199 protein-coding genes, 1 tRNA gene, 2 pseudogenes and 1 riboswitch (2 of these 203 only partly in view) are annotated in these 230,686 nt (G+C 71.0%); of the genes and pseudogenes, 60 read left to right on the forward strand and 142 right to left on the reverse strand.

Annotation, left to right across the window (positions count from 1 at the left end; translation table 11 throughout):
• Positions 1-605 carry the 3' portion of an alpha/beta fold hydrolase gene (locus CHC09_RS07225; protein ID WP_089292188.1) on the forward strand. Its footprint begins 139 nt before the window's first position, so only the last 605 of its 744 coding nucleotides appear in the window; its start codon lies off the left edge, out of view; its stop codon occupies positions 603-605.
• On the opposite strand, the gene CHC09_RS07230 is transcribed toward CHC09_RS07225, so the two are convergent.
• Positions 568-1,425, reverse strand: a complete 858-nt coding sequence (locus tag CHC09_RS07230) for an alpha/beta fold hydrolase (RefSeq protein ID WP_089292632.1) — start codon at positions 1,423-1,425, stop codon at positions 568-570. The two genes, CHC09_RS07225 and CHC09_RS07230, sit on opposite strands and share 38 nt — an antisense overlap.
• A gap of 70 nt (positions 1,426-1,495) precedes the next feature.
• On the opposite strand from CHC09_RS07230, the gene CHC09_RS07235 reads away from it, so the two are divergent.
• On the forward strand, positions 1,496-2,452 hold the full coding sequence (locus tag CHC09_RS07235; RefSeq protein ID WP_239138174.1) for a nucleotidyl transferase AbiEii/AbiGii toxin family protein: 957 nt from the start codon (positions 1,496-1,498) through the stop codon (positions 2,450-2,452).
• A 63-nt stretch (positions 2,453-2,515) separates the two neighbouring features.
• Here CHC09_RS07235 and CHC09_RS07240 read toward each other — a convergent pair whose 3' ends face one another.
• From CHC09_RS07240 to CHC09_RS07275, 8 genes are read right to left on the reverse strand one after another with little or no spacing between them, the layout of a single operon-like run.
• Positions 2,516-3,022: a metal-sulfur cluster assembly factor gene (locus tag CHC09_RS07240; protein ID WP_089292189.1), complete on the reverse strand. Its 507-nt coding sequence runs from the start codon at positions 3,020-3,022 to the stop codon at positions 2,516-2,518.
• Positions 3,019-3,474, reverse strand: coding sequence for a Fe-S cluster assembly sulfur transfer protein SufU (sufU, locus tag CHC09_RS07245; protein ID WP_089292190.1), 456 nt, complete (start codon positions 3,472-3,474; stop codon positions 3,019-3,021). Before sufU ends, CHC09_RS07240 begins: the two co-directional genes overlap by 4 nt.
• Positions 3,474-4,703, reverse strand: coding sequence for a cysteine desulfurase (locus CHC09_RS07250; RefSeq protein WP_089292191.1), 1,230 nt, complete (start codon positions 4,701-4,703; stop codon positions 3,474-3,476). Before CHC09_RS07250 ends, sufU begins: the two co-directional genes overlap by 1 nt.
• A 14-nt stretch (positions 4,704-4,717) precedes the next feature.
• Entirely contained in the window at positions 4,718-5,473 is a 756-nt protein-coding gene (gene sufC / locus CHC09_RS07255) for a Fe-S cluster assembly ATPase SufC (protein WP_089292192.1), read from the reverse strand.
• Complete coding sequence (locus CHC09_RS07260; protein ID WP_089292193.1) at positions 5,470-5,799, reverse strand: non-heme iron oxygenase ferredoxin subunit; 330 nt, start codon at positions 5,797-5,799, stop codon at positions 5,470-5,472. Before CHC09_RS07260 ends, sufC begins: the two co-directional genes overlap by 4 nt.
• A gap of 2 nt (positions 5,800-5,801) precedes the next feature.
• Complete coding sequence (gene sufD, locus CHC09_RS07265; RefSeq protein WP_089292194.1) at positions 5,802-6,929, reverse strand: Fe-S cluster assembly protein SufD; 1,128 nt, start codon at positions 6,927-6,929, stop codon at positions 5,802-5,804.
• Between the two features lie 46 nt (positions 6,930-6,975).
• Positions 6,976-8,397, reverse strand: coding sequence for a Fe-S cluster assembly protein SufB (gene sufB, locus CHC09_RS07270; RefSeq protein ID WP_089292195.1), 1,422 nt, complete (start codon positions 8,395-8,397; stop codon positions 6,976-6,978).
• Positions 8,394-9,161, reverse strand: a complete 768-nt coding sequence (locus CHC09_RS07275) for a helix-turn-helix transcriptional regulator (RefSeq protein ID WP_239138173.1) — start codon at positions 9,159-9,161, stop codon at positions 8,394-8,396. The genes sufB and CHC09_RS07275 overlap by 4 nt, the downstream gene beginning before the upstream one ends.
• Before the next feature lie 106 nt (positions 9,162-9,267).
• On the opposite strand from CHC09_RS07275, the gene CHC09_RS07280 reads away from it, so the two are divergent.
• Entirely contained in the window at positions 9,268-10,233 is a 966-nt protein-coding gene (locus CHC09_RS07280; protein WP_373871893.1) for a COX15/CtaA family protein, read from the forward strand.
• An 890-nt stretch (positions 10,234-11,123) separates the two neighbouring features.
• Here CHC09_RS07280 and CHC09_RS07285 read toward each other — a convergent pair.
• The 3 genes from CHC09_RS07285 to CHC09_RS07295 form a co-directional block, all read right to left on the reverse strand.
• Positions 11,124-12,002, reverse strand: coding sequence for an ATP-grasp domain-containing protein (locus CHC09_RS07285; protein WP_089292634.1), 879 nt, complete (start codon positions 12,000-12,002; stop codon positions 11,124-11,126).
• The gene (locus CHC09_RS07290) at positions 12,002-12,295 is read right to left on the reverse strand and encodes a hypothetical protein (protein ID WP_089292197.1); all 294 of its coding nucleotides are present in this window, start codon (positions 12,293-12,295) and stop codon (positions 12,002-12,004) included. Before CHC09_RS07290 ends, CHC09_RS07285 begins: the two co-directional genes overlap by 1 nt.
• A 226-nt stretch (positions 12,296-12,521) precedes the next feature.
• Positions 12,522-13,478, reverse strand: coding sequence for a heme o synthase (locus CHC09_RS07295; protein WP_089292198.1), 957 nt, complete (start codon positions 13,476-13,478; stop codon positions 12,522-12,524).
• Between the two features lie 271 nt (positions 13,479-13,749).
• On the opposite strand from CHC09_RS07295, the gene tkt reads away from it, so the two are divergent.
• The 5 genes from tkt to pgl all read left to right on the forward strand — a co-directional run bounded on the left by tkt (position 13,750) and on the right by pgl (position 20,361).
• Positions 13,750-15,864: a transketolase gene (tkt, locus tag CHC09_RS07300; RefSeq protein WP_089292199.1), complete on the forward strand. Its 2,115-nt coding sequence runs from the start codon at positions 13,750-13,752 to the stop codon at positions 15,862-15,864.
• Positions 15,865-15,878: 14 nt separating this feature from the next.
• Positions 15,879-16,991 carry a transaldolase gene (tal, locus tag CHC09_RS07305; RefSeq protein WP_089292200.1) on the forward strand — a complete coding sequence of 371 codons (1,113 nt, stop codon included), beginning with the start codon at positions 15,879-15,881 and terminating at the stop codon, positions 16,989-16,991.
• Positions 16,992-17,066: 75 nt separating this feature from the next.
• Positions 17,067-18,584 (forward strand): glucose-6-phosphate dehydrogenase, encoded by a 1,518-nt coding sequence (gene zwf, locus CHC09_RS07310; RefSeq protein ID WP_089292201.1) that lies wholly within the window; start codon positions 17,067-17,069, stop codon positions 18,582-18,584.
• Entirely contained in the window at positions 18,581-19,579 is a 999-nt protein-coding gene (locus CHC09_RS07315) for a glucose-6-phosphate dehydrogenase assembly protein OpcA (RefSeq protein WP_089292202.1), read from the forward strand. The genes zwf and CHC09_RS07315 overlap by 4 nt, the downstream gene beginning before the upstream one ends.
• Positions 19,580-19,650: 71 nt before the next feature.
• A complete protein-coding gene (gene pgl / locus CHC09_RS07320) occupies positions 19,651-20,361 on the forward strand; it encodes a 6-phosphogluconolactonase (RefSeq protein ID WP_089292203.1) in 711 nt (236 codons plus the stop codon).
• On the opposite strand, the gene CHC09_RS07325 is transcribed toward pgl, so the two are convergent.
• Positions 20,358-20,765, reverse strand: coding sequence for a VOC family protein (locus tag CHC09_RS07325; RefSeq protein ID WP_089292204.1), 408 nt, complete (start codon positions 20,763-20,765; stop codon positions 20,358-20,360). The genes pgl and CHC09_RS07325 overlap by 4 nt on opposite strands.
• A gap of 33 nt (positions 20,766-20,798) precedes the next feature.
• On the opposite strand from CHC09_RS07325, the gene CHC09_RS07330 reads away from it, so the two are divergent.
• Positions 20,799-21,404, forward strand: a complete 606-nt coding sequence (locus CHC09_RS07330) for a GNAT family N-acetyltransferase (protein ID WP_089292205.1) — start codon at positions 20,799-20,801, stop codon at positions 21,402-21,404.
• An 18-nt stretch (positions 21,405-21,422) separates the two neighbouring features.
• Here the strand turns inward: CHC09_RS07330 and CHC09_RS07335 are convergent, their stop codons facing one another.
• The 13 genes from CHC09_RS07335 to rsgA form a co-directional block, all read right to left on the reverse strand.
• Complete coding sequence (locus CHC09_RS07335; protein WP_089292635.1) at positions 21,423-21,764, reverse strand: RNA polymerase-binding protein RbpA; 342 nt, start codon at positions 21,762-21,764, stop codon at positions 21,423-21,425.
• Between the two features lie 115 nt (positions 21,765-21,879).
• Positions 21,880-22,134: a preprotein translocase subunit SecG gene (secG, locus tag CHC09_RS07340; RefSeq protein WP_089292206.1), complete on the reverse strand. Its 255-nt coding sequence runs from the start codon at positions 22,132-22,134 to the stop codon at positions 21,880-21,882.
• A 93-nt stretch (positions 22,135-22,227) separates the two neighbouring features.
• Positions 22,228-23,019, reverse strand: a complete 792-nt coding sequence (gene tpiA / locus CHC09_RS07345) for a triose-phosphate isomerase (protein WP_089292207.1) — start codon at positions 23,017-23,019, stop codon at positions 22,228-22,230.
• Complete coding sequence (locus CHC09_RS07350) at positions 23,019-24,221, reverse strand: phosphoglycerate kinase (protein ID WP_179277002.1); 1,203 nt, start codon at positions 24,219-24,221, stop codon at positions 23,019-23,021. Before CHC09_RS07350 ends, tpiA begins: the two co-directional genes overlap by 1 nt.
• A complete protein-coding gene (gene gap, locus CHC09_RS07355; protein WP_089292209.1) occupies positions 24,218-25,219 on the reverse strand; it encodes a type I glyceraldehyde-3-phosphate dehydrogenase in 1,002 nt (333 codons plus the stop codon). Before gap ends, CHC09_RS07350 begins: the two co-directional genes overlap by 4 nt.
• Positions 25,220-25,647: 428 nt before the next feature.
• The gene (gene whiA / locus CHC09_RS07360; protein WP_089292210.1) at positions 25,648-26,628 is read right to left on the reverse strand and encodes a DNA-binding protein WhiA; all 981 of its coding nucleotides are present in this window, start codon (positions 26,626-26,628) and stop codon (positions 25,648-25,650) included.
• A 58-nt stretch (positions 26,629-26,686) separates the two neighbouring features.
• Positions 26,687-27,757 carry a gluconeogenesis factor YvcK family protein gene (locus CHC09_RS07365; protein ID WP_089292211.1) on the reverse strand — a complete coding sequence of 357 codons (1,071 nt, stop codon included), beginning with the start codon at positions 27,755-27,757 and terminating at the stop codon, positions 26,687-26,689.
• Positions 27,754-28,656 (reverse strand): RNase adapter RapZ, encoded by a 903-nt coding sequence (rapZ, locus tag CHC09_RS07370; protein ID WP_089292212.1) that lies wholly within the window; start codon positions 28,654-28,656, stop codon positions 27,754-27,756. The genes CHC09_RS07365 and rapZ overlap by 4 nt, the downstream gene beginning before the upstream one ends.
• Positions 28,657-28,796: 140 nt before the next feature.
• The gene (uvrC, locus tag CHC09_RS07375) at positions 28,797-30,791 is read right to left on the reverse strand and encodes an excinuclease ABC subunit UvrC (RefSeq protein ID WP_089292213.1); all 1,995 of its coding nucleotides are present in this window, start codon (positions 30,789-30,791) and stop codon (positions 28,797-28,799) included.
• 98 nt (positions 30,792-30,889) lie between these two features.
• Entirely contained in the window at positions 30,890-31,423 is a 534-nt protein-coding gene (locus CHC09_RS07380) for a Rieske (2Fe-2S) protein (protein WP_089292214.1), read from the reverse strand.
• 462 nt (positions 31,424-31,885) lie between these two features.
• Entirely contained in the window at positions 31,886-34,843 is a 2,958-nt protein-coding gene (uvrA, locus tag CHC09_RS07385) for an excinuclease ABC subunit UvrA (protein ID WP_089292215.1), read from the reverse strand.
• A gap of 128 nt (positions 34,844-34,971) precedes the next feature.
• The gene (locus CHC09_RS07390) at positions 34,972-36,765 is read right to left on the reverse strand and encodes a glycosyltransferase family protein (RefSeq protein WP_089292216.1); all 1,794 of its coding nucleotides are present in this window, start codon (positions 36,763-36,765) and stop codon (positions 34,972-34,974) included.
• Between the two features lie 147 nt (positions 36,766-36,912).
• Positions 36,913-37,944, reverse strand: coding sequence for a ribosome small subunit-dependent GTPase A (rsgA, locus tag CHC09_RS07395; RefSeq protein WP_089292217.1), 1,032 nt, complete (start codon positions 37,942-37,944; stop codon positions 36,913-36,915).
• Positions 37,945-38,154: 210 nt separating this feature from the next.
• Between rsgA and CHC09_RS07400 the strand changes: the two genes are divergently transcribed.
• Both CHC09_RS07400 and CHC09_RS07405 read left to right on the forward strand, forming a co-directional pair.
• Complete coding sequence (locus CHC09_RS07400) at positions 38,155-38,868, forward strand: maleylpyruvate isomerase family mycothiol-dependent enzyme (protein ID WP_089292218.1); 714 nt, start codon at positions 38,155-38,157, stop codon at positions 38,866-38,868.
• 18 nt (positions 38,869-38,886) lie between these two features.
• Entirely contained in the window at positions 38,887-39,531 is a 645-nt protein-coding gene (locus CHC09_RS07405; protein ID WP_089292219.1) for an MBL fold metallo-hydrolase, read from the forward strand.
• An 11-nt stretch (positions 39,532-39,542) separates the two neighbouring features.
• On the opposite strand, the gene CHC09_RS07410 is transcribed toward CHC09_RS07405, so the two are convergent.
• From CHC09_RS07410 to CHC09_RS07420, 3 genes are all read right to left on the reverse strand, one after another.
• Positions 39,543-40,325 (reverse strand): FkbM family methyltransferase, encoded by a 783-nt coding sequence (locus CHC09_RS07410; protein ID WP_179276972.1) that lies wholly within the window; start codon positions 40,323-40,325, stop codon positions 39,543-39,545.
• A 95-nt stretch (positions 40,326-40,420) separates the two neighbouring features.
• Positions 40,421-41,140, reverse strand: a complete 720-nt coding sequence (locus tag CHC09_RS07415) for a response regulator (protein WP_089292221.1) — start codon at positions 41,138-41,140, stop codon at positions 40,421-40,423.
• A complete protein-coding gene (locus CHC09_RS07420) occupies positions 41,137-42,273 on the reverse strand; it encodes a sensor histidine kinase (RefSeq protein ID WP_089292222.1) in 1,137 nt (378 codons plus the stop codon). The genes CHC09_RS07415 and CHC09_RS07420 overlap by 4 nt, the downstream gene beginning before the upstream one ends.
• A gap of 122 nt (positions 42,274-42,395) precedes the next feature.
• Here CHC09_RS07420 and CHC09_RS07425 point away from each other — a divergent pair, with 122 nt between their 5' ends.
• Together CHC09_RS07425 and CHC09_RS07430 are read left to right on the forward strand one after the other, a co-directional pair.
• Positions 42,396-43,460 (forward strand): alpha/beta hydrolase, encoded by a 1,065-nt coding sequence (locus CHC09_RS07425; protein ID WP_203833054.1) that lies wholly within the window; start codon positions 42,396-42,398, stop codon positions 43,458-43,460.
• Entirely contained in the window at positions 43,457-44,560 is a 1,104-nt protein-coding gene (locus CHC09_RS07430; RefSeq protein WP_089292224.1) for an acyltransferase family protein, read from the forward strand. The genes CHC09_RS07425 and CHC09_RS07430 overlap by 4 nt, the downstream gene beginning before the upstream one ends.
• Positions 44,561-44,626: 66 nt before the next feature.
• On the opposite strand, the gene CHC09_RS07435 is transcribed toward CHC09_RS07430, so the two are convergent.
• From CHC09_RS07435 to typA, 3 genes are all read right to left on the reverse strand, one after another.
• Entirely contained in the window at positions 44,627-45,313 is a 687-nt protein-coding gene (locus CHC09_RS07435) for a hypothetical protein (RefSeq protein WP_143232233.1), read from the reverse strand.
• Positions 45,314-45,329: 16 nt separating this feature from the next.
• Positions 45,330-45,842 carry a SigE family RNA polymerase sigma factor gene (locus CHC09_RS07440; protein ID WP_089292226.1) on the reverse strand — a complete coding sequence of 171 codons (513 nt, stop codon included), beginning with the start codon at positions 45,840-45,842 and terminating at the stop codon, positions 45,330-45,332.
• Positions 45,843-45,973: 131 nt separating this feature from the next.
• Positions 45,974-47,836 (reverse strand): translational GTPase TypA, encoded by a 1,863-nt coding sequence (typA, locus tag CHC09_RS07445; protein ID WP_089292227.1) that lies wholly within the window; start codon positions 47,834-47,836, stop codon positions 45,974-45,976.
• 150 nt (positions 47,837-47,986) lie between these two features.
• Here typA and CHC09_RS07450 point away from each other — a divergent pair, with 150 nt between their 5' ends.
• The gene (locus CHC09_RS07450) at positions 47,987-48,790 is read left to right on the forward strand and encodes a transglycosylase SLT domain-containing protein (protein WP_179276973.1); all 804 of its coding nucleotides are present in this window, start codon (positions 47,987-47,989) and stop codon (positions 48,788-48,790) included.
• Positions 48,791-48,975: 185 nt separating this feature from the next.
• Positions 48,976-49,401: an uL11 family ribosomal protein gene (locus tag CHC09_RS07455; RefSeq protein ID WP_089292229.1), complete on the forward strand. Its 426-nt coding sequence runs from the start codon at positions 48,976-48,978 to the stop codon at positions 49,399-49,401.
• A gap of 140 nt (positions 49,402-49,541) precedes the next feature.
• Here the strand turns inward: CHC09_RS07455 and CHC09_RS07460 are convergent, their stop codons facing one another.
• From CHC09_RS07460 to CHC09_RS07475, 4 genes are all read right to left on the reverse strand, one after another.
• Positions 49,542-50,165, reverse strand: coding sequence for an ATP-dependent Clp protease proteolytic subunit (locus tag CHC09_RS07460; RefSeq protein WP_089292636.1), 624 nt, complete (start codon positions 50,163-50,165; stop codon positions 49,542-49,544).
• Between the two features lie 98 nt (positions 50,166-50,263).
• Positions 50,264-50,935, reverse strand: a complete 672-nt coding sequence (locus CHC09_RS07465; protein ID WP_089292230.1) for a winged helix-turn-helix transcriptional regulator — start codon at positions 50,933-50,935, stop codon at positions 50,264-50,266.
• A gap of 9 nt (positions 50,936-50,944) precedes the next feature.
• Complete coding sequence (locus tag CHC09_RS07470) at positions 50,945-51,640, reverse strand: alpha/beta fold hydrolase (RefSeq protein ID WP_089292231.1); 696 nt, start codon at positions 51,638-51,640, stop codon at positions 50,945-50,947.
• A 188-nt stretch (positions 51,641-51,828) separates the two neighbouring features.
• The gene (locus CHC09_RS07475; protein ID WP_089292637.1) at positions 51,829-52,830 is read right to left on the reverse strand and encodes a TerC family protein; all 1,002 of its coding nucleotides are present in this window, start codon (positions 52,828-52,830) and stop codon (positions 51,829-51,831) included.
• Positions 52,831-53,359: 529 nt separating this feature from the next.
• On the opposite strand from CHC09_RS07475, the gene CHC09_RS07480 reads away from it, so the two are divergent.
• Together CHC09_RS07480 and CHC09_RS07485 are read left to right on the forward strand one after the other, a co-directional pair.
• A complete protein-coding gene (locus tag CHC09_RS07480; protein WP_089292232.1) occupies positions 53,360-53,695 on the forward strand; it encodes an antibiotic biosynthesis monooxygenase family protein in 336 nt (111 codons plus the stop codon).
• A 229-nt stretch (positions 53,696-53,924) separates the two neighbouring features.
• Positions 53,925-54,425 carry a hypothetical protein gene (locus CHC09_RS07485; protein WP_089292233.1) on the forward strand — a complete coding sequence of 167 codons (501 nt, stop codon included), beginning with the start codon at positions 53,925-53,927 and terminating at the stop codon, positions 54,423-54,425.
• Positions 54,426-54,645: 220 nt separating this feature from the next.
• On the opposite strand, the gene uvrB is transcribed toward CHC09_RS07485, so the two are convergent.
• The 3 genes from uvrB to rpsA all read right to left on the reverse strand — a co-directional run bounded on the left by uvrB (position 54,646) and on the right by rpsA (position 60,676).
• A complete protein-coding gene (gene uvrB, locus CHC09_RS07490) occupies positions 54,646-56,751 on the reverse strand; it encodes an excinuclease ABC subunit UvrB (protein WP_089292234.1) in 2,106 nt (701 codons plus the stop codon).
• Positions 56,752-57,326: 575 nt separating this feature from the next.
• Positions 57,327-58,523, reverse strand: coding sequence for a dephospho-CoA kinase (gene coaE, locus CHC09_RS07500; protein ID WP_089292236.1), 1,197 nt, complete (start codon positions 58,521-58,523; stop codon positions 57,327-57,329).
• Positions 58,524-59,167: 644 nt separating this feature from the next.
• Entirely contained in the window at positions 59,168-60,676 is a 1,509-nt protein-coding gene (gene rpsA, locus CHC09_RS07505) for a 30S ribosomal protein S1 (RefSeq protein ID WP_089292237.1), read from the reverse strand.
• Between the two features lie 339 nt (positions 60,677-61,015).
• On the opposite strand from rpsA, the gene CHC09_RS07510 reads away from it, so the two are divergent.
• Positions 61,016-61,837 carry a class I SAM-dependent methyltransferase gene (locus CHC09_RS07510; protein ID WP_373871890.1) on the forward strand — a complete coding sequence of 274 codons (822 nt, stop codon included), beginning with the start codon at positions 61,016-61,018 and terminating at the stop codon, positions 61,835-61,837.
• A 69-nt stretch (positions 61,838-61,906) separates the two neighbouring features.
• Here CHC09_RS07510 and CHC09_RS07515 read toward each other — a convergent pair whose 3' ends face one another.
• The 5 genes from CHC09_RS07515 to CHC09_RS07535 all read right to left on the reverse strand — a co-directional run bounded on the left by CHC09_RS07515 (position 61,907) and on the right by CHC09_RS07535 (position 67,957).
• Positions 61,907-62,212 (reverse strand): ArsR/SmtB family transcription factor, encoded by a 306-nt coding sequence (locus CHC09_RS07515; RefSeq protein WP_239138170.1) that lies wholly within the window; start codon positions 62,210-62,212, stop codon positions 61,907-61,909.
• 306 nt (positions 62,213-62,518) lie between these two features.
• Positions 62,519-65,221, reverse strand: coding sequence for a DNA polymerase I (gene polA, locus CHC09_RS07520; RefSeq protein WP_089292239.1), 2,703 nt, complete (start codon positions 65,219-65,221; stop codon positions 62,519-62,521).
• Positions 65,222-65,275: 54 nt separating this feature from the next.
• Positions 65,276-66,028: an amino acid ABC transporter ATP-binding protein gene (locus CHC09_RS07525; protein ID WP_089292639.1), complete on the reverse strand. Its 753-nt coding sequence runs from the start codon at positions 66,026-66,028 to the stop codon at positions 65,276-65,278.
• A 5-nt stretch (positions 66,029-66,033) separates the two neighbouring features.
• The gene (locus CHC09_RS07530; RefSeq protein ID WP_089292240.1) at positions 66,034-67,041 is read right to left on the reverse strand and encodes an amino acid ABC transporter permease; all 1,008 of its coding nucleotides are present in this window, start codon (positions 67,039-67,041) and stop codon (positions 66,034-66,036) included.
• A 13-nt stretch (positions 67,042-67,054) separates the two neighbouring features.
• Positions 67,055-67,957 carry an ABC transporter substrate-binding protein gene (locus tag CHC09_RS07535; RefSeq protein WP_089292241.1) on the reverse strand — a complete coding sequence of 301 codons (903 nt, stop codon included), beginning with the start codon at positions 67,955-67,957 and terminating at the stop codon, positions 67,055-67,057.
• A gap of 366 nt (positions 67,958-68,323) precedes the next feature.
• On the opposite strand from CHC09_RS07535, the gene CHC09_RS07540 reads away from it, so the two are divergent.
• A complete protein-coding gene (locus CHC09_RS07540) occupies positions 68,324-69,589 on the forward strand; it encodes an ABC transporter substrate-binding protein (protein WP_089292242.1) in 1,266 nt (421 codons plus the stop codon).
• A 1,077-nt stretch (positions 69,590-70,666) separates the two neighbouring features.
• Here the strand turns inward: CHC09_RS07540 and CHC09_RS07545 are convergent.
• The 5 genes from CHC09_RS07545 to CHC09_RS07565 form a co-directional block, all read right to left on the reverse strand.
• Positions 70,667-71,452: an ABC transporter ATP-binding protein gene (locus CHC09_RS07545; RefSeq protein WP_089292243.1), complete on the reverse strand. Its 786-nt coding sequence runs from the start codon at positions 71,450-71,452 to the stop codon at positions 70,667-70,669.
• Positions 71,445-72,362 (reverse strand): ABC transporter ATP-binding protein, encoded by a 918-nt coding sequence (locus CHC09_RS07550; protein ID WP_089292244.1) that lies wholly within the window; start codon positions 72,360-72,362, stop codon positions 71,445-71,447. Before CHC09_RS07550 ends, CHC09_RS07545 begins: the two co-directional genes overlap by 8 nt.
• A complete protein-coding gene (locus CHC09_RS07555) occupies positions 72,352-73,341 on the reverse strand; it encodes a branched-chain amino acid ABC transporter permease (RefSeq protein ID WP_089292245.1) in 990 nt (329 codons plus the stop codon). Before CHC09_RS07555 ends, CHC09_RS07550 begins: the two co-directional genes overlap by 11 nt.
• Before the next feature lie 10 nt (positions 73,342-73,351).
• Positions 73,352-74,542, reverse strand: a complete 1,191-nt coding sequence (locus CHC09_RS07560) for a branched-chain amino acid ABC transporter permease (protein ID WP_239138169.1) — start codon at positions 74,540-74,542, stop codon at positions 73,352-73,354.
• Between the two features lie 250 nt (positions 74,543-74,792).
• Positions 74,793-75,407 carry an ANTAR domain-containing response regulator gene (locus tag CHC09_RS07565; protein ID WP_089292247.1) on the reverse strand — a complete coding sequence of 205 codons (615 nt, stop codon included), beginning with the start codon at positions 75,405-75,407 and terminating at the stop codon, positions 74,793-74,795.
• Positions 75,408-75,537: 130 nt separating this feature from the next.
• On the opposite strand from CHC09_RS07565, the gene CHC09_RS07570 reads away from it, so the two are divergent.
• Positions 75,538-75,614, forward strand: a tRNA-Leu gene (locus CHC09_RS07570).
• A 303-nt stretch (positions 75,615-75,917) separates the two neighbouring features.
• Positions 75,918-76,805: a hypothetical protein gene (locus CHC09_RS07575; protein ID WP_089292248.1), complete on the forward strand. Its 888-nt coding sequence runs from the start codon at positions 75,918-75,920 to the stop codon at positions 76,803-76,805.
• Between the two features lie 488 nt (positions 76,806-77,293).
• Here CHC09_RS07575 and CHC09_RS07580 read toward each other — a convergent pair whose 3' ends face one another.
• The 4 genes from CHC09_RS07580 to gltB form a co-directional block, all read right to left on the reverse strand.
• Positions 77,294-78,172 carry an acyl-CoA thioesterase gene (locus CHC09_RS07580; RefSeq protein WP_089292249.1) on the reverse strand — a complete coding sequence of 293 codons (879 nt, stop codon included), beginning with the start codon at positions 78,170-78,172 and terminating at the stop codon, positions 77,294-77,296.
• Complete coding sequence (gene pyk / locus CHC09_RS07585) at positions 78,169-79,605, reverse strand: pyruvate kinase (protein WP_089292250.1); 1,437 nt, start codon at positions 79,603-79,605, stop codon at positions 78,169-78,171. The genes CHC09_RS07580 and pyk overlap by 4 nt, the downstream gene beginning before the upstream one ends.
• A 271-nt stretch (positions 79,606-79,876) precedes the next feature.
• The gene (locus CHC09_RS07590; RefSeq protein WP_089292251.1) at positions 79,877-81,346 is read right to left on the reverse strand and encodes a glutamate synthase subunit beta; all 1,470 of its coding nucleotides are present in this window, start codon (positions 81,344-81,346) and stop codon (positions 79,877-79,879) included.
• Positions 81,339-85,892: a glutamate synthase large subunit gene (gene gltB, locus CHC09_RS07595; RefSeq protein WP_089292252.1), complete on the reverse strand. Its 4,554-nt coding sequence runs from the start codon at positions 85,890-85,892 to the stop codon at positions 81,339-81,341. Before gltB ends, CHC09_RS07590 begins: the two co-directional genes overlap by 8 nt.
• A gap of 190 nt (positions 85,893-86,082) precedes the next feature.
• Here gltB and CHC09_RS07600 point away from each other — a divergent pair, with 190 nt between their 5' ends.
• A complete protein-coding gene (locus CHC09_RS07600) occupies positions 86,083-86,961 on the forward strand; it encodes a GNAT family N-acetyltransferase (RefSeq protein ID WP_089292253.1) in 879 nt (292 codons plus the stop codon).
• Positions 86,962-87,262: 301 nt separating this feature from the next.
• Here CHC09_RS07600 and CHC09_RS07605 read toward each other — a convergent pair whose 3' ends face one another.
• From CHC09_RS07605 to trpC, 6 genes are read right to left on the reverse strand one after another with little or no spacing between them, the layout of a single operon-like run.
• Positions 87,263-88,450 (reverse strand): FAD-dependent oxidoreductase, encoded by a 1,188-nt coding sequence (locus CHC09_RS07605; protein ID WP_089292254.1) that lies wholly within the window; start codon positions 88,448-88,450, stop codon positions 87,263-87,265.
• A gap of 26 nt (positions 88,451-88,476) precedes the next feature.
• A complete protein-coding gene (gene lgt / locus CHC09_RS07610; RefSeq protein ID WP_179276974.1) occupies positions 88,477-89,589 on the reverse strand; it encodes a prolipoprotein diacylglyceryl transferase in 1,113 nt (370 codons plus the stop codon).
• A gap of 50 nt (positions 89,590-89,639) precedes the next feature.
• Complete coding sequence (locus CHC09_RS07615; RefSeq protein ID WP_089292256.1) at positions 89,640-90,293, reverse strand: pyridoxine/pyridoxamine 5'-phosphate oxidase; 654 nt, start codon at positions 90,291-90,293, stop codon at positions 89,640-89,642.
• Positions 90,293-91,090 carry a tryptophan synthase subunit alpha gene (trpA, locus tag CHC09_RS07620; RefSeq protein ID WP_089292257.1) on the reverse strand — a complete coding sequence of 266 codons (798 nt, stop codon included), beginning with the start codon at positions 91,088-91,090 and terminating at the stop codon, positions 90,293-90,295. Before trpA ends, CHC09_RS07615 begins: the two co-directional genes overlap by 1 nt.
• A complete protein-coding gene (trpB, locus tag CHC09_RS07625) occupies positions 91,087-92,334 on the reverse strand; it encodes a tryptophan synthase subunit beta (RefSeq protein ID WP_089292258.1) in 1,248 nt (415 codons plus the stop codon). The genes trpA and trpB overlap by 4 nt, the downstream gene beginning before the upstream one ends.
• A complete protein-coding gene (gene trpC, locus CHC09_RS07630; RefSeq protein WP_089292259.1) occupies positions 92,331-93,188 on the reverse strand; it encodes an indole-3-glycerol phosphate synthase TrpC in 858 nt (285 codons plus the stop codon). Before trpC ends, trpB begins: the two co-directional genes overlap by 4 nt.
• A gap of 320 nt (positions 93,189-93,508) precedes the next feature.
• Between trpC and CHC09_RS07635 the strand changes: the two genes are divergently transcribed.
• Positions 93,509-93,787, forward strand: a complete 279-nt coding sequence (locus CHC09_RS07635; RefSeq protein ID WP_089292260.1) for a hypothetical protein — start codon at positions 93,509-93,511, stop codon at positions 93,785-93,787.
• Positions 93,788-93,812: 25 nt separating this feature from the next.
• Here CHC09_RS07635 and CHC09_RS07640 read toward each other — a convergent pair whose 3' ends face one another.
• The 3 genes from CHC09_RS07640 to hisI are packed head-to-tail and all read right to left on the reverse strand — an operon-like array spanning position 93,813 to position 96,237.
• A complete protein-coding gene (locus tag CHC09_RS07640) occupies positions 93,813-94,361 on the reverse strand; it encodes a Trp biosynthesis-associated membrane protein (protein ID WP_089292261.1) in 549 nt (182 codons plus the stop codon).
• On the reverse strand, positions 94,358-95,866 hold the full coding sequence (locus CHC09_RS07645; protein ID WP_089292262.1) for an anthranilate synthase component I: 1,509 nt from the start codon (positions 95,864-95,866) through the stop codon (positions 94,358-94,360). Before CHC09_RS07645 ends, CHC09_RS07640 begins: the two co-directional genes overlap by 4 nt.
• On the reverse strand, positions 95,863-96,237 hold the full coding sequence (gene hisI / locus CHC09_RS07650; RefSeq protein WP_089292263.1) for a phosphoribosyl-AMP cyclohydrolase: 375 nt from the start codon (positions 96,235-96,237) through the stop codon (positions 95,863-95,865). The genes CHC09_RS07645 and hisI overlap by 4 nt, the downstream gene beginning before the upstream one ends.
• 221 nt (positions 96,238-96,458) lie before the next feature.
• Between hisI and CHC09_RS07655 the strand changes: the two genes are divergently transcribed.
• Positions 96,459-98,321 (forward strand): hypothetical protein, encoded by a 1,863-nt coding sequence (locus CHC09_RS07655; protein ID WP_089292264.1) that lies wholly within the window; start codon positions 96,459-96,461, stop codon positions 98,319-98,321.
• Positions 98,322-98,473: 152 nt separating this feature from the next.
• Here the strand turns inward: CHC09_RS07655 and CHC09_RS07660 are convergent, their stop codons facing one another.
• Positions 98,474-99,202, reverse strand: coding sequence for a DUF2470 domain-containing protein (locus CHC09_RS07660; protein WP_089292265.1), 729 nt, complete (start codon positions 99,200-99,202; stop codon positions 98,474-98,476).
• Between the two features lie 70 nt (positions 99,203-99,272).
• Between CHC09_RS07660 and rpsD the strand changes: the two genes are divergently transcribed.
• Positions 99,273-99,881: a 30S ribosomal protein S4 gene (gene rpsD, locus CHC09_RS07665; protein ID WP_089292266.1), complete on the forward strand. Its 609-nt coding sequence runs from the start codon at positions 99,273-99,275 to the stop codon at positions 99,879-99,881.
• Positions 99,882-100,042: 161 nt separating this feature from the next.
• On the opposite strand, the gene CHC09_RS07670 is transcribed toward rpsD, so the two are convergent.
• Both CHC09_RS07670 and CHC09_RS07675 read right to left on the reverse strand, forming a co-directional pair.
• Positions 100,043-101,806 (reverse strand): ABC transporter ATP-binding protein, encoded by a 1,764-nt coding sequence (locus tag CHC09_RS07670; RefSeq protein WP_089292267.1) that lies wholly within the window; start codon positions 101,804-101,806, stop codon positions 100,043-100,045.
• 73 nt (positions 101,807-101,879) lie between these two features.
• Complete coding sequence (locus tag CHC09_RS07675; RefSeq protein WP_179276975.1) at positions 101,880-103,652, reverse strand: ABC transporter ATP-binding protein; 1,773 nt, start codon at positions 103,650-103,652, stop codon at positions 101,880-101,882.
• Between the two features lie 140 nt (positions 103,653-103,792).
• Here CHC09_RS07675 and CHC09_RS07680 point away from each other — a divergent pair, with 140 nt between their 5' ends.
• Entirely contained in the window at positions 103,793-104,419 is a 627-nt protein-coding gene (locus tag CHC09_RS07680) for a TIGR03085 family metal-binding protein (protein WP_089292641.1), read from the forward strand.
• An 88-nt stretch (positions 104,420-104,507) separates the two neighbouring features.
• The gene (locus CHC09_RS07685; protein ID WP_089292268.1) at positions 104,508-105,821 is read left to right on the forward strand and encodes an APC family permease; all 1,314 of its coding nucleotides are present in this window, start codon (positions 104,508-104,510) and stop codon (positions 105,819-105,821) included.
• Here CHC09_RS07685 and pdxR read toward each other — a convergent pair.
• The gene (gene pdxR / locus CHC09_RS07690; protein ID WP_143232234.1) at positions 105,702-107,084 is read right to left on the reverse strand and encodes a MocR-like pyridoxine biosynthesis transcription factor PdxR; all 1,383 of its coding nucleotides are present in this window, start codon (positions 107,082-107,084) and stop codon (positions 105,702-105,704) included. The two genes, CHC09_RS07685 and pdxR, sit on opposite strands and share 120 nt — an antisense overlap.
• Before the next feature lie 95 nt (positions 107,085-107,179).
• Here pdxR and CHC09_RS48320 point away from each other — a divergent pair, with 95 nt between their 5' ends.
• Positions 107,180-107,305, forward strand: a complete 126-nt coding sequence (locus CHC09_RS48320) for a hypothetical protein (protein WP_275407857.1) — start codon at positions 107,180-107,182, stop codon at positions 107,303-107,305.
• Here the strand turns inward: CHC09_RS48320 and CHC09_RS07695 are convergent.
• Positions 107,297-108,178: a carbohydrate kinase family protein gene (locus CHC09_RS07695; protein WP_089292269.1), complete on the reverse strand. Its 882-nt coding sequence runs from the start codon at positions 108,176-108,178 to the stop codon at positions 107,297-107,299. The genes CHC09_RS48320 and CHC09_RS07695 overlap by 9 nt on opposite strands.
• A gap of 126 nt (positions 108,179-108,304) precedes the next feature.
• On the opposite strand from CHC09_RS07695, the gene CHC09_RS07700 reads away from it, so the two are divergent.
• Positions 108,305-110,128, forward strand: a complete 1,824-nt coding sequence (locus tag CHC09_RS07700) for an AMP-dependent synthetase/ligase (protein WP_089292270.1) — start codon at positions 108,305-108,307, stop codon at positions 110,126-110,128.
• A gap of 187 nt (positions 110,129-110,315) precedes the next feature.
• Here CHC09_RS07700 and yczR read toward each other — a convergent pair whose 3' ends face one another.
• Complete coding sequence (yczR, locus tag CHC09_RS07705) at positions 110,316-111,770, reverse strand: MocR-like transcription factor YczR (RefSeq protein WP_089292271.1); 1,455 nt, start codon at positions 111,768-111,770, stop codon at positions 110,316-110,318.
• 435 nt (positions 111,771-112,205) lie between these two features.
• On the opposite strand from yczR, the gene CHC09_RS07710 reads away from it, so the two are divergent.
• Positions 112,206-112,634, forward strand: coding sequence for a hypothetical protein (locus CHC09_RS07710; RefSeq protein WP_089292272.1), 429 nt, complete (start codon positions 112,206-112,208; stop codon positions 112,632-112,634).
• Positions 112,635-113,567: 933 nt separating this feature from the next.
• Here the strand turns inward: CHC09_RS07710 and hisF are convergent.
• From hisF to CHC09_RS07755, 9 genes are all read right to left on the reverse strand, one after another.
• Positions 113,568-114,329, reverse strand: coding sequence for an imidazole glycerol phosphate synthase subunit HisF (hisF, locus tag CHC09_RS07715; RefSeq protein WP_089292273.1), 762 nt, complete (start codon positions 114,327-114,329; stop codon positions 113,568-113,570).
• Entirely contained in the window at positions 114,326-115,210 is an 885-nt protein-coding gene (locus tag CHC09_RS07720) for an EamA family transporter (RefSeq protein ID WP_089292274.1), read from the reverse strand. The genes hisF and CHC09_RS07720 overlap by 4 nt, the downstream gene beginning before the upstream one ends.
• A 70-nt stretch (positions 115,211-115,280) precedes the next feature.
• A complete protein-coding gene (gene priA, locus CHC09_RS07725; protein ID WP_089292275.1) occupies positions 115,281-116,006 on the reverse strand; it encodes a bifunctional 1-(5-phosphoribosyl)-5-((5-phosphoribosylamino)methylideneamino)imidazole-4-carboxamide isomerase/phosphoribosylanthranilate isomerase PriA in 726 nt (241 codons plus the stop codon).
• Between the two features lie 10 nt (positions 116,007-116,016).
• Positions 116,017-116,337: a hypothetical protein gene (locus CHC09_RS07730; RefSeq protein WP_089292276.1), complete on the reverse strand. Its 321-nt coding sequence runs from the start codon at positions 116,335-116,337 to the stop codon at positions 116,017-116,019.
• The gene (hisH, locus tag CHC09_RS07735; RefSeq protein ID WP_089292277.1) at positions 116,334-116,954 is read right to left on the reverse strand and encodes an imidazole glycerol phosphate synthase subunit HisH; all 621 of its coding nucleotides are present in this window, start codon (positions 116,952-116,954) and stop codon (positions 116,334-116,336) included. The genes CHC09_RS07730 and hisH overlap by 4 nt, the downstream gene beginning before the upstream one ends.
• Positions 116,954-117,565: an imidazoleglycerol-phosphate dehydratase HisB gene (hisB, locus tag CHC09_RS07740; RefSeq protein ID WP_045741337.1), complete on the reverse strand. Its 612-nt coding sequence runs from the start codon at positions 117,563-117,565 to the stop codon at positions 116,954-116,956. Before hisB ends, hisH begins: the two co-directional genes overlap by 1 nt.
• A complete protein-coding gene (locus tag CHC09_RS07745) occupies positions 117,562-118,686 on the reverse strand; it encodes a histidinol-phosphate transaminase (protein ID WP_089292278.1) in 1,125 nt (374 codons plus the stop codon). Before CHC09_RS07745 ends, hisB begins: the two co-directional genes overlap by 4 nt.
• Positions 118,683-120,020, reverse strand: a complete 1,338-nt coding sequence (hisD, locus tag CHC09_RS07750) for a histidinol dehydrogenase (protein WP_089292279.1) — start codon at positions 120,018-120,020, stop codon at positions 118,683-118,685. Before hisD ends, CHC09_RS07745 begins: the two co-directional genes overlap by 4 nt.
• A 70-nt stretch (positions 120,021-120,090) precedes the next feature.
• Positions 120,091-120,852, reverse strand: coding sequence for a hypothetical protein (locus tag CHC09_RS07755; protein ID WP_089292280.1), 762 nt, complete (start codon positions 120,850-120,852; stop codon positions 120,091-120,093).
• Between the two features lie 87 nt (positions 120,853-120,939).
• On the opposite strand from CHC09_RS07755, the gene CHC09_RS07760 reads away from it, so the two are divergent.
• A complete protein-coding gene (locus tag CHC09_RS07760; protein ID WP_089292281.1) occupies positions 120,940-121,644 on the forward strand; it encodes an LON peptidase substrate-binding domain-containing protein in 705 nt (234 codons plus the stop codon).
• On the opposite strand, the gene CHC09_RS07765 is transcribed toward CHC09_RS07760, so the two are convergent.
• From CHC09_RS07765 to CHC09_RS07890, 26 genes and pseudogenes are all read right to left on the reverse strand, one after another.
• A complete protein-coding gene (locus CHC09_RS07765) occupies positions 121,559-122,296 on the reverse strand; it encodes a hypothetical protein (RefSeq protein WP_239138164.1) in 738 nt (245 codons plus the stop codon). The two genes, CHC09_RS07760 and CHC09_RS07765, sit on opposite strands and share 86 nt — an antisense overlap.
• A gap of 29 nt (positions 122,297-122,325) precedes the next feature.
• Complete coding sequence (gene dnaE / locus CHC09_RS07770) at positions 122,326-125,859, reverse strand: DNA polymerase III subunit alpha (protein ID WP_089292283.1); 3,534 nt, start codon at positions 125,857-125,859, stop codon at positions 122,326-122,328.
• A gap of 48 nt (positions 125,860-125,907) precedes the next feature.
• Positions 125,908-127,380, reverse strand: a complete 1,473-nt coding sequence (locus CHC09_RS07775) for a MinD/ParA family ATP-binding protein (protein ID WP_089292284.1) — start codon at positions 127,378-127,380, stop codon at positions 125,908-125,910.
• A gap of 184 nt (positions 127,381-127,564) precedes the next feature.
• On the reverse strand, positions 127,565-128,509 hold the full coding sequence (locus CHC09_RS07780; RefSeq protein ID WP_239138163.1) for a hypothetical protein: 945 nt from the start codon (positions 128,507-128,509) through the stop codon (positions 127,565-127,567).
• A gap of 89 nt (positions 128,510-128,598) precedes the next feature.
• A complete protein-coding gene (locus CHC09_RS07785; protein WP_089292286.1) occupies positions 128,599-129,528 on the reverse strand; it encodes an RluA family pseudouridine synthase in 930 nt (309 codons plus the stop codon).
• A gap of 151 nt (positions 129,529-129,679) precedes the next feature.
• The gene (gene lspA, locus CHC09_RS07790; RefSeq protein WP_089292287.1) at positions 129,680-130,267 is read right to left on the reverse strand and encodes a signal peptidase II; all 588 of its coding nucleotides are present in this window, start codon (positions 130,265-130,267) and stop codon (positions 129,680-129,682) included.
• A complete protein-coding gene (locus CHC09_RS07795) occupies positions 130,240-130,662 on the reverse strand; it encodes a TraR/DksA family transcriptional regulator (RefSeq protein WP_089292288.1) in 423 nt (140 codons plus the stop codon). Before CHC09_RS07795 ends, lspA begins: the two co-directional genes overlap by 28 nt.
• A 428-nt stretch (positions 130,663-131,090) precedes the next feature.
• Positions 131,091-131,396 (reverse strand): DUF167 domain-containing protein, encoded by a 306-nt coding sequence (locus CHC09_RS07800; protein ID WP_089292289.1) that lies wholly within the window; start codon positions 131,394-131,396, stop codon positions 131,091-131,093.
• 829 nt (positions 131,397-132,225) lie between these two features.
• Positions 132,226-132,411, reverse strand: a pseudogene (locus tag CHC09_RS48805) (hypothetical protein); the annotation flags it as partial.
• 34 nt (positions 132,412-132,445) lie between these two features.
• Entirely contained in the window at positions 132,446-133,258 is an 813-nt protein-coding gene (locus CHC09_RS07810; RefSeq protein ID WP_089292291.1) for a DivIVA domain-containing protein, read from the reverse strand.
• A gap of 43 nt (positions 133,259-133,301) precedes the next feature.
• Positions 133,302-133,598 carry a YggT family protein gene (locus CHC09_RS07815; RefSeq protein ID WP_089292292.1) on the reverse strand — a complete coding sequence of 99 codons (297 nt, stop codon included), beginning with the start codon at positions 133,596-133,598 and terminating at the stop codon, positions 133,302-133,304.
• A gap of 24 nt (positions 133,599-133,622) precedes the next feature.
• Positions 133,623-134,363 (reverse strand): cell division protein SepF, encoded by a 741-nt coding sequence (locus CHC09_RS07820; protein ID WP_089292293.1) that lies wholly within the window; start codon positions 134,361-134,363, stop codon positions 133,623-133,625.
• A 188-nt stretch (positions 134,364-134,551) separates the two neighbouring features.
• Positions 134,552-135,265: a YggS family pyridoxal phosphate-dependent enzyme gene (locus CHC09_RS07825; protein WP_089292294.1), complete on the reverse strand. Its 714-nt coding sequence runs from the start codon at positions 135,263-135,265 to the stop codon at positions 134,552-134,554.
• Between the two features lie 9 nt (positions 135,266-135,274).
• Positions 135,275-136,411, reverse strand: coding sequence for a cell division protein FtsZ (ftsZ, locus tag CHC09_RS07830; RefSeq protein ID WP_089292295.1), 1,137 nt, complete (start codon positions 136,409-136,411; stop codon positions 135,275-135,277).
• A 298-nt stretch (positions 136,412-136,709) separates the two neighbouring features.
• Positions 136,710-137,480, reverse strand: a complete 771-nt coding sequence (locus tag CHC09_RS07835) for a cell division protein FtsQ/DivIB (RefSeq protein ID WP_239138162.1) — start codon at positions 137,478-137,480, stop codon at positions 136,710-136,712.
• A gap of 3 nt (positions 137,481-137,483) precedes the next feature.
• On the reverse strand, positions 137,484-138,887 hold the full coding sequence (gene murC, locus CHC09_RS07840; protein WP_239138168.1) for a UDP-N-acetylmuramate--L-alanine ligase: 1,404 nt from the start codon (positions 138,885-138,887) through the stop codon (positions 137,484-137,486).
• 136 nt (positions 138,888-139,023) lie between these two features.
• Positions 139,024-140,130: an undecaprenyldiphospho-muramoylpentapeptide beta-N-acetylglucosaminyltransferase gene (gene murG, locus CHC09_RS07845; protein ID WP_089292296.1), complete on the reverse strand. Its 1,107-nt coding sequence runs from the start codon at positions 140,128-140,130 to the stop codon at positions 139,024-139,026.
• Positions 140,130-141,551, reverse strand: a complete 1,422-nt coding sequence (locus CHC09_RS07850) for an FtsW/RodA/SpoVE family cell cycle protein (protein WP_089292297.1) — start codon at positions 141,549-141,551, stop codon at positions 140,130-140,132. The genes murG and CHC09_RS07850 overlap by 1 nt, the downstream gene beginning before the upstream one ends.
• Before the next feature lie 63 nt (positions 141,552-141,614).
• Complete coding sequence (gene mraY / locus CHC09_RS07855; protein ID WP_089292298.1) at positions 141,615-142,730, reverse strand: phospho-N-acetylmuramoyl-pentapeptide-transferase; 1,116 nt, start codon at positions 142,728-142,730, stop codon at positions 141,615-141,617.
• A 4-nt stretch (positions 142,731-142,734) separates the two neighbouring features.
• Positions 142,735-144,117 carry a UDP-N-acetylmuramoyl-tripeptide--D-alanyl-D-alanine ligase gene (locus CHC09_RS07860; RefSeq protein ID WP_089292299.1) on the reverse strand — a complete coding sequence of 461 codons (1,383 nt, stop codon included), beginning with the start codon at positions 144,115-144,117 and terminating at the stop codon, positions 142,735-142,737.
• Positions 144,114-145,619 (reverse strand): UDP-N-acetylmuramoyl-L-alanyl-D-glutamate--2,6-diaminopimelate ligase, encoded by a 1,506-nt coding sequence (locus CHC09_RS07865; protein WP_089292300.1) that lies wholly within the window; start codon positions 145,617-145,619, stop codon positions 144,114-144,116. The genes CHC09_RS07860 and CHC09_RS07865 overlap by 4 nt, the downstream gene beginning before the upstream one ends.
• 57 nt (positions 145,620-145,676) lie before the next feature.
• Positions 145,677-148,178, reverse strand: a complete 2,502-nt coding sequence (locus CHC09_RS07870) for a penicillin-binding transpeptidase domain-containing protein (RefSeq protein ID WP_179276976.1) — start codon at positions 148,176-148,178, stop codon at positions 145,677-145,679.
• A 3-nt stretch (positions 148,179-148,181) separates the two neighbouring features.
• Positions 148,182-148,922, reverse strand: a complete 741-nt coding sequence (gene ftsL / locus CHC09_RS07875; RefSeq protein WP_179276977.1) for a cell division protein FtsL — start codon at positions 148,920-148,922, stop codon at positions 148,182-148,184.
• The gene (gene rsmH, locus CHC09_RS07880) at positions 148,919-150,004 is read right to left on the reverse strand and encodes a 16S rRNA (cytosine(1402)-N(4))-methyltransferase RsmH (RefSeq protein WP_089292301.1); all 1,086 of its coding nucleotides are present in this window, start codon (positions 150,002-150,004) and stop codon (positions 148,919-148,921) included. Before rsmH ends, ftsL begins: the two co-directional genes overlap by 4 nt.
• 235 nt (positions 150,005-150,239) lie before the next feature.
• Complete coding sequence (gene mraZ / locus CHC09_RS07885; RefSeq protein WP_089292302.1) at positions 150,240-150,671, reverse strand: division/cell wall cluster transcriptional repressor MraZ; 432 nt, start codon at positions 150,669-150,671, stop codon at positions 150,240-150,242.
• 495 nt (positions 150,672-151,166) lie between these two features.
• Positions 151,167-151,979: a C40 family peptidase gene (locus CHC09_RS07890; RefSeq protein ID WP_239138161.1), complete on the reverse strand. Its 813-nt coding sequence runs from the start codon at positions 151,977-151,979 to the stop codon at positions 151,167-151,169.
• A 6-nt stretch (positions 151,980-151,985) separates the two neighbouring features.
• A riboswitch (cyclic di-AMP (ydaO/yuaA leader) is annotated at positions 151,986-152,115 on the reverse strand.
• A gap of 464 nt (positions 152,116-152,579) precedes the next feature.
• Between CHC09_RS07890 and CHC09_RS07895 the strand changes: the two genes are divergently transcribed.
• The 3 genes from CHC09_RS07895 to CHC09_RS07905 all read left to right on the forward strand — a co-directional run bounded on the left by CHC09_RS07895 (position 152,580) and on the right by CHC09_RS07905 (position 155,359).
• Entirely contained in the window at positions 152,580-153,800 is a 1,221-nt protein-coding gene (locus CHC09_RS07895; RefSeq protein WP_089292645.1) for a Mur ligase family protein, read from the forward strand.
• Positions 153,801-153,834: 34 nt separating this feature from the next.
• Positions 153,835-154,548 carry a type 1 glutamine amidotransferase gene (locus CHC09_RS07900; protein ID WP_089292303.1) on the forward strand — a complete coding sequence of 238 codons (714 nt, stop codon included), beginning with the start codon at positions 153,835-153,837 and terminating at the stop codon, positions 154,546-154,548.
• An 82-nt stretch (positions 154,549-154,630) separates the two neighbouring features.
• On the forward strand, positions 154,631-155,359 hold the full coding sequence (locus CHC09_RS07905; RefSeq protein WP_089292304.1) for a TVP38/TMEM64 family protein: 729 nt from the start codon (positions 154,631-154,633) through the stop codon (positions 155,357-155,359).
• A 103-nt stretch (positions 155,360-155,462) separates the two neighbouring features.
• Here CHC09_RS07905 and CHC09_RS07910 read toward each other — a convergent pair whose 3' ends face one another.
• Complete coding sequence (locus CHC09_RS07910; protein WP_239138160.1) at positions 155,463-156,584, reverse strand: winged helix DNA-binding domain-containing protein; 1,122 nt, start codon at positions 156,582-156,584, stop codon at positions 155,463-155,465.
• A gap of 1 nt (position 156,585) precedes the next feature.
• Positions 156,586-159,384, reverse strand: a complete 2,799-nt coding sequence (leuS, locus tag CHC09_RS07915) for a leucine--tRNA ligase (RefSeq protein WP_089292305.1) — start codon at positions 159,382-159,384, stop codon at positions 156,586-156,588.
• Between the two features lie 417 nt (positions 159,385-159,801).
• Here leuS and CHC09_RS07920 point away from each other — a divergent pair, with 417 nt between their 5' ends.
• From CHC09_RS07920 to CHC09_RS07930, 3 genes are read left to right on the forward strand one after another with little or no spacing between them, the layout of a single operon-like run.
• The gene (locus tag CHC09_RS07920; RefSeq protein ID WP_089292306.1) at positions 159,802-160,839 is read left to right on the forward strand and encodes an AAA family ATPase; all 1,038 of its coding nucleotides are present in this window, start codon (positions 159,802-159,804) and stop codon (positions 160,837-160,839) included.
• Between the two features lie 2 nt (positions 160,840-160,841).
• Entirely contained in the window at positions 160,842-162,140 is a 1,299-nt protein-coding gene (locus CHC09_RS07925) for a DUF58 domain-containing protein (protein ID WP_089292307.1), read from the forward strand.
• Complete coding sequence (locus CHC09_RS07930) at positions 162,137-164,599, forward strand: transglutaminase TgpA family protein (protein WP_089292308.1); 2,463 nt, start codon at positions 162,137-162,139, stop codon at positions 164,597-164,599. The genes CHC09_RS07925 and CHC09_RS07930 overlap by 4 nt, the downstream gene beginning before the upstream one ends.
• A 1,134-nt stretch (positions 164,600-165,733) precedes the next feature.
• Here CHC09_RS07930 and CHC09_RS07935 read toward each other — a convergent pair.
• The 9 genes and pseudogenes from CHC09_RS07935 to CHC09_RS48325 all read right to left on the reverse strand — a co-directional run bounded on the left by CHC09_RS07935 (position 165,734) and on the right by CHC09_RS48325 (position 178,588).
• Positions 165,734-166,126, reverse strand: coding sequence for a DUF3040 domain-containing protein (locus tag CHC09_RS07935; RefSeq protein ID WP_089292309.1), 393 nt, complete (start codon positions 166,124-166,126; stop codon positions 165,734-165,736).
• A 238-nt stretch (positions 166,127-166,364) separates the two neighbouring features.
• Positions 166,365-167,603, reverse strand: a complete 1,239-nt coding sequence (locus CHC09_RS07940; RefSeq protein ID WP_089292310.1) for an alkaline phosphatase family protein — start codon at positions 167,601-167,603, stop codon at positions 166,365-166,367.
• A complete protein-coding gene (locus CHC09_RS07945; protein WP_089292311.1) occupies positions 167,600-168,346 on the reverse strand; it encodes a methyltransferase domain-containing protein in 747 nt (248 codons plus the stop codon). Before CHC09_RS07945 ends, CHC09_RS07940 begins: the two co-directional genes overlap by 4 nt.
• Before the next feature lie 27 nt (positions 168,347-168,373).
• Positions 168,374-168,775 (reverse strand): SSI family serine proteinase inhibitor, encoded by a 402-nt coding sequence (locus CHC09_RS07950; RefSeq protein ID WP_089292312.1) that lies wholly within the window; start codon positions 168,773-168,775, stop codon positions 168,374-168,376.
• 102 nt (positions 168,776-168,877) lie between these two features.
• Positions 168,878-172,264 (reverse strand): error-prone DNA polymerase, encoded by a 3,387-nt coding sequence (locus tag CHC09_RS07955; protein WP_089292313.1) that lies wholly within the window; start codon positions 172,262-172,264, stop codon positions 168,878-168,880.
• Positions 172,265-172,354: 90 nt separating this feature from the next.
• Entirely contained in the window at positions 172,355-174,283 is a 1,929-nt protein-coding gene (locus CHC09_RS07960; RefSeq protein WP_089292314.1) for a Y-family DNA polymerase, read from the reverse strand.
• A 632-nt stretch (positions 174,284-174,915) separates the two neighbouring features.
• Positions 174,916-175,614, reverse strand: a pseudogene (locus tag CHC09_RS07965) (hypothetical protein); the annotation flags it as partial.
• Between the two features lie 573 nt (positions 175,615-176,187).
• On the reverse strand, positions 176,188-176,610 hold the full coding sequence (locus CHC09_RS07970) for an SAV_6107 family HEPN domain-containing protein (protein ID WP_089292315.1): 423 nt from the start codon (positions 176,608-176,610) through the stop codon (positions 176,188-176,190).
• Between the two features lie 1,003 nt (positions 176,611-177,613).
• Positions 177,614-178,588 carry an ArsR/SmtB family transcription factor gene (locus CHC09_RS48325; protein ID WP_089292316.1) on the reverse strand — a complete coding sequence of 325 codons (975 nt, stop codon included), beginning with the start codon at positions 178,586-178,588 and terminating at the stop codon, positions 177,614-177,616.
• Between the two features lie 70 nt (positions 178,589-178,658).
• Here CHC09_RS48325 and CHC09_RS07980 point away from each other — a divergent pair, with 70 nt between their 5' ends.
• A complete protein-coding gene (locus CHC09_RS07980; protein WP_089292317.1) occupies positions 178,659-179,855 on the forward strand; it encodes an MFS transporter in 1,197 nt (398 codons plus the stop codon).
• 489 nt (positions 179,856-180,344) lie between these two features.
• Here the strand turns inward: CHC09_RS07980 and CHC09_RS07985 are convergent, their stop codons facing one another.
• Positions 180,345-182,294 (reverse strand): APC family permease, encoded by a 1,950-nt coding sequence (locus tag CHC09_RS07985; protein WP_089292318.1) that lies wholly within the window; start codon positions 182,292-182,294, stop codon positions 180,345-180,347.
• A gap of 73 nt (positions 182,295-182,367) precedes the next feature.
• Here CHC09_RS07985 and CHC09_RS07990 point away from each other — a divergent pair, with 73 nt between their 5' ends.
• The 6 genes from CHC09_RS07990 to CHC09_RS08015 all read left to right on the forward strand — a co-directional run bounded on the left by CHC09_RS07990 (position 182,368) and on the right by CHC09_RS08015 (position 187,824).
• Complete coding sequence (locus CHC09_RS07990) at positions 182,368-183,195, forward strand: SDR family NAD(P)-dependent oxidoreductase (protein ID WP_179276978.1); 828 nt, start codon at positions 182,368-182,370, stop codon at positions 183,193-183,195.
• 9 nt (positions 183,196-183,204) lie between these two features.
• Entirely contained in the window at positions 183,205-183,891 is a 687-nt protein-coding gene (locus tag CHC09_RS07995; protein ID WP_089292319.1) for a monooxygenase, read from the forward strand.
• Positions 183,888-184,466: a GNAT family N-acetyltransferase gene (locus CHC09_RS08000; RefSeq protein ID WP_089292320.1), complete on the forward strand. Its 579-nt coding sequence runs from the start codon at positions 183,888-183,890 to the stop codon at positions 184,464-184,466. The genes CHC09_RS07995 and CHC09_RS08000 overlap by 4 nt, the downstream gene beginning before the upstream one ends.
• 3 nt (positions 184,467-184,469) lie before the next feature.
• On the forward strand, positions 184,470-185,225 hold the full coding sequence (locus CHC09_RS08005) for a carotenoid biosynthesis protein (protein ID WP_089292321.1): 756 nt from the start codon (positions 184,470-184,472) through the stop codon (positions 185,223-185,225).
• Complete coding sequence (locus CHC09_RS08010; protein ID WP_089292322.1) at positions 185,222-186,301, forward strand: glycosyltransferase family 2 protein; 1,080 nt, start codon at positions 185,222-185,224, stop codon at positions 186,299-186,301. The genes CHC09_RS08005 and CHC09_RS08010 overlap by 4 nt, the downstream gene beginning before the upstream one ends.
• 65 nt (positions 186,302-186,366) lie before the next feature.
• Positions 186,367-187,824 carry a phytoene desaturase family protein gene (locus CHC09_RS08015; RefSeq protein ID WP_089292323.1) on the forward strand — a complete coding sequence of 486 codons (1,458 nt, stop codon included), beginning with the start codon at positions 186,367-186,369 and terminating at the stop codon, positions 187,822-187,824.
• Between the two features lie 157 nt (positions 187,825-187,981).
• Here the strand turns inward: CHC09_RS08015 and CHC09_RS08020 are convergent, their stop codons facing one another.
• The 3 genes from CHC09_RS08020 to CHC09_RS08030 all read right to left on the reverse strand — a co-directional run bounded on the left by CHC09_RS08020 (position 187,982) and on the right by CHC09_RS08030 (position 191,577).
• Entirely contained in the window at positions 187,982-189,709 is a 1,728-nt protein-coding gene (locus tag CHC09_RS08020) for a substrate-binding domain-containing protein (RefSeq protein WP_089292324.1), read from the reverse strand.
• 134 nt (positions 189,710-189,843) lie between these two features.
• Positions 189,844-190,599: a class I SAM-dependent methyltransferase gene (locus CHC09_RS08025; protein WP_089292325.1), complete on the reverse strand. Its 756-nt coding sequence runs from the start codon at positions 190,597-190,599 to the stop codon at positions 189,844-189,846.
• A 54-nt stretch (positions 190,600-190,653) separates the two neighbouring features.
• The gene (locus CHC09_RS08030; RefSeq protein ID WP_089292326.1) at positions 190,654-191,577 is read right to left on the reverse strand and encodes a LysR family transcriptional regulator; all 924 of its coding nucleotides are present in this window, start codon (positions 191,575-191,577) and stop codon (positions 190,654-190,656) included.
• A 143-nt stretch (positions 191,578-191,720) separates the two neighbouring features.
• Here CHC09_RS08030 and CHC09_RS08035 point away from each other — a divergent pair, with 143 nt between their 5' ends.
• The 3 genes from CHC09_RS08035 to CHC09_RS08045 are packed head-to-tail and all read left to right on the forward strand — an operon-like array spanning position 191,721 to position 195,080.
• Positions 191,721-192,389: a succinate dehydrogenase cytochrome b subunit gene (locus CHC09_RS08035; RefSeq protein WP_275407856.1), complete on the forward strand. Its 669-nt coding sequence runs from the start codon at positions 191,721-191,723 to the stop codon at positions 192,387-192,389.
• Position 192,390: 1 nt separating this feature from the next.
• Positions 192,391-194,337 (forward strand): fumarate reductase/succinate dehydrogenase flavoprotein subunit, encoded by a 1,947-nt coding sequence (locus CHC09_RS08040; protein WP_089292328.1) that lies wholly within the window; start codon positions 192,391-192,393, stop codon positions 194,335-194,337.
• A complete protein-coding gene (locus CHC09_RS08045) occupies positions 194,337-195,080 on the forward strand; it encodes a succinate dehydrogenase/fumarate reductase iron-sulfur subunit (RefSeq protein WP_089292329.1) in 744 nt (247 codons plus the stop codon). The genes CHC09_RS08040 and CHC09_RS08045 overlap by 1 nt, the downstream gene beginning before the upstream one ends.
• 144 nt (positions 195,081-195,224) lie before the next feature.
• Here CHC09_RS08045 and CHC09_RS08050 read toward each other — a convergent pair whose 3' ends face one another.
• On the reverse strand, positions 195,225-195,665 hold the full coding sequence (locus tag CHC09_RS08050; RefSeq protein WP_089292330.1) for a nuclear transport factor 2 family protein: 441 nt from the start codon (positions 195,663-195,665) through the stop codon (positions 195,225-195,227).
• Positions 195,666-195,736: 71 nt separating this feature from the next.
• Here CHC09_RS08050 and CHC09_RS08055 point away from each other — a divergent pair, with 71 nt between their 5' ends.
• Complete coding sequence (locus tag CHC09_RS08055; protein ID WP_239138154.1) at positions 195,737-196,312, forward strand: TetR/AcrR family transcriptional regulator; 576 nt, start codon at positions 195,737-195,739, stop codon at positions 196,310-196,312.
• Positions 196,313-196,747: 435 nt separating this feature from the next.
• Here the strand turns inward: CHC09_RS08055 and CHC09_RS08060 are convergent, their stop codons facing one another.
• A complete protein-coding gene (locus CHC09_RS08060) occupies positions 196,748-197,521 on the reverse strand; it encodes a TetR/AcrR family transcriptional regulator (RefSeq protein ID WP_218827160.1) in 774 nt (257 codons plus the stop codon).
• Positions 197,522-197,589: 68 nt separating this feature from the next.
• Here CHC09_RS08060 and CHC09_RS08065 point away from each other — a divergent pair, with 68 nt between their 5' ends.
• Positions 197,590-198,981 carry an FAD-dependent monooxygenase gene (locus CHC09_RS08065; protein WP_089292331.1) on the forward strand — a complete coding sequence of 464 codons (1,392 nt, stop codon included), beginning with the start codon at positions 197,590-197,592 and terminating at the stop codon, positions 198,979-198,981.
• Here the strand turns inward: CHC09_RS08065 and CHC09_RS47420 are convergent.
• The 10 genes from CHC09_RS47420 to metF all read right to left on the reverse strand — a co-directional run bounded on the left by CHC09_RS47420 (position 198,950) and on the right by metF (position 208,265).
• The gene (locus CHC09_RS47420; RefSeq protein ID WP_239138153.1) at positions 198,950-200,620 is read right to left on the reverse strand and encodes an MFS transporter; all 1,671 of its coding nucleotides are present in this window, start codon (positions 200,618-200,620) and stop codon (positions 198,950-198,952) included. The genes CHC09_RS08065 and CHC09_RS47420 overlap by 32 nt on opposite strands.
• A gap of 241 nt (positions 200,621-200,861) precedes the next feature.
• Entirely contained in the window at positions 200,862-201,347 is a 486-nt protein-coding gene (locus CHC09_RS08080) for a hypothetical protein (RefSeq protein WP_089292332.1), read from the reverse strand.
• A 682-nt stretch (positions 201,348-202,029) separates the two neighbouring features.
• Positions 202,030-202,638, reverse strand: coding sequence for a hypothetical protein (locus CHC09_RS08090; RefSeq protein ID WP_143232235.1), 609 nt, complete (start codon positions 202,636-202,638; stop codon positions 202,030-202,032).
• A gap of 178 nt (positions 202,639-202,816) precedes the next feature.
• Positions 202,817-203,038, reverse strand: coding sequence for a hypothetical protein (locus tag CHC09_RS08095; protein WP_089292335.1), 222 nt, complete (start codon positions 203,036-203,038; stop codon positions 202,817-202,819).
• Between the two features lie 41 nt (positions 203,039-203,079).
• A complete protein-coding gene (locus tag CHC09_RS08100; RefSeq protein ID WP_143232236.1) occupies positions 203,080-203,607 on the reverse strand; it encodes a hypothetical protein in 528 nt (175 codons plus the stop codon).
• 245 nt (positions 203,608-203,852) lie between these two features.
• Positions 203,853-205,442: an MFS transporter gene (locus tag CHC09_RS08105; protein ID WP_143232237.1), complete on the reverse strand. Its 1,590-nt coding sequence runs from the start codon at positions 205,440-205,442 to the stop codon at positions 203,853-203,855.
• Positions 205,443-205,521: 79 nt separating this feature from the next.
• Positions 205,522-205,980 carry a MarR family winged helix-turn-helix transcriptional regulator gene (locus CHC09_RS08110; RefSeq protein WP_089292338.1) on the reverse strand — a complete coding sequence of 153 codons (459 nt, stop codon included), beginning with the start codon at positions 205,978-205,980 and terminating at the stop codon, positions 205,522-205,524.
• Positions 205,981-206,141: 161 nt separating this feature from the next.
• Positions 206,142-206,579, reverse strand: a complete 438-nt coding sequence (locus CHC09_RS08115; RefSeq protein ID WP_089292339.1) for an HNH endonuclease — start codon at positions 206,577-206,579, stop codon at positions 206,142-206,144.
• A 120-nt stretch (positions 206,580-206,699) separates the two neighbouring features.
• A complete protein-coding gene (locus tag CHC09_RS08120; protein WP_089292340.1) occupies positions 206,700-207,329 on the reverse strand; it encodes a CDP-alcohol phosphatidyltransferase family protein in 630 nt (209 codons plus the stop codon).
• A 12-nt stretch (positions 207,330-207,341) separates the two neighbouring features.
• Positions 207,342-208,265, reverse strand: coding sequence for a methylenetetrahydrofolate reductase [NAD(P)H] (gene metF, locus CHC09_RS08125; RefSeq protein WP_089292341.1), 924 nt, complete (start codon positions 208,263-208,265; stop codon positions 207,342-207,344).
• Between the two features lie 59 nt (positions 208,266-208,324).
• On the opposite strand from metF, the gene CHC09_RS08130 reads away from it, so the two are divergent.
• Positions 208,325-209,395, forward strand: a complete 1,071-nt coding sequence (locus tag CHC09_RS08130) for a polyprenyl synthetase family protein (RefSeq protein WP_089292342.1) — start codon at positions 208,325-208,327, stop codon at positions 209,393-209,395.
• Here CHC09_RS08130 and CHC09_RS08135 read toward each other — a convergent pair.
• The 3 genes from CHC09_RS08135 to CHC09_RS08145 are packed head-to-tail and all read right to left on the reverse strand — an operon-like array spanning position 209,376 to position 210,389.
• Complete coding sequence (locus tag CHC09_RS08135; RefSeq protein WP_089292343.1) at positions 209,376-209,699, reverse strand: lycopene cyclase domain-containing protein; 324 nt, start codon at positions 209,697-209,699, stop codon at positions 209,376-209,378. The genes CHC09_RS08130 and CHC09_RS08135 overlap by 20 nt on opposite strands.
• On the reverse strand, positions 209,696-210,022 hold the full coding sequence (locus CHC09_RS08140) for a lycopene cyclase domain-containing protein (protein WP_089292344.1): 327 nt from the start codon (positions 210,020-210,022) through the stop codon (positions 209,696-209,698). Before CHC09_RS08140 ends, CHC09_RS08135 begins: the two co-directional genes overlap by 4 nt.
• A gap of 16 nt (positions 210,023-210,038) precedes the next feature.
• On the reverse strand, positions 210,039-210,389 hold the full coding sequence (locus CHC09_RS08145; RefSeq protein WP_089292345.1) for an Rv2175c family DNA-binding protein: 351 nt from the start codon (positions 210,387-210,389) through the stop codon (positions 210,039-210,041).
• A 37-nt stretch (positions 210,390-210,426) separates the two neighbouring features.
• Here CHC09_RS08145 and CHC09_RS08150 point away from each other — a divergent pair, with 37 nt between their 5' ends.
• The 3 genes from CHC09_RS08150 to CHC09_RS08160 all read left to right on the forward strand — a co-directional run bounded on the left by CHC09_RS08150 (position 210,427) and on the right by CHC09_RS08160 (position 214,142).
• Positions 210,427-211,155 carry a hypothetical protein gene (locus CHC09_RS08150; RefSeq protein ID WP_143232238.1) on the forward strand — a complete coding sequence of 243 codons (729 nt, stop codon included), beginning with the start codon at positions 210,427-210,429 and terminating at the stop codon, positions 211,153-211,155.
• A 123-nt stretch (positions 211,156-211,278) separates the two neighbouring features.
• Positions 211,279-213,288, forward strand: a complete 2,010-nt coding sequence (gene pknB / locus CHC09_RS08155; protein WP_089292347.1) for a Stk1 family PASTA domain-containing Ser/Thr kinase — start codon at positions 211,279-211,281, stop codon at positions 213,286-213,288.
• The gene (locus CHC09_RS08160; protein WP_089292348.1) at positions 213,279-214,142 is read left to right on the forward strand and encodes a deoxyribonuclease IV; all 864 of its coding nucleotides are present in this window, start codon (positions 213,279-213,281) and stop codon (positions 214,140-214,142) included. The genes pknB and CHC09_RS08160 overlap by 10 nt, the downstream gene beginning before the upstream one ends.
• A gap of 26 nt (positions 214,143-214,168) precedes the next feature.
• On the opposite strand, the gene CHC09_RS08165 is transcribed toward CHC09_RS08160, so the two are convergent.
• Positions 214,169-215,041 (reverse strand): LysR family transcriptional regulator, encoded by an 873-nt coding sequence (locus CHC09_RS08165; protein WP_089292349.1) that lies wholly within the window; start codon positions 215,039-215,041, stop codon positions 214,169-214,171.
• 72 nt (positions 215,042-215,113) lie between these two features.
• On the opposite strand from CHC09_RS08165, the gene CHC09_RS08170 reads away from it, so the two are divergent.
• Positions 215,114-215,824, forward strand: coding sequence for a CTP synthase C-terminal region-related (seleno)protein (locus tag CHC09_RS08170; protein WP_089292350.1), 711 nt, complete (start codon positions 215,114-215,116; stop codon positions 215,822-215,824).
• Here CHC09_RS08170 and CHC09_RS08175 read toward each other — a convergent pair.
• The 3 genes from CHC09_RS08175 to CHC09_RS08185 all read right to left on the reverse strand — a co-directional run bounded on the left by CHC09_RS08175 (position 215,821) and on the right by CHC09_RS08185 (position 219,766).
• Positions 215,821-216,840: a threonine aldolase family protein gene (locus CHC09_RS08175; protein ID WP_089292351.1), complete on the reverse strand. Its 1,020-nt coding sequence runs from the start codon at positions 216,838-216,840 to the stop codon at positions 215,821-215,823. The two genes, CHC09_RS08170 and CHC09_RS08175, sit on opposite strands and share 4 nt — an antisense overlap.
• A complete protein-coding gene (locus CHC09_RS08180; protein ID WP_089292352.1) occupies positions 216,833-218,224 on the reverse strand; it encodes a class II 3-deoxy-7-phosphoheptulonate synthase in 1,392 nt (463 codons plus the stop codon). The genes CHC09_RS08175 and CHC09_RS08180 overlap by 8 nt, the downstream gene beginning before the upstream one ends.
• A gap of 66 nt (positions 218,225-218,290) precedes the next feature.
• The gene (locus CHC09_RS08185) at positions 218,291-219,766 is read right to left on the reverse strand and encodes a glycosyl hydrolase family 18 protein (protein ID WP_089292353.1); all 1,476 of its coding nucleotides are present in this window, start codon (positions 219,764-219,766) and stop codon (positions 218,291-218,293) included.
• A 170-nt stretch (positions 219,767-219,936) separates the two neighbouring features.
• On the opposite strand from CHC09_RS08185, the gene CHC09_RS08190 reads away from it, so the two are divergent.
• The 5 genes from CHC09_RS08190 (at position 219,937) to CHC09_RS08210 (ending at position 225,097) form a co-directional block, all read left to right on the forward strand.
• Positions 219,937-220,407 (forward strand): glutathione peroxidase, encoded by a 471-nt coding sequence (locus tag CHC09_RS08190; protein ID WP_089292354.1) that lies wholly within the window; start codon positions 219,937-219,939, stop codon positions 220,405-220,407.
• Positions 220,408-220,568: 161 nt separating this feature from the next.
• Positions 220,569-221,246 carry a DUF429 domain-containing protein gene (locus tag CHC09_RS08195; protein ID WP_089292355.1) on the forward strand — a complete coding sequence of 226 codons (678 nt, stop codon included), beginning with the start codon at positions 220,569-220,571 and terminating at the stop codon, positions 221,244-221,246.
• A 112-nt stretch (positions 221,247-221,358) separates the two neighbouring features.
• Positions 221,359-223,212 carry an SCO2524 family protein gene (locus tag CHC09_RS08200; protein ID WP_089292356.1) on the forward strand — a complete coding sequence of 618 codons (1,854 nt, stop codon included), beginning with the start codon at positions 221,359-221,361 and terminating at the stop codon, positions 223,210-223,212.
• Positions 223,212-224,117, forward strand: a complete 906-nt coding sequence (locus CHC09_RS08205) for an SCO2523 family variant P-loop protein (protein ID WP_089292357.1) — start codon at positions 223,212-223,214, stop codon at positions 224,115-224,117. Before CHC09_RS08200 ends, CHC09_RS08205 begins: the two co-directional genes overlap by 1 nt.
• The gene (locus CHC09_RS08210; protein WP_089292358.1) at positions 224,114-225,097 is read left to right on the forward strand and encodes an SCO2522 family protein; all 984 of its coding nucleotides are present in this window, start codon (positions 224,114-224,116) and stop codon (positions 225,095-225,097) included. Before CHC09_RS08205 ends, CHC09_RS08210 begins: the two co-directional genes overlap by 4 nt.
• Positions 225,098-225,109: 12 nt before the next feature.
• Here CHC09_RS08210 and CHC09_RS08215 read toward each other — a convergent pair whose 3' ends face one another.
• Positions 225,110-226,066, reverse strand: coding sequence for a DUF6879 family protein (locus tag CHC09_RS08215; RefSeq protein WP_089292359.1), 957 nt, complete (start codon positions 226,064-226,066; stop codon positions 225,110-225,112).
• On the reverse strand, positions 226,063-227,007 hold the full coding sequence (locus tag CHC09_RS08220) for an SCO2521 family protein (protein ID WP_089292360.1): 945 nt from the start codon (positions 227,005-227,007) through the stop codon (positions 226,063-226,065). The genes CHC09_RS08215 and CHC09_RS08220 overlap by 4 nt, the downstream gene beginning before the upstream one ends.
• Positions 227,008-227,156: 149 nt before the next feature.
• On the opposite strand from CHC09_RS08220, the gene CHC09_RS08225 reads away from it, so the two are divergent.
• Positions 227,157-228,131 (forward strand): FAD-dependent oxidoreductase, encoded by a 975-nt coding sequence (locus CHC09_RS08225; RefSeq protein ID WP_089292361.1) that lies wholly within the window; start codon positions 227,157-227,159, stop codon positions 228,129-228,131.
• Here the strand turns inward: CHC09_RS08225 and CHC09_RS08230 are convergent.
• The 3 genes from CHC09_RS08230 to CHC09_RS08240 all read right to left on the reverse strand — a co-directional run.
• Positions 228,055-228,870, reverse strand: a complete 816-nt coding sequence (locus tag CHC09_RS08230) for a GNAT family N-acetyltransferase (protein ID WP_089292362.1) — start codon at positions 228,868-228,870, stop codon at positions 228,055-228,057. The two genes, CHC09_RS08225 and CHC09_RS08230, sit on opposite strands and share 77 nt — an antisense overlap.
• A 170-nt stretch (positions 228,871-229,040) precedes the next feature.
• Entirely contained in the window at positions 229,041-229,835 is a 795-nt protein-coding gene (proC, locus tag CHC09_RS08235; protein WP_239138157.1) for a pyrroline-5-carboxylate reductase, read from the reverse strand.
• A gap of 86 nt (positions 229,836-229,921) precedes the next feature.
• Positions 229,922-230,686 carry the 3' portion of a 6-phosphofructokinase gene (locus tag CHC09_RS08240; protein WP_089292364.1) on the reverse strand. It continues 264 nt past the right edge of the window, so only the last 765 of its 1,029 coding nucleotides appear in the window; its start codon lies off the right edge, out of view; its stop codon occupies positions 229,922-229,924.

Genomic DNA, 230,686 nt, shown 5'->3' on the forward strand with positions numbered 1-230,686 from the left:
GCGGATTCGGCGAGTCCTCGATCCCCGACAAGCCCTGGAACGACGCGGACGAGGTCGCCGAGCTGTTCGGGGACGGCCCGGTCGCGCTGGTCGGTTCGTCCGGCGGCGGCCAGATCGCGTTGGAGCTCGCCGCCCGCCGGCCGGACCGGGTCTCCGCGCTGGTGCTGCTCTGCACCGCCCTGCCCGGCCATCCGAAGAGTCCACAGCGGCTGGCGTTCGCCGTGCGGGAGGACGCCCTGCTCGAGGCCGGGGACCTGGACGCCGCGGTCGAGCTCAACGTCGACGTGTGGCTCGGCCCGGAGGCCGGCGAGGAGGCGCGGGCCGCGGTCCGCACCATGCAGCGCCGGGTCTTCGACCTGCAGCCGCCGGGGGCCCCGGAGCCGGAGCAGATCGAAGTGGACTGGGACCTGGCCACGATCACCGCGCGGACGCTGCTCTTCTCCGGCGGGCACGACCTGCCGGACTTCCGGGAGATCGCGGAACGGCTGGCCGGCACGCTGCCGGACGCCCGGCACGTCGAGCTGGACTGGGCCGGTCACCTGCCCAGCCTGGAGCGCCCCGACCTGATCAACCCGCTGCTGATCGGGTTCCTAGGAAACCGATGACCTTCTGGACGAGCCATTCCGCGTCGTCCAGCCAGGAGAAATGTCCACCGCCCGGAACCATGGCCAGCTCGGCCTGCGGGAACAGGCCGGCGTAGTCGGCGGCGGCCTTCGGCGGCAACTGCAGGTCGAGCTCGCCCGAGACCAGCAGGACGGGCGCGGCCAGGCCGGCCAGCCCCGTACGTACCGTATCGGGGTCGAAGGCGCCCTCGGCGTTGTAGGCCGCGGCCGCGACCTTGTTCTTCTGCCCGGCCTCGCGGGCCGAGTAGGCCTGCGTCTCGGCGTCCCACCGGCCGTAGATGAACGGCGCCAGGGCCCGGCCGTCGGCCGGCGTCGCCTGCCCGGTCTGCACCCGCTCCAGCGCGGCGAACGCCTCCGGGAACCACGGCTCGCCTCGGCGTTCCTCGGCGACCCGCCGCCGGTCCAGATCGGTGATCTCCAGGTGGACCGCGCGCGGGCTGGGGTTGACCAGCACCAGCCGGCGCACCCGCGCCGGGTGACGCACGGCGTAGAGCAGCGCCAGCGACGCACCGGCGGAGTGCCCGAGCAGGTCGAAACGCTCCAACTGGAGTCGCTCGCGCAGCGCCTCGACGTCGGGCACCTGCCGGTCGCAGCGATAGGTCGCGGGGTCCGCCGGGATCGCTGAGGAGCCGGTTCCGCGCAGGTCAGGGATGAGCAGCAGCCGGTGCGCGGAGAGGCCACCGAGATCGCCGAGGTACGCGGCGGCCTGCATCGGGCCGCCGGGGAGGCAGACGAGCGGTTCACCGCCTCCCGACCGGTGCAGCGCGAGCCGGGTGCCGTCGGAAGCGGTGAAGGTGTCCACGCCCGGATCCTATGCGCGCGGGCCGATATATTGCGGGAACCTGTCGGACAGCCGGACTACGCTCCGCCCCGTGACTGAGATATCGGGGGATTTCGAGACGCACCCGCCGGTCCACCGCCTGGACCGGCTCGCCCCGCCATACCGCCGGGGCGCGTATCCGGCGACCTACCGTCCGGTGCGGGACGCCCGGCAGGGCCTGGTCTTCGATCCGGCGCTCAAGCATCACCACAACGCCTATCGGGCCGGCGAGCCGATCTTCGGCGTCCCGGGGCTCGGGGAACGCTGGCGGGCTGCCCGGCGGGCGGCGGCGACCCACATCCTGTCCGTGCTCGCCGGCACCGTGCTGCCGGGCGACCTGGTGCTCCGTGGCAGCGCGGCGATGCCGGCCTGGGTCGGCGCGGCCGCTCGCGAGCCGGGTGACCTGGACTTCGTGGTCGCCCCGGCGAGCCTGGCGAGCGACAGCGCGGCGGCTCGCGAGCTGCTGGACGGGATCGTCGCGGCGGTGGCCGCGAGTCCCGCCGCCGGGCTCCGGCCGGACCGGGTCGCCGAGTCCGCGATCTGGACCTACGAGCGGGCCGACGGCCGCCGCCTGACGATCCCGTTCGAGGTCCCGGGTGTCCCGGAAGGGATCGTGCAGATCGACATCGTGTTCGGTGAGGAGCTGCCGACAGCACCGGAGCCGCTCCTGCTGCCCGGTCTCCGCGAGCCGGTCCTGGCGGCCACCGCCGGGTTGTCGCTGGCGTGGAAACTGCTCTGGCTGGCCACCGACTGCTATCCGCAGGGCAAGGACCTGTACGACGCTGTCCTGCTGGCCGAGCACACCTCGGTCGACCTCGCCCTGGTCCGGGAGCTGATGCGGCCGGAGCTGCGCGACGAGGCCGACGAGTTCACCGCCGAGTCGGTGCTGACCTGGACGGACCTCGAGTGGAACAACTTCATCCAGGACTATCCGGAGCTGATCACCGAACCGCACGCGCTGCCCTGGCTGCGACGGTTGGCGGCGGCGCTGGAGCGCGCCTGGCGCTGACCCTGACACCGGAGAACGACGAAGGCGGCGCGCTGCACGCGCGCCGCCTTCCGCCGGTTCGTCTCAGACGTTGAAACCGAGTGCCCGCAGCTGCTCACGACCGTCGTCGGTGATCTTGTCGGGGCCCCACGGCGGCAGCCACACCCAGTTGATCCGGAAGTCCTGCACCAGGCCGCCGCCCGGGCCGGTGGTCAGCGCCTGCCGGGTCTGGTCCTCGATCACGTCGGTCAGCGGGCAGGCCGCCGAGGTCAGCGTCATGTCCAGGGTGACGACGTTCTCGTCGTCCACGTGGACGCCGTAGACCAGGCCCAGGTCGACCACGTTGATACCGAGCTCGGGGTCGACGACGTCCTTCATCGCCTCCTCGACGTCGGCGGTCGACGCCTTCTTGACCGGCTCGGCGCCCTTCGCGGACGAGACGCCCACCTCCGGCACCTCGACCGGCTCGCCCGCCTCCGCGGCCTCCGCCCGCTCGGCCTCCAACCAGCCCGGGACCTGGTCCTCGGCGGGGGAAGCCGCGCCGGCCGGTGCCGTCGCCACCGTCTGCACGGAATCGATCTGTTCGCTCATGCTTTCACCTCCGGGCTCGCGCCCACCTCGACGCCCGCGCGCGCCGCCGCGTCCTTGAACGCCATCCACGGCAGCAGGGCGCATTTCACCCTGGCCGGAAACTTCGCCACCCCGGCAAACGCGATCCCGTCACCGAGCACGTCCTCGTCCGGCTCCACCTGGCCGCGGCTCTGCATCAGCTCGACGAACGCGTGGTGGATCTCCGCGACCGCCGCCCGGTCCTTACCCTGCAGCAGCTCGTGCAGAACCGATGCGGAGGCCTGGCTGATCGAGCAACCCAGCCCGTCGTACGAGATGTCGGCCAGGTCGGCGGTGACCCGCACGGTGATCTCGTCACCGCAGGTCGGGTTGACGTGGTGCGCCTCCCCGTCGAACGGCTCACGCAGGCCACGCCCGTGCGGATGCTTGTAATGATCCAGGATGATGTCCTGGTACAACCCGTCGAGCATCATCAGCCGAACACCTTCCGCACCTGGTCGAGGCCGCGCGCCAGGGCATCGATCTCGTCCGTGGTCGTGTAGAGGTAGAACGAGGCCCGGGTCATCGCCGGCACCCCGAACCGCACACACACCGGCCGGGCGCAGTGGTGGCCGACCCGCACCTCGACGCCGAGCGCGTCCAGGATCTGCCCGACGTCGTGCGGGTGCACGCCGTCCACCCCGAACGACACCGTGCCACCGCGGCCCTCCGGCTTGACCGGGCCGTAGATCCGCACGCCGGGGACGGCGGAGAGCTGCTCCAGCGCGTACCGGGTGATCTCCTGCTCGTGCCGGTGGATGTTCTCCATACCGAGCCCGGTCAGGTAGTCCACCGCCGCGCCGAGGCCGATCGCCTCGGTGATCGGCGGGGTGCCGGCCTCGAACCGGGCCGGAGGCGCGGCGAACGTGGTCTTCCCCATCGCCACGGTCTCGATCATCGACCCGCCGGCCAGGAACGGCGGCATCGTCGCGAGCAGCTCGTACCTGCCCCAGAGCACGCCGATGCCGGTCGGGCCGAGCATCTTGTGTCCGGTGAAGGCGATGAAGTCGACGCCCAGCTCGCGCACGTCAACCGGGAAGTGCGGCACCGACTGGGAGCAGTCCAGCATGACCAGGGCACCGACCTGACGGGCCCGCGCGACCAGCGCGGACACGTCGTTGATGGTGCCGAGCACGTTCGACATGTGCACCACCGAGACGAGCTTGGTGCGCTCGTTCACGAGGGCGTTCAGCGCGGACTCGTCGAGCCGGCCCTCGTCGGTGATACCGAACCAGCGCAGCGTGGCGCCGGTCCGCTCGCAGAGCAGCTGCCAGGGCACCAGGTTCGAGTGATGCTCCATCTCGGAGATCACGACCTCGTCGCCCGGGCCGAGCTTCAGCAACTGACCGGCCGCGTGCGCGACCAGGTTGATCGCCTCGGTGGAGTTCTTGGTGAAGACGATCTCATCGGTGCTGCCCGCACCGATGAACGCCGCCACCTTGGCCCGGGCGCCCTCGTACAGCTCGGTCGACTCGGTGCCTAGGGTGTGCACCGAGCGCGACACGTTGCCGTTGTGTTTCTCCTGGTGGGCGCGCATGACGTCGAGCACCTGCACCGGCTTCTGCGAGGTGTTGGCACTGTCCAGATAGACCAGCGGGTGGCCGTTCACCTCCCGCTCGAAGATCGGGAAGTCCTTGCGCACCCGCGCGACGTCGAAGCTCATTTGTTCTCCCGCTATCAGGCGTTGACGAACTTCTTGTAGCCCTCGGCCTCGAGGCGCTCGCCCAGCTCCGAGCCGCCCTCTTCGACGATCCGGCCACCGACGAAGACGTGCACGAAGTCCGGCTTGATGTAGCGCAGGATCCGCGTGTAGTGGGTGATCAGCAGGAAGCCGGTGTCGCCGGTCGCCCGGACCCGGTTCACGCCCTCGCTGACGATCTGCAGCGCGTCGATGTCGAGGCCGGAGTCGGTCTCGTCGAGGATCGCCATCTTCGGCTTGAGCAGCTCCAGCTGCATGATCTCGTGCCGCTTCTTCTCACCGCCGGAGAAGCCCTCGTTCACGTTGCGCTGCGCGAACGCCGGGTCCATCTGCAGCTTCTCCATGGCACCGCGCAGCTCGCCGGCCCAGGTGCGCAGCTTCGGCGCCTCGCCGTCGATCGCCGTCTTCGCGGTACGCAGGAAGTTCGCCACCGAGACGCCGGGGACCTCGACCGGGTACTGCATGGCCAGGAAGAGACCGGCGCGGGCGCGCTCGTCGACGGTCAGGGCGAGCACGTCCTGGCCGTCCAGCGTCACCGAGCCACCGGTGATCTCGTACTTCGGGTGGCCGGCGATGGAGTAGGCCAGCGTCGACTTGCCGGAGCCGTTCGGGCCCATGATGGCGTGCGTCTCGCCCGACTTGATGGTGAGGTCGACCCCGGCGAGGATCGGCTTCAGCTCGCCATCCGGCAGCTTCACCGAAACCTGCAGGTCGCGGATCTCCAGGGTGCTCACGGCTCTACTCCATTGCTCGGTTTCGTCGAAACGTAGATGTCTCCGTCGCGGATCTCGACGGGATAGGTCGCCACCGGGTCGATGGCGGGCGGTCCGGAGGGCTCACCGGTACGCAGGTCGAAGCGCGAGCCGTGCAGCCAGCACTCCAGCATGCACCCGTCGACCTCCCCCTCGGTGAGGGCCACCGAGGCATGGCTGCACTCGTCGCGGACCGCGTAGAAGTTGTCGTCGTCGGCGTGCACGACCGCGATCTCGACACCGTCGACCTCCACCTGGAGCGCGGTGCCCTTCGCGATGTCGGACGCCGGCCCGACGTTCTCGAACATCACTACTGACCCGCCTCGGCCAGCCGCGCCTCGATGGCATCGCCGAGCCGCTCGCGCAGCGCCTCGACCGGGATCTTGTGAATCAGCTCGGCGAAGAAGCCACGGACGACCAGCTTGCGGGCCTCAGCCTCGGGGATGCCCCGCGCCATCAGGTAGAACAGCTGCTCGTCGTCGAACCGGCCGGTGGCGCTGGCGTGCCCGGCGCCGGCGACCTCACCGGTCTCGATCTCCAGGTTCGGGACCGAGTCCGCGCGGGCGCCGTCGGTCAGCACCAGGTTGCGGTTGATCTCGTACGTGTCGGTGCCGGTCGCGGCGGCCCGGATCAGCACGTCGCCGACCCAGACGGTGTGCGCCGACTTGCCCTGCAGCGCACCCCGGTAACCCACGTAGCTGCGGCAGTCCGGCACCGAGTGGTCGACCAGCTGACGGTGCTCCTGGTGCTGGCCGGCGTCGGCGAAGTAGAGCCCCCAGAGCTCGGCGTCACCGCCCCGCCCCGTGTACTCCACGCTGGTGAACTGGCGGACCAGGTCGCCGCCGAGGGTGACCTGCACGTGCTGCACCCGGGCGTCCTTGCCGACCCGGAACCGCACGTGCTGGGCCTGCACCGCGTCGCGGTCCCACTCGGCCAGGGTCACGAAGGTGAGCTGGGCGCTGTCGCCGAGCACCACCTCGATGTTGTCGGCCAGGGTGACCGTGCCGGTCTGCTCCAGCACGACGGTGGCCTTGGCGAAGTTGCCGACCTTGACCACGGTGCGCGCGGCCGCGGCCTCGCCCCCCTTGCCGACCAGGCGGATCACGGCCGCCTCGGCCGGCTCGGCCTCGGCCGCCACCTCGATCACGGTGACGCCGGCGGCCGAGCCGTAGGCCAGCGCGCTGATCCGGTCGAACGGGATGAGTACCGGCTCGACGTCGTCGGCGGTGGTGACCGTCACGCCGGCGGGCAGGTCGCCGTACTCCACGGAGGGTGCCGCGCCGGTCAGCGCCGTGGCCTTGACCAGGTCACTCAGCCGCTTGAGCGGGGTGAAACGCCACTCCTCCTCCAGGCCGTTGAGGGCCGGGAAGTCGGCGACGTCGAAGGAGCGCAGCACCTGCGACTTGGTGCTCGGCGGGGCGATGGCCTCGGTAGTCATCTCGTCCTTTGGATTCTTCGGGGGCGGGGTGAGGCGACGGGGGCGGTCAGCCGACCGCGCCCTCCATCTGCAGCTCGATGAGGCGGTTCAGCTCCAGGGCGTACTCCATCGGGAGCTCCTTGGCGATCGGCTCGATGAAGCCGCGCACGATCATCGCCATCGCCTCGTCCTCGGTCAGGCCCCGGCTCATCAGGTAGAAGAGCTGGTCCTCGCTGACCTTGGAGACGGTCGCCTCGTGACCCATGTTCACGTCGTCCTCGCGGATGTCGACGTACGGGTACGTGTCCGAGCGGGAGATCGTGTCGACCAGCAGCGCGTCGCACTTGACGGTGCTCTTCGAGTGCGCGGAGCCCTCCAGGACCTGGACGAGACCGCGGTACGACGTACGGCCACCGCCACGGGCGATCGACTTGGAGATGATCGTCGAGGAGGTGTGCGGCGCGGCGTGCACCATCTTGGCGCCGGAGTCCTGGTGCTGGCCCTCGCCGGCCATCGCGATCGAGAGCACCTCGCCCTTGGCGTGCGGGCCGGTCATGTAGACCGCCGGGTACTTCATCGTGACCTTGGAGCCGATGTTGCCGTCGATCCACTCCATGGTCGCGCCCTCCTCGCAGGTGGCGCGCTTGGTGACCAGGTTGTAGACGTTGTTCGACCAGTTCTGGATCGTCGTGTACCGAACTCGCGCGTTCTTCTTGACGACGATCTCGACGACCGCGGAGTGCAGCGAGTCGGAGGAGTAGATCGGCGCGGTGCAGCCCTCGACGTAGTGCACGTAGCTGCCCTCGTCGGCGATGATCAGGGTCCGCTCGAACTGGCCCATGTTCTCCGTGTTGATCCGGAAGTAGGCCTGCAGCGGGATGTCGACGTGCACACCCTTCGGCACGTAGATGAACGAGCCGCCGGACCACACGCTGGTGTTCAGCGCGGCGAACTTGTTGTCGCCGACCGGGATCACCGTGCCGAAGTACTCCTTGAAGACGTCCTCGTGCTCCTTGAGAGCCGTGTCGGTGTCGAGGAACAGGACACCCTGCGCCTCGAGGTCCTCACGGATCGCGTGGTAGACGACCTCGGACTCGTACTGCGCGGCGACGCCGGCGACCAGGCGCTGCTTCTCCGCCTCCGGGATGCCGAGCTTGTCGTACGTCGACTTGATGTCCTCCGGCAGGTCCTCCCAGGAAGCGGCCTGCTTCTCGGTGGAGCGCACGAAGTACTTGATGTTCTGGAAGTCGATCCCGGTGAGGTCGGCGCCCCAGTTCGGCATCGGCTTGCGGTCGAACAGGCGCAGGCCCTTGAGACGCAGGTCGAGCATCCACTGCGGCTCGTTCTTCAGGGCTGAGATGTTGCGCACCACGGCCTCGGACAGACCGCGCTGCGCGGTGGCGCCCGCGACGTCGGCATCGGCCCAGCCGTACTCGTACTTGCCAAGAGCGGCCAGGTGCTCTTCCTGAGTGACGATCTGGTCAGTCATGTATCTGTCCTAACCGTGATTTCGGCGATGAGGCTGCCGCAGTCCGTTTGGTGGGCGGCGGGTGGCGTAGTCGGGTGCGCACCGCGAGCCGGGATGTGCGTGGTGCACACCCCGTCGCCGTGCGCGATGGTCGCGAGGCGCTGCACGTGGGTACCGATGAGCCGCGAGATCACTTCGGTCTCGGCGTCGCACAGCTGAGGGAACTCGGCGGCCACGTGCGCCACCGGGCAGTGATGCTGGCACAACTGCCCGCCGGACGCGATCGTGGTCGCGCTGGCAGCGTAGCCCTCCGCCGTCAGCGCATCGGCGAGTGCCTCCGCCCTGGCGATCGGCTCGGTGCCGGCCTCGTGCAGGGCCGACCGGCAGCGGTCCTCCAGCGCCTGGATCTGGGCCGCGGCGAACGCGCTGACCGCCTCCGGCCCGTTGTGCTGAGCGATCCAGCGCAGCGCGGCGGCGGCGATGTTGTCGTAGTGGTGCGGGTTCAGATCGTCGCGGGCGGCGGCGGTGAGCACGTAGGCCTTTGCCGGGCGGCCCCGGCCGCGCGGGCCGGTGCGACGCACCTCACGGGTCTCGACCAGGTGCTCGGCGAGCATCGCGTCCAGATGTTTGCGGATCGCGGCGGGGCTGAGCCCGAGCTGGGCGCCGAGCTCGGCAGCGGTGGCGGGGTCACGCTGCAGCAACTGGGCGACGCGATCACGGGTGCGGCCGTCCGATGCGGCGGCAGACGCCCCCGCACCACTGCTGGCCAGCACCTCGTTTTTCACTACCACAACGTTACGTATTTCCTCCGAGAGCTGCAAACCCGGTCTCGGTGATCCACCACACCGGCCTGCGGGGATGCGTTATTTCAAGATCAACTTTGCGCGTACGATCCACCGGGTGAAGTCCTTCGAGCCGCTGTTCCGCCCGTTCACCGCCGTGCTGCGCCCACTGGCCCTCGCGTCCCTGGTCGCCAACGTCGCGCTGATCGTCACCGGCGCGGCGGTCCGTCTCACCGACTCCGGCCTCGGCTGCCCCACCTGGCCCAGGTGCACCGACGAGTCGTACACGACGACGGCCGCGATGGGCGTCCACGGCGTCATCGAGTTCGGCAACCGGATGCTCACGTTCGTGCTGGCCCTGCTCGCCGTCGCCTGCTTCCTCGGCGCCCTGGGCCGGCCCCGCCGCCGGTCGCTGGTCCGGCTCTCGGTCGCGGTCGGCCTCGGCATCCCGATGCAGGGCGTGGTCGGCGGCATCACCGTGCTCACCAACCTCAACCCGTGGGTCGTCGGGCTGCACTTCCTGCTCTCGATCGCGCTGATCACCGTGGCGTACGCGTTCTGGCGCCGCGTCGACGAGGGCGACGCCGCGCCCGTGCCGCTGGTCCCGGGCCCCCTGCGCGCGCTCGCCGGCCTCACCACCCTGGCCAGCCTGGCCGTCGTCGCCGTCGGCGTGGTGGTGACCGGCAGCGGCCCGCACTCCGGCGACCGCGGCGCCAAGCGCAACGGACTCGACCCGGCCGGGATCTCCCAGGTCCACGCCGACCTGGTCTTCCTGCTGATCGGCCTCTCGGTGGCGCTGTGGTTCGCGCTGCGCGCGGTACAGGCCCCGCCGGCGGCCGTCCGGGCCGCGCTGACGCTCGTCGTGGTGGAGCTGGCGCAGGGCCTGGTCGGCTTCGTCCAGTACTTCACCCACCTGCCGGTGGTGCTGGTCGCCTGCCACATGCTCGGCGCCGGACTGGTCTGGACGGCGACGCTGGCCGTCCTGTGGTCCCTGCGGGAGCGACCGACCGGGTCGTCCGCCGCGTCGCCGTCGGTCACCCCGTCAGCGGCCCAGGAGCCGGTTCCCGCCGTCTGACCGGCCAGGCGGTCGGTCGCGGTCACGCCGGACCGGGGGTCACCACCACATCCAGCCGGCCACGCCTGACCGATTCGCATCTCGCCACCCGGGCCCGAGACACCACCACGCCCAGCCGGCGGAAGTTGATCCCGGATGCGATCTCGTGGGTCGCGCCAGCAGTGCCACTGCTGGCGTGCCAGCCATCGTTCGCCTCGGGTCACCGCCCCGGCCGCCACCCGCGGTTCGCGGATGGACACTGACGCTCACCAGCCACCATCCGCCTCCGGTCACTGCCCCGGCCGCCACCCGCGATCCGCGGACGGACACTGACGCTCACCAGCCACCATCCGCCTCCGGTCACCGCCCCGGCCGCCACCTGCGGTTCGCGGGATGGCGCGTTTGCTTGCCGAAGGTACGGCGGGATTGCGGAAACTTGCGGTCCGGCTGGTGCTGATGGTTCTGCCCCGACCCAGGATCCGGCCGCCAGACCCAGCCGAGCCGCACCGGCTGGGCCACAGCGTCGCAAAAATCGCGCCGATACGACCATGACAACCAGCCGGGACCGACACGAACCGCCGCGGACGCGGAAACTTTGCGCACGTACCGCCACGCAAGCCTTGGATGCGCCGTCGCGGCCCACCTGCCAGGACCATCCGACCGCATCCCGTGACGACCGCGCCCATCAGCCGACACGAACGGCGCCACCAGCCGTAGCCCACCGGCCACACCGCATGGCGACCAACCCCAGCCACCCACCCCGCAGCGAGCAGCGCTACCGGCCGGTCACGTCCACGGGGCCTCAGTGGTCGTACTCGGGAATGGTCTTGAATTTGATGCTTGCCGCCGGTGAGCCCGGCTCGGACCCGGCGCGACGACGGAGTTGGGGGCGCCGCGTTCGAGCCGGGTGGTCAGACGCGGGCGAGGATGGCGTCGGCCAGGCGTTCGGCGGCGCCGGGGGCGGTGCTGAAGAAGAGCGACGGTTCCGTGAGTTCGAATTCCACCATCATCGGGGCGCCGTCCGGCCCCGGGATCACGTCGACCCTGGCGTAGAGGAGGCGCTTCGCGCCGCCGGGGACCGCGGCGAGAGCGAGCCGCGCGACCTCCAGTTCCGCCTCGGACGGGGTGCGTGGGGCGATGTCCTCGGTGCCCGGGTCGATCTGGTGTTCCCCGGTGTGCCGCAGCATCGGGCCCTTGCGGATGGCGTGGCTGAACGTCAGCTCGCCGGTGGCGTCGGGGAGACAGAGCACCGCGGTCTCGCCGGCGGTCTCGATCGCGGAGAGGTAGGGCTGGATCATCGCGGTCCGGCCGGTGGTCGTGAGCCGGGTGACGTGTGCGCGCGCCGCCTCGAGCTGGGCGGGCAGGGTGTAACGGGCGGTGTCCTGGCTGCCGGCCGAGACGGTCGGCTTGACCACCCACTCGCCCTCGGCGGGTGGGGACCAGGTCTCGCCGGGGCCGACGAAGCCGGTCGGGATGACCGGGACGCCGGCCTCGGCGAGTTCGCTGAGGTATCGCTTGTCGGTGTTCCAGGCGATGATGTCGGCCGGGTTGGCCAGCCTGGGAACACCGCGCGCCCAGTCGACGAACTGGTCACAACGGGCGACGTAGTCCCACGGCGACCTGATCACCGTGAGGTCGTAGACCGACCAGTCGGCATCCGTGTCGTCCCAGCGCACCGCGTCGACGGCCACGCCGCGCGCCCGCAGGGCGTCGCGCAGCAGATGGTCGTCGTCCCAGAGATCGGGAAAGATCGCGCAGGTGACCAGGGCGACCCGGGTGTCGACGGGCATCAGCGGGCCATGCTCCGGCGCGCCATCGACCGCCACAGGTCGTTGCTGGGCCGCATCTGCTCCAGCAGCTCGCGCTCCCACGCGTTCTCCACCTCGACGCCGGCGTGCTCGCACGCCTGCCGGGCGACGCCGGTGTCCTGGGCGAACTGGTCGGACCACTCGCCGTCCTCACCGACGAGAACGATGCGGGCGCCGCGCTTACCGACGTACTCGATGACCGCCTTGGCGCCACCGTGCCCGGCGGCGAAAGTCTTGATCTCGGAGGTCAGTGTCGTTACGGAACCTTCTGCCATGCCTCGCAGCCTAAGCACTCAGCGAGGTTTCCCGGGGTACTCCGGAGTCCTTTTGTGACACCCGTTACCAGCGGGTTCCTCCGTCAACCGCATCGCTTTGTACCAATTGCGCCCGAATTGCGAAGTGAACAGAATCAGTCTATCGAGTGACGGGGTGTAGTTGACGCTGGTCACATTGCGGGCGTCCGGTGCGACTTGCCCGTAACCGGGATCACTTAACGCAACCTCAGACCAGCGCATCCACGGCAATCGCCATGAAGAGCACCGTCAGGTACGTGATCGACAGCTGGAACAGCCGCATCGGCTTCACCAGACCGCCGTTGCGGGTCTGGTAAACCAGCCGGATCGATTCGCCCAGGAAGAGCACGCCGGTGATCACCGCGGCGGCCCCGTAGATCCAGCCGAGCCCCAGGTCCACCCCGAGCGGCCAGGCGATCAGCGACGAGGCCACGGTGAGCACGGTGTAGAGCAGAATCTCGAAGTTCACCCGGGACGCGGAACGCACCACCGGGAGCATCGGGATGCCGGCCCGGGCATAGTCGTCCTTGTACTTGATGGCAAGTGCGTAGAAATGCGGCATCTGCCAGAAGAAGACGACCGCGAAAAGCGCCCAGCCCATCGGGGCGATCGATCCGGTGACCGCCGCCCAGCCGATGACCACCGGCGCCGCGCCGCAGACACCGCCCCAGAACGTGTTCGCCGGGGTGCGCCGCTTCAGCCAGAGCGTATAGATCACGTCGTAGTAGAAGATCGAGAACGCGGTCAGCGCGGTCGCCAGCCAGTTGGTCAGGACGGCCATCAGGACCACCGACACCACGGCCAGCGTCAGCCCGAAGATCAGCACCGCGCGCGGGGTGATCTCGTGGGCCGGCAGCGGGCGCCGCTTGGTCCGCTTCATCAGCTGGTCGATGTCGCGGTCGATGTAGCAGTTCAGCGCGCTCGCCGCGCCGCCCGCCAGCGCGCCGCCGACCAGCACCGCGAAGAAGGTGACCAGCTCCGGCCAGCCGCCGGCGGCCAGCATCATCGTCGGCACTGTGGTGACCAGCAACAGTTCGACGATCGCCGGCTTGGTCAGCGCGAGGTACGCACGGAACACCGCCATCCGGTCACGTCGCGTCTCCACGCGTGGCGCAGGCTCCGCCACGCCGGGCGACCGTCGCTGGACGGAACGCTCGGTGATCATGCTCACGGACAGCCACCTTCCGGCATTTGGACCAACTCGCAGCCGCCTCCCGGGCGTCGATCGACCCGGCCCAGCCGCCCGGACAGCCTACGCGCCACCGTCTGCGCTGCTCGGGGCACCCGGCAAGGATGGAGACCATCACACCCTTCAACCGCGTGTCCGCTCACAGCGTATGTGCCTATGACGTTCGCTGCGCAGACGTTTAGCCCTACTGGATAGGGTCAAGCCGAAAAAGGGTTCCACAATCCCTGCCCCGAGGAGCACAACAGACGTGGGTGCCAACGATCCTGCTCTCAACTGGTCCGACCTCGACCGCCAGGCGGTCGACACGGTGCGGGTCCTGGCCATGGATGCCGTCGAGAAGGCCGCCAACGGCCATCCCGGCACGGCCATGAGCCTGGCGCCGGCCGCCTACCTCCTGTTCAACCGGGTCATGCGGCACGACCCGACCGACCCGCACTGGGCGGGCCGCGACCGGTTCGTGCTGTCCTGCGGCCACTCCAGCCTCACCCTCTACATCCAGCTCTTCCTGAGCGGCTACAGCCTGTCGCTGGACGATCTGAAGTCGCTGCGCCAGTGGGAGTCGCTGACCCCGGGCCACCCGGAGTTCGGCCACACCCCCGGCGTCGAGATCACCACCGGCCCGCTGGGCCAGGGCATCGGCAACGCGGTCGGCATGGCCATGGCGGCCCGCCGTGAGCGTGGCCTGTTCGACCCGCAGGCGAAGCCCGGTCAGTCCCCGTTCGACCACCAGGTCTACTCGATCTGCTCGGACGGTGACATCGAGGAGGGCGTCAGCCACGAGTCCAGCGCCATCGCCTCGGTACAGAAGCTCGGCAACCTCACGGTGATCTACGACGACAACGAGATCTCCATCGAGGACGACACCCGGATCGCGAAGTCCGAGGACGTCGGCGCGCGCTACGAGGCGTACGGCTGGCACGTCCAGACCGTCGACTGGCGCTCCTCCGACCCGTACACCGAGGACGTCGAGGCGCTCTGGAAGGCGATCCAGACCGCCAAGTCGGTGACCGACAAGCCGTCGTTCATCGTGCTCAAGACGATCATCGGGTGGCCGGCGCCGAACAAGCAGAACACCGGCAAGATCCACGGTTCGGCGCTGGGCGCCGCCGAGGTCGCCGCGACCAAGGAGATCCTCGGGTTCGCCCCGGAGCCGTTCGCCATCGACAACGACGTCGTCAAGCACGCGCAGCAGGCCATCGAGCGTGGCAAGGCGGCGCACGCCGAGTGGGACAAGGCGTTCCAGACCTGGGCCGACGCGAACGCCGAGGCGAAGAAGCTCTTCGACCGGCTCGCCGCGAAGAAGCTGCCGGAGGGCTGGGCCGCCGCGCTGCCCGAGTTCCCGGCCGACGCGAAGGGCCTGGCCACCCGCGCCGCGTCCGGCAAGGTCCTGGAGGCGCTCGCGCCGGTGCTCCCCGAGCTCTGGGGCGGCTCCGCCGACCTCGCGGAGAGCAACAACACCACGATGAAGGGCGAGCCCTCCTTCATCCCCGCGGAGTACGCGACCAAGGAGTTCCCCGGTCACGAGTACGGCCGCACGCTGCACTTCGGCATCCGTGAGCACGGCATGGGCTCGATCCTCAACGGCATCGCGGCGCACGGCGGCACCCGGCCGTACGGCGGCACCTTCCTGGTCTTCAGCGACTACATGCGCGGCGCCGTCCGGCTCTCCGCGCTGATGAAGCTGCCGGTCATCTTCGTGTGGACGCACGACTCGATCGGTCTCGGCGAGGACGGCCCGACGCACCAGCCGATCGAGACGCTCACCGCGCTGCGCGCCATCGTCGGCCTCGACGTGGTTCGCCCGGCCGACGCCAACGAGACCGCGTGGGCCTGGCGCGGCGCCCTGGAGCACACCGACCGCCCGACCGCGCTGGCGCTGTCCCGGCAGAACCTGCCGACCATCGACCGGTCGAGGTACGCGTCGGCGGAGGGCACCCTCAAGGGCGGCTACGTCCTCTCCGAGGCGTCCGGCAGCGTCCCGAAGGTCATCCTGATCGCCAGTGGCTCCGAGGTGTCGATCGCGCTCACCGCGCAGGAGCGCCTGGAGGCGCTGGGCACCCCGACCCGGGTCGTGTCGATGCCCTGCCAGGAGTGGTTCTTCCAGCAGCCGTTGGCGTACCAGCAGGAGGTCCTGCCGCACGGGGTGAAGGCGCGGGTCAGCGTCGAGGCCGGTATCCGGATGAGCTGGGACCGCATCATCGGCGACGCCGGCGAGGCGGTCAGCATCGAGCACTACGGTGCGAGCGCCCCGGCGCAGGTCCTCTTCGAGCAGTTCGGGTTCAACGCCGACAACGTCGTGGCGAAGGCGCACGCCTCGCTGGCCAGGCTCGGCGAGATCACCGGTTCCAAGACCGGCAACTGAGGGAGTTGAAGGCAATGACCGACAGACTGGCAGAGCTCTCCGCCCAGGGTGTGGCGGTGTGGCTCGACGATCTCTCCCGGGTCCGGCTGACCAGCGGCTCACTCGACAAGATGCGCCGCGAGCAGCACATGGTCGGGGTCACCACGAACCCCAGCATCTTCCAGAAGGCGCTGTCCGACGCGGACGCCTACGACGAGCAGGTGCGGGACCTGTCCGAGCAGCGTGTCACGGTCGAGGAGGCGGTCCGGCTGATGACCGCCGCCGACGTGCGCGCGGCGGCGGACGTGCTGCGCCCGGCGTACGACGCCTCCAACGGCGTTGACGGGCGGGTCTCGATCGAGGTCGACCCCCGCAAGGCGCACGAGACCGAGTCCACGGTCGCCGAGGCGAAGACGCTGTGGTGGCTGGTGGACCGGCCGAACCTGTTCATCAAGATCCCGGCGACGCTGGCCGGCCTGCCCGCGATCACGCGGACCCTGGCCGCCGGCATCAGCGTGAACGTGACGCTGATCTTCTCGCTGGAGCGCTACCGCGCGGTGATGGACGCGTTCCTGACCGGCCTGGAGCAGGCGAAGGCGAACGGCCACGACCTGTCCAAGATCGGCTCGGTGGCGTCGTTCTTCGTCTCCCGGGTGGACACCGAGGTGGACAAGCGGCTCGACAAGATCGGCAGCGACGAGGCCAAGGCGCTCAAGGGCAAGGCGGCGATCGCCAACGCCCGGCTGGCGTACGAGGCGTACGAGGCGGTCTTCGGGACCGACCGGTGGAAGTCCCTGGCCGCCGCCGGGGCGCACCCGCAGCGTCCGCTGTGGGCGTCCACGTCGACCAAGAACCCCGACTTCCCGGACACCATCTACGTCGAGGAGCTGATCGCCCCCGGCACGGTGAACACCATGCCGGAGTCGGTGATCGTGGCGTTCGCCGACCACGGCACCACCAAGCCCAACTCCATCACCGACAACTACGCCGACGCCAAGAAGGTCTTCGCCGACCTGGCGGCGGCCGGCATCGACTTCGACGACGTCGTGAAGGTCCTCGAGGACGAGGGCGTCGAGAAGTTCGAGTCGAGCTGGAAGGAGCTGCTCGAGCACGTCGAGAAGTCGTTGAAGGCCGGCACCAGCGTCTGACGAACACCTTGCGGCCTGTCGCGGAACACTCCGCGACAGGCCGATCCATTCGCGAAAAACTGGCAGGATGACAACGTGGGTAATCCGCTGCGTACCGCACAGGATCGACGACTCCCGCGGATTCCGGAGCCCTGCGCTCTGGTGATCTTCGGCGTTACCGGTGATCTGTCCCGTAAGAAGCTCATCCCGGCCGTATATGACCTGGCCAACCGTGGCCTGCTCCCCCCGGGTTTCGTGATCGTCGGCTTCGCCCGCGCCGACTGGGGCGACGGCGACTTCAACTCACTGGCCTACGCGGCCGCCAAGAAGGGCGCCCGCACCCCGTGGCGCGAGGACGTCTGGCAGCGGCTGTCGGAGCAGTTCCAGTTCGTGCCCGGCTCGTTCGACGACGACGCCGACTTCGACAGGCTCTCCGAGACCCTGGACGAGCTGCGCGAGCGCAACGGGATCCAGGGCAACACGGCGTTCTACTTCTCCATCCCGCCGGCCGCCTTCCCACTGGTGCTCAACCAGCTCAACCGCACCGGTCTGGCGGACAGCGCGAAGCTCGGCGGCTGGCGCCGGGTGGTGGTCGAGAAGCCGTTCGGCAACGACCTGGCGACCGCCGTCGCCCTGAACGCGCTCGTCGACGACGTCTTCAACCCGAACGACGTCTACCGGATCGATCACTACCTGGGCAAGGAGACGGTCCAGAACATCCTGGCCCTGCGCTTCGCGAACAGCCTGTTCGAGCCGGTGTGGAACTCGAAGTACGTCGACTCGGTACAGATCACCATGGCCGAGGACGTCGGGATCGGCACCCGGGCCGCGTTCTACGACGCGTCCGGCGCCGCCCGCGACGTGCTGCAGAACCACCTGCTCCAGCTGCTCGCGCTGGTCGGGATGGAAGAGCCGACCAGCTTCGACCCGCAGGAGGTGCGGGCCGAGAAGCTGAAGGTCCTCAAGGCGGTCAGCCTGCCGGCCGACATCGCGAAGGGCTCGGTCCGCGGGCAGTACCTGCCCGGCTGGGTCGCCGGCGAGCGCGCGGTGGGCTACCTGGAGGAGAAGAACATCCCGGCGGACTCGAAGACCGAGACGTACGTCGCGGTCCGCCTGGGCATCCAGAACCGGCGCTGGGCCGGCGTGCCGTTCTACGTCCGGGTCGGCAAGCGGCTGCCGCGCCGGGTCACCGAGATCGCGATCCTCTTCAAGAAGGCACCGCACCTGCCGTTCGACCCGGCCGACGTGGAGATGCTGGGCCACAACCAACTGGTCATCCGGGTGCAACCGGACGAGGGCGTGGTGCTCAAGTTCGGTTCCAAGGTGCCCGGCACCGCCATGGAGGTCCGCGACATCGCGATGGACTTCCAGTACGGCGAGGCCTTCACCGAGTCCAGCCCGGAGGCGTACGAGCGCCTCGTGCTGGACGTGCTGATCGGCGACCGCACGCTCTTCCCGGACGCGGCCGAGGTCGAGCAGTCCTGGCGGGTCATCGACCCGCTGGAGGCCGCCTGGGCGGGCACCACACCGGAGCCCTACCGAGCCGGCGAGTGGGGCCCACGGGCCTCGGACGAAATGCTGGAAAGCGAAGGCCGCGCCTGGAGGCGAGCATGATCGGGCTGTGGGACACCACCGGTAACGAGGTCGTCAAGGCCCTCGCCGCGGAGCGCCGCAGCGCCGGGGGCGTCGCCTCCGGGCTGGCGCTCACCCTGATCGCGGTGGTCGAGGAGAAGAAGGTCCGGGAGGCCGAGGCGGCCGCCACCATCGCCGCCGCCGCGCACCCCTGCCGGCTGCTGATCGTGGTCCGCTCCGATCTGGACGGCCGCAGCCGGCTGGACGCGGAGATCGTCGTCGGTGGCCGGCTCGGCCCGGCCGAGGCGGTCGTGATGCGGATGTACGGCAGGCTCGCGCTGCACGCCGAGTCGGTGGTCATCCCGCTGCTCGCCCCGGACGTCCCGGTGGTCAGTTGGTGGCACGAGGAGCCGCCCAACATGATCGCCAACGACTTCCTGGGCGTCGTCGCGGACCGCCGGATCACCGACAGCGCGCAGGCTCCCGACCCGGTGGCCGCGCTGCGGCAGCGGGCGGCCGACTACGCGCCCGGCGACACCGATCTGACCTGGACCCGGATCACGCTGTGGCGGACCCTGGTGGCCGGTGCCTTCGACGCCACCGAGGCACGGGTGACCGGCGCGAAGATCGTCGCGCCGCAGCAGGACCCGACCGCCTGGCTGATGCTCGGCTGGCTCAAGTCCCGGCTCGGCATCGAGCCGGTGCTGGAGCACACCGACCGCGCCCCGCGGATGTACGCGGTGGAGCTCCAGTGCGCCAACGGCGACTGCGTGCGGGTCACCCGGGAGGAGGGCACCGCGCTGTTCAGCCGGACCGGCCAGGAGGACCGGTACATGCCGCTGCCGAAGCGGCCGGTCGGCGACGAGCTCGCCGAGGAGCTGCGCCGGCTCGACGCCGACCAGATCTACGCCGAGGCGCTGGGTGCCATGGCCGGGGTGACCGGCCTGGAGCACCGGCCGGCGAGCCGCGTGCACGTCTGGAAGGACCCGGCGCTGGCCGCCCGGGCCGCCAGCACGACCGACGCGATGGCCGGTTAGAGCACACAACTACGGAACGAGGGGCCGTCCGCCATCGGTGGACGGCCCCTCAGCAGCAGAGGGAGAGCGCAGTGAGTGAGACCGTGGTCGTGGTGGTTCCGGACGCCGACATCCTGGCGTCGACGGTGGCGGCACGGCTCGCCATCCGGATCATCGACGCCCAGGCGGTGCACGGTACGGCGGGCGTGGTGCTGACCGGTGGCCGGGTGGCCGCCAAGGTGCTGGGCCAGCTGCGGGACCTGCCGGCCGCCGCGGCGATCGACTGGTCCCGGGTGGACCTGTGGTGGGGCGACGAGCGCTTCCTGCCCTCCGGCGACCCGGACCGCAACGAGACGCAGGCGCGGGCGGCGCTGCTGGACGCGCTGCCGCTGGACCCGGCCCGGGTGCACGCCATGCCGGCCACGGACGGCCCGGACGGCGACGACGCCGACGCGGCCGCCGCCCGGTACGCCGCGGAGCTGGCCGGAGCCCGGTTCGACGTGCTGATGCTCGGCGTGGGCGAGGACGGGCACGTGGCGTCGCTCTTCCCCGGGCACCCGGTGCTCGGCCGGGAGGGCACCGTGGTGGCCACGTACGACAGCCCGAAGCCGCCGCCCACCCGAATCACCCTGACCCTGGCGACGATCCGCGGCGCCGACGAGGTGTGGCTGGTCGCGGCCGGGCCGGACAAGGCCGAGCCGATCGCCACGGTGCTGAGCGGGGGCGACCTCCCCGCGGCACACGCCCAGGGCGTACGCCGGACGCTGTTCCTGCTGGACGAGGCGGCCGCCGCCAAGCGTTAGGAACGCGACGAGATCTGCTGGACCGCCCAGCCGTTCCCGTCCGGATCGCTGAAGAAGATGAACCCGACGTTGTCCAGCGGATGCGGGGTCGGCGTCGGGTTCTCCCCCAGCGTGGTCACGTCGCTGACGTCGACCCCGCGCGCGACCAGCTCCGCGTGGGCCGCCGTGATGTCGCGGACCACCAGCTGCAGACCCCTCAGCGAGCCCGGCGCCATCTCCGGCACCGCGCCCTTGCCGATCACGATCGAGCAGCCGCTGCCCGGCGGCGTCAGCTGCACGATCCGTACCTGATCGCCGAAGGCGGTGTCGTGATCGACGTGGAAGCCGAGTTGCTCGGCGTAGAACCGCTTGGCGCGGTCGATGTCGGAGACCGGGACGATGACGACCTCGAGAGTCCAGTTCATTCGCACCATGCTGCCATCCGTAGACTCCCGGAGGTGCCTGCTGCGATTCGTGCCTACCGATCGAAGGACCTCGACGACATCTACGACATCTGCGTTCGCACCGGCGCCGCGGGCCGGGACGCCCGCGGGCTGTTCAGCTCCGACCGGCTGCTCGGGGACATCTGGGCGGCGCCGTACGTGATCCTCGAGCCGGAGCACGCGCACGTGCTCGACGACGGCGACGGTCGCGCGGTCGGCTACATCATCGGCACCGCGGACACCGCGAAGTTCGTCGAGCGGTACCGGAACGAGTGGCTGCCGGCCACCGCCGACCGGCTGGTCGACGGCGACCCGCGCGATCAGGTCATGCTCGACCTGTACCGGCGCCCGGAGCGGATGCTGCACCCGGCGCTCGCCGATCACCCGGCCCACCTGCACATCGACCTGCTGCCCGAGTGGCAGGGCAGGGGGCAGGGGCGCGCGTTGATGGCCGCGTTCCTGGCCGGGCTGCGCGCCGCCGGCGTACCGCGCGTGCACCTGGGCATGGCGCGGCAGAATCGCAGCGCCTACGCCTTCTACCAGCGTCTGGGCTTCCGGGACCTGCCGGTCGCGGATGACCCCGGCGCCTGCTACCTCGGCCGGGACACCAGCCCGCTGTAGGCCGGTGACCCGTCCGGGTCAGCGGCCGCGCCGCCGGCGCAGGTTGGCCAGCGCCTCGGCGAGGATCGCCTCGCCGTCCTCCTCGGAGCGGCGCTCCTTGACGTACGCGAGATGCGACTTGTAGGGCTCGGCCCGCAACCGTCCCGGCGGCCGCTCCTGGTCGAGCCCGGCCGGCTGACCGCATCGCGGGCAGTCCCAGGTCTCCGGGGCGGTCACCTCGGCGGCGAACCAGATCCGGCTGTCGTGACCGGCGGCGCAGAAGTAGCTCACCTGCCGGCGTGGTGCTGGTTCGGTGCGCTCGTCGGGACGCATCGGGCTGGAACCGATCCGGCTGCCGCGGATGGCGCTGCCACTGGACACGGACGTCACTCCTGTCTCATGGGGCGGAAAGAAGATCAAAAAGGACGGCGAAAAGCAAAAGCCGCGCGGCCGGTAAAACCGGCCGCGCGGCAGATTGTACGACTCTACCGGCGGGTCAGGAAGGCAGGGCCTGCTTCAGCCAGAACCCGAGCCCGACGATGCAGGCGAACCAGAGAACCGCCACCAGAACCGTGTAACGGTCCAGGTTCTTCTCGGCCACCGACGAGCCCGCCAGGCTCGAGGTCACGCCGCCGCCGAACATGCTGGACATGCCGCCACCCTTGCCCCGGTGCAGCAGGATCAGCAGGGTCAGGAGGATGTTGGTGATGATCAGCAACACGATCAACGTGTACGCGAACGCGATCGGCATGGTCGGGTTCATTCCTCTCGAAGGGCACAGCAGCGGTCCCACAATAGCGGGTGCCCGGCCGTTTTGAACGGCCGGGCACGCACGCAAGACAACTCAGCGAGCGACGTGCTCCTTGAAGCGCACGATGGAGGCGAACTCCTCGGCGTCCAGGCTGGCTCCACCGACCAGGGCGCCGTCCACGTCGGGCTGGGCCATGATCGACGCGATGTTCGACGCCTTCACCGAACCGCCGTACTGGATACGGACGACCTCGGCCACCTCGCTGCCGTACTTCTCGACCAGGCGGCCCCGGATCGCTCCGCAGACCTCCTGGGCGTCATCCGGCGTCGCGGTCTTGCCGGTGCCGATCGCCCAGACCGGCTCGTAGGCGATCACGATCTGCTTGATCTGGTCTTCCTTGAGCCCGTCCAGGCCGGCGTCGACCTGCGCGAGCACGTGCGGGACCTGGTTGCCGGCCTCGCGGATGTCCAGCCCCTCGCCGACGCAGAAGATCGGGGTCAGGCCGGCCGTGAAGGCCGCCTTGATCTTCGCGTTGATCAGCTCGTCGCTCTCGCCGTGGTACTCGCGGCGCTCGGAGTGCCCGATCACCACGTAGGTGCAGCCGAGCTTCGCCAGCATGGAGCCTGCGATCTCCCCGGTGTACGCGCCGGACGCGTGCTTCGAGACGTCCTGCGCGGCGTACGCGATCGCGAGCTTGTCGCCCTCGATCGCGGTCTGCACGGTGCGCAGGTCGGTGAAGGGCGGCACGACCACCGTCTCCACCGCCTCGAGCTGCTCGCTGGTCAGGCTCGCCGCCAGCTTCTGGACCAGCAGATTCGCCTCGTAGTGGTTGAGGTTCATCTTCCAGTTACCGGCGATGATCGGCTTGCGGGTCACGTCACCCATCACTTCTCCAACGCGGCGACGCCCGGCAGCGTCTTGCCCTCGAGGTACTCCAGGGACGCGCCCCCGCCGGTGGAGATGTGGCCGAACGCGGACTCGTCCAGGCCGAGCGTGCGGACCGCGGCGGCAGAGTCGCCGCCGCCGACGACCGAGAAGCCGTCGATCTTCGTGATCGCCTCGGCGACGCCACGGGTACCCGCGGCGAACGGGGCGAGCTCGAAGACGCCCATCGGGCCGTTCCAGAAGACGGTCTTCGCACCGGCGATCGCCGACGCGAACAGCTCCGTCGACTTCGGGCCGATGTCGAGACCCAGGCGGTCATTCGGGATGGCCGAGGCCGCGACCACGTCGTGCTGAGCGTCCGCGGAGAACTCCGTGGCCGCGACGACGTCGACGGGCAGGACGATCCGGCCCTGCGCCTGCTCCAGCAGGTCGGCGCAGACGGAGACCATCTCGGCCTCGAGGAGGGACTTGCCCACCTCGTGACCCTGCGCCTTGAGGAAGGTGAAGCACATGCCGCCGCCGACGAGGAGCTTGTCCACCTTCGGCAGCAGCGCCTGGATCACGGCGAGCTTGTCGGAGACCTTCGAACCGCCGAGGACCACCACGTACGGCTTCTCGGGGGTCTCGGACACCTTCCGCAGGACCTCGACCTCCTTGACGACGAGGCCACCGGCGTAGTGCGGCAGGCGAGCCGCGACGTCGTACACCGAGGCGTGCTTCCGGTGCACCGCACCGAAAGCGTCGTCGACGTAGAAGTCCGCGAATTTCGCCAGCTCGTCGGCGAAAGCCCCGCGAACCGCGTCGTCCTTCGAGGTCTCGCCCTCGTTGAAGCGCAGGTTCTCCAGCAGCAGAACCTGGCCGTCCGCCAGCGCCGCGACCTTCGACTGCGCGTCGGAACCGACGGTGTCGGAGGCGAAGACGACGGAAGAACCCAGCAGCTCCCCCAGTCGCTTGGCGACCGGCGCGAGCGTGTACTTCGGGTCCGGCGCGCCCTTCGGACGGCCCAGGTGGGACGCCACGATCACGCGGGCGCCCGCGTCACGCAGCGCGATCACGGTCGGCAGCACCGCGCGGGCACGGCCGTCGTCACTGATCACGCCCGGGTTGGCCTTGTCGAACGGGACGTTCAGGTCGGCGCGCACGAAGACGCGCCGACCCGAGACACCCTCGCCGAGCAGGTCGTCGAGAGTCTTCAAGATCAGGCTCCGACGAGCTTGACCAGGTCGACGAGGCGGTTCGAGTAGCCCCACTCGTTGTCGTACCAGCCGACGACCTTGACCTGGTTGCCGCCGATGACCTTGGTCAGGCCGGCGTCGAAGACACAGGAGGCCGGGTCGGTGACGATGTCGGCCGACACGATGTCGTCCTCGGTGTAGACCAGGATGCCCTTGAGCGGGCCCTCGGCGGCCGCCTTGATCGCGGCGTTGACCTCTTCGACCGAGGTGTCACGGGCGGCGGTGAAGGTCAGGTCGGTGGCCGAGCCGGTGGGGATCGGCACCCGCAGCGCGAAGCCGTCCAGCTTGCCCTTCAGCTCCGGCAGCACCAGGCTGACGGCCTTGGCGGCGCCGGTCGAGGTCGGCACGATGTTCAGGGCGGCGGCGCGGGCGCGACGCAGGTCCTTGTGCGGGCCGTCCTGCAGGTTCTGGTCCTGGGTGTACGCGTGGATCGTGGTCATCAGACCCTTTTCGATCCCGATCGTGTCGTTCAGGACCTTCGCCATCGGGGCGAGGCAGTTGGTGGTGCAGGACGCGTTCGAGATGATCGTGTGCTTGGCGGCGTCGTACAGGTTGTCGTTGACGCCCATCACGATCGTGATGTCCTCGTTCTTGGCCGGAGCCGAGATGATGACCTTCTTGGCGCCCTTGTCGATGTGCGCCTTGGCCTTGGTGGCGTCGGTGAAGAAGCCGGTCGACTCGATGACGACGTCGGCGCCCAGGTCGCCCCACGGCAGGTTGTTCGGGTCACGCTCGGCGAACGCCTTGAACGTGTGGCCACCGACGGTGATCTCGTCTGCGGTCGCCTTCACCTCGTGGCCCAGGCGGCCCAGGATGCTGTCGTACTTCAGCAGGTGAGCGAGAGTGGCGTTGTCGGTCAGGTCGTTCACGCCGACGATCTGGACGTCGGCCCCGGAGGCGAGTACCGCCCGGAAGAAGTTACGACCGATACGGCCGAAGCCGTTGATGCCAACCCGGATGGTCACAGGTGGTCTCCTCGTTTCGGTCCGCCGGATTGTGCGACCGGCGGAGGATCTCGTGCGGGTCGCGTGGAGCGCCTGCACAGGGGCGTTCGGCCGCCGCGCCCGAAGGAACGAGAACGCCGCAGCAAAAGACACTTCGGCGGCGTCACAGCGGGGGTTCGGCCGAACTGCCGGCACCGTCGCCGTCAACGATGACCCTAGCCGAGTCCCCCCGCGCAGGACGCGGCGGGGCGCAACCTGAACGTTACCTAAATCGGATTATCGCGAGGTTTCCGCCGGTGCCGGGCAGGCGCGGCGCGCCCGCTTACGACACAAGACCTGAAGACCTTCGCAGTACGGACAATGACTCCCGAATCCAGCCAGAAGGCACGTCCCACCCCGAGGCGGTCCACGCCGCCCGCAGCGTGATTCAGTTCACCGGACCGGGTGAATCAGCAGGCCATCATCTCGGGGGTGACCGCCGCCTCGGTGTCCGGGATGCCGACGTCACGGGCCCGCTTGTCGGCGAGCGCCAGCAACCGCCGGATCCGCCCGGCGATGGCGTCCTTGGTCAGCGGCGGGTCGGCCAGCGCGCCCAGCTCCTCCAGCGACGCCTGCCGGTGCTCCAGCCGCAACCGCCCGGCCGAGGTCAGGTGGTTCGGCGCGTCCTCGGCGAGGATCTCCAGCGCCCGGGTGACCCGGGCCGCCGCGGCCACCGCCGCGCGAGCCGAGCGCCGCAGGTTGGCGTCGTCGAAGTTGGCGAGACGGTTGGCGGTGGCCCGCACCTCGCGGCGCACCCGGCGCTCCTCCCAGGCCAGCACGCTGGAGTGCGCGCCGATCCGGGTGAGCAGCGCGGCGATCGCGTCACCGTCCTTGATCACCACCCGGTCCACGCCGCGGACCTCGCGCTCCTTGGCGGTGATGCCGATCCGGCGGGCCGCGCCACGCAGGGCCAGCGCCGCCTCCGGGCCGGGGCAGGTTATCTCCAGGGCGCTCGACCGGCCCGGCTCGGTGAGCGAGCCGTGCGCCATGAAGGCACCCCGCCAGGCGGCCACCGCGCAGCAGACGTTCGCCGACACCACGTGCGGCGGCAGCCCGCGGACCGGACGGCCGCGCACGTCGAGCAGGCCGGTCTGCCGGGCCAGCGCCTCGCCGTCCTTGACGATCCGGACGATGTAGTGGCTGCCCTTGCGCAGCCCGCCGGAGGCCAGCACATGTACCTCGCTGGAGTAGCCGTAGACGTCGGCGATCTCCCGCCGGAGCCGGCGCGCCACCGCCCCGGTGTCGAGCTCAGCCTCGACGACCACCCGGCCGGAGACGATGTGCAACCCGCCGGCGAACCGGAGCAGGGAGGCCATCTCCGCCCGGCGACAGCAGGGCTTGGGCACGTCGACCCGGCTCAGCTCGTCTTTGACCGCTGCCGTCATCGCCATCGTGTTGTCACCTCATGCGCCGGATCAAGGACAGTGTGTGCCGCACTCATGCCAGGGATTAACGAGCGGCGCCCAATACTGGCACCAGTGCGACACCCAGTGCCTCAGGATCATGCCGTGGGCTTCCGTCCGCAACGGCGACGGGTGCCAATACCAACTCGGCTCCCATCCGCGAGGCGGCGACACGTACCGGTTCGGGCTCTCCTGCCCATTTCACGTCGGCCAGCACCGCGTCGACCCGGAGCTCGGGCAGGTAGCGGTGCAGGGTGCCGAGGTGCTCGGCCGCGGAGAGACCGTGCGTCTCCCGGTCGGTGCCCAGGTTGAGCGTGACCAGCCGCCGGGCCCGGCTCGCCACGATCGCCCGGGCCAGCCCGGGCACCAGCAGGTGCGGCAGCACGCTGGTGTACCAGCTGCCCGGACCGAAGATCAGCCAGTCGGCCTCCAGCACCGCCTGGACCGCCTGCGGGCAGGCCGGCGGGTCGGTCGGCTCCAGCCGCAACGCCTCCACCCGGCCGTCGGCGACCGCCACCGAGTGCTGCCCGCGGACGGTGACCAGCTCGTCCGGGCGATCCGGCTCGCCGATCGCCACGTCCGCCTCGATGCCGACCGCGTGCAGGGCCATCGGCAGCACCCGGCCGTGCGCGCCGACCATCGCGGCCGCGTGGTCCAGGGCCCGCACCGGGTCGCCGAGCATCTCCATCAGGCCGAGCAGCAGCAGGTTGCCGACCGTGTGCCCGGCCAGGGTGTCCTTGCTGCGGTCGGCCCGGCGCTCGAGCCGGGGGCCGCGGACCACCGGCTGCAGCGGAACGGCGCCCGGCTCCTGCATCGACACGAACCGGTGCTGCATCACCGTCGCGGTGAGCTGCGCGGTCGGGTGCTCGTCGGCCAGCGCCGCCAGGGCCTGCCGGAGGTCGCCCGGAGGCAGCAGGGCGTCCCGCTCGACCCGCAGGCGCCCGCTGGAGCCGCCGTCGTCACCGACCGTGACGATCGCCGTGATCTCCAGCGGAACCTCCGCCGAGGTGTACCGGAGCGCCCGCAGCGAGGCGCTCAGCCCGTGACCGCCGCCGAACGCCACCACCCGGACCGGCCGCTCCGGCCGGTCCGCTGGGCCGCTGACCGGGGCCGTCACTCGCGCCCCAGGTCGCGGTGCGAGGCGTGTGCCGAGAGGCGCATCGCACTCAGCCGCGAGGTCAACTCCTCGGTGATCGCCACGCTCCGGTGTTTGCCGCCGGTGCACCCGATCGCGACGGTCAGGTACCGCTTGCCCTCGCGCTCGAAACCGGGTGCGGTGGCCGCGATCAGGCCGGCGTAGGTCGCCACGAAGTCGGTGGCGCCCTCCTGACCCAGCACGTAGCTGCTCACGCCCTCCTCCAGACCGGTGTGCTCGCGCAGCTCCGGTACCCAGAACGGGTTGGGCAGGAACCGGGCGTCCAGCACGTAGTCGGCGTCGGGCGGCAGGCCGTACTTGAAGCCGAAGGAGAGCACGGTGATCCGCAACTTGCGCGCGTCCTCGCCGCCGAACAGCTCCTCCACCCGGCGGCGGAGCTGGTTGACGTTGAGGTGGCTGGTGTCGATTATCACGTCGGCGTGCTCGCGGGCCTCCTCGAGCAGCTTGCGCTCGGCGGCGATCCCGTCGGCCAGCCGGCCGTCGGCCTGCAGCGGGTGCGAGCGGCGGACCGACTCGAAGCGCCGGATCAGCACCTCGTCGTCGGCGTCCACGAAGACCACCCGCGGCGAGAAGCCCCGCTCCTTGAGGGCCCGCACCGCGCCCGTCAGGTCGGTGGAGAACGCGCGGCTGCGCACGTCCAGCACCATCGCGGTACGCCGGGCCGCGCCGCCGGCGGCGAAGGCCAGCTCGGCCATCTCCAGCATCAGCGCCTGCGGCAGGTTGTCGACCACGTAGAAACCGACGTTCTCCAGGGCCCGGGCCACCGTGCTGCGGCCACCGCCGGACAGCCCGGTGACCACCACCAGGTCGGTACCGGCCTCGTCCGGGTCGACCACGTCGCCGGGTCCGAACTCGGGCATCGCTTTCGTCACGCACGCCTCCCGCGTCGCTTAGCCCGCACACCTCAGGCGGACACAACATGGTAGGCCGACGGGTGCCGTTCCAGCCGCCGGACAGGTTGTCCGGCGGCGGGAACACGGCACCCCTCATCGGCCCCGATTCAGCTCTTCTCCGGGGCGTCCGCCGGATTCAGCGCGGCCAGCACCGCCTCGGCGGTCCGGCGGCCGATCCCCGGCACTTCGATAATCTCCTCCGGCGTGGCCGCGGCGAGCCGCTTCACCGATCCGAAGTGCCGCAGCAGCGCCTTGCGCCGGGTCTCCCCCAGCCCGGCGACGCTGTCCAGCGCCGACTCGGTCATCCGCTTGGCGCGGCGCTGCCGGTGGAACGTGATGGCGAACCGGTGCGCCTCGTCCCGTGCCCGTTGCAGCAGGTAGAGCGCCTCGGAGGTGCGCGGCAGGATGACCGGGAAGTCCTCCCCGGGCAGCCAGACCTCCTCCAGCCGCTTGGCCAGCCCGCACAGCGCCACATCCGTGACGCCCAACTCGGCCAGGACCGCGGCGGCCGCGTTCACCTGTGGCTGGCCGCCGTCCACCACGACCAGCTGCGGCGGGTACGCGAAGCGGCGCGGCTTCCCGGTCAGCGGGTCGATGCCGGGCAGCTCACCGGGCGTCTCGCCGGCCTCGTCCGGCTCGGGCGAGGCGCTCGGCGCGACCAGCGCCGGCGGGGCGCTCGGCGCGACCGGGCCGGCCTGCGCCCGGTACCGCGCGAACCGCCGGCGCATCACCTCGCTCATCGCGGAGAGATCGTCCATGCCGCTGCCGTCCGGGTTGCCCCGGATGGCGAACCGCCGGTACTCCGCCTTGCGGGCCAGGCCGTCCTCGAAGACCACCATCGAGGCGACCACGTCGGTGCCCTGGATCTGCGAGACGTCGTAGCACTCGATGCGCAGCGGCGCCGAGTCCAGCCCGAGCGCCTCGGCGATCTCCTCCAGGGCCTTGTTCCGAGTGGTCAGATCACCGGCCCGGCGCAGCTTGTGCCGCTGCAGCGACTCCCCGGCGTTGCGGGCCACGGTCTCCATCAGGGTGCGTTTGTCGCCGCGCTGCGGCACCCGCAGGCTGACCCGGCTGCCCCGGTGCCCGGAGAGCCAGTCGGCGAGCGCGTCGCTGTCCTCCGGCAGGGCCGGCACCAGCAGCTCACGGGGGACGTCGGCCTCGCCCTCCGACCCGCCGTACATCTGGCTGCAGAAGTGGTGCACCAGGTCGCCGGTGCTCAGCCCCTCGACCTTCTCCACCACCCAGCCGCGCTGGCCGCGAACCCGGCCGTCCCGGACGTGGAAGACCTGCACGGCCGCTTCCAGGGGATCCTCGGCGAAGGCGACCACGTCGGCGTCGGTGCCGTCGCCGAGCACCACGGTCTGTTTCTCCATGGCCCGGCGCAGCGCCGCGATGTCGTCGCGCAGCCGGGCCGCGCGCTCGAACTCCAGCTCCTCCGAGGCCTGCAGCATGTCGCGCTCGAGCCGCTTCACGAACGTGTCGGTGCGGCCGGCCATGAAGTCGCAGAAGTCGTCGACGATCTTGCGATGCTCCTCGGCGCTGACCCGGCCGACGCAGGGCGCCGAGCACTTGCCGATGTAACCGAGCAGGCAGGGGCGGCCGACCTGGCCGGACCGCTTGAAGACGCCGGACGAGCAGGTGCGCGCCGGGAAGACCCGCAGCAGCAGGTCGAGGGTCTCGCGAATGGCCCAGGCGTGCGAATACGGCCCGAAATAGCGGACGCCCTTGCGCTTGGCGCCGCGCATCACCTGCAGCCGGGGGAATTCCTCGTTCACGGTGACGGCGAGGAACGGGTACGACTTGTCGTCGCGGTACTTGACGTTGAAGCGCGGATCGAACTCCTTGATCCAGGAGAACTCGAGCTGCAGCGCCTCGACCTCGGTGCCGACCGTGACCCAGTCCACGCTGCCGGCGGTGGTCACCATCTGCTGGGTGCGCGCGTGCAGCGACCAGACGTCGGCGAAGTAGGAGTTCAGCCGGCTCCGGAGGCTCTTGGCCTTACCGACGTAGATGACCCGGCCGGCCGGGTCACGGAAGCGGTAGACGCCCGGGGAGTCGGGAATAGTACCGGGTGCTGGACGATAAGTGGACGGGTCTGGCACAACCACAACAGTAGTGCCAGGGACTGACATGATTGCCCGACCGGAGGTCCGGTGCCGCCGCCACGGCGCCGGATCTCCGGCCTGCGCGAAAACCGGCGTCAGGCCGCGACGATGTTGTCGCCGTCCACCTTGACCTTCGTCTCGGCCAGCGGCTTGGGAGCCGGGCCACCGGCCACCGAGCCGTCCTCGATCGAGAACTTGGCACCGTGGCACGGGCAGTTGATCGTGCCGTTCTTCACCTCGCCGACCTCGCAGCCCTGGTGCGTGCAGATCTTGGTGAAAGCCTTGAAGGTGCCCTGCGTGGGCTGGGTGATGACGTAGTCGCCCTGGATGATGCCGCCACCCGCGGGCACGTCGGCGACCAGCGCCAGGGCCGCGCCCGCCGCCGCGCCACCGCTGTCCCCGCCGGTGTTGCCGCCACCACCGGCCGCGGGGCCCTTGCTGCCGGCCGGAGCCGGGGTGGCGGCGTAGTCGGTGCCGTTCGGGTTGGTGCCGGTAGCGGTGCCGCAGGCGGCCAGGACCGCCGCGGCACCGAGGCCGCCGGCGCCCATGAGGACGACGCGGCGGGTCGATGCGGAGCCCGCCTGCTCGACCTGGGTGTCGGCGCCGGTCTCGGTCTGCACGTCAGTCATGTGTCGCCCTCCAGTACTGATGTCCGCGTCGGATGTCACGCGGAGTCGCCCCTGTGTACGCGGCCCGTGCCGCGATCGGTTCATGCGTGCGGTCAGATTTAACCGTGCTGTGCGCGCCGGCTTTCCCGCATTCGTACGCATACGCCGGGCCGGTTCGATCACTCGGGCCGAACAACCGACGCGCGGTAGACCTTAGGTGACCGACTTGGCGCGGTCGCTATGAGTCATCTAAAAAGTTCCTAAAATCAAATTTCCCGCAGTGGCGTACTTCGTCTCGCCGTCCACGTGCCGCGCTTCGATGACACCGCGGCGCCGCCCGGGGTTCCAGCCGGCGCCGAATCTCCCGGAACGGCGAGCACCCGAGCTCGATCCGGCCGGGCGCAGACGAGCGCGGCGGCCGGCTCGGGAGAGCCGACCGCCGCCGATCGTCGTGCCGGAATTTCCCGAGGACCGGGAAGGCCGTCAGACCGCGGTCTTCGCCCGGGACCGGGTGGCCCGCGGTTTCGCCGCGCTCGCCTTCTCGCCGTTGGCCTTGGCCCCCCGCGCCGTCGCGGCCGGTGCCCCGGCCCCGTCCCCGGTCAGCCCGAGCATGTGCCGCAGGAACTGCCCGGTGTGGCTCTCCGGCACCTCGGCCAGTTCCTCCGGGGTCCCGGCGGCCAGCACCAGGCCGCCCTTGCTGCCGCCCTCCGGACCCATGTCGATCAGCCAGTCGGCCGTCTTGATCACATCCAGGTTGTGCTCGATCGTGATCACCGTGTTGCCCTTGTCGACCAGCCCGTTGAGCACGATCAGCAGCTTGCGGATGTCCTCGAAGTGCAGGCCGGTGGTCGGCTCGTCGAGCACGTAGACGGTCCGTCCGGTGGAGCGTTTCTGCAGCTCGGAGGCGAGTTTGACGCGCTGCGCCTCACCGCCGGAGAGGGTGGTCGCGGGCTGACCCAGCCGCACGTACCCCAGGCCGACGTCGACCAGGGTGCGCAGGTGCCGGTGGATGGCCGGCAGCGCCGAGAAGAACTCGGCCCCCTCCTCGATCGACATCCCCAGCACCTCGGAGATGGTCTTGCCCTTGTAGTGCACCTCCAGGGTCTCCCGGTTGTACCGGGCGCCCTTGCACACCTCGCACGGGACGTACACGTCCGGCAGGAAGTTCATCTCGATCTTGATGGTGCCGTCGCCGGAGCAGTTCTCGCAGCGGCCGCCCTTGACGTTGAAGGAGAACCGGCCCGGACCATACCCCCGCACCTTGGCCTCGGCGGTCTCCGCGAACAGCTTGCGGATGTGGTCGAAGACACCGGTGTAGGTGGCCGGGTTGGACCGCGGCGTGCGCCCGATCGGCGACTGGTCCACGCCGACGACCTTGTCCACCAGGTCCAGCCCGGTGACCCGGGTGTGCCGGCCGGGAACCTGGCGGGCACCGTGGATCTGGTTCGCCATGACGGTGTGCAGGATGTCGTTGACCAGGGTCGACTTGCCCGAGCCGCTGACCCCGGTGACCGCGATGAACTGGCCGAGCGGGAACGGCACGGTCAGGTTCCGCAGGTTGTGCTCGCGGGCGCCGTGCACGACCACCTCGCGGTCCGCGGTCCGAGGACGCCGGGTCGCCGGCACCGGGATCGACTTGCGGCCGGACAGGTAGGCCCCGGTCGGCGACTGCTCGTTGGCCAGCAGCCCCTCGACGGTGCCGCTGTGCACGATGTGCCCACCGTGCTCCCCCGCGCCGGGGCCGATGTCGACGATCCAGTCCGCGGTGCGGATGGTGTCCTCGTCGTGCTCCACCACGATCAGCGTGTTGCCGAGGTTGCGGAGCCGGACCAGGGTCTCGATCAGCCGGTGGTTGTCCCGCTGGTGCAGGCCGATGGACGGCTCGTCGAGCACGTAGAGCACGCCGACCAGCCCGGAGCCGATCTGCGTGGCGAGCCGGATGCGCTGTGCCTCGCCGCCGGAGAGGGTGCCGGCGCCACGGTCCAGCGAGAGATAGTCCAGGCCGACGTCGACCAGGAAGCGCAGCCGGGCATTGATCTCCTTGAGCACCCGCTCGGCGATCAGCTTCTGCCGGTCGTCGAGCTCCAGCCCGGCGAGCAGGTCGGCGCACTCACCCACCGACAGGTTGCAGACGTCGGCGATGCTCTTGCCGGCCACGGTGACCGCGAGCACCTCGGGCTTGAGCCGGGCGCCGCCGCAGACCGAGCAGGGCACGTCGCGCATGTACCCCTCGTACTTGTCGCGCGACCAGTCACTCTCGGTGTCGTTGTGCCGCCGCTCGATCCACTGCACCACGCCCTCGAAGCCGGTGTAGTAGGAGCGCTCCCGGCCGTACTTGTTCCGGTACCGCACGTGGACCTGGTCCTCGGAGCCGTGCAGGATGGTCTTCTGCGCCCGGCTGGGCAGCGCCCGCCAGGGCGTGTCCAGCTTGAAGCCCTCGGCCTTGGCCAGCGCCTCCAGCAGCCGCAGGAAGTACTCCTGGGTGGTCCCGCCGGCCCACGGCTGGATCGCGCCCTCGCTGAGGCTCTTCTCCACGTCCGGGATGATCAGCTCGGGGTCGACCTCCTTCTTCGTACCGAGGCCGGAGCACTCGGGACAGGCGCCGTACGGCGCGTTGAAGGAGAAGACCCGCGGCTCGAGGTCCTCGATCGCCAGCGGATGATCGTTCGGACAGGCCAGGTGCTCGGAGAAGCGGCGCTCGCGCTCCGGGTCGTCCTCCGGCAGGTCGACGAAGTCGAGCAGGAGGATCCCGCCGGCCAGGCCGAGCGCGGACTCCACCGAGTCGGTCAGCCGCTGCTTGCTGCTCGTCTTGACGCTGAGCCGGTCGACCACCACCTCGATGGTGTGCTTCTCCTGCTTCTTCAGCTTCGGCGGCTCGGTGAGCGGGTGCACCACCCCGTTCACCCGGGCGCGGGCGTAGCCCTTGGCCTGAAGCTCGGCGAAGAGGTCGACATACTCCCCCTTGCGGCCGCGGACCACCGGCGCGAGGACCATGAAGCGGGTGCCCTCGGGCATCGCGAGGACCCGGTCGACGATCTGCTGCGGGGTCTGCCGGCTGATCCGCTCACCGCAGACCGGGCAGTGCGGGATGCCGGTGCGGGCGAAGAGGAGCCGCAGGTAGTCGTAGACCTCGGTGATGGTGCCGACGGTCGAACGCGGGTTGCGGGAGGTCGACTTCTGGTCGATCGAGACGGCCGGCGAGAGGCCCTCGATGAAGTCCACGTCCGGCTTGTCCATCTGGCCGAGGAACTGCCGCGCGTACGACGACAGGGACTCCACGTAGCGCCGCTGCCCCTCGGCGAAGATCGTGTCGAACGCGAGGCTGGACTTGCCCGAACCGGAGAGCCCGGTAAAGACGATCATGGCGTCGCGGGGCAGGTCGAGGTTGACGTCGCGCAGGTTGTGCTCGCGGGCGCCACGAATAGTCAGTCGGTCGGCCACAACTAGCCTCTCCGTACAGGTGTTTGAAAGCAACGAGCCACTCTAGCGACGGGGTCTGACATTTTTCGCCGGCCTAGGTGCAGCGCCTCCCACATGGCGGACATTCCCGCAGAACGGACCTTGGAACCTCACTCCCGCGGGTGATCCCCCACGACCCAGATCTCCACCCCGCCGACGACCCGGGACTCCCCCAGCGCGTCGACCAGCGTGGCCCGCAGCACCGCGGCGTTCTGGGCCTGCGGCACCAGCACCACGACCGCCGCCCGCCAGTACGCCAGGTCCTCGGCGATCTTCCCGCGGTCGGCCGCGGTCAACTCCGGGCGCCGGCCGGTCTCCTGGATCCGGGTGAGCAGTTCGGAGGTGAACCGGTGTGGCGCGCGCCACGACCCGGTGTCATCGCCGGGCGGGTCGGCCGGGCCCATGAAGTAGCCGCGCGGCACCGCGAAGTCCAGGTTCTCCAGGGTCGCCCAGCGCTGCGCGGCCCGCCCGACCGTGACGTCCGGCATCGGCACCGGCACCAGCGTCCGGCCCTCCGGCACGTACTGCTTCCAGGTCCCGGCGGTCAGGAAGGCGGGCAGCGGGTCGCCCTGGACGACCGGCAGCGGCTTCGGGAAGAGCGGGACCAGCGCGAGCGCCATGCCGATCCCGAACCACCGGCGGCGCACCGCGGTGAGCTCCCCCACCCGGTCGGCGGCCAGCGCCAGCAGGATCCCGGCGATCGTCGCCGGCACCATGGCGAACCGGGTGACGCTCACCAGGTCGATCACCGGCAGGTGGCTGACCAGCGCGAACGGCAGCGGGATAGAGGTGCGCACGCCGGCGACCCGCAGCTGCGGGCCCATCGAGACGACCAGCAGCACCAGCCCGGCGATCACCGCGGACCGGGCGGCCGCCGAACGCCAGAGCATCCGCGCCGACACGATGATCATCAAGAGACCGAACGGGCCGAAGAACGTGTTGTCCTCGGTGGCGCTCACGCTCAGTCGCTCGGCCACCGAGTCGACCCCGGCCACCGCCTGCCGCGGGTAGGCGGCCACCGAGAGCAGGTCGGTGACGAACTCGTCCGGCTTGAAGGGCTGCCCGTGGTAGTTGCCGGGAGCGAAGAACTGGTACCACAGCGGGTAGCCGGCGAGCACCAGCGAGGTCCCGGCGGCGACCCCGAGCCCGGCCAGGAACCGGCGGGCCACCTCGCGCACCTCCTGCGGCCGCAGGACGGCGTAGGACGCCACGAAGACGGCCAGGGTGAGCGCGATGAAGAGCAGCGTCTCCTCGTTGATGAAGATCTGCAGCACGATCAGGAGCCCGAGGACGATCCCGCCGCGCACCGCCCGGCCCGGCTCGCGCAGCCGCAGCACCTGCCACACGATCAGGGGCACCAGGTACTGGTTGACGAAGTTCAGGTGCCCGTTGGCGTGCGAGATCATCGTCGGCGCGAAGCCGCACCAGAGCGCGCCGAGCACCGCCGCCGGTCGGCTGCGGACCAGGTGACGGGCGAACAGCCAGTACCAGGCCGCCGCGGTGCCGGCCAGGCCGAGGGTGAGCACCAACGCGACCGAGACGCCGGCGCCCAGGAAGTGGGTGACCGGGGCGAGCGGCAGGCTCAGCGCCAGGATCGCGGTGTTCGCCATCATGTTCACGCCGACCGGCGCGTTCAACCGGCTCTCGAAGAACGGCGAGGCGCCGTCGAAGACCACCCGCTCGCCGTGGGCCAGCATGAACAGGAAGATGCCGTGGTCGTCGTCGTTGCCGTCGAGGACGCGACCGTTCGGATCGATCCAGAGGCGGATCATCACGAACACGGCGAGCGCCAGGAAGCTCAGCAGCACCCAGAGGTCGAACCGCCGCCACCCCGTGAACCCGGTCCGGGCCACTGTGGCGACCGTCTCATCCTGCTTTTCGAGCATCTCTTCCGCCGCTTGCATCGGGCGGATTCTGCCAGAGCCCCCTGGTAATCACCCAAACCCCGGGGGCGGGCGGTCCGGCCCGCTTGCGCTTTTCAGACCCGCTTTCCGGTACGCACCCCGGGCTGCCGGATGCCGCCACGGTCGTACCGGAAAGCGGGTTTCATCTCAGTTGTGCCTTCGGCGTGGGGCCGTCGCCAGCCGGACCGAGCGCCGCCGGCTCTCCACCGCGACCTCGCGGTGCAGCTTGCGCCAGCTCGCCAGGCGGCGCGGCGGCAGCAGGCCGTCGGCGAGCGCGCTCTGGACGGCGCACCCCGGCTCGGACTCGTGACGGCAGTTGTCGAAGCGGCAACGATCGGCCAGCTCGATCACGTCGGCGAACGCCCGGTCCAGCCCGGACCCGGTGTCGAGCAGACCGACCCCGCGGATGCCCGGGGTGTCGACCACGCAGCCGCCGCCCGGGACGGTGATCAGATTTCGCCACGCAGTCGTGTGCCGGCCCTTGCCGTCGGCGTCCCGGATCGCCTGCACCGGCATCACCGCCGTCCCGGCCAGCGCGTTCGCCAGGGTCGACTTGCCAGCGCCGGAGCGGCCGAGCAGGGCCAGCGTGCGGCCCGGGGCGACCAGTTCCCGTAGCCGGTCGAGGCCGGCGCCGCGTTGGACGCTGACCGGTATCACCGGGACGTCGGGGGCCAGGGCGGCGAGTTGCCGGGCCACCGCTTCGGGGTCGCGGACGGTGTCGCTCTTGGTGAGCACCAGCACAGGGTCGGCGCCGGACTCCCAGGCGAGGGCGAGCAGCCGCTCGACGCGAGCGTCGTTCGGCTCCGGGAAGATCGGCTCGACCACCGCGACGGTGTCCATGTTGGCGGCCAGCACCTGGCCGGAGGCGTCCTTGTCGGCGGTGCGCCGGATCAGCCTGGTGCGCCGGGGCAGCACCAGCTCGAGCGTGACCCGGCGGTCGGGCCAGTTGCGCAGCACCACCCAGTCGCCGGCGCAGGGCAGCAGGGCGGGGTCGCGGGCGGCCTCGAGCAGCGCGTTGCCACCGAGACTGGCGCGGGTCACGCCGCCGGCGGTGAGCACCGTGCTGATCCCGCGATCGGCGCGCAACACCCGTCCGGGGACGGTGTCGGGGCGGTCATAAGGACGGTACGAGGATGTGAACGTGTCGTCCCAGCCGAGCTGGGACAGGTCGAATGACATGGGAACCCTTTACGGTCGAGAGGGGGCGGAGGCCCCCGGGTGAAGGGACGCGACAACAACGGACAGCACGTGCCTCACCTCCTCCGCGGGTTCGATCAAAGCGGCGCGTCTCGGGTCGACGGTACGGTCACCCTCAGCGCCGCGAAAGTGAATTCCGCGGGCCTGTGGACAGAGCCCGGCGAAGTGCCCGGGACCGGCTAGGGTCGTTCCGTGACGATCGACCCGCTGGTCCTGATGACCGACGTTGAGCAGGCCACCGAGGCGTTGCTGCGGACCGCCGAGGGGCTGGACGACTCGGTGATCGGCGAGCCGTCCGCACTGCCCGGCTGGACGGTGGGGCACGTCCTCACCCACGTCGCGCGTAACGCCGACGCCTACACCAACCTGCTGACCTGGGCGCGCACCGGCGTCGAGACCCCGCCGTACGCGTCGGTCGAGGCGCGGACCGCCGGCATCGAGGCCGGCGCCGGCCGGCCTCTCGCCGAGCAGATCGCCGACCTCCGCGCCGCCCACGAGCGGTTCGCCGACGCGGCCGCCGCCATGCCGGCCACCGCCTGGACGTTCCGGTTCCCGGCGGTCGTCCCCTCCGCGGCCGTCGTGCCGTGGGCCCGGCTGCGCGAGGTCGAGGTGCACCACGTCGACCTGGGCCGGGGCTACACGCCGGTGGACTGGTCCGACGCGTTCGCCCTGCGGCTGCTCCGGGAGATCGCCGGCGACCTGCCGGCCTCGGCCCCGGCGATGGTGCTGCACCCGGCCGGAGTGGACCATCCACTGGTGATCGGCTCGCCCTCCGGCGCGGCCGAGGCCCCGGCGATCGGCGGCCCGACCCGCTCGATCGCGGCGTGGCTGGCCGGCCGGGCCGACGGCGCCGACCTGACCGTCTCACCCGACGGCGAGCTCCCCCAGCCCGCTCGGTGGAAGTGACTCTCTCCGGAGGTGGAAATGACCCAGGAATACACCGGCGAGGCGCCCGGCACCCGTGATCTCGGTGGCGGGCTCACCCTGACCAAGGTGTCGGTCGGCCCCATGGACAACAACGCCTACCTGTTGCGCGCCGGCTCCGAGCAGTTGCTGATCGACGCCGCGAACGACGCCCCCGAGCTGCTGAAACTGATCGGCGACGCGGGCCTGCGGACGGTGGTGACCACGCACCAGCACCGGGACCACTGGTTCGCCCTGGACGACGTGGTGAAGGCGACCGGCGCGAGGTCGCTGGCCCACGCCGCCGACGCCGGCTCGCTGCCGGTGGTCACCGGCACCCTGCGGGACGGCGATGTGATCGAGATCGGCGAGCACACCCTGGAGGTGATCCATGTGGTCGGTCACACGCCCGGCTCGGTGGTGCTGGCCTACCAGGAGCCCGGCGGCGGCCGCGTCCACCTGTTCACCGGCGACAGCCTCTTCCCCGGTGGGGTCGGCAACACCCGCGGTGTCAAGACGGACTTCGAGTCGCTGATCAACGACGTGGAGCACAAGCTCTTCGACCGGTTCCCGGACGACACCTGGTTCTACCCGGGCCACGGCAAGGACTCCACACTCGGCGCCGAGCGCCCACACCTGGCCGAGTGGCGCGAGCGCGGCTGGTGACGCCGTCTCCCTCAGCGTTGGGCGGGCGAGGGGTTGTCGCCGGTGCCGGGGCGGGATCCGGGCACCGGCCGGAAGAGATAGTTGTTGGCGTGCGCGCACACCCGCTCGGTCGCCTTCCAGCCGCGCTGCCAGGCGTACATGGAATATCCGCGAGTGGTCAGCCAGGAGACCACGTCGTCGGGTGAGTACTCGTAGCGCGCGGTGTGCCGGGCCTCGATCTCGATGAGCATGGTGGGCCGGAACCGGGCGATGGTCTCCGCTCCGCCGGTCAGGACGTGCAGTTCGCCACCCTCCACGTCGATCTTGACAAAGTCCAGGCGGGTCAACCGCTCGGTGGCGCAGAGGCCGTCCAGGGTCAGCACGTCGACGAGCAGGTCCGCGTGCAGGTCGTACTCGTCGTTGGAACCCACCCCGTGGCTCTCCCAGTCGAGAAAGGACCGGCTGGTGGCCGGGCCCCGCGAGCCGAACGGCACCCGCATCGCGGCCCGGCCCGGCTCGGCGCCCAGCGCCGCCGCGTGGTGGTGGACGTTGCCGCGCCGCCGGGCGCCGAGGACCCGGGACCAGAACGGGTGGGAGAAGGTCAGCGGCTCGACGCTGTGCACCACCCCGCCCGCTCCGACCAGGTGCGACAACGCCTGGCTGTAGAGGCCGGCGGCCGAACCCACGTCCACGCAGACGTCGCCCGGGCGGACCAGGCCGCGCAGGGTGTGCAGTTCGGTGTCGAGATACCGGGTGTGCCGGGACAGCGCGCTGGTCACCGCGTTGGTCAGGGCCGGCCGGTCGAGGCGGAGCATGAGTTCTCCCGAGGTCACGGATCGTGGGGTGGGAGCTGTGACCGTAGGCAACCGGCGGCCCGCGCACATCGGCTCGCGGGCTTACACCCGTGGGCTCATCCCGCTGAGACCAGACCCGCCTCGTAGGCGATGATCACCAGTTGCACCCGGTCACGGGCGTCCAGCTTGGTGAAGAGGCGCGCCACGTGCGCCTTGGCGGTGGCCGGGCTGATGTGCAGGTCGGCGGCGATCTCCGCGTTCGACCTGCCCCGGCCGACCAGGGTGAGCACCTCCTGCTCCCGCTCGGTGATGCCGGCGACCGACCGCGAGGGCGCGGCCGGCTCGGACCCCCGGGCCGCCCGGCCCGGGGACCCGGCGTCCCGGCCCCGCGACCCGGCATCCCGGCTCGGCGACTGGGCGGTGAACTGCTCGATCAGCCGCCGGGTGACGCTCGGGGCGATCAGCGCGTCACCGGCGGCGACGACCCGGATGGCTCCGAGGATGTCGTCCAGGGCCATGTCCTTGACAAGGAAGCCGCTGGCGCCGGCCCGCAGCGCGGCGTACACGTACTCGTCGTCGTCGAAGGTGGTGAGAATGAGCACCCGGGCCGGGTCCGGGCCCGCCATGAGATGCCGGGTCGCCTCGATGCCGTCCATCACCGGCATCCGGATGTCCATCACGATCACGTCGGGCCGATGCTCCCTGGCCAGCCGCACGGCCTCGGCACCCGTGCCCGCCTCACCGACGACGCTCAGGTCGCCGGTGTCGGCGATGAGCACCCGCAGCCCACTGCGGATCAGCGGCTGGTCGTCGGCGAGCAGCACCCGGACGCTCATCGCGCCTCCACGGGGATCGGGATCCGGGCGGCGACCCGGAACCCGCCCACCGGCCCGGGACCGGCGCTGAACTCACCGTTCAACAGGCTGACCCGTTCCCGCATGCCCGGGATGCCGTAGCCGGGGCCCGGCTCGCCACCCCGCCCGTCGTCGGTGATCTCGATGGAGAGCTCGCCCGGCCGCCGGTCGACGGTCACGTCGCACCGGCCGGTGCCGGCATGCCGGATCACGTTGGTCACCGCCTCCTGGATGACCCGGAACGCGGACAGGTCGATGTCGGGCGGCAGCGGCCCCGGATCGCCGTGCCGGTGCAGGCCGACCTGGACGCCGGCGTCGGCGGTCCGGCCGACGAGGCCGTCCAGGTCCGCCAGCCCGGGCGCCGGGTCCAGCGGTGCCGTGCCAGGTCCGGGATCGGAGCGGCGCAGCGAGCCGAGGATCCGGCGCAGCGCGGCCAGCGTCTCCCGGCTGGTCTCCTCGATCGTGGCCAGCGAGTTGCGCGCCTCGGCGGGCTGGGTGTCGATCACCCGGCGACCGACCCCTGCCTGAACCGCGATCACCCCGATGCTGTGCGCGATCAGGTCGTGCAGCTCACGCGCGATCCGCAACCGCTCCGCCTGCACCGCCCGGGCCTCGGCCTGTTCCCGCTCGGCGGCCGCGTACCGGCGGCGCTGCCGGACCGAATAGCCGATCACCCAGGCCGTGACGACCGCCATGACCTCGACCGTGAACACCGAGGGCATCGCGGTGCCGGACCAATCGATCAGAGAGAGCGCCACCTGAACGCCGGCCGCCAGGAACGCGGCGAGGATCGAGACGCGCCGGGACCGGGCCGATGCCACGAACCCCACCGCGATGTAGGTCACGACGGCGGCGATGACCGCGATGGTCCGCCCATACCACTCGTTGTGCAGGACCAGGACCACGGCGACCCCGCCGAGCAGGATCGACAGCAGGGCCGCGATCGGGGCTCGGCGGAGCAAGCCGAACGGCAGCAGCATGGACAAGCCGATCAGGGCCACCCGCAGCGACTGGTCACCGCCCGGCGCTGTCGCGGCCAGGAACAGCGCGATCGGGAACAGCAGGCCGCCGGCCCAGGCCAGCCAGGCGGGACGGCGGGGAACAGGGACGGACATGCGGCGATCGTAATCAGGCGGGCGGGTCCGGACATCGGCTCGCGGGCGTACGCCGACGGGCTACCGACGCTGTGATCCACGGGCCGATGTGACGGCTCCGCGGTCCCGGCAGGTTGAACGGCATGATTGACGCCACCGTCCGAATGCGACGGTTCCGACGCCTGCGTACCCTCCTGGCCGTCACGGCGGTCGTCGTGGCCCCCTCGGCCGGCTCCGCGCTGGCCGCCCCGGGAACCGCGCCGGCGGCGGCCCCGGCGGGAGTCGCCGCGTGGCGTGCCGACCACCGTCACCTTCCGGACCCGGTGACCGCCGCGCCCGCCGAGGTGGGGCGCTTCCTGTCCACGGCCGGGCACGCCGAGCGGCTCGCCCTGGTCGCCGCGCATCCCCGGGTGCTCGGCAACCTGGACGGCGCGCCGGTGGCCCTGCGCTACGCGGCGAACCGGTTGTCCATGCGCGCGACCGGCGTGGCGTATCCCGATCCCGGCGGCGACTATCTGCTGTTCGACCCGCGGGGCCGGGGCCGGGTCGCGCAGGTCTTCGGTGACCTGTCGGCGGCGGACCGGATCGCCGTCCTGGTGCCCGGCATGAGCAATCGGCTGGCGAACTTCTGGTCCGGGGTGGGCGGCCGGTCGTACCGGTCCCCCGCGCTCCAGGCCGCCGACCTGTACCGGGCGATGACCGCGGCGGCACCCGCCGGCCGCCGGTTCGCGGTGATCGCCTGGCTCGGCTACGACACCCCGCAGGGGGTCGACGAGGCCAAGCGGGAGGACCTGGCCAAGGCGGGCGGTGTCGCGCTGGCCCGGTTCGTGGACGGGCTGGTGACGGTCCGCCCGGAGGCGACGATCGCGCTGCTGGGGCACAGCTACGGATCGACCGTGATCGGCCGGGCCGCGGCGCGGCTGTCCCCGCGGGTGACCGACCTCGCGGTGTTCGGCAGCCCGGGAATGGGTGTGCGCACCGCCGCTGAGTTGGGCACGGGCGCACGGATCTGGGCCGGGCGGAGCGCTCGGGACTGGGTTCGCTGGGTGCCGGGCGTGCGGTGGCTCGGCATCGGGCACGGGACCGCGCCGACCCGTCCAGGGTTCGGCGCCCGGGTGTTCGCCACCGCGGACGTGACCGATCACGATCACTACCTGGCGCCCGGCACCGATTCACTGGCCGAGCTGGCCCGGATCGCCCGGTCATGATCGCGAGCTGGAGGTCGCGGGTGCGGGCGGCCACCCCGGTGGACCGGGACCGGACGGTCGACGCGCTCCGGGCGTACGCCGTCGTGGGTGTGATTCTCGGTCATTGGCTGGTCTCCGCCCTGGTCAGCGAGGCCGAGCGGCCGGCGGTCTGGCAGGGCGCGAGCCCGCTGCCGGATCATCCGGCGCTGGTCCCGGCGACCTGGTTCCTGCAGACGCTGGGCCCGTTCTTCTTCGCCGGCGGGTACGCGGCGGCGCGCGGCCTCCGGTCCCGGCCGCCGGGCTCCTGGCTGACCACCCGGTTCGCCCGGCTGGTCCGGCCGGTCGCGGTGCTCGCCGCGGTGTGGCTGCCGGCCCTGCTGCTGCTCCGCGTCACCGGGGCGCCGGAGAGCACCCGGCACGTGGTCCGGTCGCTGGTCACGCACCCGATGTGGTTCCTGCTGGTGTACCTGGTGCTGACCGCGCTCACCCCGCTGCTACGGGCGGCCGTGATCCGCTGGCGAACGTGGCCGGTCCTGCCCCTGGCCGCGCTCATCGCGGCCGGCGACTCCGGCTGGGTGTCCTGGCCGTCCCCGGTCGCCGCGCCGGTCGGCTGGGCGGTGCCCTACCTGCTGGGGATCGCACTGGCCGAGGGCGTCCTGCCACGCCGGACCGGGCTCGTCCTGGCACCGGCCGGCGTGATCGCCGGGGCCGCCCTGGTCCTCCTGGCCGGCTATCCGGCCAGTGCGGTGGGCGTGCCCGGTGCCGGCCGGTCGAACCTCGACCCGCCGTCCCTGTTCGCGCTGGCCCTGGCGGCGGTCCAGATCGGCGTGTTCCTGCTGGTCCGGCCGGGGCTGGCCGGGCTGCTGCGGCGGCCGGCCGTCTGGGCGCCGGTCGCGGTGCTCAACCTCGCCGCGATGACCCTGTACTGCTGGCATCAGACGGCATTGCTGCTGGTCACCTTCGGAGGTCTGCTCGCGGGTCCGCTGCCCGGCCTGCTGGACCCGCCGGACGGCGCATGGCCGGTGTACCGGCTCCTCTGGTTGCCGGTCTTCGGCCTCACGCTGGCCGGCCTCTGCCGCCTGTTCCACCGCTTCGAGCGCCCGAAGCCGGCCGGCCGGTAGGGGCACCACCGCGCCGGACCCGGGCGATCGCGCACCCGGATCCGGCGTCACGTCAATACCGCCCGATCAGCCCCGGCCCTGCTTCGCGTTCGGGTTCACGTGGATGCCCGCGGCGAACTGGGCGATCTCGTCGGCCGACCAGCCGATCCCGTCCCAGACCTGGATCTGCAGGTTGACTCCGTTCTGCTGTGGAACGTAGAGCGTCCGGCCGTCCTTGTCGCCCTCCTTCTTGACCAGAATGCCCTTCTGATCGCCGACCTTGACGGTCTCGCCCTCGGGCGTTCCCTTCTCGTCGACCGACTGGAGCATCACCGCGACCTTGCCGACGAAGCTGTCCGGATCGGTGTCGGCGACGTTGCCCTGCGGGTCGGCGCTGTTCCGGGGCTGGGCGCCGATCGGGCCCAGGACCAGCGAGTACTCGGTGATGCCCTGAACCTCCCAACCCGCCGGGACCTTGTCCACGGAGAAGCCGGCGGGCTGCTCCCCGGTGTAGGCGACCAGGCGGAACGAATCGGCCGTGGTGGCGGTGGGCGCTCCACCGGCCGTCGGGACGGAGCCGGTGGGGGTGCCCGTGGTGGTGAACGCGAAGGCCGCCGCGGCGACAGCGACCACGAGGGCCGAGCCGGCAGCGCCCCGCAGGCCCCGGCGGCGGCGCAGGGCGGCGCGGCCCCGGGCCAGGTCGGCGTCGGCCTGGACGGTAGTGGGTTCGGCCGGCTCTCCGGCCAGATCGGCAAGCTGATCACGCAGATTCATCATCGAAATGCTCTCTTCAGCGGTGGGCGAACGCGGGGTTCTCTCCGATGACCACCCGGAGCCGGTCGAGGGCCCGGGAGGTCTGGCTCTTCACCGTTCCCTCGGAGCATCCGAGGGCGTCGGCGGTGTCAGCGACGTCGAGGTCGTAGACGTAACGGAAGACCAGTGCCGCCCGCATCCGTGGGGGCAGCTGTTTCAGGGCCGCGCGCAGCCCGTCCGCCACTTCGCCCTGCCGGGCCGGCTCCGCCGCGGGAAGATCCGGCACGTCTGCCATCGACTCCTCCCGCCGCCGCCACCAGCGCCGCCGTTCGTCGGTCAACGCGTTGACCATGACCCGGCGCAGGTAACCCTCCGGATTGTCGGCCTGCCGGAATGCCGGCCAGGCGACGTAGAGCTTGGTCAGCACCGACTGGACCAGGTCCTCTGCCAGGTGGGCGTCGCCCGCCGTGAGCAGGGTGGCGGTGCGCACCAGGCCGGATCTCCGGGACACCACGAAGCGGTGGAACTGCTCGTCACGCTCGCTTCTCACGAGTCCTCCCTCACTGTCACACCTCCCTGACGACTCCGCCGCGCGGCGGGTTGCACCGCGCTGGAATTCTTCGCGGGAACAGAAACGCCCCCGCCGGCGTCCGGCGGGGGCGTTTCGGAAACCGCGGTGGGTTACTGGTGCTTGCGGCGGGCGGCGGCCCGGCCACGCGCGTTCTGGTCGAGGACGACCTTGCGGATTCGGACGGCGGCCGGGGTGACCTCGACGCACTCGTCCTCGCGGCAGAACTCGAGGGCCTGCTCCAGCGACAGCTTGCGCGGCGGGATCAGCCGCTCGGTGTTGTCGGCGCTCGCGGCCCGCATGTTGGTGAGCTTCTTCTCCTTGGTGATGTTGACGTCCATGTCGTCCTCGCGGGAGTTCTCACCCACGATCATGCCCTCGTACACCTCGGTGCTCGGCTCGACGAAGAGCTGGCCGCGCTCCTGCAGGTTGATCATCGCGAACCCGGTGACCGCGCCGGCGCGGTCGGCGACCAGGGACCCGTTCTGACGGGTACGGAGCTCGCCGAACCAGGGCTCGTGGTCCTCGTAGAGGTGGTGCATGATGCCGGTGCCGCGGGTCTCGGTGAGGAACTCGGTGCGGAAGCCGATCAGGCCGCGCGCCGGGACCAGCCACTCCATCCGGAGCCAGCCGGTGCCGTGGTTGGTCAGCTGCTCCATCCGGCCCTTGCGGGTGGCCAGCAGCGTGGTGATCGCGCCCATGTACTCCTCGGGCGCGTCGATGGTCAGCCGCTCGACCGGCTCGTGCACCTTGCCGTCGACGACCTTGGTGACCACCTGCGGCTTGCCGACGGTCAGCTCGTAGGACTCCCGGCGCATCTGCTCGACCAGGATGGCCAGCGCGAGCTCACCACGGCCCTGGACCTCCCAGGCGTCCGGGCGGTCGGTGTTCAGAACGCGGAGCGAGACGTTACCGATCAGCTCCTTGTCCAGGCGGTCCTTGACCATCCGGGCGGTGACCTTGGCGCCCTTGACCTTGCCGACCAGCGGCGAGGTGTTGGTGCCGATGACCATCGAGATGGCCGGCTCGTCGACGGTGATCAGCGGCAGCGGCTTCGGGTTCTCGGCGTCGGCGAGGGTCTCACCGATCATGATCTCCGGGATGCCGGCGACGGCCATGATGTCGCCCGGGCCGGCGCTCTCGGCCGGCTTGCGCTCCAGGCCCTCGGTCATCAGCAGCTCGGAGATGCGCACGTTGGTGACCGTGCCGTCGGTCTTGCACCAGGCCACGGTCTGGCCCTTGCGGATCGTGCCCTCGTGCACCCGGCAGAGCGCGAGACGGCCGAGGAACGGCGACGCGTCCAGGTTGACCACGTGCGCCTGCAGCGGCGCGTCCTCGTTGTAGGTCGGGGCCGGGATGGTGTTCAGAATCGTGCTGAACAGCGGCTCCAGATCGGCGCTGTCCTGCGGGACGGCGCCGTCGGCCGGCTGGTTCAGCGAGGCGATGCCGTCGCGGGCACAGGCGTAGACGATCGGGAACTCGATCTGGTCCTCGTCCGCGTCCAGGTCGAAGAAGAGGGCGTACGTGTCGTCCACCACCTCCTTGATCCGGGCGTCCGGCCGGTCTACCTTGTTGATCACCAGAATGATCGGCAGGCGGGCCTGCAACGCCTTACGGAGCACGAAGCGGGTCTGCGGCAGCGGGCCCTCGGACGCGTCGACCAGCAGCACCACGCCGTCGACCATGGTCAGGCCGCGCTCGACCTCGCCGCCGAAGTCGGCGTGGCCGGGGGTGTCGATGATATTGATCGTGACCGGGTCGCCCTCGGCCGGCTGGTAGCTGATCGCGGTGTTCTTGGCGAGAATGGTGATGCCCTTTTCCCGCTCCAGGTCCATGGAGTCCATGGCGCGGTCGGCCATCTCTCCACGCGCGTGGGACTGACCGCCCTGTCGGAGCATGGCGTCGACCAGGGTGGTTTTGCCATGGTCGACGTGAGCGATGATGGCGACATTGCGGAGGTCGGTGCGGGTCTGCATACCGCCATTGTCCCCAATTCAGGTTGCCGTTGGTGACACGGGGTCAAGTCCAGAACCTTGAGATCTTTTGGGCGATTTGCCGGTCACCGCGCCGAGATCATCAATTGTTAACGTTCTTCTCCGGTGTCCGTTCGGGGAAGGACTTGGTCGATGAGGGTTCGGTTGATGGCCGCGGCGGCGGTGCTGGTCGTGGTCGCCGGCTGCGGTCTGGGCGGTCGCGGGGACGACAAGGCGGAGGGCAGCGCACCGGTGGCGGTGACGGCACCGTCGTCGCCGTCGTCGCCGTCGGAGGAGCCCACGCCGGAGGACTCGCCGACGCCGGAGGAGACCACGTCGTCGCCCACGCCCAAGCCCTCGAAGACGAAGGTGTCGAAGACGCCGACCATTCCGCCCGAGGACGTGAACAACTTCGAGGTGTCGCCGTGCCACACCACCGAGGGCACCGAGGTATCCAAGACCAAGGTGAAGGCGGCGCTGAAAACCGCGGCCGGGAAAATCTACTGGACCCACGAGGCGCCCACGCTGAAGCTGAACTATCCGCTGGTCAAGGCGATCGCCTGGCACGAGAGCGGCTGGCAGAGCAACGTCTTCAACTGTGACGGCGGGCAGGGCCTGATGCAGCTGATGCCGGAGACGGTCGACATGATCAACAACCGGTTCGGGCTCAGCTACAACGTGTCGAAGTACCAGGAGAACGCGACGGCCGGGGCGAACTACCTGGCCTGGCTGACCCGGTACATGTCGCAGAAGCAGTTCGGTGAGAAGACGTACGACCTGAGTGCGAGCAAGTGCAAGACGCACAGCTCGTGGTGCCTGCTGAATCTGGTGATCTCCGCGTACCAGGCCGGCCCGGACGCCGTGCTGCAGAACGCGAAGACGAAGAAGCTGCCCAACCCGGCCTACGTCGACTCGGTACGCTCGCTGATGTCGTCCTGCTTCTGCGACCGGTACTGAGCCGGGGCGGTCCCCGGCTCGATGGAACCGCGAGCTACACTGGTCGACGGACCCGAGACCCCGCTTATCCAGCCGTTTTGACCCTCTCGTCAGAGCGGTAGTAAGGTCTCGGGGTTGTCGTGTGTCGTTGATGCTGGCGAGCTGCGTTGTCTCGGCCCGCAGCTCACCCTAAGGAGCCTTACCCAATGCCTCCCAAGAAGAAGACCCATGAGGTAACCCTCGCGCTTGAGGCGGGTAACGCCGCGATGGTCGACCTCGGTAAGATGCTTGGCCCGACCGGCGCCAACATGCGTGCCGTCAAGGTCGAGTACGACGAGGCCACCGCGAAGAACCGGGGCGAGATCATCCCGGTCATCGTGTCGGTCTACGAGGACCGCAGCCACACGCTGGCCTACAAGACGCCGCCGACCAGCTTCCTGATCCGCAAGGCTCTGGGGATCCAGTCCGGTGCGTCGAACCCGCTGACCCAGACCGTGGGCACGCTCAGCGCCACGCAGGTCAAGGAGATCGCGGAGCGCAAGCTTCCCGACCTGAACGCGAACGACATGGACGCCGCGATCCAGATCGTCAGCGGCACCGCGCGTTCGATGGGTGTCAAGGTCGCTTCTTGATCCAGCGCGTCTGAGAACGGCTCCGGGCTTTCGCCCGGGGCCGTTCTTCGTTTCAGCGAGCCTTCCAAGTTCAGCAGGCCGTCGAAGTTCAGCGGGCTTCGAAGTTCAGCAGGCCGTCGAAGTTCAGCGGGCTTCGAAGTTCAGCGGGCCTTCGGGGTGATGACCTCGTCCAGCAGGCCGTACTCCAGGGCCTCGGCCGCGCTCAGGTTCCGGCCCGCCGAGAGGTCGTCCTCCACCCGGCTCCGCGGTTTCCCGGTCACCCCGGCCAGCCGGACCACGACCTCCTCCAACTCCCGCAGATGCTGCCCCGCCGCGGCGGCCACCTCGTCGGCCGTCCCGGTCACCCCGGCCGCCCGCGGCTCGGTGAGCCGGAACCGGGCATGCCGATAGCCGGCCCGCCGATCGACGGCGGCCAGCACCGCCAGGGCGGACCCACCAGCCTCGGCGGTGACCAGCGCGTGCACCGGCGACACCAGCGCGTCGACCACACCGACCACCGCGAGGGCGGCGCTCAGGTCCCCGCCCGGGCAGGCCACGTGCAGCTGGATCGGCGACTGGCCGGCCGCGTCCAGGGTGAGCAGCGCGGCCGAGATCCTGGTCGCCGCGTCGCTGCCCAACTGGCCACGCAGCATGATGATGCGCTGGTCGAAGAGGCGCTCCTCGAGCCAGCCAGGAAATTCCGGGCTCGCCGGCGGCAGGTCGAACGGCTGGTGCGGCTGCTGCGGCGGAAAGCCCCACCGCGCCGATTCAGGTCTGAGGTTCATGGACGACTCCAGGTCTCGGACGGGGCTTTCGCCAGCGTACGCGGGAAGGCTCCGCGACACCGCCGACCGGGCGTACGCCATCGAGCGCCCGGTCGTGGTCAATCGTTGCGACGCCGTGGCGACGGCAGCCGGAACAGGGTGCCGAGTCTGCGCAGGGCCTCGCCGTCACCGGCCGCCGAGGCCGCACCGCTCTCGATCGCCTCGGTGAGGGTGAGTTCGTGACCGGTGATCCGGAGGAACGCGTCGTCGCTGATCGTGATGGTCGCGTCCGGGTGCTGAGCCGGTCCGTGCACGGTCTCGATCAGACCGTCGCCGATCCGGGCGTGAAAGGGTTCGTCGCCGACGCGGAACTCGTACACCGCGTGAAGTCCGGCGGCCGCCTCGGCGTCGAAGCAGGCCCGCAGGCCGAGCACCGCCCAGCCCGGGTGGAACGTCTCGCTCTCACGCCGTTCCTCCATCGCCCATCGCAGGCCCCACCGGGCCAGCGCGAGGACCGCCGGCCCAAGCTCCGCACCGGCCTCGGTTAGGGCGTACGCCGGAGTCCGGGCCGGCGGTGGGAGCTTGATCCGGCGCGCGAGCCCCTCGTTCTCGAGGTGTTTGAGCCGGGCGGCGAGCAGTCCGGTCCCGAGACCACGCAGGCTGGCCTGCAGGTCACCGAAGCGTTTGGGCCCGGTCAGCAGCTCACGGATCAACAGCAGCGTCCAGCGCTCGCCGATGAGGTCGAGGGTGCGCGCGGTCGCGCAGTACTGGTTGTACGTTCGCTGCTCCACTTCAATACTCTAGATTTCGCGTTTCCTGTTCTTGAAGGGATGAGCCCGCAGCAGCGTCCCGGCGAGGCGTTCCGGGTCGGTGAGCATCACGTCGTGCGGCCCGTCGAGCGCGACCGTCCGATATCCCAGGTCTTCACCGAAGCGGTCGAACGGGTAGGTCTGCGGCCTGCAGTAGACGGCCGTGCCGGGGATCCGGTCGACGGCTCCGGTCAAGCGGGTGGGCTCGGTGAACGCGCGCAGCGGGTGCGGAACCAGGCGCTCCGCCAGCAGGGCGGCGGTGTCCGGGTCGTCGATGCCGAACGCCGCCGGTGGCGGCGCGGGGATCCGGTGGCCGTCGCCGCGGGTCTCGGCGGCCGCGCGGACCGCGGCGACGAACGATTCTGGGGCGAGGCTGAACAGGCTGGCGCCGTCGGCACCCGCCCATCCGTCGACCAGGACGATGTGGCCGACCAGGCCGGGCCGCGCGTCGGCGGCCTCCCGGACGACCAGCCCCGCGTAGCTGTGGCCGACCAGCACGATGTCGTTCTCCGCGGCGCCGTCGAGGGCGGCGATGACGGCCCGGGCGTGCTCGTGCAGCCCGTCGTCTCCTCGGCCGCTGAGGTCCGGAGTGATCGTGCGCGCTCCGGCGGCCCGCAGCGACGTCTCCACGCGCTCCCAGGCCCAGGGGCCGTGCCAGGCGCCATGAACGAGGACGAACGTTCCCATCAGGCCTTCTCCCTACCGCGTGGTGCGGACGGACTCCTGTCGATGCCCGATGCTAGCTATCAGCTTCCTGTTTTTGAAGTACGAGATTCAAATTTGGGTACGATCGTCGCGCGGAGGATGCCGGAAGACAACACGGGCCCGGCAACATGAGTCGCTCGGGCCCGTGCGGGACTTCCGAAGTTCGGCCTCTACTGGCCGGTGGCCACGAGTTCTTTTCTGCGGTCCCGGGCGGATTTGGCGAGGCTGGCGATCGTGGCTACAGCGAGCGTGCCGAGGATGACCAGCAGAGAGAGCCAGATCGGGATCTCCGGGGCCCAGTGCACACCTTGACCGTCGTTGATGAACGGAAGGCTGTTGGTGTGCAGCGCCTCGAGGAAGAGCTTGACGCCGATGAAGGCGAGCACGACGGCGAGGCCGAGGTTCAGGTAGACCAGGCGTTCCAGCAGGCCGCCGAGGAGGAAGTAGAGCTGACGCAGGCCCATCAGCGCGAAGACGTTCGCGGTGAAGACCAGGTACGGCTCCTTCGTGATCCCGAAGATCGCCGGGATGGAATCGAGCGCGAAGATCAGGTCGGTGGTGCCGATCGCGATCATCACGATCAGCATCGGAGTGAAGAGGCGCTTACCGGCCGCGGTGACCACCCGGAACTGCCCGTCGCCGAAGGACGAGGAGAGCGGCAGCGCCCGCTTCGCCCAGCGGATCAGCAGGTTCTCCTTGAAGTCGTCCTCGTCGTTCTCGCCGCTCTTCACCAGCGTCACGGCGGTGTACACCAGGAACGCGCCGAAGATGTAGAACACCCAGGAGAACTGGGAGATCAGCGCCGCACCGGCGGCGATGAACGCACCCCGCATGACCAGCGCGAGCACGATGCCGATCAGCAGGACCTTCTGCTGATAGCGGCGGGGCACGGCGAAGCGGGCCATGATGATGACGAAGACGAACAGGTTGTCGACGCTCAGCGAATACTCGGTGAGCCAGCCGGTGTAGAACTCACCCGCGGACTGCGCGCCGGCGACGGCCCAGATCCCTACTCCGAAGAGCAGCGCGAGCGCGACATAGAAGGCCACCCAGCCGCTGGCTTCCTTCATGGTGGGCTCGTGCGGCCGCCGCCCGATGATCAATAGGTCCACGGCGAGCACCGCGATGAGCGCCACCAATGTGGCGAGCCAAACCCAGGCTGAAACGTTCAACATGACCCTCCGGCAGACACGTGTCGCCGCTGCGCTTTCTCAAGGTTTCGAGAAGAGCAGCGGCGTGCGACTGTCGGAGGTCTCTTCCGCCGCGATCCACATCGCGACCCCCGGCCCCGGGTCGCTCGCAGGTCACCCAGCGAGACGTTCCGTGTTGACGAGACCGGGACGGGGGAATACTCCCCTCCCACACAGCCATTGTTGCGCATCCCGACCCCGATCGACACATCGGGAGGCCACGAGTGAGGCGCCTCGCGCCGCAATCCACTCAGCGCGGCCGTCGTCGGCGGGTAACCCTGACGCCATCCCGCCTTAACCTCGATTCGGCCTGTCGGAACTCGATCCACAGCGCTCTCACCAGCAACTTCATGCCGTGGGCAGGGTCGGCAACGGTGCCGGCCGACCGGTGGAAACCGCTCCACCCGGCGGCGACGACCAGCCCGCCCATATCATTCATGTCACTCTCGCACAATCCGCGCCGGGCGGCCTGGCAAGGCCACCATCTGGTGCGTATGGGACGCTTGCGGGCATGATCCTCGAAGTCATGCTTATCGACGTGATGCCCGGCCGGGAGGACGACTTCGTCGCCGCCTATCAACTCGTCCGTCCGCTCATCGCGGGCACCGAGGGCTGCCGCGGGCTTCGACTGAAGCATGGTGTCGAGTCCACCACCCGCTTCATGCTGCTGAGCCAGTGGGACTCGGTGGAGGCCCACGACCAGAACTTCCGCCGCACCGAACGCTTCGCCCAGTGGCGCGCGGCGATCGTGGCCACGCTCGCCCGGCCCCCGCTGGCCGAATACTTCACCGACCTGCCCACCGTGTCCGGGCGCCCCGACCCCGACCACGACTTCTTCGCCAGCTGACCTGTCCGTCACCAGCCGACCTGCTCTGCACAACCGGTCTGCCCTGCACAACCGGTCTGCCCTGCACAACCGGTCTGCCCTGCACAACCGGTCTGCCCTGCACAACCGGTCTGCCCTGCACAACCGGCCTCTTCGCCCTCAGCTGACCTGTGCGTTCTCCCTCAGCCGACCTGGGTGTTCTCCCTCAACTGACCTGGGCGGGAGTGCAGGCGGCTGTCATCATCGCGCGGTGAAGTACGACCGGATCCGCGGCCTCGCCATCATGATCGCCTGCCTGGGATTCCTCGGCCTCTTCAACGCCGGAGCGGACCTGTACCGCGAGGCCGAGTTGGCCCTGGGCAGTTCCGAGGTCACCGCCTCGGTCCTCCAGGTCGCTACCGACGTCAATGGCGAGGTCCAGTACCAGGTGTCCTTCCCCTGGGAGCACCAGGAGCGGGAGGCCTGGACCCATTGGATGCCCGACGGCACCCGGCCCGGCTCTCAGCTCTCCGTCCTCGTCGCCGTGGGAGACCCGGATGTTGTCACCGGCACCGGCACCGGGTCGCAACGGCTGCGCCATTACCTCTTGCGAACCACACTGTTCGCCCTTCTGATCACCGGCGTAGTCCTGTTCTGGCGCTGGATCAAACGCCGGGAAGCGGCAGCCGAGACCCGGCGACGGCAGGTGAGACCGACCGTCGCCCGAACCCGGACCTCCCGCTCCCGCCGCCGAAGCCACCGCAAACGCTGACCAGGCTGCCACCGCTCAGCCCGATGCCAGCCGGCCAACCGGTCCAGTGCCACCACCCACCGCGCCCCGGCTCCGGCCCGGCAGCGCCCATCCCCGCGACACCGCCACCCCGACACCGCCACCCCCGGCAGCGCCCATCCCCCGCGACACCGCCGCCCGGGCACCGCCCGTCCCCCGCGACACCGCCGCCCCCGGCAGCGCCCATTCACGCGGCCGCCGCCTACCGCACCCCGGCGGCGTCCATGCCCCGTAGCTCCTTCTTCAGCTCCGAGATCTCGTCGCGGATCCGGGCCGCCAGTTCGAACTGCAGCTCGCGAGCCGCTCCCAGCATCTGATCGTTCAGATCCTGGATGAGCTGGGCAAGCTCGGCCCGGGCCATGCCCTCGCGCGCCGGCCCGGCGGCCGCACGTCCCTTGGAGCGGGTCTCGGGGACCGGCGCCTTCCCCCGCGACATCTGCCGGCCCGCGCCGCCCACGATCGCCGAGTCGGTGTCCTCGGCCTCGCGATAGATGTCATCGAGAATGTCGTGGATCTTCTTCCGCAGCGCCTGGGGCACGATCCCGTTCGCCTCGTTGTGGGCAACCTGCTTGGCCCGGCGGCGGTCCGTCTCGTCGATCGCGTTCCGCATCGACGGAGTGATCTTGTCGGCGTACATGTGAACCTCGCCGGACACGTTACGTGCGGCCCGCCCGATGGTCTGGATCAGCGACCGGCCACTGCGCAGGAAGCCCTCCTTGTCCGCGTCCAGGATGGCCACCAGCGACACCTCGGGCAGGTCGAGACCCTCACGCAGCAGGTTGATGCCGACCAGGACGTCGTAGTCGCCCTTTCGCAACTCCTTGAGCAGCTCGACCCGGCGCAACGTGTCCACCTCGGAGTGCAGGTACCGCACGCGGATCCCGTTCTCCAGCAGGTAGTCGGTGAGGTCTTCGGCCATCTTCTTGGTGAGCGTGGTGACCAGGACGCGCTCGTCCTTCTCGGTGCGCAACCGGATCTCGTGCATCAGATCGTCGATCTGGCCCTTGGTCGGTTTCACCACCACCTGCGGGTCGACCAGGCCGGTCGGCCGGATCACCTGCTCGACGAACTCGCCCTCGGCCTTCTCCATCTCCCAGGGCCCCGGGGTCGCGGAGAGGAAGACCATCTGGCCGACCCGCTCCAGGAACTCGTCCCACCGCAACGGGCGGTTGTCCGCGGCGCTGGGCAGCCGGAAGCCGTGCTCGATGAGGATACGTTTCCGCGAGGCGTCGCCCTCATACATCCCGCCGATCTGCGGGATCGTCTGGTGCGACTCGTCGATGACGGTGACGAAGTCGTCAGGGAAGTAGTCGAGCAACGTGTACGCCGGCTCACCGGGCCGGCGGCCGTCCATATGCATCGAGTAGTTCTCGATGCCGTTGCAGAAGCCGACCTGGCGCATCATCTCGATGTCGTAGGTCGTCCGCATCCGCAGCCGCTGCGCCTCCAGCAGCTTGCCCTGCCGCTCCAGCTCGGCCAGTCGCTCGGCCAGCTCCGCCTCGATGTCACGGATCGCCCGCTCCATCCGCTCCGGGCCGGCCACATAGTGCGTGGCCGGAAAGATGATCAGCTCGTCGACCTCGCGGACCACCTCGCCGGTGAGCGGGTGCAGGTAGTACAGCTTCTCCACCTCGTCGCCGAAGAGCTCGACCCGGACGGCCAGCTCCTCATACGCCGGGATGATCTCCAGGGTGTCGCCGCGCACCCGGAACGTGCCACGCTGGAACGCCACGTCGTTACGGGTGTACTGGATGTCGACCAACCGGCGCAGCAGCTTGTCGCGGTCGATCTCGCCACCGACCTTGACCTTGACGGCACGCTCGATGTACTCCTGCGGGGTGCCGAGGCCGTAGATGGCGCTGACCGTGGCGACCACGATGGTGTCGCGCCTGGTCAGCAGCGACATCGTGGCCGAGTGACGCAGCCGCTCCACCTCCTCGTTGACCGAGGAGTCCTTCTCGATGTAGGTGTCGGTCTGGGCGATGTACGCCTCGGGCTGGTAGTAGTCGTAGTAGCTGACGAAGTATTCGACCGCGTTGTTCGGCAGCAGCTCGCGGAACTCCTTGGCGAGCTGGGCGCAGAGCGTCTTGTTCGGCGCGAGCACCAGCGCCGGCCGTTGCAGGCGCTCGATCAGCCAGGCCGTGGTCGCGCTCTTGCCGGTGCCGGTGGCGCCGAGCAGCACGGTGTGCCGGTCGCCACGGCGGACCCGCCGCTCCAACTCGTCGATCGCCGTGGGCTGGTCACCGGCCGGTTGGTAGTCGCTGATGACCTCGAAGCGGCCGTCGAGTCGTGGGATGTCGAGCGCCATGTCCACCACCGTACGTCGGGGGTATGACAAGTTCCGGCACCCGGGCGACGGACGCCGGGACCATCGTCGGGCCGGGCGTGCCGATGGTGCACATTCGGCCTCGCCTGGTGCCATTGTCGGGTCTTTCCCGCGCCACCTACCCTGGCTGGGTAGGCCGCTCGCGGCGGCCGACGAGCGCGGTCGGGATCATCCAACGGTCCAGCCGCGCCGCACCGCGGTCGATGCGCCCCGGCACCCGGCGAGCGCACCCCCGGGGGCCGTGCGACAAGCCGGCCGGCCGCCGCGAGCGCCGCTCCACACCCAGCGCACGGCCGATCGAGATCAAGAAAGCGCCGCCCCCAGCCCAACGCACGGCCGATCGAGAGCAAGAAAGCGCCGCCCCCAGCCCAACGCACGGCCAATCAAGGCCAAGAGAGCGCCGCCCCAGCCCAACGCACGGCCAATCAAGGCCGAGAAAGCGCCGCCCCAGCCCAACGCACGGCCAATCAAGGCCAAGAAGGCGCCACTCCAGCCCAAGGCACGGCCGATCGAGCCAGGAAACGCCATCCGCACGTCCAGCGCGCGGCAGATCGACGTCAGGAAGACGGTGGCAGCCAGCCGGAGGCGAGAGCCCACTCATTCGCGGCTCGTGCCTCCTGGTCGAACCACGGCTCCTTCGCCATCGCATAGCCCGCCCGGTCCGCGAACCGCGGCGCTAGCTCCGCCTTGACCGCCGCGTAGGCGTCCCGCGCCGCCGGCACCGCCCGCAGGTGATCGCGCATGAGCAGCGCGAACCGCCACCCCGGCGACCCGATCACACGCACGTGCAGGATCATCGGCCGCCCCGGGTCGGCCGAGCCGTGCACCCGTTTCGGCCAGGTCTCGCCCCGCAGCCCACGCGCGTTGTCCACCCACTCCCCCGACCGGCGCGGAAATCCCGCGGCGGCGAGACGTGGGGCGAGCGCGTCGGCCTCGTCCAACGTTCGTACCGAAAGCATCAGATCGATGATGTCCTTGCCCGGAAGACCCGGCACCGAGGTCGATCCGATGTGATGCACGCCGGTGGAGCCGGAGGTGTCGCCGAGGTGATGCCGGATTCGCCGGGCCAGCCGGTCGGCCGCGGCCGGCCACTCCGGATCGGGCGCCGCGATGCACAGCTCAGGGGCCTTGCGGGCGGCGGTGAGCAGGCGCACGTTGCGCTCGAACTCGACCAGACGGTCCCGCCACAACTCGTCCACCCGGGCGTGCAGCGCGGCCAGATCGTCCTCATTGGGCAGCACCACGTCGGCCGCGGCCAGCCGGGTGGCGTCGTCGGCCTGCGCGCTGATCCGGGCGGCGGCCTCCGCCTCCGACATGCCACGATCGCGGACGAGACGCCCGATCCGCACCGCACGGTCCGCCGCCACCACGATCACCAGGTGGTACGTCGGAGCCAGGCCCGTCTCCACCAGCAGCGGGACGTCGTTGACCACGATCGCGTCGTGCGGGGCGGCCCGGACCATCTCGGTAGTGCGCGCCCGGACCCGGGGGTGGATGATCCGCTCCAGTCGACGGCGGGCCGCCTCGTCGCCGAAGACCCGCGCCCCCAGCGCCGGCCGGTCCAGTTCACCGGCGGGGGTCAGCATGCCCGTGCCGAACTCGGCCACGATCTCGGCGAGCCCCTCGGTGCCCGGCTCGACGACCTCGCGGGACAACCTGTCGGCATCGATGATGACCGCTCCGAGCTGGGCGAGGCGGGTGGCGACCGCGCTCTTGCCCGCGCCGATGCCACCCGTGAGACCGACCATCAGCATGCGATCAGTATCCCGGCCCGGTCGCGTTCCGGCGCGGCGGGCCGGGGTCACGACTTGGCGAATCCCGCGCGTCTCCGGTCCAGGCGCGACACACCGCGGCCCACCGCCGACGCATCCCGAGCCCACGACCGGTTCGACGTGGCGCCCATCACGGCCGGACCGCCCGAAGACGGCCGGAATGAGCAAACGCCGCTGAATGCGGAAAGACCGCTGGAAGCTGGGAAGGCCGCTGGAAGCTGGGAAGGCCGCTGGAAGCTGGGAAGGCCGCTGGAAGCTGGGAAGGCCGCTGGAAGCTGGGAAGGGCCGCTGGAACACACGGGCAACGCCGGAATCAGCGAACGCCGCTGAAATGCGGAGAGACCGCTGGGACCCGGGAAGCCGCTGGAACACAGAGGCAACCCCGGAATCAGCGAACGCCGCTGAAATGCGGAGAGACCGCTGGGACCCGGGAAGCCGCTGGAACACAGAGGCAACCCCGGAATCAGCGAACGCCGCTGAAATGCGGAGAGACCGCTGGGACCCGGGAAGCCGCTGGAACACAGAGGCAACCCCGGAATCAGCGAACGCCGCTGAAATGCGGAAAGACCGCCCCGGCCAAGGCCGGGACGGTCTTTCTCAGGTTGTTACCGGAGCAACCGGGTGGGTCAGCTCTTGCCGCCGGCCAGCTTCTCGCGCAGGGCGGCGAGAGCCTCGTCGGTGGCCAGGGTGCCCGCGGGCTCCTCGGCGGAGCGCGCCGGGGCCGACGAGCTCGACGAGGTGGTGGAGGACGACGAGGTGGTCACGCCGCCGGCCGGAGCCGGGTTGAGCGCAGCCTCGGCGTCGGCCTCGCGGGACGCCTGCACCTGCTTGGTGTGGGCCTCCCAACGCTCGCGAGCGTCGGCGTACTGCTTCTCCCACGCCTCGCGCTGCTTGTCGAAGCCCTCGAGCCACTCGCCCGTCTCCGGGTCGAAGCCCTCCGGGTAGATGTAGTTGCCCTCGTTGTCGTACGTGGCAGCCATACCGTAGAGGGTCGGGTCGAAGTGCTCCTCGCCCTCGACGAAGTTCTCGTTGGCCTGCTTGAGCGACAGCGAGATCCGGCGACGCTCCAGGTCGATGTCGATGACCTTGACCAGGACGTCGGAGCCCACCTGGACGACCTGCTCGGGCAGCTCGACGTGCCGCTCGGCCAGCTCGGAGATGTGCACCAGGCCCTCGATGCCGTCGTCCACGCGGACGAAGGCGCCGAACGGAACCAGCTTGGTGACCTTACCCGGGACGATCTGGTTGATCGCGTGGGTGCGGGCGAACTGACGCCACGGGTCCTCCTGGGTCGCCTTCAGCGACAGCGAGACCCGCTCGCGGTCCAGGTCGACGTCCAGAACCTCGACCTCGACCTCCTGGCCGACCTCGACGACCTCGGAGGGGTGGTCGATGTGCTTCCAGGAGAGCTCGGAGACGTGCACCAGGCCGTCCACGCCGCCCAGGTCCACGAAGGCGCCGAAGTTGACGATGGAGGACACGACGCCCTTGCGGACCTGGCCCTTCTGCAGCTTGTTGAGGAACTCGGTGCGAACCTCGGACTGCGTCTGCTCGAGCCAGGCGCGGCGGGACAGAACCACGTTGTTGCGGTTCTTGTCCAGCTCGATGATCTTCGCCTCGAGCTCGCGGCCGACGTACGGCTGCAGGTCACGGACGCGACGCATCTCGACCAGGGAGGCCGGGAGGAAGCCGCGGAGACCGATGTCCAGGATGAGACCACCCTTGACGACCTCGATGACCGAGCCGCGGACGACGCCGTCGTCCTCCTTGATCTTCTCGATGGTGCCCCAGGCACGCTCGTACTGAGCGCGCTTCTTCGAGAGGATCAGACGGCCTTCCTTGTCCTCCTTGGTGAGGACGAGGGCTTCGATGTGGTCACCGACCGACACCACTTCCGCGGGGTCCACGTCATGCTTGATCGACAACTCGCGCGAGGGGATGACGCCCTCGGTCTTGTAGCCGATGTCGAGCAGGACTTCGTCCCGATCGACCTTGACGACGGTGCCTTCGACAATGTCGCCGTCGTTGAAGTACTTGATGGTCTCGTCGATGGCCGCGAGGAAAGCTTCCTCAGAGCCGAGGTCGTCGACGGTGACCTTGTTGGCGCTCGAGGTGGCCTCGATGCTGCTCGTCATGTGGACAGTTGCTCCGAACGGATGGATTCGTGGTGTCTCCCGCGCTCGACGGAACTGCCACCGGAAGCGGCACGAACGAAAGAGACGACTCAACCCAGGAGCAGTTGACCTTGCCAGTCGATCATGCCGAGACCGGCGACCACGGAACCTGCTCCCTGCCGAGGCACACGATCCGCGAGCGCATCGACTAGCTTACCGTGCGCATTACCACAGGTTGCAAGCCCTCCTGAGGACCGCGGCACATTGTTGGAGCAGAACCCGTCAGCATGCCCGTTTTGAACCGATTCCGGACGCTCGACGCGCCTGTCGTACCGTGATCGAGTGACCGAGATCCCCACGATCGAGACGCCGTCGCACCGACCGGCGAGCCCGGACTCGCCCCAGCGGGTGACCGAGGATGAAACACGCCACGCCAACCGCGCCTGGTGGGACTTCGACGCTGACGACTATCAGGATGAGCACGGCGCCTTCCTCGGCGACGTCGACTTCGTCTGGTGCCCCGAGCGGCTGCGGGAGGCCGACGCGGGGCTGCTCGGCGACGTACAGGGGAAGCGGATTCTGGAGCTCGGCGCCGGCGCCGCGGCCGGAGCCCGGTGGCTGCGCGGGCAGGGCGCCCAGGCCGTGGCGCTGGACCTCTCGGCGGGGATGCTGCGGCACGCCCTAGAGGCGGCGTCCCGCAGTGGCGTGACCGTTCCGCTGGTGCAGGCCGACGCACTGGCGCTGCCGTTCCGGTCGGCGTCGTTCGACATCGTGTGCACCGCGTTCGGCGCGATCCCGTTCGTGGCCGACTCCGCCGCCGCCATGCGGGAGGTCGCCCGGGTCCTGCGATCCGGCGGCAGCTGGGTGTTCTCGGTCACTCACCCGATGCGGTGGATCTTCTGGGACGAGCCGGATGAGAGTGGTCTGATCGCCCGGAACTCGTACTTCGACCGCTCGCCGTACGTCGAACGGGACGAGCAGGGACGGGTCAGCTATCTGGAACAGCACCGCACCATCGGCGACCGGATCCGGGAGCTGGTGGCGGCCGGGTTCGTGGTGCGGGACCTGGTGGAGCCGGAGTGGCCGGAAGGTCATGAGGAGACGTGGGGACAGTGGAGCCCGCTGCGGGGACGGCTCTTCCCCGGCACCGCGATCTTCGTCTGCGACCTGCCCCGCCGCTGACCGGGGCTCAGGCCGAGCCGTGCGACAGGCCGAGGTTCAGGCCAAGCCGTACAAACAGCAGGCCGGGGCTCAGGCCGAGCCGTGCAACAGGCCGGCTAGCAGGATCAGGGTGGCCGGCACAGCTCGGTAGTAGACCCAGGTGCCGCGGCGGTCACTGTTCACCAGGCCGGCCTCGCGCAGGATCCGCAGATGGTGCGAGATGGTCGGCCCGGTCAGGTGGAAGGCGCCGCTCAGGTCACAGACGCAGATCTCGCCGCCGGGCGCCGACGCGATCATCGAGAGCAGCCGGAGCCGGACCGGATCGCCCAGCGCCTTGAACATCGCGGCGAACGCGGTGGCGCTGGAAGCCTCCAAGGGAGCCGCACCGAGCCCGATGCCCTCCGGCTGAAGCGGGGTGCCGCCGAGCCCGGCACCGGCCGCCCGTAACGGCGGGACATCGAGGCCGACGACCGAGGCCGTCACGCGTGGCACCGCCGGGATTTCGGTCTGCTCCATCGACATCGATCGGCTCGACATCGGTCCAGAGTGGCAGATCCGGGCAAACCAGGTTGGCTCAGGGGTACCCGAAACGGCCCAGGGCCACCTGAACGGGCTCGAAACCCCGCCGACCGTCACCCGGTCGGATGATTCGCCCCCGCCGGCCGATGAACGTCAGCGGCCGACGGGTCCGTGGTCGGCGGATCAGTGATCGGCGCCGTTCCAGTCGCGGCCGGTGCCGACGGAGACCTCGAGCGGGACGGCGAGCGGGTACGCGTTGCCCATCTCCCGGCGGACCAGTTCCTCCAGCGCATCGCGCTCCCCGGGGGCCACCTCGAAGACCAGTTCGTCGTGGACCTGCAGCAGCATCCTGGAGTTCAGCCCCGAGGTCCGCAGCGCCTCGTCGACCTTCAGCATCGCGATCTTGATGATGTCCGCCGCCGAGCCCTGGATCGGCGCGTTGAGCGCCATCCGCTTGGCCATCTCCTGACGCTGCCGGTTGTCACTGGTCAGGTCGGGCAGGTAACGCCGGCGGCCGAGGACGGTAGCGGTGTAGCCGTCCGTGGTCGCCTGCTTGACGATGGACTGCAGGTAGTCGCGCACCCCGCCGAAACGCTCGAAGTACTCGTCCATCAGCGTCTTGGCCTCGTCGGTGGAGATGGTGAGCTGGTTGGAGAGACCGTAGGCGCTCAATCCGTACGCAAGGCCGTAGTTCATCGCTTTGATCTTGCGGCGCTGGTCGGCGGTGACCTCGCCGAGGCCGACGTGGAAGACCGACGAGGCGGTGGCGGCGTGGAAGTCGGCGCCCGAGTTGAACGCCGCGATCAGCGCCTCGTCCACGGAGAGGTGCGCCATGATGCGCATCTCGATCTGGCTGTAGTCGGCCGTCATCAACTGCTCGAACCCGGCGCCGACGATGAAGGCGCGGCGGATCCGCCGGCCCTCCTCGGTCCGGATCGGGATGTTCTGCAGGTTCGGGTCGGTGGAGGAGAGCCGGCCGGTGGCGGCGACCGTCTGGTTGAACGTGGTGTGGATGCGCCCGTCGTCGGAGACCGATTTGAGCAGCCCGTCCACCGTGGACTTCAGCTTGGCCATGTCCCGGTACCGCAGGAGGTGGGCGAGCAGCGGGTCCTCGGTCTTGGTGAACAGGTCCTGCAGCGCGTCCGCGTCGGTGGTGTAACCCGACTTGATCTTCTTGGTCTTGGGCAGGTTGCGCTCGGCGAAGAGGATCTCCTGCAGCTGCTTGGGCGAGCCCAGGTTGAACTCCCGGCCGTGCACCTCGTGGGCCGCCTGCTGAGCCGCCTTCACCTCGGCGGCGAAGTGCGACTCCAGCTCGGAGAGGTAGTCCGTGTCGGCGGCGATGCCCTTGCTCTCCATCTCGGCGAGCACCACCGAGAGCGGCTGCTCCACCTCGTCGAGCAGGTGCTGCGACTCGCCGCCGTCGCGGGACAGCTCGGCGGTGAGCACGTCGGCCAGGTCGAGGGTGGCCCGGGCGCGCAGCATCACGCCCTCCTCGACAGCGGTGTCCGCACCGTCGCCGTCGAAGGAGAGGGCGAGCTGACCGTTGTCGTCGGCCGGGGCGTCGACCTTGAGCTCGCGCTTGAGGTAGCGCAGGGCGAGATCGGTCAGGTCGTACGCCCGCTGGTCGGGTTTGGCCAGGTAGGCCGCCATGGCTGTGTCGACCGTGACGCCGACCAGCTGCCAGCCGTGCGCGCGGAAGGCGAGCAGGGCCGGCTTGGCGTCGTGGATCACCTTGGGCCGGGCCGGATCGGCGAGCCACGCGGCGACGGCCTGCTCGTCGCCCTCGTCCAGCCCGGCCGGGTCGAACCAGGCGGCCGGGCCGCTGCCGGTGGCCACCGCGATGCCGCTGACCTGCCCGGTGCCACGGCCGAAGGTGCCGGTGACGGCGACGCCGACCGGGGCCGCGCCGGCATGCTCGGCCAGCCAGCCGGCCACCTCCCCGCCGCGCAGGACGCGCCCGTCGAGGTCGAAGCCGGCCTCGGCCTCGGGCTCGACGGCGTCGAGGTACGAGTAGAGCCGCTCGCGCAGCACCCGGAACTCGAGCGCGTCGAAGACCTGGTGCACCGCCTCGCGGTCCCACCCGACCCAGCGCACGTCCTCCGGCCGCAGCGGCAGCTCCAGGTCGCGGACCAGCGCGTTGAGCTCGTAGTTGCGCAGCACCTCGGCAAGGTGGGCGCGCAGGCTCTCACCGGCCTTGCCCTTGATCTTGTCGGCGTTGGCGACGACGCCGTCCAGCCCGCCGTACTCATTGATCCACTTGGCGGCGGTCTTGTCCCCCACGCCGGGCACGCCGGTCAGGTTGTCACTGCTCTCCCCGACCAGGGCGGCCTTGTCCCGGTAACGGGCCGGGGGCACGAAGTACTTCTCCTCGATCGCCGCGGGCGTCATCCGGCGGACGTCAGAGACGCCGCGCCCCGGATAGAGGATCGTGACGTGCTCGGTGGCCAGCTGGAACGCGTCCCGGTCACCGCTGGAGATGAGCACCTCCATGCCCGCGTCGCGAGCCTGGGTGGCGAGGGTGGCGATGACGTCGTCCGCCTCGAACCCCGCCTTCTCCACCACCGGGATGCGCAGCGCCTCGAGGACCTCCTTGATCAGGCTGACCTGGCCCTGGAACGGCGCCGGGGTCTCCGCGCGACCGGCTTTGTAATCCGGGTACTTCTCGGTGCGGAACGAGCGGCGGGAAACGTCGAAGGCGACCACGATGTGGGTCGGCTTCTCGTCCCGGAGCATGTTGATGAACATCGACGTGAAGCCGAACACCGCGTTGGTCGCCTGGCCGGTGACCGTGGAGAAGTTGTCCACGGGCAGCGCGTGGTAGGCCCGGTAGGCCAGTGAGTGGCCGTCGAGCAGCAGCAGGCGGGGGGTCGTCACGTCGTCGCTCACGTCCAGGAACTCTAGACCCGAGGTACGACAGGAATGCCGACCGCCCCGCCCGCTTTACAGCACCTTGCTGAGGAATGCCTTGGTACGTTCCTGCTGCGGATTGGCGATGACCTCGCTCGGCGAGCCCTTCTCGACGACGACCCCGCCGTCCATGAAGACCACCTCGTCGGCGACCTCCCGGGCGAAGCCGATCTCGTGGGTCACCACGATCATCGTCATCCCGTCCCGGGCCAGGCCCTTCATCACCTCGAGCACCTCACCGACCAGCTCCGGGTCGAGGGCACTGGTCGGCTCGTCGAAGAGCATCAGCTTGGGCCGCATGGCCAGGGCCCGGGCGATCGCCACCCGCTGCTGCTGGCCGCCGGAGAGCTGCGCCGGGTAGTTGTCCACCTTCGCGGCCAGGCCGACCCGGTCCAGCAGGCTCAGGGCGCGGTCCCGCACCTCGGCCTTCTTCTCCCGCTTGACCCGGCACGGGGCCTCCATGACGTTGTCCAGGACGGTCATGTGCGGGAACAGGTTGAACCGCTGGAACACCATCCCGATGGACTGCCGCTGCCGGGCGACGTCCCGCTCGCTCATCTCATGCAGCTTGCCGCCGCGCTCGCGGTAACCGACCAGGTCGCCGTCGACCAGGATGCGGCCGGCGTTGATCTTCTCCAGGTGGTTGATACAGCGCAGGAACGTCGACTTGCCGGAACCGGACGGGCCGAGCACGCAGCTCACCCCGCCCTGCGGCACGGTCAGGTCGACACCCTTGAGCACTTCGAGAGAACCGAAGGACTTGTGTACGTTCTCGGCCCGCACCATCTCGGTCACGGCGTCCCCTCCCCGGTCGCGGTGATCCGCCCGCCCTGCTCGACCTGGATGTCACGGAGCCGCTGACGCGCCTTGCCGGCCGCGCCGTACCCCTTGCCGAAGTGCCGTTCCACGAAGAACTGGATGACCATCAGCACGCTGCAGATGATCAGATACCAGATCAGCGCGGCGACCAGGCAGGGCAGGACCACGAACGTACGCGCCTCGACCTGCTGCAACTGGAAGAAGAGCTCGCCGGTCACCGGCACGTACGCCACCAGCGAGGTGTCCTTGACCATCGCGATGACCTCGTTGCCGGTCGGCGGCACGATCACCCGCATCGCCTGCGGCAGCACCACCCGGCGCAGCACCTGGCCGCGGGACATGCCCAGGGCCACCGCCGCCTCGGACTGCCCGGTGTCGATCGACTGGATACCGGCCCGGACGATCTCGGCCATGTAGGCCGCCTCGGAGAGACCCAGCGCGATCATGCCGGCCACGAAACCGGCGAGCAGATCCGTCGACCTGATGCTGAAGATCTGCCCGTCGAAGTTGTCGATGCCGAACAGCTGGCCGATCTGCTTGTCGAACGGCAGGCCGAACCCGATCCGGCTCCACAGGATGTTCAGGTTGCCGAAGATCACCGCGAGCACGAGCCGCGGCACGGCCCGGAAGAACCAGGTGTAGACCCAGGCGACCGAGGAGAGCACCCGGTTCGGCGAGAGCCGCATGACCGCGACCACGATGCCCAGCCCGACGCCGATCAGCATCGAGAACAGGGTCAGCAGGAGGGTGCCCCGCAGGCCCTCCAGCACCGGCTCGGTGAACATCACGCCGCGCTTGCCCGGCGCGTACGAGGAGAAGATGAACGACCAGCGGAAGCCGTCGTTCGTGAAGATCATGTGCAGGAACATCGCGACGAGCACCGCGAGAACGGCGATCATCACCCATCTGCCGGGATGCCGGACGGCCACGGCCTTGATCGCCTCAGGCCGTGCCCGCCCGGTCTCTGTCGGTTGCGTCATCCCTGGAAGACGCTCAGGCCTGCGGGTTCACCGCGGGAGCGCCGATCGCCCCGGCACCGACACCCCACTTGTCGAGGATCGACTTGTAGGTGCCGTCCGCGATGAGCGCCTTGACCGCCTCCGCGATCACGTTCGCGAACTCGGTCTGGCTCTTGCCCACGGCGTAGCCGTACGGCGCGGAGTCGTAGATGTCGCCGAGCAGGGCCAGCTGGCCGCCGGTCTGCTTGACCGCGTACGCCGTCACCGGGGAGTCGGCCAGCATCGCGTCGTCCTTGCCGGTCACCACGGCGTTGGTCGCGTCCGACTGGGCCTGGTACTGGTCGACGGTGATCTTGGCCTTGCCGGCCTCGACGCACTTCTTCGACCGGGCGGCGATGTCGTCGGCCTGCACGGTCGCGGTCTGCACGGCGATCTTCTTGCCGCAGGCGTCGTCCGGGTTGACGGTGGCGCCAGTCTTGGCGGCCCACTGGGTGCCCGCGGAGAAGTAGGAGATCATGTTGACCTCCTTCATCCGGTCCGCGTTGATCGTGAAGGACGAGACGCCGACGGTGTACTTACCGCTGCCGACACCCGGGATGATGCTGTCGAACTTGGCGGTCTGCCACTCGGTGGTCAGGCCCAGCTTCTGGCCGACCGCGTTGAACAGATCCACGTCGAAGCCGACGATGCTCTTGCCGTCGGTGTCGATGAACTCGCTCGGCGCGTAGGTCGAGTCGGTGCCGATCACCAGCTTGCCGGCGGCCTTGATGTCGGCCGGCACCTTGGCCGCGAGAGCGGTGTCCGCGGAGGCACTGGGCAGCGAGGCGGTTCCGGTCGACGTCTCGTCGGACTCCGAACCGCACGCGGCCGCGGACAGCGTCAGCGCCGCCGCGGCAGCCAGACCGAGGATCGCTCGGCCGGAGTGGCTGCGGAACATGATGACTCCTAGGTGTAACTCAAGGGGTGGTCCGGGTGGATATTGCCGCTTCGAGCCGGATTTGGGAAGTGTGAGATCAACGGCGGCACTCCCCCCGATCATCCTGCCGTACGCCGTGACCCGCACCGGAGCGCCGTCGAGCCGGTCGACACTGACCGTGCGGAGGTGCAGTTCAACCGGTCGCCCGGTGACGACGGCCAGCGGTTCACTCCGACGGATGCGTAAGGTTACGACTGCGCAACTGTCCTGTTGCAGCGGCACATTGCACCTAGTGCAGCGGTCCTCGGCTCACTAGGTTGCCTCCATCAGCGTTTTTGGCAGTGGGGCGGTACCCCGTACCCGCCGCAGCTGGACAAAGGAGAATTGATGATCCGCCGCAACTTCGCGTGGCGCAGCGTCGCCGTGCTGGGTGCCGCTTCTCTTGCACTGGGCGCATGCTCGAACGACAAGAAGGAGCCGGCCACCGGTTCGTCCTCGGCCGCTACCTCGGCCGCCGGCGACGGCGTGCTGAAGGTCGGCACGCTGCTGCCGCAGACCGGTTCGCTCGCGTTCCTCGGCCCGCCGGAGTTCGCCGGCGTCAAGCTCGCCGTCAAGGACATCAACGCGGCCGGCGGTGTTCTCGGCAAGGACGTTGTGGAGAGCGACACCGACTCGGGTGACACCTCTACCGACATCGCCAGCCAGTCCGTGAACAAGCTGCTCGCCGAGAAGGCCGACGTCATCATCGGCGCCGCCTCGTCCTCGGTCTCCCTCTCGGTGATCGACAAGATCACCGGCGCGGGCGTCGTCCAGATCTCGCCGGCGAACACGTCGGACCAGTTCACGACGTACAACGACAAGGGCCTCTACTTCCGGACCGCCCCGCCGGACCAGCTGCAGGGCCGCGTCCTCGGTGACCTGATCGTCGCCGACGGCAACGCGAAGGTCGGCCTGCTGGTCATGCAGGACTCGTACGGCACCGGCCTCGCCAAGAGCGCCCGCGCCGCGATCGAGTCCGGCGGCGGCCAGGTCGTCGCCGAAGAGGTCTACGACCCGAAGGCGGCCGACTTCTCGGCCGAGGTCGGCAAGATCAAGGCCGCTAACCCGGACGCGATCGTCATGATCGGCTTCGACGAGACCAAGAAGATCGTCCCCAAGCTGGTCGAGGCCGGCCTGACCGCGAAGACCAAGAAGTGGTACTTCGTCGACGGCAACCTCTCCAACTACGGCGACGAGTTCCCGAAGGGCACCTTCGAGGGCGCCAAGGGCACCCTGCCGGGCGCCAAGGCGACCGACGAGTTCCAGAAGCAGCTGCTGACGGTCGACCCGGCGCTGAAGGACTTCTCCTACTCGGCCGAGTCCTACGACGCCACCATCCTGACCGCTCTGGCCGCGACCGCCGCCAAGAGCGACGCTCCGGGTGAGTACTCGAAGCAGCTCGCCGCGGTGAGCAAGGGTGGCGAGAAGTGCACCACCTTCAAGGACTGCAAGGCCCTGCTCGACGCCGGCAAGGACATCGACTACGACGGCCTGAGCGGCCCGATCGAGTGGAACGATGCCGGTGACCCGGCCGAGGCCACCATCGGTATCTACCAGTACGGCGCTGACAACAAGTACAAGAACGTCGCGTACCAGGCCGGCAAGATCGGCTGACCTTCAGCGACTCCAGCGAGGGCCCGGCCATCTGGCCGGGCCCTCGCCCTTTTCCGCACTTCCAACCCTTTCCCCGGTACGACCGATGGAGCCCCGCCTCCAGGCCTCCCGGCCAAGCCCCGTGCCAGCCCCACGCGACACCGCCCTTCCCCCGACCGCGCCGTGCCCCCGATACCGCCCCTCCCCCAACAGCCCCGCCCCCGCAGCTGGCTCCCATGGTGATGTCCGAGCCTCCGATAGGGCGATGAGCACCAGCCCGGCCCCGTCAGCTGGCTCCCACAGCGGTTTCCGAGCCCTCGAAAGAGCGATGAGCGACAGCGTCGCCCCGCAGCTGGCTCTCACGGTGATGTCCGAGCCTCCGGATAGGGCCGATGAGCACCAGCCCGGCCTCGTCAGCTGGCTCCCACAGCGGTATCCGAGCCCTCGAAAGAGCAATGAGCATTAGCCTGGCCGTCTCGGCTGGGCCTGATCGCCCCGTCAGGGGTGTTGTTACGACTGCCAGGACCAGCTGAGGGCTTGCGTCGCGCTGCGGCCGGAATTGGGCAGCCCCCTTGCGCGGTGACCCGTCGCGGCCTCGGTGCGCGAAATGATCTGGTGTTGCAAGACGCCGCGCGAGACTGCCACTGAGCTCGGCCGAGAGGCCCTGGGCAGGGCTCCATCGGTCGTATCGGATATATCGGGTTTAAAGAAACCAGCCGTGCCGCGCCGGACCGGAAACGGCGCGATGAAGCAAGGCCACGCCGCAGGCGGCGCGATACGGCAATGCCGGACGGAATCAGCGCGATGAAGCGACGCCACGCCGCAGGCAGCGCGAAGAAATGATGCTGTGCTGGACCGGAACGGGCGCGCCGGAGGCGAGATCGTGGAACGGGGATCGCGGACGACCCGGACAGCGGGTGGTCGGTGTGAGCTGTCGGGGCAGCAAGGACACGCTGGACCGGAAGGGCGCGCCGGAGGCGGGATCCGTGGAACGGGTGTTGCGGATCATCCGGGCAGCGGGTGGTTGGTGTGGGCTGTTGGGGAGGGAATGCCGCGAGGCCCCGGACCGTCGGTCCGGGGCCTCGCAGGTAAGGCGGATCAGGCGCGGGCGAGCGTGCCCAGGTAGAGCTCGATCACCTTGGGGTCGTGCATGAGGTCGCGACCGGAAGCCGTGTACGCGTTACGGCCCTGGTCGAGGACGTAGCCGCGGTCACAGATCTGCAGGCAGCGACGGGCGTTCTGCTCGACCATGATGACCGTGACGCCGGTCTCGTTGATCTGCTTGGTGCGGAAGAAGACCTCGTCCTGCATGGCCGGCGAGAGGCCCGCCGACGGCTCGTCGAGGAGCAGGACGCTGGGCTCCATCATCAGGGCGCGGCCCATCGCCACCATCTGGCGCTCACCGCCGGAGAGCGAGCCGGCCCGCTGCTTGCGGCGCTGGCCCAGGGCGGGGAAGAGCTCCGCGACGAAGTCGAAGCGCTCCTTGAAGCGCTTCGGCCGCAGGAAGATCCCCACCTCCAGGTTCTCCTCGATGGTGAGGGTACCGAAGACGTTGTTGGTCTGCGGGACGAAGCCGATCCCCTTGGCGACAAGCTTGTCCGCCTTGAGGTTCGTGATCTTCTCGCCGCCCAGCGTCACGTCGCCGGACCGGATGTTCACCAGGCCGAAGAGGGACTTGAGGAGGGTCGACTTGCCGGCGCCGTTCGGGCCGATGATGCCGACCAGTTCGCCCTGCTTGGCGTAGAGGTCACAGCCGTTGAGGATGTTGACGCCGGGAAGGTAGCCCGCGGTCAGGTCGTCAGCCCGGACCAGGGCGCCCTCGGCGGCCGCCAGGTGCGCGTCGCGCCCCTCGACGACGTTGCTGCTGCTGGTCTCGTCACTCATCGGCAGCCGCCTCCTCTTCCGCAATCTCTTCCGCGACGGCCTCGGGGTCGTGCTCGGTGCCGTCGTGGTGCGCACCAAGGTACGCGTCGATCACCCGCGGGTCGGCCATCACCGTGTCCGGGGTGCCTTCAGCGATGACCTGGCCCTGGCCCATCACGATCACCCAGTCGCTGATGTCGCGGACCATGTCCATGTCGTGCTCGACGAAGAGGACGGTCATCCCGTCCTCACGCAGGCTCTTCACGTGGCCGAGCAGCGACTGCGTCAGCGCCGGGTTAACACCGGCCATCGGCTCGTCCAGCATGACCATGTCGGGCTGGACCATCAGCGCCCGGGCCATCTCCAGGAGCTTGCGCTGGCCGCCGGAGAGGCTGCCGGCGAAGTCCTCGCGCTTGGCGTCGAGCTTGAACCGGACGAGCAGTTCGTCGGCCCGCTCGGTGATCTCCTTCTCCTGACCGGACCAGATGCCGGGGATCAGGGACGGCCAGAACTTCTCGCCCTTCTGACCGGTGGCGCCGAGCCGCATGTTGTCGATCACCGAGAGCCGGGACAGCGCCTTGGTGAGCTGGAACGTGCGGACCATGCCCTGCCGGGCCACCTTGTGGGCGGGAACCCCGGCCAGCGACTTGCCGTTGAACTCCCACTTGCCCTCGTCGGGCCGGTCGAAGCCGGTCAGCAGGTTGAAGAAGGTCGTCTTGCCGGCGCCGTTGGGACCGATCAGCGCGGTGATCGCGCCCCGCGGGATCTCCACGTGGTTCACGTTGACCGCGGTCAGACCGCCGAAGCGGCGCACGACCGAGTCGGCGACCAGGATCGGGTCCTTCTTCTTGGCGCCCGGCTCGTGCGGAACGTCCTTGAGCGCCTCGCGCGCCCGGGCCACGCCGGGCGCAACGGTGGTGTCATCGGCCATCGAGCATGACCTCCTTCTTGTCACCGAAGATGCCCTGCGGCCGGAAGATCAGCAAGAGGACCAGGCCGAGGCCGACCAGGATGTAGCCGAACGGCCCCGCCTGCGAGGTCTTCATCAGCCACTCGGGCATGTAGCCGTGCTTGATCAGCTCCGGCAGCAGCGAGTTGATGAACGCGAGCAGGAACCAGAAGATCATCGAGCCCACGACCGGGCCGAAGACGCGGGCGGCGCCACCCAGGATCACGATGGTGTACATGTAGAACGTGAACTCGGTGCCGAAGGTGTCCGGCTGAACGGCCGCCTTGCTCAGGGCCAGGATGAAGCCGCCGAGCGAGCCGAGCACGCCGCCGAGGATCAGCGACTGCATCTTGTACGAGACGACGTTCTTGCCGAGGCTGCGGACCGCGTCCTCGTCCTCGCGGATCGCCTTGATGACCCGGCCCCACGGGCTGCGCATCGCCAGGAAGACGATCAGCAGCGAGATCGCGATGAGGATCCAGCCGACCGTGATCACCCACAGTTCACGGGCGTCGAGGCTGATGATGCCGACCTCGAGCGGCGAGCTGTACGGGTTCAGCGCGAAGAAGTCGTCCGAGAACGACTGGAGGCCGTCGGAACCGCCGGTCCAGTCGCTCAGGGTGACCGACCGGTAGAGCAGGCGGATGATCTCGGACGCCGCGATGGTCACGATCGCCAGGTAGTCAGCGCGCAGCCGCAGCGTCGGGATACCCAGCAGCAGGGCCAGGACGACCGCGCCGGCCAGGCCGACCCCGATGCCGACCCAGAACGGCAGACCGAAGGTGGAAACGGTCATGGCCAGGCCGTACGCCGCAACACCGAGGAACGCCGACTGGCCGAAGTTCAGCAGGCCGGTGTAGCCGAAGTGCACGTTCAGGCCGATCGCGGCCAGGGCGTAGGCAATCATGCTGGCGTTGAACAGCGACTCCAGTGAGACGCCGAAGATGATGTCCCAGGGCATCGAACCTCCCTCAGCCAATCCGCTCGCGGCGGCCCAGGATGCCCTGCGGCCGGAACATAATGATCACAATCAGCACGACAAGGGCGCCGACGTTCTTGAGCTCGGTCGGGATCCACAGCGTGGACAGCTGCGTCGCCAGACCGACGACGAGGCTGCCGAGCAGGGCGCCGAACGCCGTGCCGAGACCGCCGAGGGTGACCGCGGCGAACACCAGCAACAGGATCTGGAAGCCCATCTGGTAGTTGACGCCCTGGAACAGGCCCAGCATGACACCGCTGAGCGCGGCCAGCGCGCCACCGATCGTCCAGACCAACCGGATGATCGCGTCGACACTGATGCCGGAGGCCGCCGCGAGCGCCGGGTTGTTCGACACCGCGCGGGTGGCCTTGCCCAGCCGGGTCTTGGTCAGCGCCAGCGACACCACGACCAGGACGACGATCGCGATGGCGTCCATGACCAGGTTCTTCGGGGCGACCGCGATGGGGCCCAGGTCGATGCCGGGCTGCGCCACGTACTCCGCGTACTGCACGGTGGTGCCACCGAAGATGTACAGGTAGACGTAGCGGAGCACCAGGGCCACGCCGATCGAGATGATCATCATGCTGATCAGGCCGGTCCGGCGGGTACGCAGCCAGCCCCAGAACACCCGGTCCTGGAACCAGCCGAAAGCGCCGCCGACGACCACCGCGAGGATCGCCGAGATTACGACCGGCACGTTCCACCACACGTTGAGGACGAAGCAACTGAGCGCACCGAAGGTGATCAGCTCACCGTGCGCGAAGTTGGTCAGGCCCATGGTGCCGAAGATCAGCGACAGGCCGAGCGCGGCCAACGCGATGATCAATCCGAAGTGGATGCCGGTGTAGATCAGGTCGAGCACCCGTTCCAGCTGCGACGGGCCCTCGCTTTCGGCCGGTTCGCTTCCCGGCGCGGCGGCAGTTCCCAGCGGGAAGAGCACGTTCCGCGCGGCGCCCTCGAAGACCGTCAGGGTCAGGCTCGGGCGACCGTTGGCGACGGTCACGCCCTGCGGGAGCGTCGTGGTGTCCAGGTCGACCTTGTAGGTACCGGGCCCCTTGACCGGCACGGACCACTTGCCGTCCGCGGCGGAGGTCGCCTTACCGGCCGATGTGCCGCTCTCGTCGGAAACGTTGATGACGACGCCGGCCACGGGCTGGCCGGCGTTGGTCAACGTGCCTTGCAAAGACTCACCTGCGGCCAGTGCGCTTGTGGCGCCGAACCCCAAGGAGGTCAACACAAATCCGAGAACGGCCGTGAAGATGATCACGGCTCTACGCAACGATGCTCCTCGTGTTTAGCAGCAGAAATCCCCGCAAGACCTGTGTCGCGAAGACTGGCCGGGATCATAGCTTCACCTAGGAGCCAACCAGCTGGCCGTTATCGAGCCGTTACCAGCTTCGGCAGCCGGTCAAGAGCCAATACGCGACCGGTGGCTACTCGGTCGAGGGCGTATCACCCTCGGCTTCCTTGAGGATCCGATCCGCCACTTCGCGCATCGTCATGCGGTGGTCCATGGCCGTGCGCTGGATCCATTTGAATGCCTGCGGCTCGGTCATCGCATACTTCGTCATCAGCTCGCCCTTGGCGCGCTCGACCGACTTGCGGGTCTCCAGGCGGTCGGTCAGCCCGGCCACCTCGGACTCCAGCGCGGCGATCTCGGAGTAACGCGACAGCGCTATCTCGATCGCCGGCACCAGGTCGGACTTCTGGAACGGCTTCACCAGGTAGGCCATCGCACCCGCGGCGCGGGCCCGCTCGACCAGGTCTCGCTGGCTGAACGCCGTGAGGATGACGACCGGCGCGATGCGCCCGCCGGCGATCCGCTCGGCGGCGGCCAGGCCATCCATGATCGGCATCTTGATGTCCAGGATCACCAGGTCCGGCTTCAGCTCCTCGGCCAGCCGGACGGCGGTCTCGCCGTCCCCGGCCTCACCGACGACGTCGTAGCCCTCCTCGACGAGCATCTCGGCGAGATCCAACCGGATCAGGGCCTCGTCCTCGGCGATGAGCACCCGCCTGCGCTCGGCACCAGCCTGCGTGTCGGCCACGGAACCTCTTCCCCCAACCCTCTTCTGTCGCGACACCCCGGTATCTGGGTGTCACCCTCCCCAGCGTAGTAGGTAGGCTGTCTCTCGCTGAGCTTGGCATCACCGCTTCCAACGGTGCGGCCACTGCACTGTCCCCGTAGACCAACCGGCAGAGTCGATGGACTCAAAATCCATTCAGTGTGGGTTCGAATCCCACCGGGGACACCAGAAATACCACCTCGCGGCCCCGCCTGGCGAGCACCGCATTCACCGTTGACCACGCGGTGACACGAGACACATTTACCGGAAACATTCGCCGCGTCATCGAGGGTCCGGGCGGCGGCGCGGCGGGACGCGGGGAGCCGCCCGCGGCGGCACCGGAGAAAAGAAATCCGGCTATTCCGGTACGTCCATTACCCCGCACGAAAATGCTCTCACAAGGCGTGCGTCTCCCGGGCAATCTGGGCGAACGCCCCGCCACGGCCTGCCCCGGATGCTGTCATGGCAAGGACAGCATCAGCGGGAGGCCTCATGTTGTGGTCCGGTTCGTCGCCACTGACCGTCACGCGCGGGAGCATGTGGGGATTCCTGATGTTCGCCGCCGCCGCGTGGCTGGTCGCCGGCTGGAGCGTGCTGCGCCTGGAGCCGGCCGACATCACCACGGTGGCCGGGCCGATCGTGCTGTTCGGCGCGGTGTGCGAGGCGCTGCGGGCACTGGCCGGCACCGCCACCTGGTGGCTGAACGCCGGCCTGGCCGTACTCTTCGCCGCCACCGCCGTGGTCATGATGCTCAGCGACGACGGCAGCTGGACCACCACGGCCGCGCTGACCGGCTGGTACCTGCTGGTCCGCGGCGCGGTCGACGTGGCCACCGGGACCATGACCCGCGGTACCGACCGGGTGTGGAGCCTGATCGTCACCGTCGGGGTGCTGGAGACCGCGCTCGGCTTCCTGGCCGCGAGCCCGCTGGCGCGCAGCGGGCAGAGCATCGTGGTGATCATCGGTGCTCTGGGCGTGCTGCGCGCGGTGGCCGACCTGGTGACCGCGCTGCGGTTGCGGGAGATCGCGACGAAGCACCGGGACCTCCGGGAGCAGCCGGCGGAATGGGCCGCCGGGCAGGCCGGCTATGCCGCCGGCGTGACCGATTTTGCGGGTGCCAGGCGGAAGCCGGCCAAGCACCGGGCGCGGGAGGACCGCATCGCCACGGAGGCCGCGCCGCACGAGGAGTCGTTCCACGACCGGGTGCTGCGGACCACCGCGGAGCTGGACACGATGCTGGCGCAGGCCGGCGTCACGGGGCCGCGGGCGGGCGCACCGGACCGCAAGAACCCGCCGCCGGCGCCGGACACACCGAAGGGCGTCGAGAGCGCCCCCGCCGGAAACGCCGCCACGCCGGAGCATCCGGCGGGCGGCCGCTAGGAAGTCCTGTCCCCCGGCCCCGCCGGTGGCGGATCCGATGAAACGGCCGGTCGCCAGGCCGGGATCCATCACCGACGGGGTCCTCGCAGAGCCAACGGGTGCGCGCAGAGCCAACGGGTGCGCGCAGAGCCAACGGGTGCGCGCAGAGCCAACGGGTGCGCGCAGAGCCGACGGGTCTCCGCACAGCCGACAGTCCGCGCAGAGCCAAGGGGTCTCCCCGCAGCCGACAGTCCGCGCGAAGCCGAGGGGTTTCCCCGCAGCCGACAGTCCGCGCAGAGCCGAGGGGTCTCCGCACAGCCGACCGGTCCGCGCGAAGCCGACCGGTCCGCGCGAAGCCGACCGGTCCGCGCGAAGCCGACCGGTCCGCGCGAAGCCGACCGGTCCGCGCGAAGCCGACCGGTCCGCGCGAAGCCGACCGGTCCGCGCGAAGCCGACCGGTCCGCGCGAAGCCGACCGGTCCGCGCGAAGCCGACCGGTCGGCGCGGAGCTCAGGCGCCGACGCGGCGCAGCAGGCCCTCCTGGACGGCGCTGGCGATGTGCCGCCCGTCCCGGGTGAACATCCGCCCGTTCGCCAGGCCGCGGGAGCCGCTGGCCGACGGGCTCGCGCTGTCGTACAGGAACCACTCGTCGGCCCGGAACCCGCGGTGGAACCAGAGCGCGTGGTCGAGGCTCGCGCCGACCACACCGCCCGGCCCCCACACCTCGCCGTGGTACGAAAGCACCGCGTCCAGCAACGACAGATCCGAGGCGTAGGTCAGCGCACACGCGTGGATCAGCGGGTCGTCCGGCAGCTTGCCGTCCACCCGCATCCACACCCGCTGCTGCGGGTCGGCGTCCCGGTCGCCGGGCGGCACCCAGCCGGGCTGGCCGATGTAGCGCACGTCGACCGCCTGCGGGCTGGCGTTGAACGCGGCCCGCCGGCTCGGGTACTTCGTCACCCAGTCGCGCATGGTGGGGACGTCCTCCGGGGCGGGCACCCCGGACGGCGCCGGCTCGTGATGGTCCAGGCCCTCCTCGAGCAGCTGGAACGACGCCGACATGAAGAAGATCGTCTTGCCGTGCTGCTTGGCGGTGGACCGGCGGACCGAAAAGGATCGCCCGTCCCGGATCGTCTCCACATGGAACGTGATCGGTTCGGTCGGGTCACCGGGCCGGACGAAGTAACCGTGCAACGAGTGCACGTTCCGCGCCGGATCGACCGTCCGCCCGGCGGCGATCAGCGCCTGCCCGGCGACCTGGCCGCCGAACACGCGCTGGGCACCCGTCTGTGGACTGTCCCCGGTGAACGTGGCCGCGTCGACCTGCTTCAGGTCGAGGATCTCCAGAAGCTGGTCGACGGCGGCCTGACCCTGCAGGGGTTGCGTCATCCGGCGGACGGGCCCACAAGGGAGCCGAGCTGGTGCACGCGCAGGGTGTTGGTGGAACCGGGCGCGTTCGGCGGGGAACCGGCCACGACGACCACGTAGTCGCCGGGCTTGGCCAGGCCGAGACCGAGCATCTTGGCGTCCACCTGACGGAACATGTCGTCGGTGTGCTCGACGAAGTCGGTCAGGAAGGTCTCCACACCCCAGCTCAGCGCCAGGGTGTTGCGGACCTCGGGGACCGGGGTGAACGCGTAGAGCGGCAGGTCGCAGTGCAGCCGGGCGAGACGGCGCACGGTGTCACCGGTCTGCGAGAACGCGACCAGCGCCTTGGCGCCGATGTTCCGGGCGATCTGCGAGGCGGCGATGGTCAGCGCGCCACCGTGCGTCTTCGGGTCGTGCTGCAGGCGCGGGACGCCGAACTGCCCGTTCTCGGTGGTGCTGACAATCTTGGCCATCGTGCTGACCGTGAGCACCGGGTACTTACCGACGGAGGTCTCGCCGGAGAGCATCACCGCGTCGGCGCCGTCGAGCACCGCGTTCGCGACGTCGGACGCCTCGGCGCGGGTCGGCCGCGAGTTCTCGATCATCGAGTCGAGCATCTGGGTGGCGACGATGACTGGCTTGGCGTTCTCCCGGCACAGCTGCACGGCGCGCTTCTGCACCAGCGGGACCTGGTCCAGCGGGAGCTCGACGCCCAGGTCACCGCGGGCGACCATGACGCCGTCGAAGGCCAGGACGATCGCCTCGAGGTGGGTGACCGCCTCCGGCTTCTCCACCTTGGCGATGACCGGGACGCGGCGACCCTCCTCGTCCATCACCTGGTGGACGAGCTTGATGTCCTCCGGCGAGCGGACGAAGGAGAGCGCGACCAGGTCGACGCCGAGCTTGAGCGCGAAACGCAGGTCCTCCTCGTCCTTCTCGCTCATGGCCGGGACGCTGACCGCGACGTTGGGCAGCGAGACACCCTTGTTGTTGCTGACCGGGCCGCCCTCGGTGACCAGGACCTGGATGTCGTTACCCTCGACGGCGGTCACCTCGACCGCGACCTTGCCGTCGTCGATCAGCAGGCGGTCACCGACCTTCACCTCCTGCGGCAGCTTCGTGTAGGTGCAGGAGACCCGCTCCCGGGTGCCTACGATCTCGTCGCCGGTGATGACCACCCGGTCGCCGGTCTCCCAGCGGTGCGGGCCGTCGGCGAACTTGCCCAGCCGGATCTTCGGGCCCTGCAGGTCGGCGAGGATCGCGACCGCGCGTCCGGCCTCATCGGCGGCGGCACGGACCAGCTCGTACATCTCCCGGTGGTTCTCCCGGGTGTCGTGGCTGAAGTTCATCCGGGCCACGTTCATGCCCGCCTCAACCAGGCCGAGCATCCGCTCAGGAGACTTGGTTGCGGGGCCCATCGTGCAGACGATCTTTACGCGGCGTGTCACGGCCATCAGGCTAATCCTTCTCCTGGGGCGGCTCGGCGGCCGACCCCCGTCCTCGGCATGAACTGCGGGTGTCGACGGCGAGCTCAACCGGAGGAAATCACGGGTTCGCTGCGTCGTCCGCGGGCTTCAACGACCGCCGGACCAGCTTAACGGTCGCCTCGCTGCGACCGCCGCCACATGCCGCAAGACCTTCGCCGGTACGCCGAAGACGGCGCTGACCAGCACGGAAAGGGGCCCGTCACCCCCATTCGGGTGACGGGCCCCAATGAACGTTCACTCAAACGGTGAGCGGTTCCTGGTCCGGGCGGACCGGCGCGGGCAGCTCGCCCGCCGCACCCAGGTAGTCGTGGATCGCTGCGGCCGCGGACCGGCCCTCGGCGATCGCCCAGACGATCAGCGACGCGCCCTTGTGCATGTCACCGGCGACGAAGACGCCCTCGGCGTCGGTCTGCCAGCCGCTGTCCGCGTCCAGCACGTTGCGCCGGTTGCGGGTCAGGCCGAACTGCGCCAGCAGCGGCTGGTCCTCCGTGCCCTCGAAGCCGATCGCCAGCAGCACCAGGTCGGCGCGCAGCTCACGCTCCGAGCCCGGCACGACGGTGACCGTGCGGACCCCGTCGACCCGCTGCACCGAGACGTCGGCCAGCCGGATCGCGACCAGGTTGCCGTTCCCGTCGCCGACGAACTCCTGCACGGCCACGCCGAAGACGCGGTCGCCACCCTCCTCGTGCGCGGCGTAGTTGCGCAGGATCATCGGCCAGGTCGGCCACGGGTCCTTCAGACCGGTCCGGTTCTCGGGCGGCAGCGGGTACTGGTCGAGCTGCGTGACCGAGGCGGCGCCCTGGCGGTGCGCGACGCCGAGGCAGTCTGCCCCGGTGTCGCCGCCGCCGATGATCACCACGTGCTTGCCCTTGGCGTCGATCGGCGTGGTCTCCTGCAGGCCGGCCACGATCCGGTTGGCCGGGACGAGGTGATCCATCGCCAGGTGGACACCGTTCAGGTGCCGGCCCGGGGTCTCCAGGGTGTCCCGGCCGGCCAGCGCGCCCGCGGCGAGCAGCACCGCGTCGTACCGTTCCCGCAGGTCGTCGGCGGTGATGTCGACACCGACCTCGACCCCGGGCTGGAACTCCACGCCCTCGGAGGCCATCTGCTCGAGCCGCGCGTCGATCACGTGCTTCTCGATCTTGAAGTCCGGGATGCCGTACCGGAGCAGGCCGCCGATCCGGTCGTCACGCTCGTAGACGGTGACCGCGTGGCCGGCTCGCGCCAGCTGCTGGGCGGCGGCCAGACCGGCCGGGCCGGAACCGACCACCGCGATCGACCTGCCCGACGCCACCGGCGCGGGCTGCGGCACCAGACCCCGCCCGAAGGCGTGGTTGGCGATCTCCACCTCGACCTGCTTGATGGTCACCGGGTCGTCGGCGATACCCAGCACGCAGGCCGCCTCGCACGGCGCCGGGCAGAGCCGGCCGGTGAACTCCGGGAAGTTGTTGGTGGCGTGCAGCGACTCCGCCGCCGTCTCCCAGCTCCCGGTGCGGACCAGGTCGTTCCAGTCCGGGATGCGGTTGCCCAGCGGGCAGCCGTCGTGACAGAACGGGATGCCGCAGTCCATGCAACGGGTCGCCTGGTCCCGGATCAGCTCCTCGCCCGCCGGCGGGTAGACCTCTTTCCAGTCCATGATCCGCACCGGGACGGGACGCCGCTTGGGCAGCTGCCGCTCGTAGCGAAGGAAACCGTTCGGATCAGGCACTGGTGACCCCCATGACCGCCTCGTCCACGTTGCGACCGGCGGCTTCGGCGGTCCTGATCAGCTCCATAACGCGCTTGTAGTCACGCGGCACCACGGCGGTGAAGCGCTCGACCGCGGCCGGCCAGTCCTTCAGCAGCCGCTCGGCGACCGCCGACTCGGTCTCCGCGTGGTGCTTCTCCACCAGCGAACGCAGCAGGCCGCGCTCCTCGTCGGTGAGCGGCGCCAGGTCGACCAGCTCCGGGTTCACCAGATCCTGGTTCAGCTCGAGCACGAACGCCTTGCCGCCGCTCATGCCGGCGGCGAAGTTGCGCCCGGTCGGGCCGAGCACCACGACAGTGCCACCGGTCATGTACTCGCAACCGTGGTCACCGACGCCCTCGACGACCGCGACACCGCCCGAGTTGCGGACCGCGAACCGCTCGCCGACCCGGCCACGCAGGAACAGCTCGCCCGCGGTCGCGCCGTACAGGATGGTGTTGCCGGCGATCGTGTTCTCCTCGGCGACGAACGACGCGTCCTCGGCCGGCCGCACGATCACCCGGCCGCCTGAGAGGCCCTTGGCGACGTAGTCGTTGGTGTCGCCGATCAGCCGCAGGGTGACGCCGCGCGGCAGGAACGCCCCGAACGACTGGCCACCGGTGCCCCGGAGGGTGAACTCGATGGTGTCGTCGGGCAGGCCGTTGCCGCCGTACCGCCGGCTGACCTCGCCGCCCAGCATCGCGCCGACGCTGCGCTGGTCGTTACGGGTGGTCACGGTCGCGCGCACCGGGGTGCCCTTGATCAGGGCCGGCTGCGCGAGCGCGATCAGCTCGTTGTCGAGCGCCTTCTCCAGGCCGTGGTCCTGGGCCACCACGCCGCGGCGGGACGCGCCCTCGGGCAGCTCGGGAACGTAGAGCACCGGCGACAGGTCGAGACCCTTGGCCTTCCAGTGGTCGATCGCCTCGACCACGTTCAGCACCTCGGCGTGGCCGATCGCCTCCTCGATGCTGCGGAAGCCCAGCTCGGCCAGGAGCTCGCGGACCTCCTCGGCGAGGAAGAGGAAGAAGTTCTCGACGAACTCCGGCTTGCCGGTGAACCGCTCGCGCAGCACCGGGTTCTGCGTGGCGATGCCGACCGGGCAGGTGTCCAGGTGGCAGACGCGCATCATGATGCAGCCGGAGACGATCAGCGGCGCGGTCGCGAAGCCGAACTCCTCGGCGCCGAGCAGGGCCGCGATCACCACGTCCCGGCCGGTCTTGAGCTGGCCGTCGACCTGCACGGTGACCCGGTCCCGCAGCTTGTTCAGCAGCAGCGTCTGCTGCGCCTCGGCCAGGCCCAGCTCCCACGGGGTGCCGGCGTGCTTGAGCGAGTTCAGCGGGGACGCGCCGGTGCCGCCGTCGTGGCCGGAGATCAGGATGACGTCGGCCTTCAGCTTGGCCACACCGGCCGCCACCGTGCCCACACCGATCTCGGAGACCAGCTTGACGTGCACCCGGGAGGCCGGGTTGACCATCTTGAGGTCGTGGACCAGCTGCGCCAGGTCCTCGATCGAGTAGATGTCGTGGTGCGGCGGCGGCGAGATCAGGCCGACGCCCGGAGTGGCGTGCCGGGTCTTGGCGATCCACGGCCACACCTTGTTGCCGGGCAGCTGGCCGCCCTCGCCGGGCTTCGCGCCCTGCGCCATCTTGATCTGCAGGTCGTCCGCGTTCACCAGGTATTCGCTGGTGACGCCGAAGCGGCCGGAGGCGATCTGCTTGACCGCGGAGCGGCGCTCCGGGTCGTACAGCCGCTCGACGTCCTCGCCGCCCTCACCGGTGTTCGACTTGCCGCCGATCCGGTTCATCGCGATCGCCAGGGTCTCGTGCGACTCGGCGGAGATCGAGCCGTAGCTCATCGCGCCGGTGGCGAACCGCTTGACGATCTCGCTGGCCGGCTCGACCTCGTCGATCGAGACCGGGGCGCGGTCGCTATCGAAGCGGAACAGGCCACGCAGCGAACCGGCCTGGCCGGCCAGCTCGTCGACCTTCTCGGTGTAGCGCTTGAAGACGTCGTACTGCTTGCTGCGGGTCGCGTGCTGCAGCAGGAAGACGGTCTCCGGGTTGAACAGGTGGATCTCACCCTCGCGGCGCCACTGGTACTCGCCGCCGACCTCGAGCCGGCGGTGCGTCCGCTCGGCCTGGTTCGCCGGGTACGCCTTCTCGTGCCGCGCCTTGACCTCGGCGTGGATCCCGGCCAGCCCGACGCCGCCGATCCGGCCCGAGGTGCCCGCGAAGTACCGCTGGAGCAGCTTGTTGTCCAGGCCGACGGCCTCGAACACCTGCGCGCCGCAGTACGAGGACACCGTGGAGATGCCCATCTTCGACATGATCTTCAGGACGCCCTTGCCGAGCGCCTTGACGTAGTTGCGGACCGCCTTGCGCGGGTCGATGCCGACCAGCACGCCGGTGGCGATCAGGTCGTCCACGCTCTCGAACGCCAGGTACGGGTTGACCGCCGCCGCGCCGAAGCCGATCAGCACCGCCGCGTGGTGCACCTCGCGGCAGTCGCCCGACTCCACCACCAGGGCCACCTGGGTGCGGGTCTGCTCGCGCACCAGGTGCTGGTGCACCGCGGCGGTGAGCAGCAGCGACGGGATCGGCGCCAGGTCCGCGTTGGAGTCCCGGTCGGAGAGCACGAGGATGCGCACCCCGTCCTCGATCGCCTCGGACACGTGCCGGCAGATCTGGGTGAGCCGCGCCTTGATCCCCGCGGCACCGTCACGCAGCGGGTAGAGCCCGGAGACCCGGACCGCCTTGAAGCCCGGCAGGTCGCCGTCCTCGTCGATGGAGAGGATCTTGGCCAGCTCGTCGTTGTCGATCACCGGGTACGGCATGGCGATCTGCCGGCAGCTCACCGGTCCCGGGTCCAGCAGGTTGCCCTCCGGACCGATCGTCATCGCGAGGCTGGTGACCAGCTCTTCCCGGATGGCGTCCAGCGGCGGGTTGGTGACCTGGGCGAACAGCTGGTGGAAGTAGTCGAAGAGCAGCCGCGGGCGGGTGGAGAGCGGCGAGATCGGGGTGTCCGTGCCCATCGAGCCGAGCGGCTCGGCACCGCTCCGCGCCATCGGCGCGACCAGAATCTTCAGCTCTTCCTCGGTGTAGCCGAATACCTGTTGGCGACGGAGCACCGAGTCGTGGGTGTAGATCACGTGCTCACGCGGGGGCAGGTCGGCGAGCTCGATGAGGCCGGCGTGCAGCCACTCGGTGTAGGGCTCGGCGGCGGCCAGCTCGGCCTTGATCTCGTCGTCGTGCGCGATCCGCCCGGCAGCGGTGTCGACGAGGAACATCTTGCCCGGCTGCAGGCGGCCCTTGGCGACCACCTCGGCCGGGTCCAGGTCGATGACGCCGGCCTCGGAGCCGAGCACGACCAGGCCGTCGCGGGTGTGCCACCAGCGGCCGGGGCGCAGGCCGTTGCGGTCCAGCACCGCGCCGATGACCGTGCCGTCGGTGAAGGCGACCGAGGCGGGGCCGTCCCACGGCTCCATCAGGCTGGCGTGGAAGCGGTAGAAGGCGCGCCGAGCCGGGTCCATGACCGGGTCGTTCTCCCACGCTTCCGGGATCATCATCAGCATCGCGTGCGGCAGGCTGCGACCGGCCAGGTGCAGCAGCTCCAGCACCTCGTCGAAGCTGGCCGAGTCGGAGGCCTCCGGCGAGTTGATCGGGAACAGCCGCTTGAGGTTGCCGGGGATGTTCCTGGTCGCCAGCAGCGCCTCGCGGGCCGCCATCCAGTTCTTGTTGCCACGGATGGTGTTGATCTCGCCGTTGTGCGCGATCAGCCGGTACGGGTGCGCCAGCGGCCACGACGGGAACGTGTTCGTCGAGAACCGGGAGTGCACCAGGGCGATGGCGCTCGCGACGCGCTCGTCGGAGAGCTCCGGGAAGAACTCCGGCAGCTGCTCGGGCGTGAGCATGCCCTTGTACGTGATGGTCCGCGCGGAGAGCGAGGGGAAGTACGCGGCGACACCGCGCTGCGCGGTCTCCCGCTCCGCCTGCTTGCGGATGCAGAACGCCACCCGGTCCAGCTCGATGCCGGACAACCGCTCACCGGCCCGGCCGGCGGGCGAGTCGACGAGCCGGTGCGCGGCCAGGAAGACCTGGCGGATCGCCGGGCGCGCGTCCTCGGCGGTGGCGCCCAGGCCGGCCGGGTTCACCGGGACGTCGCGCCAGCCGAGCAGGTCGCCGCCCTCGACCAGGGCGTACTTCTCGAAGACCTTGATCGCGCGGGCGGCGTCGTCGGGATCGGTCGGCAGGAAGACCAGACCGGTCGCGTAGTGGCCCGCCGGCGGAAGGTCGAAGTCGGTGATCGCGCGGTAGTACTCGTCCGGGATCTGAACCATGATCCCGGCGCCGTCGCCGGTGTTCTGCTCGGCGCCACGCGCGCCCCGGTGGTCCAGGCGGATGAGCGCCGACAGGCCCTTTGCCACCACGTCGTGGCTACGACGGCCATGAATGTCGGCAACAAAGGCCACGCCACAGGCGTCACGTTCGTACGCCGGGTTGTACAACCCCTGGGGGTGCGGATATGCCACCGGGCCTCCTGTCGTCTCTGGTGTTTCGGATCAAGGTCGGGACGACGTCGGCCCTGCAAAGTCTCTTGAGTCTACGTTAAGAGACACTGATCTCCGCCAGATGCGGATTGATCACACCTAGCCCCGGAGAACGGCTTTGTGTGGACGAACTGAATAGCACAGCCGTACCGGCGACCGGTAGTCTCGCTCGATGGCAGGAGCGGATTCCGACTACTTCGACCGACTCGAACAGTTCTACGACGCTTTGCCCCGGCCATGGGCCCGGATCGAGGAGATCGGTTCGCTGGTGCTCTTCGTCCGTGAAGGCGACGGCTGGCCTTACTATGCCCGTCCCCGGCCCGGCTCACGCACCCCTTCCGCGGCGGACCTCACCCAGGCCCGGGCGCGCCAGCGTGAGCTGGGCGTTCCGGAGGCCTTCGAGTGGGTGCACGAGACCACTCCGGACCTGCTCGCGGTGGCCCGCTCGGCCGGCCTGGAAGTGCTGCTCGCGCCGCTGCTGCGCCTCGATCCGCAGGCCCTGGTCCCGGACCTGCCGGTGCTCGGCGCGACGATCCGGGCCCTCGATCCGGACTCCCCCGGCTTCCCCTCCGACCTGGTCGCGTCCCGGGCGGTGGCACGGCTCGCGTTCGCCAGCCCGGCCTACCGCTCACCACTGGCGATAGCCGAGGAATCCCTGATCATCGAGGGTGCGGGGCCGTCCGAGCGGAACGCCGCGACGAGCGTCGAGCTGAGCGACGAGGCGGTCGCGTCGGCCCGCGCGATGCTGGCCGGCGGGGACTACCGGAGCGTGGTGGTGGAGTCGCCGGAGGAGGGCATCGTGGCCACCGGGACCAGTCAGCGGGTCGGTGACGTGGCCGAGATCGCCGGGGTGGCGACCCTCCCGTCCGCGCGGGGCCGGGGATACGCGTCGCAGCTCACGGCCGTGCTCGCCCGGGACCTGCTGAACCGCGGCGCGCGGCTGATCTTCCTGACCGCCGGGGACGACGACGTGGCCCGGCTGTACACCAAGGTCGGGTTCCGCCGGATCGGCACGGCCTGTGTCGCCGAACCGGCCGCCGTGCCGCTCTGACGCTCCCGGGGCGGGCGGGTGCGAATCGCTCACACTTCCCAACATCTGGTACGGCCGAGAGGTCGAAGCCACTTTCCGGTGCCATCGGGCGGGGCACGGGCGAGGATTTAATCACAGAGTAGCCACGTGTATCGGGCGCGTGAAATCGCCGTGAAGTCCCTATCTGTCCCATGATACGGACGGCCGAACATGATGACCATGACCACGGGGCTCGGCCGAGAGGCCTGCGGGCGGGAGACGTAGGTCGTACCGGAAAAGGATGGAAGCGGAAGCGGATCGCCTGCCGGGACCACCGCGGGATCTACTCGGGCGGGGACCAGTCCGAGGCGGCGTGCAGCCGTCCCAGGATGCGGGGACGCATGTGGTTGAGGGCCGCGTCGCGGGCCCGCAGCGCGAGCCGGCCGCGGGCCTGGACCACCGCGGACATCCGGCGGTTCTGCCGGACCACCGTCGTGATGCGCGGCTGGCGCAGCCGCGTATAACCCTCGAGCGCGCCGGTCAGCGCGGTTCCGGGGGCCGCGTCGGCGAAGAGCGAGCGCAGCGTGGCGGCGTCCTCGAAGGCCAGGCAGCCACCCTGTCCGAGGTGGTGCGGCATGGCGTGGGCGGCGTCGCCGATCAGCACAACCCCGCCGGGGCCGGAGGGGAACGCGTACGTCCGGGGCAGCGGCCGCAGCTCGCGGACGCCCTGCGGGACGAGTTCCTCGGGGCGGGTCAGCGACAGCAGCTCACCGACCGGCTCGTGCCAGCCGGCGAACCAGCGTTTCAGCAGCGCCAGCTGGGTGGCGGCGGATTCCGGGCGGGCCGCGCCGACCGCGGTGGCCACCCAGTAGACACCGCCCTTGCCGGCCGCGTGCGCACCGAGCGGGATGGCGACGAACCGGTAGCCGGCGCCGAGCGTCTCGCCGCCCAGCACCTGGCCCTCGGCGGGCCGGGGAAAGCGATAACCGGGGATCACGGCCTCCCAGGCGGCGAAGCCGGAGCCGACCGCGACCGATTCGGGGACCAGCGCCGCCCGGATCCGGCTGTCGATGCCGTCCGCGGCGACCAGCAGGTCCGCCTCGATCAGGGTGCGGCCGTCGCCGACCGCGGGACGCTCCCGCCGGCCGGTGCGGACCGTGGTCACCTCGAAGCCGGTGCGGACCTCGGTGTCACCGAGGCCCGCGACCAGCGCGTCGTACAGATCCTCCAGGTGGACGACGGCCGGGGCGGGGCCGGTCGCGCCTGTCCGGGAGCGGGGCGGGACCAGCCACTGGCCGTCCGGGCGGCGGACCCCGCCGTCCGGCAGCGGGGAGGCGATCGCCGACCAGCCGCCGTCCGGGTCCAGCGAGTCCAGGGCCCGGCAGCCGTTGGGCCAGAGGACCATGGCGGTGGGCGCGGCGGCGATCCGTTCGGCACGCTCCAGGAGCGTGACCCGCCAACCGGTCCGGGCGAGCGCACCGGCCGCGGCCAGACCGGACATCCCCGCACCGACCACCACGGCCGTACGCATCGCCGCTCGCCCTCCGGACTCGCCCGTCAGCGGTCGGCGACGGGCCGGTCGACGGCCTCGTCGTCGGCCGCGGCGGCCGGCTTCTCCTCCGGCGTTTCGGAGACCGCCGGCAACTCAGGCGCCTCCAGCGTCCCGGACGCGGCCGGCGTCTCGGGCGGGAGCACGCCGGTCTGCTGGTACGCCAGGAACCGCTCCTCGCTGACCACCTGGTACGCCACCGGCGTCTTGACCGGCTCGCCACCCTCGGAGACGTCCACCTGCCCGATGCCGGACGCCTCCGGCGCGGTGTCCGGCGCGTCGACCGGCACGACGTAGGCCCGTGGGCCACGCATGACGACGAAGTAGATCGCCGCGCCCAGGAACACCACGATCGAGGTGAACACGTTGAGCCGGACGCCGAAGAAGTGGCTGGCGGTGTCGGTGCGGAGCATCTCGATCCAGCAGCGGCCGACCGTGTACGCCATCACATACAGCGCGAACGCCCGCCCGCGGCCGAACTTGAACTTCCGGTCCAGCAGCCAGACCAGGCCGGCCACCCCGAGGTCCCAGATCGCCTCGTAGAGGAAGGTGGGGTGGAACAGGTCCGGAAGGGTCAGCGGTTCGCCGTCGACCGTCGCGGCGTGGCCCGGGTCGGCCGAGTCCATCGTGTGGATCTGCAGGCCCCAGGGCAGCGTGGTGGCCTTGCCGTACAGCTCGTTGTTGAACCAGTTGCCGAACCGGCCGATCGCCTGCGCGACCGGCAGGGCGGGGGCGAGCGAGTCGGCGAAGACGCTCAGCGGCAGGCCGATCTGCCGGGCCGCGATCCACGCGCCGAGCGCGCCACCGGCCACCGCGCCCCAGATGCCGAGGCCGCCCTCCCAGATGTAGAGGGCCCGGATCGGGTCACCACCGGAACCGAAGTAGTCCTGCGGCGAGGTGATCAAGTGGTAGACGCGGGCACCGATGATGCCGAACGGGACCGCCCACACCACCATGTCCAGCGACACCCAGGGCGCCACGCCCCGGTGGCGCAGCCGCTGCTCCATGAGAAGGGTCGCGACGACCATGCCGACGATGATGCAGAGCGCGTAGGCCCGGATCGGGAACGGGCCCAGGTGCCACACCGACGTGGTGGGACTGGGGATGAGGGCGTAGTTCACGGGTGCACACGCTACCGCCGAGCAGCCCGTTGGCAATGCCCAGGTTCGGCTCAGCCCCGAAGCTGTTCCTGTATCCACACCTCGGCCGACCGGCGGTACCGCAGTCGCACGTGCCGGCGGCCGGGGTCACCCTGCCAGAATTCCACGCTGACCGGGTCGACCGCGTAGACCGCATGGCTCGCGGGAACGAAGCCGGGATCCGCCGCGAGCCGCTCCTCCGCCTCGGACCAGGCCCGCTCCTCGGCGGCGGGATCGGCGATCACGCCGCTCTGCGCGCCGATCATCGAGGCCAGCCGGGACCGCGGCGAACGGGACAGGAAGTCGGCGGTCGCGGCCGCCTCTCCAAGATCAACAACTCTTCCGCGTACGCGGACCTGCCGGCCCTGCTCCCGCCAGTGGAAGCCGAGCGCGGCGGCCGGGTTCGCCGCGAGCTGCCGCCCCTTGTCACTGTTCCGGTCGGTGGCGAAGTGCCAGCCGCGCTCGTCCAGCTCCCGCAGGACCAGGACCCGCACGTCCGGCAGCGCGTCCTCGTCCACGGTGCAGAGGCTCATCACGTGCGGTTCGCCGACCCCGGCCGCGACCGCCTCGCCGAACCAGCGCAGGAACAGCTCACGCGGTTCGGCCGGGACGTACCCGAGGTCGAAGCGCGGCAGTTCGCCCGCCATGATCGGCAGGCTGCGCGACAACCAGCTGACGTTGCCCATCAGCGGCGGCGCACACCCTCCGCCAGTTCCGAGCTGAGCGCGCGCAGGCTGTCCAGCCCGGCCGCCCGGTCGGGAGCGTCAAGCACGCAGCGGATCAGCGCGCTGCCCACGATCACACCGTCGGCGAACGCGGCCACCTCGGCGGCCTGCGCGCCGTTGCCGACACCCAGCCCGACGCCGACCGGCAGGTCCGGGTCGATCTTCCGGATCCGGGCGACCAGCTCGGGCGCCTGCGAGGAGACCGCGTTGCGGGCACCGGTGACACCCATCAGCGCGGTCGCGTAGACGAAGCCCCGGCAGTTCTCCAGGGTCATCGCGATCCGCTCGTCGGTCGAGCTCGGCGCGACCAGGAACGTCCGGTCGACCTTGTGCCGGTCCGAGGCCGCGATCCACTCGCTCGCCTCGTCCGGGATCAGGTCGGGCGTGATCAGCCCGGTGGCCCCGGCGGCGGCGAGATCACGGGCGAACGCGTCGACCCCGTACTTCTCGATCGGGTTCCAGTAGGTCATCAGCACGACCGTGGCGCCGGCCGACGCCACCGCCTCGATGATCTTCAGGGTGTCCCGGGTCCGGACCCCGTTCGCCAGCGCGATGTCGCTGGCCTTCTGGATCACCGGGCCGTCCATCACCGGATCGGAGTACGGCAGCTCGACCTCGATGACGTCGCAGCCGGCCTCGTGCATCGCGATCATCTGCTCGATGCTCCGGTCGACCGTGGGGAAACCGGCCGGCATGCAGCCGATCAGCACCGCGCGGTCCTCCGCCTTCGCCTCGGCGAACGTCTTGGCGATCGTCACGTGTTCTCCCCGGGGACGACGGTCTCGGCCTTGTCGAGGATGCCGAAGTACGCGCCGGCGGTGTGCACGTCCTTGTCGCCGCGACCGGACAGGTTCACCACGATGGTCGGCGTGCGGCCCAGCTCCTCGCGCAGCCGCGGGACGATCTTCGCGACGCCGGCCAGGGCGTGCGAACTCTCGATCGCCGGGATGATCCCCTCGGTCCGGCAGAGCAGCTGGAACGCGGCCATCGCCTCGGCGTCGGTGACCGGCTCGTAGCTCGCCCGGCCGGTGTCGTGCAGCCAGGCGTGCTCCGGGCCGACACCCGGGTAGTCCAGACCGGCCGAGATCGAGTGCGACTCGATCGTCTGCCCGTCCTCGTCCTGCAGCAGATAGGTGCGGTTGCCGTGCAGCACACCGACCGAGCCGCCGGTAATCGACGCCGCGTGCCGGCCGGTCTCCACGCCGTCGCCGCCGGCCTCGAAGCCGTACAGCCGGACACCCTCGTCGGGAACGAAGGCGTGGAAGATGCCGATCGCGTTGGAGCCGCCGCCGACGCAGGCCGCGACCGCGTCCGGCAGCCGGCCGAGCTGGTCCAGGCACTGCTGCCGGGCCTCGGTCCCGATCCCGCTGACGAAGTCGCGGACGATCTCCGGGAACGGGTGCGGTCCGGCCGCGGTGCCGAGCAGGTAGTGCGTGGTCTCCACGGTGGAGACCCAGTCGCGCAGCGCCTCGTTCAGCGCGTCCTTCAGGGTGCGCGATCCGTTGGTCACCGGGACGACGGTGGCGCCGAGCATGCGCATCCGGGCCACGTTCAGCGCCTGCCGCTCGGTGTCGGTCTGACCCATGTAGACCACACACTCGAGGTCGAGCAGGGCGGCCGCGGTCGCGCTGGCGACGCCGTGCTGGCCGGCGCCGGTCTCGGCGATCACCCGGGGCTTGCCCATCCGCTTGGCGAGCAGCGCCTGGCCGAGCACGTTGCGCACCTTGTGGGCACCGGTGTGGTTCAGGTCCTCGCGCTTGAGCAGGATCTCCGCGCCGAGCGCCGCGGAGAGCCGGTTCGCCCGGTAGAGCAGCGACGGCGTGCCCGCGTAGTTCAGCAGCAGGTCCTTGAAGGTGGCCTGGAACTCCGGGTCGGTCTTGGCCGACCGGTACGCCGCCTCCAGCTCGTCCAGCGCCTTGATCAGCGCCTCCGGAACGAACCGGCCACCGTACTTACCGAAGTGGCCGGCGAGATCCGGCAGGGTCGCCGCTGGGCCGCTCACCGGACGGGCCGCGGGGTCGCGGGGTGATTGCCGGCGTTGACCAGCTCGGCCACCGCGTCGCGCGGCGACTTCTGGGTCACCAGCCCCTCGCCGACCAGGACCGCGTCGGCGCCGGCCGACGCGTACCGGATCAGATCGTGCGGGCCACGGACGCCGGACTCGGCGATCTTCACAACGTTGTTCGGCAGACCGGGAGCGATCCGCTCGAAGACCGAGCGGTCCACCTCGAGGGTGCGCAGGTCCCGGGCGTTCACCCCGATGACCTTGGCGTTCGCCTCCAGTGCCCGGTCCGCCTCCTCCTCGTTGTGCACCTCGACGAGCGCGGTCATCCCCAGCGACTCGATCCGCTCGAGAAGGCCGACCAGCGCGTTCTGCTCCAGCGCGGCGACGATCAGCAGCACCATGTCGGCGCCGTGGGCCCGCGCCTCGTGCACCTGGTAGCTGGAGATCACGAAGTCCTTGCGCAGCACCGGCACCTTGACCGCGGCACGGACGGCGTCGAGGTCGTCCAGCGAGCCGCCGAACCAGCGGCCCTCGGTGAGCACACTGATGCAGCGGGCGCCGCCCGCCGCGTACTCACCGGCGAGCTCCGCCGGGTCGGGGATGTCGGCGAGCGCGCCCTTGGACGGCGACGACCGCTTCACCTCGGCGATCACGGCCACGCCGGGCTTGCGGAGCGCCGCGTACGCGTCGATCGCCGGCGGCGCCGCCGCGGCGAGCTCACGCACCTGCTCCAACGGAATCCGCGCCTGACGTGCCGCTACGTCCTCACGTACGCCAGCGAGGATCTCCTCGAGTACGTTCTGCGGCCGTGCTGGGCCGCCACTGCCTGCTTCCGCCTGATCGGATGTCACGGAATGACTCCCCTCTCCGGGTGTCTTCCGCCCGATGCTAGGAGGTCCGGCCGGTCGCCGGGCTCCCGGGGTATGGCGCGCCTCACGAGGTGGGCTGGGGCATAATGCCAGGCTGCTCGGTCCGTATGTCGGTTCGCTCACATCGGGTGAACGAGCCTCACCCCGTTGAACTGGGGCGCCTCCACCGAACGGCCCAACGCCACGCTCCGTTGACGACCATGTCACCGTGCGGAAATACGACTCCGGCATCCTATTGCTCGGGCAGACTTGTGCACGGCGTAGACGACGCTGCCACCCGGACAATGATGTGGAGTCGAGCGATGGCCACTGACCAGACCCCTCAGACAGCCGGTTTCGCCGAGGTCTCGCGGACCCTGGTCGCCATCGCCGCCGAGGTCGTCACCGGCGTTCAGCGGGCTGTCGTGGGTCCGGACAACATGCGCACCGCCCAGGACAACGCGTGGTCCGCGATCCAGGCGGACCGGGCCCTCGCCGTGGCCCGCGCCGAGACCAGCCGGGCGGCGGCCGCGATCGTCGCCACCAGACCCCAGCGACCGGCCCGCCGATCGACCCGGACCGTGGCCGCCCGGGTCCGCTGACCGCACGGACCGGGCGGAAAATCCGTCAAACGGTCGGATCGTCCCCGCGGTCCAGTGCGTCCCAGGCCGCCCGGTTGTCGGCCGGCTCCAGCTCCGAGCTCTCCCGGCGCACGGTGGCCGCCGTGGCGGGTGTCCGCTCGTACCGGGAGGACATCGCCGCCCACTGATGACCGTGGCGTGCGGCGAGGAACCCACCCGCGGCGATCGCGACACCGCCCAGGACGCAGGCCACCGGCCAGGACCACGCCCCGGCACCGGCCTCGCCGGCCGCCAGACCGCTCCGGGCCAGGATCGCGCCCACCACGACGCCCGCCCCGGCCAGCGTCAGCAGCCCGCCCACCACCCGCCGGAACACGCCCCTGGTGGCCAGCAGCGCACCGGCTCCGGCCAGCGCGACCACCGCCAGGCCGATCAGCCAGGGCTGCTCGTCGGCGCCGGTCCGCGCGGTGCTCAGGTCGGAGAGGCCGGCGCGGTGCTCGACGGTCAGCGACCACGTACGGGTGACCGCGTAGAGGGTCAGCCCGGCCCCGGCCAGGCAGGCCACGATCGCGGCCAGGTGCGAGCGGCGGTTCACCGGGCGGCGCGCAGCGTCTCGGCGGCGGCGATCGCGGCCAGGACCGCGGCGGCCTTGTTCCGGGTCTCCTGCTCCTCGGCGGCCGGGTCGGAGTCGGCGACGATGCCGGCGCCCGCGCCGACGTACGCGACACCGTCCTTGACCAGCGCGGTCCGGATCGCGATGGCCATGTCCATGTCGCCGGCGAAGCCGAAGTAGCCGACCGTGCCGCCGTAGAGGCCACGACGGGTCGGCTCCAGCTCCTCGATGATCTCCATGGCCCGGACCTTGGGCGCGCCGGAGAGGGTGCCCGCCGGGAACGTCGCCGCGAGGGCGTCGAACGCGCTCCGGTCCGCGCGCAGCTTGCCGACCACGGTCGACACGATGTGCATGACGTGGCTATACCGCTCGATCCGGGCGAATTCCGGCACCTCGACAGTGCCCGGCTCGCAGACCCGGCCAAGGTCGTTGCGGCCGAGGTCGACCAGCATGACGTGCTCCGAGCGCTCCTTCGGGTCGGCGAGCAGCTCGGCGGCGAGCGCGGCGTCCTGCTCCGGGGTGGCGCCCCGCCAGCGCGTGCCGGCGATCGGGTGCAGCAGGGCGGTCCGGTTCGCGCTGACCTTGAGGTGCGCCTCCGGCGAGGAGCCGACGATGTCGAAGTCGTCGAAGCGGAGCAGGTACATGTACGGGCTCGGATTGGTGGCCCGCAGCACCCGGTAGATGTCCAGCGCGTTGGCGTCGGTGGGCCGCTCGAACCGCTGGGCGACCACGATCTGGAAGCACTCGCCGGCCCGGATCGCCTCCTTGGCCCGCTCGACCGCCTTCTGGTAGTCGCCGGGCGCGGTCCGGCTGACGGGCTCACCGGCGGGCGAGCGGACCACGGTGGAGACCATCGGCGGGGTGGGGCGGGACAGCGCGGTGGTCATCGCGTCCAGCCGGCCGACCGCGTGGTGGTAGGCCGCGCGGCGGGCCGCGTCGTCGGCGTCCTCGGCCAGCACCGCGTTCGCGACCAGCAGCGCCGAGCCGTCGTGGTGATCCAGCACCACCAGGTCGGTGGCGAGCATCATGCCCAGCTCGGGCAGGGGCAGGTCGTCGTCGGCGGTGGCGGGCAGCCGCTCGAACCGGCGGACCAGGTCGTAGCTGAGGTAGCCGACCATGCCGCCGGTCAGCGGGGGGAGATCGGCCGTGGGCGCGGCGCCGCCGGTCAGCGCGGCCACCGTCTCGTGCAGGGCCACGACCGGATCGCCACCCAGGGGTACGCCGTCCGGGGGTGTGCCGAGCCACTCGGCCTGCCCGTCCTTCTCGACCAGCGTCGCGGCGCTGCGCACCCCGATGAAGGAGTAGCGCGACCAGGCCAGCCCCTGCTCGGCCGACTCGAGCAGGAAGGTGCCCGGCCCGCCGGCCAGCTTGGTGTAGACGCCGACCGGGGTCTCGCCGTCGGCGAGCAGCTTGCGGGTGACTGGTACGACGCGGCTCTTCGCCGCGACGAACCCGGCCTCGTCCGGGAACGTGACTCCGCTGGTCACCGGGCCTCCAGAGCCGAGACGGGCAACTCGTCGGAGAAGCAGTTGTGCGCGCCGGTGTGGCAGGCCGCCCCGGTCTGCTCGACGGTGACCAGCAGCGCGTCCCCGTCGCAGTCCAGCGCCACCCGCCGGACGGACTGGTGGTGGCCGGAGGTGGCGCCCTTCACCCAGTACTCCTGGCGACTGCGGGACCAGTAGGTGGCCCGGCCGGTGGTCAGCGTGCGGTGCAGCGCCTCGGCGTCCATCCAGGCGAGCATCAGCACCTCCCCGGTGCCGTGCTCCTGGACGATCGCGGCGACCAGGCCGTCGGGAGTGCGCTTGAGCCTGGCGACGATCGCCGCGTCGAGGGACGTCTCTGCATCTGATACGGGCACGAGACCGATTCTCTCCCATCCCCGCGGAAGATTCGCAGCGCCCGTCCCACGGTTCGGCGGGGGCCCCACGATCCGGGCACAGGGGATGTGCCGGGCCGATCGGGACGGTACCGTCGGCGGGGCGCCGCACTGCCCTAGATGCCCCGGCGCCCGCCGCCGGTGTGTCTGCGCAGCTCCTCTGAGCCCCGGTGGGCGCGCCTTGCGACGGGAGTGGTTTACCGATGGACCCGACGTCCAGCCCCGACAACGCCCGGCCCGCACCCGGACTCGCCCGTTTCTGGCAGGTGCGTCCGGATTCGGATTCCGTGCCGGGTCATCCACCAGCCGAAGCGGCGCCGGAGGCGGAGATGGTGTCGCTCGGCTCCCGCCGGGCCGCCGAGCCGCTGGAGGTCGCTCTCCCGCCGCTCCCCACCGACCTGCTCACCGGGTCGTCGCTGGCCTTCGGCGCCAGGCCGGTGTCCCCGTTCGGACCGGTCGCCTCGACCCGCGGCCCGCAGGGCCCCGGCGGACCCAACGGCTTCCACGGCGACCCGGGCGACCTGCCATCGAGCGATCCGTTCGGCCTGCACCGCGCCGCGAACCGCGGCTCCGGCCCGGCCCGCGACCAACGGCCACCGGTCCAGCGGCACGGCGATTCTGATCACTCGGTCCCTTCGGACCACGAGCCGGAGGCTGGTCAGGACGTAGAGTCCCAGGAGCCCGAGGCCGACGCACCGGGCCGGGAGACCACTTTCGGGGGATTCCGGCTCGGCGGTACCGGGCGCTTCCTCTTCGGTGGCCGAGCCCCGGACGCGCAACCGGGCGTCAACGGGCACGCCATCGAGGCGGAGACATCGGCCGCGGAGGAGACCCGGGTCGCCGAACCCGGCGACGTCCAGGTCGCCGAGCCACCGGCCGACGAGGAGTCCGTCGGTACGACACCGGTGGACGAGCCGCCGGACGACCCGTCGCCGGAGGCCGGTCAGGACACCGCCGACGAGGCGGTTCCACGCGACGAGAACGGACGTGAGGAAATGAACGGACGGGCTGGAGCCCCCGGGTACGCGCAGGCCGGCGAGGCGGCGGGCCCGGACGAGGCGCCCGTGACGGACAACCCGCTCGACGAGCCGGGCGCCGTCTCCGGCTGGGCGTCGGTCCCGGTGCCGCCCACCTCGGGCGGCCCGGCCGGCCCGGTCTCCGGCGCGCCGGTGTCGCCGGGCTACGCGCCCGCGCCGTACCTGGCGACCGACTTCACCCCGGACCACCCGGCCGGCGCCCTGGACCAGCCCGAGCAGGGTCAGGACCAGTCGGCCCCGGCGCCGCTCGACCCGGCCGCCTCCGCGGCTCCGGTCTCCCCGGCCCAGCCGTCCGCGCCGGCCACCGGCTCGGCCACCGTGCCGATGCCGGAGCTGCAGTTCCCGGTGATGCCGCCGCTGCCCACCCCGCAGATCCCGGCCAGCCGCGCCCCGATGGACCTGCCGCCGGCCCCGGAGACCGGGTTCGCGTTCGGCTCGCCCGCCACCACCGGGTACAGCCTGGGCCGCTCCGGCGAGGTCTACGGGGTCGCCTCGGTGACCCCGGCCGGCCCGTCCGCGCCGCAGGCCGGCTCGGTCACCCCGCCGCCGCTCGAGTTCCAGCCGTTCCCGGAGTCCGGCCTGGCCGGCGTCTCGGTGGGCGACCTCGGCCGCGGCCTGACCGACGAGGAGTCGCGCCCGGCGGCCCGCCGCTCTGCCAGCCTGGAGGACGCCGAGCCGGTCCGCCGGCCGGGCCGGCGCGCGGCACGCGACGAGGACGATCTCGACGCCGAGCCGGCCGCCGGTGAGGAGCCGGCGACCATCCGGGCCACCATCTGGGACGACGACGCCGCGCGGCACTTCCGGGCCGCCTGGCACGAGGTGAAGGCCGAGTTCGTCGACGACCCGGTGAACGCGCTGACCCGGGCACACGACCTGCTCACCGACGCGGTGAACGAGCTGACCGAGGTGCTGCTCGCCGAGCGGGACGAGCTGGACCCGCTGCGCGGCACCGGCACGACGGACACCGAGAGCATGCGGATGGCGATGCGCAACTACCGAGAGTTCCTGGACCGGATCCTCTCGCTGTAAGGCTCGACCTGGAAAAGGCGGGCGGCCCCCGGCACGGGGCCGCCCGCCTTTTCGCTACCCCGCGCTCCGCGGCACCGGAGGGCGGGGCGAACGGGATCCCGCCACCCGACGGCGGCAGAAGGTGGGCGACGGGATCCCGGGCTCTGTGGAGATCAGGCGGCGGCGCACCGGCGGCAGAGGATCGGGTGCAGCAGATGCGCCAGGTCGTGGCGGTCGGTGACCGGGCGCGGGAACGCCAGGCGGGCGCTGCGGCCGTTCATCCGGACCAGGAACCCGTACCGGTCCAGGCGCACCACGCGGGGCTCGTCGTCCGGGCGGGCGGCCGGGCCGAGCTGCCGCCGCACATAGTCGCTCATCTCCGTCACGTGGTGATCCGCCAGGTCGGCGATCAGGTCGAACTCGACGGCGCGCAACGGGTCCGGGGACGCCTCGGCGTAGTCGTCCGGGTCGATCTCGATCAGGTGCTCGTCGCGCTCGTAGCGCACCTCGGCGACGTCCATCCGGTACAGCGCCTGGGATCCGCCGACGTCCAGCAGGTCGCCGCAGGCATCGGTGTCGGCGTAGTCGAGCGCGGCCGAGCGGGCCTCGTCCCCGTGCAGGCGCGCCGCCCAGCCGGAGACCCAGACCCGGCCCAGCGCCGGCGACGAGGACATCGGCGGCACGTCCCGGATGTCGAGGACCAGCGCGGTGTCGTCGTTGCCGGGCTGCGGGCGCAGCGCCGTCGACAGGGTGCTCTCGGTCGGCACGAGCAGCAGCGGGCGGCCCTGCACGTCGGTCACGTGCCGGACCGGGACCGGCCCGGGGTGGCACGCGATGTGGGCGACAGCGGGCAGGTGACCGGCGGCAATGGTACGCGCGATCTCGGCGGGACTGGGTTGCATGACGAGCACCTCCGGGCACCGGTTAGGCTAACCTAAGTTAGGCAAGGCTAACCGTAACAGGAGATCCGGAGTGAACAACTCGCGACCCAAAGCCAAGCTCTCCAGGGCGCTCGGCATCCCACTGACCCGCAAGTGCGTGAAGTACTTCGAGCGGCGGCCGTTCCCGCCGGGCGTGCACGGCCGTGGCCGGCGCAAGAGCTCGGACTACCAGGTCCGTCTGCTCGAGAAGCAGCGGCTGCGGCACCAGTACAACATCAGCGAAGTTCAGATGCGGGCCACGTACGACGCCGCTCAGCAGGCCGGGGGCAAGACCGGCGAGAACATGGTCAGCCTGCTGGAGCGCCGTCTCGACGCGACGGTCTTCCGGGCCGGGCTGGCCCGCACCATCTACCAGGCCCGCCAGCTCGTCGTGCACGGTCACTTCACGGTGGACGGCAAGAAGGTGGACCGGCCCGGTTACAAGCTCAAGCCGGGACAGGTCGTCGAGGTCCGCGAGTCGAGCCGCCAGAAGCCGCCGTTCCAGATCGCGGCGACCGGCGCCCACATCGACGGCCCGACCGCCCCGTACCTCTCCACCGTCCTCGAGGAGCTGCGCACCACCCTGCTCCGCCTCCCGCAGCGCTCCGAGATCCGAGTCCTCTGCGACGAACAACTAGTCGTCGAGTACTACGCCCGCTAACCCAACCCCAGGGACCATTCACTCCCGAAGATCGCCGCCGGTGAGATGGCAGGTGGTTTTTCGACGCCCGTGGGGTTTGGGCGGCGGAAAACCACCTGCCATCTCACCGGTTACCAGGCGATCTTCCGCGGAGCGAAGCGAAGCCAAGCCAGCCCAGCCAGCTAGCCCCGCGTCTGTTCCAACCAGCTGGCGTAGAGCTTCGCGTAGATGGAGCCCTCCTCGGCAACAAGGACGGCGTGCGGGCCGCGTTGTACGACGCGGCCCGCGTCCACCACGATCACCTCGTCCGCGGCCTCCGCCGTGGACAGCCGGTGCGCGATCGCCACCGTGGTCCGGCCCCGGGTGACCAGGTCCAGCGCGTGCTGCAGACGCGTCTCGGTGGCCGGGTCGACGGCGCTGGTGGCCTCGTCCAGCACCAGCAGGTCGGGGTCGGCGACGTACGCCCGGACCAACGCCACCAGCTGCCGCTCCCCGACGCTGAGCGCCTCCCCGCGCTCCCCCACCGGGGTCTCCAACCCCTCGGCCAGTCCGGCCAGCCAGTCGGCCAGTCCCAGCTCGGTGAAGGCGGCCCGCAGCCGCGCGTCGGTGAGCGTCGGCTCGGCGAAGCGGATGTTCTCCGCGATCGTGGCGTCGAAGAGGAACCCGTCCTGCGGCACCATCACCACCCGTGAGCGCAGCGAGGAGAACCGCACCGAGGTCAGCGGCGTCCCGGAGAGCGACACCTCACCCCCGACCGGGTCCATCAGCCGGGTGAGCAGCTTCGCGAACGTGCTCTTGCCGCTGCCGGTCTCGCCGACCACCGCGTACTTCTTGCGCGCCGCCAGCGACAGGTCCACCCCCGACAGCACGATCGGGCCGCCGGGATAGCGGAACGACACGTCGGCGAAGCGCACCGAGAGCGGGCCCTCGGGCAGCGGGACGCCCCGGTCGTCGGGGTCGGCCACGTCCGGCTCGACGTCCAGCACGTCCAGGATGCGGCGCCAGCCGGCCACCGCGTTCTGCGCCTCGTTCAGCATGTCGGTGGCGATCTGCACCGGCTGGATGAAGAGCGTGACCAGGAACAGGAACGCGGTCAGCTGCCCGACGGTCAGCTCACCGTCCACTCCCAGCAGGGTGCCCACGACGACCACACCGGCCAAGGCCAGTCCGGCGCCGATCTCGCCGCTGGAGAAGCTGGTCACGCTGGTCCGCAGGGCGTCCTGCTGGGCCAGCCGGAGCCGCTCGATCGAGGTGTCCAGGCGCGCCTGGGTGCGGCCGGCCACGCCGTACGCCCGGATCACGGTGGCGCCCACCACGCTCTCCGCGATGGCGCCGAGCATCACCCCGGTCCGTTCCCGGGACGCCTGGTACACGGCCCGCAGCCGCTTCTGGAACAGCCGGACCACCCCGACCGCCGGGCCGAAGGCGACCAGCACCACCAGGGCGAGCTGCCAGGAGTAGACGAACATCACCGCGGCCGAGACCAGCAGCTGACCGGAGGCCAGCAGCAGTTGGACGCCGCCGGTCTGCAGGAACTGGGAGATCTGGTCGACGTCGCTGGTCACCCGGGACACCGTCGAGCCGCGCCGCTCGGACTGCTGGTGCAGCATGGACAGGTCGTGCAGGTGCCGGAAGGTCCGCGCCCGGAGCCCGGCCAGCGCGGTCTCGCTGACCGTGAAGAGCCGGCGGGTCATCAGATATCCGCAGAGGGTGGAGATGAGCAGCGCGCCCAGGGTGAACGCGACGATCCGGGCGACCACTCCCAGGTGGGGACCGCCGGCCGCGCGGATGCCGTGGTCGATGCCCTGCTGCACGGCGATCGGGATGGCCACCCGGCCGGCCATCTGCAGCACGGCGAGGACGATCGTGCCGCCCAGCCCGGTCCGTAGCTCCGGCGACAGAGCCAGGCCGCGCCGGACGGTGGCAAGGGTTCCCTGATCGCTCATGCCGCCACCTCCGCTTCGCTCCGGCGTCGGCCTGAGCCAAATACTGAGCCAGCCGATTCGCTCGCAAGCTCGCTCATTGCCGCTCCGCCTTCTCGTACGCCGTGACCAGGTCCCGGTACCCGGCGTGGGAGGCCATCAGCCCGGCGTGCGTCCCGGTCGCCACCACCCGGCCGCGCTCCAGGTAGACCACCTCGTCGGCGAGCGCGATGGTGGCCCGCCGGTACGCCACCACCAGGATCGACGCCCCGGCGTCGGCCCCGCGCAGCGCGCCGAGGATGGCCGCCTCCACCCGCGGGTCGACCGCGCTGGTGGCGTCGTCGAGCACCAGCAGCCGGGGCTCGCCGGCCAGCGCCCGGGCCAGGGTGAGCCGCTGCCGCTGCCCGCCGGAGAGCGAGGTGCCGCGCTCACCGACCGCGGTGTCCAGCCCGTCCGGCAGCCCGGCCACGAACCGGTCGGCCTGGGCGAGGCTCAGCGCCGCACGGACCGCGTCCTCGTCGACGCCCGGCCGGTCCAGGGCGATGTTGCCGCGGACCGTGTCGTCGAAGACGAACGGGATCTGCGGGACCACCGCGGCCGCCCCGGCCAGCGCGGAGAGCGCCAGGTCGGGCAGTTTCACGCCGTCCAGGCTGATCGTGCCGGACTCCGGGTCGACCAGCCGGACGGCGAGGGAGGCGATGGTCGACTTGCCCGAGCCGGTGGCGCCGACCAGGGCCACGACCCGGCCGGCCGGAACGGTGAAGCTCACGTTCCGCAGCACCTCGGGCCCACCGGCGTACCGGTAACTCACCCGGTCGAACCGCAGCTCGGCCGGGCCCGTACCGGAGAGGGTCCCCTCGCCGTAGGCGAGATCGCCCTCGGCGCCGAGCACCGCCTGGACCCGGTCCCAGCCGGCCACGCTGCGCGGCAGTTCGGCGACCACCCAGCCGATCGCGCGCACCGGGAACGCCAGCACGGTGAAGAGGAACGCGACGCTGACCACGTCGGCGACCTCGACCGCGCCGGTCCGCAGCCGCCAGGCGCCGAGCAGCAGGATCGCAAGGGTGCCGAGGCTGGGCAGGCTGTCCATGAGCGGGTCGAAGAGGCCACGCAGCCGGCCGACGGCGATCAGCGAGTCGCGCAACTCGTCGACGAAGACGCCGAACCGGCGCGACTCGTCCGCCTCCCGGCCCATCGTCTTGACCACCAGCGCGCCGTCGAAGCTCTCGTGCGCGACCGCGCTGACCTTGGCGCGGGTCTGCTGCACCCGGATCTGCCGCGGCGACATCCGGCGCGAATAGACCAGGTTGAGCCCGAAGAGCCCGGGGAACAGGGTGGCGCCGACCAGGGCGAGCACCCAGTCGGTGGCGAAGAGCGAGATCAGCGCGCCGAGCAGCATCACGATCGTGCCGACCGCGAACGGCAGCGGGGCGATCGGCCCCCAGGCCGCCTCGACGTCCGAGTTCGCGTTGGAGAGCAGGGTGCCGGTGGCGTGCCGCTGGTGCCAGGCCGGGGGCAGGGAGAGGTAGCGCCGGGTCACCGCGCCGCGGTAACGGGCCTGCATCCGGAACTGCATGAACCCGGCGCCGAGGCGGCGGCCGAAGATGCTCGCCACGCGCAGGCCGCTGATCCCCAGGAAGACGGCGGCGACCAGGGCGAGCTGCCCGGTGCTGACCCGGTGCTCGGCGAAGGCGGGCACCACGATGTCGCCGATCACCCAGCCCACGACGTACGAGTTCGCAATGATCAGCAGCCCGAAGAGGCTGCTGCCGATCGTGCCGATGGTGAAGAGCCGCGGCTCGGTGCGGATGGCGTGTCCGAGCACCCGCAGACCCCGTCCCAGCACGTCACGGCTGGCCCTGCTGCTCAAATTCCTACCTGACTGGTAAGTGATCGCCGGGGCGTCCGGCCTTACCGATCCCACCTCGCCGGACGAGCTGTCGCCAAGCCCTGTGTTTACATTGTGGCCACGATTACACCGTGTGCCACAGCCGCGCATACCATCGGTCGATGAACGACTACGCCCGCCAGGAACGCCGGCTCCTCGCTGACCTGCTGCTGCAGGCGGGCCCGGACGCGGCCACGCTGTGCACCGGGTGGACCACCCGGGATCTGGCCGCTCATCTGGCGGTCCGGGATCGGCGCCCGGACGCCTCGGCCGGCCTGCTCGTCCCGGCGCTGGCCGCGTACGGCGAGCGGGTGCGCCTGGTCAAGGCCGCCCTGCCGTACCCGGACCTGATCGCCGAGGTGCGCAACCCGCCGATCTGGAGCCCGGTCAGCAACCCGCTCGTCGACGGGCTGGCCAACACCATGGAGTTCTTCATCCACCACGAGGACGTCCGCCGGGCCGCGAGCGGGTGGGAGCCGCGCCCGCTGCCCGCCGGTCAGCAGGCCGCGCTCTGGCGCAGCGTCAAGTTCACCGCCCGGCTGGCGCTGCGCCGGCTGGGCGTGCCCGGCGAGGTGATCGCGGAGGGCTTCCCGCCGGTGCGGACCGGCCCGGCCCCACAGGTGCGGATCACCGGTGACGCCGGCGAGTTGGCGCTGTTCTTCTCCGGCCGGCAGCGGATCGCCCGGGTCGTGATCGACGGCGACCCGGCGATCGCCGATCGCCTGCGCGGAGCCAGGCTCGGCTTCTGAGGATCGGCCCGGCCGTCGCGGATTGGCCCGGCCGATTGTGGCCGGATTGGCTTAGGCGAATAGGCCAATCGGGACCTAGGTTCGTGCCATGACCGCCCGACTCTCGGTGGCCCAAGGCGCCGCGCTCTCCATCGGTGCCGTGCTCGGCACCGGCCTGATCTCCATGCCGGCCCTGGCCGCCGCGGCCGCCGGCCCGGCCGCACTGCTCGCCTGGCTCGCCCTGATCCTCCTCTCCGCGCCGCTGGCCTGGACCTTCGCCGCGCTCGGCGCGCGCTTCCCGGATGCCGGCGGGGTGGCGACGTACACCGGGATGGCCTTCGGGCGGCGGGCCGCCGCCGCCGTCGGCTGGTGCTTCTACTTCGCGGTGCCGCTGGGCGCGCCGGTCGCCGCGGGGTTCACCGGCGGGTACGTGGCCGGCGTGCTCGGCGGCGGCCGGACCACCGAGTTCCTCACCTTTCTCGTACTGGCCGCCACGACGTACGCGATGAACTGGTTCGGCCTGCGCGTCTCCGGCCGGATCCAACTGGTGCTCACCGGCACCCTGGCCGCCCTGCTGGTGGTGACCGTGCTGGCCGCGCTGCCGCACCTGGACACCGCGAACCTGACCCCGTTCGCCCCGCACGGCTGGTCCGGGGTCGGGGCCGCCGCGGCCATCCTGGTCTGGGGTTTCGCCGGCTGGGAGGCGCTCTCCTCGCTCTCGGCGGAGTACCGCGACCCGCGCCGGGACGTGCCCCGGGCCACGCTGATCGCGGTCGCCGTGGTCGGAGTGCTCTACCTGGCGGTGGCCGGGGTCAGCGTGCTCGCCCTGGGGCCGGCCCTGGCGGGCAGCCGGGCGCCGCTCGCCGACCTGCTGGCGATCGGGCTGGGCGGGCCGGCCCGGCCGGTCACCGCGGTGGTCGCGGTGGTGCTGACGCTGGGCGCGATGAACGCGTACTTCGCCGGGGCGAGCCGGCTCGGAGTGGCGCTGGCCCGGGACGGCGCGCTGCCCGACCGGGTCTTCGGGGGCCGGCGCCGCTCCCTCACCTTCATCTTCGTGACCGGTGTCGGGTGCGCGCTGCTGCCGCTCGGGCTGCACACCTCGACGCTGCTGGTCACCGGCTGCTTCACGCTGGTCTACGTGCTGGGGACGGCGGCGGCGCTGCGCCTGCTGCCGCGCGGCTGGTCCCGGGTGGTGGCCGGGGCGGCGTTCGTGGCGGTGACCGGGCTGCTCTGGCTGAACGGGTGGCCGGCGCTGTTCAGCCTGGCGATCGCCGCCGGGGCGCTGATCTATCAGGCGGTCTTCTCAAAGAAGGGCGGCCAGGGCGGCGAGCCCCTCGTCGATCCTCAGCGGGTCGACGGCCCCGAACCCGAGGACGACCCCCTGCCGGTCGCCGCCGTATCGGGCCAGGTCGTCGAAGGCTAGGCCGCGCGGCTTCGCGGTGCCGGCCGGAGCCCTGTCCAGCAGAGCGGTCACGTGCAGCCCGGCGGCCGAGGGGATCACCTCGAACTGCGGCAGCCGGGTCAGGGCGGCGACGATCCGGGCGTGCCGGGCGGCGTACTCCCGGCGCGCCCGGCGCACGTGCCGGGCCAACTGCCCCTCCTCGATGAAGCGGGCGAGTGCGGCCTGCATCGCCACGTGCCCGTACCCGTCGCCGAGTTGCCGGGCCGCCGCCAGGACCGGCCGCAGGCTCGGCGGGGCGAGCAGGAAGCCGGTCCGGATCGTCGGCAGCATGGTCTTCGAGAACGTCCCCACGTAGAGCACCCGCTCGCAGCGGTCCAGCGCCCGCAGCGGTTCGAGCGGCCGGCTGCCGAACCGGAACTCGCTGTCGTAGTCGTCCTCGACGATCGCGGCCTGCCGCCGGCGGGCCCAGTCCAGCAGCCGGCGGCGGCGCTCCGGGCTGAGCACCGGGCCGAGCGGGAACTGGTGCGACGGGGTGACGTAGACGATCCGGGCGTGCGCCGGCAGTTCGTCCACCACCAGGCCCTCGGCGTCGACCGGCACGCCGACGATCCGGGCGCCGAGCGAGGCGAACAGGGCGCGGGCCGGTGGATAGCCGGGATCCTCGACCGCCACCGTGTCGCCGGGGCGCAGCAGCACCCGGCCGATCAGGTCGAAGGCGTGCTGGGCGCCGTTGGTGACCAGCACGTCGTCGGCGGTGGTCCGGAGGCCGCGGGCGTAGCCCAGGTAGCGGGCGATCGCGGCGCGCAGGGCGGGGTGGCCGTAGGGATCCGCGTACGTCCCGGGAGCGTTGGCCCGCAGCCGCAGCTCGGCGCCGACCATCCGCCGCCAGGTGTCGAACGGGAAGAGTGACGCGTCCGGGATGCCGACCCGGAAGTCGTACCGCGGCTTCTCCTCGTTCCCGCTGGTCGGGTCCGGGCCGGCGGCCCATCCGGCGCGCGGCCGCAGCGGGTCCGGGACGGAGCGGGGCGGCTGTCGCGGCGTCCGCGCCTCGGCGACGAACGTCCCGGCGCCGACCCGCGCGGTCAGGTGCCCCTCGGCGACCAGCCGCTCGTACGCCCCGGCCACGCTGCCCCGGGAGACGCCCAGGTCGGCGGCGAGAGCCCGGCTGGCCGGCAGCCGATGACCGGCGGGCAGCCGGCCGTCCGCGATCGCCACCCGCAACGCCCGGTACACCGCCGCGGTCGTCCCGCCGGACCCCGGCCCGGCCTCGATCACCAGATCCACGCCCCGACGGTATAGACAATCCGATATTCCCGGCACATGTAAGCCTGCACTTACTCTCAGGCATGGAACGTCCACTTGACACCTGAGGAGCTGGCATGGCGATCCGACGTGGAGGGTTTCGGGCAGCGGTGCTGCTCATCGTGGTGACGGGTGTGCTCGGACTGGCCGCTGGCCCGGCCGCCGCGGCGGGCCCGGTCTCCCTGCTCGTCTCGCTACTCTGACGAGCCTCGCCGGAGCAGCTCGGACGCGGTGATGAAGGCTCCCGCACCGACCGTACGGGTGCAGGCGTACGCCCCCGCGATCGTCCCGGCCTCGAGGCACTCGCCGTCGCTCTTCCCCGCCGTCCAGGCGGCCAGGAAGGCGGCGGCGAACGCGTCCCCGGCCCCGTTGGTGTCCACGACCGGTGCGCCCGGATCGGCCGCGTCCCGGTGCGTCGTCCCGTCCCGCGTGATCAGATCCGCCCCGCCGGCGCCGTGCGTGACCACGACCCGCGAGGCCACCCCCTCGGCCAGGATCCACTCGGCCGCACCCGCGCCCAGCTGAACCCCGCTGATGAAGACCACGTCCGCGCCGAGGGCGAAGTCCCGGTGATACGGGTTCTCCCCGTCCCAGTCGTGCAGGTCGGTGGAGACGGTCACCCCGGCCGCCCGCAGCGACGGCAACACGTGCCGGGCCCAGTCCACGATCGTCACGTGCGCGTGCCGGACACCGTCCGGCAGCGGTGAGTAGTACGAGGACGGCAACCGGTACCCGGGAACGTCGCGCCCGTCGTAGAGGGAGAGCCGCCGGCCGTCCGGGCTCATCAGGTTGACCGCCCGCCGGGTCCCGCCCGGGGCCGGCGCCGCGTGCAGCGGGATCCCCCACTCCTGGAAGGCCCCGGTCACCCGGCGTCCCGGATCGTCGTCCCCGATCGTGTCGATGACCCGCACCGGCGCACCGAGAGCGCGCAGCCCGAGCGCCACGCAGGTGCCGGTGTGCGAGACGTGATCCTCGATCGGGCCGCGCGGCCGCGCCGAGTCGGCGCCGAGCACCGGCAGATCGGCGACGGGAACCACGGTGTCGATGCCGGTCCCGCCGACCACCAGAAAAACCATGCTCACAACGTAGCGACTAAGATTCCCGACAGTTTCCGGGGCAGTCTAGCCGTGTCACCGCCTGCGCATTACCCTGCGGTAACAACGACGTAACGTCCCCCCAATTCAGGGTTAAGGCGGCACCTGATGGCTCTCGATGTTCCTTACCGGTCGATTCCGGACATGCTGCTTCAGCGTGTTGCGAAGACCCCGGAAGCGCGTGCGCTCGCCGGGCCGAACGCTGACGACACCGGCATGGCTTGGCTCACCTGGCGCCAGGTGGGTGAGCGCACCAAGGCGATCGCGGCCGGCCTGCGCGAGCTCGGCATCGGGCTGGAGGACCGGGTGGCGATCCTCTCCAGCACCCGGCTGGAGTGGATCCTCGTCGACCTCGGCATCAACCTGGCCGGCGGCTCGGCCACCACGGTCTACCCGACCACCGAGCCGGAGGACACGACGTTCATCGTGACCGACTCCGGGTCGAAGGTGCTGATCGCGGAGAACCCGAAGCAGGCGCTGAAGATCGCCGGCACGGAGACCTCGGTAACCAAGGTGGTGCTGATCGACGGCCTGGCCGACGCCGGCGCCAACCCGCCGCAGATCACCCTGGCCGAGCTGGAGGAGCTGGGCGCCGCGGCGCTGAGCCAGAACCCGGGCATGATCGACGCGGTGGTCGAGCAGCTGACCCCGGACAACGTCGCCACGCTGATCTACACCTCCGGCACCACCGGCCGCCCGAAGGGCGTCGAGCTGCTGCACCGCGGCTGGACCTGGGAGGGCGTGGCGCAGGAGAACCTGGGTCTGTTCTCCCCCGAGGACCTGCACTACCTGTGGCTGCCGATGTCGCACGCGTTCGGCAAGACGCTGCTCTGCGGCATCGTGCACGTCGGCGTGCCGACCTACGTCGACGGCCGGGTGGACAAGGTGGTCGACAACCTCGCGCTGATCCAGCCGACGCTGATGTGCGCCCCGCCCCGGATCTACGAGAAGGTTTACAACAAGACCGTCACCAGCGGCCTGTCCGGCGGCGGCCTGAAGTCGAAGATCTTCACCTGGGCGGTCGCGACCGGCAAGCAGAAGGTCGCGCTGGAGCAGGCCGGCAAGCCGGTCGGCACCCTCCTCCAGCTGCAGTACGCGATTGCCGAGCGGCTGGTCTTCAAGAAGCTCCAGGACCGCCTGGGCGGCCGGATCCGCGTGCTGGTCAGCGGCTCGGCCGCGCTCAGCCGGGACATCGCCGAGTTCTTCGCCGCGGCGAACCTGCCGGTCCTCGAGGGTTACGGCATGACCGAGGCCTGCGCGGCGAACTTCATCAACCGCCGCGGCCACCTCCGGATCGGCTCGGTCGGTCAGGCGATCGGCGACCTCGAGGTCCGCCTCGACGCCGACGGTGAGGTGCTGCTGCGCGGCGCGCCGGTCATGCGGGGCTACCACAACCTCCCGGAGGCCACCACGGAAGCGTTCACCGAGGACGGCTTCCTGCGCACCGGTGACATCGGCGAGCTCGACGAGGACGGCTTCCTGAAGATCACCGACCGGAAGAAGGACCTGGTCAAGACGTCCGGCGGCAAGTTCATCGCGCCGAGCGCGATCGAGGGCGCGTTCAAGGCGGTGTGCCCGTACACCTCGCAGGCGATCGTGGTCGGCCAGAACCGCAACTTCGTCACCATGCTGATCACGCTGGACGAGGACGCCATCGCGGGCTGGGCCGCCAACGGGCCGCTCGCCGGCAAGAGCTACTCCGAGATCGTCGTCGCGCCGGAGACGCACGCGCTGGTCGAGGGCTACCTCGCCGAGCTGAACACCAAGCTGAACCGCTGGGAGACGGTCAAGAAGTTCGCCATCCTCCCGCGTGACCTCAGCATCGAGGCCGGCGAGGTCACCCCGTCCATGAAGATCAAGCGGCGCAGCGTCGAGACGAACTTCGCCGAGCAGATCGAGAAGATGTACGAGGGCTCGCTCGCCCAGATCTGACCCGTACTCGGAAGAAGGCCGCCTTCCCTCGAGGAAGGCGGCCTTCTTCCGCTTACATCGATTTCTTCGGTACGACCTGTCGGGCCCTGTGGCCAGGCTCGAGCCGAGCCCTGTGGCACTCTCGCGCGAGGCCCGCGCCGCTCCGGACCGCTGCCGCGCGTCACGGCCCGCTTGAAGCAGCCCGGCGCTAGGCGATCACGGCCGGGGTGCGCCAACTCGGCCGGGCGGCGTGGTCGAGGTCATGGCGGACCGAGGCGATGCGCCGGACGGCCTCGGTGAGGTCGTCGGCGGGCAGGGTGAACGGCAGCCGCAGGAAGCGCTCCAGGGTTCCGTCCAGGCCGAAACGGGGGCCGGGAGCGAGCCGGACGCCGACCTCCTCGGCCGCGCGGGACAGCGCGCTGGAGATCGGCCCGTCCAGCTCCACCCAGAGCGTCACGCCGCCGCCCGGCACGAAGAACCGCCACTCCGGCAGCTGCTCCCGCAGCGCGGTGATCAGCGCGTCCCGCCGGAACCGCAGCTGCGCGCGCCGGGCCTCGACGATCGACGACGCCGAGCGCAGCAGGTGCACGGCGACCAGCTGCTCCAGCACCGGGCTGGCCATGTCGACCCCCACCCGGATCGCGGCCAGCCGCTGCACCAGCGGGGCCGACGCGCGCACCCAGCCGATCCGCAGTCCACCCCAGTACGGCTTGCTCATCCCGCCGATCGACATCACCCGCGAGTGCCGGTCGAAGACCGCGACCGGCGGCGGCATCTCCGGATCGTCCAGCGGCAGGTCCACGAAGGACTCGTCGACGACCAGCTCGGTGCCGCAGGCGTGGGCGGTGGCCACCATCCGCTCGCGCAGGTCGGCCGGCATCAGGTGACCGGTCGGGTTGTGGAACTCCGGAATCATGTACGCCAGCCGGGGCCGGGTCTGCCGCAGCGCGCCGAGCAGCATCTCGCCGTCCCAGCCGGTCGCGGTGTCCAGACCGTGCGTGCTGATCCGGGCGCGCCGGGCGGAGAGCGCCGCGAGCGCGTTCGGATAGGTCGGCGTCTCCACCAGCACCGGTGCACCCGCCGGCACGGAGAGCCGGAGCACCAGGTCGAGCGCCTGCTGGGTGCCGCTGGTCACCAGGATCTGCTCGGGCGAGGTGGGCACGCCGCGGGCGGTGTAGATCTCGGCCACCACCGCACGCAGCTCGGACAGACCGGTCGGGTGGTAGCCGGCGGTGCCCAGGTAGCGTGGCAGGTCCTCGGCGGCGGCCCGGGCGGCCGGCACCAGCTCGACCGGGGCGGCCGAGGCGGCCACCCCCATGTCGATCATGTCGAGGTCGTCGCCCGGGGTCCACAGCCCGGAGGTGGCGACCCGGTGGCCGTGCGGCAGGGTGGTCCAGCTTCCGGCGCCGCGCCGGCTGGTCAGGTGACCGCTCTCGCGCAGCGCGCGGTACGCCGCCGACACCGTGGTCCGGCTGACTCCGAGCGAGTCGGCCAGCTCACGTTCGGCGGGCAGCCGCACGCCGAGGGCGAGCCGCCCGTCGGCGAGCAGCCCACGCACCGCGGCACCCAGCGCGGCGTAGTCCGGGCTGCGATGGCGCCCCGGCAGCGAATGCCAACGGCCGAGCAGCCGGGCCAATTGGTCACCTCGAACCGAGGTTGTCATAGCCACCTCCCGATGATTGGCACCTTAACATCGCGGAATTGGCCCCCAAAGTGGCGATGTGGTTCCTGTCCGTCGCGTCACACGGCCCTCGCCGGCGGGCCCTGCCACCGACCTTTCGGACCATCGAGGCCCGTCGCGTCCGGCACCCTCCCGCCCGCGCCCCGCCCGGGCCCGCCGATCCGCCTTGCCCGCGCCCACCCAGACCCGCCGATCCCGTCTTGCCCGCGCCCCGCCCGGGCCCACCCAGACCCGCCGATCCCGCCCGGTCGGCACCCGCACACCCGTGCGGTGCCCGCACACTGAGATAGGCCGACCCCGATGCGCGGCCTATGCCGCCATCAACCGCGAAGATCCTGTTTTGGGACGGGTCACAAGCCAGTGATCATCCGGACACATTCGCTTCCCGACATGCCGACGGCACGGCATCATTGCGGCATGGGGGCGGGCGACTGGAACTGGAACGACGCGTGGATCTTCGTCTCCGCGGTCATCGCTGAGCGTCTGGAGCGGGACCGGGCGCTGCATGCCGCCCTGCCGGTCTCCGGAGCGACGCTCGCCGATCTGCTGGCCGCGGCCGACTTCCTGCACCACAGCGTGCCGAACCGCACCGATCTCGAGGAATCGATCCGCCGGCTGGCCGGCGCCGGGCTGATCACCGTGGAGGACGACATCATCGAGGTGGCCTCGGCGGGCGAGCAGCTCTGGCGGACCCGCCCGTTCAGCGGCCTGTCGTCCGCGGTGATGACCCTGCAGGCGCAGCTGAACCGCGCCGCTCAGCCCGGTTACACGGACTGGACCCTGAGCGAGAACGTCTACACCGCCGCGGTCCGCGAATACAGCCACCGCCTCGCCGACGGCCGTTGACCTGAGCCGTCCCGGCTTCGTCGCACTCCGCCCGCCGGAGTCCGGCGACCTCCAGAATCCCCCAGGACCGCCGACACCCTAAATACCAGCCGCGCCCACCCCAATGCCACTCAGCGTAGGTTGATCTTGGGTGCGGTCTTATGCGTCGGACCCCACAGCCGCACTATCGGTGCTCGCCGGCCACCGTCCACTTCTGGTCACCATTCCAACCGCCGCCTGCGGTTTGCGGATAGGGCCGAGGCTCACCAGCCACCGTCCACCTTTGGCCACCCTCCCGGCCGCCACCACAACCCGGAGATGGGCGCCGAGGCTCACCAGCCACCGTCCGCCTTCGATCACCCTCCCGGCCGCCACCCGCAACCCGAAGATGGGCGCCGAGGCTCACCAGCCACCGTCCGCCTTCGATCACCCTCCCGGCCGCCACCCGCAACCCGAAGATGGGCGCCGAGGCTCACCAGCCACCGTCCGCCTTCGATCACCCTCCCGGCCGCCCCCCGCAACCCGAAGATGGGCGCCGAGGCTCACCAGCCACCGTCCGCCTTTGGTCACTCCCCCAGCCGCCGCCCGCACCGATGCTCACCAGCATCTGCGAGCGGCGTCACCGGCCGCAACCCGCGGGCCACGCCGCCTGGCGACCGACCCCAACCACCCGCCTACCCGCGAGCAATCCCCGAGAGGCCGCGACCCACCCACCACCGTACTCAAGATCAACTTTGGTTGAGTGGTCTTGAGGCCCATCCGGCTGGTCGGCGCGGTCGCATCAAGACTGTTGATACGACCCTGGCGGCCAGCTGGCTGAGGCGGGCCGTTAGGCGCGGCAGCGGCGCCGGGTGATGCAAGTCTCGCGCGAGACCGGCACGGGACTCGGCTCGAGCCTGGCCACGGGACCCGTAGGTCGTACCGGGAAATTTGGATTTTTGCCGGGTGCGGCCGTCAGCGGACCGGATTGCCGGCGTTGCGCAGGGTCTCCTTGACCTCGCCGATGGTGAGGTCGCCGAAGTGGAAGACGCTCGCGGCCAGGACGGCGTCCGCGCCGGCCTCGACCGCCGGGGGGAAGTGCTCGACGGCGCCGGCGCCGCCGCTGGCGATCACCGGGATGTTCACGACGGCGCGGACCGCGCGGATCAGCTCCAGGTCGAAGCCGGCCTTGGTGCCGTCGGCGTCCATCGAGTTGAGCAGGATCTCGCCGGCACCCAGTTCGGCGACCCGGGCCGCCCACTCGACCGCGTCGAGCCCGGCGCTGCGCCGGCCGCCGTGCGTGGTGACCTCCCAGCCGGACGGCTGGCCGGCGGCCCGGCGCACGTCCAGCGACAGGACGAGCACCTGGTTGCCGAAGCGTTCGGCGATCTCGCTGATCAGCTCGGGGCGGTTGATCGCCGCGGTGTTCACGCCAACCTTGTCGGCGCCGGCCCGCAACAGCACGTCCACGTTCGCCACCGAGCGGACGCCGCCGCCGACGGTCAGCGGGATGAAGACCGTCTCGGCGGTGCGCCGCACCACGTCGAGCATGGTGCCCCGGTCGTCGGAGGAGGCGGTGACATCGAGGAAGGTCAGCTCGTCGGCGCCGGCCGCGTCGTAGGCCGCGGCCAGCTCCACCGGGTCACCGGCGTCCCGGAGGTCGACGAAGTTGACCCCCTTGACCACACGTCCAGCGTCCACGTCCAGGCAGGGGATGACACGCACCGCGACTGTCATGCACCCACCCTAACCACCTGGGTTTTCACGACGGGCCGGGACCGGGCCAGTCCCAAAAGTACGCCACCGGCCACCAGCACCCCGCCGAACAGATCGACGGCGTGCACCGGCTCGCCGAGGATCAGCGCGGCCGAGGCGATGCCGAAGAACGGGACCAGCATGGAGAACGGGGCGACCGTGGCGGCGCCGTGCTTGCGGATCAGGTAGCCCCAGACGCCGAAGCCGCCGAGCGTGGAGAGCAGGGCGATGTAGAGCAGCGCCGCGATCGACTCGAGGTCGACGCCGCGCAGGGCGGCGAGGTCCGCGGCCGGGCCGTCGATCAGCAGCGTGAGGGCGATCAGCGGGCCGGTGGCGAGCGCGCTGACCCAGACCATGAAGCGCAGCGTGTCCGGCGGGGACGCCTTGCGGGTGGCCACGTTCGACAGGCCCCACGCCACGGCCGCGCCGATCACCAGCAGGAAGGCCGGCAGCCCGGCACCCATCCGGGTGGCCACCAGGGCGACCCCGGCGGCGGCCACGACCAGGCCGGCGATCTGCACCGGGCGCGGCCGCTCGCGCAGGAAGATCGTGGCGAAGAGCATCGTGAAGATCGCCTGGCTCTGCAGCACGAGTGAGCTGAGCCCGGCCGGCATCCCGGCCGCCATTCCGGCGAAGAGCAGCGAGAACTTGACAACGCCGAGGATCAGGGCGACCGCGGCGATCCAGCGCCACGGCACCTGTGGCCGGCCGACGAAGAGCACGGCGGGGAACGCGGCCAGGCCGAAGCGCAGGGCGGAGAAGAGCAGGGGCGGGAAGTGGTCCAGCCCGGTCTCGATAACGACGAAGTTGACGCCCCAGACCGCCGCGACGGCGACGGCCAGGGCGATGTCACGCGGCCTCATGGCTCCAGCCTGGACGGCGGGAACCGTTAAGCACCAGCGAGAATTGCTACACCGACGATGTAGCGCGACTTCACGGACGCTTCAGGACCTCGAGCGCCTCGCGGACGGTGAACGCGCCGGCGTAGAGGGCCTTGCCGGCGATCACACCCTCGACACCGATCGGCTCGAGCGCGGTCAGGGCGCGCAGATCGTCCAGGGTGGAGACGCCACCGCTGGCGATCACCGGCCGATCGGTGGCGGCGCAGACCTCGCGCAGCAGCTCCAGGTTCGGCCCGCGCATGGTGCCGTCCTTGGTGATGTCGGTCAGCACATACCGGGTGGCGCCGGCCTTGTCGAGACGGGCGAGGACCTCGTACAGGTCGCCCCCCTCCCGGGTCCAGCCACGCGCGGCCAGGGTGCGGCCGCGCACGTCCAGGCCGATGGCGACGCGGTCGCCGTACTCGGCGCAGATCCGGTCGCACCACTCCGGGTCCTCCAGCGCGGCGGTGCCGATGTTGACCCGCTGGGCGCCGGTCGCGAGGGCCCGGGTCAGCGACTCGTCGTCCCGGATGCCACCGGAGAGCTCCACCTTGACGTCCAGCCGGCGGACCACGTCGGCGAGCAGCTCAGCGTTCGAGCCGCGGCCGAACGCGGCGTCCAGGTCGACCAGGTGGATCCACTCGGCGCCGTCGTTCTGCCAGGCCAGGGCGGCCTCCAGCGGGTCACCGTAGGCGGTCTCCGAACCGGCGGCGCCCTGGACCAGGCGGACCGCCTGGCCGTCGGCGACGTCGACGGCGGGCAGCAGTTGCAGCGTCACGATCTATCTCCTATGAACGGCGGCCGAGCACGACGACCACGAGGGCCGGGGCGGCCAGGACGAGCAGGACGGTGAGCAGGATGCGCAGCGCCGGCTCCGGGATGAACAGCCAGACCGCGGCGATGGCGATCAGCAGGACGACCACGATGCCGATCCGCTGCCGCCGGTTGCGCCGGTACAGCCGGCCGTCGCTGCCCATTCTGGGCGGCGCGAGCCTCTTTAGGAGAGCACGGCCCCGCGCCCGGCGGGCCACCTTCCGGGCGCGAGCCGCCTTTTCCCGTTCCAGGACGGCGAGCCGCTCGGCCCGACGCCGCGCGCGTTCCTTGCTCACGGTAGGGATTTCACCCAGTTGCCGAGCAGCGTGTACCCCGCGTCGGCGGACTTCTCCGGGTGGAACTGGGCGACGCTGAGCGCACCGGCCTCGACCACCGCCGCGAACGGCTGGTCGTGGGCGGCGGTGGTCACCGTGGCCGCGCTCAGAGCTTCCAGATCCTGCGCGGCGTACGAGTGGACGAAGTAGAACCGGGTGTCCGGCGCCAGCCCGCTCAGCAGCCGCGAGCCGGCCGGCACGGTCACCGTGTTCCAGCCCATGTGCGGGATCCGCTCGGCGTGCAGCCTGGTGACCGAGCCGGGCAGCAGACCCAGGCCCTTGGTCTCCACCCCGTGCTCCACCCCGGAGTCGAACATGATCTGCATGCCGACACAGATGCCGAGGACCGGGCGGCCGGCGGCGACCCGCTCGGCGATCACCGGGCCCGCGCCCAGTTCGTCGATGCCGGCCATGCACGCGGCATAGGCGCCGACGCCCGGCACGACCAGGCCGTCGGCGCCGGCGGCCGCCGCCAGGTCGCTGGTCACGGTGACGTCCGCCCCGGTACGCGCCACCGCCCGCTCCGCGCTGCGCAGGTTTCCCGACCCGTAGTCGAGGATCACCACCCGCGCGGTCATCAGAGCACGCCCTTGGTGGAGGGCAGCGCGCCCGCGTTGCGTGGATCGATCTCGACGGCCTCCCGCAGGGCCCGGGAGAACGCCTTGAACTGGGCCTCGACCACGTGGTGCGCGTCCGGGTGGCCGCCGGGGCGGCAGGCCCGCAGCACGTCCACGTGCAGGGTCACCTTGGCCGCGTGACCGAACGCCTCGAAGATGTGCCGGGTCATGCTGGTCGCGTAGACCGGCCCGATGTACGGCGTGAGCAGCGGCTCGTCGTGCACCACGTACGGCCGGCCGGACAGGTCGACGGCCGCCCGCACCAGCACCTCGTCCATCGGGATGGTGGCCGAGCCGTACCGACGGATGCCCCGCTTGTCGCCGAGGGCCTGGGCGAACGCCTCGCCGAGGGCGATCGCGGTGTCCTCGATGGTGTGGTGCGAGTCGATCTCGAGGTCGCCCTCGGTGCGCACGGTCAGGTCGAAGCCGCCGTGCTTGGCGAGCTGGTTGAGCATGTGGTCGTAGAAGCCGACGCCGGTGCTCAGGTCGCCCTTGCCGGTGCCGTCGAGGTCGATCTCGACCAGCACCTTGGTCTCGTTGGTAACGCGGTCGATCCGCCCGGTACGGCTCACGGTGTCTCCTCACTTCGTTCGTCGTCCTGTGAGCCGCGAAGCGGCGCGGAAAGGATCTCCTCGGCGGCGTCGAGGAACGCGGATGTCTCGGATTCGGTGCCGGCGGTGACCCGCAGCCAGCCGGCCAGGCCCACGTCGCGGATCAGCACGCCCCGGTCGAGGAACGCCTGCCACGCGGCCCGCTGATCCGGTTCCGTCCGGAAGAGGACGAAGTTGGCGTCGCTGTCGGCCACCTCGGTGCCGCGGGACCGCAGTGTGGCGACGATCCGATCGCGCTGCTCCTTGATCGCCTCGACGGTGCCGAGCAGCGAGGCCCGGTGCACGACGGCCGCGCGGGCGGCGGCCTGCGTGATCGAGGAGAGGTGGTACGGCAGGCGGACCAGCTGAACGGCGTCGACCACGGCCGGGTCGGCGGCCAGGTAGCCCAGCCGGCCACCGGCGAAGCCGAACGCCTTGCTCATGGTGCGGCTCACCACCAGGCGCGGGTGCCCGGGCAGCAGGGCCAGCGCGCTCGGTGTGCCGGGCCGGGCGAACTCGGTGTACGCCTCGTCGACGATCACCATGCCGCGTGCCGTCCGCAGCACCGCGTCGATCACGGCGGGGTCGAGCGCGGTGCCCGTCGGATTGTTCGGCGAGCAGAGGAAGACGAGATCGGGGTCGTGCCGCTCGATCTCGGCGACCGCCTTCTCCGGGCTCAGGCCGAAGTCCGGGTCGCGCAGCGCGCCGATCCACTCGGTCCCGGTCCCGGCCGCGAGCAGCGGGTGCATCGAGTACGACGGGCCGAAGCCGAGCGCCTTGCGTCCCGGACCGGCGAACGTCTGCAACAGCTGCTGCTGCACCTCGTTGGAGCCGTTCGCGGCCCAGACGTTCATGGTGGTCAGCCCGTGGCCGAGGTAGCTGGCCAGCTCGGTGCGCAGCGCGATGGCGTCACGATCCGGGTAGCGGTTGAGGTCGCGCAGCTCGGCCTGGACGGCCTTGCCGATCGCCTCGACCACGTCGTCCGGCACCGGGTACGAGTTCTCGTTGGTGTTCAGCCGCACGGCGACGTCGAGCTGCGGCGCGCCGTAGGGCGTCTTGCCCCGCAGGTCGTCCCGGATCGGCAGATCGTCGATGGTCGTCATCCCTGGAACCTCGCCTTCACCGCGTCCCCGTGCGCCGGCAGGTCTTCGGCGTTGGCCAGGGCCACCACGTGTCCGGCGACGTCACGCAGGGCCGCCTCGTCGTACTCGATGACGTGGATGCCGCGCAGGAACGACTGCACCGACAGACCGGACGAGTGGCGGGCGCAGCCGCCGGTCGGCAGCACGTGGTTCGAACCGGCCGCGTAGTCCCCCAGCGAGACCGGCGACCAGGCCCCCACGAAGATCGCGCCGGCGTTGCGGACCCGCATGGCCCACTCCCGCGCGTCCCGGGTCTGGATCTCCAGGTGCTCGGCCGCGTACGCGTCGACCACCGCGAGCCCCTGCTCCAGGTCGTCGACCAGCACGATCGCGGACTGCTCGCCGGAGAGCGCGGTCCGCACCCGCTCGTCGTGCCGGGTCGCGGCGACCTGCTTGTCCAGCTCCACCTCGACCGCGTCGGCCAGCGCGAGCGAGTCGGTGACCAGCACGCTCGCCGCGAGCGGGTCGTGCTCGGCCTGGCTGATCAGGTCGGCGGCGACGTGCCGCGGGTCGGCGGTCTCGTCGGCCAGCACGGCGATCTCGGTCGGCCCGGCCTCGGCATCGATCCCGACCCGGCCCTGGAGCAGCCGTTTGGCCGCGGTCACCCAGATGTTGCCCGGCCCGGTGATCACGTCGACCGGCTCACAGTGATCCAAAAGGTCGGCCCCGGCTGAGCCATCAGAAGCGGCTACGCCGCGAGACCCGTAGCCGAGCATCGCGATCGCCTGCGCACCGCCGACCGCGTAGACCTCGGTCACGCCGAGCAGCGCACACGCGGCGAGCACCCGCGCGTCGGGCAGGCCGTCGTTGGCGGTCTGCGGCGGCGACGCCACCACCAGGCCCTCGACGCCGGCCTCCTGGGCGGGCACCACGTTCATGACCACGGTGGACGGGTAGACGGCGAGACCGCCCGGCACGTAGAGCCCGACGCGGCTCACCGGCACCCAGCGCTCGGTCACCGTGCCGCCGTCGACCACCTGGGTGGTGACGTCGGTGCGGCGCTGGTCGGCGTGCACCCTGCGAGCCCGCTTGATCGCCTCGAGCAGGGCGGCCCGGACCGCCGGGTCGAGCGCCTCGGCCGCGGCCGCGATCGCCTCGGCGGGCACCCGCAGGCGCTCCAGCCGCACCCCGTCGAACTTCTCGGTCGCCTCCCGGATCGCGCTGAACCCATGCTGATGGACCGCCTCGACAACGGGGCGAATCCTCTCGACGGCAACGGAGACGTCGAGCTGGGCACGGGGCAGCAGACCGCGCGGGTCCCGGCGGGAGCCGCGCAGGTCGATCCGATTCAGCACGGAAAACAGTCTAGGCCGCGGCCGCGGCGGAGGATCCCCGCGACCGGCCCGGCCCAGGCGTTGGGACGTGTCACTTACGCCACCACGACCGGCGGCGCGGGGCCGGGACGCTCACGAACGGAAGGTCGGCGATCAGGTAGACGGTGCCGCCGAGCACGTTCCCGGGGACCGGGGTGGGCAGGTCGCCGGACAGGCAGACCTCCGTCTCGAAGCCGGCGGTGCGGACCCGGGCCACCGAGAACTCGCCGCCGGAGATCCGCACCCGGCGCCGCTCGGCGCTCAGCACCACCCCGGCCAGCAGCGCGTAGGGCTCGCCGTTCGCCTGGTCGAAGACCCCGTACGAGATGAACGACTCGGCGCCCAGCCGGACCGGGTCCGCGCCCTCCTCCGGGGTGCCGAGGAGGCTCGCGTCCGACGCGTGCCAGGCGTCCTCGTCCGGGTGCACGGTCACGCCGCCGCCCAGCGCGATCATCGCGCCCCGGCCGTCCGCCGGCTCGCCGAGCAGGTGCAACTGCTCGGCCGCGGCGGCCAGCATGGTGACCTGCTCGCCCTCCTCGTCGAGCACGTCAGCGACGATCATCTCGTCGTTGACCCGCCGGGCGGCGCGCAGCCGGGCCCCCGGGGTGCCGGCGAAGGACGGCAGGATCTCCTGCAGCTTGCCGCCGCGCAGGGTCAGCACCAGGCGGACCCCGGAGGGGTCGGTCCACCGGCGCACGGTCAGCCCGTCGCGCTCGCCGAGCAACACGGACTCGGCCATGATCGGGCTGAGCAGGCGATTGAACGCGGCGCGGTCCAGCCCGCCGAGCCCGACACACTCAAAGTTCGATGTCACCGCGGCACGGTAGCGATCCCGGCCGACCAGGGGCGACCCGTTTACCGACCGGGTTGACCAAGGTCAGCGGAACGCTAGGCTGAACGCGTGAGCGATCGGCTTCCGGTCTTCCCGCTGAGCACGGTGCTCTTCCCCGGTCTGGTGCTGCCCCTGCACATCTTCGAGGAGCGTTACCGCGCCCTCGTGCGGGAGATGACGGCCAGCCCGGCCGAGACGCCGGGCGAGTTCGGCGTGGTCACCCTCCGGCACGGCAGCGAGGTGGCGCCCGAGCCCGGTGACGGCCCGGCTCCGACGCCCACGCCGGTCGCCGTCGCCGAGCTGTTCGAGGTGGGGTGCACCGCCGAGCTGCGGCACGTGACCGAGTTGCCGGACGGCCGGTTCGACATCATGACGGTGGGCCGCCGCCGCTTCCGGATCCTCGACATCGAGCAGGGCGACGAGCCCTACCTGACCGCCCGGGTCGAGTGGCTGCCCGACGAGACGGCGGACGCGGTCGCCCAGCTGCTGCGGCCCCGCGTGCTCGCCGCTTTCCAGACCTACCTGGAGCTGCTCCGGCCGAACGCGGAGATCCTGGATCAGCTCCCGGACGACGCGACCGTGCTCTCGCACCTGGTCGCCGCGACCGCCCAGCTCACTTTGGAGGAACGGCACTCGCTGCTGGCCGCCGTGGACACCACCGCCCGGCTGCGCGCCGAGCTCCGGCTGCTCAACCGCGAGGCTGGTCTGCTGGCCCGGGTGCGGGCGGTGCCGGTGCCGCTGTCGGATCTGGCCCGACCGGCCAGTCCGAACTGAGCGGCGGCCCTTCCAGGGGGTCGTACTGCCCGTGGTTGGGGCCGTAACCGGGCTGGGCGCCCGGATGGTCCAGGTCCGGATCGTTCGACCAGCCGGCCAGCAGGGTCAGGACGATCGCCGCGGCGAACGCCGGGACCAGCGTCGGCGCGATCGAGTGCAGCGCCGGCGGTGCCAGGTAGGTCGCGCCCTGGGTGGCCGCGGCCCGCCAATGCTCGTACGCGTCCTTGCCGAGCAGCTCGCCGAGCGGGACGGCGACCCAGTTGGTGGCCACCCCGGCACCGGCGACCACGCCGAGCAGCAGCGCCGGCCCCCGGTCACGGCGCAGGACCAGCCAGGCCGCGATCGCCACGAGCAGGCCGAAGCCGAGCCCGAGCAGGACCAGCCAGCCGTCCGCCGCGATGTACTGCTCGGGCGACGGTTCGTTGATCACGATGCCGTTCTCGCCGGCGTCGATCACCGGCACGCCCGGCGCGAGGGTGTGCCAGAGCAGCCCGAGCGGGGCACCGAGCAGGGTGACCACCGCCGCGCTGCCGAATCCGACGGCGAGCGTCCGCCGCCACGACCGGCGGCTGCCCTGCTGGAGCCACCACCACGACTCCGCCGACGGCCGTTCCAACATGACCGGTGGTGTCACGGGCTCCTCAGGTTGCACTCTTTGATCCTTTCAGATCCACCCACGGGTCAGGCAACCGCCGCGGGACCGAGGATCATCTTGAGGTCGGCACGCAGCGCGGGGGTCGCCGCCACCCGCGCCGCGACGAGCCGCACGACCGTGGTCCGCTTGCCGTTCTGCAGGTGGACGTGCACCTCGGTGTCGCCCGGGTGACTGACCAGGATGTCCTTGAGCTCGTCCACCAGCGGCGGGGTGACCCGGGTGATCGGCATGGTCAGGACCACCGGTTTACTGTCCGGGTTGTGTGATATGTCCGGTATGGACATGTCCATCGCCATGATCCGCGGGGTGTCGTCGCGCCGGTCCACCCGGCCCTTGACCACCACGATCGCGTCCTCGGCGATGTACTGCCCGATCACCTCGTACGTGTTCGGGAAGAAGAGCGTCTCGACACCGCCGGCAAGATCCTCGACGGTGGCCGAGGCCCACGCCCGGCCCTGCTTGGTGATCCGGCGCTGCACCCCGGTGAGGATGCCGGCGATCGTGACCACCTGGCCGTCCTGAACCGCGCCCTCCTCGTTCAGCGCGGCGATGCTGGTGTCCGCGTTGCTCTGCAGCACCTGCTCCAGGCCGGCGAGCGGATGGTCGGAGACGTAGAGGCCGAGCATCTCCCGCTCGAAGACAAGCTTGTCCCGCTTGTCCCACTCGTCGTCGCCGATGGTCGGCATCGCCACCGTGGCGGACGGAGCGCCCTCGGTGTCACCGAACGCGCCGAACAGGTCGAACTGGCCGGCCGCCTCGTTCCGCTTGACCCCGGCGTACGCGTCGATCGCCTCGGCGTGCACGGCCAGCAGGCCCTTGCGGCTGTGCCCCATCGAGTCGAACGCGCCCGCCTTGATCAGCGACTCGATGGTCCGCTTGTTGCAGGCCACCGCGTCCACCTTCGACAGGAAGTCGTAGAACTCGGTGTACTCGCCCTTCTCCTTGCGGCAGCGAGCGATCGCCTCCACCACGTTGCCGCCGACGTTGCGGACCGCGCCGAGACCGAACCGGATGTCCTTGCCGACCGGGGTGAACGGGCCGGCCGACTGGTTCACGTCCGGCGGCAGCACCTGGATGCCCATCCGCCGGCACTCGGCCAGGTAGACGGCCATCTTGTCCTTGTCGTCGCCGACGCTGGTCAGCAGGCCGGCCATGTACTCGGCCGGGTAGTGCGCCTTCAGGTACGCCGTCCAGTAGGAGACCAGGCCGTACGCCGCGGAGTGCGCCTTGTTGAACGCGTACCCCGCGAACGGGACCAGCACGTCCCACACCGCCTGGATCGCCTCGTCGGAGTACCCGTGCTCGCGGCAGCCGTCGCGGAACGGGATGAACTCCTTGTCGAGGATCTCCTTCTTCTTCTTACCCATCGCCCGGCGCAGCAGGTCGGCCTGGCCGAGCGAGTAACCGGCGAGGATCTGCGCGGCGCGCTGCACCTGCTCCTGGTAGACGATCAGGCCGTACGTCGGCTCCAGGATCTCCCGCAGCGGCTCCTCCAGCTCCGGGTGGATCGGGGTGATCTCCTGGAGCTTGTTCTTGCGCAGCGCGTAGTTGGTGTGCGAGTCGACGCCCATCGGACCGGGCCGGTACAGCGCCAGGACGGCGGAGATGTCCTCGAAGTTGTCCGGCTTCATCAGCCGCAGCAGCGACCGCATCGGCCCGCCGTCGAGCTGGAACACGCCCAGCGTGTCACCGCGGGCCAGCAGGTCGTACGCACCCTGGTCGTCCAGCGGCAGGGCCAGCAGGTCCAGCGGCTTGCCGTGGTTGATCTCGATGTTCTTGTTCGCGTCGTCGATGATCGTCAGGTTCCGCAGGCCCAGGAAGTCCATCTTCAGCAGGCCGAGCGTCTCGCAGGTCGGATAGTCGAACTGCGTGATGATCACGCCGTCGGCGGCCCGGCGCATCAGCGGGATGTGGTCGATGATCGGCTCGGCGGACATGATCACGCCGGCCGCGTGCACACCGGTCTGCCGGATCAGGCCCTCGATCCCCTGCGCGGTGTCGATCACCTTCTTGACGTCCGGGTCCGTCTCGTAGAGGGAGCGGATCTCACCGGCCTCGCTGTAGCGCTTGTGCTCCTTGTCGAAGATTCCGGAGAGCGGGATGCCCTTGCCCATCACGTCCGGCGGCATGGCCTTGGTGATCCGGTCGCCGACCGCGAACGGGTAACCGAGCACCCGGGCCGAGTCCTTGATCGCGGCCTTCGCCTTGATCGTGCCGAACGTGGCGATCTGGGCGACCCGGTCGTCGCCCCACTTCTCCGTCACGTACCGGATGACCTCACCGCGCCGACGCTCGTCGAAGTCGATGTCGACATCGGGCATCGAGACCCGCTCGGGGTTGAGGAACCGTTCGAAGATCAGCCCGTGCGGCAGCGGGTCCAGGTCGGTGATGCCCATGGCGTACGCGATCAGGGAGCCGGCGGCGGAGCCACGGCCCGGGCCGACCGCGATGCCGTTGTTCTTCGCCCACTGGATGAAGTCGGCGACCACGAGGAAGTACGCCGGGAAGCCCATCTCGATGATCACGCCGAGCTCGTATTCGGCCTGGGTGACGTGCGTGTCCGGGATCCCGCCGGGGAAGCGCTTGCGCAGGCCCTCGTACGCGACGTGCCGGAAGTACTCCTCCTCGGAGAAGCCGTCCGGGATCGGGAACCGGGGCATCAGGTTCTTGAACGTGAACATCCCGTCGATGTCCACCTTCTCCGCCACCAGCAGCGTGTTGCGGCAGCCCTCCTGCCAGGGCTCGGAGGAGTCGACGGCGCGCATCTGCTCGGCCGACTTCACGAAGTAGCCGTTGCCGTCGAACCGGAACCGGTTCGGGTCGGCGATGTTGCTGCCGGTCTGCACGCAGAGCAGCACGTCGTGCGCCTCTGCCTGCGCCTCGTAGGTGTAGTGCGAGTCGTTTGTGACCAGCGGCGGGATGCCCAGCTTCTTGCCGATCTCCAGCAGGCCGTCGCGGACCCGCTTCTCGATCGACAGGCCGTGGTCCATGATCTCGAGGAAGTAGTGGTCCTTCCCGAGCGCTTCCTGGTACATCGCGGCGGACTTCAACGCCTCGTCGAACTGGCCCAGGCGCAGCCGGGTCTGCACGGCCCCGGACGGGCAGCCGGTGGTGCCCATGATGCCCTCGGCGTGCTCCGCGATGATGTCGAAATCCATCCGCGGGTACTTGCCGAGCTGGCCCTCGATGGAGGCCCGCGAGTTGAGCCGGAACAGGTTCTTCAGGCCGACCGCGTTGCGCGCCCACATGGTCATGTGGGTATACGCACCGTTACCGGAGACGTCGTCGCTCTTCTGCTCCGGGCGGCCCCACTTGATCCGGCTCTTGTTCAGCCGGGAGTCGGGCGCGACGTAGGCCTCGACGCCGATCAGCGGGGTGATGCCGGCGTCTTTTGACTGCTTGTACATCTCGTAGGCGCCGTGCATGTTGCCGTGGTCGGTGATCGCCGCGGCCGGCATGCCGAGCCGTTTCGCCTCGCCGATGAGCTCTTTGACCCGGGCCGCTCCGTCGAGCATTGAATACTCGGTGTGAACGTGCAGATGCACGAACGAGTCGGACACCCGGGACCCCCTCTTCGTTTGGCGACGCCCCGAAATCCTAGCGCTTCTCTACTCCGCGAACGGCTCCAGCATCGTCGACGCGGCCCGCAGCCACGCCTGCCGAGTCTCCGTCTGAAGGTCCCCGTACTCGATCGAGGAACCCACCTCGAGCGCCGGGTCGTAGGGCACCACCGCGACCGCTCGGGTGCGCGTCGCGAAGTGCTTCTTGAAGTCCTCCAGCAGCGGCAGCTGGCCCGGCGAGGGGCAGGAGATCAGCGTCACGGCGTTCGACACCATCTCGCCCATCCCGCTCTCCTCGAGCACGTCCAGCATCCAGTCCGCGGTGAACGCGGCGTCCTCCCGGGGCACCGTGGTGATCACCAGCTGGTCGGCCGCCCGCATGACCGTCTGCCAGTTGACGCTCTCCACGTTGTTGCCGGTGTCCACACAGATCACGTCGTGAGTGCGGCGCAGCAGGTCCGTCACCCGGCGCACGGTGCCCTGGTCCAGCCGCTGGGCGAAGCGCGGGTTCTCCTCACCGGCCAGCACGTCGTACGACCCGTCGGAGGCGTGCCGCAGGTACGCGTCGAGCTCCTGCAACAGCGCCTCACCGTGCAGGTTCTCGATCCGCATCAGGTCGGCCAGCAGGTGCTTGATGGTCCGCGCGTGCCGGGCGCTGCCGGCCCGCAGGCCGAGCGTGCCACGCAGCTCGTTGTCGTCCCAGGCGATCACGCCGCGGCCGCGGACGCTGCCGATGGTCGCCGCGGCCAGCACGGTCGCGGTGGTCTTGTGCACGCCGCCCTTGGGGTTGGCGAAGGCCAGCACCCGGGGCTGCCCGAGCTTGCGCCGCATCACCGCGACGGCCCGGTCCATCCCGTCCTCGGCCTGGGTCTGCCGCCACTCGATCCGGGCACCGGGCGGTGACGACGGCGCGACCGGGCTCTGCTGGGGGCGCGGCGGGGCCGGCGGCGGCGAGACGGGGCGCGGGGCCGCCGGTTGGGGCGCGGCCGGCCGGGGAGCGATCGGCGGCGCGACCGGCGGAGCGTACGCCTGCGGGTAGGCCGGCTGCGACGGATAGCCGTTGGGCTGCGGCGGCGCCGGTGCCGGCATCGGCGGCGGATAGCCGGGTGCGGGCGGGTAGGCACCCCGGGACGGCGGCTGCGCGGCCGGCGGCTGCGGCGCACGCGGCGCCGGCTCGAAGAAGTTGTGCGGTTGCCCCTGCTGGTCGGGGCGGGCCTGCCAGCGCGGGTCGAGCGGGTTGACCGGGCGCTGCGGCATCGGCCGCTGCGCCTCACCACCACCCGGCTGCCGCGGATCGCGCTGCCCGTCGAAACCCCGGCTGTCCAGCGGATTCACCGGCCGGGCCGACCCGCGGGTCGGTGCCGCCTGCTGGCCCCACTGCTGCGGAACCGCGGCCTGCTCCGGCTTCGGCTCCTCCGCGGGCTCTTCGGCGCGGTGACCATGCCGGGCCCGGTCGAGCAGGGCTCGCCAGCGCGGGGCTGGTTCCGCAGGCCGGCCCCAGCCGGTCTCGGTCCCGTCCACGGCGTGTCCTTTCTGCGCCTACCCGACGTCGTTCTCCGGCGAGGGTGTCTCGCCATGACAGGCTACGGATGAGAACCCTATTCGGGCCACCGACCGAGCGCCCATTCCCATGTCGTTCTTGATCACATGGCGGCACGCCGGTCGTGCACGTGCATCCACCCGAACGTCCTGTGAAACGGAAAAACTAGCGTCCAGGTTCGGCGCCGGACACGCCAGAAGACCCGTCGGACGGGTCGCGAGCTGCGCTCATCTCCGCTTCCGAGGGTACGCCAAGCGGCTCCGACAACGAGGAGGCGGCAGTCGATGACGCCGGCTCACCGCCATCGGGTGAGTCGGAAGTCACAGCGATTCCGATCGACGACGGTAACCGTGCCGGGGACCCGCTGGCAACGTCCGGCACCACGGTTGGCACAGGTCTCGTGGACGGCTCGGCGGTGACCGTGCCGTTCTCCTCCGGCAGCGGCGGACGGAACTCGGTGCGGTTCAGGCTCCGCACCTCGGGCGCCGGATCGACGGCCCGGACCCCGGGCTGCGACGCGATGCCGGCGAGCACCCCGGGAGCGGCCCGGACCACGGCCGCGAAGACGCAGGAACACCCCGTCCGGTACGCCGTGGCCTCGAGCGCCGCGATCCGGGCGGCGTTCCCGTACGTCTGCCGCAGTCGCTGCTCACGCTGACCCTCGCCGGTCAGCGACCGTTCCAGCCGCTGATAGTCGGCCTGCTCCCGATCACGGACCAGGGCCGCGTCGAGCATGCCGGCGGTCACGTCGCCGGGCATCGAGTAGACCGGGATCAGCGACACCTGGGTCCGCGTGTCCGTCAGCGGCACCCGGGCGTACGCCTGGGCCGCCACCGCACCGCTCAGCAGCGTCGGCAGCTGTCCCGGAGCCACGTAGTCGCGCAGGCTGACCAGCGCCCAGGTGTCCCCGGCGATCGGGCTGGCCGGATCGGTCAGCATGTCCAGCTCACGCCGCGAGGCGTCGAGGTAACCGCCGACCGACTGGCCCTCGATCACCCCGACCCGCACCACGTCGCCCGGGTCCTCGCCGGCCGGGCCGCCGGGCCGGCCGGCCCAGACCACGGCCAGCACGAGCGTGGCGACAGCGACCAGGACCAGTCCGGTCGTCACCTGTAACCGGAGCGAACCGCCCCCGAACCTGACGAGGACCGCTCGCAGACGAGGCGCGGGGCCCACGGTCTTCTCCCGAGATCAGCCGGTCAGCCGGCGTCCTGCAGGACGTCCAGCGCGAATTTCAGGTCGTCAGGGTAGTCGCTGACGAAGCGGACCTCATCATGCGTCCGGGGGTGGACGAAGGCCAGTTCCCGGGCGTGCAGCCACTGCCGGTTCAGCTTCAGCCGCGCCGCCAGGGTGGGATCCGCACCGTACGTGAGGTCGCCGACGCAGGGGTGCCGCAGCGCCGAGAAGTGCACCCGGATCTGGTGGGTGCGCCCGGTCTCCAGCTTCACGTCGACCAGACTGGCGGCGCGGAACGCCTCCAGCGTGTCGTAATGGGTGACGCTCGGCTTGCCCTCGGACATCACCGCGAACTTGTAGTCGGCCGTCGGGTGCCGGTCGATCGGCGCGTCGATCGTGCCCCGCAGCGGGTCCAGGTGTCCCTGCACCACGGCGTGGTAGCGCTTCTCCACCTCGCGCTCCTTGAAGGCCCGCTTCAGCACGCTGTACGCCATCTCGGACTTGGCCACCACCATCAGGCCGGTGGTGCCGACGTCGAGGCGGTGCACGATGCCCTGCCGCTCGGCGGCGCCGCTGGTGGCCACGTTCTGGCCCATCGCGGCCAGGCCGCTGACCACGGTCGGGCCGGTCCAGCCGGGGCTGGGGTGGGCGGCCACGCCGACCGGCTTGTCCACCACCACGATGTCGTCATCGCTGTAGATCACGGACATCCCGTGCACCGGCTCGGCGACCAGGACCGGTGCGGTCACCGGGGCCGGCAGCGTCACCTCGAGCCACGATCCCGCGGCGACCTTGTCCGACTTCGGCCGGGGAATGCCGTCGACCAGCGCGTCACCGGCCTCGACCAGGGTCGCCGCCGCCGTCCGGGAGAGCCCGAACAGCCGGGACACGGCCTGGTCCAGCCGCATCCCGTCCAGCCCATCCGGCACCGGAAGAGAACGTGTGCCGCTCATGCCGCCACCTCCGCTTCGCTCCAGCGCCGGCATGAGCCAACAACTGAGCCAGCTAATTCGCTCGCAAGCTCGCTCATTGCCGCCACCTCCGCTTCGCTCCGGCGCCGGCATGAGCCAACAACTGAGCTGATTGATTCGCTCGCAAGCTCGCTCATGCTTTATCCCCCGCCTCGGCCGCTTCGGCCTTCTTGCTCTTGAGCCGGCTGCCGTCCCGCTGCCGGCCGGTCAGCTCCAGGAGCACCGCCAGACAGACACCGACGGTCAGGCAGCTGTCCGCGATATTGAAGACCGCAAATTTCTCGCCGTACGGCGCGAACGCGCTGATCATGTCGACCACGTGGCCCTGGAACGGGCCGGGCGCGCGGAACAGCCGGTCGGTCAGGTTACCCAGCGCCCCGCCCAGCACGAGCCCGAGCGCGACCGCCCACGGCGCCGAGCGCAGCTTCGTCGCCATCCAGCCGATCCAGCCGACGACCACCAGCGTGATCACCGGGAAGACCCAGGTGTGGTCGCTGCCGAAGCTGAACGCCGCCCCGCTGTTGCGCAGCAGCGAGAGATAGATCAGGCCACCGAGGATCCGGACCGGTTCGTTCGGGTCGAGATGCTCGGTGGAGAGGTACTTCACCCACTGGTCGAGCGCCAGCGCGATCAACCCGGTGGCGATCAGCACCACCACGGCGCGCGGGGCCGACCCGAAGGCTTTGTCGGCGTTCAGCGTCTTTCCTCCAGTTGCTTGCAAGAGACACAGAGAGTCGCGGACGGGAAGGCGGCCAGACGCTCCACCGGGATCTGGTCACCACACCGCTCGCACCAACCGTAGTTGCCCTGCCCGAGCCGGTCGATGGCGTGTTCCACCTGTGTGATCCGCTCGAGCAGGTTGTTGGCCAGCGTGATCTCCTGCTCCCGCTCGAGCGTCTTGGTGCCGGTGTCGGCCTGGTCGTCCCCGGCCGAGTCGGCGAGCCGCTCGCGCGAGAGCTCGGTGATCGCACTGAGCGCCTGATCGTACTCGGCCTGCAACTCGGTCAGCCGCGTCACCAGAGCTTCCCTGATCCGCTCGGTCTCGACCGTGGGGCGGTTCCGCTCGTTGGCGGCCCCACCGCTCGAAGCGGGCCGGATGTCAGCTGCCTTGGCCATCGTCGCTCCCTCGGCCGCGCCCGGCGCGGCGGTCAGCGGTCCTCGAACCCGGCCGGCCGGACCGATCCGCCGGGCTTCTTCCCTCCCCCGTGCCTGCCCGGGGCCGTCACTCTCCGCGCCGGGCTCTCCATCTCTCGTTCCCACCGGGCGGCGCCCGTCGCGCCGGACCGGCCTTCCGTCTCCGTCAGCCCGGGGCCGATCGCTCGCTACCGCCGTAGATCTTGCCCCACCTGCACAAATGGCGCGGCTGGAACGCCGCGCACTGCGGAGGGTGGCAAGGATACGGAACGTGAGATACCTCGACAACCTTGTCGAGGCCTCGTCATCCGACAAACCGGTACGAACGAACCGGCCGCCGATCGGATACCCGACGATACACCGCGAGTAACTCCTGCAACACGAGGTGTCACCCGGTGTCAGCTTCCGGCTCAGGCACCGAGCAGGCGGGCCAGGATCGGCTCCAGGTCCGCGGCCGGGGCGTCGACGGTGAAGACCTTGTCGCGGCTGGTGGCGCCGATCCGCAGGGCCACCTCGGCGGGCCGCACCCCGAGCGCGTCGGCCAGGGCCCGGCGAACCGCCTCGGTCGCCTTCCCGTCCACCGCGGGCGCGCCCACCGCGACGATCAACGCCGGCCCGCGCGGCCCGGCATACCGCCCGCCGACCCGGGTGCGGCCCGCACCGGGTCGGACCCGCACCGGCACCGACACCCCGGAGGGCACTTCCCGTCTGGCCATGGCGCGGTCAGCGCCGGGCGTCGGCGCCGAGCAGCCGGTCGACCGGGCGGCACAGCCCGCACGGGCTGAACCCGAGCTCGACCGCCTCCGCGGCGGGCAGCGGCTCGGTGATCCGGCCGACCAGGTGCGGGCAGTCGGCCACGTGGTACCGCGGCCGCCCGTCCACCACCAGCACCTCGATGTCCAGGCGAGCCACCCGGACGGCATCGGCCGGCCGGACCGCCTGCGGCAGCGGCTCGTCGTCCGGATCGTCCGCGTCCGGCTCGCCGAACCCGTCGCCCAGCGAGGAGTCCCCGGCGTCGGCGACCGGCGAACCGTGCCCGGGGAGACTCTGGCCCAAGCCGGCCGCGGCGGCCGGTTCGGCGGCGACCGGGCCACGCCAGGACTGGTCGTCGGCCTCGGCCGCGGCGGTGGTCGGGCGGCGCCAGGACTGGTCATCGGCCTCGCTGCCGCGGGCCTCGCCGATCGCCGACGAGGCGGCCTGATGGTCCGCCGTCGAGCCGGGCGATTCGACGGATTCGTCCGTCAGGTGTGTTCCCGCGGCTGGCGCACCGGGAGACCGCGAGGGATCCGCCGGGACACTTTGATCCACTGTCGGGCGCTCGTCGTACGCCCGATCGGCGTAGGCGCCGGAGAAGTCGTCCTGGCCGGTCCGGCCCGTCGCGGTGGAGAACTCGGCGGGCCCGGGAGAGCCGGCGGAGTCCGACTCGCCGAGGTACCCGGAATCGCCTGCGAACGGGGCGTCGGCCGGGAAAGAATCATGGGCATCGGAGGGCGCCGCCGAGGTGCGGCGCGGGGCGGGGCCCGAGGATGGGGTCTCGTCCAGCGGGTCGGGCGGGTCCTGCGGCTCGGGGTGACGGGCCGCGGCGCTCTGACGCCAGCCGATGACGAGGACGACCGCAGCGAGAAGACTGGCCACGATCGATGCGATGAGAAGACTGCTCGACCCGCGGACCAGGCCGATCACGAGGCACACCACCGCGACGAGGATGAGCGGGAAACTGGAAGCAATCATGGCTCATCCTCGTCGAGGGTGCGGGGGGCTCTGGTCAGCGGCCCGTTTCGATGGCGTTCGAGCGGCTGCCGTACGACCCGGCCAGGCCGGCCGCGGCGAGACCACCGGAGCCACCGACCGAGCGGCTCGCGTCGGCCCGGGCCATCTCGGCCTCCAGGCCCTGGCCCCGGCCATCGAGGTCGCGCAGCTGGCTCTCCAGGTACGCCTTCAGCCGGGTGCGGTACTCCCGCTCGAACTGCTTCAGCTCCTCGATGTGCTTCTGCAGCGCGGTCCGCTTGGCGTCCAGGCCGCCCATGGCCTCCTGGTGCCGCTGGCGCGCGTCGCGCTCGAGCGCGTCGGCCTTGGCCCGCGCCTCACGGGTGACCTCCTCCGCCTTGGAACGGGCGTCGGAGAGCAGCTTGTCGGCCTCGCGGCGAGCGTCGGACACGTGGTCGTCGGCGGTGCGCTGGGCCATCATCAGCACCCGGAGAGCCTGCTGCTCGCCATCGGCGCCGGCGGGACCGGCACCCGGGCCGGGGCCCTGGGCGCGCACCTGCTCCAGCTCGGCCTGCATCTGCCGGGCCGCCTGCTCGGCCGCCGTCTTGTCCCGCTGCACGCGGTCGAGCTGGGCCTTCATGTCGTTGAGCTCGGCAGCGAGGCGGGGGTCAGCACTCGGGCCGGCTGGCGCGCCACCCCGACCGCCGCGCTCCACCTGGGCACGGAGCTCGTTGTTCTCCTCGATCAGACGGGCGAGTTCACGCTCGACCTCGTCCAGGAAGGCGTCGACCTCCTCCTCGTCATACCCCCGCTTGCCGATCGGGGGCTTCTTGAAGGCGACGTTATGCACGTCGGCCGGGGTCAGCGGCATCGAAACTCCTCGGGTCAGTCGCGGCCGCGGTTGGGGCTGCTGTCTAGTGGATCAGCCGGTATAACACGAACCTCATAAGCACGAACAGGATAACCAGCAGCACGATGGAAGCCAGGTCCAAACTCACGTTACCAATGCGGAGCGGTGGGATCACACGCCTCAACGCCTTGAGAGGTGGATCCGTGACGCTCCACACGGACTCGAGTGCGGCTGACGCTCCCCTGCCCGGCTGCCATCGGCGTCCGTACTGGAGCACTGCGCTCATGACGAACCTGCTGAACAACACCAGAATGAAGAGGTACACCAACAGATAGAGAATCTGGAACACGATCGATAGCACGTCGGGCGGATCCCTCGTTCGGGGTCAACTCTGGGCGAAGAACCCACCCTCGGCGATCTTGGCCTTGTCCTCCGCGGTGACCTGGACATTAGCCGGTGAGAGCAGGAAAACCCGGTTGGTAACGCGCTCGATCGTACCCCGGAGGCCGAAGGCCAGCCCGGCAGCGAAATCCACCAGTCGGCGGGCGTCGGACTCATCCATCTCGGTGAGATTGATGATCACCGGTACGCCGTCCCGGAAGTGCTCGCCGATCGTCCGGGCCTCCCGGTACGTGGTCGGGTGCAGCGTGGTGATCTGATACCGCTGCTCGTCCTCCATCGGACGGTGCTGCACGTGCGGCTGGTGGGCCGGCGGCTGCGGGGCGAGCGCGAGGTTCTCCCGGGTGGAGTAGGTCAGCGCCGAGGGCTGCTCCGGCGCCACCGAGGGGCGCGTGATGGAACGGACACTGGCCCGCTCGATCCGGTCCTCGTCGTCCCGGTCCAGTTCGGCGCGCACCGAGGAGGCGCGCTCACTGAGCCGGCTGGAGCGCTCGGACCGGTCCCGCTCGGAGCGCAGCCGCGGCGCCGGGCGCTCCTCCTCGACCTCGTCGTCGTCGAAGCCCTCGGAGTATCGGTCGGCGGTGGAGTAGCGGTGGTCACGGTCGTGGTCCCGACCGCTGCGCGACGACCGGTAGGAGCGCTCCTGGTAGCCACGCTCGTCGTAGTCGCGGTCGTCCTCCTCCTCGGCCAGCCCCAGCCAGACGGCCGCCTTGCGGAAAGTACTCATGCCCCACCTCCGTCCGCTCTTGCGGCCCGCGCCCCCTCATGGCGTGCCGCGTCCCCCCTGGCTAGCCGGACACCGGGTCCGATCCGGACCTGTGACCCGCTGCGACGCTGCGTCGTCGGACGCAACGGCCGCCGTCGGAGACGCGTCGCGTAAAACAACACCTGTGTAGTTTGCTGCCCGCCGCAAGGCTACCGCAGCGAGTTTCGCATCCCGAGTAAAGATGTACCGATCCGCACGTGTGTCGCCCCGTGCCGGATCGCGGCCTCCAGGTCGCCGCTCATCCCCGCCGAAACGGTCGTCGCACTGGGCTGCGCGGACCGCAGCTGACCAGCCAATTCGGCCAGTCGCGCGAACGCGTCGCCGGGATCCTGGCCGAGCGGGGCCACGGCCATCACGCCGCCCAGCCGCAGTCCGTCCGATGAGGCCACCGCGTCGGATACCCGCCAGAGATCGTCGCCGACCACTCCGCCGCGCTCCGGGTCACCGTCCAGGCTCACCTGGACCAGCACCTCGAGCGGCTCGTCGCGGACCGCCACAGCGGCCCGGTCCAGCGCCGCGACCAGGCGCACCGAATCCACCGACTCGACCACATCCGCGTACGCGGCAACCGATTTGGCCTTGTTGCGCTGCAACTGCCCGACGAAATGCCAGCGCAGGCGCGCACCCGCGGCACGCGCCTGGGCGGCCTTGCCGGCCGCCTCCTGGTCCTTGTTCTCCCCGACGTCGGTGACGCCGAGACCGGCGAGCAACAGCACGTCGCTCGCCGGGTACGTCTTGGTCACCGCGGTCAGGGTGACCGCTTCGGCCGGCCGGCCGGCCGCCACACAGGCGCGCGAGATCCGCTCGCGCACCTGCTGAAGATTGGCGGCGAGCTCGGCCCGCCGCCTGTCGTCACTCACCATGGGTCGCGGTCAGGAACCGTTCTTCAGGAAGTCCGGCACGTCGACGTCGTCGAAGAGCACGTGCTTGCGCGGCGCCGGCGTGGCCGGGCTGACCGCCGGTGTGGCCGGGTTGATCGCCGGCACCGGGACCGACGGGTTGACCGGCGGGGCCGGCGGGTTGTTCTGCTTGCGCACCGGCTCGGCCGGCTTGTACGAGGGCGTCCCGCCGTCGAACCCGGCCGCGATCACGGTCACCCGCACCTCGTCACCGAGCGCGTCGTCGATCACCGCGCCGAAGATGATGTTCGCGTCCGGGTGCGCCGCGTCCGTGACCAGCTGCGCCGCGTCGTTGATCTCGAACAGGCCGAGGTCGGAACCGCCGGCGATGGAGAGCAGCACGCCGCGCGCGCCGTCCATGCTCTGCTCCAGCAGCGGGCTGGAGATGGCCCGCTCGGCGGCCTCGACGGCGCGGTTGTCGCCACGCGCGCTGCCGATGCCCATGAGCGCGCTGCCGGCGTTGCTCATCACGCTCTTGACGTCGGCGAAGTCCAGGTTGATCAGACCCGGGGTGGTGATCAGGTCGGTGATCCCCTGGACACCGGAGAGCAGCACCTGGTCGGCCTGGCGGAACGCGTCCATCATGCTGATGCCGCGGTCGCCGAGCGCCAGCAGCCGATCGTTCGGGATCACGATCAGCGTGTCGCACTGGTTGCGCAGCTCGTCGATGCCGGCCTCGGCCTGGACCTGGCGCCGCTTGCCCTCGAAGGAGAACGGGCGGGTGACCACGCCGATGGTCAGCGCGCCCAGCTTGCGGGCGATGTTCGCCACCACGGGGGCGCCGCCGGTACCGGTGCCGCCGCCCTCGCCGCAGGTCACGAAGACCATGTCGGCGCCCTTGAGCACCTCCTCGATCTCGTCGCGGTGGTCCTCGGCGGCGCTCTTGCCGACCTCGGGCTGGGCGCCGGCGCCGAGGCCGCGGGTGAGCTCCCGGCCGACGTCCAGTTTGACGTCGGCGTCGCTCATCAGCAGGGCCTGGGCATCGGTGTTGATCGCGATGAACTCGACGCCCTTGAGCCCAACCTCGATCATGCGGTTCACGGCGTTCACGCCGCCGCCGCCGATACCTACGACCTTGATGACCGCAAGGTAGTTGTGTGGAGGTGTCATCGGGCTCAGCCTTCCCTTCCGGGGTTGGCGGATGTCGAGGGCCCCTGCGGTTCCGGTCGGGATCCGCACTTCGACATCCACTGCCGTACAAGGGAGGGCGAGGAAACCCTCACCCTCTACTAGAGGTAGAGGGTTATGTCAACCACTCAAACCTCTCGACGCAACGTATGCGGACATCGGGCCACGACCAAAGAACTCGAGCGGCGTGTCGCGCCCGCTTACGAGGCGAGAATGCGACTCACCCGTAACCTTGACGCTAATATTCCGTTCGTACGTGTTTGTCTGTTTAGCTGGCTGGCTATCGAATGGTCACGACCGTCGGCGCGCTGACGTCGATCTCCCGGCCCTCGCGCCGCAGCAGCGCGGTGGCCACCTTGCTCTTCTGATCGCTCTGGGTGTCGTCACCCCAGATCACCACGCGCTCCTTGCGCAGCTCCAACTTGATCGACACCGGCGAGATCACCGAGATCGCGACCAGTTGCTCGCGCAGGTCGTCGCTGAGCGCCGCGAGCACGGTCAGCGCCGACCCGGTGTTCGAGTCGGCCGGCCCGGGCGACTGGAGCCGGGCCAGCGGCAGGCCGGCCGGCGGCGCGGCGACCGTCCGGAACGGCACCCCGTCGTCGTCGATCAGGGTGTACTGCCCGCCGGCGGTCGGCACCGCCGCGACCGCGACCCGCTCGACCACCTCGATCCGCAGGGTGGACGGCCAGGCACGGCTGACCACCACCTTGTCGACCGCGCTCAGGCCGCGCACCCGGGCGCTGACCTCGTCCAAGTCGACCCGGGCCAGCGGGCGCTCGGCCGGTACCGCGGCCGCGGCCCGCACCTGCTCCGGATCGAGCACCTGGACGCCGACCACCTCGACGGTCCGCACACCGAGCACCGAGGTGCCGTAGACCAGCCAGATCAGGCCACCGGCGAGCAGCAGCACGCCGATGCCGGCCAGCCAGGGCAGGGCGGCCCGCAGCCGCCGTTGCCGGGCGCGGGCCATGAACCGGCGTGCGGACGGCGGCACCGCGTCGGTGTCGGCCCGGACCAGGCGCCAGTTACGCGTGCCCCCGCCCGCCACGGATCAGCCCGCTAGACCCGGCTGGAGGTCGGCCTCGGCGAGCGCGGCCAGCAACTCGTCGCCCATCAGCGAGATCGGCGGCGCGCCCATGGTCACCACCACGTCGCCGGGACGGCTGCGGCGGACCACCTCGGCCGGCACGTCCTCCCAGTCCGGGACGAAGATCTTGCGGTCGGCGGGCACGTCGACCGCGGCGGTCAGGGCGAGACCGCCCTCGCCCGGCCCACGGGTCTCCCCCGGGCCGAACACCTCCATCACGATCACCTGGTCCGCGACCGCCAGCCCTTCGGCCAGTTCGGCCTGCAGGTCCCGGGTGCGGTACACCCGGTACGGCTGGAACACCACGATCAGCCGGCCCTCACCGGCCACCTCGCGCAGCGTGCGCAGCGCCGCCAGCACCGAGGTCGGGTGGTAGGCGTACTCGTCGTAGACCCGGACACCGGCCGCGATGCCCTTGCGCTCGAACCGGCGGCGGACGCCGGGGAACGACTCCAGCGCCTCGACGATCTTCTGCAGCGGCAGGCCCAGCTTGAGCGCGGTGAGCACGGTCGCGGCGCTGTTCAGGCCCATGTGCTTGCCGGGCAGCGCGAGCTTGAACTCGCCCAGCGACTCCCCGTTCAGCTCGGCCCGGTAGCGGACCCCGCTGACGGTCGAGACCACGTCACTGATCCGCAGGTCGGCGTCCTCGGACTCGCCGTAGGTGTAGACGGTCTTGCCCTTGGCCCGCAGCCCGGCGATCAGTTCCTCGGTGCCCGGCCCGTCCGCGCAGGTCACCACGAAACCGTCGGCCAGCTCGCCGAACTCCAGGAAGCCCGCCTTGAGGGTCTCCAGGTCGCCCCAGTTGTTGAGGTGATCGCCCTCGATGTTCGTGATGATCGCGACGTGCGGGCGGTAGATCAGGAACGAGCGGTCGTGCTCGTCGGCCTCGGCCACGAAGTGCGGGCCGCTGCCGTGGTGCCCGTTGGACCCGGCCGCGGAGAGCTCGCCACCGATCACGAACGACGGGTCCTGACCGGCGTGCTGCAGGATCACCGTCATGATCGAGGTGGTGGTGGTCTTGCCGTGGGTGCCCGCCACCGCGATCGTCTTACGGTTGGTCATCGTCGCGGCGAGCGCCTCCGAGCGGTGCAGCACCCGCAGCCCGCGCCGGCGCGCCTCGGCCATCTCCACGTGATCCTTGGGGATCGCCGTGGAGTAGACGACCGTGTCGACGCCGTCGAGGTTCGAGGCCTCGTGCGCCATGTGCACCGTCCCGCCGAGCGCGCGCAGCGCCGCCAGGGCGGGCCACTCCCGCAACTCGCTGCCGGAGACCGGAACACCCCGGGTCAGCAGGAGCCGGGCCAGGCCGGCCATCCCGACCCCGCCGATCCCGATCAGATGCACACTGCCCAGGTCCTCGGCGGTCATCTCACCGGCTGGCGTCAACTCCGCCGTGTTCACCACTTCACTCCCTCAGTCACCGTGTTCGCGGCCCTCATCGGTCCACTGCCTCCAGAACGAGCGGCCCGCGCCGGGTCCGCCGCCCTCGAAGAGCGAGCGGCCCTCATCGGCCCACTGCTTCCAGAACGAAGCGGAGCAATTGCTCGTCACCGTCGCGGCGCCCGTAAGCGGCGGCCGCGTGACCCATGCCGGCCAGCCGCTGCCGGTCGCGGGCCAGCGGGATGATGTTCCGCTCGATCCATTCCGGGGTCATCTCGCTGTTGTCGACCAGCAGACCGCCGCCCGCCTCGACCACCGGGATCGCGTTGCGCCGCTGTTCCTGGTTGCTGAACGGGTACGGCACGTAGATCGCCGGCATGCCGAGCGCCGTGGTCTCGGCGACCGTGATCGCCCCGCCCCGGCAGAGCATCAGGTCGGCGGCAGCGTATCCGAGCTGCATGTCCGACAGGTAGGGCACGACGACATACGGCACGGGCAGGTCGTTCGGCACGTCGAACGGGTCGTTACGACCACCCTGAACGTGCAGCACCTGGATGCCGGCGTGGGCCAGCCGCTTGGCGGCCGCGGCGACCGCCAGGTTGATCGTCCGAGCACCGGAGGAGCCGCCGGAGACGAAGAGCACCGGCAGGTCCGGGCGCAACCCGAAGTGGTAGAGCGCCTGCGGGCGCAGCGCCGGCCGGTCCATCTGCGTGATCCCGGTCCGCAGCGGCACGCCGACCAGGCGCGCGTTGCGCAGCGACTCGGCCTGCTCCAGCTGGTGCGGGAAGCCGACGGCGATCCGCTTGGTGAACTTCATGCCCATCCGGTTGGCGACCCCGGGCGGCACGTTCACCTCGTGGATCACGATCGGCATCTCGCGGCGCCAGGCGGCCAGGTAGGCCGGCACCGAGACGTAACCACCGAACCCGACCACCACCTCGGCCTGCACCTCGTCGATGATCTCGCCGGCCGCGTGCGCGGACCGGTACATCCGGTCCGGGGTGCGCAGCAGGTCCAGGTTCAGCGATCGGGGCAGCTGGAACGCCGGGATCACCCGCAGGTCGTAGCCGGCCGCCGGGATGAGCTGGTTCTCCATCCCCTTGGGGCTGCCCAGCGTGGTGATCCGGATGTGCGGGAAATGGCGGCGCAACGCATCGGCGAAGGCGAGCAGCGGATAGATGTGTCCGCCGGTGCCTCCCCCGGCGAGCACGACCGACCGCAGCTGAACCATCACCGTCTCCTTCCGCCCCCCGCGCCCACGGGCGCCGTGCCGCCGGCTTGACCGCCCGGTTTCTTCAGGGCAGGCGGACGCGGTTGTCCCGGCCGCCGCTGCGAGGGGAGCGGCGGCAGCGGGGCCCAGACTAGCCGTACCCATCGCGGCGTCGGACGGGCGTTCAGGGCCCGTGCCGCGTCCGGTTCCGCCCGGGCGAAGGAAGCCAGCATGCCGATCCCCGCCATGGCCACGACAAGTGCGCTGCCACCTGCGGAGATGAACGGTAGCGGAAGGCCGGTGATGGGCAACAGCCCGACCACCCCGCCCATGTTGATCACGGCTTGGGCCACCAGCCAGGTGGTGATCGCGGCGGCCGCGAGCCGGCGGAACGGGTCGGCCGAGCGGCGGGCGATCCGGAACCCGGCGTAGGTCAGCACCGCGAACAGCGCCAGCACCACGGTGCAGCCGACCACGCCGAGCTCCTCGGCGACGATCGCGTAGATGAAGTCGTTCTCCGCCTCCGGGACCCAGCCCCACTTCAGGGCGCTCTTGCCCAGGCCGACGCCGAACCAGCCGCCCTCGAAGATCGCCGAGCGACCCTGGACCAGCTGGTAGCAGGTGTCGCTCAGGTCGCACTTGTCCAGCGGGGTGAGGAACGCGGTGAGCCGCTGCACGCGGTAGTTGGTCGCCGCCTCCGCGGAGCCGGAGCCGGCCCCCCGGGACGCCGCGGCGATCAGCAGGCCGATACCGGTCAGCCCGAGCACGCCGAGCGCGCCGAACACCCGCAGCCGCACCCCGGCCGCCCAGAGCAGGCCGACGATCAGCGCCAGCAGTACCAACATGGTGCCCACGTCGTTGTAGCCGACGAGGACGAAGAGCAGGCCGACCACCGGGAAGAGCGGCATCGCCAGCTCCCGCCAGTGCCCCAGGGCCGGGCCCTTGCCGGCGATCACGTCGGCGCCCCACAGCACCAGGCCGAGCTTGGCCAGCTCGGAGGGCTGGACGCTGACGCCGCCGGTGGAGAGCGAGAGCAGGCTGACCGAGATCGGGCCGACATGGGCGATCTTGTTCGGGCCGACGCCCTTGAGCTCGACGACCAGGTTGAGGAAGCAGAGCAGGACGATGGCCACGCCGAGCACGTACTTACCCAGGGCGCGCAGGGTCGGGCCGGGCAGCCGCTGGCAGATCCAGAAGGCGACCAGGCCGAGCAGCGCGTACACGGCCTGGCTGGAGATGGCGGAGAAGGCGTTGCCGTTCGCCGCGTACGCCTTGACGCTGGTCGCCGAGAAGACCATGGTCAGCCCGATCAGCAGGAGCAGACCGGCGCTGGCGATCAGCAGGTAGTACGAGGAGAGAGGTCGGGCCAGCAGCCCGTGCACCGCGGGCAACAGCTGCCGGCTCAGTGACGGGCGGGCTATTCGGGTTCGGTCGTCCGCCATGCCCCCATCATCGTCCGGGTGACACGCCATCGACGCCTAGGCCGATGGCGTGTCGCCCGAGAGTTAGCCCATGACCGCCAGATGGTCGGAGTAGAAGAGACCCAGCCCGATGGCGGCGCAGATGCCGGCGATGATCCAGAACCGCACCACGATGTTGACCTCACTCCAGCCGGCCAGCTCGAAGTGGTGGTGCAGCGGCGACATCCGGAAGACCCGCTTGCCGGTGGTCTTGAACGAGATGACCTGGATCACCAGGGACATCGTGATGATCACGAACAGGCCGCCGATGATCACCGAGAGCAGCGTGGTCCGGGTGGCCACCGCCAGACCGCCGATCAGGCCGCCCAGGCCGAGCGCGCCGGCGTCGCCCATGAAGATCCGGGCCGGGCTGGTGTTCCACCACAGGAAGCCGACCAGGGCGGCCGCCGCGGCCGCCGCGATCATCGCGATCTCCAACGGGTCGCGAACCTGATAGCAGTGCGCCTTGGTGAGCTCGCTGGTCAGCCGGTAGTCGTCGTCACCGCACCAGTGCCGGTACTGCCAGAAGCCGATCAGCGAGTACGCCCCGAGGACCAGGATCGACGCGCCGGTGGCCAGGCCGTCCAGGCCGTCGGTCAGGTTCACGCCGTTGGACATCGCCATGATCACGAAGACGAAGACCATGACCGCGCCGACCTTGCCGACGTCCAGCCAGCTGACATCCCGGATGAACGAGATCTTCTCGCTGGCCACGGTCTCCCCGTTGGTGCTCGGGAAGTAGAGCGCGGCGATGCCGAAGCCGACGCCGGCCAGCAGCTGGCCGAGCAGCTTGCCCTTGGCGCTGAGGCCGTCCGAGTTGCGCTTGCGGACCTTCAGGAGGTCGTCCAGGAAGCCGACCGCGCCACAGAACACGAGCAGGCCGAGCAGCACCAGCGCGGTCATCGTGGGCCGCTCCTGGGCGATCTGCCGCTCCGGCAACGTGGTGAGAGCGACGTGCCCGGCGACGTACGCGAAGACCGTGGCCAGGATGAACGCCACGCCACCCATGGTCGGGGTGCCTCGCTTGCCCAGGTGGGACTGCGGGCCGATGGTCCGGATCGGCTGTCCGGCCTTCAGCGCCGAGAAGACCCTGATGGCGATCGGGGTGCCGAAGAGCGAGATGAGGAAGGCGACCGCGGCCGCGACGATGACTGCCCTCACAGGGCTAAACCTCCTCGGAACGCCGCAGCCAGTCGGCGACGTCCCATGTGCGGTAGCGGGAACCCTTGACCAGCACGACTTCGTCGGCGTGCAGGTCGGTCTGCAGAATCTCGATCGCGGCAGCCTGGTCGGCGGCGAATCGGGCGGTGCCCCGCCACGCGCCCACCTCCGCCGCACCGTCCAGGATCGGGCGGGCGTTCTCCGCCACCGCGATCAGCCGGTCCACACCGAGCTCGGCGGCCAGGCGGCCCACCTCGGCGTGCCCCGACACCTCGTGCTCGCCCAGCTCGGCCATGTAGCCGAGCACGGCGGTGGTGCGCCTGCCGGCGCCCATCGCGGCCAGCGCGTGCAGCGCCGCGGCGGTCGACGACGGGTTGGCGTTGTACGAGTCGTCGATGACGGTCACGCCGTCCGGCCGCTCGAACACGTCCATCCGCCGGCCCGAGACGATGCCCACCTCGCCGAGCGCGGTGACCAGATCGTCGAGGGCCATCCCGGCGGTCAGCGCGACCGCCGCGGCGGCGAGCGAGTTCGCCACCTGATGCCGTCCGGCCACCCCCAGCCGGACGTTCTTCCGTTCAACCCCAAATTTCAGTACGTACGACGCCCGGCCCGACGAGTCGACGACCACGTCGGTCGCCCGCAGGTCGGCCGTCTCCGCCTCGCCCACCTGGAGCACCCGGGCGCCGGTCCGCGCGGCCATCCCCGACACCAGCGCGTCGTCCGCGTTCAGCACCGCGACGCCGGACGGCGGCAACGCCTCGACCAGTTCCCCCTTGGCCAGGGCGGTTCCCTCCACCGACCCGAACTCGCCGAGGTGCGCCGCGCCGACGTTCAGCACGACCCCGATCGACGGCTGGGCGATATCGGTCAGGTACCGGATGTGCCCGACACCGCGGGCGCCCATCTCCAGCACCAGGAACCGGGTCTTCTCGTCGGCCTGCAGCACCGTGTACGGAAAACCCAGCTCGTTGTTGAGCGACCCGGCCGGCGCCACGGTCGGCCCGAGCCGGGACAGCAGCTGCCCGAGATAGTCCTTGGTCGTGGTCTTCCCCGACGACCCGGTCAGCCCGACCACGGTCAGCTCCGGCAGCCGGCCCACGACCTCGCGCGCCAGTTTCGCCAGCGCGTTCAACTGGTCGGTGACCACGACCCCCGGCACACCGGCGTCCCGCGTCCCGAGCACCCCGGTCGCACCGCCGGCGACCACCGCCGGGGCGAAGTCGTGCCCGTCCGCCTTCTCGCCGGCGAACGCCACGAACAGCCCGCCCGGCCCGACCTTGCGGGAGTCGTACTCGACGCCCCCGGTGACCGTCTCCGAGCCGTCGCTGTTGACCAGGCGGCCCCCGGTGACCGCGGCGATCTCGCCGAGCGTCAGGGCGATCATGAGCGGCCCTCCAGCGCCTCGGCCAGCTCGATCCGGTCGTCGAACGGCAGCACCTCGCCGTTCACCTCCTGCCCCTGCTCGTTGCCCTTGCCGAGGACGGCGATCACGTCGCCGGCACCGGCCAGGCGGACCGCCTCGTCGATCGCCGCGCGGCGGCCGGCCACCTCGACGACCTTGGCGGCGGTGTGCGCCTCCTCGGCGCCACGGCGCACCGCCTCCCGTACGGAAGCGGGGTCCTCGGTCCTGGGGTTGTCGTCGGTGACGATGACCAGGTCGGCGCCGTGCGCCGCGGCCTCGCCCATCAGCGGTCGCTTGCCCTTGTCCCGGTCTCCGCCGGCGCCGATCACGCAGATCAGCCGCCCGCCCCGCCCGATGGCCAGCTCGCGCAGCGCGGCCAGGGCGGCCACGATCGCGTTCGGCTTGTGCGCGTAGTCGACCACGCCGAGGATCTCGCTCGCGGCCGGCACCTGCTCCAGCCGGCCGGGCACCCCGCGGCACTCCAGGATCCCCCGGCCGGCGACCGCCGGGTCGATCCCGACCGCGACCAGCAGGGCGAGCGCGAGCAACGCGTTGGACACGTTGTGCAGCCCGGGCAGCGCGACGCCGGTCTCGACGGTCCGGCCGTCCGGGCCGTGCGCGGTGAAGAGCTGACCGTATTCGGACGGCCGCACGTCGGAGGCCCACCAGGTCGCGGCGGGATTCCCGGACGCCGAATAGGTGATCGTCTCCGGGGAGACGAGCGCCATGACGGCGGGGTCGTCGTGGTTGAGCACCCCGACGGCGCTGCGCCCGTCGAACAGTCGCGCCTTCGCCTCGAAGTAATCCGCCGAGGTGGGGTGGAAGTCCAGGTGGTCCTGGCCGAAGTTGGTGTAGCCGGACGCGGCGAACCGGATCCCGTCGGCACGTCCCATGACCAGGGCGTGGCTGGAGACCTCCATGACCACCGCGGTCACCCCGCGCTCCACGCCGGCGGCCAGGATCGCCTGCAGGTCGGTGGCCTCGGGCGTGGTCCGGACGCTCTTCACCACGAAGTCGCCGAGCCGGGTCTCCACCGTGCCGACCAGCCCGGTGACCTGGCCGGCCGCCCGCAGACCGGCCTCGACCAGGTACGACGTCGAGGTCTTCCCGGCCGTCCCGGTTATGCCGATCATGGTGAGCCGCCGCGACGGCTCGCCGTAGATCGCCGCCGCGGCCGCGCCGAGCACCGCTCTCGGTTCGTCGGCGACCAGCACCGGCAACCCGGCGGCCAGCGCGGCCTCGCGCCCGGCCGGGTCGGTCAGCACCGCCACCGCGCCGGAGCGGGCCGCGTCGGCGACGAACTCGGCGCCGTGCCGGTTCGCGCCGGGCAGCGCCGCGTAAAGATCTCCTGGGCGCACCGCGCCACTACTGTGAGTGACCCCGGTGACATCGATGTCACCACCGTGCAGCGTGGCTGGGAGCAGCTCAGCGAGCCGCGTCAGCCGGAACGGCGCGACGGTACCGGGTCGGGGAATGCCTGACACGGCGTCAGACCCTACCTGGTATGCCACGCGTTCCCGTCAACGCCATGCACCCTGAATTCATCCATGGATCTTGAAGGTCGGTGGTTTCGTGGTCGACGGTGGCACAGCGTAGTGAGACAGCGTGTAGGACATCATCTGCGCGAAGGCCGGGGCGGCCACCTCACCGCCGGTCCCCTTGGCGACATCCATCGCGACCGCGATGACGTACCGCGGGTTCTCGGCCGGCGCCATCCCCACGAAGGAGCTGGCGTTGTGGCTGGTGTACTCGCCGTCGACGACCATCTTGCCAGTACCGGTCTTGCCGGCCACCCGATAACCCGGGACCTGCGCCTTGGTACCGGTGCCCTCGTTGTCCTCGACCACCGCCTCCATCATCGTGCGCAGCTGGGCGGCGATCTTGGCGTCCAGCACGCGGTGCGTCGCCGGGGCGGCCGCCGGGGTCACCTTGCCGTCCCCGGAGACGGTCGACCGGATCAGGTGCGGCTGGATGTAGACGCCGTCGTTGGCGATCACCCCGTACGCCGCCGCCATCTGCACCAGCGTGACCGAGACACTGTGCCCGATCGGCACCGACCCGTACGCCGAGCCGCTCCAGTCGTCCGGCGCCAGCAGCAGGCCGGGTGCCTCGCCGGGCATGCCCTCGCCGGTCGCCCTGCCCAGCCCGAACTTCTGCTGGTACTCGTAGAGCTTCTGCTTGCCCAGCTTCTCGCCGATCAGGATCGTCCCCACGTTCGACGAGTAGGCCAGGATCCCGGCCATCGTCAGCTTGGTGCCCTTCGGCTGCGGGTGGCTGTCCCGGAACGGCTCGTCGCCCCGCTCGATCGCCGGCGCGACGACCTGCGTCGACTCCGGCGTGATCAGGCCCTCCTGCAGCGCGGCGCCGAAGACCAGCGCCTTGTGGCTGGAGCCCGGGTCGGTGACCACCGCGGTCGGCACATCGATCCGCTGGGCGGGCTCGGAGTCCCCCGGCTTGGCCGCGTTGTAGGTCGGGTAGCTGGCCTGGGCCACCACCTCGCCGGTCCGCGCGTCCAGGATCACCGCGCCGGCCACCGTGGCGTCCCACTTCTTCGCCTCGGCGCTCAGCAGCTTCTGCGCCTGCCACTGCACGTACCGGTCGATGGTGAGCGTCAGCGAGCTGCCCGGCTTGGCCGGGGTGTACTGCTCGTAACCGCCCGGGATGGGCAGGTTCAGATCGCCCTTGCCGGTCTCGAAGACCCGCTTGCCGTCGGTGCCGTGCAGCAGGTCGTCGTAGCGCGCCTCCAGGCCCACCAGGCCGTGCTGGTCCTCGCCGGTGAAGCCGATCAGGTTCGCCGCCAGATCCCCCGCGGGCACGTCCCGCCGCTCGTCGATGTGTGTGTAGATGCCGGCGAGATCCAGATCCTCGATCTTGTCGGCGACCGAGATGTCGACGCCGCGGGCCAGGTAGCGGAACCTCAGCCAGGTTCCCATCACCTGTTTGCGCTGCATGTTCGCGGCGAGCGCGGAGGCGGCGACGCCGAGCAGCGGGGACAGCTTCGCGGCCGTCGCGGGGATGTCGTTCTGCAGCCTCGGGTTCTCCGGGTCGGCGTAGATGTAGCGCGCCTCGACGCTGTTCGCCAGGACCCAGCCGTCCCGGTCCAGGATGCTGCCCCGCGCCGCGGGCAGCTCGACCGTGCTGAGCCGCTTCTCGCGCAGCTTGACCAGACTGTCCACCTCGGCGGCCGAGGTGCCGACCTGCAGCACCACCAGCCGGATCCCGATCATGACGAACAGCGAGAGCGCCAGCACGGTGCCGAGCCGCAGGCGGCGGGTGCTGTTGGCGAGCTTGGGCGGCTCGGCGGGCACCGGCCGCGGCCGGCGAGCCGGCTCCCGGGCAGGCCCAGGGCGGGTTCGCTCGGTCACGGTCCGCCGTGGTCCGGATTCCGGTTTTCCGGTACGGCGTGAGCTCGCGTCCCGGGCGGGTTCGGGGTTACGGCGTACCCGGGAATCGTCCTTGTCCGGGGCACGCCGCTCGCGCGCCTCCGGGGCCGGCCGCTTCTCCCGTGGCTCGCGGGGGCTCTGCCGCTCGCGCGCCTCGCGCGGATCCTTCTTCTCCCGCGCCTCGCGCGGGTTCCGCTTCTGGGCGGTCTCACGACTCTGCGCGGTCTCGCGCGGGCTCCGCTTCTGGCCGGTCTCACGGCTCTGCGCGGTCTCGCGCGGGCTCCGCTTCTGGCCGGTCTCAGGGCTCTGCGCGGTCTCGCGCGGGTTGCGCTTCTGGCCGGTCTCACGGCTCTGCGCGGTCTCGCGGGGCTCCGCCGGGCGGGCGCCCCGCTGTCGCGCCCGCGGCCCGCCCTCGCCGCCCTCGACCACCTGCAGCGCCGGCCTGAACGGGTCCGCGGTCCGCGCGGTCCGCGGGTTGCGTCCCCGCTCGGCCACGGTGCGGCCGCGAGGCGTGTACGCCCGCGCCTCCCCGATGCCGGAGAAACCACGCCGCTCGGGGCGCTCGGGCTCGTCCTGTCCCTCGGTGGGGACGGCACGAGACGCGCCGCGCCGGGGCGTAGTGCCCCGGCGCGGTGTCTCGTCGTCGGCTCGCGGCGACACGGCTTACTTCCCCGTTCCCACAGCGTTCTGGCCGGTGGTGTGCTGGTCGGCGCCGTCGGTGACGAGCGGCTCCTGGGCGGTCACCGAGGTCTGGCCCTTGCCCGGCGTCGGCGTGCGGATGATCTTGCCGTCCGGCAGCCGGATCATCGCCGGGTTCTCGGCCGGCACCAGGCCCAGCCGGCGCGCGGCGGCGGCCAGGCTGCCCGGGCTGGAGACCTGGATCAGCTGCTGCTCCAGCTCCTGCTGCTGCTCGTCCAGGCTGGCCTGGTTCTTGCGCAGCGCGTCGACCCGGAACGACTGCTCCATGGTCTTGGTGTTGATCAGCAGGATGCCCACCACCCCGACCAGCACCAGCAGGATCACCCCGGCCGCGAACGTCGGCCGCGGCGCCCGGATCGGCAGCGGCGGCGCGACCCGCAGGCGGGGCAGGGCCGGAGCGGCCGGTGCGCCGTCGGCCAGCCGCTTCGCCGCGGTGCCCTCGATCTCGATCTCGATGACCGGCTCGGCCGGCTCGCGGCGCTCGTCGCGCCCGATCCCGGACCGGCGCGTGTCGGACCGCTCGGCGAACTGGCGCGCCCCCCGCGCGCCGGTCCCCCCGGTCCCGGTGCCACGGCCCGCCCCGCGCCCACGCTCGCCGGCGCCGGCTCGCGGTTGCGACGCACGGCCCCCGGACCGCGGCGTGTCGGCGGCGCGCGGTTGCCCCGCACGGCCCCCCGACCGCGGCGCGTCGGCTCGCTCGCTCATGCTTCCCCCTCCCCCTCCTGGTTCAGCCCCGGGCGCTCGCGCCCTCGTCCCCCGCCGTTCGCAGCCATCCGGGGCCGTTCGCGGCCGCCCCGTCCCGGCTGGTTCGCCCTGCTCCCCTGCTCGTCGATCCGTTCCACCGCGCGCAGCTTCACCGAAGCCGCCCGCGGGTTCTCCGCCACCTCCGCCTCGCTGGGCGGTTCCGACCCCCGGGTCAGCAGCCGCAGCGTCGGACCGGTCCCGGGCAGCTCGACCGGAAGGTCGATCGGCCCGGTGCTACGCGCCCTCGCGGTGAGCGCGCGCTTGACGATCCTGTCCTCCAGAGATTGATAACTCATCACTACAAGTCGCCCGCCGGGCGACAACACATCCAAAGCCGCCGGAATCGCGGACTCCAACACGTCCAACTCGGCGTTGACCTCAATGCGTAGTGCCTGGAACGACCTTTTCGCGGGATTTCCACCCGTTCGCCGCGCGGCGGCCGGAATCGCGTCCTTGACCAGCTCGGCCAGCCGGGCGGTGGAGACGATCCGGGACTTCGCCCGCTCCCGCACGATCGACGAGACGATCCGCTGCGCGAACTTCTCCTCGCCGTACTGCCGGAGGATGCGGACCAGCGCACCGGGCTCGTACGAGTTGACGACCTCCTCCGCGGTGATCCCGCGGGACTGGTCCATCCGCATGTCCAGCGGCGCGTCCTGGGCGTACGCGAAGCCGCGGTCCGCCTCGTCCAGCTGCAACGAGGAGACCCCGAGGTCGAAGAGTCCACTGTCGATCGCCGGCACGTCCAGCTCGGCGAGGACCCGGGGCAGCTCGTGGTAGACCGCGTGCATCAGGTGGATCCGCTCGGCGAACCGGGCCAGCCGATGCCGCGAGTGGGCGAGCGCCTCGGTGTCCCGGTCCAGTCCGATCAGGACGACGTCGGGAAACCGCTCCAGCACCGCCTCGGCGTGACCGCCGAGACCCAGCGTGAAGTCGACGTGCACCGCGCCGGGCCGGGCCAGAGCCGGGCCGAGCAGCTCGAGGCAGCGTTCCAGCAGCACCGGAACGTGCGTGCCACGCGGCTCCCCCATGTCGACCCCCATTGACCCACCCGTTCGCGTATCACTCGGTTCTTACCTGAAACTGCCCGTTCCGGCCCGGAACGCCCATCCATACCGCCAGATCCCCATCCGCTCTGTCCCGTGCCGGTGGGCCCGGCCCCGGACACGCGCCTGGCGCCGGGGAAGAGGCGCCAGGAGCGGGAGCGGCTGGAGATCTCGCAGTACGGCAGCAGTGGCGTCCGGACCGCACTCCCAGCGATCCACCGAGTGCCACGCCCTACAGTCCGCCGGGCAGCACCCCCTCCTCGATGTCCGCGAAGTCTTCCTCGCTCGCCGAGAGGTAGTCGTCCCAGGACTGCTTGTCCCAGATCTCGACCCGGGTGCTGGCCCCGATCACCACGAGATCCCGGCCGAGACTCGCGTACTCCCGCAGATGTGCGGGGATGGTGACCCGGCCCTGCTTGTCGGGGACCTCGTCGTGTGCGCTGGCGAAGAACACCCGGCTGTAAGCCCGGGCGGACTTGTTCGTCACCGGCGCCTCGCGCAGCTGGCCCGCGATGCGCTGGAACTCCGGCATCGGGAACACGTAAAGACAGCGCTCCTGCCCTTTCGTGATCACGACACCTCCCGCCAGCTCGTCGCGGAACTTCGCCGGGAGGATCAGCCGGCCCTTCTCGTCGAGGCGCGGAGTGTGCGTGCCGAGGAACATCGGCCCCACCCCTTTGCCGGGACGGCCGCCCCTTCGCGGAGGAGGTGGTCCGTCTGTCAACTCGGGCCGGCAGGCTCCGCGGTTTGGGTCCCGTGGTTCGATTCCTCGGTCCTGCCACTGGGCCCCACTCTACTCCACTTCCCTCCACCTGCAACCCGAAAGCGACCGGTCCCGAGCAGTTTTCGCGGACGTAATCCCTGTTCAAAGGGGGTGGCTCGAAGTGGAGGGCGAAGGCATGATCCACCAGGTCCGGTTTCCGACATCGGGCACAGGAGGGTCGATAAGTCCCGGCGAAAGCCTCTTCCGGACGCTCGATGGAGGAATGTGGGGCCCCCTGGGGAGGAAAGTGGGGGACCCCCTCGCACCCTCCGGAAGCCGGAGACGTTAGTGGGGCGCGACCCGGGATCCGGGTCGCGCCCCACTGGCGATGCTTCCTTACTTACCTACTCACGTACTCGGCACCGGCGCGGTACTCACCGGGCGCCGTTCACCGGATCAGGCGACCAGGCGCCGTACGACGTAGTTGCTGCCGTACATCTTGTGCTTGCCGACCCGGGCGCCGGTGTGCGGCGAGTCGTACATGTAGCCGCCGCCCGCGTAGATGCCCGCGTGGTAGCCGTACGACCCCGACCGGAAGATGATCAGGTCGCCGACCCGCTTGCCGGACTTGCTGACCGCCTTGCCGTAATGCTGCTGCCCGTCCGCCTTGTGCGGCAGCTTCTTGCCGGCCGCCGCCTTGTAGACGTACTGCGTGAAGCCGGAGCAGTCGAACCGCTTCGGCCCGGCGGCGGCGAACTTGTACAGCGCGCCGGTGTGACTCCTGGCCTCGGCCAGGATCTTGGCACCGTTGACCCGCACGGTGATCTTCATGCTGCTGGACGCCTGGACGTAACCGGGGCCGGTGAAGAGCGTCCGGAGCCACACGGTGGCCTTCGGCGCGGCCGTGAAGGTCACCGTCCCGCTGCTGGGAACGGCCTTCTTGGCCCAGAGCACCCACTTGCCGTTCTTGTAGATCTGCAACCGGACGGTGCCCTTGGCAGCCTTACCGGTACGCGGATCGAGAACCTTGCTGGTGACCTTGATGCTGTTGCCCCAGGCGAGGCTGTGGCTGCTGACCTTGCTGGTCAGCTTGGGCTTCACCGCCGCGGTCGCGGCCTTCGCGGTAGCGGCGGTGACCGGGGTCGCGGCGGCCGCCGAGGCGGGCGACGCCGCCACGAGCTGGCCCGCGCAGAGGCAGAGACCCAGGGACAGTGCGGCGGTTCCGGCGCCGGAAATGCGGCGGCCTCGGCTCGAACTGTGTTCGTGCACGGTAGAGAGATCCCTCCGGCACGCCTGCGAGGTTAGCTGTCGGGTTCGGGCGGGAAGGCTTGCCCGGCCACCGTGGTGGCTTCACCCCGAGGTCCGACCGGTTGCGCCGCCGGTTCTCGCGCGGCGCGGTACGGACCGAGAATGGGTCCCCCGTCCCTGCCCCCTGATGCCTTGTCAGCTTGCTGAATTTCGGTGGTCGCGTCGACCGGCCCGGGGCAGGGCTCGGCGTGAACCAGGTCGGCGCGACCGGCGAGCGGTTGCCGCCGGTAAATCTTTGGTACCTGACTTTCCCCATGATCGTCAGGCGTGAATTGATCACACACAGTGATTGGCACACTGGTCGCTGTCCAATTTGCTAGCTCCACAAGACAAATGTCATTACGCGTCGTGATTCAGCAATTACTTTGCGTCGATCGGAATGGGTGAACCGGAACACATAAAAACTCTGGTGAATGCCCGTGCGAGGGACGGCATCGCCGGTCAGCGGCACAAACGCGGTAACCCGTTCGGCCCATCCGGCCCGGTCCGAGGATCCAGGCCTTCCGGCAACTCGACGTAACCCCCGGGTCCGGTACCCTCGCTGGCGTGACGGACGGGAAATTGCCTCTGCGGGCCATAGTCGCGACCACCGCGTCGAAGACTGCGGCCGCGCTCTCCAGGGCCGCGGGACGCGGCGACGGTTCGGTGATCGGTGGCTGGATCGGCCTCAAGATCGACCCGGACCTCCTGGCTCACCTCGCGTCCGGCCGCGCCGTCGCACTGGTCTCCGGCACCAACGGCAAGACCACCACCACCCGGCTCACCGCGGCCGCGGTCGGCGTGCTCGGCCGGGTCGCCACCAACGGCTACGGCGCGAACATGCCCACCGGGCACACCTCGGCGCTGGCGAAGGAGGGGCACACCCCGTTCGCCGTGCTGGAGGTCGACGAGCACTACCTGGCCCAGGTGATCGACTCCACCCGCCCCAAGGTGGTGGCGCTGCTCAACCTCTCCCGCGACCAGCTCGACCGGGCGAAGGAGGTGGCGATGATGGCGCAGCTGTGGAGGACCGCGCTGGCCGGCCACCCCGACATCCGGGTGGTCGCCAACGCCGACGACCCGCTGGTCGTCTGGGCCGCCGGCGCCAGCCCGCAGACCACCTGGTTCAGCGCCGGCCAGCGCTGGCAGGACGACTCCGCCGTCTGCCCGGAGAGCGGCCACCCGATCGAGCGCGCCAACGGTGACTGGTGGTGCGTCGGCTGCCCGCTGCGCCGTCCCACCCCGCAGTGGGTGGTCGAGGAGGACGGCGTCATCGACCCGCGCGGCGACTGGCACCTGGTCAAGCTGCAGCTCCCCGGCAAGGTCAACCTGGGCAACGCGGCCACGGCGCTCGCGGTCGCCGGCGAGTTCGGGGTCCGCCCGATCGAGGCGCTCCCCCGGCTCTCCCGGGTGACCTCGATCGCCGGGCGCTACGCGCAGGTCGACCGGGACGGGCGGAACATCCGCCTGCTGCTCGCGAAGAACCCGGCGAGTTGGCTGGAGGCCTTCGACATGGCCGACCAGGCGCCGACCCTGCTCTCCATCAACGCGCGGGACCCCGACGGCCTGGACACCTCCTGGCTGTGGGACGTCGACTTCTCCCCGCTGCGCGGCCGCCCGGTTCTGATCACCGGCGACCGGGCCTTCGACCTGGCCGTGCGCCTGCAGGTGAACCAGGTGCCGTTCCAGCACGTACACACCTTCAACGAGGCGCTGGCGCAGGTGCCGCCGGGCCGCCTCGAGGTGATCGCCAACTACACGGCGTTCCAGGACATCCGAGCGGTGCTGGACCGCGTCAACTGAGCCGGTCCGCTACGGAAAGACGGAGTTCTCGATCATGAACGACAGCACGCTGCGGATCGTCTGGATCTACCCCGATCTGTTGTCGACCTATGGCGACCGGGGCAACATGCTGATCCTGGCGCACCGGGCGGCCGCCCGCGGCATCCCGGTGGAGACCTACGAGGTCCGCTCCGACATGCAGATGCCGACCACCGCCGACATCTACCTGATCGGTGGTGGCGAGGACGGTCCACAGGCGCTCGCCTCCCAGCGGCTGATCGCCGACGGCGGTCTGCACCGGGCGGTCAACCAGGGCGCCTCGGTACTGGCGATCTGCGCGGGTTACCAACTGTTCGGCCATTCGTTCTTCGCCAAGGGGACCAAGTGTGCCGGGCTCAGCCTGCTCGACATCACCTCCGACCGGGGCGAGACCCGGGCGGTCGGCGAGTTGCGCGGCGACATCGACCCGCGGCTCGGCCTGCCCCCGCTGACCGGTTTCGAGAACCACGGCGGCCGCACCCACCTGGGCCAGCACGCCGCGCCGCTGGCCCGGGTGACCGGTGGCATCGGCAACGACGGCCAGACCGAGGGGGCCTGGTACGGAAAGATCATCGGGACGTACTCGCACGGCCCGGCGCTGGCTCGCAACCCAGATCTAGCCGATTTGCTACTTCGCTGGTCAACCGGTGCGGATAGGCTTGCGCCCCTCGACGACGCCTGGGCCGAACGGCTCCGGGGCGAACGGCTCGCCGCGGGCCTACCCGCCTGAGGACGCCGACGACCACGACCCCGACGCAACAGCCCTGCACGACCTTGTCCTGAACCGACGACAGTTGGGGCGGTAGGCCTGCATGACCGACAACCTCGATCGCCCCACGGGCGCCATCCCCGGGGCCGTCCAGGCCGCACCGATCTGCCACCCCGCCGCCATGAGCCGCCGGCACCGCCTCCTCCGGGTCGGGCTGCTCATCCTGGGAGTCGGCGGCCTCGCCGGGGCCGCCGCCCTGCTGCCCATGCGGGAGATCGGCGACGCGGTCGTCGCGCTCGGCCCGGGTGCCGCCGTGGCCGTCGCGGTCCTCGGCGGCCTGCTGCTGTCGGTGCTGGTCCCGCGCACCGCGGTCACCGTCGCGTGCGGTGCCCTGCTCGGCGCGGCGACGGGCGCGATCGCCGCCCTGGCCGCCGCCATCATCGCCGCCACCGCCACCTACTACCTGGGCCGCTGGGCCGGTCGCGGCGCCCTGCAGGCCAAGACCGGCGGCCGGCTGGCCCGCCTGGACGGCTGGCTCAACCGCCGGGGGCTCGCCGCCGTGCTCCTGGTCCGCTTCCTGCCGCTCGCCCCGTTCGGGCTGGTCGGCTACGCGTACGGCACCACCAGCGTCTGCCGCAAGCGCTACCTGCTGGGCACCACGATCGCCGCCATCCCGTCCACGGTCACCTACGCCGTGATCGGCGCCGCGGTCGCCGCTCCCGGCAGGATGGGGCCGCTCACGATCGCGCCCGCGGTGATCAGCTTCATCCTCTCCACCGCGATCGTCATCCGCTGGCGCCAGACCTCCCGCCGCGTCCTGGCCCCCGCCTGACCCAGCCGGCCGCCGCGCCCTGGCCCCCGCCTGACTCAGCCGGCCGCCACGTCCGGCCCTCGCCTGACCCGGTCGGCGGGCCTGTCCCGTGCCGGGGCGCCGCTCAGGGGAGGATGCGGGTCTCCGCGACCGGGAGCGGCTTGTCCCACCAGTGGGCGTGACGCCGGTAGACCGCGGGATCCCGCTCGGCGAGGAACTCCACCAGCCCCGCCGCCTCAGCCGCCAGCCCGGACCAGTCGGCCGCACCGATCGGATGGAACGCGGAGACCTCGACACCCGACGGCACGATCCGCCAGATCCCGGCCACCCGCCCGTCCACCAGAACCGTCGGCAGGAGGTCACCGTTCATCCGGGCGAACATCTTCCGGTGCTCCGCCGTCGTGAATCGGGTCCGATCCGCATGCGCGAGCAGCACGTTGTCCCACATCCCCAGTAACCGGGGCGGTGCCGGCGTCTCCTCGTCCGGCAGCAGGCCATCCAGTACGTCGTACAACCTCGTACCGTCGAACGCGGTCAGCTCCACCAGCTGATCAGCGAGCGACCGGACCGCCTCTCGCAGGATCCGCGCCGGCAGCAGCGTGAACTGCCCCATGTCGGCGATCGAAGCCGGACCGTAGGCGGTCAGATAGCGGTGGACCAGCTCTCGGGTCGACGCGTCCCGGCGCTCGACCGGGAGCAGCTCGGGCGCGGTAAGAAAGGTGTCCTCCCGGCCGAACGACCAGGGCCCGCCGGTCGGTGTCCGCAGCAGCGGCGCACAGGTCCGCAGCGCCCACCACAGCCCTCTGCGCTCCCCGCCGAAATGCTCCGTGATCATCCGGTCGATCTCGGCCGCACTCCGCGACGTCGCGGTGAAGGCGAGCAGCACCGGAAGGAACTCGTCCGCGTCGGCCGCGGTCAGGCCGCTCACCGTGAAACGGCGGTCGCCGAGCCGGGCGGCGCGCAGGATGCGGAGCACCGCGTTCTGCAGCATCGGGTGATCATCCGCGGCCACCGCGTGCAGCGTGATCCGGAGCAGGGTCGCCCGGACGACCGTGCGGTCCGCGAAAGCCTGATCCAAGCCGGCCGGATCGAAGACCCGATTCCAGAGCGAGAGGTACGCCGAGGCCGCCGTCTGTGCCTGCAGACCCAGCAGCCGCCGGACGGTGTCGGTCACCGGGACCGCCTCGCGCGCCAGGAGCATCTGACGCGCGAGGGTGGCCCGGTTGAGCGCCCGGCGGGACAGCACGTCAGACGACGACGCTGACCAGGCGGCCCTTGACGACGATGACCTTCTTCGGCTCCTTGCCGGCCAGCGCCTCGGCGACGGCGGCCAGAGCCGTGGTCCGGACCTCGTCCTCCGGAGTGTCCGGGGCGACCTCGACCCGGCCGCGGACCTTGCCGTTGATCTGCACCGGGTAGGTGACCGAGTCGGCCACCAGCTGAGCCGGGTCGGCCACCGGGAAGTCGGCGTAGGCCAGCGTGCCCTGGTGGCCCAGCTTGCCCCACAGCTCCTCGGCCAGGTGCGGGGCGAACGGCGACATCATCAGCACCAGCGGCTCGACCGCCTCACGCGACACCGTGGGCAGCGGGGTCAGCGTGTTGGTCAGCTCGATCAGCTTGGCGATCGCCGTGTTGAACCGCAGCTCGTCCATGTCTTCGCGGACACCGGCGATGACCCTGTGCAGCACCTTGCGGGACTTCGGGTCCAGCGGCTCGTCGGTGACCCGGACCGCGCCGGTCTCCTCGTCGACCACCAGGCGCCAGGCGCGCTGCAGGAAGCGCTGCGAGCCGATCACGGCGCGGGTCTCCCACGGGCGGGAGACGTCCAGCGGACCCATCGCCATCTCGTAGACCCGGAACGTGTCGGCGCCGTACTGGTCGCACATCTCGTCGGGGGTCACGACGTTCTTCAGGGACTTGCCCATCTTGCCGTACTCCCGGACGACCTCCTGGTCACCGTAGTACCACTTGCCGTCACGCTCGACGACCTCCTCGGCCGGGACGATCACACCGCGGCCGTCCCGGAACGCGTACGCCTGGATGTAGCCCTGGTTGAACAGCTTCCGGAACGGCTCGAAGGACGAGACGTGCCCCAGGTCGAACAGGACCTTGTGCCAGAAGCGGGCGTACAGCAGGTGCAGCACGGCGTGCTCGACGCCGCCGACGTACAGGTCGACCCCGCCCGCGTCCTTTTCGGAGCGGGGACCCATCCAGTAGTTCTCGTTCTCCGGGTCGACCAGAACCTTGTCGTTGTGCGGGTCCAGGTAGCGCAGCTCGTACCAGCAGGAGCCGGCCCACTGCGGCATGGTGTTCGTCTCGCGGGTGTAGGTCTTCGGACCGTCACCCAGGTCCAGCTCGACCTGCACCCAGTCCTTCTTGCGGGACAGCGGGGTCTCGGGCTCGGTGTCCGCGTCGTCCGGGTCGAAGGTGCGCGGCGAGAAGTCGTCGACCTCCGGCAGCTCGACCGGCAGCATCGACTCGGGCAGCGCGATCGGCAGGCCGGTCTCGTCGTAGACGATCGGGAACGGCTCGCCCCAGTACCGCTGCCGGCTGAACAGCCAGTCGCGCAGCCGGTAGGTGGTGGCACCGACGCCCTTGCCCTGCTCCTCCAGCCAGGCGATCATCGCGGCCTTCGCCTCGGCCACGCCCTTGCCGTTCAGCCACTCGCTGTTGATCGCCGGACCGTCGCCCGTGAAGGCACCTTCAAAACCCTCAGGCGCTTCGACGGTACGGATGATCGGCAGCTCGAACACCTCGGCGAACGCCCAGTCGCGCTCGTCCTGCGCGGGCACCGCCATGATCGCGCCGGTGCCGTAACCGGCCAGCACGTAGTCGGCGATGAAGACCGGGACGCGCGCGTCGTTGACCGGGTTGACCGCGAACGCACCGGTGAAGACGCCCGTCTTCACCTTGCCGTCGGCGGTCCGCTCCTCCTCGGTCTTCGCCGCGGCGGCCGCGCGGTACGCGGCGACGGCCTCGGCCGGGGTCGCGGCGCCACCGGTCCACTTCGGGTTGGTGCCGGCCGGCCACCGCTCGGGCATGACCTTGGAGACCAGCTCGTGCTCGGGCGCCAGGACCATGTAGGTGGCGCCGAACAGGGTGTCCGGGCGGGTGGTGAAGACCCGGATGTGCTCGCCGTCGATCGGGAAGTCGACGTGCGCGCCCCGGCTGCGGCCGATCCAGTTGCGCTGCATCAGCTTGACCGGCTCCGGCCAGTCCAGCGACTCCAGGTCGTCGACCAGGCGGTCACCGTACGCGGTGATCCGCATCATCCACTGCTTCAGGCTGCGCTGGAACACCGGGTAGTTACCGCGCTCGGAGCGGCCCTCCGGGGTGACCTCCTCGTTGGCCAGCACGGTGCCCAGGCCGGGGCACCAGTTGACCGGGGCCTCGCTCACGTAGGCCAGGCGGTGGCCGTCGATCACCTTGCGGCGCTCGACCGCGGACAGGCCGGCCCACTCCGGCCCGCGCTCCCCCGCCTCGTAGGCGGCGATCAGCTCACTGATCGGGCGCGCCTTGCCCCGCGCGGGGTCGAACCAGGAGTTGAAGACCTGCAGGAAGATCCACTGGGTCCAGCGGTAGTACTCCGGGTCGGTGGTGGAGAACGACCGGCGCTCGTCGTACGCCAGACCCAGCCGGCGCAGCTGCTGCCGGTACCGCTCCACGTTCGCCGCGGTGGTGACCGCGGGGTGGGTGCCGGTCTGCACCGCGTACTGCTCCGCCGGCAGGCCGAAGGCGTCGAAGCCCATCGGGTGCAGCACGTTGAAGCCGGCCATCCGCTGGTAGCGGGTGTAACAGTCGGTGCCGATGTAGCCCAGCGGGTGGCCGACGTGCAGGCCGGCTCCGGACGGGTACGGGAACATGTCCTGGACGTGCAGCTTCGGCGCACCGGCCCGCGGGTGGTCCGGGTCGGCCAGCTCGCCGACCGGGTTGGGCGCGTGGAACGTCCCGTTCTCCGCCCAGTACCGCTGCCAGCGCAGCTCCATCTCGCCGGCCAGCGCGGCGGTGTAGCGGAACGGGTTCTCGGTCTCGCTCATCTTCACCATCTCGTCTACGTCATTGGGCTTGGGGTCACGCGCTCCGGGCACAAAAAAGCCCCTCACGCAGGAGGGGGCGCCGTGCTGTCACCGAGGCGGGATCAGCACGGCCGGCTAAGGAGCAGAACACACCGAGCCATGCGCGCCATGGTACTCGCTCGCCGTCACGGACGGCGACCGGTATACCCCTCAGCACAGATCAAGTCCGAAATCCGATCACCGTCGGTAGATGGACCGTGTTCGTCCAGTTTTCTAGAAATCCCTGCTCGTTCCGGCCTTTCGGCGGGGTGTGCGTCCGGGGATAACCTGTCAGGACGGGCGGCGAGCGCCGGAGGCCCACGGACCGCTGGGCGCCCGCAACCTTTCCGGTGCCCTGACAGTGGGTGAGCCGCTGCTGAGGGGTACGTATCACTTGGAGGAAAGCCCGTGACAACGCCGACCTGGGGCGAACCGACAGGACCGCTGACGAGCGCGGAATTCCGCGCCGCGGCGCAAGCCATCATGGCCAATATCGAGCAGGTCATCGAAGGCAAGAGCGCGACGGTGCGGCTGGCCCTCGCGGTCATGCTGGCCGAGGGGCACCTGCTGATCGAGGATGTGCCGGGCGTCGGCAAGACGAAGCTCGCCAAGGCGCTCGCCCGCTCGATCGACTGCTCGGTGCGCCGGATCCAGTTCACGCCGGACCTGCTGCCCAGTGATGTCACCGGAGTGAGCGTCTACAACCAGGAGACGCGGGACTTCGAGTTCAAGCCGGGCGCCGTCTTCGCCAACCTGGTGGTCGGTGACGAGATCAACCGGGCGTCCCCGAAGACCCAGTCCGCCCTCCTGGAGTGCATGGAGGAGCGGCAGGTCACCGTCGACGGGACGACGTACGAACTGCAGGCCCCGTTCATGGTGGTCGCCACCCAGAACCCGATCGAGATGGAGGGCACATACCCCCTCCCCGAGGCGCAGCGGGACCGGTTCACCGCCCGGATCGCGATGGGCTACCCGGACCCCCGGGCCGAGCTGGCCATGCTGAGCGGCCACGGCGACCACGACCCGCTGAACGATCTGCACGCCGTCGCCGACGCCGCGCTGGTCCGCCGGCTGATCGAGACGGCGCGCGCGGTGCACGCCGCGGACGCCGTCCAGCAGTACGCGATCGCCCTGGTCACCGCGACCCGGGAGGCTCCGGAGATCCGCCTCGGCGCGTCCCCGCGCTCCACCCTGCAGCTGATCCGCACCGCCAAGGCGGTGGCCGCGCTGGAGGGCCGTGACTACGTGCTGCCCGACGACCTGCAGTCGCTGGCCGTTCCGGTGCTCGCACACCGGCTCATCCCGACCGCGGACGCGCAGCTCAACCGGCGTACCACCGACACCATCGTGTCCGAGATCGTGCACCGGCTGCCGATCCCGCACGCGAACCGCAGCCCCTACGACACCCGGGACGGCCGCGCGCCGTACGAGTCCCGGGGGCGGTGATCATGCGGGAGGCGCTGCGGGGTCTCACCACACGCGGCCGCTCGTTCCTGGCAGCCGCGGTCGCCGCCGGCATCTCGGCGCTCATCCTGGGCGAGCGTGACCTGCTGCGGGTCGCGGTGCTGCTGGCCGCGATGCCGCTGCTAGCCGCGGCGTACGTCGGGCGCAGCCGCTACAAGCTGGCCTGCACCCGAACGCTTTCGCCGGGCCGGGCCCCGGTCGGCTCCAGCGCGCGGGTGGTCCTGCGCCTGCAGAACCTGTCCCGGCTGCCCACCGGCACCATGCTGCTGGAGGACCGCCTGCCGTACGCGCTGGGCAGCCGGCCCCGGGTGGTGCTGGAGCGCCTCGGCGCGCACCAGGCGAGTTCGGTGGCGTACACGGTGCGCGCCGACGTGCGCGGCCGGTACCCGATCGGTCCGCTGGTGATCCGGCTGACCGACCCGTTCGGGCTCTGCGAGATGACCCGCTCGTTCCCGAGCGTCGACCAGCTCACCGTGATCCCCCTGGTCCAGCCGCTCCCCCGGGTCCGCCTGGCCGGGGAGTACGCGGGTGCCGGGGACAGCCGCGCCCGCTCGGTGGCGGTGCACGGCGAGGACGACGCCGCCACCCGGGAGTACCGGCGGGGCGACGATCTGCGCCGGGTGCACTGGCGGTCCACGGCCCGGACCGGCGAGCTGATGGTCCGCCGCGAGGAGCAGCCCTGGGAGAGCCGGGCCACGGTGGTCCTGGACACCCGGGCGCAGGCGCACCGCGGCGAGGGCCCGACGGCCAGCTTCGAGTGGGCCGTCTCGGCGACCGCCAGCATCGCGGTGCACCTGCGCGAGGCCGGCTACAAGGTGCGCCTGGTGACCGGGACCGGAGTGGACATCGACGGCACCGAGAGCGGCGGCGAGGGCCTGATCCTGGACGCCCTGGCGGACGTGAAGACGGTCTCCGGCGGCGACGTGTCGGTGCTCGTCGAGCAGGTTCGCCGGCGCTCCGACGGCGGCCTGGTGATCGGCCTGTTCGGCACGCTCACCACCGCCGAGGCACACCTTCTCAGCCAGCTCCGCGGCAACGGCGCGACCTGCATCGGATTCGCCATCGACAGCTCGACCTGGATCCCGATGACGACCGGCGACCGGCAGGAGTCGGACCGGGAGCACGCGGCCGCGTCGCTGGCCCTGGTGCGCAGCGGCTGGCGCTCAGTGCCCGTGCCGCACGGCGAGACGCTGCCGGCCCTCTGGCCCACGGTGGGTCGTGGCTCGCAGGGCTTCGCCTATCGCGCGGCGATGGCCGAGACGGTCAGCGGGGTGATCCGATGACCGGCCGCCGCCGTCTCGGGCTGGTCGCGGCCACCGCCACGCTGCTCGCCTCCGCACCCCTCGCGACGATCTTCGACTCCTGGACCTGGCTGCTCCAGGTGCTGCTCACGGTGGTGATGATCGCCGGTGCGGCGGTGCTCGCCCGGACCCTGCGGTTCCCCGGCTGGGCGCAGGGGCTGAGCATGGCGCTGGCCCTGCTGGTCACGCTGACCTGGATCTTCCCGAGCGGGCACGAGCTGCTGGTGCCGACACCGGCGACGCTCGCGCACTTCGCCGAGCTGATCCAGCAGGCCGGCGAGGACACCCGGTCGTACGCGGTGCCCGTACCGGACCGCGACGGGCTGCTCTTCGTCGCGGTCCTCGGGCTCGGCGTGGTCGCCATCGTGGTGGACCTGCTGACCGCGGTGTTCCGCAGGCCGGCCCTGGCCGGCCTGCCGATGCTGGCGATCTACTCCATCCCGGTCGCCGTCTATCTGGACAGTGTTCCGGTCACCCCGTTCATCGTGGGTGCCTGCGGCTACCTCTGGCTGCTGGTCGCCGACAATGTGGACCGGGTTCGCCGGTTCGGCCGCCGGTTCACCGGCGACGGGCGGGACGTCGACGTCTGGGAGCCGTCCCCGCTGGCCGCCGCCGGGCGCCGGCTCGGTGTGGCCGGTGTGCTGGTGGCGGTGCTGCTGCCGCTGGCCCTGCCGACCGTCACCGGTGGCCTGCTGTCCCAGCTCACCCAGAGCGGCAACGGGGTCGGCGGCGGGCTGGGCACGGGCAACGGCGGACGGATCGACCTGTTCGCCGCGCTGAGCGGCAAGCTGACCGACAGCACCACGGTCAACCTGCTCAAGGTGACGACGACCGAGAAGGAGCCGTTCTACCTGCGGTTCGCCGTCGCGGACCAGCTCACCGCGACCGGCATCGGCAGCCAGCCCCCGAGCGGGAACGCGCTCAACCGGGGCAGCCTGCCGGACCCGCGCCGGGAGAGCTCGACCAACCAGACCACGTTCCAGCAGTACCACGCGGAGATCGAGGTCTCGGACGCGCTGCGGCAGACCATGGCACCGACGTACTCGTACCCGGTCGGGATCAAGGATCTCTCCGGCACCTGGGCGTACGACCCGAACCAGCAGGTGCTGTACTCCAACCGGAGCACCACCAGCAAGCAGAGGTACTCGGTCGACTACCTGCGCGCCCAGTACACCCCGGCCGCGCTGCGGACGGCGCCGGCGCTGGGCCCCGACGACCCGCTCCGGCGGGCGTACACCAGCGTGCCGGTGAACACCTTCGTCAATGATCTGGTCGCCAAGCTGACCAAGGGCAAGACCAACGATTACGACAAGGCCCGGGCGATCTACGAGTCGTTCTCCAAGAAGTACGGCTACACGTACAGCCTGCAGACCCAGCCGGCCGGGAACCTCGCCGAGATCGAGGCCTTCCTGAAGAACAAGGTCGGCTTCTGCCAGCAGTACGCGGTCGCCATGACGTGGATGGTGCGGGCCGCGGGGATCCCGGCCCGGGTGGCGTTCGGCTTCACCCGGGGTACGGCCGAGGACGGTGACACCTTCGTGATCACCAACCGCAACGCGCACGCCTGGACCGAGGTCTACCTGCAAGGCTTCGGCTGGGTACCGTTCGACGCGACACCGTCGGCCGGGGTGTCCGGGTCGGCCCGATCCAACTGGGCGCCGGACGTCGACCAGACGACCTCGCCCTCCACCCCGACGTCGGCCGCCCCGGTGCCCGACTCCAGCGCGTCGCTCGCCCCCGGCCAGAACCAGCGGCCCGACCGGGCGAACGACGGTGGCGGCACGGCCACGGCGGGCACCTTCAGCTCCGACGAGGAGAACTGGACGGGCCTGCTGATCGGCGGGACGATCGCCACCCTGATCGCGCTGCTCCTGGTTCCGGCGCTGCGCCGGGTCCTGCTGCGACGCCGGCGCAACGCGGCGACGATCGGCCCGCCGCCCGCGGTGGTGGATCCGGGCGAGCCGGGACCGGCGGGCACGGTCACCGGGATCGAGGTCACCAGCGAGGCCGCCCAGGCCCGGGCGGACGCCCACGCGGCGTGGGACGAGCTGATCGACACGATGATCGACTTCCAGATCGCGGTCGACCCCACGGAGACACCACGGCTCACCGCACAGCGGCTGATCAAGGAGACGCTGCTCTCCGCCGAGCCGGCCGCCGCGGCTGAGCTCCTCGGCACCGCCGAGGAACGGGCCCGCTACGCCCGGCAGCCGCTGCAGGGCGCGGAGCTGACCTCAGCCCTGCGCCGCCTGCGCGCCGGAATGTCCCACTCGGCTTCGGCCCGGGTCCGGCTCCGGGCGACGTTGTTCCCACCGTCGATCCTGCTCGAATGGCGGCTGGCGCTGGCCGAGGCCGGCACCCGCACGATGGAGGCCGCGAGCCGGGCCCGAGAAAGCCTCGCCCGCTTCAACCTCCGCCGCCTGCTCACCCGCACCCGCTGACGAAGTGAGGGGCGCCGCCCAGCGGCGCCCCTCCAAACTTCAGCGAACAGTCGCCGCCGACAGACCGCGCAGCGAGACCAGCCTGGTCCACCCCGGCGACCCGGTCAGATCTCGGCAACCTACGCCCGGACCACGGCCACCAGCCGGCAGTAACCAATCGGCCCGGTCACCAGGCTGCAGCCAACCAACCGGCCCGCCCAACAAACCGCAACCACCAGCCGCACCCGACAGCCCGCAACCGACCAACCGGCCCGCCCAACAAACCGCAACCACCAGCCGCACCCGACAGCCCGCAACCGACCAACCGGCCCGCCCAACAAGGCGCAACCACCAGCCGCAGCCGACAGGATGCAACCAACCGGCCTCGGTCGGTGCGACCTACGAGCCTCGGCCCACAGGCTGCGACACGTGGGCGCGGTCGTCCCAGCAAGTGGCGGGTGCTCCTGGACAGTGGTCCGATGCGGAATCTTCGCCGGCTGATCGGGACACGGTACGGCATCGCATACACGTGTTTCCGCGTTTGCGGAGCCGCCAGCCCACATCGGGTGTCCGGCTGCTCGGCCATATCAGCGCTCTCGATGCGACTCTGAAACCCAGCCGGACGCCGCGGTCCTGGCCCGCTGCGGGTAGCAGCCGAGCTGGTCCTAAGAGTCGCTTCAGCGGGCTCGATGCAACCGTGGGACCCAGCCGATGCAGCGGCTGGATCCCACGGTTGTAAAACAGCCGGCACCAGCTGGACTCCCGCGCGTTGCGGAGCGTGTCTCAGGTAGCGCCGCCAGCGGTGACCGGACCCGCAGATGCCAGCGGTGAGAAGGTAAGTAATCCTCCGGCACCCGCAGGGTTACGGGCGGGCGGAAAATTACCTTCCTTCTCACCGGTCATCAGGAGCTTTGCCACGGAACCAGATTGCTTCAGCGTTTGCCACAGAAAACCCAGCGAAGCGAGTCGATTCAACCTTCGCTACGAAACTCAGCAGAACCAGCGTTCGCTGCAGAACTCAGCAGAACCAGGTCGATTCAGCGTTCGCTGCGGAACTGAGCAGAACCAGGTCGATTCAGCGTTCGCTGCGGGACTCAGCGGAGCCGAAGTCGGTTCGGCGTTCCGCCTAGCGCGGCGGAGCCGGATCAGCCCCGCTTAACGCTGTCCTTCGGGGCGTTGCTTCCAGCGGTCCTCGAGGCGGTCCAGCAGCCCGCCGCTTCCCTTGCGACCCTGGCGAGTCCGCCGTGAGGCTGTCCCCCCGACGGATTTCAGGTCTGGGGCCTGGCCACGCTTTCGTGACTGCATCGCGAAGGCGGCCGACCCGAGCATCACGACGAAGCCGGCGACGCCGAGCAGCACCTGACCGGAAGCCGCCCCATACACGACTAGAGCCAAACCAAGCACGATCACGAACGCGGCGATGATGAGCCGGCGCCGTGCGTGGAAACGCGGGTCGTTGGCCCGCACAGCCGAGGCGAATTTGGGGTCCTCGGCAAGCGACCGCTCGATCTGATCGAACAGCCGCTGCTCGTGCTCCGAGAGCGGCACGGCTTTCCTCCCCGGGCGCATGTCCGGCCCAAGCTGGGGCCGGGGCAGCCGTCGGCTGCCTTATCACGCAAGTCTACGAGGGGGTTGGCGGGTCGGAAAGCGGGACGACGGCCGAGTGCGGGTGATTTTCCATGCCGAGAAGATCGTTTCGTCCGAAAAGCCCGTCTCACCAGCTCATCACGTCTGGTGAAACAGTCGCGACATCGAGTGACGCTGATGGTTGGCGATCGTCCGCCGGTCAGCGGGCGATCAACAGCGGCACGGTCATCTCGGCAGCTGTCGCCGACCCGTGGTACGCCACCAACTGGCCCGCCTTGGCCGGCTCCCACCCGGACGCGACCGCCACCGCCCGGCCCCAGCAGATCACCACCACGTCACCGATCCGGTCGGCGTGCCCGTCCGGCACCGGCCCGAACCAGCCGGCCTCGATCGCCTCCTCGCGGACCAGCACCGACGCCTCGTCGCCGAAGATCCCCCGCCAGTTGGCCAGCACGTCGTCCCGCGCGCGGTCCGCGGCGTACAGGTAGCGGACCCGGGGCTCACCGGCCACCCCGACCACACCGTCGCGCAGCTCCGGGATCGCGGCCATGTCCCGCCGGCTCTCCGCCGGCACGTTGAGCTGGCCGTGGTCGGCGACCACCAGCAGCGCGGAGCGCGGCGGGAGCCCGTGCACCACCCGGTCGAGCAGCCGGTCCACCCCGCGGGCGGCCTCCCGCCAGGTCGCCGAGCCGACCCCGTCCTCGTGGCCGAAATGGTCGAGGTCCGGGTGGTAGCCGTAGACCAGCGCCGGGCCGTCCGCCTCACGCAACGCGGCCAGCACCCCGTCGGCGACCGCCGAGCCGTCCGCGGCGCCCCGGTAGACGCCACCCCGGTTCGCCGCCAGGCTCAGCCCGCTGCCCTCGAACTGCGGCCGGCTGACCACGGTGACCCGCACTCCGGCCGCGGCGGCGAGCTCCATCCGGGTCGGCACCGGCTGCCACACGCTCGGGTCCGGATCCTGACCCCACATGATGTGGGTGAGCGGCCGGCCATCCGGCCGGCGGACGGTGAAGCCGAGCACGCCGTGCGCGCCGGGTGGCACCCCGGCGCCGAGCGTGACCAGGCTGACCGGGGTCGTGGACGGGAACCCGGCGGTCAGCGTGCCGGCGTGCCCGCGGCCGCCGGCGGCCAGGTCGGCGAGGACCGGGGCGTGCGGCGCGGCCAGCGGCAACTGGTACGCCCCCAGCCCGTCCACCAGCAGCACCGCGATCTTGTCCACCCCGTCCAGCCGGGCGCCGAGGCCGAGCACGTCGACCGCGCCCGGCACCCCGAGCACGGCGCTCACGCTGGGCAGCAGATCGGCCAGGCTGGCGACACCGTATGCCGGGCGGACCGGGCGCAAGGCGTCGGGATGCAACCCGTCGTCCGGGAGGGTTTCCGGTACGGATTCCAGCGTGGAGACCGGGGCGGAGTCGGCACCCGGAACGGGCGCGGTCATGGCCGGCGGGCGAAGAGATGCAGTTGGGAGGCGATGTCCCGGAACGGCGGCTGGGCACTCAGCGCCAGCTCCAGGTCCAGCACCGCCTGCGGGTCCTCCTCGATCACGGTGGCCGGCAGCAGGTCGGCGACCACCCGTACGCCATGGGTCTCCTCGACCTGGAGCCCGGCCGCGCTGAGCAGCGCCTCGGCCGTCACCGCGTCGTACCGCCGGCGCAGCGTGTCGCGCGGCCCCGACCGGCCCTCCGGGTCGTTGACCAGCGCGGACGCCGCCCGCAGGTGGCCGTTGACGGCCCGGCCCAGGATCGCGGCCGAGCGGCCGGCGACCAGCAGGCTGAGCGCGCCGCCGGGCCGCAGCGCGGCGGCGATCGCGGCGACCACCCGGGACGGGTCGTCCACCACCTCGAGCACGGCGTGGCACAGGATCAGGTCGGCGCTGCCCGGCTCGACCAGCCCGGCGAGCGCGTCGCCGTCGCCCTGGACGGCGCGCACCCGGTCGGCGACGCCCGCGTCGGCGGCGCGGCGGGTCAGCGCGGCGAGTGCGTCCGGGCTGGCGTCGATCACGGTGACGGTGTGCCCGGCCTCGGCGAGGGGGACGGCGAATCCGCCGGTGCCGCCGCCGACGTCGAGGACGGTCAGCTCACGGCCGGCGTGCCGGTCCAACTCCCGGCGCAGGACAGCCCAGACCGCCGCGTTGCGGGCGGTGACGAGCGGGCGGCCGGTACGTGCGGTTGCAGTGTCCACCCGGGCAGCCTATCCGCCGGGACAAGGCTAGAAATCGAAGAGGACACCGGTGGCGCGGTTCATCTCGCAGTTGTTGCCGTACTGGTGCGCCCACTTCACCGCGCGTCCCCGCCACACTCCGCTGAGCCGCGCGGTGACCGGCTGGTAGAGCAGGAAGCAGTACCGGTCGGCCGGCTTGAGCTTGGCCGGGTCGGCGCCGACCCGGGCCAGTTCGGCACAGGCCTGCGCCGGCTTGGGGTGGCGGCCGCCGTCCGGGTCGCAGGTGAGCGAGACCTCGGTCGCCGGGCCACCCTCGGCCACGTGGGCGAGGGTGAGACGGGAACCGGTGACGGGCGCCCGGGCGGTCTCGCCGCCGGCGGCAGCGGCGGATGACGCGGTGGCCAGGATAGCCGCTCCGGCGGTGAGGCTCGTGCGGACGCGGAACAACATGCTGCACTCCGATGCTTCTCGGTAGCGCACCTTATAACATCAGACCGGGAATTTCCGGCAAATCGCAGAAAAGACCCTTCCTTTCGTACGCGGAGAAGCGCGTCAGCGGAAGTCACGCGACGCCGGAGCGACCGGCGGGTGGAGCGTCTCCAACCGGTCCGCCACCAGGTTCAGCACCCCCTCCGCCCGCTCCAGCCGCCCGCGCACCAGCAGCGCCGAACTGCTCCGCGCCACCCGCCGGTACCGCAGCCACAACCCCGGCGAACAGGTCACGTTCAGCATCCCCGTCTCGTCCTCCAGGTTCACGAACGTCACCCCGCCCGCGGTCGCCGGCCGCTGCCGGTGCGTCACGATCCCCCCGACCCGGATCCGGGTGCCCGCCTCCACCTCCGGCAGGTCGGCGATCCGCAACGCCCCGGCCTGATCCAGCCCGGCTCTGAGGAACCGGACCGGATGCGTCTCCGGCGACAACCCGGTCGCCCAGACATCCGCGACCAGCACGTCCATCTCGCTCATCCCGGGCAGCATCGGTGCCTCGGTGCCGGTGACCGTCCCGGGAAGACGGTCCGGTTTGTCCTGGGCGGCCGCTCCGGCGGCCCAGAGCGCCTCACGACGCGAGAGGCCGAAACCCGCGAAGGCGTCGGCGGTGGCCAGCGCCTCCAGGTGAGCGGCCGAGCATCCGGTCCGGCGGGCAAGATCGGTCATCGATCGGTACGGCCCATGGTCGCGGCGCTCGTTCTCGATCCGCTCGGCGAGCTCCGCCCCGATCGTACGGACGGCACCGAGGCCCTGCCGGACCACCGGCCCACCGAGGCCCCACGCCTGCGGTGGCTCCCCGGCCTCCGCCTTGCGCCGGCTCGCCGGCGTGGTCTCCAGCGTCGCCAGCGCGGCACTGCGGTTGATGTCGGGGCGGCGCACCTCGACACCGTGCCGGCGCGCGTCGTCGACCAGCGTCTGCGGCGAGTAGAACCCCATCGGCTGCGCGTTCAGCAGCGCCGCGCAGAACGCCGCCGGGTGGTACCGCTTCAGCCAGGCGCTCGCGTAGACCAGGTAGGCGAAGCTCATCGCGTGGCTCTCCGGGAAGCCGTAACTGGCGAACGCGGAGAGTTTGCGGAACAGGTCGTCGGCCAGCTCACCGGTGATCCCGTTGCCGGCCATCCCCTCGTACAGCCGGATCCTGATCCTCTCCATCTTCTCGACGGACCGTTTCGAGCCCATCGCGCGCCGCAACTGATCGGCCTCGGACGGATCAAAACCGGCCACGTCGATCGCCAGCTGCATCAACTGCTCCTGGAAGAGCGGCACGCCGAGCGTCTTGGCCAGCGCGTTGCTCATCAGTTCGTGCGGCACGTCGGGCGGCTCCAGGCCGTTCTTCCGCCGGATGTACGGATGAACCGACCCGCCCTGGATCGGCCCCGGCCGGATCAGCGCCACCTCGATCACCAGGTCGTAGAACTCCCGGGGCTTGAGCCGGGGCAGCGTCGCCATCTGGGCGCGGCTCTCCACCTGGAACACCCCGACCGAGTCGGCCCGGCAGAGCATCTCGTAGACCTCGGAGTCGTCGAGCCGCATCGTGCCGATGTCCAACTCGTCCTCGATCATGTCGTACGCGTAGTGCAGCGCGGAGAGCATGCCGAGCCCGAGCAGGTCGAACTTGACCAGATCCACGGCGGCGCAGTCGTCCTTGTCCCACTGCAGCACGCTGCGGCCCGGCATCCGGCCCCACTCCACCGGGCAGACCTCGATGATCGGCCGGTCGCAGATCACCATGCCGCCGGAGTGGATGCCCAGGTGACGGGGGAAGTCCTGGACCGCGTTGGCGAACTCCACCACCTGCTCCGGCAGGTCACCGTCCGCGGTCGCGACGTCGCCCCAGCGGTCGATCTGCTTGCTCCAGGCATCCTGCTGACCGGCCGAGAAACCGAACGCCCGGGCCATGTCCCGGACCGCCGACCGGGGACGGTAGGAGATCACGTTGGCGACCTGGGCGGTGTGCTCCCGGCCGTACTTCCGGTAGACGTGCTGGATCACCTCCTCGCGCCGGTCCGACTCGATGTCCACATCGATATCCGGCGGGCCGTCCCGCTCCGGGGCGAGGAACCGCTCGAAGAGCAGGTTGTAGTGGACCGCGTCGACGTTGGTGATCCACAGGGCGTAGCAGACCGCCGAGTTCGCCGCCGATCCCCGGCCCTGGCAGTAGATCCGCTGTTGCCGGCAGAACCGCACGATGTCGTAGACGACCAGGAAATAGCCGGGGAAGCCGAGCTCCTCGATCATCCGGAGCTCGTACTCCAGCTGTTGATAGGCCTTCGGGTTGTCCTCGCCGTAGCGCTCCCGGGCGCCGTCCATCGTCAGTTTCCGCAGCCAACTCATCTCGGTGTGACCGGGTGGGACCTCGTAGTCCGGCAGGCGCGGGGCGACCAGGTTCAGGTCGAAGGCGAGGCCGTGGCCGTACATGGCGGCGTTCTCCACCGCGCCCGGATAACCCGCGAACCGGCGCGCCATCTCGGCACCGCCGCGCAGGTGGGCGGTACCGGCGGCGGGCAGCCAGCCGTCCATCTCGTCCAGGCTGCGACGCGCCCGGACCGCGGCTAGCGCGGTGGCCAGACGCCGGCGGGACGGGGTGGCGTAGTGCACGTTGCCGGTCGCCACCACCTCCAGCCGGCGGCTGCGGGCCAGCTCGAAGAGGGCGTCGTTGCGATCGCCGTCGTAGGGATCGCCATGGTCGGTCAGCTCGACCGCCACGTTCGGGGTACCGAACAGGTCCATCAAGCGGTCCAGCTCCCTGGCGGCGGCGTCCATCCCCTCGGTGGCCAGGGCCAGCGGGACCGGGCCCTTGCGGCAGCCGGTCAGCACCAGAACATGGTCCCTCAGGGTTTCGGCGATCAGTTCCAGACTCTCGTACTCCGGCTTGCCCTTCTCACCACCCCGCAGCTGGGCCTCGGAGATCACCCGGGCCAGCCGGGCGTAACCCTCGTGCCCGTGGGCCAGCGCCAGCAGATGGGTGCCCTCCGGGTCGGGCTCGCCGTTCTGCGGGCGGGTCAGGCCCAGCGACAGCTCGGCGCCGAAGATCGTCCGCAGGTTCAGCTCGCGGGCCGCCTGGGAGAAGCGGACCACGCCGTAGAAGCCGTCATGATCGGTGACGGCCAGGCCGGTCAGCCCGAGCCGGGCCGCCTCCTCGGCCAGTTCCTCGGGGTGGCTGGCGCCGTCCAGGAAGCTGAAGTTGGTGTGGCAGTGCAGCTCGGCGTAGTCCACGGCGGCCTCGGCGCGGACCAGGCCGGGAGCGGGGCGGTAGGGCTCGCGCTTGCGACTGAAGGCCGGGGAGTCGCCGCCGTCCGCCTCCGCCGCGATCGGATCGATCACCTGCTTCGAGCCGGGATCGGACCAGAGGCCCTTCCGGTCCGGCTTCCCGGTCGGCTTCTCCGCCGGCTTTCCGGACAGCGTCCGCTCCAATTCGGCCCAGGGCACCCCGGGATTGTGGAAACTCATCGCGCCTTCCGGTCCGTCGCAGATCTCTTGGCAGCCCAGCCGGCCGATCGGGCAACCCTGGATCCTCTGACAGTCCGCCGGGCTGATCCGTCAGTCATAGATCGCCTCCACCGTCCATTGACCGGCGGCAAGCGAGAGCAGCACCGCCCGGCCGTCGGCCAGGGACATCTGGAACCGGGCTCGGCGCCGGGCCTCCTCCGGCACCCACCAGCGCTCGTCGATCGGCCACGGGCCGGTCCAGCCGGTGATCGGCAGCGGTGCCGAACGGTCGACGGTCAGGACGGTGGGGGTGCCGGTGAGCTCGAGGCGCGCGGACACCCCGACCGGGAGGCCGGTCTCGTCGTGGACGACCGCCGGGATCGGCTGCGGCAACACCATCGCGGGAGACGGCCGCGGGAGACGACCGGGCCACGGCGGCAGCAACGGCGGACGGGCCTTACGGCCCCGGACGACGACGGTCGCGGTGGGCCGCGCCGGCTCCAGGCTTTCCGGCCGTACGTCCGAAGCAGCGACCGCGCCGTCGTCAGCGGCCGCCTCCGATTGCGCGGCAGGCGCCTCCGACTGCATGCCAGGCGCTTCCTGCGGTCCGGTGATCAGGCGCAGGTGGGAGACCGAGGCAAGCCGTTCCCCCGGGCTCTCCCGCGGCGCCGCGCTGTCCCCCGTGGACGGCCTGGTTCGAACCGGGCCGGCGGGGACGGCCGGGACCGGGAACCGCCGCGAGCCGGGCAGGTCCGGAGCGATGGCCCGGTCCAGCACCGGAACGGTGACCAGGCCCGGGATCGGATCGTCGTGCGGCGCGGCCGGACGGCTCGGTGACCGTTCGTCGCCCCACGGCACCAGGCGGATCTGGTCGTCTCCGGAACGGCCGCCCCCGGCCACCGGCGTCACCACCGCTTCCGGCCCGAGCAGGCCCTGCACCCGGCTGAACGCCCGGTGCGCCCGCTCCCGCTCGGCGCCGGCGTCACCCCACAGGCCGGGTTGCAGGCCCGCGTGCGCCAGGATCCCGTCCGGGATCAGGCTCAACCGGACCAGACCGGCGGTCGGCCGGGCCGGCCCGTTCCGGCGCGCGCCGGTCAGCCAGCCGTCCAACTGCCAGCGCACCCGTTCGGCGATGGCGGCCGCGGTGAGCAGGCCGTCATGCCGCCACACCCGGTGCAGCTCCTGGCCGTCCGCGGTGACCGCCTCCACCCCGAGCCGGGTGCAGGCCAGCCCGTACCCGGCCAGCCGCTCATGCAGGCGCTCGGCCAGCACCCGGCCGGCGAAGGCGGCGGTGTCCACCCGGTCCAGCGGCTCGTCGTAGGTCTCCGAGACGGCCAGATCCGGCGGCGGCCGCCGGACCGCGAGCGGCCGATGGTCGGCGCCCCGGGCCAGCTGATGCGCCAGCGCCCCGTCGAAACCGAACCGGGTCAGCACGTCCCCGGCCGGCAGCGCGGCGAACTCGCCCAGCGTCTTCGCTCCGAGCCGGCGCAGCAGGTCGGTGAGCTCGGGCCGCTCCAGCGCCTCGACCGGCATGTCCGCCAGGAACCCGGCGGTTCCGCCCGGCTCGATGATCCGCCCGCTACGGGCCGCGATCCCGGCCGCGAACACCCCGTCCGCGATCCCCACCTGACTCTCCACCGCGCAGGCCTGCGCGATGTGCTCGACGATCCGCTCGGCGGCGGCCTCCTCGCCCCCGTAGTACCGGGACGGCCCCCGCGCCACGAGCGCACACGCCCCCGGCCGGACCACCTCGACTCCGGCCGCGACCTCCTCGACCGCGGCCACCACCGGCTCGAACGCCCGCGCGTCCCGCCCCGGATCGTGCTCCACCACGATCAGCCGCGAGCACCGCCCCTGCGCGTCCCGCCTCCGGAGCCCCCGGCGCACGGTCTCCCGCCGAGCCGCCTCGGAGCAGGCCAACACCCGATTGTCAGCGAACACCGCCACCGGTTCCGCCGCCGGCACCCCCAGCACGATCTCCGCGGCGACCACCGGCCAGTCCGGACACCAGACCAGCAGTGTCCTCACCCCGTTCGCCATCACCCCATCACCCCGGACTCCGCCGGCACTCCACGCCGCTTCCGCGAAGCCCCGGGCGAAGCCGCTCCCCGTGGCTGCCTACCCGCCCGGCCCCGAGCCGGGCCGCCCGCCCGCGAGCGGGACGACCGCGCGTCCGCGCCGGCCCCCTCCGCCGTCCCCACGACAATCAGCCCCGCCTCGCGCTCCTCCTCCGCTTCAGCACCGCCAACGCCGTGACCGCATACGTGCGCCGGACCGCTCGACCCATTGCGATCTTGGCGACCTACGCCCAGACAGCAGCCACAACTTGCCAAGATCACATCGCAAGCGGCGGTCTGCGCAACGGTGGTCACCGCGGTAGGCGGCGGGGCATCACCGAGGGACAGCGCCGGAACGGCGTGGAACGTCCCGCCATCCGAGGTCGACGACGTTGCGGCGGCACGGACGCCAAGGGCTTCAGAACGAGTCCGCGATGCCTCGGTGCGAACGCCAACCGCATCGGAACGGACCCGGGATGTGTCAGGACGAACGCCAGCGGCGTCGGGACGGACCCGGGATACCTCGGAACGAGCACCAACATCGGAACGAACCCCGGATACGTCAAGACAAGCGCCAGCGGCGTCGGGGGCAGATCGGGATGTAGCGGGGGCGTCAGGATGAGTCTGGGGCGTAGCGGGGCGGGATGCCGGGGTGGCCGGGCGGGCTGTCAGGCCCGGCATCCAGAGGGTGAGCTCCTTGGGGCGGGCCGCCGCGCCCCGGCCGTTGGCGACCACGGTGACCTCGCGGCGGCGCAGGCGGCCCCAGCCGTCCCCGAGCCCCTCCCAGTGACCACCGCTGACCCGCAACGTCACGTCCGCACCGGACCAGTCACCGAACGGCACCAGCACGCTGCCGCGCTGCCGGGCCCGGGCCGCCAGCCGGCTCACGACGGACCCGGACACCGGCCCGGGAACCGCCGTGACCACCACGTCCACACCGTCGATCAGCGCGGCCACCACGGTCGGCCAGTCCGGTCCGGGCTCGGGCACCAGCGCCAGTCGCTCCAGCGCGATGCCGGTCTCCGCCGCGGCGAGCGCACCCAACGCCGGCAGCCCGACGACCGCACACCAGGAACCGGCCCGCGACGCGGCCGCGAGCAGGGCCAGCATCAGCGACGTCCCGCCGCCGGCACGCGCGGCCCGGCCGCCGGCCACCGCCACCGTGCTACCCCGCCGCAGTCCACGCCCGGGCAGCAGACTGCCCAGTTCGGCCGCGACCGGCAGCATCCGGTGCGCGCCCGGCTCATCCGCCTCGCTCGCCGGTCGAACCAGCCCAGCAAGGGCGGCCGTCCCGCTGATCATGCGCCCTGCCATCGTGCCCCGCTCTGTTCCCCGTGTGTTCCTCAACCGCGGCGACACCCCTCCACCCGAGCCGCACTCCCTATCCGCCTAAGCCGCGCACCCTCCCGAACCGCACGCCTCTCCCCAGCGGACCGCACACCCCTCCACCCGAACCGCACGCCCCGCGCACTCCGCCGCCCGAGGCACACGCCCCGCGCACTCCGCCGCCCGAGGCACACGCCCCGCGCGCCTCTCCCCAGCGGGCCGCACACCCCACCACCCGAACCGCACATCCCTTCCCGCCTGGCCACACGTCCTCCCGATCGGGTCGCGCGCACCCCTCCGGCGCGCGACCCGGGGACCCGCACTCGGAGCGGGCTCAGAATTTCGGTCCGGAGGATCTGGAGGAGAAGTGCGGCTCGGCGGCACCGGGTCTGGTGAGGCGGTGACCGATGGTGCCCGGCTTGGTGTGCCTGGCCGGGCGGTACCTGACCGGGCACCATCGGAGATCAGCGGAGCCGGCGATGCCAGGGGTTGCCACACGCAACCCGGGCACCTCACCGGTCCGCGATGTCGGCATGGCGGGATCTCGGCCGATGAGATCGGTCAGGCGGCCAGTGGTGGCTGGTAGGAGAGGCCGAGGGAGGACTCCGCCACCGCGACGAACTGTTCGGCCGCGCGCAGCAGGTCGTCCGCCTCGCGGGCGCTCACCACGTGGGGAATGCCGGCCTCGGCGGCCGCGCGCTTGCCGGCGCCGAGGGCGAAATAGCCCGCCCAGTCACTGAACTCCGGCGCGACCAGCACCAGCAGCGACCAGACGCTGGTCGCCCTGGTACGCCGCCCGGGTGCGGCCGGGCGGGCCCGGGCGGCGAGCAGAGCCGCGGCCGCGCGCAGGGCGGCCAGGTGAGCCGCCGCGTATCGCAGGCCGTCGGGAGTGGTGTGCGCCGCCTCGGTCAGATCCTGCCGGGCGATCGCCAGCAGCTGGGCCGGGGTGCGGTGGGGCAGCATGTGCGCCGGGACCGTTGGCATGTCGGCCCGGACGCTCAAGCCGGGCGTGCCAGCCTGAGCGGCCAGACCAGGCGTGCCAGCCCGAGCGGTCAAACCGGAAGCATCGGCCCGAGCGGCCAGACCGGACATATCAGTCCGAGCGGCCAGGCGGGATGCGCCGGCCCGAGCAGCCAGACCGGGCAGGTCGGCCGGGGCGGCTAAAGAGGACGTGTCGGGTCGAGCGGTCGAACCGGGCGTGCCGACCCGAGCAGACAGACCGGGCATGTCAGGCTGAGCGGGTATATCGGTCCGAGCAGCCAGACCCGGCGTACCAGTCCGAGCAGCCAGACCGGGCATGTCGGGCCGAGCGGTCAAGCCGGGCGCATCGGCCCGAGCAGATAGACCGGGCATGTCAGGCTGAGCGGTCAAGCCGGGCGCATCGGCCCGAGCGGTCAGACCGGGCGTGTTCGCCTGGCCCGGGACCGACATCAGGCCGGGGGCTGTGGTGCTCGCCATGGTCGTTTCTCCTCGCCTGTTCCGCATCCGACGTGCTGGCCGAACCGGACCGCTGCGGAGGAAGACGCAACGGCCAACCCGAAACCGCTCCCTTCCGGGAACGGCCGTGAGGCCGGTGCCGGGGCTCCACGGGCAGTGGGAGCCCCGGCCGCAGACCGGCCGGATGTGAAGCTTCCCCACACCACACCCGGCCGGACACTGCCGGCGGGTCCGCCGCCCGCCACCGGGGGTCGGGGGCAACGAGCGGCGGCCTGCCTTTGTCACGAGGCCCGAACCCGCGAATGCCCGGACCACGCAGTGCGGCACTTCGCGGTGCCGCACCCGGAAGACACGCCGCGAAACACGCTCCCGGGAGCCAGAGCGAACACCCTTTCGAACATCCGTTCTAACTACAGCAGAGACTAACACTCGCCTACGACAGGAACGCAAGCTTCACGACGCCCTCGGCGACCACTTTTTCGAACAAGTGATCGACACCTTTGACCGCCGGGAAGTGACTTCCGGGGTGGGCGAGGGCGCGGAGGCCCGCTCAACCGCCGGCGGCCCGTACGACCGCCTCCCCCGCGGCCGTACGCAGGTAAAGCACACTCCGCCCAGCCCGGCGCCGCGTCACCAGCCCCGCCTCCAGCAGCACCCGCAGATGCCCACCGACCGACCCCAGCCCCAGCCCGGTGATCGCCACCAACTGACTGGTGCTCCTCGGCTGCTCCAACTCCACGAGAACCCGCGCCCGCCCCGCCCCGACCAACCTCCCCAGCGACCCCGGCACCACCCGCCCGGCACCGGGATCCGCCAGCACCCCCGAGGCCCGGTAGATCAGCGCATACCGCAGCGGACGCGGTTCCTCCCAGGAGGCCCACCCCCGCCTGAGCGTGTTCGGCACGAAGAGCAACCGTGCGCCGGAGATGTCGCGCGGCGGATAGTCGAACGCGTTGATCTGCAGCCGCCCATCCCCCAGCCACCGCATCCCGTCGCGCAGCCCGTCCAGCGCCGCCTGCCACCCGCCCAGGCTGAGCTGCCTGGTCCGGGCCAGCACGTCCGCCTCCAGGAGGCGCCGGCGCCGCGGCCAGTCCGGTTCGATCGCCGTGTGCCAGATCCAGGTCAGCAGGTCCGCGATCCGTGCACCGAGATCGTCCCGGTCCAGTTCGGACGGCAGCCGCCCGCCGAGACCTTCCGCGATGTTCCGCCGGGCCCGCGGGGCGGGTGTCGCCCGCACCACCGCGACCTCCGCCTCGAACGGCTGCTCCAGCTCAGTGGGGGGTGGCGCGACGAAGTCGGCGATCCAGTGTGGCCGCAGCGCCGCCTCCACCAGCGCCGCGGTGAGCGGATCTCCGGCGAGCCGCTCCAGGTAGGCCGGCCGGTACGCGCGCAGCCACTCCCGCTCGAGCGGGAACTCCGCGGCGTTCCAGCGCAGCGACATCAGCGCGGCGGTCGTCTCGGCCAGCGGGGAGAGCACGAATCGGCTGGTCGCGAGCGTGTCGGCGTCCACCTGCCACCAGCCCATCGGGCCACCACCTTTCGTCCCAGCGCGAAACATTAACCGTCCGGCGGGCGGGCCCGAAGACTGACGAACCATGCGTACCTACCGCCAGTTGTTCCGTACGCCGGAGTTCACGCCGATCTTCACCGCCACCTGCCTGCAGAGCGCGGCGGCGACGGTGACCGGCCTGGCGCTGGCCACCGACGTCTACGCCCGCACCGGCTCGCCGTTCTTCGCGGCGGTGAGCATGTTCGGCCCGTCGCTGGCGCAGCTGGCCGGCGCGACGCTGCTGCTCTCCGCGGCCGACCGGTGGCCGCCGCGCGCCGCGGGCGCCGGGCTCGCCCTGCTCACCGCCGTGCTGACCGCTCTGCTGGCGCTGCCCGGCCTGTCGATCGCCGGGGTGTTCGCGGTGCTGCTGGCGATGGGTCTGGCCGCCTCGGTGAGCGGCGGGGTGCGGGCCGGGCTGCTCACCGACGTGGTCGCGGACTCGTACCTGCTCGGCCGTTCCGCGCTGAACATCTCCAACGGCGCGATGCAGATCGCCGGGTTCGCCGCCGGGAGCGCGCTGGTGACCGTGCTGTCGCCGGCCGGGACGCTGCTGACCGGCGCCGGGGCCCACCTGGTCGCGGCGCTGGTGATCAGGACGGGGCTGGCCCGGCGGGCTCCGCGCGCCACGGGCCGGGCCTCGGTGGCGGCGACGTGGCGGGTCAACGCGCGGTTGTGGGCGATTCCCGGGATACGACCGGTCTACGCCGGACTGTGGCTGCCCAACGGCCTGATCGTCGGCTGCGAGGCGTTGTTCGTGCCGTTCGCGCCGTCCGGTGCCGGCCTGCTGCTGGCCGGTTCGGCGCTCGGCATGCTCGCCGGGGACGTGCTGGCCGGGCGGTTCCTGACGCCGTCCTGGCGCCGGCGTCTCGCCCCGTTCCTGCGGCTGCTGCTGGCCGTGCCGTACCTGCCGTTCGCCCTGCACCCGCCGATGGCGGTGGCGGTCGCGCTGGCGGTGGTGGCGGCCGTCGGTTACTGCTCCACGCTGCTGCTCCAGGAGCGCCTGGTGGAGCTCGTCCCGGAGGAGAACCGCGGGCAGGCGCTCGGCCTGCACAGCTCCGGCATGCTGACCATGCAGGCGGTGTGCGCGGCGGTGGCCGGCGTGCTCGCCGAGCTGACCTCCCCGGCCACCGCGATCACGCTGCTGGCTGGCGGTTCGGTCGCGGTCACCCTGCTCCTGGCGCCCGCCCTGCGACAACCGGCGGCGACCCTCCCGTTCGCCAGTCCTGCGAATCGCCCAACCTAGTCCGATCTTGGCAAGCCAGGCCCGGATGGCAGCCACAACTTGCCAAGATCACGCCGGAAACGCCGCGGGCGCCCCACGGCCGTAAGCGGCGGCGGACGCCGCAGGCGCCCTACAGCCGTGAGCGGCGGCGGACGCCGCAGGCGCCCTACAGCCGTGAGCGGCGGCGGACGCCGCAGGCGCCCTACAGCCGTGAGCGGCGGCGGACGCCGCAGGCGCCCTACAGCCGTGAGCGGCGGCGGACGCCGCAGGCGCCCTACAGCCGTGAGCGGCGGCGGACGCCGCAGGCGCCCTACAGCCGTGAGCGGCGGCGGACGCCGCAGGCGCCCTACAGCCGTGAGCGGCGGCGGACGCCGCTGGCGCCCTACAGCCGTGAGCGGCGGCGGACGCCGCGCGAGATCACCACGGGGCTCGGCCGAGAGGCCCTCGCACGGGACCCCATCGGTCGTACCGGAGAAACGGTGTGAACAGCGACCGGAAGCGGACCGTGAGCTATCCGACGTGAACCCTGGGACGACGGGCCGGATCCGGCTCGCTCTGCCGCAGGATCTCCCGGACCACCGGCGCCGTGTCGCCGCGACCGAACAGCAGATAGCGGAACAGGTGGCCGAGCGGGCTCCCCTCCGCCCACTCGAAGTAGCAGTGCGGCCGCACCCCGGTCACGTCCCGGAACGCGAGCAGCACCGCCGCGATCGAGTTCGGCACGGCCGGGCTCTCCATCCGCAGGATCCGGTGCCGGCCCACCTTGACCCCGCGCACCTCGAGGACGTCGCTGAACTCGGAGGGATCGACCACGTCGATCTCCAGGAAGAGGATGTCGGCCCGGCCCGGCACCGGGTTCATGCCGCGCTGCTCACCCTCCTTGGCGTCGTACTCCGCCTCGTCACCGGCCTGCCGCTGGTTGGCCACGATGTTCAGCTCGCCGTCGTGCTCGATCGAGTCGGTGATGAAGCGCCGGGCCTCCTCGTCGAACTCGATCCGGTCGGTGCGCAGCTCGGTGGTCCGGGTGACCCGGGAGATCAGCGAGACCAGGATGATCCCGCCGATGAAGACCGCGGAGATCGCGATGCCGTCCGGCTTCTCGATGATGTTGTCGATCAGCGCGTAGAGCAGCACCAGGGTGAGCACGGCGAAGCCGAGGCCGGCGCCGCGCTGCCGGGCCCGCAGCGCCGAGATGGTGACCGCGACCGCGCCGGAGACCATCATCGCCAGGATGCCGGTGGCGTACGCCCCGGCCTGCGCGTTCACGTCGGCCTTGAAGGCGATCGTGATGCCGACGCTGATCACCGTGTAGACCAGCACCACCGGCCGGACCGCCCGGGCCCATTCCGGCGCCATGCCGTAACCGGGCAGGTAGCGGGGCACGATGTTGATCAGGCCGGCCATCGCGGAGGCCCCGGCGAACCAGAGGATCAGGATGCTGCTGATGTCGTAGACGGTGCCGAAGCCCTCGCCGAGGTACTCGTGCGCGACATACGCGAGCGCGCGCCCGTTCGCCTCCCCACCGGCTTCGAAGGCGGCCGGCGGGATCAGCACCGTGGTCACGAAGCTGGTCGCGATCAGGTAGACGCTCATGATCGCGGCCGCGGTGGTGAGCAGCTTCCGGGTGTTGCGGACGCGGGACTCCAGCCCGTCGGACTTGATCAGGGGCATCATGCTGACCCCGGTCTCGAAGCCGGAGAGCCCGAGCACCAGCGCCGGGAAGGCCAGGATGGACGGTCCGATCAGGTCGGCGAACCCGCTGCCGTGCTCGGTCAGACGATCGGTCCAGGTCGCGAGCATGCCGGGGGTGTCGAAGACCTCGACCATCCCGACCACCGTGATCACGGCGTTGAGCAGCAGGAAGACGGCGACCAGCGGGATCGCGAGACCGACCGCCTCGCTGAAGCCGAGCAGGAAGATGAAGCCGAGGACCAGCAGAAGCAGCACGGTGATCAGCACTTCGTGACCGTGCAGGGACGCCGGCATGTACGGGTTCTCCGACATGTGCACGGTGGCGTCCGCCGCGGAGAGCGTGATCGTGATGATCCACGAGGTGCAGACGAAGCCGAGCAGGACCAGGACGAAGATCTTGCCCCGCCAGAACGGCAGCAGCTTCTCCAGCATCGCCACCGAGCCCTGCCCGTGCGGGCTCTCCCGGGCCACCCGCCGGTACATCGGCAGCATGCCGAGCAGGGTCAGCGCCACGATCAGCAGGGTGGCCAGCGGCGACAGCGCGCCGGCCGCCAGCGCCGCGATGGCCGGCAGGTAGGAGAGCGTGGAGAAGTAGTCCACCCCGGTCAGGCACATCACCTTCCACCAGGCCTGCTCATGCGCGGGGTTCTCGGTCTCCGGGCCGACCGGCTGCACCCGATGGGCCAGCAGCCAGCGGGACAGCGCGTGCGGGGACGCTGGCTCCCGGACCGGCTCCACCACCGCCGGAACGTTGATCTCGGATTCCATGCCACCCTCTCCCTGAATCATGCGGATGTCAGGATGCACCAGAACCACAACGGGCCGCGGCCCAGGAGGCGTGATGACGCAGACAATCGTGATCACCGGAGGAAGCTCCGGCATCGGTTTGGCCGCCGCCCGGCAACTGGCGGCCAGAGGCGACGAGGTGGTGCTGGTCGGCCGTGACCCCGACCGCCTGGCGGCGGCGGTCGAGCAGGTCCGGGAGGCCGGCGGCGGGCGGGAACCGCGGCACTTCCAGGCCGATTTCGAAAAACTCGACGACGTACGGGGGCTGGCCGACCGGCTGCTCGCCGACGTCCCGGAGATCGACGTCCTGGCCAACAACGCCGGCGGGATCATCAGCCAGGCCCGCGAGACCGTGGACGGCTTCGAGGCGACCATGCAGGCCAACCATCTGGCCCCGTTCCTCCTCACCCACCTGCTGCGCGACCGGCTGGCCGGCGGCCGGGTGGTGAACACCGCCTCCCGAGCGCACGCGCAGGGCCGGCCGGGCACCAACTTCGTCGACGACTACCGGTCCTACAGCTCGTGGCGGTCGTACGGGGCCAGCAAGTCGGCCAACATCCTGTTCACCGCCGAGGCCGCCCGCCGCTGGGAGGACGTGCTCAGCGTCTCCTTCCACCCCGGCGTGGTGCGCACCAACTTCGGCGCGAGCCGGCTGACCCGGCTCTTCTACCGGTACGCGCCCGGCCTGGTCCCCCCGGAGCAGGCCGGTGAGCTGCTGACCTGGCTCTGCACCGCCCCGGCCGGGGAGCTGGAGAACGGCGCCTACTACGTGGGCCGCACCGTCGCCCGGCCGGCCGCGCACGCCCGCGACCCGGAGCTGGCGGCCGGTCTGTGGGCGGCCAGCGCCGCGGCGACCGGCCTGGACGAGCGGCCCGCCGGGTAGGTTGACGCGATGGCCGACGAGCGCGCTCCGCTGGTCACCCTGCACGTGTGGCGGGTGCCACGGCGCGCCGTCGGCTCGGCCCTGCTCCGCATGGCCGTCACCCGGCGCCGACCGGCCGGGGTGCGCTTCGGGAAGCTCCTCGGCACCGGCGCCGGAGAGAGCTTCGGGCCCGGCGACGCGGACCTGACCCGGTGGGCGGTGATCACGGTGAGCGATTCCCCGGTACGGTTCCCCGCCTGGGACCGGATCGCGGAGAGTCACGCCCGCCTCGACCTGGAGCCGCTGACCAGCCGGGGCACCTGGTCCGGCCGGAACCCGTTCCAGCCGACCGGCCGTCACCACGACGGTCCGGTGCTGGCACTGACCCGGGCGCGGCTGCGTCCCACCCGGGCGCTCCGGTTCTGGCGGGCCGTCCCGGCGGTGGCCCGGGAGGTGTCCGCCGCGCCCGGGCTGCTCGCCCGGTTCGGGATCGGTGAGGCACCGATCGGCTGGCCGGGGACCGTCAGCGTGTGGCGCGGCGCGGCGGACCTCACCGCGTTCGCGTACCGTCAGCCGGAGCATCGCGCGGCGATCGCCCGGACCCCGGTCGATCGCTGGTACGCCGAGGAGCTGTTCGCCCGGCTGGCGGTGCGCGGGATCAGCGGCGACAGGTCGGTACTGGGCTGGGCCGAGGGACGGGAGCACACAGCGCGATGAGGCTCGTAGCGTGGCAGCCGGACGACCTGCTGCGGCGGCTCGACGACGTGGTCGGGGTCTACGGCGAGGCGATGGGTTACCGCCAGGAGCTGTTGCAGACCCGCCGGGGTTACATCGGGTCGCACGTGCGCCGGCCCGGCTTCCGGGCGGTGGCCACGCTGACCACCGAGGGCCGGTTGATGGGTTTCGGGTACGGCTACACCTCGGCCCCCGGCCAGTGGTGGCACGACCAGGTCCGGTACGCCCTGGGTGAGGAGTCCCGGCGGCAGTGGATGGCCGACTGCTTCGAGGTGGTCGAGCTGCACGTGCGCCCGACCGCCCAGGGTCACGGGGTCGGCGCCCGCCAGCTGCGGGCCCTGCTCGCCATGGCCAAGGGGCGGTCGGTCCTGCTCTCCACCCCGGAGGCCGACGAGCAGCTGTCCCGAGCCTGGCGCCTGTACCGCCGCTACGGCTTCACGGACGTCCTGCGGCACTTCTACTTCCCGGGTGACGAGCGCGCGTTCGCCGTCCTCGGCCGGGAGTTGCCGCTGGTCGAGCGCCCACTCGAGGATGCACCCGGCGTAGCCGGCGGCTGAGGGGTGCCGGCCCGGTGGCTGCCGTGGGGACTGCTCGCGGCGCTCGTCCTGACGCAGATCTGCTATCCACTCACCGAGGGTGACGCCCGGGCCCGGCTGACCGTGGTCACCGTGCTGCTCGGTGTCGCCTTCTCGCTGGTGCACGCGCTGCTCGCGCGGGGCCCGCGGGCGGCCGTGGCGCTGGTGCTGAGCGCGATGGCCGGCGGGTTCGTGGTCGAGGCGATCGGGGTGGCCACCGGCTTCCCGTTCGGCTCCTACGAGTACTCCGGCCGCCTCGGTCCGCGCCTGCTCGGCGTACCGTTGATCATCCCGCTGGCCTGGACCTGGATGGCCTGGCCGGCCTGGCTGGCCGCGCTGCGTCTCGCACGGCGCCGAGCGTCGCGCGTCGCGATCGCCGCCGCCGGGCTGGCCGCCTGGGATCTCTTCCTCGACCCGCAGATGGTCGCCGAGGACTACTGGCGGTGGCGGGATCCGTCACCCGCGCTGCCCGGGGTGCCCGGCGTGCCGCTCGGCAACTACCTGGGGTGGCTGGGCTTCGCAGTGCTGCTGATGGCCGCGCTCGCGGCCGCCGCCGGCCGGGCCACGGCCGGTCCGCTCAGCTCCGACGCGCCGGCTCTGGCGCTCTGGCTCTGGACGTACGCTTCGTCGGTGCTCGCCCACGCCGTCTTCCTCTCCCTGCCCGCCTCCGCGGCGTGGGGCGCGGTGATCATGGGTGCCGCGGTCCTCCCCCTGCTGCTGCGCCCGCGCCTCCCGGCATGACCGCCGTCTGGCCGATTCTGGTGCCGTTGCTGCTGCTCACCGGCCACACGCTGATCAACGCGCTGCTGCTGCGCCGCCCGCGCCGGGACGCGACCACCGCCGAACGCGTCGCCGTGCTCCTGCCGCTGCGCGACGAGGCCGCCCGGGTCACCCCGTGCCTGCGGTCCCTGCTCGCCCAGCGGGGCGTTCCGGACCTCACCGTGCACGTCCTCGACGACGGCTCGACCGACGGGACCGCCGAGGTGGTCCGCGCCGTGGCCGGTGACCGGGTCCACCTGCACGCCGGGGACCCGCCGGCGCCCGGCTGGCTGGGCAAACCGCAGGCCTGCCGGCGGCTGGCGGACCTCGCCGGCGACGCCGACGTCCTGGTCTTCGTGGACGCGGACGTGGTGCTGGAGCCGGACGCCGTCGCCGGGGCCGTCGAGCTGCTGCGTCGTACCGGGGTGACGCTGCTGAGTCCGTACCCGAAGATCGTCGGTGCCGGGCGGCTGGTCCAGCCGCTGTTGCAGTGGTCCTGGCTCACCTTCCTGCCGCTGCGCGGCATGGAACGCTCGCCGCGCCCCTCGCTGGCCGCCGCCGGCGGCCAGTGGCTGGTCCTGGACCGGGCCGGCTACCAGCGGGCCGGCGGCCACACCGCGGTGCGCGGCGAGATCCTGGAGGACCTCGCCCTGGCCCGCGCGGTGAAGCGGTCCGGCGGGCGGATCGCGCTCGCCGACGGCTCGCGCCTGGCCACCTGCCGGATGTACGACTCCTGGCGCGACCTGGCCGACGGCTACGCCAAATCGCTGTGGGCGTCCTTCGGGTCCGCGGCGGGTGCGACCGCCGTCGTGCTCGTCCTCCTTCTCCTGTACGTCGTCCCACCGCTCGCCGCCCCCGGCTACCCGCTCCCGGCCCTGGTCGCCTACCTGCTCGGCGTCACCGGCCGGGTGATCGCCGCCCGGGCCACCGGCGGCCGCGCCCTTCCCGACGCCCTGGCCCACCCGCTCTCGATCAGCCTGTTCGCCTACCTGATCGCGCGCTCCTTCCACCTGCGGCGCCGCAACCGGCTCACCTGGCGCGGCCGCCCCGTCCCCTGACCGCAAGCTCCCCGAGCCGGCCACCTCGGCGCGACAAGAGTCCGGGCATCACGGATCATCCTGGGATGAGCGAGATCGTGGTGATCGGGGCCGGCGTCGGTGGAATGGCCGCGGCCGTGCGGCTGGCCGAGGCCGGGCACCGGGTCACCGTCCACGAGCAGTCCGGCGACGTCGGCGGCAAGCTGGCCGGCTACGAGCGGGACGGTTTCCGCTTCGACACCGGGCCGAGCCTGCTCACCCTCCCGGACGTCTTCGCCGAACTCGGCCTCGACCTGCGCCCCGAGCCGCTGGATCCGGTGGTCCGGCACTTCTTCCCGGACGGCACGACCCTGGACTCCTCCGCCGACCACGAGGTCTTCCTGGAACGCGTCGCCGCGGCGTTCGGTGCCGAGGCGGCCCGGGACTGGGCACGTTTCTGGCGCCGGGCCGAGCGGATCTGGCACGCCTCCTGGGAGTCCGTGCTGCGGCGCCCGGTCACCGCGGCGTCCCTGGCCCGGCTCTCCTGGCGGCTCGGCGACCTGGCCGCCATCGCGCCGGGCCGCTCGCTGCGCTCGCTGGGCCGGCACTATCTGCACGATCGGCGGCTACGGATGCTGCTGGACCGCTATGCCACCTATGCCGGCGCGGATCCGCGCCGGGCGCCGGCCGCGCTGGCCGCGATTCCCTACGCCGAGCTGGCCTTCGGCGGCTGGTACCTGCCGGGCGGCCTGGTCACCATCGCCGATTCGCTTCGCTCTCGCTGCGCCGATTCGGGCGTACGCATCGAGCTCCGCTCGCCCGTCGCCAAGATCGCGGCGGATCGGCGCGTCCGCGGCGTCCACCTGGCCGACGGCACTTTCGTCCGCGCCGACGTGGTGGTCTCCAATGTGGATGCCGTCACGCTCTACCGGGACCTGCTGCCCCGCCCGCGATCCCTGGCCGGGCTGGCCGACCGGAGCCTGGCCGGGTTCGTGCTGCTGCTCGGTGTACGCGGGGAGACCCCGGAACTGGCCCACCACAACGTCTTCTTCCCACGGGACTACGACGCCGAGTTCGACGCGGTGTTCGGTGGCCCCGGCCGGCGGGCGCGCCCGGCCGGCGATCCGACCGTCTTCGTCACCCGGGCGACGGATCCGGCGGTCCGGCCGGCCGGGCACGAGGCGTGGTTCGTGCTGGTCAACGCGGCACCGCAGGGCACCGGCTGGACCCAGGTGGACTGGCGGCGGCCGGGGCTGGCCGGGGCGTACCGGGATCGGATCCTCGACGTGCTGGCCGCGCGCGGCCTGGACGTACGGGATCGCCTGGTGTTCGCGGAGGTCCGGACGCCGGCCGCGCTGGCCGAGGCGACCGGGACGCCGGGCGGCGCGATCTACGGCACCGCGGGCGGCCTGCTGCGTCCCGCCAACCGCGGTCCGGTGGAGGGGTTGTTCCTGGTCGGCGGCTCAGCGCATCCCGGCGGCGGCCTCCCGATGGTCGCCCTCTCCGCCCAAATCGTCGCTGGGCTGATCGGCGTCGCCTTCGGCTCGCGGGCGTTGCGCCCTTAGCGGCCGATGTCGAGAGGCCCGAAAACGACCACGCTTCGCTAGTCGTTTTCGGGCCTCTCGACATCGGCGGGCGCAACGCGAGTGGGATCCGGCTGGACCACGCGGTGCTTGCGGCTTCGGGGCTTCGGGTTTCGGGGCTTCGGGGTGGTGGGCGTGGTTAGGGGCGAGTATGGGCGGCCAGGAAGGCTTGGGCGATGCCGGCGGCCAGGTCGGCCGGATTCTTGGCGGCGATCGCCTGACCGCCGGTGGCTTTGGCCATGCGCTGAAGTGCCGGCATGTTCGCGTCCGGACCGTAACCGACCGCGATCACCGGGACCTGTTTCGCCGGAGTCACGCCGCCCGTCAACTTCTTGAGGAAGTCCGCATCGGACATCCGGTACTTCGTCCCGCCGTCCGAGCCGTCGGTGAGGACCACGACCACGGTCGCCGCCTTCGGCTTGAGGTGCCCCCGCATCTCCGCGACCCCGTCCAGGACCGTCTGGTAGAGCGGCGTCCCCGCGTTCACCACCGGCCGGTACCCGCCGATCTTCGCCGCCAGCTGGTCACGCCGGAGCTTGCCGCCGGTGCTTCCGAGGATCGGCCCGAACGCCACCTCCTCGGTGTGCGCCGGGCTGTCCGGCCGGGGCGTGCCGAAGAACCACATGCCGAGGCTGGTGTCGTCGCCGAACAGCTGCGCCGCGCTGGCGCCGGACTCGCGCAGCAGCGAGGCCTTGGTGACGGTCCGCCCGGACCGGTCGGTGATCTTCTCGTTCATCGAGCCGGACGCGTCGATCATCAGCAGCACCTGGAACGCCACCGCCTTGTAGCCGGCCCACTGCCGGGCCGGGCCGATCAGCGCGCCCGGGTCGGCCGGCAGCTTCAGCGCGCCCTTGGTCGCCCCGGTCCGGAACCCGGCCGCGGTCAGCGCCTCTGCGGTGATCGCCGCGCGCAGGCGCTTGGCCAGGTCGGCCGGGGCGCCCTTGCGCGTGGCGTACGGATAGTCGGCGTCCACCTGCCCGTCGGCCGGCGGCGCACCGGCCAGCCGCACGTCGTGCCCCGCCTTCTCGTACCCGAGGAACTGCTGTTCGGTGATGGGGAAGACGCCCACCTCGTAGGCGGCGGCGGTGGAGTCGGTCTGGCCGGCCATCTGGCCGAGCAGCCCGGTCGGGTCGACCGCCGCGTTCTCCAGCCGGCTGCGCAGGGTCAGCGCCTGCAACTGACCGATCCCGGCGTCCGGGTTCGCTTTGGCGGTGGCCTGGTGGATCGCGTAGACGGCGAGCAGACCGGTCGTGGTGAGCGTCGGGTCGGGCATCCGGACCGCCGGCAGCCGCTTCTGGATCGTGCCCTGCACCAGCCCGGTCCAGGAGGTCGCGCCGTTCGGGGCGAACAGGCCGCTCATCGCCTCGGGTCCGACGATCATCAGCGGTGACCAGGCGAGCGGGGCACCGGCGGCGGTGTAGACCCGGCCCCGCGACTTGGCGACGGCCAGCCAGGCGCTGCTCGACGGCACCCAGACGTCGGGCTGGGATTCGGCGGCGAGCGCGGTGCCGGGCTCGACCGCCTCCACGGTGACCTCCGAGCAGCGCTGCCCGGGCTGGCTGAGGGTGCCGGCCGCCCGCTGGATCACCGGGGCGATCTCGGGCGCGGCGGCGACCCGGAGCTTCGGCTCGGGGCAGGGCGGCGGGGTCTCCCGCGTCGAGGCCGGCGGTGGCGCGCTGGGCTGGGCGACCGGCGTACCCCGGTTGCTCATCAGACGCCAGGCGATCCCGCCGGCGGCCAGCAGAACCAGGACCACCACCGCGGCGGCCAGCAGGGCGCGCGCCCGGCCGGGAGGCGGGTCATGGTGCGGCTGGCTCCACTCGATCCGATCCGGCAGTCGTGGGTCGGGCCACTCGTTCTCGGACATGCCACCTCGACATCGCGTGAAGATCGACAAGTATCAGTAAAGGTCGAGACCGATGGTTGCGGATAGTAGTCCGGGATCCAGGTCCCGCAAGGGTCCCTAAGCTTCTGCAAAACATCTCGGCACATCCGTGACCGTCAAGACATCAACCGGGGCGTGGCGATCGCGATCACGATGAACTCGCCGTCTCCGCTGAGGCCAACGGGCTCACGGCCCCACCCGCCGTAGATCCGGTCCACCCGGAAGCCCGCCTCCCGCAGCGAGTCGCGCAGCTCCGGCTCGGTACGGAAACGCAGCGTGGCCGAGTTCGCCAGCTCCCGCTCGTCGGAGAATCGGTAGCGCTCGGTGACGTGCACGGTATTCCTCCCGAACTCCTCCACCTCGCTCCACGCCTCCACGGCGTCGCCGTCGTCGAGCACCACGGTGCGCCGCGAGCCATCCGGATCCCACAGCTCCCACGGCCGGCGGGCCGGGTCCCGGCTGTCGAAGACCAGCCGGCCCTCCGGGACCAGCGCCCGGCGCAGCCCGCGCAGCACCGCATCCCACTCCTCGTCGCCCACGAAGGACTCGGCCACGTGACCGGTCATGAACGCGGCGTCGAGGGATCTGACGGTCAGCCGGTCGGCCGAGCCCTGCAGCCACCGCACGCGCCCGCCGCCGGGCTTGCGCCGGGCCGCGGCCAGCGCGGCGGGCGCCGGGTCGACCCCGGTGACCTCGTGACCGGCCTCGGCCATCGCGATGGCGAGCCGGCCGGTGCCGCAGCCCAGGTCGGCCACCCGGTGGGCGGAGCGCTCGGCGAGAACGGCCATGAAGAAGTCGTCCTCCCAGCCCCAGGGACACTCGGCGTCATGGACGTCGACGAGTCGTGGGTCGTGGAGTTCGCCATGCCACACACCCAGGACTTTAAACGCGCGGTGGGCAGTTGACTACCCTAAGTGGACGGAGGTTCAGAGAGCGCGTACACCGAACGGCAGCCCACCGGAGGCGATGTGCTCCAGGACCACCTCGCGCAGCGCCGCGGCCGCGTGCGGCAGCACCACCGCCCGGCGCTGGGCCAGCGCGATCGTCCGGCGCATGCCGGGCGGCGCCAGCGGCGTCGCCCGCAGCAGCGGCCGGTTGGCCAGCACCATGCTGGGCACCAGCGCGACACCGAGGCCCGCCTCGACGAAGGAGAGCACGGCGTCCATCTCGCCGCCCTCGACCGCGAACTTGGGGGTGAAGCCGGCCCGCTCGCAGGCGTGCAGGGTGACCTCGCGGATGTCGTACCCTTCCCGGAACATCACCATCGGGGTGTGCCGCAGCTCGCTCAGCTCCAGCTGTCGGGCGACGGTCGGCGGCGGCCCGTCCGCGACCGAGGCCACCACCAGGCTCTCCCGGACCAGATCGGTGGTGACCAGCGCGGCGTCCACGCCGTGCTCGGGCTGGACGATCAGGGCCAGGTCGAGGGAGTGTGCGAGCAGGCCCGCGATCAGGTCCTGCGAGCTGCCCTCACTGATGTACAACTTGACCCCGGGGTGGTCGGCGCGAAACGTCTTGAGCACGGTCGGCACCAGGGAGGAACAGAGACTGGGGGTGGCGCCGAGGCGCACCTCGCCCCGGCGCAGGCCGACGATGTCCTGCACCGCGTCGCGGGCGGCGTCCGCGTCGGCGACGATCCGCTGAGCCATCGGAAGCAGGGTCTCCCCGGCCACGGTGAGGGCGACCGCACCGCGCATCCGCTCGAAGAGCGGCGCTCCCAGCGACGTCTCAAGGGTGTGAATCTGCTTACTCAACGTAGGCTGCGAGACGCCCAAAATGTCCGCTGCTTGGGTGAAGTGTCGGGTCTCGACCACCGCTAGGAAGTACCGGAGTTGTTGCAGCTGCACAGTAATAGCCTATAGCTATGACCGCCCGCCCGATCATGCATTAGACGAATGGCCTAGGACTTCTTACCGTCCAGACTGTGGCGGTAGATACTCCAATTCCCAAGACCAAGAACGCGGCGGGGGCGACGGCAACGCCCACCCCGCGCAAGGTGGTCCGGCCCTCGTCGATCACTCTGAAGATCATCATGGCCGTCAGCGGCATCCTGCTGGTGCTCTTCCTCTACGTGCACATGGTCGGCAACCTCAAGATCTTCTTGGGTGACGTCGAGTTCGACCACTACGCGCACTTCCTGCGGTCGCTCGGCACGCCGGTCCTGCCGGAGATGTGGTACCTCTGGGCCCAGCGGATCGCCCTGACGGTCGCCGTGGTCGCGCACATCTACACCGCAGCCGTGCTGACCGTGCGCGCCAAGAAGGCCCGCCCGGTGAAGTACGCGCACCGCCCCAAGATCCAGGGCAGCTACGCCGCCCGCACCATGCGCTGGGGCGGCGTGATCGTCTTCCTGTTCATCATTTACCACATCCTCGACCTGACCACGGGCACGGTTAACCCGAACGGGGACCCCGAGCACCCGTACGCCAACGTGGTCGCGGACTTCGCGCCCGAGCGCTGGTACGTGACGCTCTTCTACGTCCTGGCGATCGTGGCCGTCGGCTTCCACCTGTGGCACGGAATCTTCAGCGCGGCCCGGACGCTGGGCCAGCAGACCGAGAAGGGTCAGAAGCGCGCCAAGACCGCCGCGCTGCTGCTCTCCGCGGTTCTGGTCGTCGGGTATCTCTCGGTGCCGGTCGCGGTGCTGGCCGGATTGGTGGACTGAAATGACTGAGACGGATTTCTGGATCGAGGGCGAGCCGGTCGTCGACAAGGCCGCCCCGGACGGACCGATCGAGACCCGCTGGGAGCGCCGCAAGTTCGCCGCCAAGCTGGTCAACCCGGCGAACCGCCGGAAGCTGACGGTCATCGTGGTCGGCACCGGCCTGGCCGGCGGCTCCGCGGCCGCGACGCTGGCCGAGCAGGGCTACCGCGTCAAGTCGTACTGCTACCAGGACAGCCCGCGCCGCGCGCACTCGATCGCCGCGCAGGGTGGCATCAACGCCGCGAAGAACTACCGCAACGACGGTGACTCCGTCTACCGCCTGTTCTACGACACGGTCAAGGGCGGCGACTTCCGCGCCCGCGAGTCCAACGTCTACCGGCTGGCCCAGGAGTCGGTGAACATCATCGACCAGGCCGTGGCGCAGGGCGTCCCGTTCGCCCGCGAGTACGGTGGCCTGCTCGACAACCGCTCGTTCGGTGGCACCCAGGTGTCCCGGACCTTCTACGCCCGGGGCCAAACGGGTCAGCAGCTGCTGCTCGGCGCCTACCAGGCCCTGGAGCGGCAGATCGGCCTCGGCAACGTCGAGATGAACGCCCGGCACGAGATGCTCGAGCTGATCATCGTCGACGGCAAGGCCCGGGGCATCGTGGTCCGCGACATGGTGACCGGTGAGATCACCACCGAGCTCGCCGACGCGGTGGTGCTCGCCTCCGGCGGCTACGGCAACGTCTTCTTCCTCTCCACCAACGCCAAGGGCTGCAACGTCACGGCGTCGTGGCGGGCGCACCGCAAGGGCGCGCTCTTCGCGAACCCCTGCTACACGCAGATCCACCCGACCTGCATCCCGGAGTCCGGCTCGCACCAGTCGAAGCTGACCCTGATGTCGGAGTCGCTGCGTAACGACGGCCGGGTCTGGGTGCCAAAGGCGCAGAAGGACACCCGCCGCGCCGCCGACATCCCCGAGGACGAGCGCGACTACTACCTGGAACGCATCTACCCGTCGTTCGGCAACCTGGTGCCCCGTGACATCGCGTCCCGGGCCGCCAAGAACGTCTGCGACGAGGGTCGCGGCGTCGGCCCCGGCGGCCTCGGCGTGTACCTGGACTTCGCGGACGCGATCAGCCGGCTGGGCCGCAAGGCGGTCGAGGCGAAGTACGGCAACCTCTTCGAGATGTACCAGCGGATCACCGGCGAGGACCCGTACGAGACGCCGATGCGGATCTACCCCGCGGTGCACTACACGATGGGTGGCCTCTGGGTCGACTACGACCTGCAGTCCACCATCCCCGGCCTGTTCGTGGTCGGCGAGGCGAACTTCTCCGACCACGGCGCCAACCGGCTCGGCGCGTCAGCGCTGATGCAGGGCCTGGCGGACGGCTACTTCGTGCTGCCGAACACGATCAACAACTACCTCGCCGCCGGCCCCTTCCCCAAGGTGACCGAGGCCGACGAGGCGGTCGCCGAGGCGCGCAAGCAGGTCGAGGACCGGATCGAGAAGTTCCTGTCGATCGACGGCGACCGGACCGTGGACTCCTTCCACCGCGAGCTCGGCCACATCATGTGGGAGTACTGCGGCATGGAGCGCACCGAGGAGGGGCTGACCAAGGCGATCGGCCTGATCCGGGCGCTCAAGGAGGAGTTCTGGGCGCGGGTCAAGGTGCCCGGCAAGGGCGAGGAGCTCAACCAGAACCTGGAGAAGGCCGGCCGGGTCGCCGACTTCATCGAGCTCGGTGAGCTGATGTGCATCGACGCGCTGCACCGGCGGGAGTCGTGCGGCGGCCACTTCCGGGCCGAGAGCCAGACTCCGGACGGCGAGGCGATGCGCCACGACGACGAGTTCGGCTACGCGGCGGCGTGGGAGTACTTCGGCGCCGACGGCCGGCCCACCCTGCACAAGGAAGATCTCGTCTTCGAGTACGTCCACCCGAGCACGCGGAGCTACAAGTAATGGACATCAAGGTACGGGTGTGGCGTCAGTCCGACTCCAACGACCGGGGCCGGATGGTCGCGTACGACGTCAAGGACATCTCCCCGGACGCGTCGTTCCTGGAAATGATCGACGTGCTGAACGAGAAGCTGATTCTCGACGGTGACGACCCGATCGCGTTCGACCACGACTGCCGCGAGGGCATCTGCGGCGCGTGCAGCATGGTAATCAACGGCGTGGCGCACGGCCCGGAGAAGGCCACCACCACCTGCCAGCTGCACATGCGGCACTTCTCCGACGGCGACGTGATCGACGTCGAGCCGTGGCGCGCCGCCGCGTTCCCGGTGATCAAGGACCTGGTGGTCGACCGCACCGCGTTCGACAAGATCATTCAGGCGGGCGGCTACATCAGCGCCCCGACCGGCACCGCGCCGGACGCCCACGCCGCGCCGGTGCCGAAGAAGGACGCGGACGCCGCGTTCGAAGCGGCCACCTGCATCGGCTGCGGCGCCTGCGTGGCGGCCTGCCCGAACGGCTCGTCGATGCTGTTCACCGCCGCGAAGATCACCCACCTCGGGCTGGTGCCGCAGGGCCAGCCGGAGCGGGACAGCCGGGTCGTCGACATGCTCCAGGCGCAGGACGACGCCGGCTTCGGCGGCTGCACCAACATGGGCGAATGCGCGGAGGTCTGCCCGAAGGGCATCCCGCTGAGCCTGATCGGCCGCCTCAACAGCGACTACCGCAAGGCGATCGCGAAGAGCTGAGCCCCGGCTCTCCCGGTGGTCGGACACAGCGTGGTGTCCCGCCATCAGGCCCCCGGAATCTCCAGGTGCCCGGCACAATGGCGTGCCGGGCGCCCGGTTCAAGGCCCGCGGTCTCCGCGGGCTTCCGCTTTTCTGACACCCAGATCAAAATCCGTTTCCCGTACGTCCGGTGAGCCCGTCCGACTGGGGAGCCAGGGCGGCGGCGATCGCCATCGTGTGCTGGTACTCGCGCCAACCGGCGAGCAGGCCGTCCCTCGTGCGCAGGACCCCGATGAACGGGGCGGACGCCCGCACCCCGGTGACGTCGTGCCTGCCGACCAGCTCGTACTCCACGATGATCACGTCCGGGTCGCCGGTCTCGTGGATGACGACGTCCCGGCAGTCCTCGAACCGGACCGGGAAGCTCGCCCGGCCGGCCCGCGCCTGCTCCAGCACGCGCTCCCGGCCCACGGTGCGGGTGGGCCGCCCGGGAGCGGCGAACGGGGTCTCGACCACCACGTCGTCGGCGAGACCCACACCGTCGTAGGTCGGCTCGCCGGCCAGCCACTGCTCTCGCATCCGGGCGAAGATCTGCTGCGGCGTCACGGTGCACCTCCGATTAAGATGAGCTATGACTCGACTTAGCTGTCGCCGAGAATAGTGAGTGGGGACTCGACTTGCCAGAGCACCGGCCTTCCGGAGATGACGGGCCGCCGCTGCGCGCGGACGCCCAGCGGAACCGGGCACGCATCCTGAACGCCGCCGAGACGGTCTTCGCCGAGCTCGGAGCGAACGCGTCGACCGAAGAGGTGGCGCGCCGGGCGGGGGTGGCGATCGGCACCGTGTTCCGCCACTTCCCCACCAAGAACGACCTGCTCGCGGCGATCATGAAGCAGCTGCTCGCCCGGCTGGTGGCCGAAGCCGGCGAACTGAACGGGCCCGCCGGGCTGTTCGAGTTCTTCGAGCGACTGGTGGCGCAGGCGGCGGAGAAGCGCTCGGTCGTCGAGCTACTGGCCCGGGCCGGGATGGACCTCCGGCTGCCGGACGCGGTCGGTCGCCTGGAGCAGGCGCTCGGCGGGCTGCTGGCACAGGCTCAGGCCGGCGGGACGGTGCGCCCGGAGGTCGCCCTTCCCGAGGTGATGGCGCTGCTGATCAGCGTGTGCCAGGGTGCCCTGCACGGTGGCTGGGAGGAGGGCCTGCAGAAACGCACACTGGGTGTCATCTTCGCCGGTCTGCGCCCCGCCGCCGGCTGACAGCCACCGACCACCCCGCGAGCGCGGACCGTTGATCCGCTGGAGTTCGTAGCGGACCGCTCCGCGGATCACGTGCTGCGACACGGCGCCCGACCGCCGTCAGCGGACCGCTCCGGCCCACAGATCACGCACCCCGACACGGCACCCGATCGCCGTCAGCGGGCCACTCCGGCCCACCGATCACGTGCCCCGACACGGCACCCGATCGCCGTCAGCGGGCCGCTCCGGCCCACCGATCACGCACCCCGACACGGCACCCGATCGCCGTCAGCGGGCCACTCCGGCCCACCGATCACGTGCCCCGACACGGCACCCGATCGCCGTCAGCGGGCCGCTCCGGCCCACCGATCACGCACCCCGACACGGCACCCGATCGCCGTCAGCGGGCCACTCCGGCCCACCGATCACGTGCCCCGACACGGCACCCGATCGCCGTCAGCGGCCGCCCAGGCCCCCGTGGAGAAACGTCGTCAGCGTCTCGATGGCCTCCTCATCGGTGAGCGTCCGGCCGAGGTCGGGGCGGCTGGCCTCGGAGAGCCAGGTGGACGCGAAGCCACTGATCGTCACGGCGAAGAGGGACGCGGAGACCAGCGGGTCGCCGGGCAGCCTCAGCTTGGACAGATGGTCCACGATGTGGCCCAGGTCGGGCGCCAGCATCTCGCGGCTGCGCTGGGCGAACGCCTCGGAGACCAGGGCCGCCTGCTGCAGCGCCACCATGACGACCCGGTGCCGGCGGTAGACCGACCAGAACGCCGCGACGTGCCAGCGGATCGCGTCACGATCGCGGAAATCCGTGCCGTGCCCGGGCAGTTCGGCGTTCGCGTCACCCTCGGCCAGCAGGTCCGCCAGCAGCGCCTCCAGCAGCGCTTCCTTGCTGGCGAAGTGCTTGTAGAAGGAGCCGGTGGCCCGGCCCGCCTCAGCGGTGATGTCAGTGATCTTGGCGTTCAGGTAGCCGACCCGCTCGAAGACCCGGATCGCGGCCGCCTTCAGCTCGGCCCCGGTCTGCGCCGCCTGCAGCTTGCGTAGGCCCACCTGGCCGTGGAAGCGAGGCTCCTCACGGACACCGGGATCGGGATCGCCCTCTTCACGGGTGGCATCGCCGTGGAAGCGGGGCTCCTGACTTCCGGGATCGCCGTGGAAGCGGGGCTCTTCGCTGCCATCGGGATCGCTGTGGAACCCCTGCCGCGTCACCGGCCGCTCGGTCTCCACCGTCCGCTCACCACCATCCGAAATCCCGGCACCTTGACGGGAGCGTATCAGCGCCCTATGGTGAATCCATGTTCACTGAATCGAAATTCACTCTCATCGCCGGTGCTGGCCCGACCGGCCTCACCGTGGCTCGCCAGCTGCAGCGATACGGCGTGCCGTTCCGCATCGTGGAGAAGTCGTCACGGCCGTTCGACGGCTCACGCGGCAAGGGACTGCAACCGCGCACCCTGGAGGTGCTCGACGACCTGGGCCTGATCGACCGGTTCAAGGAGTCCGGAGGTGACTACCCCGCGTTGCGGGTGCACCGGCCGGACGGCGAGACCGTCGAGTGGCGAATGGACGAGCTGCACGAGCCGACACCCGAGGTGCCCTATCCGAATCTGCTGATGGTCCCCCAGTGGCGCACGTCCGAGCTGCTCGCCGAGGGGGTGCCGGTCGAGTTCGGGGTCGGCGTCGACTCGGTGGAGCAGCAGGCCGACGGGGTCCGGGTCACCCTGGACACCGGCGAAGTGGTCACCGCGCGCTACCTGGTCGGGGCGGACGGCGGACGCAGCACAGTGCGCCGGGCGCTCGGGGTGGAGTTCCTCGGCACCACCCACGAGGACGAGCAGATGCTGATCGCCGACGTCCGGCTGTCCGGTCTGGACCGCTCGCACTGGCACGTCTGGCCGGCCGACCCCGGGTTCCGGCTGGGCCTGTGCCCGCTGCCGGGCGGCGACTGGTGGCAGCTCACAGCGCCGCCCACGGACACCCCGGCCGAAGAGCTGGTCGCCTCGGTCGATCCCTCGATCACGATCACCGAGGTGGGCTGGACGTCACGGTTCCGCGCGAACATCCGCATGGCGTCCCACTTCCGAACCGGCAACGTGTTCCTCGCCGGTGACGCCGCGCACGTGCACTCCCCCGCGGGCGGCCAGGGCCTCAACACCGGCATCCAGGACGGCTACAACCTGGGCTGGAAACTCGCCACCGGCGACGACGCCCTGCTCGACACCTACGAGGCGGAACGGCTGCCGGTCGCCGCCGACGTCCTGGGCATCAGCACCGACCTGCACCGCCGTCACGTCACCAACCAGGACGACGCGATGCGCCGCGACGACCCGGTCCTGCGTCAGCTCACGCTGAACTACCGGGGTGGCCCGCTCGCCGCGGAGCATCGCACGGCGCCGGGCGCGGTCCGGGCCGGCGATCGGGCGCCGGACGCGCCGCTCGGCGACGGTCGCCGGGTCTTCGACCTGCTCCGCGGCGGGCACGCGACACTGCTCGCCTTCGGCCCGCAGACCACCCTGCCGGCCCTGCCGGCCTCGGTGCCGGTCCATCACGTCACGGCCGTGGCGGCTCAGCAGGCTTATGACGTACGGGATTCCGCTCTGCTCCTGATCCGTCCGGACAACTACGTGGGTTGTGCCACCCAGGACCCTCAGGACGTCATCGACTACCTGAAGCTGATCGCCCACTGATACCCGCCGTGACCAGGACCGTCACGGCGCCGAGCAGCAGGGGCGGGCCGGCACCGAGCGAGGCGAGCGCGGAACCGAGCGGGATCCCCAGCGCGATCGGCCCGAACATGACCATGGTGCCGGTGGCGGCGGCCCGGCCCAGCAGGTGCTCGGGGACGCCGGTCTGGATCGCGGTGACCCCGGCGATCAGCGTCCACGGCAGTCCGATCCCAGCCAGCACACTCCCAGCGATCATCGCCGGCCACCAGGGCAGCGCCCAGGCCACACAGGCCATGCCAAAAAGCACCGCCCCAAGCGCGGCAACCCGGGCCGCCGTGAACCGAGCAAGCAGCCGGCCCACCAGCAGCCCGCCCACAATCGACCCAGCCCCCTGACAACTGGACAGAATGCCAAGTTGCGTCGACGGCCGATGCAACCCATCGACCAAATGCAGCAGCACCGCCGCATTAGTCATACCGGAAACAGCAATCGCCACAGCCGCAACCAGCACCGGCGTCCGCATCGGCTCCCGCCAAAGAGCGATCAGCCCGGCCCGCACGTTCGCCCAGCCCAACATCGCCCCACGCTCACCCGCCCCCACCGTCGCCCCACACTCACCCACCACCGGCCCCACCGCACACTCACCCACCACCCGCGCCGCTCCACGCTCGTCCACCACCGGCACCACGGCACGCTCATCCACCGGCCTCACCGCGCACTGACCGGCCGCCCGCGCTACCGCACACTCACCCACCGCCCGCGCCACGGCACGCTCATCCACCAGCCTCACCGCGCACTCAGCCACCACCCGCGCTACCGCACACTCACCCACCGCCCGCGCCGCGCCGCGCTCGTCTACCAGCGGCGCGACTCCACGCCCGTCTACCACCTGCGTCGCGGCACACTTACTCGCCGCCCGCGTCGCCGCGCACTCACCCATCGCCGGCGCCATTCCACGCTCGCCCGCCACCGCCGCGACTCCACGCTCGTCTACCACCGGCGCCACTCCACGCTCGTCTACCACCGGCGCCGCTCCACGCTCGTCTACCACCGGCGTCGCGGCACATTCGCCCGCCACCGGCGTCGCGGCAAACTCGTCCGCCGCCGGCTTCGGAGTGGACGGGCGTAGGCGGACCAGGCCGTACATCGCGGCGGTCAGCAGCGGAAGCGCGGCGCAGAGCAGGACCACCGCATGCGGCCCGCGCCACGCGTACAGGGCCGCGCCGGCGAGCGGCGCGAGAAGTTTCGCGCCTTCCTGCGCTGAGGACCGCCATCCGTTGACGTCACCGAGCGACTCCGTCGGGACCGCTGCCGGGAGCAATGCGCTCTCTCCGGCGTCGAGCAGGACATAGCTGAAGCCGCGCAACAGCAGGATCGCGTAGATCCAGGCGGCCGAGGGCGCCGCAAGCAGCGTCAGGATGGCGGCGCCGAGCACCAGGTCGACGGTGATCACCAGAGGGCGGCGCGGGAACCGGTCGACCAGCGCGCCGAGCCACGGCGCGGTCAGGACCGGCAGGTATGTGCCGAGGCCGGCCAGGGCCGCCAGGCCGACGGAGCCGGTCAGTTCAAGGATCCAGAGGCCGGCGGCGAGCGCCATCGCGGTGCTGCCGAACCCGGAGCAGAGAGAGATCAGCACGAACAGGACGGCGTTCCGGCGCATGGCTCACCTCAGGATTGAGTCTGATGGACTCATATCCTTGGTGATTCAGTGAAGTCATGTCAATCCATGCTTGCTGCCTGGAACGTCAACCCGGGCTTGCCGCCTGCCATGTCAGCCCGGGCTCGCTGCCTGGAATTTCAATCCAGGCAGGCCGCCTGCCATCGCAGCCCGGGCTCGCCGCCTGGAATGTCAGCCCGGGCTTGCCGCCTACCATGTCAATCCAGGCATCCCACCTGCCATGTCAGCCCGGACTTGCCGCCTCGAAGTCGGCCCGCAGACGATCGACGGCGGCCTGCGTCGCGGCCGGCAAGCCCGCGCCGAGGTCGGCGAGAGCCTGGCTGACCAGGTCGTAGAGCGCGCCCGGCGGGGCATCGGGCGCGACCGACAACGTCTCGCGAACCAGCGCCGCGCGCGGGAACCGGCCATCCCATCGACGGTCCGCGCCGATCCGGCGATGCAGGTCGATTGCGGCCTCACGCAGGTGCGCGGGGCCGTCGCCATACGCAGAATCGATCTCGGCCCGGAACGGCCGCGCCTCCCGCTCGGCAGTTTGAGCCAGACGATGCCGACGCTGCTCGGCCGCTTGCCGACTGGCCAAGCCCAGCGCGGCGGCGATCGCCGGCCAGGTCGCCCCATCCCGTCGCGCACGATCGATCAGCGCCAGCTCCTCAGCGTCAAGGCGTGCGCGCCGGGCCCGGATCTCGCACAGCTCGCTCAAATCCACCACACCCTCACCCTACAGCTTGTCAACGAAAGATTGACAACATGATCGATCGCCGCTTCCCGGCGGCGCAGACACCCGCATCGGGATGGGGCGACTCGACTGACAGCGATGGTCCGGTCCGCCGGGTTGATCCCGACCGATCCCGACAAACCAGCCAGGCCGGCCCGGCGGGCAGACCAGGCCGGGTCAGGCAGACCGAGCGGGCCGAGCGGCAGGGCACGGCCGGGCAGGGCAGGCAGGGCAGGCAGGGCAGGGCAGGCAGGGCCGGGCAGGCAGGGCCGAGCGGGCCGGGCGAGCCGGGCGAGCCGGGCGAGCCGGGCGAGCCGGGCGAGCCGGGCGAGCCGGGCGAGCCGGGCGGGCGGGCCGGGCAGGCAGGGCAGGGCCGGGCGGGCGAGCCGGGCGGGCGGGCGGGCCGGGCGGGCCGGGCCGGGCCGGGCGGGCCGGGCCGGGCCGGTGGCGATCACGCAGAACAGGGCGCTGGTGGGCAGCGGCCCGTCACTCGACCGGACAGCGTCGTCTAATTCTTGTCACGGAAGGTGATGACCCACCGAGAGTGCAGCGCACACATTGTCTGCGGACGCGCACATTTCCTGCGACGTGCGCATTGTCTGCAGGCATGCCCGTTGTCGATGAAATTGCGCGTTTCCTATGGGATTGCGCGTTGTCTATGGACGCGCGTGCAGGATCAAACCAGTTTGGCGTTGCCGGGTTGCTGCCGCCGGAAACGGAAATAGGTGTCTGCCGCTGGAACTGTTTGGCATACCAAGGCGGTCAACAACACCAGTGGGACGGAAATCATGAGTGCGTTGTCCAAAGTGTCCAACCAGCCTGGCCAGGCCTGTTCGTATCGCCGCGTCAGCTCTGGTGGCATCGAGTTCGCCGTGACCGGATCGGATAGGAACCACAGGGCGAGGTACAAAATGGCCAGGGCGCCGTACCAGAAAAGTACGGGAACACCCATGATCCAGCTGACGGCACGAGCCCAGTTGTGCCCGATGGCGGTGAAGAAGGCCAAAAAGACCAGGCCGCAACCGATGATGACGCCAAGCGCTGCGGGGTAGACATGCAGGACGACACCGACCGCTCCGAACGCCCCTTCGTTCTCGATCACGTCATCAGCAGCCGCTTGTTCATAGACTCGCATGCCGGTGAAGTACCGGTCCGTGGATAGCAAGACCTCGCCAGCGAATAGCGCGCCACCAGTCGCAAGCATGGCCGCTGCAAAGATGACGAGAGTCGGTCTCGATATCCCGATTTCGAGTGCCTGTGTTTCCGGTATCGCGCTGTCATCCACAGCTGGAACATACCTGCGCACTGTGGAGAAGTTGTGATGACGGCGGGCAGGTTCGAATGACATTCCGCGCAGGCGTTCGGCGCCACCCGCTCAGACTCCGGTCCGCCGAAGTCACCGACGCGCTCAAACCGAGCCAGAAGCGCGCACCGACCGCCAACCGTCCACTCTTGATCAATATTTACGGAGAGGTCATGCTCATCGGCGGAACCGACAGGCAGGTTCCGCCGGCCAGGCAAGCTTCACCCTCGGCCAACGGGAACCGACAGCGGATGCGTTCGTTTCTGATCGTGATCCGGATGGTGCGGTCGGGTTGGTGGTTGTTGCCGTCGACCAGGGCGTTCCAGCGGTGTCGGTGGTCCGGGTCGCGATGCGGTGCGTGGTCGAACAGGCCGCTGGCCATGAGGCCGCCATCCTCCGAGGGCCTCTGACCGCGGCCGCCGGTCAGGACAGTTGCCGTGCCCTCTCCTCCACTGCGGCGTTCAGTTCGTCGGCGTATGAGCCGTCGTCCCGGGCGGCGTCCTGCAGCCGTTTCGGGAACAGCATCCCGATGTCGCTGGACAGGGTGGGCTGGTCCGGAGCCTCGACCCGGGTCGGGGTGCCGAGGTGCACGACCGCGGGCAGGCCCGACTCGCTGATCACCGGTTGGCCGAGGCTCCGGCACAACGACCACACGTACGCGGTGGTGACCACCTGCGTGTTGGCCGCGTCCGCAGGCTCGGTCCCGAGAATCTTGACGGCGCAGGCCAGCCGGCTATACCTCGCGTCCGGCAGGCCGGCCTCGAGGATCGGCGCCACTGCGGTGGCGAGCCGCGCCTGCTCACCGGCGGGGAGCTTGGTGCCGGGCTCGGACTGATCCCGCAGTGACCACCAGACACCGGCACCGGCAACGACAGCGACGGCCAGCCCGGCCATCAGCAGCCTCGTCGCCCGTGACCTGCCGGCGCTGGTCTTCGCCTCATCGGTGCTCACACTCGCCATGATTACGTACGCGTAGCAGAGTCTCTCTTGGAGGATCCAGCTGAGCGGCACGTTCAGCTGGATCATTGCCGCGGGAGTTGAGGTAGATCGCTTTCGTAACCACCACGGCCGATGCTGCCATCACCTTCCAAGTCGGCCTGAAGAACGTCCCCGATGCCCGTTCTCCAAACCATTGTTCGGGTAAGTGGTGCGCTTGGGGGCGAACCGTGACCGGCACTCCGAGCGGGCAAAGCCCATCAACTGCCGCTCACTTGGGCGGGACTTGAAGGCTCCGAGGACGGAGCGGGGTTCGAGGTCGGCGGGTGGCGGAGGGCGGTGAGGACGATCAGCAGGGCGCCGAGGGCGAACGCGGCGGCGGTCAGGAAGGCGAGGCTGTAGCCGTCGCGGAGGGCGAGCGGCTCGGGCAGGCCGGCGGCCAGCCGGGCGGAGGAGCGGCTGGCGGCGACGGCGGCGAGGACGGCCAGGCCGAGGGCGGCGCCGGCCTGCTGAGCGGTGTTGTTCAGGCCGGAGATCAGGCCGGTGTCCTCGTCGGACGCGCCGGCCATGGCGAGCATCATGATTGCCGGGACGGTGACGCCGACGCCGAGGCCCATCACGATCAGCGCGGGTAGCACGTCGACCGGATAGGACGGGTTCGCCGGGGCCACGGCCAGCAGCAACAGGCCGACACCGAGCAGTGCCAGGCCGGCGAGCAGTACCCGCCGCGGGCCGAACCGGGAGGTCAGCCGGGCTGCCACGAAGAGCGACACCAGGCCGATCACGATCGGGGTGGGCAGGAAGCCGAGCCCGGTCCGGAGCGTATCGAAGCCCATCACCCGCTGCAGGTACAGCGTGTTGACGAACTGGAAGCCCATGCCGGCGGCCAGGATCAGGACGACCGCGGCGTTCGCGGCGAGCAGCCATGGGCGGCGCAGCAGCCGGAGCGGGACGAGCGGGACGGGTGCCCGGCCCTGCCGCACCAGAAACGCGATGATCAGCAGGAGCGCGCCAGCGCCGAGCAGCCAGGCGGGGACCGGCGGAGCCTTCTCGCCACTCGCGACGATGGCGTAGACGCCGAGCGAGAGACCCGCGGTAACCAGCACCGCCCCGAGAAGATCCAGCCGCCCACCAACAACCCGCCCGCTGAGAGCCCGCCCACCAACAACCCGCCCACCGAGAGCCCGTCCACCAACAACCCGCCCTTCGGGAGCCCGCTCGCCAATAGCCCGTTCGCCGAGAGATCGTCCGCCGATGGCGGTTTCGGTGACAGCGGGATCGGCGGCAGGGGGCACGACGGGCAGGAGACGGCGACCGATGAACCAGGCGGCCAGGCCGATCGGGACGTTGATCAGGAAGATGGTGGGCCAGCCCGCCAGATCGGTGAGCACGCCGCCGATGACGAAGCCGATGGCGGCACCGCCGGCCTGGGTGAAGCTGAAGATTCCCATGGCTCGGGCCTGCGGACCCGGCTCCGGATAGAGCCGGACGATCATGCCGAGCACTACCGCGGAGGCCAGCGCGCCGCCCGCGCCCTGCACGAATCGGCCGGTGACCAGCAGGCCGGCGGTCGGCGCGAGGCCGCAGAGCAGGCTGGCCGTGGTGAATACGAGCAGCCCGGTGAGGAAGACCCGGCGGGCGCCGAGGAGATCACCGAGCCGGCCGGCGAGCAGCAGCAGTCCGGCGAAGGCGACCAGGTATCCGTTCACCACCCAGGCCACACCGGCCGGCGTGAAGCCGAGATCCCGCTGAATGGCCGGGATCGCCACGGCGACGATGGTGCTGTCCAGAACGATCATCAGTGCGACGGTGCAGAGCACGGTCAGTGTTGCCCCACGAGAAGGACTCATGGGGCGACCGTAGCAGATAATCCGCTTCGGAACTATCTAGAGAGGACCAATCCCCTTCGGGATTAGCTCGCGGGGGCCCTCACCTGCCCCGGGCACGGCGAACCGGTCCGGTCACCGACTCGGCGGCAAGAGCTTGGAGCAGCGTCAGAAAGGCGGCGCGCGACCCCTCGGGGAACCCCGCGAGCGCTTCGTCGTGGACCCGATCGACGATCCGCTGCCCCTCCTCGGCGACCGCGCGGCCCGTCTCGGTGACCGCGATGATCCGCGCTCGCCGGTCCGTCAGGGAGGCCCGCCGCTCGGCGAGGCCACGCCTCTCCAACTCGTCCACGGTGCTGACCATGGTCGTCTTGTCCAGCCCGGCGAGCGCGGCCAACTGGATCTGGGTGCGCTCCTCCTCGAGCGCGTGCACCAGCACGCACTGCATCCGCGGCGTCAGGTCGACCTCGGCCAGGGCGCCGGCGAGGCGATTCGTCAGCGTATGACCGGCTTCGTTGAGCAGGCGGCTGACGTCGAGCACGGTTCGTTGCGGAGCGGCCATGCGACAAGGCTAGCTCCGGATCGTCCACTACCAGACGATCCGGAGCCAACGGTTCCGCGGCGACGAGATCCAGCGCCCACCGGGGGACGGCTCGGGGACGAGGACGGCCCGCGGATGGGGACGGCCGGCGGGCCCCCGTGCTCACCCGCCGGCCGCCTGTATCAGGCGAAGGTCACCCAGGCCGGCGCGTACGGCGTGACGCGCAGCGGCATCCGGGCCTCCGCGGGGGTGCGGTCGCCCTTCCGGTTGTTGCAGCGGCCACAGGCCGCCACGGTGTTCAGCCATTCGTTGCCGCCACCACGCGAGCGGGGCATGACATGGTCGATGGTCGTTGCCGGATCGCCGCAGTAACCGCAGGTCCGCTTGTCGCGGGCGAGCACACCGGCCCGGGTCCAGCCCGGGCCGCGGCCGCGCCGCCAGCGGGTCACCACATAACTGACCAGGCGCACCACGGTCGGCACCTGGTAGACACCGATGGTCGCGTCCGGCTGCGCCTCGTGCACCACGGCCACCTGCCGGAACAGCATCCGAATCGCGTGCCGGAGGCTGACCCGGTGCAGCGGCCCGCAGTCGGCGTTCAGTACCAGAACCGCGCTCATTCCGTTTCACCTCCGTCAACTCGTTTTTACAATGAATCAGCAGGTCAGAGCAGACCTGCCGAACCGAGGAACTGAGGAAGAAAATAGGCTCGGCATCGACCGCCGACAACCGATTAAAGGTCAGCGCAGAGCCCGGTGAACGACCACCGACAATTGCACCAGGCCGGCCACTTGCAGCGCGGCCCAGAGGGCCGGCGGCAGCCACGGGAGATCGAGGACGGCGAGCACCGCGAGCCCCAGGCCCGCGATCAGGACACGGGTGGGCCGCTCCGCGACGGTGATCACCCCGATCTCGGACATTCCGGCCGCGACGGCGCGAGCGCGGACGTATTCGTGCAGCCAGCTCGCGGCGCCCGCGGCGGTCACCAGCCAGCCCGGGGCGCCGGCCAGCCAGAACGCGACGAGCCAGGCCGCTTCACCGACCCGGTCGGCGACCGAGTCGTACACGAAACCGGTCCTGGTCACCCGCCCGGAGACCACCGCGACCGCGCCGTCGAGGCCGTCCGCGGCCGCCGCGACCAGCACCAGCAGGGCGGCGAGCAGCAGGCTGACCGGAACGGCGGCCGGCACGCCGAGAGAGATCAGCAGACCGCAGGTGGTCACCGTCATCGGCGACACCCGGTTGCGGCTCAGCCAGAAGCCGATCCGGTACGCCGTACGCACCCACCCACGCACGACCCACGACCCTTTCCGCGGGTCGAATCCGCCGTGCAGACCGGACCAGGCGACCGCGTACTCGTCCCAGGTCATCGACGGCGGCTCTCAGACGGCCGCGGCCACGTCCGACGGGGCGAGCCGCTGCCAGACCTCACGGGTCGCGGTCGACCGGTTCATGGTGATGAAGTGGATGCCCGGCACCCCCTCGTCGAGCAGCCGCGCGCACATCCGCGAGCACTCCTCGAGGCCCAGCTCACGCACCGCGGCCTCGTCGCCGGCGACCGCCTCGAAGCGGCGCAGCAGCGCCGGCGGGAACGGCGCGCCGGAGAGCTGCGTGGACCGTTCGATGGTGGCCATCCGGGTCACCGGCATCACCCCGGCCACGATCGGCGTGTCACAGCCGCTGGCCGCGACCCGGTCCCGCAGGCGCAGGTAGTCGTCGGCGTCGAAGAACATCTGGGTGATCGCGTAGTCCGCCCCGGCGCGGCACTTACGGACGAAGTTGCGGGTGTCGTCCGCGACGTCGGCCGAGCGCGGGTGCTTGTACGGAAATGCCGCCACCCCGACGCTGAAGTCGCCCGCCTCGCGGATCAGCCGGACCAGATCCTCCGCGTAGAGCACGCCCCGGGGGTGCCGTACCCACTCCCCCATCGGGTCACCCGGCGGGTCGCCGCGCAGGGCGAGGATGTTGCGGATCCCGGCGCCGGCCAGCCGGCCGATCACGTTGCGCAGGTCGGCGACCGAGTGGTCGACCGCGGTGAGGTGGGCCATCGCCAGCAGGGTGGTTTCGGTGGCGACCCGCTCGGTGACCGCGACGGTGGTCTCCCGGGTGGTGCCACCCGCGCCGTAGGTTATCGACACGAAACTCGGCCGCAGCGACTCGAGCTCGCGGATCGCCTGCCAGAGCAGGCGCTCACCGTCCGGCGTCTTGGGCGGGAAGAACTCGAACGAGAACGTCGGGGCTGCCCCGCGGATCAGCTCACCGATGGACGGCGTGCCGGGCAGCTTGGAGGGAAGTCCGAGAGACACACCGGAACTCTACCGGGCCGGTTGACCGGGCGTTCTACCCGAACAAGTAGCGTCTCGGTGTGACGACTTCCCCACTCGAACCGGCCGATCTGCGCACGCGTGTCGACAAGGCGCTGGCCGCGTTCCTGGCCGGGCAGCAGGACCGGCTGCTGGCGATCGACCCGGCGCTGGCCGAGGTGGCCGCCACGGTGACCGAGTTCGTGCTGGGTGGCGGGAAGCGACTCCGGCCGGCGTTCGCCTACTGGGGGTTTCGCGGGGCCGGGGGCGCCGACTCGGACGGGGTGGTCGCGGCCGTCGCGGCGCTGGAGCTGGTGCAGGCCAGTGCGCTGATCCACGACGACCTGATGGACCGCTCGGACACCCGGCGCGGGGTGCCGTCGGTGCACCGCCGGTTCGAGAAGCTGCACGCCGGCGCGGGGTGGCGGGGCAGCGCCGGCGGGTTCGGCGACTGTGCCGCGGTGCTCCTCGGCGACCTGGCCCTGGTCTGGTCGGACGAGCTGCTGCACGGCTGCGGGCTGCCGCTGACCGATCTGGCGCGGGCCCGGCCGGTGTTCGACACGATGCGCACCGAGGTGACCGTCGGGCAGTACCTGGACGTGCTAACCCAGGCGACCGGGGACACCTCGCTGGAGCGGGCCGGCAAGGTGGCCCGGTTCAAGTCGGCGAAGTACACCGTGGAGCGCCCGCTGCTGCTGGGCGCGGCGCTGGCCGGGGCCGGGCCGGAGGTGTCGGCCGCCTACTCCGCGTTCGGGCTGCCGCTGGGTGAGGCGTTCCAGCTGCGTGACGACGTGCTCGGGGTGTTCGGGGACCCGGCGCAGACGGGCAAGCCGGCCGGGGACGACCTGCGCGAGGGAAAGCGGACCTACCTGGTCGCGTCCGCGTTCGGAGCCCTGGACGAGGCCGGCCGGTCGGAGCTGGAGACCGCGCTGGGCGATCCGCGGCTGGACGACGCCGGGGTGGAACGGCTGCGGGCGGCGATCCGGGACAGCGGGGCCCTGGCGGCGACCGAGGCGCGGATCGAGGAGCTGATGGCCGGCTCGCTGGACGCGCTGGCCGCGGCGCCCATCGACGGGGAGGCGCGGGAGGTGCTGCACCGGCTGGCGGAGGCGGCTACCCGTCGTTCCGTCTAGCGCTCGCGACGTGGGCACGCCGGCCCAGCGCCACCCACAGGGACAGCGTGCTCAGCACCAGGGCGAACCCGAACAGCAAATCCTCGACCGGGGCGTGGACCAGGCGCCAGCCGATGATCGCGCCGGGGTCGTACCGGACGATGTTCCGCCCGGTCAGGATGCCGTTGGAGATCAACTGAAAGATCAGGATGATCGGGTACGTCGCCCAGAAGACCAGCCGAGTGACCAGCTTTGTCCGAAAAATCAGCACATCGACGATCAGAGCCGCCAGTACGCCCAGTAAGGCCGCCGTGGTGTAACTCACTCCCGCCCCGCCGACCGGCGCAGCACCGTCCGCACCGCCTCGAACCCCAGGATCGCGCAGACCGGCACGACCAGGAAGAACAGCACCTCGTCCAGGGGCAGTCCACCGCCCAGGAAGACACCGGTGATCTGCGCGGGATCGAAGTGCCAGTGCCCGGCGGCGATCGCGCCCAGGTCCCACAGGACGAAGACGGCCGCCACGGGCAGCACCGTCAGCAGCAGCCGGCGCCACCGGCGGAGCACGCCGACCCGCAGGATCGGCTCCAGCCAGAGGGCGCCGGCCAGGCAGCCGGCGAGCACCGCGACGTACGTCAAATGCCCCATGGTCTTGATCTGAAGGTCAGAAGCCCAGCGCCTGCGCGCGTCGCTTGACCTCACGGGCCTGCGGGCCGCCGAGCGCGATCGCGGCGCTGCCGCCGACGCTCGGATCGGCCTCATACAGCCACCGGAACGCCTCTTCGTCGTTGTACCCGGCGTCGCGGAGCACGTTCAGCACACCGGGCAGATGCTTCAGGACCGTGTCGTTGGCCACCAGTTCGGCGGGGACCAGGCGCACGCCGTCGCGCCGGACGAAGAGCAGGTCACCGTCCTTGATCATCTGGTTGACCTTGCTGATCGACAGGCCGAATCTCTCGGCGAGGTCGGGCAGGTTGATCCATCCGGCTGGTTCGGTGATGACAGGTTCGCTCACGCCTACAAGGGTGCCAGACCAGATCGGAGAAGATTTGATGAGCCTGAGGCGAAGGATGCGCGGCGAGGTCGCCGGGGCCTTGCGCTCGGTCCGGTACGACCTGGGCCGCCGCCCGGCCCAGCGCAACGACGGACCGGACGTCACCTCGACCGGGTTGAGCACGTTCCCCGGCTCACTGATGGAGTGGCGCACCGTGCCGGAGAAGACCGGCGCGAAGCCACGGCGGCGATTCCTGTCGGTCACGGCGCTGTGCCTTCTCGCGCTCGTCGGCGCGATCGGGTCGTACCTGCTGGTGACGTACGGTCTGGCCGCCGCGGCCGACCGGCCGGAAGCCGCCCCGGCACCGCCGCCGTCGGCGTCCGCCACCCCCGCGGAGAGCCCCTCGGCGAGCCCCGCGGCCGGGGAGCCCACCACTCGGATGGGGGCCGCCGGCCCCGGCGCGCGAACCACCGGGACACACCGGGGCGCCGTGGCACCCCGGCCGGCGGAGGCGGCACACCGGCCGGCCGGCGCGACGAAGAGCACAGTCACCGGGAAACCGACTGTTCCGCGACCACCGGCCGGCACGCCGAAGTGCAATTGCGTCACGCCCCCGGTGCCCACCCCGACCGCCCCGGCCTCGGTGCCGGCGCCGGCCGTCACCCCGCCCGCCGTCAGCGAGTCCGCACCGCCCGGCGGATCGGCGGAACCCAGCCCGGACGCGAGCGACCCGAGCCCCCGCGACGGGCGGCGACACCGGCACCGGCCCTGGCGAAATGCGGGGTGAAACCGGAACCCGCCGCCGATCGGCCGTCAATCGGTGCAGGTCACAGCCGTTCAGATACCCGTTTGGACTCAGCTGTGACATCCTGGGTGGCCCCCACCGGAAAGACACATACACTTCACGCCGATGGACACCACAGTCGCCGATACGTTGATCGGCACAACGATTGACGGGCGTTACCGGATCACCGGTCGCGTCGCCCGTGGTGGCATGGCGACCGTGTACCGGGCCACCGACGAGCGGCTCGGGCGCCCCGTCGCGTTGAAAATCATTCACCCGTCCCAGGCCACGAACGTGCACTTCGTCGACCGGTTCACCGACGAGGCGAAGACGATCGCCCGGCTCACCCACCCGAACGTCGTGGCCGTCTACGACCAGGGTCGCCACCAGGGCCTGCCCTACCTGGTGATGGAGTTCGTGCAGGGCCGCACCCTGCGTGACCTGCTGGCCCAGCGGAAGAAGCTGAGCGCGGTCGAGGCGCTGGCCATCGTGGAGCAGATGCTCTCCGCGATCGCCGCCGCGCACCGGGCCGGCCTGGTGCACCGCGACGTCAAGCCGGAGAACGTGCTGGTCGCCGAGGCGCCCAGCGGCGGCGTGGCGGACCTGGTCGACGCCGTGGTCAAGGTCGCCGACTTCGGTCTGGCGCGGGCCATCGAGGCGAGCACCGTCGACGAGTCCGGCCAGCTGATGGCCACCGTGGCGTACGTCGCTCCGGAGCTGGTGCAGGCCGGCCAGGCGGACGCGCGCACCGACGTCTACTCGGCCGGCATCGTCCTGTTCGAGATGCTCACCGGCCAGGTGCCGTACGACGGCGCCGACCCGGTCGAGGTGGCCTGGCAGCACGTGGACAACGACGTGCCCGCCCCGTCGACGCTGGTCCCCGGGCTGCCGCGGGCGCTCGACGAGCTGGTCGCCCGGGCCACCCGCCGCAACCCGTCCGACCGGCCGACCGACGCCGGCCGGCTGCTCACCGAGGTGCAGGCGGTCCGGGACGGGCTGGGCGGCATCAACCTGGAGACCGCGCTGATGCGCCAGGTCCCGGGCCGGCCCGCCGTCGCCGACGCCACCACGATCGTGCCCACGGTGCCCGCCGCGGACGCGACCGCCATGGTCCCGCCGGTTCCCGGTGGCGGCTACCAGCCGCCCGGCGGCCACCGCCCGAACTGGGCACGGCTGCCCGAGCAGAGCGGCGCCCGGCCGGCGCCGTACGGACGACCGGCGGCCGGCTCGCGCGGCGAGGGCTTCTTCGCCGACCGGCGCCGGGTCACCCTGTTCTCGCTGATCGCGGTGATCGCCCTGGTCGTGATCGGCAGCACCTGGTGGGTCGCCTTCGGGCGGTACACCGAGGCTCCGAGTCTGGTGAACCTGCCCAAGGCGGAGGCCGAGGCGGCCGCGAAGAAGGCCGGCTTCGGCGTCATCTACGGCGAGCCCGGGCAGTACAGCGCCACGGTCGCCCCGGATTCGGTGGTCAGCCAGAACCCGGCCCCGGGTGAGGAGGTGGTGCGGGGCGACACGCTGACCCTGTTCCTCTCCCTCGGTCCCGAGGTGCACCCGGTGCCCGACGTGAGCGGTCAGGAGGAGGCCGCGGCGAAGGGCGCGATCGAGGAGGTCGGCCTGAAGTACAAGGAGGGCAAGGCCGCCTACAGCGACACCGTGCCACAGGGCGTGGTGATCTCCACCAACCCGAAGGCCGGCACCGAGCTGAAGCCGGGCGCGACGGTCACCGTGGTGCTGAGCAAGGGCCGGGCCCCGATCCAGGTGCCGGACCTCGTCGGGCTGAACATCAACGAGGCCCGCGCCAAGCTGCAGGAGCTGGGCCTGACCGCGCTGGAGCGCACGAAGGAGAGCGACGAGCCGGCCGATCAGGTCCTCGCGCAGACCCCGAAGGCGGGCACCGGCGTGGAGAAGAACGCCGAGATCACCCTCGACCTGAGCAAGGGCCCGCCGCTGGTCACCATCCCGGATCTGAACAACCAGCCGTGCCAGCAGGCCGAGGGCACGCTGCGCGGGCTGGGGCTGCAGGTGCAGGTCAACAACCTGAACCCGCTGAACCCGAACTCGGCGGTGCACGGCCAGAACCCGGGCCCGAACACACAGGTCCAGCCGAACAGCGGAGTTCAGATCACGTGCTTCTAGACCGCCGGATCGGGTCGCACACGAAGACGTCGGGAGGGCTGGCCAAGGCCGCCCTCCCCTACGTCGACGCCGCCGGCTCGGAAACCCTGCAGGTGTACGTCTCCAACTCCCGTGGCTGGGCGCTGCCGCCCGGCGACCCGAAGCAGGACGTCCTGTTCCGGGACGGGATCGGGGAGCGGGAGCTGCCCGCCTACATTCACGCGTCGCTGCTGGTGAACCTCGGTTCGCCGACCGAGCTCACGGTGGAGCGCTCGATCGCCGCCCTGGAGCACGCCCTGCGGCGGGGCAAGGCGATCGGCGCGACCGCCGTGGTCTACCACGCCGGCAGCTCGGTCGACGAGGCCCACGCCGAGAAGGCCATGCACCAGTTGCACGAGCAGTTGCTGCCGTTGCTCGAGACGGCCGCCGCCGAGGGCCTGCCGAAGCTGCTGGTCGAGCCGAGCGCCGGTGGCGGCCGCAGCCTGGCCTCGAAGGTGCAGGACTTGGCGGCCTACCTGGCCGCCGTCGACGGGCACCCCTGGCTGGGTGTCTGCTTCGACACCTGCCACGCCTGGGCCGCCGGGCACGACCTGGCCACCCCGGGCGGAATGACCGAGACGCTGGACGCGCTGGTGACGGCGGCCGGCCCGGGCCGGCTGCAGCTGATCCACGCGAACGACTCGAAGGACGCCTGCGGCTCGACCCGCGACCGGCACGAGACGATCGGCAAGGGCACGATCGGCGCGGCTCCGTTCGCGGAGCTGTTCACCCATCCGGCGACCGCCGGCGTGCCGATCATCGTGGAGACCCCGAGCGTCGAGCACGAGGGGCACGCGGCCGACATCGCGCTGCTCAAGGGCCTGCGCGACGCCTGACCGCGACGCCGCCGACCGCAGCGGGCTCAAGCCGTGAGCAGCGTGGCCAGGCGGCTCGCGGGCTCGTCCGGGTCGTCGGCGGCCGGGGCGCGCAGCAACTCGACCCGGTGCACCAGGCGCGGGACGCCGAGCGGCACCGCGGCCAGCCCGGCCGCGCCGGTGACCAGCCACTCCGGCAGCACGGCGAGCCCGTGCCCGGCCGCGACCAGCCCGGTCAGCACGGTCACCTCGGCCCCGTCGTAGTGCAGCCCCGCCCGCAGCCCGTCGAGCGGCAGCCGGTGCAGCGGGGCCACCCCGGGCGCGTCGATCCAGTACGCGTCGGCCAGGTCGGCCAGTTCCACCGAGCCACGCCGGGCGAGCGGGTGCCCGGCCGGCACGGCGACCACGGCCGGGCACTCGGTCACCCGCGCCGCCTGCCGGTCACCCGGCTCGGGCAGGCGCAACGGGTCGCTGGGCGCGGTGAAGCCGTCGACCAGGCCGAGGTCGGTGGCGCCGGTGGTGGTGGCCGCCACGATCCGGTCCAGCTCCGCGACGAGCAGGCGGGTGCGCAGGCGGGCGGACTCGGCGCGGATCCGGGTCAGGGCCGCGGCGACCGGGGCCGACCAGGCGAGCGGGGTGAGTCCCAGGGTGAGCCGGCCGGGCGGGGCGATGGTGCGGGTGACGTCGGCCCGGGCGGCTTCCAGCCGTACCAGAATGATCTTGGAATGGCGCCGCAGGCGCTCCCCGGCCGGAGTCAGGGCGACCGGACGCCGGGTCAGCAGCGGCGTGCCGAGGTCGGCTTCCAGGGCCGCGATCTGCTGGGAGACGGCGGACTGGGTGTAGCTGAGGCGGTCGGCGGCCGCGGAGAACGAACCGGTCTCGGCGACCTCGACGAACGTACGCAGCAGGTGCGGATCCACATCAGCAACCCTAATGCCGACTGCAGCAACGATCGTTGGACGTGATCTCGGCGCGGAGACGACGATGGGCACATGATTTCGATCGCTCTGGTCGGCGACCGGTCGCCGACGGTTCGCGCGCACACCCGCATTCCCCTGGTCCTCGACGCACTGCGGGAGAGCGAGGGGCTGGATCTCGACGTGTACTGGGTGCCGACTCCGGCAGCGGAGGATCCGGAGGCGCTGCGCGGGTTCGACGGGATCTGGCTGGTGCCGGGGAGTCCGTACCGAAGTGAGGCCGGCGGTGTCGCCGCGGCCCGGGCCGCGCGGGTCGAGGGCATCCCGTTCCTGGGTACGTGCGGCGGTTTCCAGCACGCCATGCTGGAGTTCGCCCGGGACGTCTGCGGCCTGACCACCGCGCTGCACACGGAGAACGGTTCGCCGGACGACTCCACCGGGGCGGAGTTGATCGTGCCGCTCGCCTGCTCACTGGCCGGGCACGAGGCGGCGGTCGAGCTGACCCCGGGCTCCCTGGCGGAACGGCTGCTCGGCACGGCCCGGACGGTCGAGCGCTATCACTGCTCCTACGGCCTCTCCCCCGCGTACCTGGACCTGCTGACCTCCTGCGGCCTGCGCTTCACCGGCCACGACGAGTCCGGCGAGGTCCGGGTCGCCGAACTCCCCGGCCATCCGTTCTACCTGGCCACGCTCTTCCAGCCAGAGCTGGCGAGCGAAGCCCCGCATCCGCTGATCCGGGGCTTCGCGCAGGCCGTCGTGCGAAACTCGGCCGCCCTGCGGCGCTAGGCGAGCAGAACGCTGAGGACCGCGATCGCCTCGTCGATGCCCTCGTCGTCGACGTCCAGGTGGACGACGAGGCGGGCCAGTTTCGGCAGCATCGCCGCGATCAGGACGCCACGGCTGGCCGCGGCGGCGGCCAGCGCCGGAGCGTCCAGCGGGGCCTTGGTGAGGTCCAGCGGGACCAGGTTGGTGCGCACCCGGCCCGGGTCCACCACCCCGAGCGGGGCCAGCCCCTCGGCGAGCCGGCGGGCCCGGGCGTGGTCCTCGGCGAGGCGTTCCACGTGGTGGTCGAGGGCGTACCGGCCGGCCGCGGCGAGGATGCCGGCCTGCCGCATGCCGCCGCCCATCCGCTTGCGGATCACCCGGGCCCGGGCGATCTTCTCCCGGCTGCCCACCACCAGCGACCCGACCGGGGCGCCCAGCCCCTTGGAGAGGCACACCGAGAGGGTGTCGAAGAGCGCGCCGTAACTGGCCAGCGGCACCCCGTCGGCGACGTGCGCGTGCCAGAGCCGGGCCCCGTCGCAGTGCAGGGCGACCTGGTGCGCGTCGGCCACCGCGCGCAGGTCGCGCAGCGTGGCCAGCGGGGTCACCCCGCCGCCGCCGAGGTTGTGGGTCTGCTCCACGGCGATCGCCGCGGTCGACACCGACGGGAAGCCGGCCGGGCGGATCATGGCGGCGATCCGGTCCACGTTCAGCGCGGCACCGGTCGCCGCCCAGGTCCGGGTGGAGATCCCGCCGAAGACCGCGGCGGCGCCCAGCTCGTACGTCACCACGTGCGCGTCCGCCCCGGCCAGCAGCTCACCGCCGGGCGGGGCGACCAGCTGCAGGGCGATCTGGTTGGCCATCGTGCCGGACGGGGCGAACAGCGCCGCCTCGTGCCCGAACAGCGCGGCCACGTGCTGTTCCAGGTCGTTCACGGTCGGGTCGTCGCCGAACACGTCGTCGCCGACGACGGCGGTCGCCATCGCCTCCCGCATCCCGCTGGTGGGCCGGGTCACCGTGTCCGAGCGCAGGTCAACCACGGAGCATCTCCGCCACCAGGAAAGCCAGCTCCAGGCTCTGCTGGGTGTTCAGCCGCGGGTCGCAGGCGGTCTCGTAGCGGCCCGGCAGGTCCAGGTCCTCGATGCCCTGCGCGCCGCCCAGGCACTCGGTGACATCCTCACCGGTGAGTTCGATATGGATGCCGCCCGGGTGGGTCCCGGTGGCCCGGTGCACCTCGAAGTAGCCGAGCACCTCGTCGACGATCCGGTCGAAGTGCCGGGTCTTGTAGCCGTTCGACGACTCGTGGGTGTTGCCGTGCATCGGGTCGCACTGCCAGACCACCTTGGCGCCGGTGGCGTGCACCTTCTCCACGATCGGCGGGAGCGCGTCGCGCACCTTGCCGTTGCCCATCCGGCTGATCAGGGTGAGCCGGCCCGGGATGTTCTCCGGGTTCAGCTTCTCGCACAGCTCGATCGCGGTCTCCGGGCTGGTGCCGGGGCCGATCTTGACACCGATCGGGTTGGCGATGCGGCTGATGAAGTCGATGTGCGCGTGGTCGAGCTGCCGGGTGCGCTCGCCGACCCAGAGGAAGTGGCCGGAGAGCCCGTACGCCTTGTCGCCGGAGACGCGGGTGAGCGCCCGGTCGTACTCCAGCGCGAGCGCCTCGTGCGAGCAGTAGAGGCTGACCGTGCGCAGCGCCTCGTTGTCGGTCATCCCGCAGGCGCGGATGAAGTCCAGCGCCCGGTCGATCTCGCGGGCGATCGCCTCGTAGCGCTCGCCGGCCGGCGAGGCCCGGACGAAGTCCTTGTTCCAGTCGTGCAGACCGTTGAGGTCGGCCAGGCCGCCGGCCAGGTAGGCGCGGAGCATGTTCATCGCGGCGGCGGAGTTCGCGTACGCCCGGATCATCCGCTGCGGGTCGGCGACCCGGGCCGCCTCGTCGGCGTCCAGCGAGTTGATCATGTCCCCGCGGTACGCCGGAAGCCCGAGCGAGTCGGTCAGCGACGACCGCGGCTTGGTGTACTGCCCGGCCACCCGGGCCACCTTGACCACCGGCATCGACGCACCGTACGTCAGCACCACCGCCATCTGCAGCAGCGTGCGCGCGCCGGCCAGCAGGTGACTCTCGGTGTTGTCGGCGAAGGTCTCCGCGCAGTCACCGCCCTGCAGCAGGAACGCCCGGCCCTCGCACACGTCGGCGAGCCGGACCCGCAACTGGTCGACCTCGTACGGCGCGACGATCGACGGGACGTTCTCGAGGACCTTGCAGACGGCCCCGACCTCGTCCATGTCCGGCCAGGGCGGCATCTGGACTCTCGGCAGCTCACGCCACCGGTCGAGGCCCAGGGCCTCGTCCTCGGCGGAGTCGGTGGACGGGCGGGAGGTCGCGACTCCCGGATGGCTCAGTTGATGCCACTCACGGCGCATGTGAAGAGCCTACGAAAACGGGGGCACCGGGATCAGACCCGGTGCCCCCTGTTCCCACTCCTGAGATCAGAGGTTGCCCTTGATCGCGGAGATCAGCTCACCGTTGCTGGTGTCGCCGGAGAACTCCCAGAAGAACGCGCCGCCGAGACCCTGGTTCTTGGCGTACGTCATCTTCCCGGCGATGGTCGACGGGGTGTCGTAGCTCCACCAGTTGGAACCGCAGTAGGCGTACGCCGTGCCACCGACCGTGCCGGTCGCCGGGCAGCTGTTCTTCAGGACCTTGTAGTCCTCGATGCCCGCCTCGTAGGTGCCGGGGGCGGCACCGGTCGCGCTGCCACCCGGAGCGGCCTGGGTGACCCCGGTCCAGCCGCGGCCGTAGAAGCCGATGCCGAGCAGGATCTTGTTGGCCGGCACACCCTTGCTCTTCAGCTTCTGGATCGCGGCGTCCGAGTAGAAGCCCGCGGTCGGGATGCCGGTGTACGAGGTCAGCGGCGAGTGCGGGGCCGTGGGGCCCTGTGCGGCGAACGCGCCGAAGTAGTCGTACGTCATCGGGAAGACCAGGTTCAGCTTCGCGATGCCGGAGGCGTAGTCGGCCACGTCGAGCTTGCCGCCGTTCGAGCCGTCCGCGGAGATCGCCGAGGTGACCAGGAAGCTCGAGCCGAACTTGTTGCGCAGCGCGGTGATCACGTTGTTGTACGCGGCCGGGCCGGACGCGTCGCAGCTCAGGCCACAGGCGTTCGGGTACTCCCAGTCGATGTCGATGCCGTCGAAGACGTCCGACCAGCGGGAGTCCTTGACCAGGTTGTAGCAGGAGTTGGCGAACGCGGTCGGGTTCGCGGCGGCCTGGGTGAAGCCACCGGACCAGGTCCAGCCACCGAACGACCAGATCACCTTGAGGTTCGGGTACTGCTTCTTGAGCTTGCGCAGCTGGTTGAACGAGCCGCGCAGCGCGCCGGTGTCCCAGGTGTCGGCGACGCCGTCGACGCTCTCGGCCGCGGAGTAGGCGCGGTCGTAGTCGGCGTACGAGTCACCGATCGAGCACTGGCCACCGGTGGTGTTGCCGAACGCGTACAGGATGTGCGTCAGCTTGGCGGCCGAGCCCGACGTCACCAGGTTCTTGACGTGGTAGTTGCGGCCGTAGACGCCCCACTCGGCGAAGTAGCCGACGACGTTCTTGCCCCCGGTCGGCGGCGTCGTGGTGGGCGCCGTCGTGGGGGTGGTGGTCGGCGGCGTCGTGGTCGGCGCCGTCGTCGGTGCGGTTGTCGGCGCGGTGGTCGGGGTGGTCGTGCCGCCACAGACGCCGTTGTCGATCCAGACGTCCCACTGGCCACTGTGCGTGTCCGGCGACTCGTTCTGGGTCCACCACTTGGCGGTGTAGTTGTGACCGTTCTGCGAGGCGCTGTTGTCCTTCACATACACGGAGGTGGCAGACCAGGCGGTGGCACACGCGGTCGCCGCGTTCGCCTGCACGAGCGGGACCGAGGCGGAAGCCCCGATCACGACCGCACCGGCGAGCAGCGCCCGGCGGAGGGATTTGCCCACTACGGTCTCCTCAAATATTTAGGAAACTTTCCAGAGAGAGGGATGAAGAGACGGTAACGACATCGATTAACACGAGTCAAGCCAGATGACGACCTTTAAGGTCTCTTTAACGGAGACTGCGGGGCGAACACGGCGTGCATTCGTACGGCTACACCGCGTAGGCTTCGGTCATGACCATCTTCGACGTCAGCATTGACGCCCTTACCGGCGGCGCGACCGATTTGGACCGCTACCGCGGATCGGTCCTGCTCGTGGTCAATGTGGCCTCGCGCTGCGGCCTGACCCCGCAGTACGACAAGTTGCAACCCCTCTACGACACCTACCGCGACCGCGGCCTGGTGGTGCTCGGCGCCCCCTGCGACCAGTTCGCCGGCCAGGAGCCGGGCACCTCCGCGGAGATCGACGAATTCTGCCGGGTCAACTACGGCGTCACCTTCCCGATGACCGAGAAGATCGAGGTGAACGGCCCCGGCCGGCACCCGCTCTTCCGGGAACTGATCGGCGACGGGCCGGACATCCAGTGGAATTTCGAGAAGTTCGTGGTCGCCCCCGACGGCACGGTCGCCGCCCGATTCGGCCCACGGGTCGAGCCGGACGACCCCGAGCTGGTCGCGACCATCGATAAGCTGCTGCCCCACTGAGCCGCCGATGAGCGAGCTTGCGAGTGAATCCATGGGCACAGTTCTCAGCTCATCGTGGCGCCGAAGCGCAGCGGAGGTGACGCGATGAGCGAGCTTGCGAGTGAATCCATGGGCACAGTTCTCAGCTCATCGTGGCGCCGAAGCGCAGCGGAGGTGACGCGGTGAGCATCCACGTGATCGGGGTCGACGCGTACGCGCTCGGCTGGGTGGGGGTGGAGCTCCGCGACGGCGCCTTCGGGCGCGCGGTGCTCGCCTCCACGCTCTACGAGATCGTCGCGGGCAGCTCCGGCGCCGCGGTGATCGGCGTCGACATCCCCCTCGGCATGTTGCCGGACCGCTGGCGTGCCGCCGACACGCTCGCCGCGGACCAGCTCGGCCCGCGCCGCGGCAGCGTGTTCCGGGTACCGCCGCGCGCGGTCTGGCTGGAGCCGGACTTCGGTGCCGCCAACCGGCTCTGCCGCGAGCTCACCGGCGCCGGGCTCAGCCGCCAGTCCTGGGCGCTGCGCCCGAAGCTGCTCGAGGCGAACGCGATCTGGGAACGCCATCCCAGGCTGCTCTTCGAGGCTCATCCGGAGATGTCCTTCCGGACCATGGCCGGCGAACCACTCCCTTTCGCCAAGAAGACCTGGAGCGGTCAGTCCCGCCGGCGCGAGCTGCTGGCCCGCAACGGCATCGTCCTGCCTGACCAGCTCGGCCCGGCGGGTCAGGCTCCACCCGACGACGTCCTGGACGCCGCCGCGGTCGCCTGGACCGCCCACCGCGTCGCCACGAACACCGCGCTGTCCTTCCCCAGTCCCCCGGAGGAGAACAACGGCTCCAAGATCGCAATCTGGTACTGATCCCCGACCGGCGCGGGATGGTGCTTTTCTGCCATTCCGCGCTTGGCGTCTGGTTTATAAACTGACGGCGCACCGGCACTGACGGCTTTCCGCGAGTGATAGGTGATCGCCGATGAGGGTTCAGCCACGACAACAACTGCTGGAGATCTGGCAGGCGGTCGTCGACTACTCGTTCAAGGACGGCCAGTGGCACTGGGGTGGCCGCGACGGGCGCAATTCGATCAGCGACGCCGAGCAACTGCTCTGCATCCTCGGCCCGGCGACATCCATCAAGCCGTTCACCCTCGACCAGCCCGACCGGGTCGAGGATGACGTGCTGGACGCGATGAAGGCACTCGGTGGCCGGCTCGACATCCCGATCACCCTGCTCAAGGCCGTCGAGGAGTACCTGACGACCTACACCGATCCGTCCGGCACCCCGATCTTCTCGGCGGGGAATTATTTCCGCTCCAGCGACCCGGACCACGAGAAGATCAGCGACGAGCAGCTCGCCCAGCCGGTGGTCGACTCGTTCGCCATCTCGCTCTCGCTCTCCCTGGCCACCATCGGCTTCGCCCGCCAGTTCCGGAGCAACCTGAAACGCCGCAGCGCCCGGGCCGACATCGACCGGCTCGAGGCGATGGCCAGCAAACGGCTCACCGCCGCGATGATCGGCCTGCTCCGCAGTTTCACGGTCGACATCTTCGACGTCGACTCCCGCGAGGGCCGCGCCCTGTGCCGCACGGTGAACCAGCGTGGGCTCTCCACCCGGCGGATCGTCCCGCTGATCCAGGAGTCACTGCAGGAGATCCGGGCCAGCCTGCGAGACGTGACCATGGGCTCCGGCGCCGGCCTGGCGGAGGACCTCGACCACCCGGACCGGCTCTTCGAGTGCGGCTGGAGCTGGGGCGTCGTCCGCGACGCACCGGCCATCACCACCAAGGAGGAGGTCGGCGAGCAGGCGCCGGGCTTCGCCGAGCCGGCGCCGTACATCTACTTCACCTCGATGGCGCTGGACGCCATCGAGACCCTCGTCTCGGCTCGCACCCGGCAGCTCGGCCTGCTCAACGAGGAACAGCTGCGTTTGGCCCAGGGGCTCCAGCTGCGCTGGGACCTGACCCAGTCGTACTGGTCGACGGTCTCCGTGGCGAACATCGGCGGTGCCCGGTGGCCGCTGGAGGACATCCCCTGGCAGCGCATCACCGAGAACGAGTCGGAGTACTTCAGCCTGCACGTCTCCTCGATCGTGGTGCAGGACCTGGTCCGCAAGCGCGCCCGCGACGCCGACCTCGACCGGGTCGGCCTGGTGCTGGAGGAGCTCGCGAACCGGTCCCGGATCACCCGGCGCGTCTTCGGCGGCGACAAGGCCTATCAGGTGCACGCACCCGGCTTCCCGATCGAACTCGGCGGCAGCGAGGCCGACACCGGCCCGGTGCTCACCTGGTTCCTCTCCGACTTCGCCCCGCTGCTGCTGAAACGGACGATCAGCCTGGCCGGGCTGCTCGGCGACCCGAACCTGCGGGGCCGGATGCTGGCGCTCGCCGACCAGATCTGGGCCCAGCTGGACAGCCGGCGACTCCCCGGCGAGCGCCGGCGCGGGCTCTGGGACCAGCCGCGGCTGGTCTTCGAGGAGTACGACGTCGTCTACGAGACACCCTCGTGGTACCACACCAAGCGCGTGGTCGACTGCCTGGTCACCGCCGCGCAGGTGCTCACCGAGCCACCGCTGCGCAGCACCCAGCTCACCGAATTCGCCGGCGACCTGCTCAGCGAGGCCGACCACCTCTACGACCAGGAGCTTCTCCAGGGCTCACCGAACGGCGGTCAGGCGATGCGCACCGAGTTGCAGGAGCTCCAGGCCCGGCTGAAGCGAGCGCGGTCGATCCTCGAGGAGCGGCCGGGCACCGCGGCCTCGCTCGCCAGCGACGTGCTGCTGCGTCTCGACCGGTTCGCCGCGGCCCGCAGCGACCTCGACGGCGAGTCGTGATGCTGGTCTTCGCGACCTCCGACAAGGGAGGAACCGGGCGCTCGGTCACCACCAGCAACGTGGCGTACCAGTCCGCGCTGGCCGGCAACGATGTGTGTTATCTCGACTTCGACTTCGGGTCGCCGACCGCGGGCGCGGTCTTCGACGTCGACACCGGCAAGCTTCTCGTGGAGGGCGGCGGCCTGCACTCGTACCTGCTGGGCACGGTGGCCGACCCGCATCGCTGCGACGTCTTCGCCGACTCCGAGCGCCTCAGCATGCGGGAGCGGCCGCTCGGCGCCGGCCGGCTCACGCTGCTGCCCGGCGACAGCGGGGGCGGCGAGTTCCCGAGCAGCCCGGAGATGATCCGTCGTTGCCGGGAGCTGCTCGGCCGGCTGAACGAGGAGTTCGACGTCGTCTTCGTCGACCTGAGCGCCGGCCGGTCGTACGCACTTCACATGGCCCTGGCCGCCGTCGCCGACATGCGGCCCCCGCCGACCGTCCGCTGGCTGGTCTACCACCGGTGGACCCAGCAGCACATCCAGGCCGCAGGCGGCCTGGTCCACGGCGAGCACGGGATCCTGGAGACCGGCGTCGAGCTGGGCCACGACCGGGAGCGGCTGCTCGGGCAGCTGCGCTTCGTCCGGACGGCCATGCTCAGCCCGGCCGCGCAGGGTCTCACCGCCGAACAGGCCGCCTGGGTCAAGGACTGGAACGGCGACCTGCAGAACTTGGCCCGGGAGCGCGGCGCCGGCGCGTTGTACCTGCTCGGCTCGGTGCCGCTCGACCCGGTCCTCCAGTGGCGCGAGCAGCTGATCACCAACCACGACCTCACGGTGAGCCGGATCGCCAACCGCGCCACCGCCGACGCCTTCGCCGAACTGGCCGAGCTGATCGTCGACGACGACGTGTGGGACCAGCGGTGACCGGCACGGAGGCGCGCTACGAGGAGCGTTCGGCGCAGCCACGCGTCGAGCAGCTGCCGCTGGCACACCTCTCGATCGAGCTGGGCCACCTGTACAAGGAGGACTTCGCGGGCGGGATCGAGCAGTTCCGCCGGCACTTCCTCCAGGTGCGGCCCTATGTCGCCGCCGCGCGCGAGCGCCTCGCCGACGTGCTGGGACCGAAGCGGACACCGCGGGTCAGCACCTGCTTCATGATCGACGACTACTTCGACACGTTCGACGATCCGCCGGCCGCGGTGATCGGCGAGCTGGTCCAGGCGGCCGGGGAGAACGACCTCACCATCGACTACATCGCCCGGGAGGCCGGCTGCGCCCGGGCGGGTGAGGTGAGCCCGGCCGAGCTGATCCTCGACCGCCTGGTCGCCGACCCGCCGGCCGGCACCGACGGGGTGTGGCCGCCACCGCAGGAGAGCGGCTGGCTCACCAACGGCGACCGGCCGCCGGGCACCTCGTCGCGCCCCGCGATGAGCTCGAACACCGGATGGCGGCCGCCGGTGGAGAACGCCCGCAACCGGCACTCCATCTTCGTCGCCGTGGAGATCTTCTCCGAGGAGGACGGCGGGCGGCTCTGGTCCTGCCCCTACCTCGCCGCGGTCTGGCAGTTGATGCGGCTCGGCATGCTGCGCCACCACGGCCGCCCGGTGGCGCCCCCGCGGCAGGCCACCGACGGGCTGCTGGCCTCCTGGGCGGAGATGCCGGCGGTGCTCCAGCTCAACGCGGCGGCCGAGCCGTTCACCGCGTACCGGACGCATTCCGTCCTGGCCCGCCGATTCCTGAACATCGAGACCGCCGTCGGCATCGTGCTCAGCCAGGTCGCCGTCGACGAGGAGGTGCGCCTTCAGGTGGCCAAGCGGGCCGCGGGCGAGGGCTTCGCCCTCCCCGAGGAGCTTGTCGAGCGCATCGCGTACGTCTTCGACGGCGACGCCACCCGGGTGCTGTGACCGCGGCGCGGCTCAGCAGGGCCGCGCCGCGTCCCACAACTCGTTGAAGCGGTCCCGCCGCTCCTCGACCCGGCTGGATCGCAGCACGAGCCGCGTGTTGACGACGATCGGCCGCGTGCTCTCGTCGATCCACGAACCGGTGGTCACCTCGTAGCTGATCACACCGTCGAAGAGCACGAAGTCGAAGAGCGACGTCCGCCGCAGGTGGGTCGCCGAGGCGAGATCGAGGACGCGCACCTCGACCCCGATGTCCCTGTGCTGGCGGAACACCTCGTCGAGCGCGTCGTCACCCTGCGGCCCGGGCCGGTCCAGAATGAAGATCCGGCGGACCTTGGTGCCCCGATGCACCGCCTCCCGCTGCGCGTCGAGATAGCGCTGCCCGAGGTCGGTGGACCACATCCCGCCGCCGTCGACCGTGGTCAGGCTGGTGGCGTCGATGCACTGGGTGGCGGAGTAGGTCAGGCCCAGCAGCCAGTCCCGGTCCTCGCCGTCGTAGATCGCCTCGCCGCCGTCGCCGAGCTCCTTCAGGAACTCCGCCATCCGGCTCAGCTCCCGCTGGGCGAGCCGGTGGGCGAGCGTGGACGAGTCCGGCCCGATCCGGGTCGAGTGCCGGACCAGCTGGCTGAGCACCTCGGTCTGCACCATCGACTCCTCCATCAGGCCGAACAGCTCGGTCGCCTCGCTTATCGCCCGGAACCGCTCGTCGACACACTCCCGGATCTGCCGCGCCTGGTCCATCTGACCGATCTGGACCTCGCGCAGCCGGCTCTCGAAGTCGATCAGGAACTGCACCACCAGCGCCGAGCCGCCGATCAGCACGGAGAGCGTGACCGACAGGATCGGGTCCTGATGGGCGAGGTTGGTCATGGCGAACGCCACCCCGCCGGTGAGCAGCGCGACGCCGACCTTGCGCACCACTTCGGACAGCCCGGTGCCCGAGCCGTCGCTCGGCGTGGACAGCCAGCTCACGACGACGCCGGCCCGGTCAGCCGGCCGAGCTCCCGCAGGGTGCTGAGCGCCAGATGGTCCCGGATGCGCTGCACCGTGGTCGTCCACTGCCGGCCGAACCCGGCATGCTGCTCCAGTTGCTCCCAGAACCGGCGGATCCCGGTCTCCAGCCGGGCGCCGGGCATCCAGAGATGCAGCAGGTGGTCGAAGGCCGGCCGGATCCGGTCCAGCGCGGCCGACGCCCTCGGGCCGCTCAGCGGGGCGCGCGCGACCATGCCGGTCAGCGTGGTCAGCAGCCAGTCGTGCAGCGCCAGGTCCTCGCAGAGCGCCACCACGTCGGCCAGCGCGTCACCGTGGGCGTGCACCCGGACCGTCCGGCGGCCCTCGCCCTCGACGGTGAACGTGACACTGTCCGGCCTCGCGGCGTCGTCGGCCAGCACGGCGATCCACCGCAGCGTGGTCCGCCCGCTCCGGAACGGCACCCGGGAGTCGATCATCGAGCTGGCCCGGACCCGTTCCGCGGTGTGCCCGGCGATCGCGCCGAGGTTGAGCAACGGCGAGGCGGGCGTGGCGGCGAGGAACGCCTCGGCGGTGTCCCGCTCCCGGTATCTTCCGACGATCTCGACGGTGCTCGGCCGGGCGAGATAGTACGACCAGGGCAGCCGGCGGTTCTGCGTGCTGCGCACCGCCACCGTCCGGGCCGAGGACTGCAGGACATGCCCGCCGACGAGCAGCGCGCGGGTGGTGACGGTGCCGATCGTCCGGGCCGTGCGCTGCGATCCGATCGGGATCTGGCAGTCCACTCCGGTCAGTCGCTCCGGCGACACGACGCATGGCATCGGCCGATCCGACCGCAGCACCTGCGCCCCGGTGGTGAGGGCCAGCAGACGCACCCCGACGTCGGCCGGAAGGGCCGCTGACGTCGGCAACAAGGATGTGAGCACCTCGCCCAGAACCAGCATGTCCCCCGCCGCTGTCGATCGGAGACTCCTCCAGGAGTCGATTGGACCGCACGACCATCGATCGCGCAACGTCCTCGTATTGTCACCTTACGCATTCGAGCCCACTCGTGAACGTCGATCCATTCGCCCACCTCGACTAAAATGTGTGAATGATTCGCCACACGGACGTGGTCGTCATCGGCGCCGGGGTCTCCGGCCTGACCAGCGCCCTGCGTCTCGCCGAGTCGGGGTTCTCCGTCCACGTCCGCAGCGCCGAGCCACCGGGCCGGACCACCTCGTGCACGGCCGGCGCCATCTGGGGCCCCCACCTGGTCGCTCACGAGCGAGCCCTGGCCTGGGCGCTCCGGTCCCTCGCCGTCTTCCGTGAGCTGGCCACCGACCCGCGGACCGGCGTCCGGATGGTCGACGGCGTCGAGGCGAGCCGCGGCACGCTGGTGACCCCGCGGCCCGGCACCGGCCCGGACGACGTGCGCAGGTGTGACCCGGCGACGCTGCCGCCGACGTTCACCAACGGCTGGCGGTACCGTGTGCCGCTGATCGACATGAGCCGCTATCTCGAATATCTGAGCGAGCGCCTGGACGATCTCGGGGTCGAGGTGACGATCACCGATCCGGTCACCGCGGCGGAACTGCCGCGGCTCGCGCCGCTCGTGGTGAACTGCACCGGGCTGGGTGCCCGCGAACTGATCGCCGGCGACCCCGTCGCGCCGGTGCGCGGCGACCTGCTGGTGGCCGAGAATCCCGGTCTCGATCAGTTCTTCGTCGAGCACGACGACGACTCGGACGGATTGACAACCTATCTGCTGCCGCAGGGCGACCGGGTGATGCTGGGCGGCAGCCGCAGCACCGGGGACTGGTCGACGGCGCGAAACCCGGAGGTGGCCGATGCCATCCTGGCCCGGTGCACGGCCGCCGAGCCACGACTGGCCGGCGTCCGGATCCTCGAGCACCACGTGGGTCTACGGCCGGTGCGCGAGCAGGTCCGGATCGGGCCCGACGAGACCCACCCGCACGTGCTGCACAACTACGGGCACGGCGGCGGTGGGGTCACCCTCTCCTGGGGCTGTGCTCAGGAGGTGCTGGAATGCGCCGGGGCCGCAGTACGTACCAGCCGTCCGGGCTGAAGCCGGTCACCTCGTAACCGTCGTCCCGGGCTTTCTCGAAACCGGCCCGGACGCCCTCCCGCCAGACCCGCGCCAGGCCCGGATCCTTGATCCGCAGCGCCTCCACATCGGCCGGAGTGGGTACCAGCAGGACCGCGCCGTCCTGGAGGGCGTGCAGCGCGACGGTCGACTGGGCGTAGTCCCAGAAGAAGTCGGGGTTGAACGGCGCGTCGACCGGCTCCGGGCCACCGGGTGCCGAATCGGAGGCGAGGTCCCAGGAGATCAGCAGGCGGTCGGTCTCGTCACCGTCGTTCAGCCCGTCGTTGAGGCTGCCGTAGAGATTCCGCTCGTACCCCTGGACGCTGGTGTTGAACTTGGTGAGGTAGAAGTGCGCGTTACGCCGGACCAGCGGGTCGAACGTCCACTGGATGGACTTGAACTTCGCCTTGCTCGCCCATTTCCGCTCGTGCTCCATGAGCAGGTATCCCAGCCCGAGATCCTGGTGACCGGGGAGCACTCCGGCGATGTGCAGGTGCAGGTGGTCCGGACCGCGGAAGGCCACCGCCGCGCCGACCATCCGGCCGAGCACGAACACCCCGGCGACGTAGTTGCGGGCCATCGACATCGCCCGCAGTGTCGACGCGTTGATCAGATCGACCGGGCTCTCGGCGCCCCAGACCCTGCACAGCACACCGACCGCCTGCTCGAACTCCTCCATCCGGACGAGTTCGCGTACTTCCGGGGGTGGGCTGGCAGCCATGAGGAATCACCACAGTCAATCGGACGATGAGCAGTGGAACCGTGCCAGCCTAATGGCGGGCGGGGCCCACGGCGAGCTGTTCACACGAACGTAACTGGTAACCACATGCCCATTTCACGCTACGTGTGAACCCATTCTCCCAACGTAACTCGCGCCACGAAGAATGGTTACTATTGCCGCATTTCTCCGGCAATCTGGGCAGCCCGGTCACGGGCCGCTTCGAGGGCGGAGAGCAGCGCCGCGCGCACCCCGTGGTTCTCCAGCTCGCGGAGCGCCGCGGCGGTCGTGCCGGCCGGCGAGGTGACCGCCTCGCGCAGCTTGACCGGGTGCTCGCCGGAGTCGCGGAGCATCACCGCGGAGCCGACGGCGGTCTGGACGACCAGCTCGTGGGCGACCTGGCGCGGCAGTCCGAGCAGGACACCGGCGTCGATCATGGCTTCGACCATCAGGTAGAAGTACGCCGGTCCCGAGCCGGAGAGCGCCGTCACCGCGTCCTGCTGGTACTCCGGGACGCGGACGGTCGCGCCGAGCGGCTTGAACATCTCCTCCGCGACGGCCAGTTGCTCGCCGGTGGCGTGCGGGCCCGCGGAAATCGCGGTCATCGCCTCACCGATCAGCGCCGGGGTATTGGTCATCACCCGAATCACCGGGGCGTCCCCGGGAAGCCGATCAGCGAAGAAGCCGGTGGTCAATCCGGCGCAGAGCGAGACCACGAGCTTGTTCGCCGACACCTTCGGGCCGATCTCGCCGAGCAGCGCGGCGGCGTCCTGCGGTTTGACCCCGATCACCAGAATGTCGGCCCGCTCGGCGGCCTCGGTGTTGCCCACCACCGTCACGCCGTATCTCTCGGCCAGCTCCGCGCCACGCGCCGGGCGACGGGCGGTGACCACCAACTGGTCGGCCGACCAACCGGACCGCAGGAGACCGGCGAGGACGGCCTCGGCCATCTTGCCGGTGCCGAGCATCGCGACGGTGTGCTTGGGCAACGCAGAGCTCCGTTCAGAGAGAATGCCGGGGACAGACCCTGTCCCCGGCATTCATCACAACACGATCAGTTGCCGAAGAAGACCTCGGCCTCTTCGTACCGCTCCAGCGGAACGGTCTTCAGCTCGCCGGTGCCCTCGATCAGCGGGACCCGGACGATGTCGGTGCCGCGCAGCGCCATCATCTTGCCGAAGTCGCCCTCGTGCACGGCGTCGATCGCCTGCAGGCCGAAGCGGGTGGAGAGCACCCGGTCGAACGCGGTCGGGGTGCCACCGCGCTGGATGTGACCGAGGACGACCGTGCGGGCCTCCTTGCCGGTCTTCTGCTCCAGCTGCTCGGCCAGCCACTGGCCGATGCCGCCGAGGCGGACGTGACCGAAGCTGTCCAGCTCCTGGTTGTGCAGGACCATCTGGCCGTCGAGCGGCTGGGCGCCCTCGGCGACGACGACGATCGGCGCGTACTCGACCTGGAAGCGCTTGGTCACGTACGTCGCGACCTGCTCGACGTCGAACCGCCGCTCCGGGAGCAGGATGACGTTGGCGCCACCGGCGAGACCGGCGTGCAGCGCGATCCAGCCCGCGTGCCGGCCCATGACCTCGACGACCAGGGTGCGGTGGTGCGACTCGGCCGTGGTGTGCAGCCGGTCGATGGCCTCCATCGCGATGTTCACCGCGGTGTCGAAGCCGAAGGTGAAGTCGGTCGCGTTGAGGTCGTTGTCGATCGTCTTCGGCACGCCGACGACGTTGACGCCGAGGTCGTGCAGCTTGGTCGCGACGCCGAGGGTGTCCTCGCCGCCGATCGCGACCAGGGCGTCGACACCCTGCTCGACCAG

Origin of the sequence: Actinoplanes regularis (genome assembly GCF_900188005.1) — a bacterium.
GTDB classification, from domain to species: Bacteria; Actinomycetota; Actinomycetes; order Mycobacteriales; family Micromonosporaceae; genus Actinoplanes; species Actinoplanes regularis.

What these genes read in the sequence shown, in the direction of transcription:
- CHC09_RS07605 (WP_089292254.1), bottom strand. Translation starts at nt 88,450, where the DNA reads ATGCGTACGGCCGTGGTGGTCGGTGCGGGGATGTCCGGTCTGGCCGCG.
- CHC09_RS07970 (WP_089292315.1), bottom strand. Translation starts at nt 176,610, where the DNA reads ATGCCAACGGTCCCGGCGCACATGCTGCCCCACCGCACCCCGGCCCAG.
- CHC09_RS07390 (WP_089292216.1), bottom strand. Translation starts at nt 36,765, where the DNA reads ATGCAAGCGGCGGAAGAGATGCTCGAAAAGCAGGATGAGACGGTCGCC.
- CHC09_RS07420 (WP_089292222.1), bottom strand. Translation starts at nt 42,273, where the DNA reads ATGTCCGTCCCTGTTCCCCGCCGTCCCGCCTGGCTGGCCTGGGCCGGC.
- hisF (WP_089292273.1), bottom strand. Translation starts at nt 114,329, where the DNA reads ATGACAGTCGCGGTGCGTGTCATCCCCTGCCTGGACGTGGACGCTGGA.
- CHC09_RS08045 (WP_089292329.1), top strand. Translation starts at nt 194,337, where the DNA reads ATGGACATCAAGGTACGGGTGTGGCGTCAGTCCGACTCCAACGACCGG.
- mraZ (WP_089292302.1), bottom strand. Translation starts at nt 150,671, where the DNA reads ATGTTCCTCGGCACGCACACTCCGCGCCTCGACGAGAAGGGCCGGCTG.
- CHC09_RS07680 (WP_089292641.1), top strand. Translation starts at nt 103,793, where the DNA reads ATGAACGACTACGCCCGCCAGGAACGCCGGCTCCTCGCTGACCTGCTG.
- uvrB (WP_089292234.1), bottom strand. Translation starts at nt 56,751, where the DNA reads ATGGCGCTCGACATCCCACGACTCGACGGCCGCTTCGAGGTCATCAGC.
- CHC09_RS08110 (WP_089292338.1), bottom strand. Translation starts at nt 205,980, where the DNA reads ATGGCCGCTCCGCAACGAACCGTGCTCGACGTCAGCCGCCTGCTCAAC.
- CHC09_RS08140 (WP_089292344.1), bottom strand. Translation starts at nt 210,022, where the DNA reads ATGGGGCATTTGACGTACGTCGCGGTGCTCGCCGGCTGCCTGGCCGGC.
- CHC09_RS07580 (WP_089292249.1), bottom strand. Translation starts at nt 78,172, where the DNA reads ATGACGCAACCCCTGCAGGGTCAGGCCGCCGTCGACCAGCTTCTGGAG.
- CHC09_RS07545 (WP_089292243.1), bottom strand. Translation starts at nt 71,452, where the DNA reads ATGAGTGACGAGACCAGCAGCAGCAACGTCGTCGAGGGGCGCGACGCG.
- sufB (WP_089292195.1), bottom strand. Translation starts at nt 8,397, where the DNA reads ATGACTGACCAGATCGTCACTCAGGAAGAGCACCTGGCCGCTCTTGGC.
- CHC09_RS07995 (WP_089292319.1), top strand. Translation starts at nt 183,205, where the DNA reads ATGGCCGACGAGCGCGCTCCGCTGGTCACCCTGCACGTGTGGCGGGTG.
- CHC09_RS07410 (WP_179276972.1), bottom strand. Translation starts at nt 40,325, where the DNA reads ATGCTCCGCCTCGACCGGCCGGCCCTGACCAACGCGGTGACCAGCGCG.
- CHC09_RS07260 (WP_089292193.1), bottom strand. Translation starts at nt 5,799, where the DNA reads ATGTTCGAGAACGTCGGGCCGGCGTCCGACATCGCGAAGGGCACCGCG.
- CHC09_RS08120 (WP_089292340.1), bottom strand. Translation starts at nt 207,329, where the DNA reads ATGACCTGGGACGAGTACGCGGTCGCCTGGTCCGGTCTGCACGGCGGA.
- CHC09_RS08225 (WP_089292361.1), top strand. Translation starts at nt 227,157, where the DNA reads ATGATTCGCCACACGGACGTGGTCGTCATCGGCGCCGGGGTCTCCGGC.
- CHC09_RS07700 (WP_089292270.1), top strand. Translation starts at nt 108,305, where the DNA reads ATGGCTCTCGATGTTCCTTACCGGTCGATTCCGGACATGCTGCTTCAG.
- murG (WP_089292296.1), bottom strand. Translation starts at nt 140,130, where the DNA reads ATGGTTCAGCTGCGGTCGGTCGTGCTCGCCGGGGGAGGCACCGGCGGA.
- CHC09_RS07540 (WP_089292242.1), top strand. Translation starts at nt 68,324, where the DNA reads ATGATCCGCCGCAACTTCGCGTGGCGCAGCGTCGCCGTGCTGGGTGCC.
- rsgA (WP_089292217.1), bottom strand. Translation starts at nt 37,944, where the DNA reads ATGTCATTCGACCTGTCCCAGCTCGGCTGGGACGACACGTTCACATCC.
- tpiA (WP_089292207.1), bottom strand. Translation starts at nt 23,019, where the DNA reads ATGGGTGACGTGACCCGCAAGCCGATCATCGCCGGTAACTGGAAGATG.
- pyk (WP_089292250.1), bottom strand. Translation starts at nt 79,605, where the DNA reads ATGGCCGTGACACGCCGCGTAAAGATCGTCTGCACGATGGGCCCCGCA.
- CHC09_RS07785 (WP_089292286.1), bottom strand. Translation starts at nt 129,528, where the DNA reads ATGAGCGGCACACGTTCTCTTCCGGTGCCGGATGGGCTGGACGGGATG.
- CHC09_RS08170 (WP_089292350.1), top strand. Translation starts at nt 215,114, where the DNA reads ATGATTTCGATCGCTCTGGTCGGCGACCGGTCGCCGACGGTTCGCGCG.
- CHC09_RS07685 (WP_089292268.1), top strand. Translation starts at nt 104,508, where the DNA reads ATGACCGCCCGACTCTCGGTGGCCCAAGGCGCCGCGCTCTCCATCGGT.
- ftsZ (WP_089292295.1), bottom strand. Translation starts at nt 136,411, where the DNA reads ATGACACCTCCACACAACTACCTTGCGGTCATCAAGGTCGTAGGTATC.
- CHC09_RS07720 (WP_089292274.1), bottom strand. Translation starts at nt 115,210, where the DNA reads ATGAGGCCGCGTGACATCGCCCTGGCCGTCGCCGTCGCGGCGGTCTGG.
- CHC09_RS07850 (WP_089292297.1), bottom strand. Translation starts at nt 141,551, where the DNA reads ATGGCGGACGACCGAACCCGAATAGCCCGCCCGTCACTGAGCCGGCAG.
- CHC09_RS07745 (WP_089292278.1), bottom strand. Translation starts at nt 118,686, where the DNA reads ATGACGACCATCGACGATCTGCCGATCCGGGACGACCTGCGGGGCAAG.
- CHC09_RS48325 (WP_089292316.1), bottom strand. Translation starts at nt 178,588, where the DNA reads ATGGGCTGGTGGCAGGTGGACGCCGACACGCTCGCGACCAGCCGATTC.
- typA (WP_089292227.1), bottom strand. Translation starts at nt 47,836, where the DNA reads ATGCAGACCCGCACCGACCTCCGCAATGTCGCCATCATCGCTCACGTC.
- CHC09_RS08040 (WP_089292328.1), top strand. Translation starts at nt 192,391, where the DNA reads ATGACTGAGACGGATTTCTGGATCGAGGGCGAGCCGGTCGTCGACAAG.
- CHC09_RS07795 (WP_089292288.1), bottom strand. Translation starts at nt 130,662, where the DNA reads ATGGCCAAGGCAGCTGACATCCGGCCCGCTTCGAGCGGTGGGGCCGCC.
- coaE (WP_089292236.1), bottom strand. Translation starts at nt 58,523, where the DNA reads ATGCTGATGGTCGGTCTCACGGGTGGCATCGGCGCGGGCAAGAGCGCG.
- CHC09_RS08220 (WP_089292360.1), bottom strand. Translation starts at nt 227,007, where the DNA reads ATGCTGGTTCTGGGCGAGGTGCTCACATCCTTGTTGCCGACGTCAGCG.
- CHC09_RS07425 (WP_203833054.1), top strand. Translation starts at nt 42,396, where the DNA reads ATGATTGACGCCACCGTCCGAATGCGACGGTTCCGACGCCTGCGTACC.
- proC (WP_239138157.1), bottom strand. Translation starts at nt 229,835, where the DNA reads ATGCTCGGCACCGGCAAGATGGCCGAGGCCGTCCTCGCCGGTCTCCTG.
- CHC09_RS08150 (WP_143232238.1), top strand. Translation starts at nt 210,427, where the DNA reads ATGAGCCTGAGGCGAAGGATGCGCGGCGAGGTCGCCGGGGCCTTGCGC.
- CHC09_RS07600 (WP_089292253.1), top strand. Translation starts at nt 86,083, where the DNA reads ATGGCAGGAGCGGATTCCGACTACTTCGACCGACTCGAACAGTTCTAC.
- CHC09_RS07295 (WP_089292198.1), bottom strand. Translation starts at nt 13,478, where the DNA reads ATGATCACCGAGCGTTCCGTCCAGCGACGGTCGCCCGGCGTGGCGGAG.
- leuS (WP_089292305.1), bottom strand. Translation starts at nt 159,384, where the DNA reads ATGGTGAAGATGAGCGAGACCGAGAACCCGTTCCGCTACACCGCCGCG.
- CHC09_RS08180 (WP_089292352.1), bottom strand. Translation starts at nt 218,224, where the DNA reads ATGCGCCGTGAGTGGCATCAACTGAGCCATCCGGGAGTCGCGACCTCC.
- CHC09_RS07405 (WP_089292219.1), top strand. Translation starts at nt 38,887, where the DNA reads ATGACCCAGGAATACACCGGCGAGGCGCCCGGCACCCGTGATCTCGGT.
- CHC09_RS07655 (WP_089292264.1), top strand. Translation starts at nt 96,459, where the DNA reads ATGGACCCGACGTCCAGCCCCGACAACGCCCGGCCCGCACCCGGACTC.
- ftsL (WP_179276977.1), bottom strand. Translation starts at nt 148,922, where the DNA reads ATGAGCGAGCGAGCCGACGCGCCGCGGTCGGGGGGCCGTGCGGGGCAA.
- CHC09_RS07470 (WP_089292231.1), bottom strand. Translation starts at nt 51,640, where the DNA reads ATGGGAACGTTCGTCCTCGTTCATGGCGCCTGGCACGGCCCCTGGGCC.
- CHC09_RS07825 (WP_089292294.1), bottom strand. Translation starts at nt 135,265, where the DNA reads ATGGTGAGTGACGACAGGCGGCGGGCCGAGCTCGCCGCCAATCTTCAG.
- CHC09_RS07415 (WP_089292221.1), bottom strand. Translation starts at nt 41,140, where the DNA reads ATGAGCGTCCGGGTGCTGCTCGCCGACGACCAGCCGCTGATCCGCAGT.
- CHC09_RS07380 (WP_089292214.1), bottom strand. Translation starts at nt 31,423, where the DNA reads ATGACTGACGTGCAGACCGAGACCGGCGCCGACACCCAGGTCGAGCAG.
- secG (WP_089292206.1), bottom strand. Translation starts at nt 22,134, where the DNA reads ATGCCGATCGCGTTCGCGTACACGTTGATCGTGTTGCTGATCATCACC.
- CHC09_RS07800 (WP_089292289.1), bottom strand. Translation starts at nt 131,396, where the DNA reads ATGGCCAGACGGGAAGTGCCCTCCGGGGTGTCGGTGCCGGTGCGGGTC.
- CHC09_RS07430 (WP_089292224.1), top strand. Translation starts at nt 43,457, where the DNA reads ATGATCGCGAGCTGGAGGTCGCGGGTGCGGGCGGCCACCCCGGTGGAC.
- CHC09_RS07285 (WP_089292634.1), bottom strand. Translation starts at nt 12,002, where the DNA reads ATGCCCGTCGACACCCGGGTCGCCCTGGTCACCTGCGCGATCTTTCCC.
- CHC09_RS07980 (WP_089292317.1), top strand. Translation starts at nt 178,659, where the DNA reads ATGCGTACCTACCGCCAGTTGTTCCGTACGCCGGAGTTCACGCCGATC.
- CHC09_RS07950 (WP_089292312.1), bottom strand. Translation starts at nt 168,775, where the DNA reads ATGTTGTTCCGCGTCCGCACGAGCCTCACCGCCGGAGCGGCTATCCTG.
- CHC09_RS08095 (WP_089292335.1), bottom strand. Translation starts at nt 203,038, where the DNA reads ATGGCCAGCGGCCTGTTCGACCACGCACCGCATCGCGACCCGGACCAC.
- CHC09_RS07460 (WP_089292636.1), bottom strand. Translation starts at nt 50,165, where the DNA reads ATGAACCTCAGACCTGAATCGGCGCGGTGGGGCTTTCCGCCGCAGCAG.
- CHC09_RS07990 (WP_179276978.1), top strand. Translation starts at nt 182,368, where the DNA reads ATGACGCAGACAATCGTGATCACCGGAGGAAGCTCCGGCATCGGTTTG.
- hisH (WP_089292277.1), bottom strand. Translation starts at nt 116,954, where the DNA reads ATGACCGCGCGGGTGGTGATCCTCGACTACGGGTCGGGAAACCTGCGC.
- pknB (WP_089292347.1), top strand. Translation starts at nt 211,279, where the DNA reads ATGGACACCACAGTCGCCGATACGTTGATCGGCACAACGATTGACGGG.
- CHC09_RS48320 (WP_275407857.1), top strand. Translation starts at nt 107,180, where the DNA reads ATGGCGATCCGACGTGGAGGGTTTCGGGCAGCGGTGCTGCTCATCGTG.
- CHC09_RS08105 (WP_143232237.1), bottom strand. Translation starts at nt 205,442, where the DNA reads ATGAGTCCTTCTCGTGGGGCAACACTGACCGTGCTCTGCACCGTCGCA.
- CHC09_RS08230 (WP_089292362.1), bottom strand. Translation starts at nt 228,870, where the DNA reads ATGGCTGCCAGCCCACCCCCGGAAGTACGCGAACTCGTCCGGATGGAG.
- sufD (WP_089292194.1), bottom strand. Translation starts at nt 6,929, where the DNA reads ATGACTACCGAGGCCATCGCCCCGCCGAGCACCAAGTCGCAGGTGCTG.
- CHC09_RS08200 (WP_089292356.1), top strand. Translation starts at nt 221,359, where the DNA reads ATGAGGGTTCAGCCACGACAACAACTGCTGGAGATCTGGCAGGCGGTC.
- CHC09_RS07860 (WP_089292299.1), bottom strand. Translation starts at nt 144,117, where the DNA reads ATGATCGCCCTGACGCTCGGCGAGATCGCCGCGGTCACCGGGGGCCGC.
- CHC09_RS07905 (WP_089292304.1), top strand. Translation starts at nt 154,631, where the DNA reads ATGACCGACAACCTCGATCGCCCCACGGGCGCCATCCCCGGGGCCGTC.
- CHC09_RS07925 (WP_089292307.1), top strand. Translation starts at nt 160,842, where the DNA reads ATGCGGGAGGCGCTGCGGGGTCTCACCACACGCGGCCGCTCGTTCCTG.
- CHC09_RS07480 (WP_089292232.1), top strand. Translation starts at nt 53,360, where the DNA reads ATGATCCTCGAAGTCATGCTTATCGACGTGATGCCCGGCCGGGAGGAC.
- CHC09_RS08020 (WP_089292324.1), bottom strand. Translation starts at nt 189,709, where the DNA reads ATGTCCGAGAACGAGTGGCCCGACCCACGACTGCCGGATCGGATCGAG.
- CHC09_RS07315 (WP_089292202.1), top strand. Translation starts at nt 18,581, where the DNA reads ATGATCGGGCTGTGGGACACCACCGGTAACGAGGTCGTCAAGGCCCTC.
- CHC09_RS07930 (WP_089292308.1), top strand. Translation starts at nt 162,137, where the DNA reads ATGACCGGCCGCCGCCGTCTCGGGCTGGTCGCGGCCACCGCCACGCTG.
- CHC09_RS47420 (WP_239138153.1), bottom strand. Translation starts at nt 200,620, where the DNA reads ATGCGCCGGAACGCCGTCCTGTTCGTGCTGATCTCTCTCTGCTCCGGG.
- CHC09_RS07670 (WP_089292267.1), bottom strand. Translation starts at nt 101,806, where the DNA reads ATGAGCGATCAGGGAACCCTTGCCACCGTCCGGCGCGGCCTGGCTCTG.
- CHC09_RS07955 (WP_089292313.1), bottom strand. Translation starts at nt 172,264, where the DNA reads ATGAGTTTCCACAATCCCGGGGTGCCCTGGGCCGAATTGGAGCGGACG.
- CHC09_RS07535 (WP_089292241.1), bottom strand. Translation starts at nt 67,957, where the DNA reads ATGTTCCGCAGCCACTCCGGCCGAGCGATCCTCGGTCTGGCTGCCGCG.
- CHC09_RS07900 (WP_089292303.1), top strand. Translation starts at nt 153,835, where the DNA reads ATGAACGACAGCACGCTGCGGATCGTCTGGATCTACCCCGATCTGTTG.
- CHC09_RS07525 (WP_089292639.1), bottom strand. Translation starts at nt 66,028, where the DNA reads ATGGTGCGGGCCGAGAACGTACACAAGTCCTTCGGTTCTCTCGAAGTG.
- CHC09_RS07240 (WP_089292189.1), bottom strand. Translation starts at nt 3,022, where the DNA reads ATGAGCGAACAGATCGATTCCGTGCAGACGGTGGCGACGGCACCGGCC.
- tal (WP_089292200.1), top strand. Translation starts at nt 15,879, where the DNA reads ATGACCGACAGACTGGCAGAGCTCTCCGCCCAGGGTGTGGCGGTGTGG.
- CHC09_RS07985 (WP_089292318.1), bottom strand. Translation starts at nt 182,294, where the DNA reads ATGGAATCCGAGATCAACGTTCCGGCGGTGGTGGAGCCGGTCCGGGAG.
- CHC09_RS08065 (WP_089292331.1), top strand. Translation starts at nt 197,590, where the DNA reads ATGTTCACTGAATCGAAATTCACTCTCATCGCCGGTGCTGGCCCGACC.
- CHC09_RS07550 (WP_089292244.1), bottom strand. Translation starts at nt 72,362, where the DNA reads ATGGCCGATGACACCACCGTTGCGCCCGGCGTGGCCCGGGCGCGCGAG.
- CHC09_RS07450 (WP_179276973.1), top strand. Translation starts at nt 47,987, where the DNA reads ATGAGGGTTCGGTTGATGGCCGCGGCGGCGGTGCTGGTCGTGGTCGCC.
- CHC09_RS07695 (WP_089292269.1), bottom strand. Translation starts at nt 108,178, where the DNA reads ATGGTTTTTCTGGTGGTCGGCGGGACCGGCATCGACACCGTGGTTCCC.
- CHC09_RS08000 (WP_089292320.1), top strand. Translation starts at nt 183,888, where the DNA reads ATGAGGCTCGTAGCGTGGCAGCCGGACGACCTGCTGCGGCGGCTCGAC.
- rpsA (WP_089292237.1), bottom strand. Translation starts at nt 60,676, where the DNA reads ATGACGAGCAGCATCGAGGCCACCTCGAGCGCCAACAAGGTCACCGTC.
- CHC09_RS08190 (WP_089292354.1), top strand. Translation starts at nt 219,937, where the DNA reads ATGACCATCTTCGACGTCAGCATTGACGCCCTTACCGGCGGCGCGACC.
- CHC09_RS07250 (WP_089292191.1), bottom strand. Translation starts at nt 4,703, where the DNA reads ATGAGCTTCGACGTCGCGCGGGTGCGCAAGGACTTCCCGATCTTCGAG.
- CHC09_RS07660 (WP_089292265.1), bottom strand. Translation starts at nt 99,202, where the DNA reads ATGCAACCCAGTCCCGCCGAGATCGCGCGTACCATTGCCGCCGGTCAC.
- murC (WP_239138168.1), bottom strand. Translation starts at nt 138,887, where the DNA reads ATGACCGCCGAGGACCTGGGCAGTGTGCATCTGATCGGGATCGGCGGG.
- CHC09_RS08015 (WP_089292323.1), top strand. Translation starts at nt 186,367, where the DNA reads ATGAGCGAGATCGTGGTGATCGGGGCCGGCGTCGGTGGAATGGCCGCG.
- CHC09_RS08205 (WP_089292357.1), top strand. Translation starts at nt 223,212, where the DNA reads ATGCTGGTCTTCGCGACCTCCGACAAGGGAGGAACCGGGCGCTCGGTC.
- CHC09_RS07810 (WP_089292291.1), bottom strand. Translation starts at nt 133,258, where the DNA reads ATGCCGCTGACCCCGGCCGACGTGCATAACGTCGCCTTCAAGAAGCCC.
- CHC09_RS07575 (WP_089292248.1), top strand. Translation starts at nt 75,918, where the DNA reads ATGTTGTGGTCCGGTTCGTCGCCACTGACCGTCACGCGCGGGAGCATG.
- CHC09_RS07290 (WP_089292197.1), bottom strand. Translation starts at nt 12,295, where the DNA reads ATGGCAGAAGGTTCCGTAACGACACTGACCTCCGAGATCAAGACTTTC.
- CHC09_RS07820 (WP_089292293.1), bottom strand. Translation starts at nt 134,363, where the DNA reads ATGAGTACTTTCCGCAAGGCGGCCGTCTGGCTGGGGCTGGCCGAGGAG.
- rsmH (WP_089292301.1), bottom strand. Translation starts at nt 150,004, where the DNA reads ATGGGGGTCGACATGGGGGAGCCGCGTGGCACGCACGTTCCGGTGCTG.
- CHC09_RS07455 (WP_089292229.1), top strand. Translation starts at nt 48,976, where the DNA reads ATGCCTCCCAAGAAGAAGACCCATGAGGTAACCCTCGCGCTTGAGGCG.
- CHC09_RS07940 (WP_089292310.1), bottom strand. Translation starts at nt 167,603, where the DNA reads ATGACCGCGCCCGTTCCGGGTGCCGACTCCGCCCCGGTCTCCACGCTG.
- sufU (WP_089292190.1), bottom strand. Translation starts at nt 3,474, where the DNA reads ATGATGCTCGACGGGTTGTACCAGGACATCATCCTGGATCATTACAAG.
- CHC09_RS07710 (WP_089292272.1), top strand. Translation starts at nt 112,206, where the DNA reads ATGGGGGCGGGCGACTGGAACTGGAACGACGCGTGGATCTTCGTCTCC.
- CHC09_RS08115 (WP_089292339.1), bottom strand. Translation starts at nt 206,579, where the DNA reads ATGAGCGCGGTTCTGGTACTGAACGCCGACTGCGGGCCGCTGCACCGG.
- CHC09_RS07960 (WP_089292314.1), bottom strand. Translation starts at nt 174,283, where the DNA reads ATGGCGAACGGGGTGAGGACACTGCTGGTCTGGTGTCCGGACTGGCCG.
- CHC09_RS07435 (WP_143232233.1), bottom strand. Translation starts at nt 45,313, where the DNA reads ATGAATCTGCGTGATCAGCTTGCCGATCTGGCCGGAGAGCCGGCCGAA.
- rapZ (WP_089292212.1), bottom strand. Translation starts at nt 28,656, where the DNA reads ATGCCCGAGTTCGGACCCGGCGACGTGGTCGACCCGGACGAGGCCGGT.
- CHC09_RS07555 (WP_089292245.1), bottom strand. Translation starts at nt 73,341, where the DNA reads ATGCCCTGGGACATCATCTTCGGCGTCTCACTGGAGTCGCTGTTCAAC.
- yczR (WP_089292271.1), bottom strand. Translation starts at nt 111,770, where the DNA reads ATGACAACCTCGGTTCGAGGTGACCAATTGGCCCGGCTGCTCGGCCGT.
- CHC09_RS07325 (WP_089292204.1), bottom strand. Translation starts at nt 20,765, where the DNA reads ATGAACTGGACTCTCGAGGTCGTCATCGTCCCGGTCTCCGACATCGAC.
- CHC09_RS07530 (WP_089292240.1), bottom strand. Translation starts at nt 67,041, where the DNA reads ATGACGCAACCGACAGAGACCGGGCGGGCACGGCCTGAGGCGATCAAG.
- CHC09_RS08010 (WP_089292322.1), top strand. Translation starts at nt 185,222, where the DNA reads ATGACCGCCGTCTGGCCGATTCTGGTGCCGTTGCTGCTGCTCACCGGC.
- whiA (WP_089292210.1), bottom strand. Translation starts at nt 26,628, where the DNA reads ATGGCGATGACGGCAGCGGTCAAAGACGAGCTGAGCCGGGTCGACGTG.
- CHC09_RS07635 (WP_089292260.1), top strand. Translation starts at nt 93,509, where the DNA reads ATGGCCACTGACCAGACCCCTCAGACAGCCGGTTTCGCCGAGGTCTCG.
- CHC09_RS07615 (WP_089292256.1), bottom strand. Translation starts at nt 90,293, where the DNA reads ATGGGCAACGTCAGCTGGTTGTCGCGCAGCCTGCCGATCATGGCGGGC.